We start from the raw sequence: 207,297 nt of genomic DNA, 5'->3' as shown, positions 1-207,297 counted from the left end.
CCCCCAACGGACCCGTCCGCAGCGCCTGGCAGGCCAGCGGCTTCGAGGGAGGCACCCTGGGCTACCCGACCGGACCGGTAACCTGCGGACTGAAAAACGGCGGCTGCTACCAGAACTTCCAAAACGGAGCCATCATCTGGTCCACCGCCACAGGAGCCCAGGTCTCCCCCAACGGACCCATCCGCAGCGCCTGGCAGGCCAGCGGCTTCGAGGGAGGCCCCCTCGGCTACCCGACCGGACCGGTAACCTGCTCTGCTGATGGGCAAAGCTGCACCCAGTTCTTCCAGGGAGGTCGGATCGACTGGACCGCAACTGCCGGCGCCAAGATCACTCGGCAGTAAGGTAACAGCAAAGAAAATGTCGATGGCGCCCCGCAAGCGGGCCGCCATCGACGTTTAAAATTGATACTTACGCGCCGTGCTCCAGCAGGTCAATCAAGTATTGGCCGTAACCACTCTTGATGAGCGGTGTGGCACGTTCGCGCAGTTCCTCATCAGTGAGAAAACCAAGTCTCCACGCGATTTCCTCCGGAGCACCGATCTTCAGGCCCTGGCGGTTTTCGGTGGTGCGGACGAAGTTCGAGGCGTCGTTTAGGTCATTGAAGGTGCCGGTGTCCAGCCAAGCGGTGCCGCGGGGCAGAATCTCGACCTGCAACTTCTCGCGCTCCAGGTAGGTGCGGTTTACGTCGGTTATCTCGAGTTCGCCGCGCGGCGAGGGCTTGAGGTTCTTCGCGATATCGACCACATCGTTGTCGTAGAAATAAAGGCCGGGCACTGCGTAGTGGCTCTTGGGTTTTGCCGGCTTCTCTTCAAGGGAGATCGCCTTCCCATCAGGGCCAAATTCCACAACGCCGTACGACGTGGGGTCCGCTACCCAGTATCCAAAGACAGCGCCGCCGTCGATATTTTCGAAGCGGCGGAGCTGCGTGCCCATACCCGGACCGTAAAAGATGTTGTCCCCGAGGACCAACGCCACCGGCTCGTTTCCGATATGTTCGGCACCCAGAATGAAGGCCTGCGCCAGCCCGTCAGGAGACGGCTGCTGGATGTACGTCAGGCTCACCCCGAATTGTGATCCATCCCCCAGGAGCCGCTGGAACTGCTCGGCGTCGTGCGGAGTGGTAATGATCAGGATGTCCCGTATGCCCGCGAGGATCAGGGTTGAGAGCGGGTAGTAGATCATCGGCTTGTCGTAGACCGGAACGAGCTGCTTGCTGACACCAAGCGTGATCGGGTGGAGCCTCGATCCCGTTCCGCCGGCGAGAATGATTCCTCGCACGCTCACCTTCTTTCGTTGTCGTTGGTTCGCAATCGGTTACACGATATCGCTACTCGCCCGTACTCCCAGCCGCGAGGTGCTACGAATGCCGGCACTTCGGCGAGCTGCGGGTCGGAAGCACATGCGGATCGTCCCGCCAAAACCTGCTCTCCCCACGATGGGCCGTCTGCCCTGGAACTGGTGGGTGGAAAGAATCCGAGGAACAGAATGGTGGCAAGTATTGTCGCGCAACTGTTTTGCCATGTGATTCCGCGGCGCAGGGAGGGCACCGGGGCTACAGGCCTCTCCGTTTCGCGACGCCAATGAAAACGGCCCGACGCCAGCGCCAGCGCCCCAAGTGCAAACATGGCCGGAGCAACTGCGTACCGCAGGAAGTCGAACTTCAGCCACTCCTGGTTCGTAAACGACGAATAATTCATAAATGCGCGGTTGTTGAAAACTTGGGCGGCAAACCAGAGGGCCGCGGAAACTCCGACGGACGCCAGCACGGCCACAAGCGTTGCGCGCCCATTGAATGCTGCGGCGACAGCAGGAGCCAATAACAGCGCTACGGGGACCAGGAGCAGAGCTCCGCCGAAGTAAGTCCACGCGACGCCTACGCTGGACGCTGAACTTTCGACGCTCGACATACCTCCCTGCAGAAGCCACCCGATAATGACGCTTCCAAGGTCCCACGGCACTGCGTCCTGTGAGACCGAGCGCGGGAAGCTGACGTAGGTGATGAATTGCAGGGCAAGACCCAGGAGCAGGCCGACCGACCCGCCCCATTGACGCCGGGTGCGAACGGCAAACCAGATAAGAGGTACAAAAAGAACCGTTTGGATCTCAGTGGTGGCGGCCACGAAAGACACAAGTACAAGCAGGATGTTGGACGAACGGCGCCGGGATTGATGTATGAGAATCCACGGGGTCAGCCACAGCATGTACCAATGAAGGTTGGCTGTATTTCCCATGACCTCAAGAGGTGCAACGGGTAGGAGTGCGGGTATCCCCGCGAGTAACAGCCGGCTCCAGACCGACGGAATATGTGACCGGCTAAGGAAGAAGACAGCCACACCGACAAGCCCGACGCATGCGCAGGATAGCCACGAAATTCGCTCGGCGTATCCTTCGAGCGGACCCATACGAAGGGATAGGTGAGCCAAAAGCCGCGGAAGAAGATGGAGATACCCGTCGTACGGGTCCATAAGGCCGCTCAGGAGCCGGCTGTCCATCGCCTGACGAAGGAAGATGCCGCCGTCCTCGGCCCAGAGGGTTTCCCTGGTCAAGCCTGGAAGCCTGATCCAAGCCACGAGCGTGAGGGCTGCAGCACCCAGAGCAGCTGCGGCGAAGGCCCGGAATCCGTTCCTCGATACAGCGAGAGTCCGGCGAAACGTCCACGGCAGACGGGGCGTTCCGGGAGCATCGACAAGCCGCGGTGGACGCAGCTGGCCAGCCGGCAAGTTCAAGTCGGACGTCCCTTCATTCAAACAATGTTCAAAGCCTATCGGCTACGATCTTGAATCATGCAACGACTCCTCGTCACCGGCGGCGCCGGCTTCATTGGTTCCAATTTCGTCCACTACGTTCTTGAAAACACCGACCAGCAGGTCACCGTTCTGGACAAGTTGACGTACGCCGGCAACCTGGAATCGCTCAAGGGTCTGCCCGAGGAACGTTTTACGTTCGTTCATGGCGATATCGCCGATGCTGCCCTCGTGGATCAGCTGGTTGCCGAGACCGACGTCGTGGTGCACTATGCAGCCGAATCGCACAATGACAACTCCCTGCATGACCCCCGCCCCTTCCTTGATACAAACATCATCGGGACCTACACGCTGATCGAGGCTGCCCGGAAGCACGACAAGCGGTTCCACCACATCTCAACCGACGAAGTCTACGGCGACCTTGAGTTGGATGATCCTGAACGATTCACGGAGCAAACGCCGTACAACCCGTCCAGCCCATATTCTTCAACCAAGGCTGGCTCGGACCTGCTGGTCCGCGCCTGGGTGCGTTCCTTCGGCCTGCAGGCGACGATCAGCAACTGTTCCAACAATTACGGCCCGTACCAGCACGTGGAGAAGTTCATTCCACGGCAGATCACCAACATCATCGATGGTATCCGGCCGAAGCTTTACGGCAAGGGCGAGAACGTTCGTGACTGGATTCACGCCAACGACCACTCGTCTGCCGTGCTGGCCATCATCGCCAAAGGCAAAATCGGTGAGACGTACCTCATCGGCGCCGACGGTGAGAAGAATAACAAAGATGTAGTCGAGCTGATCCTCAAGCACATGGGCCAGTCACCGGATGCCTATGACCATGTCGTGGACCGGCCCGGCCACGACCTCCGGTACGCCATCGATTCCACCAAGCTCCGCACGGAGCTCGGTTGGGAACCGCAATTCTCCAACTTTGACGCCGGCATTGAGGCCACAATCGCCTGGTACCGAGACAACGAAGACTGGTGGCGACCCCAGAAAGCCCTCACCGAAGCCAAGTACAAGGAACAGGGCCAGTAAGACATGTCTATTGAGTTTTCAAAAAAGCTGGTTGCCCACGAAACACCAATACCAGGCGTTGTCCTTTACGACCTGCCGGTGCACGGTGACAACCGGGGGTGGTTCAAGGAAAACTGGCAGCGGGAAAAGATGGTGGCCCTTGGGCTGCCGGACTTCCGTCCAGTTCAGAACAACATCTCGTTCAACGAGAAAGCAGGCACCACACGCGGCATCCACGCCGAGCCATGGGACAAATTCATTTCGGTAGCCACCGGCCGGATCTTTGGCGCTTGGGTGGACCTCAGGGAAGGGCCGTCGTTCGGTGCGGTTTTCACCGCCGAACTCGATGCCAGCCAGGCCATCTTCATCCCCCGGGGCGTCGGCAACGCTTTCCAGACCCTCGAAGACAACACCGCCTATACGTATCTCGTCAATGACCATTGGTCAGCTGACGCGCAGGGCCAGTACACTTTCCTGAACCTTGCCGACGAGACGGTGTCCATTCCGTGGCCTGTGCCCCTTGGGCAGGCCGAACTTTCCGACAAGGATAAAGCGCATCCCCGCCTTCAGGACGTTGCGCCGATGCAGGCTAAGAAAACCCTCGTGCTGGGCGCAAACGGTCAGCTCGGCAAGGCACTGCAGGACGCCTACGATGGCGATCCATCGGTGGAATTCGCAGGCCGGAACGAATTTGATCTGGCCTCGCCTGACTCCGGCTCAGGCCTGAACTGGAAGAACTACTCCACAATCATCAACGCTGCCGCGTACACGGCCGTGGACAACGCGGAAACCGCGGAAGGCCGGGAAGCCGCCTGGAATGTGAACGTTAAGGGCGTGGCCAACCTGGCCCGCATCGCCATCGAAAACAACCTGACCCTGGTCCATGTCTCCTCGGACTACGTCTTCGACGGCACAAAGTCATCCGCGTACGTGGAGGATGATCCGGTCTGCCCGCTCGGGGTGTATGGCCAAACGAAGGCAGCCGGCGACGCTGCCGTGAGCCTGGTGCCCCGGCACTACATAGTTCGCACCAGCTGGGTAATCGGAGACGGCAATAACTTCGTCCGGACAATGGCCGCACTTGCCGGAAGGGGCATCAAACCTTCCGTCGTAAACGACCAAATCGGCCGCCTGAGTTTCACCGCGGACATTGCTGCAGGCATTAAGCACCTGCTGGACACTGACGCGGAGTACGGCACCTACAACCTTTCCAACGACGGCGAGCCGTTGTCCTGGGCGGCCATCGCCGCCCTGGTGTACGAATCGTGCGGCGCTTCGCCGGATGCCATAACCGGCGTGAGCACCGAGGAGTACTTTGCAGGCAAAGCTGCGGCGCCCCGTCCGCTCAACAGCGTCCTCGACCTTTCAAGGATCAAGTCAGCAGGATTCTCTCCCGTGGATCAGCTCCAGCGTCTTCGCGAGCTGCCGCTCATGTCATCGAGTGTTCGGTGATTGCTGCGCGTCGGGGTGTTCGTGGTTGTGTGAGAGGATAGTGCGGTGAGTAAGACGTGGGTTGTCATTCCGATGTACAACGAGGCAACCGTTGTTGGCAAGGTCATCGAAGGCCTGCTGGGGACCTTTCCAAACGTAGTGTGTGTTGACGACGGCAGCCGTGATGGTTCTGTAGTTGTAGCCCGCAACGCGGGCGCGGTTGTGGTAGAGCATCCTGTAAACCTTGGCCAGGGTGCGTCGCTGCAGACCGGGATTGAGTACGCGCTGCAGGACCCCCAGACCGACTCCATCGTTACCTTTGACGCCGATGGGCAGCACCGCGTGGAAGACGCCGTGGCCATGGTGGAGCGCTTGCGAACGGAATCGCTGGATGTGGTGCTCGGTTCGAGGTTCCTGGATTCCAGGACGAAACTGACGGCCATGAAGCGGCTTGTACTGAAGGTCGCTGCACTGCAGATGAAGTTGTCCACAGGACTGGACCTGACCGATGCCCACAACGGGCTGCGTGTCCTGGGCAGGGATGTTGCCAGCCGCATTCAGCTTAGACAGAACCGCATGGCGCATGCGTCGGAACTGGTCCACCAGTTGGCGGCCTTCAAGGTGAGGTACGTGGAACACCCGGTGCACATCATCTATACGGACTATTCGAAGGCCAAAGGCCAGTCCCTGCTCAATTCGGTGAACATCGTTGCCGACCTGTTCTTCAAATAGGAGGGCCAACCCTTGATCTTCATAGTCCAGCTTGTTCTGGTCATCGCAGTAATCTTTGTGTCGCTGGCCCTGATGCGCGGTGGGTCGAATACGCGGCACCTGGCGATCCGGCGGTTGCTGCTGATGGTTTTTGCCTTCGCCGCCGCAATCTCTATCTTCCTCCCCGACCTGCTGACTCGCGTGGCGCAGTTCCTGGGCATCGGGCGTGGCACAGACCTGGTCCTTTATGCCCTAATCTTCTGTTTCTTCGTCTTCATGTCAACGACGTACCAGCGGTTCCGGCAGTCAGAGTTCGCGCTGACGCTCCTGGCGAGGCGAATGGCCCTTGACGAGGCCCCCCGCCCGTGGCTGGAAGACGACCGTCCACGCCTGCAGGCTCCAGTCAAACAGCAGCCCACCGCAGCATCCGGGTCTGAACGCTGACACGGAATTCCACCGGCAGGGGTGCGGCATTTGGCCGTCCCACCGTCGGAACGTTCCTGGAAGGCTGACACGCGTCAGCTGCAACGCCAGGCGCCAAGGGCCTGAGCACGGTTTAGACCGGCTCAGGCCCTTCGGCGTAATTGCGGTTCTTTTCGTCTTCCACCAATGGTGCAGCTCCAAGGCACGGGTAGGACGGCAGCCGGCCGGCCGGGAGCATCACGCAAACGCCAGCCGGCCTGCAGGCCCTCGATCTACCTGCCCAGGGGCTCGAAGAAGCTTCCGTCCGTCAGATTGGCTGGGACGACAGCGCCGTGTAGCCGGAGGGATTGGATTCCTGCCACCGCCAATGGTCCGCACACATGGCTTCGAAGGACCGTTCAGCCTTCCACCCCAACTCGCGCAGCGCTTTGGACGGGTCGGCGAGGCTAACAGCGACATCACCGGGCCGGCGGTCCACGATTTCAAAGGGCACCGGGCGGCCCGTGACTTTGGCAAAAGCATCAATGACCTCCAGCACGGACGTCCCCCGCCCCGTGCCTAGGTTCCATGTGAACAGGCCTGAATTGCTTTCCAGGTACTGCAGCGCGGCCAGGTGCCCGGCGGCAAGATCCACCACGTGGATATAGTCCCTAACCCCAGTTCCATCCGGGGTGTCGTAGTCGTCGCCGAATACCCGCACCAGGGGGCGCATACCTACCGCGACCTGCGCCACAAAAGGCAGCAAATTGTTTGGCGTGCCCACCGGGTCTTCACCGATACGGCCTGAATCATGCGCGCCGGCGGGATTAAAGTAGCGCAGGACAGCGACCCGCAACGTGGGGTCCGCTGCTGCCACGTCCTCCAGAATCTCTTCGATCTGCTGCTTGGTGCGGCCATACGGGTTTGTGGCGTTGCGCCGCATCCCCTCGAGCAAGGGAAGCGGATTCTGGGGGTCGTAGACGGTGGCCGACGAACTGAACACGAGGCGGGTGACACCATGCTTTTTGAGGGCCGCTAGCAGGTTCAGTGTGCCCACTACATTGTTCATGTAGTACTCATAGGGGATTTGGGCTGACTCCCCCACGGCCTTCAATCCAGCGAAATGGATCACCGCGTCCGGCTGGAACTCCCCCACCGCTGCTTCGAGTGCATTTGTGTCCAGAAGATCGGCCCAACGCGTCTCCACGGGCACGCCGGCAAGCTCTTCAACCCGTTCAAGCGACACCGGGCTGGCGTTGCGCAAGTTGTCGTAAACCATGACCTCGTGCCCGTGCTCAAGTAACTGCAAGACAGTGTGGGAGCCAATAAAGCCAGCCCCGCCGGTAACCATAATCTTCATGTCTTCAGGCTATCGGCACAGAGCCGCCCACGTTCAATCGGGCACGACCACATACCTGCCCATTGCTATGATGGGGGACGCCCCACACCCAACCCGCCGGAGAATATGCATGCCCACACGACCGGTCGTATCCGTCTGCATGGCGGCTTATAACGGCGCACAGCACATCCACGAGCAGCTCGATTCCATCCTCGCGCAGCTGACCGAGCACGACGAAGTGATCATTGTCGACGATGGTTCTACAGACGGCACCCGCGAATGGCTCACCAACATGCGCGACCCCAGGGTGAAAGTCCACTTCAACGCATCCAATCTCGGGTATGTCCGCAACTTCGAAAAGGCACTCGGACTCAGCACCGGAGAGATTGTCATGCTCTCCGACCAGGACGACCTCTGGCTGCCCGGACGGGTGGACGCCCTTGTCCGGGCACTTGATGGCGCAGAGGCCGTCGCCTCAAATTTCAGCTACTTCCAAGGCACGCCGCGGAAGCTTGAGCAGCTGCGCCTCAAACAGGGCACCGGTGGTCACAGGGTCCGGAACCTTATCCGGCTCTGGATCGGCATCATTCCCTACTACGGTTGCGCCATGGCCTTCCGCCGGACCTTCATCCAAAGCAGCCTCCCCTTTCCCCCGTTCCTCTACGAAACTCACGACCAGTGGCTCGCTATGCTCGCCAACGTCAGAGGAACCATGGCCCACCTCGAACTCGAAACCCTCAGCCGGCGGCTTCACGCAAATAACACAACACCCAAAACCTTCAGAGGCATCCCAACCATTCTGAAATCACGCTGGATGCTCAGCAAGGCCTTTGTTGAGGCAGTGAAGCGGCGCAAAGGTCCTCGGCCCGCTTAGCGCTTGGCGCTGCTTGACGTATTCGCAGCGACCATCAGGGTGGTCGCGGAGCTACCGGCGTCGGCAACAGCTCTGGACCTGCGACCCCCATTGCCTTTCAGGTCGATAACAACGAAAAAATGCAGAGGGGCGGCGCCTTCCCGGCGCCGCCCCTCTACATGCTGAGTTGCTGGAAGCTTAGGCCACCACGTGCTTGAGAAGCTTCTGCACCGCCGCGCTGTTGCCGGCCGCAAGGCCCTTGCCCACGAGGGAGGCAGCGTTGAGCCTGCTCATAAGGTGGGTGGTCGCGGCACGTGCGGCCTTCGTCCAGCCGCGGGCTTTAAACCGTTCCGCCTGGTCCTGGAAGAATCGCCGTTCCTCTTCAAACCGGCGCCCGTCAAGGGCACGGACCGAGGAGTCGGATGCGGAATGTCGACGGTACAGGAAAGCGAGCTCGGGATCCACGACCATAGCACCGCCTCGGTCCGCGACATCGAGGAGCATGGCCAGGTCCTGCACGACATCCAGTCCCTCTGTGAACCCGATCCCCTGCACAACCTCCGCACGCCATGCAAGCGACGGGAAGTAGGTCCAGTTCGCACGCAGGAGACTTGCAGCCAGGTCCTCGTTGGCGAGCACCAGCGGCGCTGATGTCTGGGGTGCGCACGCCTTCTTGACACGATCCACGAGCGGATTAACCGCGATGCCGTTCTCGTCGATCACCTGGACACCCGGCTGCACGATTGCAGCTTCCGGGTGGGCCTCAAAGGAGCGAACAACGACGTCGAGATAGTTGGGCAGCATAATGTCGTCGGCACCCATGATGACCACAATAGGAGCCTCCGCCTGCGAGAGGGCCTTGCGGTAGTTTCCGTTGGCTCCCAAATTCTCAGCATTCTTTTGGTACGAAACCCTCGGATCATCAATGCCGGCAAAAAACTCTTCGGGCTCCTTGCTCGGGTAGCCGTCATCGAAGACCCGCAGGCGCCAATCATGGAAATGTTGAGCCATGACGCTGTTGGCAGCCTTCTTCATAAGTCCCACGTCCCCGTAATAGGGCAGCATGACGTCGACTACGGCCATAGAGAGATCCTCCCACCATCGTTGTTGCGCCAGACGGCGCCTGACCATGCTACCGGACCGAGCGCGTTCGCATCCGCCGATAGACTGGAACGAACAGCCCGAGATCAAGGCTCCTGGAAGGAACACCATTGCCGCAGCAGGACTCCGTCGTCGCCGTACTGTCACTTTTCAACCCTCCAGCTGAAGTCGTCGAGCGGGTCCGGAGGCTACAGCGCCAAGTGGACAACGTGGTGGTTGTCGACGACGGCTCACCCTCACCCGATGCCCGCACCTTTGAACAATTGGCGGACGTTGCCCAGGTCATAAGGCTCGGCGAGAACAAAGGCATCGGCGCCGCCCTTAACGCTGGAATACAGCATGCGCGGGCCGCTTGGGATCCGGCGTGGCTGCTAACGCTCGATCAGGACTCCGAGATCGGCCCGCATTTTATCGAGCGCGCGCTGGAGACTGCGCAACGCGCCACGGGCGCTGGGATTAAAGTGGGTGCGGTCACACCAGAGACACACAACGGAACGCGCATCGACATGCTTCCCGGGAAGGACGAATTCGGGGAAGGCTTCGACCCGATGCAGTCCGGCACACTTATTTCCGCCACAGCGCTGGACCACGTGGGCCTCCTCGACGAGGCGCTCTTTATCGATGCTGTTGATTCGGAATACACCGCGCGGCTGCGACAGCACGGCTATCGCCTCATCACGGGCGATGGCTGCGACCTCTCCCACACCCTGGGGCAAGCACGTCCGATGAAGTTCCTGGGTCTCCGCGTAAAGATCGCCGGACGCGAGCTGAACGTTTATTACCATGCCCCATTCCGCGTCTACTACATGGCGCGGAACAGCATTCAATTGACCCGCAAATACCTTCTTGGCCAGCCGGCTTGGATTTTCAAGCGGGTGGCACTTGAAACCATCTTCCACCTGATACGCGTGACATACGGACCCAACCGGATGGCGCTGCTCAAGGCTGTTGTCCTCGGGACACGCGATGGGCTTCGGGGGCGTCGAGGACGAATCCCGCAGGACGTCCAGGACAAGCTCACGGCTCCCTAAGGCTGCCCACAGGAGGCAGAAAAGCATGGGCCTGCTGGCCCGAACGCGCGGAACAGCTGCCACCTGTTCAACGCAATCCGGGCTCAGCTGGCATTGATGCACCACCGCTGGCAGCGCCAGGGACGACAGCTATTTGAGCGCGTTGATCCCCAGAGCCTGGCGGCCCTCCCGCGGCAGGGTCGCGACCAGGCCGCCGGGCGCAATGCGCCGCGGCCGGCGGGAGACTCCGTGGAACCATCCTCGGGCCGCAGCTGAAACCCACCCCAGCTTGTTCTCGGCCTTGACAGCCTGCTCGAGGGTCTGAATGGCCAGGCCGCCCAGGTTGATGATCTTTGAGTTCCGATCAGTGTCCTTTTCCCGCACGTACCACAGGGTGTTTCGGATGTGGTAGTAAAGGCGCGGCCCCATGTCGGCCGTCGTGCCCTTGGCAACGGGATGGTTGACCATGCTCGCCGGAACGGTCATTGCGAGCCCCATACGGGACAGTCTGTGCGTGTATTCAGAGTCGTCGATCCAGATAAAGAAGTCGACGAACGGAAGGTGGGTCTCCCTTGCGAAGTCCAGGTTGACCAGCACGCCAACAAAGGTAGCGGTGTCGATCGCCACGCCGCCGGCGGCATTCGCATCCATGTGCCGCTTGGCATCTGTCGTAATGACCGGAGGGTTGCGGGTGTTGAAGACGTCGCGTCCGTGCGTAACCAGGGAAGCCAGAACCGAGGGGCGAGGCTCCATGCCCTGGAACGCTTCCTTCAGTGGCGCGAAGGCATCCAACTCCGGTTCGGCGTCGTCATCCATCAGCCAGGCAGCCTCATGGCCTTTCGCCATGGCAATGTCCAGTCCCCAAGCGAAACCGCCGGCGCCGCCCAGGTTCTTGCCCGTCTCGAACAGGGTCACATTTGGATGGTTCTTTCGCACGTAGTCCGCGCTGCCGTCCGTTGAACCGTTCTCGACCACGATGATCTCGTCCAGCGGTTCGCTCTGGGACTCCAGCGCGACAAGGCACTTTTCTAAAAGCTTTATTCGGTTGTATGAAACGACAACGGCCGCAAACGTCAATGCATCTCCTAAGTGCGGGGCCAGTCCAAGCAGTCTATAGGACGGACCCCTTCAGCCCGTCGCCTAGAATCGAAGGGTCCCCCTCGAACAGGAGTCCCGTGTCCATCAGAGCAGGATCTGCCCACATTCGCCGCCTGATCAGCTTCGCCGCTACGGTTGGGGCGTCGACTGTCGTGAGTCTGGTCACAGTTCCCCTGATCATTGGCCGGACAAGTGCTGCGGCTTGGGGCAGCCTGGCAGTCATACAGACAGGAGCCATCCTCTTCGGCGTTCTCGTTGCCTTCGGGTGGGGAACGACTGGTGCGGCCACTGTGGCCAGCATGCCGCGGGAGGCGAGGCCTGCGATGTATCTGGAATCACTCGTGTCACGGGCCTATCTCTTCATCTTCACGCTTCCAATCATGATCGTGGTGATGCTCTTGATTTCACCCGCAAGCGTCGGCGTAGTGATTGCTGGATCCGTTGCCTATCTGCTGCCTTTCCTTGGGGCGACATGGTATTTCATAGGTGAGGCCCGTCCGCTCCGGCTCTTCCTGCTCGATGCCCTCCCCCAAATGGTGGGGGTTATGGTTGGCTTCCTTGTACTCAGCGTGACCGGGGAACTTGCCCACTTCCTTATCGCCCTGGCCGTTCTCACGGCTGTGGGGGTGTTCCTGTCCAGCGCGGTAATCCTTCGGGGCCTTCCTGCCAATACGAGAGTCGATTTGGGGCTGAGGCCGGCGATGGCCCGCCTTGCACCGCAGCGCCATGGCGTAATTACGGCCGGGACCACAAGTCTCTACGTGACCTTGCCCCTTCTCGCCGTCTCCGCGCTTGCCCCGGCCGCCACCCCTCTGTACGCCATGGGCGACAAACTCTTCAGGTTCGGCCTGGTGGCCTTCTCTCCGGTACTGCAGGTCATTCAGGGCTGGGTTCCAGAGGGAGGACCGGTAACCGTCGCCCACCGTGCCCGGCGGGCAGCCATAATTGGCCCCTTGTTCGGCCTGCTCGGCGGGGCAGTCATAACACTCGCCACACCCACCATCGCCGGCATGCTCTCTCACGGCGAACTCAGGCTCACAATGGCCCAGGCGCTCCCTTTTGGCCTCATGTTCACCGTCGTTGCCTGCACGCAGATTATCGGCCTGGCATGCCTGGTTGCGATGAATCAGTCAAAGGCCCTGGCCAGTTCCACAGTGCTCGGTGCTATAGCAGGAGTTCCCCTCATTCTCGGCGCCGCCTACTTCCTCGACGCTTGGATTGTGGCGTGGGCAGTCGTCGTATCGGAACTCGTTGTCCTTGCCTACCAGGCGTATGCCCTCCGCCGGCAGCTGAGCCGGCAGAAGGTCACGGCGCCCAGCGTGGTGTGACCAGGGCGCGAGTCCGACCGTGGGTCAACAATGGCCTTACCTCGGAGACCGGCAGACCCCGTGAGCTTGTTGTGCACGTTATTTGGGGTCCATGATGCTGCTGGTGGCCGGCCCACGTTGCGCGGGCACCCCCAGGCCTCCAGCAGCTTCTCCGGGGGTCCGGTGTTCCTGGCTGTGCAGCAGTGCGCCTTCTCCGCCATCAGAGGCTGATGAGTGGTTTCTTTCGGGCTGTCCACACAAGCTGGCCGGGAGATACCGGCGGTCAGAGACTACGACGCAGCACAAGCCGTGATCCGCAGCAGGCGTGCGCCGCCGTGCTGCCTTATCACTTCCGCAACGCCCTTTGTGTCCAGCCCCAAGAGGCCGTCGTAGGGGTGGTTTCCCCCGCCGATCTCGTCCCTGCCGAAATCGAGCACGTACCGGAGTCCAAGTCTGTTGACAGCTCCGCACACCCTTGGGTCCCACCGCGCATCGTCAAGCTTTTTGTTGACGAGATCCACATCGGGAGGGGTAGCCGACAACATATGGAGCTGCAGAGTCTTTCGCTGGCCAAATGTGTACGCGAGAGCAGTCCCCGTCCAGGGATTCCCGGCCAGGACCTCGCCGTCAGGAACGAGGGAAGGCAACTCGTCCAAAAGCTCCTTTTCATCCCGGTTCAGGAGGGGGGACGTATCCGAAAGCGAGTACTTGCCTTGGGCCGAGTAGACCTGATGGACGACGTTTGTTGCCTGCCCAATCAGAAAAACGAGCACAAGCAACCCTGCGACCTGTGGACTGGAGAAGCGCCGTCCCTTCCATGCAAGCAAGGGCTGCAGTTTGTGAGTCATGGAGACCACGCCCCACGACACTACAGGTATTGCTGCTATGGGAAGCAGGGCTGCCAGCCTGTACGAGTCGGCATACCAAGGGCCGGCAACTGTTCTCCGGAAGGGAAGAGCATCGATTGCCGCCACGTTCACAAACAGGTATGCCCCAACCGCGAACAGGCCTGCCACCCAGCGCCGTTCAGGCGACCTAAGCAGGTAGAAAAGGCCCAGCAAGATGAACACCGCGATGATTGGCGTGGAAGCCTGCCCAAGCGGTGCCACCATGATGGCCTCCCCAATGGCCTGTGCACGCATTTCGACGGGGTTCCAGTAGGAGGAAGGATCCGGCCGAACAAATTTCCAGAGCAAAAGCGTGAACGCCAACGCTGCTGCGGCAGCAACAACCAGGTACGTTCGCTGGCGCCGCCCGGCCATCTGCCACCTGCGCCACAGGAATACCAGGAACATCGGCCACGTGAAGGCCACAAGGGAATGCAGGGCGCTCGGGTGGGCGAGAGCAAGGCCCGGTAGCCCAAGGCAAAGCAAAAGCGCTGCCGACGAGGGAACCAGTTCCGGGGCTGCAGAAACCCGCAACAGCTGGACCATAAGGCCGAGGGCCGCTGGCAGGAGGGCAACGGCCAGATGATTCGGATACAGTACGCCAAAATCCAGAAGGAGCAGCGGGAAGGCTGCGAAAGCTCCGGAGGCCACTCCGGAGACCACGGTGAGGAGACTGGATTTCCCGAGCAGTTGGCGGCAGAGGTAGATACAACCGGGGACCCAGACCGCCATGGCAACTACGGCCGACACCGCGAAGATGGCAACCGGCGCCGTCTGGCCACTGAGCGCCATGGTGAGACTGACGATGCCGTGCCATGCAGCGGGGTAAAAGGCGGAGCCGTTCAGTTGTCCCAGCGTGAGACTTGACGCTGAACGTGTTTCCTTTATCCATGTCAGGGCGTTCAAGTGAAAAACGTCATCAATGGTCTGTGAGAACGCTCCTGGATGTCCCCATGAAACCAGTAGAGTGCCGCCCACCAGCGCGGCGCCCAAACCGATACCCACTGCCGAAAATCGCGGCCAATCTCCCTGGACCCGGAGTGAGCCGGGCGGCATGAGAACCCGCAAAACGCTCAGGAGGACGCAGGCAATCAGTGCAGAGCCGAAAAATTGCAGGCCGCCCCACGGGATCCCACAGAGCGCGAGAACCACAGCAGAAACCGCGACGACGGACACGCTCAGCAAAGGAGCCGCAACCAGCAGCCCCAAGCCGCGCAGCTTCCATATCCAGCCCATCACGAGCCCGGGAAGGAACAACACGGCAAGAGCCGCTAACGCAGCCACCAAAGCGGACAACCACTCCACCTTCTCATTGCCCCTGTTCTTTATTGGCCGTTGGCACCGCGGCACCGCCGCACACGTCGAGCTTCAGTAGACGGGCGCTGCCTTCTTGGTCGATGACATGCGCAACACCGGCCGTGTCCAGCCCCAGCAGCCCGTCATAGGCTTCGTGCCTGAAATTGCGGAACTCCCTTGTTCCGAAATCGAGCACGTATCCCACTTTGAGGCGGTCAACGGCTGGGCAGACCTGTGGATCCCATCGGGCGTCACGCAGCTTTCCGTCGACCATCCTCATGTCGTCACTCACCGTCGACAACGTGTGCAGTTCAGGGGTGCGGCGACCTGTGTAGGCGTAAACGAGTGAGGCTCCCGTCCATGGATTCCCGGCGATGACCGCATCCTTCGGAACGTGCTCTGCAACGCGCATGAGCAGATGCTCCTCATCGGTACTCAGGAGCTCCGATTGGTTGGTCTGGTTATATCCGTTCTGCGCGTCCCACACTGCGGCCCTCATGTTTCCCAGTTGGCCCTCGGCGGCGAAAAGGAAAACGAAAACGATCAAAACGACGGACTGAACAGACACGCGGGATGACTGAATCGGGCGCGCAAGCGCGGCAAGGCGCGCGAAGCGACGTTCGATGTGCCCGCTGTGCAGGAAAGTGTCGACCACCCTCCCAGCACGGACCAGGAACCAGTCGAATCCGACCAGAACAATCGGTGCCATCACGACCGGCAAGAGAGCGGCCACACGGAAGGCATCGTTGTACCACACGCCCGTGATGTACTCACGGAACGGTACGCGGTCAAAAGACGAAACGGCGACGAACAGGAAAGCTGTCACGACAAACAGGGCCAACAGCCAACGCAGTGGCGCAACCCTTGTTACGAGAACAAGACCGCCGAGAAGGCCGCCCGCTATGAACAATCCCACCGCGCCTCCCATGGGTGCCGCGAGGAATATTTGCCCTAAAGACTGTGCCAGGGATTGGACGGGGGGCCCGATGGAGTCCACAGCTTCCGGCCGAAGCGCGCCCCATAAGGCAACGGTAGCCGCGCCGGCCAGGACGAGAACGACGACGACGATGGTCCTCGCACGCTTCTCCGGCATCCCTGCAAGAAAGCGGCGCGCGGCCCGTCGGTGAGCCATGATCACCAGCGGCCAACCCATGGCGATCAGGGCCATAACGGCACCTGGATGAGCCAGTGCCAGACCTGGAGCACCGATTATGAGGCAGAGGAGAGCGAGCCCCTCAAATTCTCCCTTAAGGTCAGACGAGAAGCCAAGCATCCTCACCACCAAAGCAAGCGCGAGCGGCAACAAGGCTGTCGAGTAAAGATTGGGATACAAGACCCCCCACATCGCCAGAAGAATTGGCTGTGCGGGGAAGGACGCGGCGACCAGCCCGGCGAGGATTCCCACCCTCGGCGATCGGGGGCACACCTGTCTTGCGAGCAGGAGCACGGCTGCGGGCCAGACGGCTGCCGCCGTGACAATGCATAGCGAAGATACTGCAACGGGTACGGAGACACCCGCAAATTCAACAATCAAGGCGCCGAGTGTGTGCCAGGCCGCAGGGTAGAAAGGAATTCCCGTCATTCCACCCAACTGCAGGGACGAGGCGAAGCCCGTCTCCACTATGTAGCGGATGGCGTTCAGGTGGAAGATATTGTCGGCAGTTTGCGAAATATGTTGTGGTTGTCCAAACATCCGCATGAATTGGATCGAGGCAACAAGGGCTCCCAAAGCAAGGCCAATAATGTCCGTCCGTATCCGCCCTGGGTAGCCGCCCCGAAAGTCAGATGAGGCGCGCCCTGCAAGCCTGCCGACCACGGCAGACGCAGCGGCGAAGACCAGGGCGGCGACGATGAAGCCAGTCTTGTCCCAGCGAAGGCCAAGCAATTGGAAAAGGACAGGGCCGACGGCCACCACCGTGGTGGTGAACAGGGGCGCGAGGGCATAGAGCGTAATTCCCCGAAGCCGTAGTCCCAACCCGACCAGAACACCTGGGACGAAAACAACGGCGAAGGCAACCAGGAGCGACGGTACTGCGGGTAACCATGTCAACATGCGGCTCCCCCACACCAACCTGCGGTCATGCGTCCAGGCTCCGGCCGCGGAGTTCGCCGACCACCTCGTGCACTTCGCCGTCCATGATCACCTTGCCGTGCTCAAGGAGGACCCCGCGTTCACATATCGTCGACACCAGATCAAGGTCATGGCTCACCACAAAGAGCGTTTTGCCCTTCTCAGCCAGTTCTTTGATCTTGGCGATGCACTTGCGCTGAAAAGGCTCGTCACCCACGGCAAGAATCTCGTCGATCAGGAAGACCTCGGGATCGGTATGGACGGCGATGGAGAAGGCCAGCCTCAGGTACATGCCCGACGAGTAGAACTTGACCTCGGTATCAATGAATTCTCCGATCTCTGAGAATTCGACAATTGATTCAAACATGTCGTCTATTTGCTTTTCCGACATGCCCAGGATGGCACCATTGAGGTAAACGTTGTCCCGGCCGCTGAGGTCGTGGTGGAATCCGGCTCCTACTTCGATCAGGCCAGCTACCCTGCCACGTGTTCGAACGCTTCCGCCGTCGGGCTGCAGCACTCCGGAAATCAATTTAAGCAGGGTGGACTTGCCTGAACCGTTGAGTCCCAGAAGTGCGACAGTTTCACCTTTGCGAACTTCAAGGGACACGTCATTGAGTGCCAGGAATTTCTTGGACAGGTCGCCTTTGCGGCCCTTGACAAGCCAGACCAAAGCTTCCTTCAGGGAACGGGTATGCCGCAGAACAAATTGTTTTCGGACGCCAACACAACTGATGGCGACGGGGCCGAACGAAGTCATTTCAGAGCTCCTGGGCAAAATGTACGGAGAGCCGGCGGAACGTCAACTGCCCAAGGAAAAGCACCACAAGGGTCACGACCATAGACACCGGCAGCCAGACGGTAAACAGGTTGGGCGGAATTGTGCCGGTAACAACCTGGTCGGCTTTGAGCGTGGGCTCCCAAAAAGCCCAATGGAATACTTCGACGGCAGTTGTCATGGGGTTCAGCTGGTAGAGCCAGTACCATGGGCCCATTGCGCGTTGCACCATGGACCAGACGTACAACACCGGTGACGCCCAGGTGACCACCATGACGATCATGTCGACGATGTTCTCAGAGTCGCGGAAGTACACGTTGACGGCCCCGAACATCAGTCCGAGCCCTGTGGCCAGCACCGAAACCATGATGAAGATCAGGACAACTGCAGCCAGCTGCAGCACCGACGGAGCCCAGCCCACCAGGAGACACGCGCCAATCAGAACGATCATTTGTGGCAGGAAGTGGGCTGCAGAGACCCAAACGGTGGCTACAGGGAAAAGCTCCCTCGGCAGATAGATCTTCCTGATCAGGTCCCGGTTGTCGACGATGGACCGCGTCGAGTTGGACAGGGCTTCGGTGAAGAAATTCACGAGGACTATTCCGGCGAACAGGTAGATCGCGTAATTGGGCGTTCCGTGCTCAAGGTTAAGGAAGATGCCAAGCGCGATGAAGTAGATCAAGAACTGCATGAGCGGCTTTACGTATGACCACAGCAACCCGAGCACAGATCCGCGGTAGCGGATCTTGATCTCCTTGCGCACCAGCAACTTCAGGAGGAAGCGGTCACCGTATACATCGAGCAGGCCGCGTCCGCTCCCGGGCCGGACGAATCCGTCAACTTTCCCGGCCATCTAGTTTCCGTTCCTGCCATCGAGCCCAAAGGTCTTCTTCCAGGCTGCGAGGGATGTGATTTCAGGGACCGCCGCCCGGTACTGCTCACCCAACTTGTCCCAATCGCGGAACAGCCGCAAATGCAACCGGCTGGCTTCAGCCAGCATGGACTTGAGTTTCTTTGGATCCCGTTTGTACCAGGACGCACCGGTACCCTCAGCATTGGACACGATCACGCTGTCGTAATGGGCAAGCCTGAACCAGCGATTGTCCCGGTGCGCCAGGAAACCCTGGGGACGCTCAGCACTCTCGGGTGCGGGGTTCTTGACCAACTGCCGCGACACGGTCTTTATCCCCCACTGCACCAGGTCCTTCTTGGCCGGCATGCCGATAGGGGCTCCGCTTACAGGGCCCCGGCCCAACTTGGGCGCCGGGAAATCGTCGACGTTTTCCTTGAGCTGGGCGTCTGAGTACTGGTCTTTCAGCGCGTTGATTTCCGGCAGCTTCGAGGCCAAAACCTTGTGGAGTTCCGCCGGTCCCTTGAAGATGTCCTGGAGCGCTTCAAGCCTGCCGTGCTGGGTGAAGTACTGCATGGACACGAGGTGCTTCACGTCGGCCTGTACTGATTCACGCAGAACGCGGCCGCCCTTAGGGTACGGACTGTGGATCAGGGTGGTGATCAGCCGGTTGCGTTCGTGGAAGTAAGCCTGCCAGCCGACCATGTCGTCTTTGTCCGCCCAGGAAACGTGCCACACGGCAGCGCCAGGAAGGGAGACGGTTGGATATCCTGCTTCCTTGGCGCGCAGGCCGTATTCGGCGTCATCCCATTTGATGAAGAGCGGCAGCGAGAGACCGATTTCCTTGATGACCTTTGTGGGGATCAGGCACATCCACCAGCCGTTGTAATCAACGTCCACCCGGCGGTGCAGCCATGCCGTCTGCCGGAGATTGGCGACCCCGAAGTCGTGTCGAAGCTCCATGTCCGCGTGCGGCTGCGCCGGCACGATCCGGAACGGATCCACGACCTCACCAAAGGTGTGCAGCACGCTGCGATTGTACAAATCGAACATATGGCCGCCGATGATGGCGGGGGTGCGGCACCGATCGGCGAAGATCAGCATGCGGCCAATGCTCTCGGGCTCCATGACGATGTCGTCGTCAAGGAGCAGGACGTAGTCGCTGCCGTTCTCAACCGACTCGTACATGCCCCGGGCGAAACCGCCTGAACCGCCGAGGTTCGGTTGGTTGATGATGCGCAGCTTGCCGCCCAAGGACTTTTCGACCTCAGCGAACCCGTCCTGCTCCTCCACCTTCTGGGTGCCCTGATCCACGATCAGGACTTCCTTGACGTTTGCGAGAGCCTCCGGATTGTCCGCCAGGATCCGGGCATTATTCAGGCAGAAATCAGGCTTGTTCATGGTGGTTATTTCCAGCGTCACCTGTCCGCTGGCGCGAGGAACCTCAAAGGTCTCCCACATGCCGCTTTTTAGGACCAGATCCGTGGAACTTGCCGCAAGATCGAACCAGTACCAACCACCGTCGCCAAAGGGTTTGAGCGAGAGTTCGAAAACAGAGGTTGCGTCCCCATCCACATGCCGCCCATCTACCCGCTGAACGGAGCCACGGGCGTTCGACTTATAGACGGTAACGGCGCCGGTCCCGGACGTCTCGACCACGAGGCGGATGTCCCGCACTGAGGTCCAACGCCGCCAATAGCTGGCCGGAAAGGCGTTGAAGTACGTCCCAAAGGAAATTTGCTCACCGGACCGGACACGCATGGACTGCCTCGAAAGCAGATCTTCGAAACGCGCCGGGCGACTGCCCGAGCTGAACATCTGCAGCTTCTCTTCAGGCAACTTGGGCGTGCGGGCGAGTTCGTCGTTTTCCCGCAGACGAATACCGCTGGCAGGCCCTGCATCGACGTATAGCGGGATGGTGTCTGTTTGGTCGGCGGACGGGAGGATCACTCTCTGAAGAGCGCTCCATGAGGATGACTCTTCAGGTGTCGTCATGCGTCCACGCCTCCGCTTTCCAGCTTGACGCCGCTTTCGAAGTGCGGCCGGATCTTGTTGTCAAACATGCTCAGCGCAGAACCGATGGCCATGTGCATGTCAAGGTACTTGTAGGTGCCCAGCCGGCCACCGAACAGGACGTCCTTTTCAGCCGCGGCAAGGTCGCGGTACTTGAGGAGGCGCTCCCTGTCAGCTGAGGTGTTGACCGGGTAGTAGGGTTCGTCACCCTTCTCCGCGAAACGGGAAAACTCGCGCATAATCACCGTTTTTTCGGTCTGGTAATCGCGCTCCGGGTGGAAGTGGCGGGGTTCGATGACGCGGGTGTAGGGAACGTCGGCATCGTTGTAGTTCACTACGGAGGTGCCTTGGAAGTCACCCACCTCAAGCACTTCTTCTTCAAAGTCGATAGTGCGCCAGGAGAGGTCACCCTCGGCGTAGTCAAAGTACCGGTCAACCGGGCCGGTGTAGACCACGGGGATGTTGCCCACAACCTTGTTCTTGCTGTATTCGTGGGACTCATCGAAGAAATCGGTATTGAGCCTTACTTCGATGTTGGGGTGCTCGGCCATCTTTTCGATCCACGCCGTGTAGCCGTTGGTCGGCAGGCCTTCGTACTTGTCGTTGAAGTACCGGTTGTCGTAGTTGTAGCGCACGGGCAGCCGCGAAATGATGCCCGCCGGCAGGTCCTTGGGATCCGTTTGCCACTGCTTGCCCGTGTAGTGCTTGATGAACGCCTCATAGAGGGGGCGGCCAATGAGCTGGATGCCCTTGTCGTTCAGGTTCTGGGGGTCCGTGCCGGCCAGTTCACCAGCCTGCTCCTGGATGAGCTCCTTCGCCTGGCCAGGAGTGAGGTTTGCCCGGAAGAACTGGTTGATGGTTGCCAGGTTGATGGGCAGGGAGTACACCTCGCCCTTGTGGACGCCGTAGACCTTGTGCACGTAGTCGGTGAAGGTGGTGAACCTGTTGACGTACTCCCACACGCGCTCATTCGACGTGTGGAAAAGGTGGGCGCCGTACCGGTGGATTTCAATCCCGGTCTGCTCTTCCTTTTCGCTGTACGCGTTCCCGCCGATGTGGTGGCGGCGGTCGATGACGACGACCTTCAAGCCGAGCTCGGTGGCGGCCTGTTCTGCGATTGTCAGGCCAAAAAAGCCGGACCCTACGATGACGAGGTCAGCGGTCACAAAATCTCCTGGTTCGAATGCGGGCAGCGCCATGGTGCGCATTGTCTGCTGCTCTAGCCTACCCGAGGGACTGCAGGACCAGTCGAATCGGCATCCGCGCGTGAGCCCCACCACAGGCGGCTGTCATACTGCGCGCAGCTTCCCTTCGTTTTCGATGTAGACCTCCCCGAGGACGGGGCAAACCCAGTGTCCGCACTCCTCCTGGAGGGACCGCCCCGCTTTGCCGACCCAGCCGATCCGGCGGGCCGGCACCCCTGCAACGAGGGCAAAATCAGGCACGTTCCTTGTCACGACGGCACCTGCAGCGACCATGGCCCACGCGCCGATGGTCACTGGCGCTACGCAGACGGAGCGGGCCCCAGCCGAGGCTCCTTGCCGGGTGGTCACGCAGACCTAATTCCAGTCTTCCTCCGTTTTCAGTCCCGCAGATGGGCCGCCTCCCTGATCTAGGCGATATTCCACACCTTGCTGCCTGCCCCTATCCGCGCCTGGGCATCAACTTCCAGGCACCCCACCCGGCAGCTTTATCCACATAGCTCCCGAAGCGACTGGGGCCAGCCTGGCACCCTGGCTAGCGTGTGGGTACCTACACGAAGGATCCGCAGCCAATGACTCTCAATTGCACGCTGGTTGGTGGCCCGGCTTCACCGCGTGTCGGGCCACCTTTGGAACTGTCCATCGATGCACCACCTGGCACTGAGGGCTCCGCGATTCACGAGCAGTTGGTGCGGAAGTTCGGCGCGGGCACTGTCACCGTGGGCGGGAAGGATCTTTGCGGCCTCGTCGTGGGAGTTGCACCGCTTGTGGAGGCGGCAATACTTGTCGACGGCGGTTCTGCGCCTTTGAGGCCGCGTCGTCAGCCAGGTGGGGGTTCTGGGAGTTATCTGGTCCTGACCATCGACAGCGGAGCAGCAGCGGGAACAGCAGTACCCTTGCGTCGCGGCAGCTACACCATTGGTCGCAGCGGCACTTCGATTGCCATTCCGGACCCGGAGCTGTCCCGTGAACACGCCCGTCTGGTTGTCGGAGAGACCGACATCGTGTTGATCGACCTGGAAAGCGCCAATGGCACGTTTGTTAACGGTGAAAGGATCCGGAGCGCGGAAGTCTCCACCGCATCGAGGATCAGGTGCGGGGAGTCCAACTTTTCACTGACGTTTTCAGACCTGCCCGGGCAGGTCCTTGCAGAAGCCGGAAGGTCCGTGGCGGAGCCAATTGTGGTGTCCGGCCGAATCGACACGCCAAACCGTGCGGTGTTCCTTGTGACAGCGGTTCTGCCGCTGGCGATTGGGGTGCTGTTGGCTGTTTTCACAGGAATGTGGATGTTCCTTGCCTTTTCCGCTGCTTCTGCGGTCTCACTCGTAGTGCCTGCGCTTGGCAATCACCGCCAGAGGCGGGCTTTGTCTGCAGCGGTGCGGGCCGCTGTCGAAGAAGACAAAACCCGCCGACGGCGGTGCGGCCCTCCCCTGTCCATGGTGGCCTTGGCAGCACACCAAAGGAAAGAGACGCCAGCCAAGGGCTCCGAGGGCGGCGGCGTTTGGCTGCGCCTGGGCGAGGCAGAACAAGCACCCAACATCCGGATTGAACCGGCACCCAATCCCAGCGCAATTCCGCCGGCAGGACACCTTCCTGTCCTGCTCGACCCGGGCCGCCCTCTCACCACACTGTCCGGCTCCCGGGCCGCCACCGACGGGGTCCTCCGTTGCCTTCTCATGCAACTTGCGGGATATCCGCAGGCCGCAGGTACCCACGTCGTCATCCACGGAAAGCCCGGAAGCCTGCCTCTCACTGCCCGCTATCTTCCGGGAGTAACGCTCACTGCGACTATCGACGCAGCGCTCTGCGCAGTGCAGAGCAGCCGTCCTCCAGGTTGGGGGCACGCGGTCCTGCTGATCAGGGGGGAAGCCCTTGCAGCGGAGGCGGATGGTGTAATCCGCGACGCCGGAGTTCGGCACGGCTGGCAGGTCCTCCATTTCCTTCAGGACCTGGGCAAAGACCCGTCGTCCGATGTTCATCTATCTGGGGGCACTCCGGCCGTGATGCTCAACGGTGGGGCGACCGCATTCGTACCCGACCTGGTGCCCGAGGAAGTGTTCGCCGCTTACTGCCGGCGCCTGGCCGGCGGCCACCCTCCAGACAAGGAGCAGGTCAACTCCGTTCCCGCTGCCTGCAGCCTGGCTGAAGTCCTGCCCTTAGCAGCTGGCCCCACCGCTGAACGGTGGGAGGCCAATGAACTGTCCGATGGACTTGTTGTACCCCTGGGCCTGGGTGCATCTGGACCGAAGCTACTGGATCTTCAGGCAGACGGACCCCATCTCCTGGTTGCAGGCACCACCGGCTCAGGAAAATCGGAATTGCTCCGGAGCCTCACCCTGGCACTCGCATTGAGCTATCCGCCGGAGCGGGTCAATTTCTTCTTCATCGATTTCAAAGGCGGTTCAGGATTGGGCCCACTAAGTGGCCTTGTCCATTGCGTGGGGGTTCAGACAGACCTTTCAGCCGCCGATATGGATCGAACGCTGACGTCCCTTCGCGCTGAGGTGCGACTTCGGGAGATGCGCCTTTCGGCCGCCCGTGTTCCGGACATCTCCGCGTACCGCCTTACAGCGGCGGCCAAGGAGTTTGTCCTCCCCAATCTGGTAATCGTCATCGACGAGTTTCGGATGCTGGTCGACGATGCGCCCGAAGTGCTCCGCGAACTGCTGCGGATAGCTGCAACAGGGCGCTCGCTGGGCATTCACCTGGTGATGGCAACCCAAAGGCCGCAGGGCGCACTCACGGCGGACATCCGCGCGAACGTCACATCCAGCATCGCTCTTCGTGTGCAGTCCGACATGGAGTCGGTGGACATCATCCACTCCAAAGAAGCTGCAGCCATCGGTGTTGATGCTCCCGGCCGCGCGTTTCTTGCCCGCGGCACCGAGCCGGCCGAGGAATTCCAAGGGGCATCCCTGGCTTCCATCCCTGGGGGCCGAGATAGCGCCGTGACGGTGCACCGGACAACTGATTACCTCTGCAGGGAGACTGACCGGACGGGTGGTCCAGCTTCTGCGCTTACTCCCGTTCAGGCGGCGGAGCCGCTGGCAACCATGGTGCGGAGCCTCTGCTCTGCACAAGAGAGGCAAAGCCCGAGAAGACCCGTCGCACCTCCCTTGCCGGAAGAACTGGGGGAACCTGCTTCGGATGGTCCAGGCCCAGCGCCGGCTCACGGCGGCTCATCCCGGGGAGTACAGATGGAACCGCGTGCCGGCCAGGTTCGGCTCGGCTTGATGGATCTGCCTGCCATGCAACAGGTGGAACCCCTGGCGTGGGGGCCTGCCCATCACGGCCATGCAGCGTTCATCGGCAGTGCTGCCTCCGGGGCCGAAGCTGCTTTGGAATTAACGGTGCACCAAGTAATAAACGGCGCCGCCGAAGCGCATTTCTATTTCCTGGATGCCCCGGGGAGCCTTCTGCCGCTTGCGGGGGCACCCGGAACGGGCGCCCACGCCGGACTGCACGACCTCCGCCGGGGGGTACGAATCCTGGAGCGGCTTGTCCGTGAACTTGGGGAGCGGCTGGCCAGCCCCGCCTCCGGTCGCATACCGCTAATCCTCGCAATCACCGGTTGGGGGTCCTGGGTGTCGGCTTTCCGTTCGGGACCGCTGGCCTGGGCGGAGGATCTGGTTCAGGACCTCGTCCGTGACGGCGCCCGGGCCGGGATCACGCTGTTGCTCTCGGGCGAACGGGAACTTGTGACTGCCAGGTTCTTTGGCACCCTTCCCAACCGCTTCTATTTTCCAGCCGGCTCCAGCGAGGAGAGCCGTGCCCTCTGGCCCCGGATGCCTGCCGTCCCTGCGGTTGCGGGGCGGGCGGTAGCCTTCGGCCCCGTTGCCGGGGGCGGTCCTGCCACCAGTCAGTTCTACCGCAGCCCTGCCATGAAGCTTTCCGGCAGAAGCCGTACCGGTTACCGTGCTGCCTCATCGCCTCCTTTCCGGGTGGAACCCCTTCCCGTAAAGATCGCAGCACGCGAGGTGGTGGCGCTGGCCAACCCCGCCCTGCCACCGGCAGGACCCGGGTCCTCCCTCCCGTGGCCGGAAAAGACTGCCGGCCGGGACAGCTCATTATGGTGGCAGGGAGCAACCAGAGGAGGGCAGCGGGATGTCACTTTTGGAGTTGCCGGCGATGAGCCCGCTCCGGCATCCTTCCGAATGCCTGGCGGTGGACTCTTTGCTGTTCTTGGCAATGCGGGCAGCGGCAGGAGCAATACGCTGCGCGCGTTGAAGGCACTCAACCCAACAAAGGTCTGGCATGCCTGCCCCTCACCGTCCGGGCCTGCCGGACAGACAGACGCTGCCGGCGACTTCCTGAAACACCTGCTGATCCAGGCGGAGGCAGGAGCGCGTCCCCGTGAGGGCATACTGCTTGTTGACGATGTCGACCTGCTTGCCCCGCCTGCACTGCGGGACCTGGAGCGGCTAAATGCCCTGGGGTGTTCCGTGGTGGTTTCCGCCGCGTACAGCCCGGTGCTTCTCCAGCGCGTTCCGCTCATCATGGATGCCCGTCTGGCAGGCGCCGGCCTCTTGTTGGCGCCGCGTTCAACCGCGGACGGCGACCTGTTTGGGATCCGGTTTGAAACTGAGCCAAATCCCCCGCCCGGACGTGGCGTGTTAATCTCCGGTGGCCGTTCCTGCCCCGTCCAGGTGGCATGGGCCGGAGCGGACGGTTGATGCCGTTTCCGCGGGTTTTGGCGCTCGCCCGGTTCAGCTCAGGGGAAGCAGGTCAGAGGGCCGGTGGAGGGCTGCCCGTGCGGGACGCGTAGTTGATCACCTTGGTGGAAAACAGCAGGATGATGGCGATAACCGCGGGAACCACCATGGCGATTCCGGGCAGAAGACGGCCACTGCTCAAGGCGGGCACTCCGATGGTCAGCGCGAACAACTGGGCCACGAGCGCGGCCGCCCTGGTCCATCTGTAACCGCGGTAGAGGAAGACGCCAACCGCAAACAACCAGGCGGAGAAAGCCAGGAGCAGACCCAGCGTGAAGACGGCGCCCCAGAAAGAAAGGACCGGACTTCCGCTAAGCAACTCGTAGGCATACCAGCCGGCCGCGGCCAGCAGGGCCGTTGCCTCCGCAACTGCAACAAAGGCAACTACCTTCGCCCCGCCCGGGATAGGCCCAGGCCTTCCATCGTCCCGACGAGCGCGGCCGCCGCGGGGGTCTTCGGGAGACGGGGAGGCGGCTGCTGGGTCTATGGGGGGTCTTGACACACTCGCACCATACCGGACATAGTCGGACACTGGTGAGGGCCGGAGCCGCGACTGTGATGCATCGCTCAGGTTTCGAAGGATATCGTGCGTTCCTACCCCTTGTTTACACAGCGTTAACATGACAGGCTTGATGCAGATGACCAAGGGGGCCCAGAGGGCCCTTTTCCTTTGTAGCCACTAGTGAATAATTTCACAAAGGCACTTCCCAGAAATGGAGCAACTGATCAGCATGGATTGGCGTAACCGCGCAGCGTGCCTCGACAAGGACCCGGAACTGTTCTTTCCAGTCGGAAATACAGGACCTGCCCTCCTGCAGATCGAGGAAGCCAAGAGCGTCTGCCGCCGGTGCCCTGTCGTGGACACCTGCCTTCAGTGGGCACTCGAGTCAGGCCAGGACGCCGGCGTCTGGGGCGGCATGAGCGAAGACGAACGCCGCGCCCTCAAGCGTCGTGCAGCCCGCGCACGCCGCGCCTCCTAGGACACCTAGGCGGGCAGGGCGGCTGCATCGACGGCAATAGCTTAACGACTGAGGCCCCGGGATAATCCAGATCTGGATTGTCCCGGGGCCTCAGTCGTTTTGCCAGTAGTTGCCAGGGGCTGCCGGTTTATTTGCGTGCGAGGCTGAGCCGGATTTTTACTTCGGTGCCACCGCCCTCGCGGCGCTGCCAGCTGATGGTCCCGCCCAGTTCGCTTGTCACCAATGTCCTCACGATCTGAAGCCCCAGCCCCTCGACGTGCGGTGTCTCCGGAAGTCCCACGCCGTCGTCGGCGATGGTAACTGTCAGCTCTTCGCCGTCGTCCCCGTCCGACCGGTCGGCAACCAGCCACACTGTTCCTGCCCTGCCCTCCAGGCCGTGCTCAACGGCGTTGGTCACCAACTCGTTGATGACCAACGCGAGAGGAGTGGCAAGGTCACTGGGAAGCTCACCGAAGGTGCCGGAACGCTCCGTTCGGACCTGCTGGGAGGGGGATGCCACCTCAGCTGACAGACGGAACTGCCGTCCGATCAGTTCGTCGAAATCCACGCTTTGCGTCAGTCCCTGTGACAACGTCTCGTGGACGAGTGCAATGGTGGCGACACGGCGCATCGCCTGCTCCAGGCCCTGCTTTGCCTCATCGCTCACCATGCGCCGGGACTGCATCCGCAAAAGAGCTGCGACCGTCTGCAGGTTGTTTTTGACCCGGTGGTGGATCTCCCGGATAGTGGCGTCCTTGGTGACCAGCTCCATCTCACGCCGGCGCAGTTCAGAGACGTCGCGGCACAGCACGAGTGCGCCGAACCGTTGCTGCTCATCCCGGAGCGGAATGGCCCGCAGCGACAGGCTGACCCCTCGTGACTCGATCTCGCTGCGCCACGGCATGCGGCCCGTGACCACCAGCGGCAGGGTTTCATCGACCATGCGGCGGTCCTTCAGCAGGCCGGCGGTGACTTCGGCGAGGGAGCGTCCTTCCAGCGATTCACCGTCCCCCAACCGGCGGAAGGCTGAAACACCGTTGGGACTGGCGTACTGCACCACGCCGTCGGCGTCGAGCCTGATCAGCCCGTCCCCCACGCGGGGAGCGCCACGGCGCGAACCCGTGGGCGAGGCAAAGTCCGGCCACAGCCCCAGTGTGCCCATCCGCAGGAGGTCGTAGGCACACTGGCGGTAGGTCAGCTCCAGCCGTGAGGGCATCCGCGAACTGGACAAATCCATGTGGGTGGTGACCACCGCCAGGGTCCGCCCGTTGCGCACCATGGGGACGGCCTCCACACGGAGCGCCATTTCACTGTTCCAGTTCGTCTCGCTGGAGCGCTCGATGGTCTTGCTGTTCCACGCCTTGTCCACCAGCGGCTGAAGATCCGAACGGATCCCCTCGCCCACGAAGTCACTGTGGAACGCAGTGTGGGTGGTGGAAGGGCGCACATGCGCCAGGGCAATGTACCCAAGCTCGGGGTGGGGGAACCAAAGCGCCAGGTCGGCAAACGCCAGGTCCGCGACCATCTGCCAGTCCCCCACCAGGAGGTGCAGCCATTCGGCATCGCCCGGCCCGAAATCAGCATGTTCCCTGATGGGGTCCGTAAAGATTGCCACTGCACCTCCATTTGCGACGCCGTCTTGCTAGCGTCGGACGATTGACCTCAAGAGCCTCAATGCTACCGACAGTGAGGCCATGTCGTCGGCCTCGAGCGCGTTCACCTCGTCGAACATGCTCTTGGCCCTGCCCAACTGCTCGGCGTTCTGCGCCTCCCAGTCCTTAAGCCGCGCCTCTGGTTCCCCGCCTCCAGGCGTGGCGTCCAGCACCGCGGTCGTCATGTCGGACACCGTGGAATACAGATCATCCCGCAGGGCAGCCCGCGCCAGGGCCTGCCACCGGTCCTGCCTGGGCAGGCTGCTGATCCGCTCCAGCAGCGAGTCCGCGTGGAACCGGTTGAAGACGGTGTAGTAAACGGCGGCGATGTCCTCCACCCGGTCCTCCCGGGACCGGGCGATCCTGGCGATGTCCAGGAGCACGAAGCTCTCGAAGAGCTCCGCCCAACGCAGGGCCAGGTTTTCGGGAAGTTCCCATTCACGGCCCTTCGCCAGCCATGCTGCCACCCGTTCCCGGTCGTCCCCGCGCAAGTAGTCCAGCAACCGGGCGCGCATCGGGTCCATCAGCGGCTTGAACTCCGCGATGACGTCGGCAATGGGCCGCGAAACGCTTTCCTGGCTGAGCAGCCACCGGACGGCGCGGTCGAGGAGTCGGCGGATATCCAGGTGGACGGTGCTCCAGTGTTCCGTGGGGAACGAAGCCGGCAGGCTGTTGAGCTCCGCCACCATCGAATCCAGCTCGTACACCTCGCGCAGCGCCACAAAGGCCTTTGCGACGGCCACTTCGCTGGCCGATGTCTCCTCCATGACCCGGAATGCGAAAGTGATGCCGCCGAGGTTGATCATGTCATTGGCAACCACCGTGGCGATGATCTCGCGGCGCAGCGGGTGGGTGTCCAGTTCCGCGTCGAAGCGTTGGCGCAGTTGGTGCGGGAAGTACGCACGGAGGGTCCCCCGGAACCAGGGGTCGTCCGCGAGATCGCTGTCCCGCAGGGCCGAGGCCAGTTCGATCTTGGCGTAGGCGGCCAGCACCGACAGCTCCGGGGACGTCAGGCCCTGCCCCTGCTGGAGGCGTTCCCGCAAGGTCTCCGTGGTGGGCAGCGCTTCAAGGTCCCGCTTCAGGTCGGCGCTCTTTTCGAGCCAGTCCATGAGCCGCTCGTAGCTGGGGCTCCACTCCGCCACCCGCGTGCGGTCGTTCAGGAGCAGGATGTTCTGGTCGATGTTGTCCTCCAGGACCAGCCTGGCCACTTCGTCCGTCATGGAGGCGAGGAAGTCGGCACGCTCCCCCGCCGGCAGCTTCCCTGCAGCCACCATGCGGTCAACGAAGATCTTGATGTTGACTTCGTGGTCAGAGCAGTCCACGCCGGCCGAGTTGTCGATCGCATCGCTGTTGAGGATGACACCCTGCAGCGCTGCTTCGATGCGGCCGCGCTGCGTCATGCCCAGGTTTCCGCCTTCGCCCACCACCTTGACCCGCAGGTCCCGGCCATTGACCCGGATCGCATCGTTGGCTTTGTCACCGACCGATGCGTTCGATTCGGAGCCGGCCTTCACATAAGTTCCGATCCCGCCGTTGTAGAGCAAATCTGCAGGGGCCAGCAGGATGGCACGCAGCAGCTCCGGTGGGCTGAGCTCTGTGGTGGCCGCCGGGAGCCCAAGCGCGGCCCGCACCTGGGTGGAAACCGGGATGGACTTCGACTGCCGGGCGAACACGCCGCCGCCCTCGCTGATAAGGGACTTGTCATAGTCGTCCCAGGAAGATCTGGGGAGGTTAAAGAGCCTCTGCCGCTCCGCGAACGAAGATTCCTCATCCGGATTGGGGTCGAGGAAGATGTGCCTGTGGTCGAATGCCGCCAGCAGGCGGATATGCCGGGACAAAAGCATCCCGTTGCCGAACACGTCCCCGGACATGTCTCCCACGCCGACCACGGTGAAAGGCTCGGTCTGGGTATCCAGGTCGAGTTCACTAAAGTGCCGCTTCACTGATTCCCAGGCACCCCGGGCGGTGATGCCCATGGCCTTGTGGTCGTAGCCGACTGAACCGCCGGATGCGAAGGCATCGCCCAGCCAGAACCCGTACTCAGCAGAAAGGCCGTTTGCGATGTCCGAGAAAGTAGCCGTGCCCTTATCCGCCGCAACCACAAGGTAGGAATCGTCGTCGTCGTGCCTGACAACGTTCGACGGCGGCACGAGCCGTTCGCGGTCGCCTTCCGTGAGCAGATTGTCGGTGAGGTCCAGCAACCCCCGGATGAAGGTCTTGTAGCTTTCGACGCCTTCCGCCATCCAGGCAGCGCGGTCCGTCGAGGGATCCGGAAGCTGTTTGGCGAAGAATCCGCCCTTGGCGCCGGTGGGCACGATGACCGCATTCTTCACTGTCTGTGCCTTCACCAGGCCGAGGACCTCGGTGCGGAAATCCTCCCGCCGGTCGGACCAGCGGAGGCCCCCCCGGGCCACCTTGCCGAACCGCAGGTGCACGCCTTCCACCCGCGGGGAGTAAACCCAGATTTCGAACATGGGCCGCGGGAACGGCAGCCCTTCGATCTGCGCCGGATCCAGCTTGAAGCTCAGGTGGGGCTTGTCCTGGTAGAAGTTGGTGCGGAGGGTGGCCTCAATGAGGTTGGCGAAGGTGCGCAGCACGCGGTCGGCGTCGAGCGTTGCAACCTTCTCGATCGAAGCCGCCAGCTTCTCCCTCACGGACGCCTGAGCTTCGGCTCGTTCCTCGTCTCTGACGGATGGGTCAAAGCGGGCAGCGAATAGTGCGCTAAGCCCCCTGGTGACGTCCGGGTTGGCCAGCAGCGTGTCCGCCATGAAGCCGAAAGAGCTGCTGTTGCCCATCTGCCGCATGTACCGGGCGTAGGCCCGGAGCACTGTTATCTGCCGCCAGTGCAGGCCCTCACGCAGCACCAGCCTGTCGAAACTGTCCGACTCCGCGGCTCCCGTGACGGCTGCGCCAAACGAATCAGCAAGTAGCCCACCGGTTGATACCGGGTCAACTCCGGCCGGGTATTTCAGGCCGAGGTCGTAAAGGAAGAAGTCGCGGCGGTCCGCTGTTTCGATCTCGAAAGGACGCTCATCCAGGACCTCAAGGCCGAGATTGTGGAAATAGGGCAGGATCTGGCTCAGGCTCTTGGGTTCCAGCATGTAGAGCTTGACCCGGGCGTCCTCCTCAAGGGTGGCGCCTGCACCTTCAGGAAGGTACACGTGGACACCGGGCCGGTCCTGTATCGCCCCGCTGTCCCGTTCGTCGGCGGCACCGTACTTTTCAAAACGGGCAATGTCTTCGAGCGCGTCCTCTACTTCGTAGTCCACGCGGTAGCTGGCCGGGAAGGCCTCGGCCCAGATGGCAGCCAGTTGCTTGGCTTCAGCAGGGTCCCGTCCCTCGCGAAGGACTTCGGCGATACCTTCACTCCAGGACCTGGCCGCCCGGACCAGCCGCTTCTCCAGCTCATCGGTGTTGACGTGGCTGACGTCGGCATCTTTTGGCAGGCGAATGCGGAAAAACAGGCGCGCGAGCGCTGATTCCGTCATCCTCGCTTCGTAGTCGATCGAGACCGCCTGGAACGTTTCCCTCAGTTCCTGCTCAATGCGGAGCCGGACGTTCGTGGTATAGCGGTCCCTGGGCAGGTAGACCACGGCCGACATGAACCGTCCATAGATGTCGGGCCTCAGGAACAGCCGGGTACGCCGCCGTTCCTGCAGCTTCTGGATCCCAAGCGCGGTTGCGGCGAGGTCGGGAACCTCGATCTGGAACAGCTCATCACGGGGGTAGGTCTCCAAAATTCCCAGCAGGTCCTTGCCGGAGTGCGAGTCCGGCGGGAAGCCCGCGTTCTGCAGCACGGCGTCCACTTTCTCGCGGACAATGGGAATGTCCCGCACGGAACCCGCATAGGCACTGGTGGCGAACAGTCCGATAAAGCGGCGTTCACCGTTGACGTTGCCTGCGGCGTCAAAGCTTTTGATGCCGATGTAGTCCAGGTAGGCCGAGCGGTGGACTGTGGACCGTGAATTGGCCTTGGTGATGACCAGCGCACGCTTTTCCCGGGCCTTTTTGCGGCCCGTATCGGTGAGATGCTGGATGTGCGGGGAGTCGGCGGCGGCGCGGAGAAGCCCCAGGCCACTGTCCTCACGGAGTTCCAGGACGTCCTCGCCATCCACGTTGAGCAGGTCGTATTCACGGTAACCAAGGAATGTAAAGTTCCCCTCGTCGAGCCACCGGAGAAGGTCCTTGGCCTGCCGCAGTTCCGCAATCTGCCCGGAATTGGCCACCCGGTCCAGGCTTTCGGCGATCTCCAGCGCTTTTTGGCGCATCTTGGGCCAGTCCTCCACCGCGGCGCGGACGTCGTGGAGCACGCGGGTCAAACCTTCGAGCAGTGATGCCTTGGTCTCATCCGGGACGCGCTGGATCTCGACGGCGATCCAAGACTCCATGTGCGAGGCGTTTTCGCCCTGCGCAATCAGGTGGGAAAGGCTGGGCATCGCGGCTGTGTCCCCACTGGAGATCCCCAGGTGCGCCGGAACCCTGTTGACCTTGACCAGTTCACCGGTTTCCCGGTTCCGGGCGGCCACGAAAAGGGGGTGGACCACAAGCTTGATTGCCGCGTGCTGCCGGACAAGCTCGGCGTTCACCGAGTCGACAAGGAACGGCATGTCGTCAGTCACGACGAAAATGACGCTGCTGTCCTCTTCATCAACGATCGAGACCTTCGCCTGTCCCGGCTGCCGGAGAGACGCCAGACGGCGGTGCTCCAGCGCGCGGGCCTCGAGGACATCCCGAGGGTAGCTTCGGGCATCCTCCTCGGCCAGGTGCTGGTAGTAGTCCCCCATGAAGCCCTCGAGGCCTTCAATTGACAGGGGCTGGTCCTCCACGCTGGATCCAGACGACATTCGACAACGCCTCCATATGAGTTATCCGCCGCACCATTGCAGCTCTTATGGCGAGCCTATCCGTTTGATCTCCGCCGTGGTGTGGAAGAAAATACAGAGGATTTGCGTTTTCGCTGGGCGGGTGCACATACGAGCGCGCGGATGGCGTGCCGCAGCACCGACTCGGGGGCGGCTTCCAACAGCAGAGACCCTGCCAAGAGGGCGGCGTCGGCGGCACTGGGGTCATGGGGCAGAAACGATTTGAGCCCAAAAGCCGGCCCGTACCTTTCCCAGGCGTCCCGCAGTTGGCGCTCAGGTGCCCGACCAACCGAAGAGGAACGCACCTTGTTCATGACCACAATGGGGGACGCCTGCGGGACGGCAGCCTCCAGCTCGGCGAGAGCACGGACCATCCTGGGTACACCCACGGGGTCTGCCGCACCCACGGCGTAGACCGTGTCGGCAAGCTCCAACGGACGCAGGGTGGCGGCATTTCGCCGCGGCGCCATCGTGTCAAAGCTGAGTTCCTCATCCGCTTCCAGGCAGAAGCCTGTGTCCACCACCACAACGTCGGCAATCTGCCGGGCCCGCTCAAGGACAATCGCCAGAGCCGCAGCGCGGAGCTCGGTCCACCGGTCAGCCCGGGTAATTCCGGTCAGGACCCGGAATGTGCCGGATGCTGTGGCTACGGTGGCTGCCACCCTTCGGAGTGCATCCGCATCCAGCTGGCCCTGGTCAGCGAGCCGGCACGCCTGGGCGAGCCCCGCTGACTCGTCAAGCAGACCCAGCACCGCCGCTACGCTTGCGCCGTAGGTGTCGGCATCTACCAGCAGGACGTCGCTGCCGTCAGCCGCCAATTCCCCGGCGATGTTCACGGCAACCGTGGTCCTTCCCGGGGACCCCGCGGGCCCCCAGACGGCGATGAGCCTTCCGGTCCCCTGCCCCTCCGGGTCGGGTTGTGGTTCGACGGTCTCGCATACCAGCGCAACGCCGGTGTCAGCAGGCGTGCTGCGAATGGCCGGACGGACCGAACCGGCCAGCTGCGCGACGGCGTCGGAAATCCGGTCCGAAAGTTCCGTGGAGGCGACACCCGTCAGCGCCGACGCGACACCGATCTTGCGAAGCCTTTCGGCTTCCTCTGCGTTATCTGTCAGTGCGATGATTGCCACGCCAACAGCTCCGAGCCGGTCCACCAGGGAAGCAGTCAACGCCTCGGTTCCCTCCGCTACCACTGCAGCCCGTGCAAGTCCGCTCTGGCAGGCTGCCAAAAGTTCGGGAAGCTCGTTGCATCTTCTGACGACCGTGACCGGGCCATGCAGCCTTTCAAGACCGCCCACCAGATCCTCACGGCTTTGACCTACGGTAACGACGGGAATACTCACCGGCCGCCGCCCGGATTCCAGACAACCGATATTTTGGCCTCATTTGCCTGGGCGCCGAGCAACGCCGGCATCTGCTTGTCCTCCACCAGGACCATCAGAACGGTAGTTTTCGACGAGCCGAGCGCCGTGGACCCGGTGGTGATCTCTGCGATCTCAGCTCCGGGGAGGATGAGCTTCGGCTCACTGAAGCCGTTCCTGGCGTCCGGCTGCGCCACCCAGACATCCACCCGGGCGCCGGCCACTGCCTGGGACGGCAACGTCTGCTCAACACTCAGGGCAACGGGCTTCCGGTCCAGCCGGTCGGCCGCACCGAGGCTTGCCCTTGGAACCAGCTGGTCCTTTCCAATCCTCTGCATGGCGACGACGTCCTGGGGAAGGCCCGACTCCACGGTGATGTAATGCTGTTCCGTGTCGCCGAGCCGGACCTTGGCGCGGACCACGTTCTCTGGCGTCAGTCGTTCGCCCACAGCAATACCGTCGCGTGCCGCGTAGACCTCCGTGGTCCGGTCTGCGTTGTTGACCAGCGAGATGACGCCGGCAATGGACACCAGGACCAGGAGAACGCCCACCAACAGCCGCGGGTCCTTCCACGATGGCCGCCTCAGCCGTGGTGCAGTGGCTCTTGAATCAGGAACCATACCGTTCTCCCCCTGGGTACGCCGGACCAGTCCGGTCTGGCCGGACTCCTCATTCTCACCGCAAGGCACCTGGAACAAAAGTCATTTTCCAAAATGCCGCCAAACTGTGGATAACAGCCGCAAAGTCTGCCACTTGATGGCAAAATGGGTTCATGCCAAGGTTTCTCACGCTCGCGGACGTCGCTGAGCAACTCCAGATCAACTCCCCTGCGGCGTACGCCTTGGTACGCAGCGGCGAGCTGAAAGCCATCCAGGTGGGTGGCAGGGGGCAATGGCGCGTTGAGGAGAAAATGCTCGAGCAGTACATCGAGGAGCGCTATGCCGAGGCCAGCCGCATGATTCAGCAATCGCGTTCCAAGTCCGGTTAGCGGGACCGGCTTACAAGGCACGATACCCGCGGCCTTCAAGAGCTATCAGCTGGAGCGGGACCTAATCATGGCCAGGGCGGCGAAAGGAATCGCCGAAACCTGGCTCACGCTGTTCCTCCGGCGGTCTTCCCCTGGAATCACCGATGCGAGGTCAATATAGTCCTTCCCCACACGGTCTATGACACCGGCCAGACGCACCGGCCCCCCGCTTCCCGCTGTTGTGACTGAGATCTCTGCCCTGTCCCGGGCGAGGCACCTCAGCGAGTGGGCCAGCCCAATGGCACGGCGCACCCGAGAATCTTCCTGAAGGGTATATCTGCCGAGGCCCACATACCGCGCGGCGGCAGCGTAGGGAATAAGCACTTGGTGCGGCCCCTCGTCAAGGACCAGCGCATCAGCGCCCGCATGCGTAAGTTCCCCGTGAGCCGACTCTCCACAGAGGAGATGGACGGCGATCCGGAAACCGACAGCCGCACGCAGCCTGTCTTCGAGCGACAGACCCACCATCTCTGCCCTGGCCCGCTCGTTGATTTCGCTGTCGAGCGCCAGCCGGTCGGCCTCCGCGAACTGGCCTTCCATGTCATGAAAGAGAGCATCCCAGCGCATCCGGCCAGCGTAGGGCGGCTTGCCCTGCACGTCAACGCGCCAAGACTTTTTCAGTCCAACGTATGGACAAATCCTCCTGGTTCGAACCAAAATGCTGCTATCAACATCAAACGGTATTAAATTGCATCAAAGGAGAAGACGTGGCGCGTTCGACGGCAGGAAAAGGACCTGATATCGCGATGGCGCTGGCCCTTCTGATGCTCGGCCTTGTGCTGTGCACACTCGGAGCCGGCCTGCTCGCTCAATGGCAGGACTCCGCTGCCCGTCACCAGGACACGTCAGCGGATGTCCTCCTCGCAGCGGCAGCCGCGGCCGCCGGCATCGGCATCCTCCTTTGGTGGACGGTTTCGGTCCTCGGTGCAGGAGCAGCTGTTGTGCTCGATCACCTGGGACGGCGGCAGGCCGCGGCGGCTGCGCGCAGGTTCTCTCCCGCATTCATGCAGCGGGCTGTAGTTGCTGCACTCTCTATCCAGCTGGTGACAGGCGTGGCGGCGAATGCCTCGGCCACGGCACCAGGGCCGCAGTGGATGCCAACGCATGCGCAATCGCTCCCAGCTTCCGTCACCTCTCCACCGGCCCCAGTCACGCCGTCCCCCACAGTGGACGACAACCTGACCGCTGCTGCAGTACCAACACCGTCGGAGCCGACCCAGGAAGCGTTAACAAGCCCTGCAGCCGCAGGGCCGGTGATGAAGCTGGGCGGCCAATTGTCCATATCCGCAGTCGATCCCGGTTGGCAGCCTGCTCCTCCGTTGGTGGAGCAGGGACTGTTGGCGGGACCTGAAAGCAGAAGCCTTCCCGCGACTGGCACGGGAGGCAAGGCGCAGTTTGTGACTGTGTTGGCCGGCGACACTCTGTGGGACATCGTGGCCTGCTACCTCGGACCAGAGGCCTCGGACGTGGATATCGCACTGGAATGGCCGCGATGGTACGCCGCGAACCGCGCGCTGATCGGCGGTAGCCCGGATGTCCTGCTTCCCGGCCAAGTTCTTCAGGCGCCCGAAGGTTCATAGCCGGTCTCGATCCAGGCCATCCATCTACCAATCAACCCAGGGGGAAACAATGACCGCAGTTACACCTGTCCGTACCGTTCCGGGGCCGGCCAACACCACTCAAGACGGCAGAAGGGGCACCGCAGGGACGGGGACATCTCCGGCGAAGCCGGCAGGGCAGTCCCCCGCCCGGCATCCGTCGCTGAGGCCGGTAAGTGAGGTCACTGAGGTGCGGGCGATAGCGCGGGGCACGGTCCAGGCCTCCATGGAGGTCCTGGTGGGGATACGTCCCGCCCACCAGCTCGCACGGCGCCTCGACCCACAGTGCTTGGCATCGCTGCAGCACCGCGCCGCATTGATAAGGCGGGAAATCACCAGGACAGGCAATCCTGCGTTGGTCAGGCTCCACCGCAATTCGACAGTGCGCTCCGTGCGGGTGTGCGAAGTGGCCGAAGGGATTTACGAGGCAAGTGCCGTAGTGGTGGATGACGTGCGCGCCCGTGCCGTTGCGCTCCGGCTCGAGCGCACTAAGCAGGTGTGGCGGGTAGTCGAACTCGTCATCGGCTGACCCGCGGAAGATGGCGGGGGCAGCCGAAGGGACGAAAAGTACCGACAAGAGGGCAAAAGACAGGCAGGGACGCGTCCGTCCCTGCCTGTCTTTTGCCCGCCACGGAGCGGCAGCCTCCGGCTGCAGTCCTAGCGCTTCTTTTTCTTCGCCGGGCGTTTGGCGGCATCCTGGGCAGCTGCCTTGGCCGGGTTGCCTGAGCGTCCGCCCCCGGCCCGCGTCTCCACGCGGGTCTGGGTTTCGCCACTCTCGCTGGGAGCCGTGTACTGCAGTTGCGCGGGTTTCTCGGGCGCCTCAAGACCGGCGGCGTGAACCTGTGGGTCCACGTGCTCGGTGTGGCCGCCTGCAGCATCCGGCACCACTACGTCCTGGGCGGGAGTTACTTCCACCTCAAGGTTGAAGAGGAATCCGACGCTTTCCTCCCGGATCGCTTCCATCATGCTCTGGAACATGGCGAAACCTTCGCGCTGGTACTCCACCAAGGGATCGCGTTGGGCCATGGCGCGCAGCCCGATGCCCTCCTTGAGGTAATCCATCTCGTAAAGATGTTCCTGCCACTTACGTCCAATGACGGAAAGGACCACGCGGCGCTCAAGCTCCCGCATGCTCTCGGAACCAATTGCGTCCTCACGGGCCTGGTACTGCAGGCGGGCATCGGAGAGGATCTCTTCCTTCAGCAACTCCACAGTGACCCTGGATTTGCCTCCCGCCTCTTCGATAACGTCTTCGGCTGTAACGCTGACCGGGTAAAGCGTCTTAAGGTTCGTCCAAAGCTGGTGGAAGTCCCAGTCATCGCCGTTCCCTTCCGCGGTGGCCGCGTCGATAAGGGCAGTAATGGTGTCCTCCACGAAGAACTGCACCTTTTCGTGCAGGTCATCGCCCTCCAGGATGCGGCGCCGGTCACTGTAGATGGCTTCGCGCTGGCGGTTGAGGACGTCGTCGTACTTCAGCACATTCTTGCGCTGCTCGGCGTTGCGGCCCTCCACCTGTCCCTGGGCGGAGGCAATGGCCCGGGATACGAGTTTTGATTCCAGCGCCACGTCGTCCGGGACGGAGCTGTTCATCAGCCTTTCCGCCGCTCCGGAGTTGAAAAGCCGCATAAGGTCATCGGTCAGGGAGAGGTAAAACCTTGACTCGCCGGGGTCACCCTGGCGGCCGGAGCGGCCGCGGAGCTGGTTATCGATGCGGCGGGACTCGTGGCGCTCGGTGCCCAGGACGTAAAGACCCCCGAGGTCCAGGACTTCCTCGTGTTCATCCTTCACCGACTGCTTGGCTGCCTCGAGGGCGGCCGGCCACGCGGCTTCGTATTCGTCGGAGTTCTCTTCCGGGTCCAGCCCGCGCTTGGCCAGTTCGGCGACGGCCGTGAATTCGGCGTTGCCGCCCAGCATGATGTCGGTGCCGCGGCCGGCCATGTTCGTGGCCACGGTGACAGCGCCCTTCCGGCCGGCCTGCGCCACGATGGCAGCTTCCCGGGCATGGTTCTTGGCGTTCAGGACCTCGTGGCGGATGCCTTCCTTGGCGAGCAGTTTGGAGAGGTATTCGCTCTTCTCCACGCTGGTGGTGCCCACGAGGACGGGCTGGCCTTTTTCATGCCGTTCGGCGATGTCCCGCACCACGGCGTCGAACTTCACAACTTCGTTCTTGAAGACAAGGTCCGGCTGGTCGATCCGCTGCATGTCACGGTTGGTGGGGATGGCCACCACGCCCAGCTTGTAGGTGCTCATGAACTCGGCCGCCTCAGTCTCGGCGGTACCCGTCATGCCCGAAAGCTTGCTGTACATACGGAAGTAGTTCTGCAGGGTCACGGTAGCCAGGGTCTGGTTTTCCGCTTTGATCTCGACGCCTTCCTTGGCCTCGATCGCCTGGTGCATGCCTTCGTTGTAGCGCCGTCCGGCCAGGATGCGGCCGGTGTGCTCATCGACAATCAGGACCTCGCCGTCCAGGATGACGTAGTCCTTGTCCCGCTTGAAGAGTTCCTTGGCCTTGATGGCGTTATTGAGGAATCCGATCAGGGGGGTGTTTGCGGACTCGTAGAGGTTGGAGATGCCGAGGTAGTCCTCAACCTTTTCGATCCCGCTCTCCAGGACGCCCACGGTGCGCTTCTTCTCGTCCACCTCGTAGTCCTTCTCCGGCTCCAGCCGCAGGACCACTTTGGCGAATTCGCTGTACCAGCGGTTGGTGTCCCCCTGCGCCGGTCCGGAGATGATCAGCGGCGTGCGGGCTTCATCGATAAGGATGGAGTCAACTTCGTCGACAATGGCGAAGTTGTGGCCGCGCTGGACGAGTTCGGTCCGGTCCCAGGCCATGTTGTCGCGCAGATAGTCGAAACCGAACTCGTTGTTGGTGCCGTACGTGATGTCGGCGGCGTATTGCTGGCGCCGAACGGCCGAATCCTGGTTTGCGAGGATGACACCGCTGGTCAGGCCGAGGAAACGGTAAACCCGGCCCATGAGCTCGGACTGGTATTCGGCAAGGTAGTCATTGACCGTGACGACATGGACACCTTTGCCGGTGAGGGCGTTCAGGTAGGCGGGAGCGGTCGCCACCAGGGTCTTGCCTTCACCGGTTTTCATTTCGGCGATGTTGCCCAGGTGCAGGGCAGCGCCACCCATCAGCTGGACGTCGAAGTGGCGCATGCCAAGAGTCCGGGAGGACGCTTCGCGCACGGCGGCAAATGCCTCCGGCAGCAGGTCATCAAGTTTCTCGCCGTCCTGGTGGCGGGCACGCAGGCGGTCGGTTTCCTCACGAAGCTCCGCGTCCGTGAAAGTTTTGAACGAGTCTTCGAGGGCGTTGATGGAGTCGGCATAGTTTCTCAGCTGCCGGAGTGTTTTCTTGTCACCCGTGCGGAGAATTTTTTCGATAAGTGATGCCACGTGAAGATGCTCCCAGTCTGATGCCGCCGAATTCTGGCGTGTTCAGTCTACGGGAGAGACACGGAGGCGGAGCCCCTTTTCCCTGAGAGCGGATACTCCCTACAAACGTGCCACCTCATGCGCCAGCACCGCTGCGAGATCCCCTGCGTGGCCCACATCCACCCCGGGCAGTCCAAGCCATCGCGCCATCAGCTTCAGCTCGACGGCGAGTTCGACGGCGGTATCCGCCGGCGCATCCGGCTCGGCGAAGGCTGACCTGACCAGCAGCCGTCCCCCTGCCCGGTCCGCTTTGAGGTCCACCCTGGCCACGATCCTGTCACGCAGCAGAAAGGGCAGGACATAGTACCCAAAGCGCCGTTTGGGCTCCGGTGTGTAAATTTCGATCCGGTAGTGGAAGCTGAACAGTTCCCACAGCCGGCGGCGCTCAAAGACCAGGGAGTCGAACGGGCTTAGCAAGGCGCGTCCGGTGGCACGCCTCGGCAGTACCGCATCCGTGTGCCGGAAGAGCGTCCGGCCCCAGCCGGCGACCTCGACAGGTTCGAGACTTCCCTGCCTCACCAGGTGCTCAACGGCCAGTGCCGTTGCCTTGACCGGCGTCCGGAAATAGTCGGCGAAACAGCGGACGCTTCCGATCCCGTGCGCGCGGGCGGCAGCATCGGTCAACCGCTGGAGTGCTGCCGTGGGGTCCGCTTGCTCCCCGGGAAGGGCGTGGGCTGGAAGGACTTTCGAGGCCAGTGTGTACCTGCGTTCGAATTGCCCGGTCCTGGATGCGGCAGAGACCACTCCTTCTTCAAAGAGGTGTTCCAATACCCGTTTCACGGCGTTCCAGTTCCATCCCCAGTTGGCCACTTGTTTATCCTCGACGTGGCCAATGCGTGCGGTGAGTTCTGAAGCGGTCAGGGGCCGGGAACGGGCGAGGACCGCCAGGATCCTGTCCGCCACATCCTCCCGGAGTCCGGGGTCCAGCCGGGAGGCGCCCACCCACGGTCTCTTCTGCCACGGAAGCAGGTCCTGGTAGTGCTCCGGCCGGATATAGCTCGCTTCGTGCGCCCAGTACTCAAGCATGCGGCGCGGGTGGCTGGCGGACATGCGGTGCAGGATGTCGCGATCGTAGTCGCCCAAACGTGAGTAGAAGGGCAGGAAATGGCTGCGGACTAAAACGTTGACGGAATCGATCTGGACGAGTTGAAGACGGGCAAAAGTACGGCCCACCGTCCGTGCAGTGACGGGGCCGGTGGGCCGTTCTTTATGGAGTCCCTGCGCCGCCAGCGCGATCCGCCGTGCCTGGTCAAGGCTCAGCATTGCCGGCATTCAGACCTCTCTGGCGGTGGCTGGTCAACTCTAAGCGTTGGCGGGAGCGTCATCGGAGCGGTAGGCCAAGACCTTTTCCTCCACGACGGTGTCTCCCGGCTCACATTCGTGGTCCAGGGTGATGACTCCGTAGGTCCAGCCGCGGCGACGGTACACCACCGACGGCGTGTTGGTTGCCTTGTCCATGAAGAGATAGAAGTCGTGGCCGACGAGTTCCATGTTGTCCACAGCATCGTCGAGTGTCATGGAAGCAGCGGGAAAAACCTTACGGCGGATCAGCACCGGCGAGTTACCGGCCGGGATGTCATTTTCGACGTCGTAAGGGGACTTTTCCTCCGGCGGCTGCCCGGTTTCACTCCACCGGTTGGCCTCAAGGTACAGCGGCTCGTGGGCGCTGGCTGGTTCAAGGGAAGCGGTTGCTTCGCGGACAGCCTTTGGGGTGTGGCGGCCGTGGTGGACCTTCTTGCGGTCCTTGGCCCGCCTGAGCCGCTCAAGCAGTTTGTTGTAGGCGAGGTCAAAGGCGGCAAACTTGTCTGCGGCGCTCGCTTCGGCACGGATTACGGGACCACGGCCCAGGACGGTAACCTCAACGGTCAACTGGTCGCCGGTTTGCCGCGTATTGGTCTCCTTGGAAACTTTTGCGTCCACCCGCTGGATCTTGTCACCCAGGGATTCGATTTTCGCGATCTTTTCCCCGGCGTACTCGCGGAACCGGTCTGAAACCGTCAGATTTCGTCCGCTGATCATAAACTCCATGGTGCCCTCCAAATGACTTCGGTGACACGACGGCGGCGCTTCCTTGGGCCGGGCTGCCTGACAGTCGAGCCCCTCTCCGAGCCGCCATCGAAAGGTACATTCTGTTCTTGGTACCCACCTCAGACGTTAGTTCATAGCCACCCGTTATTCATCCTTTCCCGGTTTATTTTTTTCTGAGACGTGGTGGTCACCGCGCACTCCCGCGTCTGCGGCGTCACGGGCAGCGGCATCGGGCGGGCGTGTCGCCGCAAGCACGACGGCGCCCCTTACCAGGGCACCTTCGCGGTGAAGCGCACGGGCAGCTTCGCCAAGAGTCGCACCGGTGGTCAGGACATCGTCGATGATGAGGCAGGGCCGCCCTGCGACCTCTGTCCGGGCCCTCGGTTTGACCTTCATGGACCCCCGGACCCGCTGCGAGCGCGCTCCCCTCCCCAGGCCCTTTTGGCCGGCCGGCCCGTTGTGCCCGCCGGGCAGCCCATGACCGGAAACGGAAATCTTGCCCAGGGCATCCGCAACATTGAAACCCGGGAGCTGCCGCGCGGCCACCTTCAATAGCAGGTGGACAGGGCTGAAGCCCCTGCTGACGTAGGCCGCTGTGCTGGTGGGGACGGGGACCAGCAGGACTCCGTGACCCGCGGGAGCAGCCGACCTGACTGCTGAGGCCAATACACGGCCAAGGCTTGAGCCAAGCTGATGCTGTCCGTGCCGTTTGAAAGACAGCAGTGCCTGTGCCAGCTCGTCGCGGTACACACCCGCTGCCACCACGGGCAGCAGCACTGCCCCGGCAACGTCCATGAGGGCAGGAGCCCCGCTTTCTGCACGGAAAGGGTTCCTGGCCAGCTGGCGGATGCGGCTGGCGCAGGACGGGCAAAGCGTGCGGTCTTCCGCCCCGCAGCAGACGCAGTCCGCCGGGACCGCCAAGGCAAGGAGGTCGTCCGCGGCGCCGGCCAGCCACTCGAGAATGCGCAGGGATGCCGCCGTCTGTTCAGCCCGGTGCAGTGCCACGGGGGGTACCGGTGCAAGGTCTGGATCCACTAACGGATCCCTCGGTACCCGCCACCGGTGGAACCGCGTCTGCGCAATTTGGTCTTCATGGTCCCACTATCGAGCAGACGCCAGGCTACCGGCCTGCCCGGGGGCAGCCATGTGGAAAACCCCGCCTGGAAGGACGATGACGCATCACACGTACGCAGGCTGCTCCAGTGCCCCGAAGCTCAGCCTGCGAACGCCGGGTCGAGCGGGCCCTTGATCTGCGGCGACCAGCCGTTGCCGAGGCGTTGGAAGATCCCTTCCCCGGACTGCACATAGATGTCGTCGGTGCCGTTTCCGCCGCTGATGGCAACCAGGCCGGGCCAGGGCGCGAGCTGTTGCGGCTGCCCTGAGGTGAAGGACAACAGCTCCGGCGTGACGTTGGAACCCGCCGCGGCTTTCATGACGGCAACAGTAGTGCCGTTCACCCAGACCCCTTGGTCAGGATCGCCGTCGGCAACCAGGGTGATGGGAGCGGTCAGCTCACGCGGTGTGCCGTCTCCGGCCCGGATTATGCCCGTTACCTGCACTTTGGACTTTCCGTCCTGTTCCGAAATCACCAGGGCGCGCACGCCATCACGTGACACGCGGAACTCCTTCACCGTGCGGCCCGCAAGCCAGGAAGGTGCCAGGGTGACGGACGGAACGGCTGCGCCCTCCGCCACGCCGGTGGGATGGAACGACACCACTTCGGTGGCACCGGTAGCGCCGGGGCCCGCCGTCCACACCCAGTCGTTGACGCTGAAGGAGGGCCGGCTGAGGGTGCTGCGGGTGGTCAGGGCCCGGGCGGGTTGGCCCGGGCTGATGCTGTACAGGGTGGTCCTGCCGTCATTGAGGAAAGCCGCGGCCTGCGACACAGGCGATTCCGCAGGGTACCGGGGATTGAGCGCGGACACCGACTGCATGTCCGGCAACGGCGAGACACGGTTGTTTTCGTAGCGGACCAGTTCGTTGCCGCTGATGGCTATTTGGCGCGACGGCACCGTCTTGTCCAGCACGGGGGGAAGAACAGATCCGTTGTCCTCAACCCTGACCAGGTCCTGGTTGGCCCTCAACTCCACGTTGACGACGTCGGGCTGGCTGCGGAACGTCAGGGTCAGCTGCATCTGCATGCGCAGCCGGTCCTCGGCAGAGGTCTCGGTCAGTTCCTTTGCCGTGAGGTCCACCTGGGCCGCACCGGAGACAACGGGCACGGATTCCCTGGCGAGTTTGATACCGGAGGGGAAGGCACTGGCGACGGCGCCGCGCAGATAGGGAGCCGGGCCGGCCAGCAGCGCGCTGGTCATGGCTTTGACGGTCTTGTTCTTCAGGAACCAGCGGACATCGGGTATGGCGTAGGTGAACGTGGGATCGTAAAAGTAGATGGGGTAGGCACCGTAGATGACCTTGAATGTTTCCTCAGCGATGGCGGTTCCGTCCGGGATGGCGGATATCCGCCACTCCCCGTCCACCTGGGTCACAGTCACGGGAATTCGTTCGACGGTTCCCGGGGGCGACTGGGTGGCGATGCCGTCGGCGTCCACGGTGTAGGAGACGTCCAGCTCATAATTGAAGACGTTTTCCGTGCCCGTGGGAACGACGCGTGCCTCGCGGTACACCAGGGCGCGCTTGTCAGGCTTCCAGGACACGGCCGATGCCTGCGTCAGGTACTGGCGGGCCACCGCGTAGTCGTCTTCGTAGCCGCTGCCCGCGCGGTAAAAGTAGTCGATGATGGTCTCAGGCGACGCGCCCGGCTGCGGCGCCGCCGGAAGGAACACTGGAGCACTGACGTTGCCGGCGCTGCTTTCGCTGCTTTTCCCTACCGGCCCGGAAGTGGGAATGCGGGCACAGCCAGAGAGTAGGACGGCCAGCAGCGCGAGCAGTCCCGCAAGATACCTGGCGCGGCGCCGTGTGGCCCTCATGGTGTCTCCTCGGACGCCTGCGGCGGAGCGGGAGTGGCTCCCCCGGCCTGCAGCACCAGCATGTTTCTGTTGCCCTCTTCCGCCGGGATACTGCCCGGTGCTCCCGGGGTGGTGACGTCTTTGGGTTCCAGTTGCAGGGGCGGCTCGGAGATCCCGTCCTCCTGGCGCAGCGGGAGCGTCAGGCGGAAGTTGGCCCCGTCGCCTTTCCTTCCCCAGGCCTGCAGCCAGCCGTGGTGCAGCTTGGTGTCTTCCATGGCAATCGACAGGCCCAGGCCGCTGCCGCCCGTCGTCCGGGCACGCGCAGGATCTGCCCGCCAGAACCTGTCGAAGACGCGGGCAGCCTGGGCCTGGTCCAGCCCGATCCCATGATCCCGGACCGCGACGGCCACGGCAGTCTCGTTGGCGGCAACCGTGACGGTCACCGGCTTGCCCTCACCGTGCTCCACAGCGTTCAGGATCAGGTTCCGCAGAATCCTGTCGATCCGCCGGGCGTCCATTTCCACGATCATGGAACCCTCGGGAGCGGTGTAGAGGATCTCCGACCCATACTCAGCAGCAACGGGTGCCGCGCCCTCAATGACATGGGCGATCACCTGGAGCAGATCCTCGGGCTCAGCGTCCAGCACCGCAACGCCGGCATCGAAGCGGCTGATCTCCAGGAGGTCGGAGAGCAAAGACTGGAACCGCTCCACCTGGTTGTAGAGCAGTTCTGCGGACCGCTTGTTGATCGGGTCGAAATCGTCACGTGCGTCGTACAGGACTTCTGCTGCCATGCGGACTGTGGTGAGCGGCGTCCGCAGCTCGTGCGAGACATCAGAGACGAAGCGCTGCTGCATCTGCGAGAGCGTTGCCAGCTGGGTGATTTGTTCCTGCAGGCTGGCCGCCATGTGGTTGAAGGAAGCTCCCAGGCGTGCCACTTCGTCCTCGCCCCGGACCACCATGCGCTCCTGAAGCTGCCCGGCTGCCAGCTTCTCGGACACCATCGCAGCGTGGCTGACCGGGCTGACCACGTTCCGGGTGACGTACCAGGCCACGGCACCGATCAGGAGGACCAGCACGGCACCACCGGCCCAGAGGACACTTTGGATTTCGTTGAGGGTTTGCTGTGCGGTGTTGAGATCGTAGATCAGGTAAAGCTCGTAAACGGTGCCGTTGAACGTCACCTTGTTCCCGACCGCGATTCCCGGCCGGTCCTCTGTCCCCACCGGGATAACGGTGGATGCCCAGTACTGGTCCTTGCCCGATTCCTGGACCGCCTTCCGCAGGTCGGCCGGGATGACGCTTACGGTCAGTTGGTCGGAGGCGCGGGATTCCACCCAGCGGTTTCGCGGCTTGGTCTGGTTGGGCATCGCTTCGAAGACATAGCGTCTCTGGATTACGGAGCCCCTGCCTTCCACGGCGCTTAGCGTGTCTGAAACCAGGGTAATGACGCTGGACTGGTCGGTGACCTGGGCGCCGTCAAACGTGTCCTGCACCTGCTTGACGTTGTAACGGGTCTCCGACTCCGCCTGGGTGAGCCGCTCCTGGAAGAGGTTGTTGGCAATCTGGTTGGACAGGTAGGCGCCAACGACGGCGAATGAGGTCACTGCGAGCATCAGGGTGGTCAGGACTGTCCGGAACTGCAGCGAACGGCGCCAGCGCTTTTGCAGGGCCCGGCCGAGGTACCGAAGCCCTGGGAGGAACCGCACGACACCGGTGCGCACCAACCTGACGACGCGCAGGGTCACGATAAGGGCGCGCCGCCGCCAGATACCTGCCCGGAACGCAACATGCCTCAGTCCCGGGGCCAAGCCGTCACCGTGACCGCCCGTTCCGTGGCCGGTGCCGTCCTGTGGGCTGCTGTCCCCCTCGGCGCCATCCAGGGCCCCGCTACCGGGGTTCAGGCCGGTGTCCGCTGGATGCGGGGTTGTGCGCCGGACCGGTTCCCCGTCCTGCGCAGCGGAGTCAGACCCCTGCTTTGTAGCCGACACCACGCACCGTCAATACAACTTCCGGGGCTTCCGGGTCCTGCTCAATCTTGGACCGCAGGCGCTGGACATGGACGTTGACCAGCCGCGTATCGGCAGCATGGCGGTAGCCCCATACCTGCTCCAGCAACAGTTCACGGGTGAAGACCTGCCAGGGCTTGCGGGCGAGCGCCACGAGGAGGTCGAATTCCAGTGGGGTCAGGGAGATGCGGTCATTGCCCCGGCTGACGGTATGCCCCGCGACGTCGATGGTGATGTCTGCGATCTTGAGTGTTTCAGGTGCCTTCTGGTCGCCGGGGCGGAGGCGGGCACGGACGCGTGCCACCAGTTCGGCAGGCTTGAAAGGTTTCGGCACGTAGTCGTCGGCACCGGACTCCAGGCCGCGGACGACGTCCGAGGTATCGGACTTGGCGGTCAGCATGACGATGGGCACATCTGACTCCCCGCGGATCTGCCGGCACACCTCGATGCCGTCCATACCGGGAAGCATGAGGTCGAGCAGGACCAGGTCGGGCCGCGACGAGCGGAAAACGTCCAGGGCCTGGGCGCCGTCGGCGCAAAAGACCGGCTCGAAGCCGTCATTACGGAGGACAATTCCAATCATCTCGGCCAGCGCTTCGTCATCATCTACCACCAGAATGCGTGCCTTCATAGCTATATATTCCCTTATCGGGATGGGTTTGTCCTGTTGAGCGGCCTCTGGCATGGCGCGGTACTAGGCCGTCCGACGCCGGAACTATAGTCTTGGGGTCATGTTCCGCTGTGCCGGTGGCGCCTTTCGGCGGCCGGGGCAAGCGGACAGATATTGGGGGAGGAAACAGTGTCACAAGAGCAGCCGGGGCCCGAAGAGCCCACGCAGGAACGGGCGGCAGGCGCCAAGGACGCCCGCTCCGCCTATGGCGCCGGAGGCGGCCCGGACGTGCCGCCTCCCGCAACCCCTGGGCGGGAAGTGCCATGGACGCCGCCGGGCGGAAACGCATCGCAGCAAGGCCCCTGGGAGCAGCAGGCGTGGCAGCAGCAGCGGCCGCCGGGGCCGGCCGCCGGGCAACAACCCCCGCAGCCTCCGCACGCAAACAGCCCGTACCCCGGGGCGCCATATCCGGGAACCCCATACGGCGGTCACGCCTACGGGGCACGCCAAATCAACGGAGCCCCCTACGGCGGCCCTCCCAAAAACGGTTCACCGTATCCCGGCCCACAGTATGGCGCCCCATTCCCGGCCCAGCCCCGCTACGTCGCTCCACCAAAGCCCGGGATCATCCCGTTGCGGCCACTGCTGTTCGGAGAAGTCCTGGACGGTTCCTTCCAGGCGATCAGGCGCAACGCCAAGGCCATTCTCGGCGCGGGCCTGCTGGCCCAGGCCCTGTCGGCCATCCTCGCAGCGGTGCTGACGGGATTCATCGCCACATCATCGGGGTCCGTGGAGTCGTGGGCGGCGACGGCCGGCAGAACCGGCGCCGGTTCCCCAGGGATAGGGTCCCTCGGAATCGGGCTGATGGTCGGCCTGGCCCTCCTGTCCATACTGTCCGTATTCATTTCCGCTGTCCTCCAGGGCGCCATGGTGGTTCCCGTGGCCCGGTCCGTGCTTAACAGGCCCACCGGTTTCCGGCGCATGCTGTCACTGGCGCGCCCAAGGATTGGCGCGCTGATCGGGCTGGCGGCACTGCTGGTCGCAGCGGCAATGGCCGCGGTCATGCTGTTTTTCCTGGTCATCGTCCTCGTGTTCTCCAATGTCCGCGGTGTGGCCACGCTGCTGGTCGTTCCTCTCATGCTTGCCTTCTCTGCCATGTTCCTGTGGGTGGCAATCAAGATGGTGGTGGCGCCCGCCGCCGTCGTGATCGAAGAACTGGGTGCTTTTGCCGCCGTCCGCCGCTCCTGGGAGCTGACCCGCGGCAACTGGTGGCGGATTTTCGGCATCAGCCTGGTGGTTGCCATCCTGGTCGGCGTGATCACCCAGGTCGTCCTGATCCCGGCAAGCATCCTGCCTGCAATCCTGTCCGGGGTGGTCTCGCCGCACGGAGGCAGCGGACGGGATGCCGGAATGGCTGTGGCCATGGGGATCATCACCGCTGTCATCGGCGCCCTGCTGGGTGCAGTGGGCTATGCGTTCCAGACGTCCGTCATGGCGCTTCTCTACATGGACCTGCGGATGCGCAAGGACGGACTGGACATTGAACTGCTGCGCGAACTGGAGACCGGTGCGGATCCTGGCGGGGTCCCAGGCCGGGGACCGCACGCCGCCGGCAGCACGCCTTACCCCGGATACGTAACGCCGCCAGGGGCATGGCCACATGGCCGCTGAACCTCCGGTACTTCCGGGCGCCGGAGAGGCCCGTCGCTGGGCAGCGGAGGAACTGGCCAAACCCGAGTACCGTGACGCGGCCCCGTCCTGGCTCGACACGCTGTGGCAGAACTTCCTGGACTGGCTGCGGTCGCTGGACGGCTCCGGAGGCGAGGCTGCCTCGGTCCCCAGCCCCGTCATCGCCCTCGTCATTGCCGTGATCATCGCAGCCGCCGTCATCCTGGCCCGTCCCCGCCTGAATGCACGTGCACGAAGGGCACAGGACGTCTTCGCAAGGGAAACGGCACTGACTGCCGCGGACTACCGGAACCGTGCCGAGGCCGCGGCCTCGGCAGGGAGGTGGGGGGACGCCGTCGTCGACCGATTCCGCGCCATGGTCCGCAGCGCTGAGGACCGCGCCATCCTGGACCCCCAGGCGGGGCGGACTGCCGATGAGGCGGCGCGGGCACTGTCCGTTCCTTTCCGCGCCGAGGCCCTGCGGCTGGCCCGGGCAGCCGCAACCTTCGACGGCATCCGTTACGGGAACAGGGCAGCGGACAGCCCCGATTACCAGGAGATGGTGGCGCTTGACGGAACACTGGATGCCATGAGGGCCGCCTCCACCGGCAGCGCCGTGCCGATGCCATGACGGGGACTGCCGGGGCGGACACGCACCCTGTTGACGAAGAGGGGCGGTCCGCCGGGCCGCACCCCAAGCGACGCACCTTCACCGCCTGGTTACGGCGACACCGCAGCGCCGCCGCGGCCGGCGCTGGGGTGGCCGCGGCGCTGGCCCTCATCGTCGGCACGCAGCTCGCGCCCAAAGGTGACTCGGTTCCCCTCTCCGTCCACAACGCGGGCCCGGGTGGCGCGAAGGCCGTGGCCGAAATCCTCGGCCGGCATGGTGTCTCGGTGCACACCCCCAACCGCTTTGACACAGCGCTGGAGGACCTGCGGGCCAGTTCCTCCCCTACCCTGCTGCTCTATGACCGCAACGGCATCCTGGGTGAGCCGCAACTGGCAGCCCTGATGGCGGCCGCGCACCGTGTGGTGGTGGTCTCGCCCAGGTTGGAGACCCTCACCGGCCTTGACCACGGCATTCGCCAGGCCGGCGTGGTCCCCGATGCCTTCCCCATCCTGGACCCCGGATGCGCCCTGCCGGACGCGGAGGCAGCGGGGCAAGTCACCGGCGAGGGCGGATACGTGTACGACGGCGGGACGTCCTGCTACCGCGCTGCAGGAACCGCCGGAATGCTCGCCGTCAGCAGCGACGGACGCCTGGCTGTGCTGGGCAGCACAGAGGTCCTGGGCAACGACAAGCTGGACGAACTGGGAAATGCCGCGCTGGGAATCCGGATGCTCGGTGCGTCGCCGGACCTCGTCTGGTACCTGCCCTCACTGGAGGACGTCGCCGTGGGCGGCTCCCCGAAAACCCTCGACGACCTGGCGCCTGGCTGGGCCCGGTTCCTGGGTCCCTGGCTGCTGGTGGTGGCACTGGCGGCCATCGTGTGGAGGGGGCGGCGAAACGGCCCCCTGGTCTTTGAACCGTTGCCGGTTGTGGTCAAGGCCGTCGAGACGGCAGAGGGACGGGCACGGCTCTACCAGGACGGGCGCGCCATCGGACAAGCGCGCGACAATCTGCGGTCCGGGCTGCTGGTGCGGCTGGCCGTGAAGCTCAGGCTTGGCCCCGGCGCCACCGCCGAGGACATTATTGCCGCTGCTGCCCGGCTGCTCGGCAGGGACAGCGCGGAGGTCCGCATGCTGATCAACGAACGCCCCGCAACTGAACCGCGGCTGGTGGCCTGGTCCCGGGCCATGGACAAACTGGAGAAAGAGGTCATGGACCGATGAGTGAACAAAGCAGTGGGCCGGCAGTCCTGAATTCATTGGGTTCCAACAGTTCCCTGGACGACGACGGGGCACGCCAGGCGCTGCTGGCTGTCCGCCGGGAGGTGGCAAGGGCAGTGGTGGGACAGGATGCAACCGTCACCGGGCTCCTCATTGCCTTGCTTTCCCAGGGGCACGTGCTGCTGGAAGGCGTCCCCGGCGTAGCCAAGACCCTGCTGGTCCGGGCCCTCTCCGCCGCGCTGAGCCTGGACACGAAGAGGGTGCAGTTCACCCCGGACCTCATGCCGGGCGATGTCACCGGTTCGTTGGTCTACGACTCTCGCACGTCCGAGTTCACCTTCCGGGAGGGCCCTGTTTTCACCAATCTCCTGCTGGCCGACGAGATCAACCGCACCCCGCCAAAGACCCAGGCTTCACTCCTCGAAGCCATGGAAGAGCGCCAGGTGTCCGTGGACGGAGTGTCGCGGCGGCTGCCGGCGCCCTTCCTGGTGGCGGCCACCCAAAATCCGGTGGAGTACGAAGGGACCTATCCCCTGCCGGAGGCCCAGTTGGACAGGTTCCTACTGAAGCTCACCATGCCGCTGCCGGAACGGGGGGATGAGATTGAAGTTGTCCGCCGCCATGCCGCCGGCTTCGATCCCCGGGACCTTACGGCTGCGGGGGTAACCGCGGTCGCCGGCGGGGAGGACCTGGAGCGGGCACGGAAAGCGGTGACGCGGGTGGCCGTGGAGCCGGAGGTCATCGGATACATCGTGGACCTGGTGCGGGCAACCCGCGCCGCGCCCTCATTCCAGCTTGGTGTCTCTCCGCGCGGCGCCACCGCACTGCTTAATACCTCACGGTCCTGGGCGTGGCTCTCTGGCCGTGTGTTTGTCACCCCTGACGACGTCAAGGCGCTGGCGCTGCCCTGCCTTCGGCACCGGGTGGCCCTGCAGCCCGAAGCCCAGATGGACGGGGTGCGGGTGGATGACGTCCTGGCCAGCATCCTGGCCTCCGTTCCTGTTCCCCGCTGATGGCCATCTCGGGCCGTTACGTGGCACTGGTGCTGCTTGGCCTGGTGCCGGTGCTGCTGCTCCCGGGGTGGCCTACCGTATTGGTTACCGGCGCATTGCTTATGGCCCTGCTGGCTGTAGACCTGCTGTTCGCCGGTTCCCTTCGCAGGGTCGGGGCCCTCCGTGCGGAACCGGAAAACGTGACGCTCAACAACGCGGTGGACGCCGTGCTCACGCTCCGTAATGGGGGCGCCCGCGCGGTCCGGGGAACGTTGCGCGATGGCTGGCAGCCCTCTGCCGGGGCGCAGAACGCGGTCCAGGACATCAACGTTCCGGCGGGCGAAAGCAGACGGTTCACGGTCAGGCTCCGGCCGGTCCGGCGGGGAGACCTTGCAGCTCACCACGTGACTCTTCGCTCGTTTGGTCCGCTGGGCCTGGCTGCCCGCCAGCGGACCATCGAATGCCCGGGCTCGGTGCGCGTCCTGCCGCCATTCCATTCCCGGCGGCACCTGCCCTCAAAGCTGCGGAAGCTCCGCGAACTCGATGGAAAGGCTGCGGTCCAGATCCGCGGGGCCGGTACCGAGTTCGATTCCCTGCGCGACTACGTCCGTGGCGATGACGTCCGGTCCATCGACTGGAGGGCGACGGCCCGGCGCTCAGCCACGGTAGTGCGCACATGGCGCCCCGAACGGGACCGGCGGGTGGTACTGGTCCTGGATACCTCCCGCACGTCCGCGGCGAGGATCGGTGACGAAACGCGCCTGGACACCGGACTCGAGGCTGCGCTCCTTGTGGCAGTCCTGGCAGAACGGGGCGGCGACCGTGTGGACTTCGTGGCCTTTGACCGCAGGACCCGGGCACGCGCCGGCTCGGCCGGGCAGGGCAGCATCCTGGCCCGGCTGGTCCAGGCCATGGCTCCCCTCAACGCGGAGCTGATCGAAATGGACTGGCCTGCAGTTCCGGCGCAGGTGCGCGCGGTCTCGGTGCACCGGTCACTCGTGGTGCTGTTGACGTCGTTGGACGGCGGGGCCCCGGAGGAGGGCCTTCTGCCCGTGGCGGAGCGGCTGGCCGGCCAGCACGTGGTGGTGGTGGCGGCCGTCCGTGACCCACAGCTGGGTACCATGCTCCGGGAGCGAAGCGACGCCACCGGGGTGTTCCGGGCCGCCGCCGCGGAACGGGCTCTCCTTCAACGGGCAGGGGTCATCGCCGAACTGCGGCGCTGCGGAGTGGAAGTGGTGGACGCCGAGCCGCAGGAGCTGCCGCCGCGGCTGGCGGACATGTACATCCGGCTCAAGGCAGCCGGTAAATTGTGAACCCACAGGCAATCAGCGCAGTCCCAGGCAACGAGAGGTCCACTTCATGAGCGTCCCGATCTACCAGCAGGCCCTGGGCACGGCGTTTTCCCAGCTGCAGCCCGAACTGCAGGAGTACTTCTCCCTGGCCCCGGGGTCAGGGCAGTACGGCGTAGGGGAAGGAACGTTCGACGTCGTGGGGTGCCGCCAGCGGTGGCTGCGCCCTTTGCTGCGGCTCACCGGGAGCGAGGAGGCCTTCTTTCCCGAGTACGGCGAGAACATACCCTTCCGCATCGAGAACCACGCCCATCAGGACCCGTTCGGCCGGTCCAGCCTTACAGCCCGCCGCGAGATTCGGTTCCCCGGCCGGACGCGGCTCTTCCAGGACACCACGAGTGCCAGCAACCGGGGCGGCCTGACGCAGTTGGTCGACTACGTGGGCCGGTACCGGCGCCTGGTGACGGACCTGAACCTGGGCGTTACGCCGGACGGCAGGCTGCGCGGAGTCTCGGAGGCGTCGCGGCTCTTCCTTGGACCGCTCCGGGTGCCGCTCCCGGAAGCCCTGGATGCCAAAGCCTACGCCGAGCAGTGGTGGGACCCGGCCGCTGGCCACAACGGTCGGCACCGTATCCAGGTCAAGGTCATCCAGCCACAGATTGGACTGGTCCTGGTGTATGCGGGGGCATTCGACTACCGGCTGCGCCCCTACACGGGCGGCAGTTCCGCCCAAAGCTACCTGCCCCGCTATGCGCAGCCTGAGCGGTGGGAAAACCGGGTCTAGCGCCTACCCCAGTGCCTGCTGGTTCAGGCCGTCGGCGACGTGCGTCAGCCTGCCCAGGACCGCCGTGGCCTGCGCCGGGGTAAGTCCGGCCAGTCCCGCAGAGGGCGTTACCCGCACGGCAGCGAGCAGCGAGGGCGGAAGGCCCAGCTGGCGCCAGGGACGCCATACGGAGTCCACGCAGTCGGCCACCTTGGGCAGCGGGCCCTTGGAGGATAGGTCCACCGCTCCGGCCCAAAACTGTTTTCCTGCCTCCATGGCTCCCGCCACCTGCTCCCACTGCCGGTTAGTCAGGGCTTTGAGCGGCAATGCCACGCCGTCCGCCCCTGCCGCCAGGGCCAGTTCGATGGGTGCCTCGATCTCGGGGAAGGCCAGCACTACCCCGGCTGCACCGGAGGAGCGAAGGGCGTCCAGGACCAGGCGCCAGGATTCGCGTACCTCTGATGCTGCCACCGCCCGAAGCGTGCGGTAGCCGCTCGCTGTGGGGATGGTCCCGCCAAGTACGGCGGCGATGGCCGGCTCATCCACCTGCACCACCACGCGGGTGCCCGGAACGGCGGCCGCCACCCGCGTGAGGAAGCCGGCCACGCCAGCAGAAAGGGAAGCAGCGAGATCCCGGCGGGCGCCGTAATCCAGCAGGGCCCGCTCTCCGTTGTGCAGGTAGAGGCCGGCCGCAAGGCTGAGCGGACCAACCAACTGCACTTTCAGTTCACCGGCGGACGCGTCCTCTGCCCCTGCAACATCTGCCAGGACGTTCAGGTCCGTGGCCAGGGCCGACGCCGCGCGGCGCATGTCCTTGCCGGGCCGGTCGACCAGCCGCCACCCATGGGGCTGGACGTCCACCGCGAGATCTTCCAGGAGCGACGCTGTGCGTCCCAGGGCATCGGAACCAACCCCGCGGTCCGGCAATTCCGCCAGGAACGGCAGGTGCGGGCTGCCGAGCTCCCCCCGGATGATCCGGGCGGCTTCCAGGGGGTCTTCCCCGGGCCAGGTTCCGAGGCCCGTGGCAGTTACCTGCAGGGGCGTGGCCTCCTTGGGCTGATGGGAGGCACTTAGAGGGGCGGACCCGGGCTGTTGCTGTTCCCGGCTCACGCCAGTGCGGAGGTCTGGGGCTGCTGGCCGGAGGAGGCCTGATGGTCCTCGGCGATGGCCTCATGGTGGCGGATCACTTCGCCGATGATGAAGTTGAGGAATTTTTCCGCGAACGCAGGGTCGAGGTGCGCGTCCTCCGCGAGGCGCCGCAGCCGTGCGATCTGCGCTGCCTCACGTCCCGGATCGCCGGCCGGCAGGCGGTGGGTTGCCTTCAGGAAGCCCACTTTTTGGGTCGCTTTGAAGCGCTCTGCCAGGAGGTACACCAAGGTGGCATCAATGTTGTCGATGCTGGAGCGGATGGACAGCAGTTCAGCCATCACCGAATCGTCCACGTGGCCTGCCAGGGAGCTGGCGGATGGATCAAAATCGTCGGAGCCAGGAGAGCTGGGGTTGTGCTGCGTCATGGCTCCAGTCTAGGGGAGCCGATCGAATAGCCGCGGGTGTTAAGCGCCGGTGCCGGGCCTGCCGGCACCGGCGCTCTCCACAGCATGGGATTCCTGCGGAATCAGGTCCCCAGGAGTGCGCGGTGCTCCTCCCTGCGTTTGGCCTGTTCGGCAGGGTCCGGCACCGGCAGGGAGGCAATCAGCCGCCGGGTGTAGTCATGCTGCGGGTTGCCCATGACCTGGCTGCCGATCCCCTGTTCCACCAGCTTCCCCTTGTACAGCACGCCCACCCAGGAGGACAGGATGTCCACCACGGCAAGGTCGTGGCTGATGAACAGGCAGCCGAACCCGAACTCCTCCTGGATGTCCCGGAACAGCTCCAGCACCTTTGCCTGCACCGAAACGTCCAGGGCCGACGTCGGCTCGTCCGCGATCAGCAGCCGGGGGTTCAGGCTGAGGGCGCGGGCCAGTGATGCCCGCTGCCGCTGTCCGCCGGACAGTTCGTGCGGGTACCGTCCTGCGTACGACGCCGGCAACTGGACTGATTCAAGCAGCTCACCGACGCGCTTGCGCGCCTGTGCTTCGCTGGGCCGGGTGTGGATGAGCATGGGCTCGGCAATACACTCGCCAATGGTCAGCTGCGGGTTGAAGGATGCGGCAGGGTCCTGGAAGACGAAGCCGATGTCTTTGCGCAGCGGTTTGAAAGTGCGTTCGCGAAGGTTCAGCATCTCGTAGCCCAGCACCTTGAGGCTGCCTCCCGTGGTGCGGTTTAGCCCGGCGATGGCCCGGCCAATCGTTGTTTTTCCGGAGCCGGACTCTCCCACCAGGCCAAATACCTCTCCCCTGGACAGGGTGAAGCTGACACCGTCCACGGCCTTGAACGCCGGCGTGCCGAGCCGCCCGGGATATTCGATCACCAGGTTGTCGGCAGCCACCAGTACCTCCTCATCCTGGTGCCGCCGCTCAGTGAGGCCTTCCGACGCCGAGTTGCGGCCGAGGTGGGGCACTGCAGCCAGCAGGTGCCGGGTGTAGTCCTGCCGGGGTTCGGCGAACAGTGTCTTCGATGTGGCTTCCTCCACGACATCGCCCTGGTACATCACCACCACCCGGTCCGCCAGGTCCGCCACGACGCCCATGTTGTGCGTGATGAGCACGATCGAGGTGCCGTATTTGTCCCGCAGGTCCCGGAGGAGTTCCAGGATTTCCGCCTGGACCGTGACGTCCAGGGCCGTGGTGGGCTCGTCCGCCACGATCAGGCCCGGGTTCAGCGCCAGGGCGGCGGCAATCACCACACGCTGCTTCTGGCCTCCTGAGAACTGGTGCGGATAATAGTTGACCCGGTGTTCGGGATCCGGGATCCCCACTTTGCGCAGCGCCTCAATGGCCCGGGCCTTGGCTTCCTTGGCGGAGACCCGTCCCCCGCCGTTGGCTCCGGCGTGCGCACGGATCCCCTCCGCAATCTGCCATCCCACGGTGAACACGGGATTGAGGGCGGTGGAGGGCTCCTGGAACACCATGGCCACGTCCCGTCCGCGGATCTGGCGGAGCCGCCCCGGACTGAGGCTGATGACGTTGGTGCCGTTGATCAGCACGGCTCCCGAGCTTACGGCGGTCTCGGGGAGCAGCCCCAGGATGGTCTTTGCCGTGACCGTCTTGCCGGAGCCGGATTCGCCCACGATGGCCAGCACCTCGCCGGCTTTGACCTCCAGGCTGACATCCTTGACGGCGTACACGTCTCCCCCGTCGGTGGCGAAGGTGACCTTCAGGTGGTCGATGTCCAGGACGGTTTTCCGGTCCTGGTCCTGCTGGTCGGACAGTGAACCGAGGTTTTCGCTCACGGGTTGCTCAATTCTGTTTCGGGGCCGGAACCGGCGCGAGTGCCCGGTGCGGCGGCAGCAGCTTTGCGGCCGGTCCGCTTCCGGCCGCGGAGACGCGGATCGTTCAGGTCGTTGATGCTTTCGCCCACCAGTGTCAGCCCGAGGACTGTCCAGACAATCGCGAGGCCCGGGAACAGCCCGGTCCACCAGATGCCTGAGGTGGTGTCCGCAAGCGCCTTGTTCAGGTCGAATCCCCACTCGGCCGCCGAGCTTGGTTCAATGCCGAAGCCAAGGAAGCCCAGCCCGGCCAGGGTCAGGATGGATTCGGAGGCGTTGAGGGTAAAGATCAGCGGCAGTGTGCGGGTGGCGTTCCGGTAGATGTGCCGGGTCATGATGCGGATGTTGGATGCGCCAACCACCTTGGCCGATTCGACGAAGGGCTCGGCCTTCAGCCGGATGGTCTCGGCGCGGATCACCCTGAAGTACTGCGGGATGAACACCACCGTGATGGAGATGGCGGCAGCCAGGATTCCGCCCAGCAGGCTGGACTGCCCGCCGCTGATGACGATCGCCATCACGATGGCCACCAGCAGCGACGGGAACGCGTAGATCGCGTCGGCGACGACCACCAGGATTCGGTCAAGCCAGCCGCCGATGTAGCCGCTGACCAGGCCGAGGATGACACCGGCGAAAATCGAGAGGACCACGGCCACGATGATGACCAGCAGTGCGGTCTGGGTACCCCAGATCACGCGTGAAAGGACGTCGTATCCGCCCACGGTGGTGCCCAGAAGGTGCTTGCCGCCGGGGGCCTGCTGGGTGGGGAAGTTGCCGTCGGCATCCGAGAGCTGCGCGAAGCCGTACGGCGCCAGCAGCGGAGCAGCCAATGCTGTGAGCAGGAAGATGCCGGTGAGGACGAGCCCCACCACCAGCATGAAGCGTTGCAGCCCGACGCTCTTATTGAAGTGGGAAACAACCGGCAGCCGCCGGAAGAAGGATGCCCGCGGGTTGGCCACGGGTTTCAGGGTGGTCTCGGCAGTCATGTCAGTACCTCACGCGGGGGTCGATCAGCGCGGCGATGATGTCCACGATGAAGTTGGTGACGGCGACGATGACGGCCAGCAGCACCACGATGCCCTGGACGGCGACGAAGTCGCGCGCCGTGAGGTAGTTGGCCAGCTGGAATCCGAGGCCTTTCCACTCAAAGGTTGTTTCGGTGAGCACGGCCCCGCCGAGCAGCACTGCGATCTGCAGGCCCATGACCGTGATGATGGGGATCAGCGCCGGCTTGTAGGCGTGCTTGGTCACCAGCCGATATTCGCTGACGCCGCGTGAGCGGCCCGCCTCGATGTAGTCCTTGCCGAGTGTGCCGATGACGTTGGTCCGGACCAGGCGCAGGAAGACCCCTGCCGTCAGGAGGCCAAGGGCCAGCGCCGGAAGGACGGCGTGGGACATCACGTCGCTGAGGGCAGCCATGTTGCCGCTGCGCAGGGCGTCCAGCCAGTAGATGCCGGTGGGGGCTTCCAGGGCTGTGAGTGACAGTTCGGTCCTGGTGCCGGCGCGTCCGGCCACCGGGAGCCAGTGCAGCCACACCGAAAAGATGAGTTTGAGCAGCATTCCAGCAAAGAAGACAGGGGTGGCGTAGAACAGGATGGCCAGGATCCGGAGCACGGCGTCCGGCAGGTGGTCACGCCGGTGGGCGGCGATCATCCCCAAAGGGATGCCCACCACCAGAGCGACGATGATGGCGTTGATGGCCAGCTCCAGGGTGGCGGAGCCGTAGGTGGTCAGCATCTCGGTGACCTTGCGGTTGTCCGAGAGGGTGGTGCCAAAGTTGCCTGTAGCCAGCTGGCCCAGGTATTCGAAGTACTGCGCGAACAGGGGCCGGTCATAGCCGGCGGCGTGGATCCGTTCCTGCAGCTGGTCCGGGGGAAGCCGGCCGCCCATTGCGGCCGTGATGGGGTCGCCGGTGATCCGCATCAGGAAGAACACCATGGTGACGAGGATGAGGATGGTAGGGAAGATCAGCAGGAAGCGGACCAGGATGTACTGGCCCAGCCCTCCGCCTCCCTGCTTTTTCTTGGGCGGAAGGAGCGCGTCCGCGTCACTGGGTGGCGCGTCAATCAAAGTTGTCATCGGTACCTGGATTCGTGGTGACCGGGAGCCAGCAGTCCCCTCGATGCTGGCTGATGACCGGCAAAAGGCGGGACGCCGTTGCGGCGTCCCGCCTCTGGCCCGTCAGAGCCGGATGGGGGTGGAGTGCTTACTTGGACAGGACGCCAAGGCGGGTCTTGAAGGAGGGGTCAAGGGTCTTCTCGACACCCTTGACGTCAGCCCCCGCTACCAGAAGCTGCGAGCCCTGGAGGAGCGGCAGGGTGGAGAGGTCCTTTGCCACAGCCGTCTGGGCATCCCCGATCAGCTTCTGGCGCTCTGTCTTGTCCGGCGTGGTCAGCTGCTTCTGGATCAGGTCCGTGACAGTGGGGTTCTCGTAGTGGTTCTTGAGGAAGTTGCCCGGGATGAAGAAGGGAGTGAGGTAGTTGTCCGCATCCGAGTAGTCCGGGAACCAACCGAGCTGGTAAACGGGGTACGCGTCAGAGGTGCGTGCCTTGGAGTACGTCACCCATTCGGTAGACTGCAGGTCCACGGTGAACAGGCCCGACTTCTCCAGCTGCTCCTTGACCATGGCGTACTCGTCACCGGAGGACTTGCCGTAGTGGTCCGGGTTGTACTGCAGCTTCACGGTGACGGGCCCGGTAACGCCGGCGTCCGCCAGGGTCTTCTTGGCCTTGTCCACGCTGGGCTTGCCGCTGCCGTCGCCATACATGTCCTTCAGCGGCTGGGTTGCCCCGGGCAGGCCGTCCGGGACCACGGAGTAGGCGGGAACATACGTGCCCTTGTAAACCTGGTCGGAAATGGCCTGGCGGTCCACGATGTCGGCCATGGCCTGCCGCACCGCGAGGGCCTTGGCCGGGTTGGCTTCGGGCGTCTTGGCGCCGAACGGCATGGTGTCGAAGTTGAAGACGATGTAGCGAAGCTCGCCACCCGGTCCCTTGTAGACCTTGACCTTGGAGTCCTTGCCGAGGTCCGCGGCGTCCGTGGCGGTGAGGCTGCGGCCGGCAACGTCGATGTTGCCGCCCTGGACGTCCAGCTTGAGGTTGTTGGAGTCGGCGTAGTACTTGATGACGGCGCTGTCATTGGCCGGCTTGCCCAGCAGTCCGTTGTAGTCCGCATTGGCCTTGAGGCTGACGAGTTCGTTCTTCTTGTAGGAGTCGATCGTGTAGGGGCCGGCGAAGGGCTTGGCGGCGACGATGTCCTCATCGCTCATGATCTTGTCGGCCGGGAAGACTTCCTCGTCCACGATGGGGCCGGTGTTGGTCCCCAGGACGCTGGGGAACACCTGGTCATTTGCCTGCTTCAGGTTGAAGACCACGGTGGTGTCGTCCTTGGCCTCGACCGACTTGAGGTTGGAGAGCAGGGACGCGGGGCCGTTGGGATCGTCGATCTTCATGACGCGGTCGTAGGAGAACTTCACGTCTGATGAGGTCAGGGCGTGGCCGTTGGCAAACTTCAGGTTGGGCTTGAGCTTCACCGTGAATTCGGTGGGAGCAGTGAACGAGGCAGATTCGGCGATGTCCGGGCTGACCTCGGCAGAGCCGGGCTTGGAGTTCATCAGGAAGGGGTAGACCTGGTTCATCACCAGGAAGGAGCCTGCGTCGTAGGACCCGGCGGGGTCGAGGGTGACGACCTTGTCCGTGGTTCCGAAAGTGATGGCACCGCCGCCGGCACTGCCGCCGGTGGCCGTTCCACCGCCGCCGCCCGATGGCCCCGTGCAGGCTGTCAGGGCCAGGGCGGAGATGCCTGCCAGCGCGATGGCGCGGTGCAGGCCAGTAGTGCTCTTGATCATCTGTGAACTTTCTTTCCGATGAGTACGCGCACGCCGGCGGTCACAGGTTGATACTCCCAGACGCCGGCGTGCAGTGCTGATCCCTAGATTCAATCAGAGAGTCAGCCCTCGGGACGGCAATTCCTGTGAGTTGAGACACAATATTTTCTCAAAAGTTACCCAGCAGTGCGCCCCGCAAAGGCGGAGGGCGGGCCCGGGCACGGCAACGCACCACCCCCGCGAAACCGTGGCGGTGCTGAAAGTGGTTGGGTTACAGAGCGGCGCGTTGGAGCGAGCGGGCGGTGTCGATGGTGGCCTGGCCCAGCACGCGGCTGCCCTGGTACAACACGACGGTCTGGCCGGGAGCGACCCCCCGCAATGGCGACACCAGGCGGACCACGAGCCGGCTGGCGCCGGTACCGTCAGTGGCGGGTTCCATCCGTGCAGTCGCAGGAACGGGGTCCCCGTGTGCACGGACCTGCGCGTAGCAGTCGAACTCGGCGCCCGTTTCCACCTCGGTGATGGGCAGGCCTGCCCAGGAAACCTTGATACCGCGGATCTCGTCGATCGCCAGCAGCGCCCCGGGACCCACCACCACCTTGTTCTCCTTCGGCCGGATCTCCAGGACGAAGCGCGGCTTGCCGTCGGCGGCAGGAGTTCCCAGCTTGAGTCCACGCCTCTGTCCGACAGTGAAGGCGTTGGCTCCGGGGTGCTCCCCTACCTTGGCGCCGGTCTCGTCCACGATGTCGCCGGTGGTCATCTCGATCTTTTCGGCAAGCCAGCCGGCAGTGTCACCGTCGGGAATGAAGCAGATGTCATGGCTGTCCGGCTTGTTGGCAACGGAAAGGCCCCGCCGCTCCGCCTCCGCCCGCACTTCGGCCTTGGACGGGGTATCCGCCAGGGGAAACATGGAGTGCTTGAGCTGTTCATGGGTGAGGACGCCAAGGACGTAGCTCTGGTCCTTGGCCCAGTCAGCGGCACGGTGCAGTTCCCGGTTGCCGTCCGCGTCCTCGATCACCTTGGCGTAGTGGCCGGTGCAGACGGCGTCGAAGCCCAGCGCAATGGCCTTCTCCAGCAGGGCGGCAAATTTGATCCGTTCATTGCAGCGCATGCAGGGGTTGGGCGTCCTGCCGGCCGCGTACTCGTCGATGAAGTCCTGGACGACGTCTTCCTTGAAGCGCTCGGAGAAATCCCACACGTAGTACGGGATGCCCAGAACGTCGCAGGCCCGCCAGGCGTCGCGGGAATCCTCGATGGTGCAACAGCCGCGGCTGCCGGTGCGGAGGGTGCCGGGCATGCGCGAAAGGGCAAGGTGGACACCGACGACGTCGTGCCCGGCCTCCACTGCGCGGGCGGCGGCAACAGCGGAGTCAACTCCGCCACTCATGGCTGCTAGTACTCGCATGCTGGCTTTCTATTGGGGTTGCTTGCCTTCCGGAGCCGGACTGCATACCACGGCGGCCGAAACGATGTATGCCTATCCATTCTACGGCGGCAGGCAAATCAGCCCGTCGACGGCGGGAAGGGTCAGGTACCGCGCGAAGCCTGACGCGCCGCAGTACCGGCGGTCTGGATGGAGGACTCGTGCCCTGCCATGCCTGCCTGCCGCGCCCGTGCATACGCCTCCGGCAGCGCCGCAAGCAGGGCATCGACGTCATCCTCCGTGGAAGCGTGCCCCAGGCTGAACCGCTGGGCGCCACGCGCCGTTTCCTCATCAAGGCCCATGGCGAGCAGCACGTGGGAGGGCCGTGGCACGCCCGCCGTGCAGGCCGAACCGGTGGACGATTCAATGCCGGCCAGGTCCAGGAGGAACAGCAGCGAGTCCCCTTCGCAGCCGGGGAATGTGAAGTGGGCATTGCCTGGAAGCCGGCCGCCGCCGGGGGCGCCGCGGAGGACAGCGAGTGGAACGCGTTCACGGACGCCCTCGATCAGCCGCTCCCGCAGCGCTGCAATCCGGGCTGCTTCCGCAGGCAGGGTGGCAGCCACAGCCTCCGCCGCGGCGGCGAAGGCGGCGATGGAAGCGGTGTCCAGGGTGCCGGAGCGGACGTCACGCTCCTGGCCGCCGCCATGCTGCACCGGGGTGAGTTTCACCGACCGGCCCAGCAAAAGTGCACCCACGCCCACCGGGCCGCCGATTTTGTGTCCGCTGATGGACATGGCGTCGAGGCCAGAGTCCTTGAAATGGACCGGCACCGAACCGAAGGCCTGGACCGCGTCGGAGTGCACCGGGACGCCGGCGGCGTGCGCCAACTCTACGACCCTCCGGACCGGCTGGATGGTGCCCACCTCGTTGTTGGCCCACATGACCGTTACCAGCGCCACAGACCCCGGATCCCTGGAAAGCTCAGCTTCAAGGACCGCGAGGTCCAGCACGCCCTGGCTGTCCACCGGCAGCCATGCCACCTCCGCACCTTCGTGGCGCTCAAGCCATTCGACGGTGTCCAGGACCGCGTGATGTTCGACGGCGGAGCACAGGATGCGGCGGCGCTTGGGGTCTTCTGCCACCCGGGACCAGTACATGCCCTTTACCGCGAGGTTGTCCGACTCGGTGCCTCCCGAGGTGAAGATGACCTCCGAGGGATGCGCTCCTGCCGCCGCCGCGATGACCTCCCTCGCATCCTCGACCGCACGGCGGGCGCGGCGTCCCGAGCCATGCAGGGACGAGGGGTTGCCGGTCCGCGCCAACTCGCGCGTCAAAGCGGCGAGCGCGGCACCGGACAGCGGCGTGGTGGCGGCATGGTCGAGGTAGGCGGGCATCCTCAAATTCTATCGTCCCGGCTACGGCGTCTCTGGACCGGAGTCCCCGGCACTGCCCGTGATCCGCGCGCAGCAATGGCCGGATCCGGCAGCCCCGGCCACGCGGTCTTCACTGCCGCCACACCCGACCGCTGCCCCGCGCAGGAAAGCACCGTTCATGTCACACACCACTGCCGTATGTGCCCGTGAAAGCCGGTGGAACGGGCAGTTGGGCAGCTGGTAGCCGCCGTCGCCGTCCGACTGGGGCTGGTAACCGGCCTCGGCCAGGAATGCCTCGAGGCCGGCCGCCGCTTCTGCCAGTTCCTTTCCCTTTCGGAACGCGGCTGCACGGAGCGTCTCCGCCACAGGGCCGCCACCGGCCTCGGAATCCTCGATGGCGGCTGCCATCAGTTCCCCGGCGAGGTCATAATTCCGGTCGGGCACGGACGCGTTCACTTCGCCGCCCAGCGGCCGGTAAAACTTGGCCGGCCGTCCGGAGCCGGGGCCCGTCCTGCCGGCGGGCTTGCGGAACTCCACGGCCAGCAGGCCGTCCTGGACCAGCTTGTCCAAGTGGAACGAAACGGTGCTCCTTGCCATGCCTGCGGCCTCGGCCACCTCGTCGCGTCCCAGGGGCCGCGGGGATGCGCCCACCAGTTCGAACAGCTGCAGCCTCTTCGCATCCGTCAGCGAGGCCACGGCCGCAATCCTGTCCACCCAAGGGAGTCGGTACATCAGAAGCCTCCACATCCAAAGTCAAGATCTCTTGATTATAGAACGGCAGCTTTCTAAAATTGTATTACCCACTTTTAGAAGGAGCCCATCATGACCTCAGCATCCGCAGTGCCCGCCCAGCATGCATCCGCCAGCCTGCCCGCAGAGAGGCAGGCCTTCCTGCTGCTGCGCACTGTCTTCACCGTTGCGCCCATCCTTTTCGGCCTGGACAAATTCACGAACATCCTGACGCAATGGACCGTTTACCTGGCACCCCAGGCCACCGCCGTCGTACCACTGACGCCCCAGACCTTCATGTACGTTGTGGGCGTCGTCGAAATCATCGCGGGCCTCGCTGTGGCGCTGCAGCCCAAGTACGGCTCGCTGCTGGTGGCCGCCTGGCTGGCGGGGATCATCGTCAACCTGCTACTGCTGGGAAGCTTCTATGACGTGGCGCTGCGTGACTTCGGACTGCTGGTCGGCGCCCTGGCCCTCAACCGACTGGCAACCGGAATCAGCCGCACCACCGCGTAAACGCGGCCGTTCCTCCCCAGCGGGGATGACGAACAGGAAGACCCGCCGGCAGCTGAGCCCTCCAGCCGCCGGCGGCCTTGCGCGGCCTGCCGGCTAGGCGGACGGCGGAAGCAGCGGGAGGTACCGCACCACATCACTGCGGGCTGAAGCGAGGCGCGCCGCATCCGGGCACGACACGGAAATGTATGCAGACGAGCCTGCAGTACCGAAGACCCGGGCCAGTACGGCCGTGGACCGTCCACCGGGAACCGACTGCTCCAAGGCCAGCACCTCCACCTTCCTGCCCGGCTCCTCCGGGGTCCCACCCCACTGCAGATTCTCCGTCTTCAGATAGGAAGGCTGGATGGTCGCGTCCAGGTACTGGAAAAGCGCAACAGTGGATTCCCGGTCTTCCCCGCGCACCAGTGGGTCCTGGCCGGTGCTGACCCTGGCAGAAACAACGCAGCCATCAGACTTCGCGTATTGGCTCGCCCCTGCCACCCTGTCCTTTTCCAGCGTCCAGCCCGGCGCACCTTTCAATTCGTCAGAGATGCCCACGGGCACTCCGGGCGCCAGCGTGCCGCCGGCGGCGAACGGCAGGTCCCGTGCCGCCACGGCCGCGGCGTCGTGTCCCGGCGTGATGGTGGGAGTTGCCAGCACCGGAGTGCCCGCAGCGGCTGCGGGTGCGGAAGGGTCGCGCACATCCACGCTGCATCCGCCGAGGAACACCGCGCCCAGGCATGCAAGGGCAAGCGGCACTCCGCTGTGCCGGGCCCTGCATGGCCGTCGCGCCGTCGTCGGCATATCCATCCCCACTTTCGTTGCTCCCCCGGGCCGGTGTTCAGGCACGCAGGCAAGAGTCTAGACTCCACTCCCCCGGGAACCCGAAAGGCCCGGGCATTCGTTGTCAGTGCAGGCCAGCCGCCGGTTCTGGCTAGACTGGGCGGGCAGCTGGCTTCCCTCGGGGAGCCAGGAGGCCGCGCATGATGAAAAGGAAGAGTGCTTGACCGAGGGCAACAGCTCCCACTACCAGGTCCTTCGCGTGGCCGTGACCGCCACTGACAAGGAAATCAAGATGGCCTACCGGCGTGCGGCAAGGACTGCGCATCCGGACAAAGGCGGCGATGCCGCAACCTTCCGCCGCGTAACTGCCGCCTACGAAACCCTGATCGACCCGCAGCGCCGCAAAGCGTACGACCGCTCCTACGGATCGGGTACGGTCCGGGACGCTTCGTCCGACGACGGCGCCCACTTTGATGCCCCGGCTGCCGGAAGCCGGGCGTCGGCCACCGTGCGCAGGCCCGGCGGCAGCAGGAACAGCGCCGGCGATCCGCCAATCTACGTTCCGCCGTACGAGTCCGGCGGCGGCTACGTCCCGCTCATTCCGCTGTCCCAGGCAGGCCAGCAGGTGCACGGAATGCCGCGGAAGCGGGGAATCTTTGGCGCGGAGGCCCGCATCCAGCGGGAGATGAGGACAGTCCAGCTCCTGACCCGGCAGGTGCTCCCGGCCATACCCGCTGCCCGGCTCATCAACGGCCTGCAGTCGCCCGCGGACAACAGCCACATCGACCATGCGGTCCTCTCCGGCTACCGCCTGGCGCTGATTAACTCAATGCTGCTCCCCAAAGGGGCCTATGCCTGGGACGGCCGCACCCTCAACCATGGAGGGCGGGCAGTCGCACCACCCCAGCTCACCCACGTGGTGTGGGCCATGCAAGACATCTTTCCGGAGCTGAATGTGACTGGATGGACCGTGGTGCACAGCACCGACGGCAACCTCCACGAACCGGTCATCGACTACCACCGCAGGCCCGCAGGCGCGCTTGAAACTGTCCAAATTGTCAACGCCGCAGGCATGGTGCGCGGCCTGAAGGAATTTTTGTCCTCGGGGCCGGCGCCCAACACTGTCAACGTTCCGGTCCTCGCCCGGCTTCTGCGCGGCATGCACTGACGCCGGGTGGCTAGGATGGGGTGGTGTTCCGCATCCTTTTCCATGAACCAGAAATTCCCGGCAATACCGGCAACGCCATCCGCCTCGCCGCCATCACCGGCGCAGAACTGCACCTCGTGGAACCTCTCGGCTTCGACTTTTCGGACGCCAAACTGCGCCGGGCAGGGCTCGATTACCATGACCTGGCCGTGGTCACCGTACACCGGTCCATAGAGGACGCCTGGCAGCACCTCCAGCCAGAGCGCGTCTACGCCTTCACTTCCGACGGCACCACCAGCTACACAGACGTTGCCTACGCTCCTGGTGACGTGCTGATGTTTGGCCGCGAATCCGTAGGTCTGCCGGCCGAGCTGAAGACTGACCCGCATGTGACCGCCACGGTCCGGCTGCCCATGCTCCCGGCCCTCCGCTCCCTTAACCTTGCCAATGCGGCCTCCATTGCCGTCTACGAGGCATGGCGCCAGCAGGGCTTTGCCGGCGCGAAGCTGTAGCAACGGTATCCAGGGGCGCATCTTCCTGGCCCGGCAATAATTGTCAGGCTGCCACCCATCCATCCTGCCAACCGCACCGAATGCCTTTTGACGACATTCGAGCGGGGCAAGGAGCTGCAGGTGACACTACTGGAGGCAGGATCCAGGCAGAACAGCCGCAGCCGGCACGGCAGTGCTCAAAATTCGCCGCCCGGAGACTTATGCTTGAACGTAATGGAAACTCCCAACGCGCCGAATTCCGAGGGCTCCGCCGCGGTGACCGACCCACCTGCCGACCTCAGCAAACGCCTATCGGCCCTGCTGGACGGCATAGCCCGCGGTGACCAGGCAGCATTCGCCGAGTTCTACCAGCTCACTTCCCGCAGGGTCTACGGTATGGCGCGCCGGGTGCTCATCGATCCTGAACTCAGTGAAGACACCACGCAGGAAGTCTTCCTCCAGGTCTGGCAGAACGCGGCGAAGTTCGACCCCCAGGCGGGAAGCCCGCTGTCCTGGCTGATGACCATCTCGCACCGGCGGGCAGTGGACAAAGTCCGGTCAGCCCAATCCTCCACGGACCGGGAGGCAAGGTACGGTGCCAGCACGCAGGACATTGACCATGACACCGTTTCAGACGAGGTGGGCAGCCGACTGGAGGCGGAGGCGGTGGTCCGCTGCTTGGGGACGCTGACCGAAACGCAGCAGGAATCCGTACGGCTGGCCTACTACGGCGGCCTTACCTACCGGGAAGTTGCGGAACGCCTGAACGCAGCGGTGCCCACTATCAAGTCCCGCATCCGCGACGGACTGATCCGATTGAAGACCTGTTTGGGGGTGAGTTGAGATGAGTGGAATGGACGAAGGCCGCAACGGCCGTTCAGGTTCCTTCGGTGACACCGTAGCCATGGACCTTGCTGCGGGCCGCGCTGTGGACCTCGCCGAGCTTTACGCCCTGGATGCGGTAACCGAGCAGGAACGCGACGCCATTGACGTGTATATCTCCACCGCCCCGGAGACCGAACGCCTGGCTTTCCTTGCACGGGTCCGGCAGTCCCGGGAAGCGCTGGCCCGCACATTCCGGGCCGAGGAGGAACCGCCGTCGGACCTGTTTGACCGGATCGTGGCCCAACTGCCCGCGCAGTTCCCCAAACAGGACGGACCGGACGCCGGAAGCACGGCAGCGGCTGCTCCGACGGCCGCGGCTGACGGCCTTGCCGGCCGTGATGAGCTGGCGCAGGCCCGCAAGCGCCGCGAGGAACGCCGCGGCTCCTCCGGGACCCGGCGCTGGCTGGTGGGAGTAGCGGCGGCCGCGGCCATCGCTCTGGGTGGAGTGGGCGTCGGCGCCTACATGGCCGACCAGAACGATCCCGTCAACCAGGTGGCCCGCGCCTCCGACCTCCGCGAGGCTTCGGTGAACGTGGCCGGCGGCGGCAAGGCAACCGTCCTGATTTCCGCATCCAAGGACTCGGCCGTGGTGAAAATGAGCGGAGTTCCCGCGCCCCCTGCCGGCAAGGTGTACCAGATGTGGCTGATCCCCAAGGACGGCTCCGCACCGGTATCGCAGGGGCTGATGGACGAACAGGCCCTCTCCAAGCCCGCGGTGGTCCAGGGCATCCACTCCGCCGCCGCGCTGGGAATCACTGTTGAGCCGGCTGGCGGGTCCAAGGCGCCCACCCTGCCCACGGTGGCGGCAGCCCCACTGGGCGCCTAGCACCAGGCCCTAAAACCGCAGGTGCCCCGTTCCTTGCCAATACAGGGAACGGGGCACCTTTTCAGTATCAGAACCCCGCGATGGTCCCGGGCCCGTTGACCGCCACCACGTGGAAGGCTTCCGCGCTGCGCCCGCCGGCCAGGCCCGCCCTGGCAGCGTTGAGCAGCATGCCTTTGCGGACGGTGGCCTCCATGGCCGCCACGTCCGGGTGCTGGCTGACGTGCACGTGGATGGCTGCCAGCTTCGCCTCCACATGGGCGGTGACGTCCACGAAGTGGTTTTCCCGCTCTTCCGGTCCCGCATAAAACCACAGCCACGGCAGCTTGTAGGCCTCCAGCCCGGCTTCTGCCAGCTCCGGGTAGGCAAACGGGTTTTCAAGCGCCGGATACACCGCCCGGGTCACGGCCTCCCCCACGGCCAGATGGTCCGGGTGGCTCTTCTGGATCCGCTGCCAGTTCCGTTCCGGGTGCATGGAAAGGACGACGTCGGGGCGCAACTGCCGGATCAGGCGCACCACATCCTTCATCACCTCGTGGGACGGTTCAAGGTACCCGTCCCGCTGGTGGAGGTAGTGGATGTCGGTGACGCCCACCAGGTCCGCCGCCCGGCGCTGTTCGGCGTCGCGCATGGCGATGATGTCCGCGCGGTGGGCCGGGTCGAAACCGCCCGCGTCGCCGTCGGTCATGATGCAGTAGCTGACCTGCACGCCCGCAGCCGTCCAGGCCGCGATGGTGCCCGCCGCACCAAAATCGATGTCATCCGGGTGGGCCGCAAAACAGAGCACCCGCCCAATCCGGTGCGTGTCCGGATTGAACGGGCTCTGTGCCTTTGTGGTGGAGCCAGTCAAGGAGTCAGCCTTTGCGCTTCTTGATTTCGGCCGTGGCCTGCGGCAAAACGTCGAAGACGTCGCCGATGATGCCAAAGTCGGCGATTTCGAACACGGGGGACTCCGCATCCTTGTTGATCGCGACAATGACCTTTGACGTCTGCATGCCGGCCTTCTGCTGGATGGCGCCGGAAATACCCGCGGAAATGTAGAGCTGCGGGGAAACAGTCTTCCCGGTCTGCCCCACCTGGGCGTCGTGGCTGATCCAGCCTGCATCGGTGGCGGCACGGGAAGCGCCGACGGCGGCACCGAGAGCATCGGCCAGTTCTTCGACCGGACCAAAGTCGCCGTCCATGCCGCGGCCGCCGGCCACCACGATCCGCGCGTCGGTCAGGTCCGGCCGCCCGCTGGCCACCTTCTGCTCGCGTGCGGTGATGCGGGCCGCCGCGGCAACTGCCGGGACATCCACTGTGGAGGTCGCGGGGCTGGTGGCGGCAGGAGCAGGTTCGGGCGTGACGTTGTTGGCCTTGAGAGTCAGCACCGAAACAGCGGTGGTGGCCTTGCACGCCGTGGTGTAGGAGCCGGCCAGGACAGACTTGTGCGCCGTGCCGTCCGGGTCCACCGCCACGACGTCGGTGATGACCCCGGCGCTCAGCCGGACGCCCAGTCGTGCCGCGATCTCCTTGCCCTCCGGCGAGTTGTCCAGCAGGACAATGCCGGCGCCGGTGTTTTCCGCGGCGGCGGCCAGGAAGGCGGCCTTGGGTGCCACCAGGAACTCATCCAGGTCCTGGGCCGACGGGCGCAGGATGCCAGCCACCCCATACTCGGCGAAGGTGGCTGCGGCGCTGTCGGAGAGCTCTCCATTGAGAGCCACAGTGCTTTCACCCAGGGAACGGGCCAGGGTCAGCAGTTCCAGGCTGCTCTTCTTGAGCGACGCGCCGGGGTTGTCGATGAATACGAGTACGTTTGCCATGTCGATGTCCCTCTTAGAGCAGTTTCTGGGCGGCCAGGAAGTCAACGAGCTTGATGCCGGCGTCACCCTCATCGGTGATGATGGTGCCTGCAGTCCTGGGCGGCCGCTGCTCCGCGCTGGTTATCGCGGTCCAGGAGCCGGCAAAGCCCACCTGGGCGGGGTCCACGCCGATGTCGGAAAGCGACAGGGTGGTGATGCTCTTGCGCTTGGCGGCGATGATGCCCTTGAAGTTGGGGTACCGAGGCTCGTTGATCTGGTCCGTAACGGATACAACGGCGGGCAAGGGTGCTTCCACTGTTTCCGAGTACGTGTCGGCGTCGCGGCGGGCCGTCAGCCGGCCGCCGTCCACCTGCAGCGTGGAAGCAAAAGTCACCTGCGGCAGTCCAAGACGCTCAGCCAGCTGCGCGGGAACAAGCGAGGTCTCGCCGTCGGTGGAGGCCATGCCGGTGAGGACCAGGTCCACGCCACCCAGATGCCGCACCGCTGCAGCGAGCGCAAGCGAGGTGGCCGCGGCATCAGACCCGGCCAGGGCGTCGTCCGTGACGTGGACGCCCTCCGTGGCACCCATCTGCAGCGACTTCTTGACCGCGTTAACGGCTCCGGCCGGGCCCATGCTCAGGGCAATCACCTGGTTGCCCGCTTTGCTTCCGCCCCGGGCCTCGGCCAGCTGCAGCGCAGCCTCCAGTGCATACTCGTCAAGCTCGGACAGAATGCTTTCGTCACGGTCCGTTGTGTGGCCCTCCCCGTTGAGGTGACGGTCGAACTGGGCGTCCGGTACATGTTTGACCAGGACTACGATCTTCAATGTCTCTTCCACTGTGTTTGCAGCAGCCTTCCATGCTTGTGGACAGCCAGCCGGGTGGGTCATGGCCGCGGAGTGCCCGGCAGGCGGGTGCTCCTAGCTAACCACATCGGCGAGCCTGCGTGCCCTCTTCCGTTAACGCCTGTGTCAGGCCCTGGTTTGGTACGGCATGACGACGGCGGCGCCCCCTGGGTGGGGGACGCCGCCGTCGTCACGCCGCTGGCGTTGTTGCTGCCCTGCGTCAGCTGGCTGCAGCACCCAGCGTGACGTCGAACGTCTGCTCGCTGCCGCCGCGCTGGACGGTGATCTTCACCTTGGAACCCGCCGGCTGTTCACGCACAGCCGCGGTCAGCTGGTTCGGTTCGCCGATGGTGAGGTCGTTGAACTTGGTGATGACGTCGCCAACCTTGATGCCGGCCTTGCCTGCCGCTGAATTGGGGTCAACGGTGGCCACGTCGGCTCCCACCGAGAATTCGGAGGACCCGCCCGCAGATGCCTTGGCCTTGACGCTGACGCCGAGCTGGCCGTGGGAGGCCTTGCCGTTGTCGATGATCTCCTGGGCCACGCGCTTGGCGTTGTTGATCGGGATGCTGAACCCGACGCCGATGTTGCCGCTCTGGGACGTGGAGGTGCCGGAGCCGGCGGACGCGATGGCAACGTTCACGCCGATGATCTCGCCCTTGCTGTTCACCAGTGCGCCGCCGGAGTTGCCGGGGTTGATCGCGGCGTCAGTCTGGATCACGTTGATGGCGATGGAACCCTCGCCCGAGTTCTGCTGGCTCTGGCCGCCGCCCGGAGGGGCGAACTGGAATCCCTGGTCGCCGCCGCCCTGGCTGTTGTCCCCGCCCTTGGGCGCTGCGGACGATGCAACGCTGATGGTCCGGTTAAGGGTGGAGACGATGCCGTCCGTTACCGTTCCGGTCAGGCCGAGCGGCGAGCCGATGGCGATGGCGGTATCGCCCACGTTGAGTTTAGAGGAGTCACCGAGCGTGGCGGGAGTGAGGCCGGAGGCGTCCTCCACCTTGATGACGGCGAGGTCGGACAGGGGGTCAGTCCCCACCAGCTTTGCGGGCACAACCTTGCCATCGTTGGTGCGTACTTCCAGCGTGGCGTTCGCGGTCTGGCCGTCGAGGGTTACCACGTGGGTGTTGGTCAGGATGTGCCCCTGGTCGTCAAGGACGATGCCTGATCCGGTGCCTCCTGAACTGCCGCTCGTGGCGCTGATGGTCACGACGCTGGGCGAGGCCTTGACGGCGGCAGCCGTGATGGCGTTGACGTCGTCCTTGTTGTTGACAATGACCGTGCCGGGCTGGCTGTTGCTGCCGATGGTTGAGGCGCTGGAACCGTTGTGTCCCGACAGTTCGGCGGCACCAACGGTAGCTACTCCTCCGCCTACGAGGCCTGCAGCGAGGATGCTGGCCACAAGGGTTCCGACGCCGAAGGTCGCCTTCCGCCGGGGGGCGTCCTTGGGATTGGGTGCCAGGCCCACGCCTCCGCCGGGGGTGCCGTGGCCGGCCCCATGCATCGGCTGGCCGGGAGCGCCCTGGCCGTCCTGGTGCTGCTGCTGGCCGTAGTAGCCCGACTGGCCGTAGAACGGCTGACGCTGGGGGTAGACGGGGCGCGGGGCGCCGGGCAGTTCCTGCGTGTGGTTGTCGTGTCCATACGGCTGGTCGAGCCGCTCTGTGTGGTTCTCCGCGCCCGGGTGGTTCTGCTGGTCCCCGGCGCTGTAGCCGCGGTCCTGACCTGTGGGGCCGGATCCGTTCCCGTACTGAGCGCCCGCCTGCCGGTCTCCAGGCTGCTGCGGGGCCTGCTGCCGGCCCTGCTCCTGCCAGGGGTCGGGGTTGCCCGCGCGGTTGTCCTCCGGGACCGGTCCTGGGGTTTGATTCTCAGTCATGGGACTTCCTTTCATCCTCGTCTGCCATTAACTATGAACCGTCCCGCTGTAACAAGCTCGGATGTTTGCTGAGAGCTTCCTGAACGCTTTGATGAAGGCCGTCGTCCCGGCAATGCGTTTCGCTGGCGGCATATTCGACCGCATGGACGGCCTGTGGGGTGCACCATAGAATCAAGATGAATTGCCACAGCGACCTGCGGCTTCACACCCAAGCGTGGGGGCGCTGCTGAATTCGACGACTGATTCGTCCCGAATCGGTGTCAGGCGTGCTGAAGGGTTGCACATGCGGTCAAAGTTCAAACGTATCCTCGCCGTCATCGGCCTTGCCGGACTGCTGGCGGTACCCGCCGGCGCCGCATGGGCCGAGGACCCGGTTTCCATCCCTTCCGGCACCAACATAGTTGATGACGCCAACGTCCTCGGCAGCCGGAAGGGGGAGGTCCAGGACGCCATCCAGAAGCTGTTGAAGGACCACAAGTACAACTTGTACGTGGTCACGGTGAAGTCGTTCGAGAACCCGTCTGATCCCAACTCTTGGGGAAATGCTGTCGCAACGCAGAAGAAGATGGGTAAGGCCGATGTGCTCCTGGCTATTTCCACTGCGGGGCAGTACTACTTCTCGCCGTCCTCGGCGAGTGCCATCTATTCCAAAAAGTCGAACATCACCCAGAACGCCATAGTCGCCAATCTGGCCGGCGGCAAGAAGGACTACGCCCAGGCTGCCATCGACACCGCATCAGCAGTCGGCGACGCGGCGGGCGGCGGAAGCGGCAGCGTGTCCTCCGGCGACGGTGCCGGCGCAGGCCTCCTGGTGGGCGCGGGCGTGGTGGTGGCCGGCGGCGGTGCGTACCTCTATTACCGGAACCGCCGGAAGAAGGCCGCGGGCCAGAATGCCTCCAGCGGAAGTTATGGCCCCCAGGGAGCCGAGCTGGACCCGCTCGCGTCGCTCAGCGTGGAGGAACTTCGCCGGAAGAGCGGTTCCCTGCTGATCGAGGCGGACGACGCCATCAAGTCAAGCGAGCAGGAACTTGGCTTCGCGCAGGCACAGTATGGGGATTCCGCCGTCGGGAACTTCACCAAGGCCCTCGCCGAAGCGAAGGCCCATATGACCGAGTCGTTCAAGCTGCAGCAGCAGCTGGACGACCACATCCCTGATACCGAGGAACAGCAGCGGACCTGGCTTGGTGAAATCATCCGACGCTGCGAAGCCGCCCTGGAATCACTCCAGGAGCAGAAGGCTGACTTCGACTCCCTGCGTGAGCTGGAGAAGAACGCGCCCCAGGCCCTCGCCGCGGTCAACACGGGGGCCCGGGAAGCCGACGCAAAGATCGCCAGCGCTGAACAGTCTCTGGCCGCCATGCGCTCCCAGTACGCCGACAGCGCCCTTGCCCAGGTCTCGGACAACATCGTGCAGGCCAAGGAACGCCTGGCCTTCGTGCAGAATGCGTCCGAAACCGCGCAGCAAAAGCTCACCGGAGGCGAAGGAAGCCTGGCCGCCGTCGCCGTCCGGGCCGCGGAGGAAAGCCTGCACCAGACCAACGTCCTGCTGGACGCCATCTCCAAGGTCTCCGCCAACCTCGACAAAGCCCGCAACGGCCTGGAAACGGCCGTGGTGGACACGTCCCAGGACCTTGCCCAGGCAAAGGCCATGATCCAGTCCGGCACCCACGCGGAGCTGGCAGGGCCGGTTGCCGCGGTGGAGGCGGCATTGGCCCAGGTCAAGACCGAGATCCAGGGCGGGAAGATCGATCCGATCGCCACCCTGCAGCGGGTCGAAACGGCGCACCAGTCGCTGGACCAGGCACTGACCGGCATCCGCGACCAGCAGGAACAGGCCCGCCGCGCGCAGGCATCCCTGCAGCAGACGATCATGTCGGCGCAGGCCCAGATCAGCGCCACCTCCGACTACATCACCGCCCGGCGCGGCGGCGTGGGCACTGAGGCACGCACCCGGCTGGCAGAGTCCCAGCGGAACCTGGACTATGCACTGTCCATCGCACGCACCGACCCCGTCACCGCGCTCACCTATGCGCAGCAGGCCCACGCACTGGCGGCCCAGGCCGCACAGCTGGCACAGGCAGACGTTGAACACTTCGACGGCTACGCGAACCAGGGCTTCGGCCGGGGCGGCATGTTCGGCGGCGGTGGCGGCGGCGGACTGGGCGGCGCCATCCTGGGCGGCATCCTGATCAACTCCATCCTCAACGGCGGACACGGCGGCTGGGGCGGTGGCGGCGGCTGGGGTGACGGCGGAGGCGGCGGCTTCGGCGGCGGGGACGGCGGTGGTTTCGGCGGGGGAGACTTTGGCGGCGGCGATTTCGGCGGCGGAGACTCCGGCAGTTTTTAGAGCTTCCGCCTGGTACGCCGGAAGATCCCGGCGGGCGGACAGAAGCAGTACACCACTGTGCACCGGTTCCAGTGGTCAACACAGAGCAGGACGAAAGGCAAACACCATGGTTAAGCAGTCCATTTTCGGCCGGATCGCGCAGCTGGCAAAGGCGAACATCAACTCCTTGCTGGACAACGCGGAAGATCCGCAGAAGATGCTGGACCAGATGGTCCGCGACTACACCAACAACATCGCCGAAGCCGAGTCCGCCGTTGCGCAGACCATCGGCAACCTCCGGATGCTGGAAGACGACTACAACGAAGACGTCAAGAACGCCCGCGACTGGGGAAACAAGGCTCTCGCCGCTTCCCGCAAGGCTGATGAATTCCGTGCCGCCGGCGACGTTGCCGACGCCGAGAAGTTCGACAACCTGGCAAAGGTGGCATTGCAGCGCCAGATGGCCGCCGAGAGCGAAGCCAAGGGTGCAGAGCCGAGCATCGCCTCTCAGCGCGAGGTGGTGGACAAGCTGAAGAACGGCCTGGACCAGATGAAGAACAAGCTCAACCAGCTGACCAGCAAACGCAACGAACTGGTTGCCAGGTCCAAGACTGCAGCGGCCCAGTCGCAGGTCCACGACGCCATCAAGAGCATCGACATCATGGATCCCACCAGCGAGGTGGGACGCTTCGAGGAAAAGATCCGCCGCGAGGAAGCCAAGGTCCGCGGCCAGCAGGAACTTGCCGCATCCAGCCTGGACGCGCAGTTCAACCAGCTGGAGGATCTGGGCGAGCAGACCGAAATTGAAGCCCGGCTGGCCGCCCTCAAGGCCGGAAACTCCACTCCTGCCCTAGGTGCTGCGAACACGGCCTCTTCCGAATCAACCGTTGATGAGGCGGATTTCGACAAGCTGTAAAGCGCGGCGTTCGTGTCGCCAGTGGCACACAACTATGGCCGGGACCGCAGTCCCGGCCATAGTTGTGTCCGCTGTGTGTAGCGTGGTGCCATGGCTTCTTCCGATGGAACGTCCCTGGTCTGGCTCCGTGATGATTTGCGGCTGGACGATAATCCGGCGCTGTCCGAGGCCGCCGGCCTTGGCAGGCCGCTTACGGTGGTCTACATCCTGGATGAAGAGTCCGACGGCGTCCGGCCCCTCGGTGGCGCGGCCCGGTGGTGGCTGCACCAGTCCCTCGCCTCATTGTCCGCCGAACTTGAGGACAAAGGATCGCGCCTTGTACTTCGCCGCGGCCCGGCAGGCGACATCATCCGGAAGCTCGCCAGCCAGACGAACGCCAGCCACCTCTTCTGGAACAGACGCTACGCGCAGCCCGAGCGGAGCATAGATGCCGGCATCAAGAACTGGGCCGGGGACAACGGCATCCAGGCCTCCAGTTACCAGGCGAACCTTCTGTTCGAGCCCTGGACAATCCGTACCGGGTCAGGCGGCCCCTACAAGGTCTACTCCCCATTCTGGCGTGCCTGCCTGGCGTCCCGGGAGATCCGCGATCCCTTGGAAGCGCCCGACGATCTGCCGGCGCCCGCCCCCGCCGGCCGCGGCCTGCCCGCCAGCGACACCCTCAGCAGCTGGGAGCTCCTGCCCTCCTCCCCCGATTGGAGCGGCGGCCTGGCCGAAACCTGGGAGCCCGGCGAAAGAGGTGCCCAGGAGCGCCTTGAGGATTTCCTGGACGGGCCCGTCGAGGAATACGGCACGGGACGGAACCTGCCGGGCACGAAAGGCACCAGCCGGCTTTCACCGCACCTGCGCTTCGGTGAGGTCAGCCCGTTTCGCGTGTGGCGGGAGATCCGCCGCCGCCACCCCCGCAAAATCCCTGCCGACGTGGGCACGTACAAGGCTGAGCTCGGCTGGCGTGAGTTCAACTGGCATCTGCTCTACCACAATCCGGAGTTGTCCGCCCGGAACTTCCGTCCCGCCTTCGACAACTTCCGCTGGGCGTCCCCCAGCCGGCAGGAGCTCGCCGCGTGGCAGCAGGGCCGGACAGGGTACCCGCTGGTGGACGCCGGGATGCGGCAGCTCTGGCAGACAGGGTGGATGCACAACCGGGTCCGGATGGCTGCCGCCTCCTTCCTGGTCAAGAACCTGCTGACCGACTGGAGGATCGGCGAGGAGTGGTTCTGGGACACGCTGGTGGACGCTGACGCCGCCAACAACCCCGCAAACTGGCAGTGGGTGGCTGGATCCGGGGCAGACGCGTCACCCTATTACCGGATCTTCAACCCGGTGACGCAAAGCAGGAAGTTCGACGCCGGCGGAGCCTACCTGCGAAGGTTTATCCCGGAGATCGCGGACTTGGACAACAAAGCCATCCATGAGCCGTGGACTGCAGGCCCCGAGGGCTACCCGGAGCCGGTGGTGGACCTGCCGGCGTCGCGGGAACGCGCCCTGGACGCTTACCAGAAACTCAAGGAGGCCTAAGCGGGTTTCCTGCGCCTGTGCAGGATCAGCGGCTGACTTTGCCCATCAGCGAGGCGATGGGCCGCAGGAAGATCGGCCGCGCCAGGAACCAGGCGGCGACCATCACCACCACTGAAGCCAGGAACACCCAGAACCCGAACCAGCCGTCATCGTCCCGGACCCCGTACATGTGGTTCAGGTTCCGCAGCGCACCAGTGGCAAGCACCAGGAAGACGTGGACCACAACGAACGCCAGGAAGTAGATCATCACGGGGAAATGGACGGCGCGGGCCCACTCGATCGGGTACGCCTTGTTCAGGGCCGCCGCCTTCTTGGGCCAGGCGGAGGACATCCGCAGGCCCGTGATGAACGCCAGCGGTGCGGCGATGAAGACGGTCACGAAGTACGCCAGCAGCTGCAGGGCGTTGTAGTTGATCCAGCCGTCCTCAGTGGGCCAATTCAGTGACGCGTACTGCAGGGCGGCCGAGAGGGCATTCGGGAAGACGTCCCAGCTGGTGGGCACAATGCGCATCCATTGCCCGGTAGCGAACAGCAGGACGGCGAAGACAAGCCCGTTCAGGATCCAGAGTGTGTCGAGTGTCAGGTGGAACCAGAGCTCGAGGGTGATCTTGGTGGGGGCGTTCCTGGTCCGGATCAGGCCTTTGTTGTTCCTGGTCCAATGGCCGCTGGGGCGTGTGGTGGTCCTGACCTGCCATCCGGTACGGATGATCAGGAGCAGGAAGAACGCATTGAGGAAATGCTGCCATGCCAGCCACGCGGGGAATCCCACCGGTGCGTTCTCCGGGAGTTCCGACCGGCCCGGAAAGTCGGTGACGAAGGAGGCCACCGCCGGAAGACCCATGAGAAGCTTGGCGATCAGTACCACCAGGACCACGGCCACGAGGACGGCAGGCACCACCCAGTAGAGCCGGGACCGCTTACCCGTCGCGGCGCCGGGCTTCTTTGTGGGTGTGGCCATGGAACAACATACCTCTCAGGAAGGACGGGGGCTGCCCACAGATTGCGGGACCCTTCGAAAGAGAATACTAGGAACTGGACCCATCCACGGAAAGGAAAGGCCCCAACCGGCATAACTGCCGGTTGGGGCCTTCATAAGTTGCGGGGACAGGATTTGAACCTGTGACCTCTGGGTTATGAGCCCAGCGAGCTACCGAACTGCTCCACCCCGCGTCGCTCGAACAACACTACCCTACTTTTACCGGCACCCCGACCACTCCCGCCGCACCGCGCGCCGGAGTTCGAGGATTGTGCTGGCCGCCGCCACGGCGGACGGCGGGGAAAACAAAAGGCCCGGACATTGTTTCCAATATCCGGGCCTTCCTCAGTTGCGGGGACAGGATTTGAACCTGTGACCTCTGGGTTATGAGCCCAGCGAGCTACCGAACTGCTCCACCCCGCGTCGCAAGAACTACTTTACCGGGAGGTGAACCGGAGGCCAAATCGGGGCGGCGTGACGTCCGTTACCCTGCCCGGCACCCGCTCCCCGAAGGGTTCGGATGCCGGGCCGCCGTCGTCGTACTACTGCCCTGCCGACGGTGACGGGCTTGGCGACGGCGAGGCCGACGCAGCGGGCGCCGGGGATGCCGCGGGAGCAGTTGCCGGCAGCTTCGCCTCAGCATCCATCGCCTTCTTCAGAGCTGCAGCAACTTTCTTCTGCGCATCGCCATAAGCAGCGAAGTCCCCGGCCGCCAGCGCCGTCTGCCCTGACTGGATGGCCGCGTTTGCCTCGTCCAGGGCCGCCTTCAGCTGGGCCTTGGCATCCGCTTCCGCAGGTGTGGCAGGCGCGGGAGGGCCGGCCGGAGTCTGTCCGTTGTTGGCGGAGTCGCCCGCGGCCGCGCCGGAGTCACCGCCAAACAGTTGCTTGAGTGCGGCATCGAGGGTAGGCGCGAAGCCCACCTTGTCGCCGAAGGCCACCAGCACTCGCTGCAGCGTGGGATATGACGTCTCACCCGTCGACTTGAGGTAGACCGGCTGGACGTAGAGGATTCCGCCGCCGACGGGAAGGGTCAGCAGGTTGCCGTTCAGCACGTCTGAAGCGCCCTGCCGCAGCAGGTTAAGCGCCTGCGACACGGTGGGGTCCGAGTTGAACTTGTTCTGCGCCTGCCCGGGCCCGGGCACCTGGGTCTCCGGGGGGATCTGCAGCAGCCGCAGCTTGCCGTACCCGTCGGCCTTCACCCCCGCCTGGTTGCCGGCATCCGAATCCGCTGCGAGGAAGCCGTAGAGGACGTTGCGTGCGTTTCCGTTAACAATCTGCGGGATGAAGGAAGACGTCAGCTGGAAGGCCGGCTTCTCCTGGTCCGGCATCTGCAGCGACATGTAGAACGGCGGCTGCTTCACGTCCGTGTCCACCGTGGGATCGGCAGGGGTGCTCCACGCGTCGTTGTTCTTGTAGAAGCTGATGGGGTCCGTCACGTGGTACTGCCCCAGCAGTTCGCGCTGGACCTTGAACAGGTCCTCCGGGTAGCGGACGTGGCTCATGACCGCACCGGACATCTCCGAGTACGGCTTCAGGGAGGACGGGAAGACCTTCTGCCAGGCCTTCAGTACCGGGTCCGTGTCGTCCCAGGCGTAAAGGGTGACCGAGCCGTCATAGGCGTCCACGGTGGCTTTGACCGAGTTCCGGATGTAGTTCACGGTGCTGTTGGGGAGTGCCACGGCGCGGCCGGAACTGGTCTGCGAATCGGCGGTGGCATCGGACAGCGACTTCTGCTGCGAGTACGGGTAGTACTGGCTGGTGGTGTAGCCGTCCACGATCCATTTGACCCGGCCATCCACCAACGCCGGGTAGGCGCCGCCGTCAACGGTGAGGTAGGGAGCCACCTTCTGGACACGCTCGCGGGGACTGCGGTCATACAGGATCTGGGAGTCCTGGTTCACGCCGTCCGAAAGCAGCAGGTCGGAGGACTGGAACTTGATGGCGTAGAGGATCTTGTTGAAGAAGGAGCCGACGTTCGGGCCGCCGTTCCCCTTGAAGGTGTACTGCGTCTCGCCCTCTCCTTCCTTGCCGGAGGGCCGGTCCTGCTCACGCGGGGTGGCGCCATCAGGTGCACCGACGATCGAGTATTCGGGCGAGGATTCACCAAAGTAGATCCGCGGCTCGTAGGTGGTGTCGTTCCCCAGGACGCCTGTGGACGGGATGCCTGACTGCAGGAAATCCGGCTTTCCGTCCACGGTGAACTTGTTGCCCTTGGCCGCGACGACGCCGTAGCCGTGTGTGTAAACCACATGCTGGTTCAGCCAGCCCTGCTGGTTGGTTGCCACGTTGGTGGGGTTGAGTTCGCGCACGGCGATCACGGTGTCCTGGACCTTACCGTCCACCTCGTAGCGGTCCACATTGAGGGCCTTGGGGAACTGGTAGTACGGACGGTACTGTTCCAGCTGCGCGAAGGCGTCGGAGATCAGGTTGGGGTCCAGGAGCCGAATGTTGGCCGTGGTCTGGGCGTCGGGCGCCAGCGCGCCGGTGTTCGCCGTGTTGGTTGCGTCGTAGCGGGTTTCCTGGACGCCGTCCAGGCCGTAGGCCTTGCGGGTGTTGTCGATGTTGCGCTGGATGTAGTCCCGTTCCAGGGTCTGCTCGGAGGGACGGACCTGGAACTGCTGGATAACCCATGGATAGACACCGCCGGCCAGGATGGAGGTGATGATCAGCATGGCGGTGCCGATCACCGGCAGCCGCCACCGGCCGATCACGGCGGCCACGATGAACAGGATGGCCACCAGTACGGCAGCCACGGCGAGGATCGCCTTGGTGGGAATCACGGCGTTGACGTCCGTGTAAAGTGCGCCGGCCCACCGGCCGCCGTTGCTCTGAACCGACGAGTAGCGGTCCAGCCAGAAGTTGATGCCCAGCAGCACCAGGAAGGCCGCGCCCGTGACCGCGATGTGGATCTGCGCGGCGCGGCTGGTGAAGACACCGCGCTCCATGAGCCGGATGCTGCCATACAGGTAATGCGTGAGGATGCCTGCGATGCCCGCGATCACCACCACGCTGATGAGGAAGCCGGTCACGAAGCCCAGGAACGGCAGGGTCATCAGGTAGAAACTGATGTCCATGTTGAACTGCGGATCGGTTTGTCCGAAGCCAACCTGGTTGAAGAAAAGCAGGACCTTCTGCCACTGGCTGGCGGCAGCGCTGCCCGCAAACAACCCAAACAGGACGGGCAGGCCCACCATAACGATCCGGCGGACCGGCTCCAGCTGTGCCTGATACCGGTTGAGGTTGTCCCGGACCTCGGAGTCCGGAGCGTAGACCGGCCTGGCGTTGTAGGCAATCCGGATGGAGAAGAAGACCGCCGCGAACATGATGGCGAAGCCGGCGGCGAATGTTGTGATCTTGGCGAGGTTCTCGGTGACGAAGACCTGGATAAAGCCCAGCTGCTGGTACCAGAGGACGTCGGTCCACACATTTGCGAAGAAGATGAAGCCCACCACCACCAGGGCGACAACGATCAGGGTGGGCGTCAGGGCGCCCCGACGCGATGGGGGCCTGCCTGTGGACGTGGTGCTGGCGGGACGGGACAAACTGGGTACCTCATAGCTGGTCGTCGAAAATCGAAGCGTGCGAGCGACGTACGGTACCGGTCCAACGGCTGGTTTCGTCCGTCATCTGTGCCACGAGTGGCGGTAGAGCTTAGTTCCTGTGAGTCTAGTTGCGCCCAGTCTATTTGCTGGTGCAGGCCGGGAGTGCCGATGTGTCCTGCCCACTTCCGGCCACCTCCACGGCGTGGCGGGCCTCCGAAAGGGTCTCCACCCTGACCACCTGAAGGCCGGCGGGAATATGGCCGGCTACCTCATCGCAGTTGCCGGCCGGTGCCAGGAAAAGGGTCGCGCCGGACGAGCGGGCCCCCCGCATCTTTTGGTCGATGCCGCCGATCGGACCCACGGAACCGTCCGGTGAGATGGTGCCTGTACCGGCGATGTGCTTTCCGCCCGTGAGGTCCCCCGGCGTCACCGTATCGATGATGCCAAGCGAGAACATCAGCCCCGCACTGGGGCCGCCCACCTTGTCCAGTGAGATCTGCACCTGGAAGGGGAAAGTGAACAGGTACTTGAGCATGACGCCCAGGATGAAACGTCCCTGGCCGTTGTCCTTCGGCGTAACCTCCACGGTGACGGGCTGGCCTGCCCGCTCCACCGTGACGGCGACAGGAGCGCCCTTACCGGCGGCGAGTTCATCCTGCACCACAGACAGCGCCGTGATGTCCTTGCCGTTGATGGTCTTGAGGATGTCCCCTTGCTGGATTTTCCCTTCGGATGCCGACCCCTTCGACAGGCCTGCGGCCTGGAGCTGCTGGCCGAAAGGGATCTTCAGTTCGTTGAGCGCGGACGCCACGGCGTTCTCCTGGGACGTGGCCATGGCAACGGCGCTCTGTTCCTGGGCCTCTTCCTTGGTGGTCCCCGTCGGGTAAATCAGTTCCACCGGGTAGACGGCCTTGGAGCTGTCCAGCCATGCAGAGAAAGCGTTGAGGATACTGACGGAACCGGTGGGACCGCCATCGACGTACACGGTGGTGAGGTCCAGGCTCCCCGCAGCGGGATAGGTTTCGTGGCCGCTGACATTGATGACCGGGTGTCCCTGGCTCTGCCCCAGCGTGTTGTAGGTGGGCCCGGGTGACTCGATGACGTAGGGCACGGGAACTGTGGCTACGGCAATTCCCAGCCCCAGCGCCGCCAGCCCTGCAACCATCATGGTGGAGAGGCGCTTCCGGGGGCGGCCGGCGTCGTCCGTGCCTGCGCTGCCATCCGCGGCCGGCGCTGCGGTGCTTCCACCCGGCCTTTCGGGCGGACCGCCGGCGCCCAAGGGCGCGGGGCTGGAGAACGGGGAAACGTCGGGAACGTGGTCCTCTGAGGAATGGCCGCCACGGGTTGTAGTCACCCCACCAACAGTACGCGGTAGGGGCGCGCCGGGACGCTTTGCCTAGAGCGAACGACGGCGGCGGACGGCAGACAGCCGACCCCCACCGGGGTACCGTGAAGGTTGATCAACAGTCACACCATCGATCGGCGGGACCATGACTTCCAACCCACTTAATCCGTCCAACGGCGACGACAATCCCAAGGATCCGTTGGCCGAAATGCTGCAGAACCTGATGGGCGGCAAGGGGATGGAGAACTTCGACCCCAGCGAACTCGCCAAGGCCGCTGGCCTGCCCGATGACCCCAACCTGTTGGCCCAGATGTTCTCGCAGGTGCAGGCGATGATGAGCGCACCCTCCGAGGGCCCCGTCAACTGGACCCTCGCCCACGACAATGCCCGGCGCGTGGCCGCCGGCAGTTCCGACCCATCGGTCACGGCCCAGCAGTCCCGCGATGTTGACGAGGCGCTCCGCCTCGCCGAACTGTGGCTGGACCCGGTTACCGACCTGCCCGCCACCGGCCTGATCGGCAAGGCCTGGTCCCGCGCAGAGTGGGTGGAGGCCACCCTTGGCACCTGGAAGCGCCTGACCGAACCCGTGGCCAACAGCATCGCCAACGCCCTGTCGGCCGCCATGACGGAGCAGATGCCCGAGGACATGAAGTCCATGATGGGCGGGGCCTCCTCCATGCTGCAGAACATGGGCGGTGCCATCTTCGGCATGCAGCTGGGGCAGGCCATTGGGGCGCTGTCCAAAGACGTGGTGAGCTCCACCGATATCGGTGTCCCGCTCGTTGACCTCGAGATGGCACTGCTGCCCGCGAACGTTGCCGCCTTCGGCGAGGGCCTGTCCCTGCCCGAGAACGATATCCGGCTGTTCCTCGCCGTGCGCGAAGCCGCCCACTCCCGGCTCTTCGTCCAGGTCCCCTGGCTGCGCGGACACCTGTTGGGCGCCATTGAGGCCTACGCCCGCGGCATCCACATCGACACTTCACGCATCGAGGAACTGGCCCGGGACCTGGATCCCAGCAACCCGGAAGGCATCCAGGAGGCCCTGTCACAGGGCGTCTTCATGCCGCAGCGCACCCCCGCCCAGGAACAGGCGCTGGAGAAGCTCGAGACCGCCCTGGCCCTGGTTGAGGGCTGGGTGGACGAGCTCACCGCGGCGGCGACGGAGAAGGTTCTGCCCTCTGCCGGAGCGTTGCGCGAAACGGTGCGGCGCCGCCGGGCCACCGGAGGACCGGCAGAGCACGCCTTCGCGTCCCTGGTGGGTCTGGAACTGCGGCCGCGCCGGCTCCGCGACGCAGCCACCCTGTGGGCCACGCTGAAGGAAGAACGCGGCATCGAAGGCCGCGACGCGATCTGGCACCACCCCGACCTGCTGCCCACTGCCGAGGACCTGGACGATCCGAAAGGCTTCAGCTCGCGCCGGAAGCTTGCGGAGGCGAGTGACACCGAGGTGGATGACGCACTCCAGAAGCTGCTCAGCGGCGGCTTCGACACCATGCCCCTGGACGACGGCGGGGACGCCGGCGCTGACGGTGAAACCGGCGGCACGCACGACGACGGCGGAACGGACCAGCCCAAAGGCTGACACTTTTTCGGCGGCCCAGTCTTCCTGGGCCGCCGAAGTGCTCAAGGCGGGTGTCCATCCGGGGTGGACCCGGGCTAGTCGATGTCTCCCGGCCAGTCGCCTGGCAACTCCCCCGTGCCCGCCGGGCTGGCCGCCGCATCTCCGTTGTGGAGTCCCCGGGACGTGGCGAACGAGACCCCCTCAAGGAACGCTTTGGCCCGCTGGGTTTCCGGATAAGCTTCCAGCAGCTTCCAGAAGGCCGCATTGTGGGACGCCACCAGGAGGTGGGCCAGTTCGTGCAGAAGGACGTAGTCGATGACCCACTGCGGCATGGGCCGCAGCTTGTCCGAGAGGCGGATGGTCCCTTCGGCCGGGGTAGCGGAACCCCACCGGGAGTTCTGGTTGCTGACCCACCGGACAGACGCAGGAGTTGACCGGCCCCCAAGGTACTTTGCGGACAACTGCGCGGCGTGGGCCGCCAGGGCCTCATCGGTGGCAGGACGGCGCCGCCCGGCTGCAGCCTTCCGCTCCCCCTGTCGGTGCAGCTTGGCCAGCATGCGGTGGACCCACTCCCGCTCCTGGGCAGCAGTGAACCGGGCCGGAATGGCAACGACCGCCGTCCCGTCTTCCCAGAACGCCGCAACTGTCCGGGTGCGCCGGGCCGAACGCCGCACTTCCACGGGAGAACCGTCGGGCGTGGTCAGGCCCCCGGCAACCCTCCGGGAACCGGTGCCCGGCCTCACAGCACGGAACTTTCCGTAAGGACCCGGAGGACGTCCTCGCCGTACCTCTCAAGTTTGGACGGCCCGACGCCGGCCAGGGCCGCAAGCTCTTCCAGCGACGCCGGCCTGGCCTCGGCAATGGCAGTGAGAGTGGCGTCGGTGAAGACCACGAACGCGGGCACGTCGGCGGTCTGGGCCACTTCACGGCGCCAATTCCGTAGCGCATCGAAGGTTTGTTCCTCGTAGGTGGGCGGGCACGCATTGCAGCGGCCCACCTTGCGTTCGGCACCGGTGGCCAGCATGCTGCCGCAGACCCGGCACACCGCAGGCGCGGCTGCCTTGCGGCGCGGAACTGGTGCCTTTCCGCGGGTGCTTGAGCTGGCGACCGAGTCAGGCCGCAACCCGTCCAGGAACCGGGACGGCTTGCGGTTGGCCCGGCCTCCGGGAGTCCGCGCGGTACTCCACGAGAGCGACAGGTGTTCGCGGGCACGGGTGACGCCGACGTACAGCAGGCGTCGTTCCTCATCCACCGATTCAGGCGAATCGGCGAACGAGATGGGCATCAGTCCTTCGCTGAGCCCCACAAGGAAGACGGCGTCCCATTCCAGGCCCTTGGCGGCATGGAGGGACGCGAGCGTCACGCCCTGCACCGTGGGGGCGTGCTGGGCGAGGGAACGCTCCTGCAGTTCATTGACGAAATCGACGAGGCCGAACTGCGGGCCACGGTTCTGCGCGAGCTCGTCGGCGAGGGCCACCAGCGCCGCGAGGGACTCCCAGCGTTCGCGCAGGGCACCGCCACTGTGCGGAGCGGAATCGGTATAGCCGAGTGAGGAGACAATGTCCCGGACCAGTTGGCCGAGCGGTTCCGGCGTATCAGCCTCCGAGACAGCCCTGGTGGCTGCGCGCAGCTGGAGGATGGCGTCCCGGACCTCCTTGCGGGCAAAGAAGCGTTCGCCGCCGCGCAGCTGGTAGCCGATGCCCGCCGCCGCCAAGGCCTGCTCGTAGGCCTCGGACTGGCCGTTGGTGCGGAAAAGGATTGCTATCTCGCTGGCGGGGGTGCCGGCGTCGAGCAGTGCCTTGATCTTCTGTGCCACGGTGGCGGCTTCGGCTTCGTCATCAGTGCACTCGGTGAACTGGGGCGCCGGCCCGGCGGGGCGCTGCGCAACGAGCTGCAGGGGCGCCGCCCAGGCTGCATCCGCCAGGGGTCCGCCGCTGCGGCGGGCGGCCAGCAGGTCATTGGCGAGCTTCACCACCTGCGGGGTGGAACGGTAATCCCTGATGAGCTTGACGACGTTCGTCTGGGGATAGCGGGCCTTGAAGTCCAGGAGGTGCCTGGGTGACGCACCAGTGAAGGAGTAGATGGTCTGGCTGGCGTCACCCACCACACAGAGTTCGTCGCGTCCGCCCAGCCAAAGCTCCAGGAGCCGTTGCTGCAGCGGGGACACGTCCTGGTATTCGTCCACTACGAAATGCCGGTACTGCTCACGGACGGTGGCAGCCACCTTCTCGTCCTCCTGCAGGATCCCCACAGTGATCAGCAGGACGTCCTCAAAGTCGATCACGTTGCGGTCCGTCTTGACGTCCTCGTAGGACTGGAAGACGCGGGCAACCGCAGTGAGGTCGAATCCGCCGGGCGCTCCCCTCCCCTGGGCGTTCTCGAGGTAGTTGGCGGGGGTCAGCATGGACACCTTGGCCCACTCAATCTCCGAGGCAAGGTCGCGGATGGACGCCCGGTCGGTGCTGAGCCGAAGCCGCCGGGCAGCCTCTGCAAGCAGCTGCGCTTTGTGGTCAAGGAGGTTGGGCAACGTTCCGCCCACAGCCTGCGGCCAGAAAAACTGCAGCTGGCGAAGGGCGGCGGCGTGGAAGGTCCGGGCCTGCACGTTTCCCGCCCCGAGGTCCCGCAGCCGGCTGCGCATCTCAGCCGCAGCGCGGGCAGTAAATGTCACCGCCAACAGTCGTTGCGGGGTGTAGACCCCCGAGTGCACGCCGTAGGCGATGCGGTGGGTAATGGCACGGGTCTTCCCGGTTCCGGCGCCCGCCAGCACGCACAGGGGGCCGTTCAGTGTGCTGGCCACCTCGCGCTGTTCTGCGTCCAGCCCCCCGAGGATCCGGTCCTCAAGGGAGCCTGCTCCGTCAAAATTCTCTGTAGTCACTTCTGCTGCTTTGTTTCCCGACTACCGCATGCTGGAGTCTTGTGGATGGAATAACCTAGGCGCCGGCCAGGTCCTGGATGCGGCCGCCATACCAGTGCTCAATCAGTGAACGGGCGATGGAGAGCCTGCTGGAGATGGTGATCTCCCCGCTGAGCACCGCTGCCTGGAGTTCCGTACGGCTGAACCAGCGGGCCCTGGTGACCTCGACGCCATCGGGCGTTGCCTGGGTGTCTTCGGTGACGGCGGTGAATCCAAGCATAAGGGAGGCCGGGAACGGCCATGACTGGGAGCCCAGGTACTGGCATGCTGTGACGCGGACTCCCACCTCCTCCTGGATCTCGCGGACGACCGCTTCTTCGAGCGACTCGCCGGGCTCGACGAATCCGGCCAGGGTGGAGTAGTTTTTCGCGTCCACGGGACCCCCGCCCCCGAGGAGGAGCCGGTCATCCGGGCCGACCACCGTGACAATAATGGCCGGGTCAGTGCGCGGGAAGTGTTCGGACTTGTCCGAAGGGCACCGCCGCACCCAGCCGCCGGATTCCACCCGTGTGGGCGTACCGCAGCGCGGGCAGTGCGTGTGGGCTGCGTGCCAGTTGGCGATGGCGCTGGACTCCACGAACAGGGCAGTCGAAGTGGCGGTCAGGCCTGCTGCGGCCTCGCGGAACCCGGCCCAGACCGCGTCCGCGGGAATCCCTGCTGTACCTGGCTCCGGGGCTTCCGGCAGGACGAAAAGCAGCAGCTCGGTTCCGGCCGGAAGGTCCGCCGCCGGCAAAGCCGATCCCAGGTACACGACGAGTTCCGGCGCGCATCCTGCTTCCTCCAGCCCGGCCAGGAGGTCCTTGGCCCCGCTGAGGACCATAGTGCTTCCCTGCACCAGCCCCCGCCGTCCGGAGAGGACCGCGGCCACGGCATCCGGGTCTGCCAGGAGTTCATCGATCATGCCGGGCCTCCCGCGCACTGCAGATCCTCGGTCCACCAGGGCGGGCCTTACCGGGAGGAGGGTGTCCACCAGATGGTTTGCCGGCAGCCGTGCCGGTACAGCATGGTTTACGGATGCTACGGACTCGGCATAACTCATGGTTCCACCGTACTGACTGCCGCCGACATTTCACATTTTCCCGGTCCGGTCCGTCTGGGGCCCGCAGCCGTATTTGCAGCTATCTGAAGACTCGCCGCAACCGGACCGCTCTTCGGGACGGCAGGCAATCTACCGTGGAACGGTGAGAAGAAAACCGATTGAACTGGCGGCTGTCGCAACCGCGGCAGTCCCCGGACTGACCCCGACGGCCGTTAGCTCCGCGCCGGACGACCCCGCGGACTTCGACTCGGCCCTGCTCCTCGATTCCGAAGGCAAACGCTGGCGTGTCCGGTCGCCCCGCCATGCCGAGGCCAGTGCCCGGCTGGAAACGGAGTTCCTGGTGCTGCGGGCCTTCGCTCCGGGCGTTCGCGCGGAATTGCCGTTCCTCATGCCGACGGTGGCCGGCAGTGTCCGCCTGGGAACGCTGACCACCTTTGTCTACTCACACCTGTCCGGAAGCACCCGCAGCGTCGAAGAGCTGACCTCCGGGCCGGCCAGCCTGGCCCGCGAGCTCGGTTCCGCCTTGGCTGCGATCCACGACCTGCCCCGGTCACTGGTCAGCAATGCCGACCTGCCCAGCTACACCCCCAACGAGTTCCGCCAGCGGCGCCTGAACGAACTGGACCAGGCAGCAACTACCGGGAAGATCCCGGCGGCCCTGCTGCGCCGCTGGGAACACGCCATGGAGGACGTTTCCCTTTGGCGGTTCAACCCCTGCGTGGTCCACGGCGACCTGCACGAGGACAACCTGCTTGTGGAATCGGGCCGGGTGACCGCGGTAACCGGTTGGACAGACCTGCGCATCGGCGACCCTGCCGACGACTTTGCCTGGCTGGTAGCGTCCAATGAACAGGATTTCATTGACGCCGTCCTGGCCTCCTACACGTCCAGCCGGCGCGACGTCCCGGATCAGCACCTGCTGCGCCGGGCCGCGCTGTCTGCGGAGTTCGCCTTGGCGCAGTACCTGGTGAAGGGGCTGGCCGCCGGAGACCAGGAGATGGTCAGCGAGGCCGAAGGAATGCTCCAGAGCCTGGCGGACGACATCGCCGAATACGGGGGCCGGCCCATCAGCGTGGAACCACTTCCGGCCACCAGTGGTTCCGGGAACGATGGAACGGCGGCCACTGCCCCGCCCGGAACTGCCAGTGCTGCCCCTTCCACTGGAAGCGGCAGTTCTGCAGTCACTCCCGCGGTCACGGTCATCCCTGTCCCGGCCGAACCCGCCATACAGGCAGAACCCGCCGTCGGCGCCCAGCCAGAGGCGAACCAGGCCAAGCATTCAGCTAAGGCACACCCCGCAGTGCACGTAACACCCATCCCGGCGGAGCGGCCGCATGCCGGCACTGGCGGCCAGGATCCGGATGGCGGGACCAAGGGTCCGGACGACACGTCCACAGCCGCCCTTTCGGTGATCAACGCGAAGCAGGGCTGAATCGGGAAGAGAGTCTGCCCGGGGCCGGCGGAGCCCTGTCCGGCCTACTGGCGGCTCAGTGCTGCCGCAACGATGTTTTCCAGCTCTGCTGCCGTGCCCAGGTCATGCGGGCGTACCACGGCGTTGTCCGCGACATAGAAGAATGCTGCCCGAACCTCCTCCAGCGGAACATTTTGGAGGCGCGCCCACGCCAGCCGGTACACAGCCAGTTGGATGGAGCGGGTCTTCAGCTGGGCGGCCGACGGCCGGCGGCCTGTCTTCCAGTCGACCAGGTCCCAGCGGCCATCGGCGTCCTGGAACACTGCATCCACGCGTCCACGCACCACAACCTCCCCCACCCTGGTCTCCACCGGGACCTCGACGAAGGCCGGTGACCTGTCAGCCCAGGGGGAAGCCTTGAAGGTCGCCACCATCTCGTCGAGGTCGTAGGCCGCATCAATGTGGTCGTCCGAGCCGGGCGCCTCTCCAAGGTCCAACATCCCCGCCGTTCCGAAATACTCCTCTACCCAGGCATGGAACGCGGTTCCCTTCCGCGCCGACATGCCTGGCTCGCGCGGAACGGGACGACGAAGCCGCCCCAACACCGCCTGGGGGTCGTCTCCCAGGTCCACCAGGGTGGAAGCGGAGATGTGGGTGGGCAGGTGCACATCCTGTCCGCCGGACCTTCTTGCCCTGCGCTCCAGCAGCAGGGCAGCCTCCCGCGCCCAGCCTGCCGCTGGCCCGGTGAGGCCCGGCTGGCGCCCGGGCAGGGCGCCGCTCCCCTTCCCGGAACTGGCCGAATGGCCCGCCCGCTCCAACGGGCCCGGCCGGCCGCCGGCCTCAAGGAACGCAAGCACCCTCCGGGCGGCTGCTTCCATCGCCGTCCGGCGCCCCCGCGCCAGGCGCAACCGCTGGCCGTCCCGCGGGTCCACAGGTCCTTCGAGGGGGTCGTAAGGCCAGACTGCTTCTTCTGATTCCAGTGTCAACGGGCTCTGGTCCGGGAGCGCGGCCTCGTCCAGCGATAACGGGTGCACCAGGGCCTGCGGAGGCATCCCGCCCTCAGCCGCTTGCGTCAGGGTTTCGAGCTCGGCGAGGAACGGCGACATCTCCGCGCGCCCGGCCCGGGAACCAACCCAACCGGCGCTGGACACCCACAGCACATGCTTGGCCCTGGTGTACGCGACATACGCCAGACGCCGTTCCTCTGACTCGCCGTGAGCCTGAACGGCTGCTTTGTAATCCTTCTCGGCATCCAGCCAGCCTTTTTGATCAGGCTGGTCCAGGTCCCACTGCGGCAGGTCTGACCGGTCTCCGCGCAGGGGCCAAGGCAGCGCAGCTGCGCCGCTGCTCCAGCGGGAATCCCTGTCGCTTGGAAATGCCCCGGCGTTCATTCCCGGGACGAATACAACATCCCATTCCAGGCCTTTGGATGCATGGACGGTCAACAGCTGTACGGCTTCCCTGTTGACGTCGCTGGCAGGCGCCTCTAACCCGTTTTCTTCCGCTGAGGCGGCCTCCAGCCAAGACAGGAACGCGAGGATGTCCACGCGTTGGGAGGTACGGAGGAACCCGGCGGCTGCATCCTGGAAGGCATCGAGGTTTCGGCGGGCCTGGTGGATGCTGATCCCGGGGCGCGCTGCCACCTCGATGTCCAGCAGCATGGCCCTTTCCACCTCCCCCAGCAGCGTAGTGAGGTCGTCGCCCAAGTAGGCGCGCAATTGCCGCAGCTCGAGGGACAACCGGGCCAACCTGCTGCGCGCCCCAGCGCTGAGCGTACGGCCATTCGTCGAGGTCCAGTCCTCGCGGGGCAGGAAGTCCAGGGCTTCCACCAGGCTGGCCCCGTCCGTGAGGTCCCCCTCAAGGACGGGCGCGTCTGCTTCATCGGTGTCAAGGTCGCCGCTGCCGGCTTCGGACCCCTGCGCCGCCCTCCCGCGGCTCCCGGCGAGCTGCCCGGACCAGTCCCGCAGCGCCATGAGATCGGCAGGGCCTATCCGCCAACGGGCCCCTGCGAGCAGCCGCATGAGGGCGTCAGAGCGGCCTGGATCGGCCAGGACCCGCAAGGTGGCGACCAGGTCGACGATCTCCGGGGTGTCCAGAAGACCTCCCAAGCCTACGATTTCGTAAGGAACTCCCCGGGCTTCGAACTGCCGCCGGACTGGCTCCATTTGGGCCCGCCGCCGGCACAGCACCGCGAGGGCCGGCGGTTCGGCGGTACCGTCCGGTTTCAGCTCGAAGTCGGTTACGCGGTACCGAAGGACGTCGTCCGCAAGCGCCGCGGCTTCGTCGACGTCGCTGGCAAACCGGCCCAGCACAACGCTGCCTTCCACGGCGTACGGACTTGGCTGCAGCGGCGGCACCTTGGCAGTGGACGATCTGCCGCCGGCCGGCCCATTGTCTGCAGACGCGCGGCCAAGGGACTGCGACATGACGTTGGCGGCCGCAAGGATGGACCGGCCGTTGCGCCAGGCCGTAGTCAGGTAGGAAGTTGGGGCAGGCGCCCAGCGGGCGCCGTTGCCGGGTGCGTCAGTGCGGACGGGGAACTCACGGACAAAGTGGAACAGCTGTCCTGCGGAAGCACCACGGAAGCCGTAAATTGACTGGTTGGGGTCGCCCACCGCCGTCACGGCATGGCCATCCCCGAAGAGGCGGGAGAAGAGGACGAGCTGCGCATGGGACGTGTCCTGGAACTCGTCGAGAAGGACCACCTTGTACCGTTGGCGCTCCATCTGCGCAGCCAGCGGAACGTCCTGGGCCACCTTTGCGGCGAGGGCCACCAGGTCCCCGAAGTCGAGGGCGCCGCGGGCACGTTTGGCTGCTGCGTACCGGCCAACCATGTCGGCAACGCTTGCGCGGGTCCGCAGCATGCCCGCGAGGTCCGCGACGGCCTTGGGCGGGTTCTTCTTCTTGTCAGCCAGATAGGGCAGGGCTTCAAACTCCGCAAGCCGGGCCATCAGCCAGGCCTCGACATCCTCCGGCTCCTGGAGGTGTTCCGCGCACTCTCCGGCGAGCTGGATGACGGCTTTGACAAGTGTGGATTTGGCCGCACGGAAGTGCTCGTATTCGCCGTCGTAGGCCTCGACGACCTCGCTGGCAAGCTGCCAGGCCTGCGCTCCGCCAAGCAGGACGACGTCGCGTTCCACGCCGAGCCGAAGCCCGTAGTCGGAGACGATTCCGCTGGCGAACGAGTGGTAGGTGGACACTTTCGGCTCCAGCGCATCGCTGCCGAGCAGGCCCTCCGGGAAGACATCGTGCCGGGTGTCATTTGCGGCAAGCCGCTGGAGCCCCAGAAGCTTAGACCGGATCCGGCTGGCAAGTTCGCCGGCAGCCTTGCGGGTGAAGGTCACACCCAGGACTTCTTCGGGAGTAACCCACCCGTTGGCCACGAGCCACACCACCCGGTCCGCCATGGTGGCAGTCTTTCCCGATCCGGCACCGGCAATAACCAGCCTCGGCGCAAGGGGGGAAGAAATGATGGCGGACTGCTCAGGCGTGGGAGAGTTCTTTTCGCCGAGCAGCACGGAAAGTTCTTCCGGGCTGAAGCGTGCTGCCGGTGCAGGCTGTGCTGGTGTCATGGTGGACTCTGCAGTACTCATTCGGTCACCTGCCGTCCGCGTACACACAGCGGGCAAATCTCCGGGAGCCGGCAGCCGTGGCCGCCGTGGCCGCCCTTGGCGGGATCATGCCGCGCAACGAATTCACTGCCACCCATGACGGCGGCCGCCTCCCTGACCATGTCCAAGGCCCAGTTCTCCTGCGGGTCGAGTGGTTGCTGTTGTTGGATTGCGGGGCTCTTTGCAGCGGTTCCAAGCTGTGCCAGCACTGCACCGCCGGGAAGGCCGGGAGCAGTCCGGCCGGTGTCAAAGCCACCGGCCAACACCGCCGCCTGGTATGCACCGAGCTGAGGATGGCGGGACAATTCCTCCTTTCCCGGCTGCCGTTTGCCGGTCTTGAGGTCCACCACCACCAAACGGCCCTCTTCGTCGATTTCCAGCCGGTCCACCTGGCCCCGGAGAACAGCCTCCCGCGCCGGACCCCCGTCCACGCCCACCTCCCCAAGTGCCACTTCGAAGTCCAGCTCCACGCCCAGCAGGCTGCGGCCTTCACTCCTCATGGACAGCACATACTGCGCCAGCTTGCGCACCATGGCCTCGGCGCGCTGGAAGTCGAGCCGTCCCTCCCAGTTGTCCTTCATGCCAAGGGCGGGCCAGCGCCTTACAAGTTCAGCGACGTACTCGGATCCGGAAGCGTCGGGCATGTCCTGGGCGATGGCATGCACCAGCGTCCCCAAGCTGCGGGCAAAGTCGGTGGCAGGTTCACCACCTGCTGCCTGGACGAACCAGTCCAGTGGGGACTTGTGAACCGTTTCGACCTTCGACGGTGACACTGACACCGTTCCCCCTGGCGGGACAACTGCCTCGGAGGAGGTCAGGGGTGCAAGTCCCCACCACGAGGCCGGGTGGGCGCCTGCGACTGCCGGTTCCACCGCGGCGAGATGGGCCAGGACCCTGGCGGCCTCTTCCGCCTGCACCAAATCCTTGCCATCCAGGTCCTTGCCATCGAGCTGGGCGTGTTGCCGCAGTTCGGCGACAAGGGCGCGCAGCGTCATGGGACGTTCCACCTGGGTGAACGTCCTGTTCTCCTGTCCGGGAGCCAGCGGCGCAACGAAGTCCAGGAAGGACGAGGGCTGGTCGTCCTCCGACGATACTGCCGTACACACCAACAGCTCGCGTGCCCTTGATACCGCCGTGGAGAAGCTGCGGAGTTCGTCATAGCGGATATCCCTCAACCGGCTCAGTGGATCGCGCTGAAGGGCATATGCAGCGCCGTGCTCCACGGCGTCGGCGTACAGGGTGCTGCCCAACAGTTCCCCGCGGAGCCGCGTGTTGGGCCACACTCCCTCCTGCAGCCCCGCAATGAGTACCACAGGCCATTCCCGGCCTGCCGCGCTGGCCGGGGTCATCAGCTCCACGGCATCGTCCACCTGGGCACGGGCGGCAAGGGTGTCCATGGGAAGCTCCTGGTTCAGGAGGTATTCCAGGAACTGTTCCGGGCCTGCCCCGGGCATCTGGTCCACGTAGCGCTCCGCTGTGTGGAAGAGCGCCATCATGGCGTCAAGGTCGCGGTCGGCACGTGCACCGTGGGGTCCGCCCGACAGGGCAATGGCCGTCCATGCAGAAGACAGTCCCGTGGAGTCCCACAGTGCCCACAACACAGACTCCGCATTTGCACCTGGCAGGGAGGCAGCCTCCCGTCCCGCCTGAATCATTCGTGCGGTGCGCCGGGCGGCGCGGCCTTCGATTCCCAGTGCACCGAGGGCTCCGGGTTCGAGCAGGGCCTCCACGAGCAGGGCATCGCTGGCGCGGCCACCGCCGCCCAGCAGCTCCTCGCGGCGCAGCGATTGCCGCAGCCTGCGCAGCTCAATGGAGGTTGCACCCCCGATGCGGGAGGTAAGGAGTGACACCGCGGCTTCCGGCGTCAACAGCCCCGGATCCAGGGCGATCGCGAAGGCGTCAAGGAGCGGACGCACGGCCACCTCATCCCGGACCGCGGACTCAGCCACCGGAACCCTTACCGGGATACCCTGCCCCGACAGGTAGCGCTGCAACTCGCTGACCTGGCCGCCATTGCGGACGATGACAGCGATATCCGCCAGATCGCGGTTGTGGTTAATGTGCTGGTCCAGAATCCGCTGTGCCACGTACCGCAGCTCATGCACAGGAGTAGGGACCAGGTGGGCCTCCACCTTCCCCGGCACATGGGCACCGGCCCGCTGCGGAGGGCTGTCGGGCTGCAGAGGGCTGTCGGGCTGCGCAGCGACATCGGGCTGCGCGTCCCAGGTCGGCGGGTCGAGGCGGCGTGCCAACTGCCCGCCGGCACGCTGCGAAATTCGCCCTGCCACGTTCAACCACGCCCCTGCCACCGCGGGAGCCAGGCCATGGGCGTGCCACAGCGGGCGCTCGATGACGGAGGCTTGGGCCGACAGAAGCCGGGGCAGTTCAGCCACCAAATCGGGCCGGGCTCCCCGGAAGCCCTGGACCACTGTGTCCGGAGACGACGTCACATAGCAGTCCCTGCCCGCGGCGACATCGGCCAGCAGTTCGAAAATGGCGGGGTTGGCTTCCTGGATGTCGTCCACCAGGACAACCTGCAACCGGGCCCGCTCAGCGGCCAGGAATTCCGGTGCGTCCTGGAAGATCTGCCTGGCGGCCGTGATGATCCCGGCGGGATCGAAAGCCTCGGGCATGCGCAGGTCAAGGACGTCGCGGTATTCGGCGTACAGGGCGGCAGCGGCTTTCCAGTCGGGCCGGCCGCACTCATCCGCCATGTGGGCGAGGTCGTCGGCTGTGCGCCCCGATTCAATGATGCGGTCAAAAAGTTGCCGTACTTCCTGGCGGAACCCGCGTGTCTCCAATGCGCCGTCCAGATCGGTTGGCCATGGCAGTTCCAGCCCCGGAATCCGGTGGCCCTCCAGGAGTTCCTTGATGATGAGGTCCTGTTCCGGACCGGAGAGCAGACGCGGCGCCCTTGAGAGCGGGATTACGCCCTGGGCCTTTGCCCGCCGGATCAGGTCGAAGGCGTAAGAGGCCCATGTCCTGGCGGGAGTAGTGCTGAGGCTCCGATCCAGCCGGGCGGTGAAGCGGTCTCGCAGGAAATCCGCTGCAAGACGCGTGGGCGCAAGGATCAGCATCCGTTCCGGGTCAACGCCGTCACGGAAGACCCGCTGGACCGCGGCCTCCACGAGGACGGTGGTCTTTCCCGTTCCCGGGGCGCCCGGCACCAGCACTGGTCCTGAGCCCTGGGTAACGTCCACCGCTGCCTGCTGGTCGGGTGTCAACCGAAGCGCCGCCGCATGCACCTGCCTGGGCGGGAGCAGCCGAAGTGCGGGCACGCGGGAAAGGGCGCTGCTGCCATTCGGGCTGCCCCCGGCGGCAAAGGCCGGGCCCTGGCCAATCCGCGGCTCATGCCGCTGCGGGTCCCAGGGGCCGGTCAAAGGAAGTGTTACGGTCACAAAATCATTCCATCATCAGGCACCGACAATCGGTGGAGCCGCCGCTCCAGGTCCTCGGCAACGGCTTCGATACTGTCAAAATCCCGGTCAGTCGGTGCCCAGCGCGCCAAGGACAGGTCAACCCGCCACCGGCCCTCCCCCGTCCTCAAATACGACCCGTAGGAACCGGCGAGCGGGGTACCTTCTTCAAGGTAGCGGAGGAGGGCTTCTGCTTCGTGGCCCTCGGGCGCATGTCCGCTGGCCTTCAGGATGCGCCACCATGCGGACCCGCCCCCGTGATGGCTCATGACCGAGCCGACCTGGCGCGGACCGCCTGACCCCAAAAGCTCTGCGACGTCCCCGTAGGAGACTGCGGTCCCGGCCGGCACCAGCCTGACGACTGCCAGGACCGCCTGGACGTACTCGTTCCGCATTGATCCAATGTAGCCGCAGTGGCGTTCCCCGGAATTGTCGGTGGCTCCCCTTAGCGTTGAAGCATGAGTTCCTGGAACACCCTCCCACGCGCAGCCTTCGACCTGGAAACCACCGGCCGCAACTCGCGGGCGGCAAGAATTGTCACCGCGTCGATCACTGTCGTGGACCAGGGGGGTGAGGTCATCAAGGAGCACGAGTGGCTGGCCGATCCGGGCGTGGAAATTCCCATCGAGGCCAGCGACGTCCATGGAGTGACCACCGAACAGGCCAGGCGGGACGGCCGGCCTGCGCACGAAGTCACCCGCGAGGTCGCCGCGGTGCTGCAGGAGCTCTTCGACTCAGGCACCCCGGTGATCGCCTTCAACGCGAGCTACGACTTCACCGTGCTTGCCGCTGAATCGGCCCGCTACGGAATTCCCCAGCTCACGCGCTTCCCGGTCCTGGACCCCTACATCATGAACAAGCAGGTGGACCGGTACCGCAAGGGCAAACGCACGCTCACCGCCTTGTGCGAGGAATACGGCGTGGTCCTGGACAACGCCCACACCTCCGCTGCGGACGCCCTGGCTACCCTTCGGGTCCTTGATGCGATGGCCGGAAAGTTCCCCAAGCTGGTGATGCCGGCCCGGGAGCTCCACCAGCTGCAGGTGGACTGGGCAGTTAGCCAGGCGGCAGACTTTCAGGGGTACCTCAGGAAGACCAAACCGGCCGCCGTGATTGAGGGAGACTGGCCCGTGCTGCCGCCCCAGGATGCCACCGCCGGCGGCTTCTAATCCGCGGCGGACGGCCACTAAGTGGGAGGCATGTCACAGTCACGCTGCTTAACAAAACCGTCGCCGGGTACCGGAGAATCCTTCGCCGTAACCGGGTAGTCGCAAGTGTGATCCAGCACGCCGGAGCCCGGAGAGCGAACAGAGTTCGGCGTTACGGCCTAACCGGCCCCCTTTCTTCAGCCGGTCGGGCGTTGTCACCCTAGTGAGACAATAAAGTTTTGCGGTCACCCCTGCCCCGGACACCCCAAGCAGCGCCGGGCAGGTGCCAGGCGCCTTAGCGCTGCCTTGCGGCCCGGTCGACTTATGACTCATATGAAAGTGACAACCTGATGAAAATCAAAGCGATGAAGTGGCTCACTACCGCTCCCGTTGCACTTGCCCTCGCGGTTTCCCTCGCAGCCTGCGGCGGCGCTTCCTCCCAGCCCAGCGGCTCCCCCACGGACGCCCTGAAGGGCAGTGACCAGCAGACGCTGGACAAGTACACCACCGCGAACGTCACCCCGATCGACAAGATCGACAAGACCAAGCTCGGCCTCATCACCGAGGGCACCCTGCGCGTGGGCACCCTCTCCGACGCCCCGCCCAACATCTTCGTTGATTCCTCCGGCAAGTTCACGGGCTACGACAATGAGCTTCTGCGCGCGATGGCCGACAAGCTCGGGCTCAAGGTCGAGTTCGCCTCCACCAAGTTCCAGGCGCTCCTCAGCCAGGTCAAGAACAAGCAGTTCGATGTCGGGTCCTCCTCGATTTCCACAACCGACGCCCGCCGTGAAACGGTTGCCTTCACCAATGGCTACGACTTTGGCTACATGGCTCTGGTAACCAAAGAAGATGCCAAGGTACAGACGTTCGCCGGACTGAAGAGTGGCCTGCGCATTGGCGTCGTCAGCGGCAGCGTCCAGGAAGACTACGTCAAGAACACCCTGAACATTGAGCCTGTTTCCTTCCCCGACTACAACACCGTCTTCGCCAGCCTGAAGAGCGGGCAGGTCGACGCCTGGGTGGCTCCTTCCCAGCAGGCAACCGGCCAGGTCAAGCCCGGCGACGGCACGAAAATCGCCGAGAAGAAGCTCAACACGCAGAATTTCACTGCCTACGCCGTCGCCAAGGACAACCCTGCCCTGCTCGAAGCGCTGAATTCTGCCCTTGATGCCGTGGTTGCCGACGGCACCTGGTCCAAGCTGACGGCCCAGTGGTACACGGACCGCCCGACGGCTGCCGAGCAGACCCCCGAGGGTTGGAAGCCGGGCAGCAAGGCCGTCAAGGTCCCAGCGAACTAGACACCGGCTACCAGAAAAGATAGCGAAGCCATATGGATTTCCTGACACGACTCGGAGAGACCTTCCTTGACTGGAACAAGATCGCTGAAGTTCTGCCAAGCATGTTTGCGGTGGGCCTGCCCAATACCTTGGTCCTTGCGATCACTTCCGGACTTATCGGGGCCTTCGCCGGCCTGATCCTGGCTCTCATGGGTATTTCGCGAAATCCTGTGGCTCGGTGGGCCGCCCGGGTGTACACAGATGTATTTCGTGGACTCCCGGCGGTCCTCACCATTCTGGTCATCGGCCTTGGATTCGGTCCGATCTTCCGCGAGATGACAGGCAGCAACAGCCCCTACCCCATGGGCGTTGCGGCTCTGGCGCTCATGGCCGCCGCGTACACGGGTGAAATTTTCCGTTCCGGAATTCAGAGCGTAGACAAAGGGCAGCTTGAGGCGTCACGTGCCCTGGGATTCGGCTACGGCCCGTCCATGCGCCTCGTAGTGGTTCCCCAGGGTATTCGCCGGGTGCTTCCTGCCCTCATGAACCAGTTCATTGCGCTGATCAAGGATTCCTCTTTGGTATTCACCCTGGGCCTGCTGGCCACGGAACGGGAACTGTTCCAAATCGGCCAGGACGCCGCGGCTCGCAGCGGTAACCTGTCCCCGTACGTGGCAGCTGCCATTTTCTACCTGGCCATGACTATCCCGCTCACTCACCTGGTCAACTACATCGACGCCCGGCTGCGTACGGGCCGGCCCGAAAAGAAAGAACCGGACGACGCCGCGGCTGTCGTTGGAAAGGGAGCCCAGGCATGAGCGAATTTGCGTCAGGAACACTGAGCGCCAAGAACATCCACCTTTCCTTTGGCAGCAACCACGTCCTGCGGGGCATCGACCTGCACGTGCCCCAAGGCACCACGGCGTCAGTCATTGGCCCGTCAGGGTCCGGGAAGTCCACGCTGCTGCGGGTCATGAACCGGCTGATCGAACCTGACCAGGGCGACATCCTGCTCGATGGCCGCTCGGTGTTGAAGGACAACCCGGATGAGCTCCGGCGCCGGATCGGCATGGTGTTCCAGCAGTTCAACCTCTTCCCGCACAAGACCGTGGAGGAAAACGTCTCACTGGCCCTGCGGAAGCTGCGCAAGCTCTCCAAGGAGGAGGCGCGCAGCGAGGCGCTGGAACAGCTGGACCTGGTGGGCCTGAAGCACAAGGCTGATTCCCGTCCGGCCAATCTTTCCGGTGGCCAGCAGCAGCGCGTGGCCATTGCCCGCGCGCTTGCCATGAAGCCTGAGGTCATGTTCTTCGACGAGGCCACCTCCGCCCTGGACCCGGAACTGGTCAAGGGCGTCCTGGCATTGATGACGGACCTCGCCAAAGGCGGCATGACCATGGTGGTGGTAACCCACGAAATGGGCTTCTCCCGCAACGTCTCGGACGCCGTGACTTTCATGGATGCCGGTGTGGTGGTGGAGTCGGGGCCGCCCGAGCAACTCTTTACCGACCCCCGGACGGACCGCCTCAAAGGTTTCCTCTCCGACGTCCTGTAGTACCTGAAGCACGAAAAGAAATCCCCGCCTGCAGTGTGCAGGCGGGGATTTCTTTGTCTATGGGAGTGAAAGGGACGCGCCGTCCCCCGCACCTACCCCTGGGCGGCAGCGGCGGCCTTGGCGGCGGCCGGCAGCGCGTCGTAGATCCGGTTCATCGCGTCGTCGTCGTGAGCGGCGGAGAGGAACCAGGCCTCGAAAACGGACGGCGGCAGGTAGACCCCGGACTCGAGCATCGAGTGGAAGAACGGGGCGTAGCGGAACGCCTCCTGCGCCTGCGCGTCGGCGTAATTGTGGACGCCGTTGGCAGAGGTACCGAATGCCACAGAGAAGAGGTTCCCCGCGAACTGGATGGAGTGGTCAACACCTGCTGCATCCAGGGCGTTGGAGACGGCGGAGGACAGTTCCAGCGACCGGACGTCAATAAAGGAGTAGACGTCCCGGGTGGCGTGGGTCAGGGTGGCAACACCAGCCGCCATGGCCACCGGGTTTCCGGACAGGGTGCCGGCCTGGTACACGGGGCCGGTGGGTGCCAGGTAGTCCATGACGTCTGCACGGCCGCCGAGCGCCGCCGTCGGCATGCCGCCGCCGATGACCTTTCCGAAAGTGAGCAGGTCAGGTGTCCACGGGTCCTCGGCATCCGGCGCACCGCCTGTGAGGCCCCAGTAACCGGAGTAGCCGGTGCGGAAACCGGTGAGGACCTCATCGACGATGAGGAGTGCGCCGTGCTCGCGGGTGATCCGCGACAGCCCGGCGTTGAACCCTTCAGCCGGGGTGACTACCCCCATGTTGGCCGGTGCGGCCTCCGTGATCACGGCGGCGATGTCCTGCCCGTGAGCGGCGAAAGCTTCCTTGACGGCCGTGAGGTCGTTGTACGGGAGCACCAGGGTTTCGGCGGCGGTGGCTTCGGTGACCCCGGCGGAACCGGGCAGGGCAAGGGTTGCCACGCCCGAGCCTGCCGCTGCCAGGAGGCCGTCCAGGTGGCCGTGGTAGCAGCCGGCGAATTTGATGATGAGGTTCCGGCCGGTGAAGCCGCGGGCCAAACGGACCGCCGTCATGGTGGCTTCGGTTCCGGTGGACACCATGCGGAGGCGCTCGACGGCGGGCACGCGCTCCTGCACGATGGCGGCCAGGTTGGCCTCATCCGGGGTTGAGGCGCCGAAGGAGAGGCCGCGGTCCACCGCAGCGTGAACGGCGTCGAGGACGGCCGGGTGGGCGTGGCCCAGCAGTGCCGGTCCCCACGAGCAGACCAGGTCCACGTATTCCTTGCCGTCGGCGTCAGTCAGGTACGCTCCCTTGGCCGAGACCATGAAGCGCGGCGTGCCGCCGACCGAGCCAAACGCACGGACCGGGGAGTTGACGCCGCCCGGCATCAGCTGGCGGGCGCGGTCGAAGAGTGCCTCGTTGCGGGCGTTGCTGGAAGTCATGGTTCCTATTCTCTCAGTTAGCAGGTGAGCCGGGCAGCATGGGGGCCCGGCAGCACAGTTGAGCCAGGGGCACGGTCAACCTGCGAGCAGCTCGGCGACCCGGGGTGCCACCGCCGTGCCCATCAGTTCAATGGAGCGCATCATGGCCGCGTGTGGCAGCGGACCATTGCTGTATTTGAGGTCGAAGCGGTCAACGCCCAGGTTGCGCTTCAGCCGGACGATCTTCCGGGCCACCGTTTCCGGCGATCCCACGTAGAGGGCGCCTTCCGCGGAGCACAGGGCGTCGAACTCGCCCCGCCCGGCCGGACCCCACCCGCGCTCGGCCCCGAGCTTGTTGCGCAGCTGCAGCCAGTGCGGGAACAGTTCTTCCCGGGCCTGCTCGTCGGTGTCCGCCACATGGCCCGGCGAGTGGGTGGCTATCTGCTGCATTGGGTGCCCGTACTTGGACATGGCCTCCCGGTACAGGTCAGCCAGCGGCCGGAACCCTCTGGGCTGCCCGCCGATGATGGCGAAGATGATCGGAAAGCCGTAGTGGGCGCAGCGGAGCACGGACTCCGGTGTTCCACCTACGCCGATCCATGTGGGCAGCAGGTGGTGTTCCAGCGGCGGGTAGACGCTCAAGCCGTGCAGGGCCGGCCGGGTACGGCCCTCCCAGTGGACCGGTTTTTGGGCGCGGACCTTGCTGAACAACTCAAGCTTTTCCTCGAACAGCATCTCGTAGTCCGCCAGGTCCAGGCCGAACAGCGGGAAGGACTCCACGAAGGATCCCCGTCCCAGCATCACTTCGGCACGGCCGTTGGAGATGGCATCGACGGTTGCGAAGCGCTGGAACACCCGGATGGGATCGTCCGAGCTCAGCACGGTCACTGCAGAACCAAGGCGGATTCGGGTAGTCCGTGCCGCGGCTGCCGCCAGGAAGACTTCCGGCGCGGACACGGCGTAGTCCTTGCGGTGGTGCTCCCCCACGCCAAAGGCATGGAGTCCGACGGCGTCGGCAAGTTCCGCCTGCTCCAGCAGTTGGCGCAGGACCTGGGCGTGCGGTTGCGGGCTGCCGTCGGAATTTACGCCGACGTCCCCGAACGTGTTCAGGCCGAGGAGGATGCGGTCCTCCCCCACCGGTGTGGCGGGTCCGGCGGCCGGTCCGTCTGTCAATGGGATTCCTTGAGCCAGCCGGCCAGCTCGGCAGCCCAGTAGGTGAGGACTGTGTGGGCTCCGGCGCGGCGGATTCCCAGCACTGATTCGGTGATGGCGGCACGGCGGTCGATCCAGCCGTTGGCGGCCGCGGCCTCGATCATGGCGTACTCACCGGAGATCTGGTAGGCGGACACGGGCACGGGGCTCATCGCGGCCACGTCCGCAACGATGTCCAGGTAGCTCATGGCCGGCTTGACCATGATGATGTCGGCGCCTTCGGCGAGGTCCAGTTCCACCTCGCGCAGGGCTTCGGTGCGGTTGCCGGCGTCCATCTGGTAGGTCCGGCGGTCGCCCTTGAGCTGGGAGTCAACCGCTTCCCGGAAGGGGCCGTAGAACGCGGAGGCATACTTCGCCGCATAGGCGATTAGCGAGGTGTTCACGTGGCCGGCGCCGTCCAGCGCCGAGCGGATAGCGGCGATCTGGCCGTCCATCATGCCCGAGGGGCCCAGCATGTGGGCCCCTGCTTCGGCCTGCGCCACGGCCATCCGTGCGTAGATCTCCACGGTGCGGTCGTTGTCCACGTAGCCCTCGGCGTCGAGCACTCCGCAGTGGCCGTGGTCGGTGAATTCGTCCAGGCACACGTCGCTCATGACCACCAGGTCATCGCCCACCTCGGCCCGGACGTCCCGGATGGCTTTGTTCAGCACACCCTCCGGATCGAGGGCGGCGGTCCCTTCGGCATCGCGCGTTTCGGGAATGCCGAAGAGCATGATGCCGCCGAGGCCCAGCTCAACAGCCTCCGCAGCGGCCCGCTTGAGGGTGTCGGTGGTGTGCTGGACGACGCCGGGCATGGACGTGATGGGGTTCGGCTCCGTCAGTCCCTCGCGGATGAAGGCAGGAAGAATGAGTTCCGACGGTGCGAGGCGGGTTTCGGCGGTCAGCCGGCGCATGGCGGGGGTGGTACGCAGGCGGCGGGGGCGTTGGTTGGGGAAAGTCATGGTTCCGGTCCTTCGCGTTTGTCTTTTGAGTCTGTTGGTGAACGGGAGGCACTGCGGTTTCGTCAGGGCGGGCTAAGCGCCTTCGCAACGGCGGCCACCAGCCCGTCGGGGGTCGGCTCAGCCGCCACGGCTGCCACATCCAGGCCCAGGGCAACTGCCTGGTCCGCCGTCGAACGGCCAATCACCACCAGCCGGCAGCCGGCCAGCGGCCCAAGCGCTGAAATCCGGCGCACGGCGCTTGGCGACGCGGCAATCACCGCGGCCATGCGGCCTGCTGCGATGTCCGCGGCGGCAGCATCCGGGGTCAGGAGTGGGTACGACGGCGGCTGCGCACCGGCGTCGTCCGCATCCGGCTGGACGGCAAGACGGCGCTCCGCTGCCGCGGGATAGTCGACAGTGCGGTAGGCAGTCACCACGGTAACGTCGCTGTCCGCCGCTGCCAGTCCTTCAGCCAGGGCGGGTGCGGCGATGTCCGCCTGCGGCAGGAGGATCCTGCCTGTCCCTGGCCAGACGTCAAGCAGGCCGGCAGCCGACTGCTCTCCGGGCGGGGTGAGGGCGACAGCCAGTCCCCCGGCCTCGAGCAATCTGCGTGTTGCGGGACCGACGGCGGCGATCCGCGTCCCGGAGGGGACCAGCTGGTCCAGGCCAAGCCCGCGTTCCGCCGCCTTTTCCATGAGGACGTGGACCGTAGTGGCACTGCTGACGACCAGCCAGTCGAAGGCACCTGCGGCCAGGGCGTCGCAGGCGACGTCCAGCGCGTGCTGGTCCGGGGCCCGTTCGAAGTCGATGAGCGGCAGCAGCACTGGCGTCGCGCCGGCCTCTTCCAGCGCCGCAACCAGGGCAGCGGACCGTTCAGGGCTGCGGGTGACCAGGACCCGGGCCCCGCCAAGCGGTGCCTGGGCTCGGGACCCGTTGGAAGGCTCCGTCATCGCCAGGTCAGGACGCCTGCAGGTCTGCGATGTCGGCGGCTCCGGCGGCAAGGAGGGCCTCGGCCAGTTCAATGCCCAGCAAGGTGGCGCCCACTTCCGTCAACCCGTCTGTGGCGCGCTTGTCACGCACGGTGTCGGTACCGTCAACGGCGCAGACCACCGCTTCCAGGTGCAGCATGCTGCCCTTGCGGTAGGCGTAGGCCCCCACAGGAGCTGCGCAGCCCGCCTCGAGCCGGGCCAGCAGGGCGCGCTCGGCAGTGACGGCGAGGCGGGTGTCGGGGTCGTCCAGGGCCGCCAGCGCCTGGGCCAGCACCTCCCGGGAGCCTTCCGTTGACCCCTGTTTCGGCGGAGCGTCGGCCGTCCGGCACTCGATGGCAAGGGAACCCTGGCCGGCTGCCGGCAGCATCACGTCGGTTTCCAGGTACTCGGTGACGGCATCCAGCCGGCCGATGCGCTCCAGGCCAGCAGCCGCAAGGACCACCGCATCGAGGTCGCAGGACTTTCCGGCCACCACCTGGTCGGTGGCATTGCCGGGCAGGCCGGGAACCCGGCCCAGCCGGGTGTCCACGTTGCCGCGGATGTCCACGATGTCCAGGTCCGCGCGGGCCGCCCTCAGCTGGGCTGCACGCCGCGGCGAACCGGTGCCAACGCGGGCTCCTGCCGGCAGGTCGGCCAGCTTCAAGCCATCACGGGCACACAGGACATCCCGGACGTCCACCCGCCGCGGCGTGGCGGCAAGGCTGAGCCCCACCGCCGCCCCCGTTGGCAGGTCCTTGAGCGAGTGGACGGCCACATCGCACTCGTTGCGCAGGAGCGCGTCACGCAGGGCGGCGACAAAAACGCCGGTGCCGCCCATCTGGGACAGGGGCCCGGTGAGGACGTCCCCGTCCGTGCGGACGTGCACCAGCTCCACGGGGAAGCCTCCGACGGCGGCGAGCTGGTCCGCGGTCTGCCGTGTCTGGGTGAGAGCCAGTTTGCTGGCGCGGGTTCCGATCCGGACGGTCACAGCTGCGCCGTTTCACCGGCAGCGTCTGAGGGGTACGGGTCGTGCCCGGTGCCAACAGTGGTGTCCGCGCCGGAAATGGTCGGCTTCTCGCCGCGGAAGTTGGCGCAGCACCCCGGCCTGCAGACGTCGTACCAGGGACCAAGATCGGTCAGTGCCGGGCGGTCGCTGATGTTGTTGGCCACGGTCCGCTCGCAGATCAGGTCCACGAGTCCATCGACGAACTTGCGGTGTGTCCCGGGAGTGGGCACGCGGGTGGCAACCAGTCCCAGATTGGCGCAGGTTTCCATCGCCTCGGTGTCCAGGTCCCAGACAACTTCCATGTGGTCGCTCACAAAGCCCAGGGGGACGATGACGACGCCCTTGACGCCCTGGCCGGCCAGTTCCTCAATGGCGTCGTTGATGTCGGGTTCCAGCCACGGCACATGCGGGGCACCCGAACGGGACTGGTACACGAGGGACCATGGCGCGTCGAGCCCGGATTCATCCTTGACCCGCGCCATCACGGCCGTGCCGTTGGCCAGGTGCTGGGCCACGTAGGCGGAGCCTTCCTCGAACTGGCGCGGCTCATCTTCGGACCGGCCTGCGGCCTCGGCGTCGCGGGTGGGAATGGAGTGGGTGGCGAACAGGACGTGGACGGGGGCGTCAGGCGTACCCGCTTCGGCGAGCTTGGCGCGGACCTCGGCCAGGCCGGCGGCAGTGCCTTCCACGAACGGTTCGACGAAGCCGGGGTGATCGAAGTACTGGCGGACCTTGTCCACTTCCAGCCTGCCGTCCAGACCGGTCTCCGTCAGCGCCATGCCGATATCCTCGCGGTACTGGCGGCAGCTGGAGTAGCAGGAGTAGGCACTCGTGGTGAGCATCAGCACCCGGCGGTGCCCGGCGTCGTATGCTTCCTGCAGTGTCTCCGGGATGTACGGTGCCCAGTTGCGGTTGCCCCACAGCACGGGCAGCTCGATGCCGCGGGCAGCGAGTTCTGCTTCCAGTGCTGCCTTGAGTTCGCGGTTCTGCTGGTTGATGGGGCTGACGCCGCCGTTGGCACGGTAGTGGTGCGAGACCTCCTCGAGCCGCTCGTCCGGGATGCCCCGGCCGCGGGTGACGTTCCGGAGGAACGGGATGACGTCCTCCTGGCCTTCCGGTCCGCCGAAGGAGGCGAGCAGGACGGCGTCGTAATTCTTGGGGGCCATGCGGCCGGCCTCGGTGACCGGATTGACGGCCGTGGCGGCCTGCTGTTCCGGGCTCACGCGAGGACCTCGGCAACCTCGTCGGCGGAGATGCGGCGTCCGGTGTAGAACGGAACTTCCTCGCGGACGTGGTTGCGCGCCTCCGTGGAGCGCAGGTGGCGCATAAGGTCCACCAGGTCCACGAGTTCGGGCGCTTCGAGGCCCAGGATCCACTCCCAGTCGCCCAGGGCGAACGAGGAAACGGTGTTGGAGATGACCTGGGGGAAGTCGCGTCCCAGCAGCCCGTGGTCGCGGAGCATCTTGCCGCGCTCGGCTTCCGGGAGGAGGTACCACTCGTAGGAGCGCACGAACGGGTAGACACAGAGCCACTCGGCCGGAGCGACACCGCGGGAGTAGGCGGGCGTGTGGTTCTTGGCAAATTCCGCCTCGCGGTGGACGCCCATGGCGGACCAGACGATCTCGGTGCCGGCAAAGAGGGTGCTGCGGCGGATGTCGCGGATGGCCTGCTGCAGCGCTTCCGGCTTGGGGCCGTGGAGCCACACCATCACGTCGGCATCGGCGCGCATGGCTGAGACGTCGTAGCTGCCGCGGTGCGTGACGCCGGCGGCGGCGAGGCGCTCCAGCAGCACCTCGAAATCGGCGGCGGCGTCAGCACTGCGGACCACAGGCTCCGACCGCTTGAATACCGTCCAAAGGGTAAAGAACTGCTCGGCTGATTCTTCGGTTTTAGTGACAGATTCGGCAGAAGTGTGGCTCATGGTTACCAGTTTGCCCCTTCCCTGCCCCCAAGGCGAAACCGAAGAGTTCTACAACTCGTAGAAGTGATCAAAGTCACGTTTTGCCGTGCGGCACGCCGCGATGGACCGGATATCAGGGGCGGCGCATGCGAAGGAACACCAGCCCCGCGGCGGCACCCACGCCAACCAGCCCGGCCCCCAGCCACACCATGGCACCAGGCACGTCCCGCAGCGGCCCGACGAAGGACACCGGGCGTCCCGGGCCTGCCTGCTCGCCTGCCGCCTGCGGCAGCCGCGTCGGCTGGGAGTTCCGTGCATTGATGGACAAAGCTGTGGGCAGCGGAGAAGCCGTGGCCCCTTGCGCACCGGGTCCATCGGCGCCGGCGGCAAGGGTACCGGGCAGGAAATTTACCCCAGCACCGGCACCAGGCACCGCGGACTGTTCGCCGGATACCGGGGCAGCGCCTCCCTGGCCGGCCGCGGGCGCGGTTCCCTCCGCCGGCGCGGCAACCGCCGGCAACTGGCCCGTGACGCCTGCGGCCGGAGCTGCTCCTGCCGCGGATGCAGCACCAGGCGCAGAGGCCGCACCGGAACCAGCTGGTGTGGACGCCCCCGGCCGGGCCACCGACGGCGAACCCGTTGGTGCTGCCGCGGATGTGGTTTGCGGGCCCGGCGCCATGGGCGTCCCCGAGGTTGCCGGACCCGTAGGCGCCGCGGTCCAGTCCGCGGACGGGGAAACGGTGATCACCGGAAGCAGGGCGTCAGGCACTGTAGGGATTGCGGACGGCGTGCGCGGCGTCCGGGCTGCCGGGGCGCCGGCACCGGGTCCTGCCGGGTTCTGCCCTTCACTCCCCTGCGGGGAGGATCCGCCAGTCACGTCCGGCCCCGGCGTAACGGCAGCAGTTTGCCGGGCAGCGATGGACAGCCCGAAAGCCGCAGCACTGGCGGCTGGGGCTGCGGGGTCCTGCGGAGGGGGGACTGCGTCGTCTGCCAGGGACGCCTGGACGCCGGTGGAAAGAACCAGTACCGCTCCGACGGCCGCTGCTGCGGTACCGCGCCGGATTCCCCCATGGATACCGGTCCGGGACATTGAAAGCTCGGACCTGTGTTGAACCATAGTCATCGACCCTAACCAGAACAATTGTCCGATTGGAAACCGGAAAGCCCGGCCCGGACGGTGCCGCACGCGGCCGTGCACCTGCTGAACCCCGCTGACCAGCAGCGATGCTCAGGCGGCGGTCAGCCGGCCGATTTGCTCACGTGTGTCGGCCACCACAGCGGCCAGGCCGTTCCCCGCCACCCAGCCGCCCACCACGGCCAGTCCGCCGGCAGCAGTGCATGCCTGGCGGATTTCCGCTGCCCGCGCCCGGTGCCCCACGGCGGCGAACGGCAGGGCTCCGCGCCACCGGACCACGTCCCAGCCCCGCACGTCCTCCCCGGAGATCCGGACGTCCAACAGGGCGGAGGCATCGCGGAGGGCGGCCACGAACAGCTCATCATCGGTCCCGGGGCCGGCGGGCTGCGCCGAAGCACCGTCCACGCGGCCATAGGAAAGACGGACCACGTGGTGACCCGGACCGGCAGCGGCTGCCAGCCAGTCCCATTTGCCCGTGGCGTGCGTGAGCGCCTTTGCTTCGATGCCCGGTGTCTGGGGAGCCACCAGGATTCCCGTTCCGCGGGGGCGCCGGTCCAGCTCCGGTTTGTCCAGCACCAGCGTGACCAGCTTGACGTCGGGCCCCGCCGCCGGTTTCTTTCCGGCGACCGCGGGGACCGCCTGTTCCAGCAGTCCGACGGCGGCAGGTCCCTCCACGGCGACGACCAGCAGGGCGCCGTGGAAGGTTGTACCCGCGGCCTGGACGAGCCAGTCGGCCGGGGAGCGCGAAATTGTTGTGGCGGCGGCGCCCAGCAAGAGGGTCACTCCCCGGCCCCGGAGATCCGCCACCAGGGCGTCCACCAGGGTGTGCATTCCGCCGTCCAGGCCGGCGACGGCGGAGCCCGCCTTGGCCGGGTGGCTCCCCGGGGCTTTGCCGGGCGTTCCTGCGCCGCGCCGCTGCGCCGAAACCGCGGCAGCGAGGGAACCATGCCTGCGGAGCCCGGCACGGAGCCCGGGGGCCACCATGTCGACGTCGAGCAGTCCGGGATCAGCGGAGTGGACCCCGCCGACCACGGGTGAAACCAGCCGTTCCAGCACGCGCGAACCCATCCGGGCCCGAACCAGGGCGGAGACGCTGGTGACGCCCGCTCCGGCACCCACAGAGGCCGGCAGCAACCGGTCCAGGGAGGCGCGGAGTGAGCCCAGGATACCCAGCGTTCTGCGCACCTCGGGGTCCCAGGGGTTGGCGGGGATGCCCAGTACCCCGGTGCGGGGCAGCTCGCGGGGTCCGTCCGGAAGCTGCACCCAGGCACCTCCGGGGCGTGGGGGGACAATCTTCCCGCCGAGCCCGAGTTCGGCGCAGAGCCGGGCGACGGCGTCGGACCTGGTAGCGAAGGACTCGGCGCCGCTGTCCAGGGTGAGTCCGGCGACGGTATGGCTGCCCACGCACCCGCCCCACGCCGTCCCCGCTTCGAGGACGGTCACCTCATAACCAGCCGCGGCGAGTTCCCGGGCGGACAGCAGTCCGGAGATCCCGCCGCCCACCACCAGCGCCCTGCCGGGCTTCGCCGGCGAGCTGCCCATGGCTTACTCCGGCGCGATGGAGTGGATGAGCTCCACCACCCGGGTCAGGACGTCCGGGTCCGTTTCGGGCGGTACGCCGTGTCCCAGGTTCAGGACGTGGCCGGGCGCGGCGGAACCGGCGGCAATGACGTCACGGACGTGCGCTTCGAGGATGTCCCATGGGGCTGCCAGGAGCGCAGGGTCGATGTTCCCCTGCAGCGGCACGGTTCCGCCCAGCCGGCGGTTCGCCTCGTCCAAGGGCAGCCTGTAGTCGACACCCACCACGTCGACGCCTACGTCGCGCATGGCCACGAGCAGCTCGGACGTGCCGGTGCCGAAGTGGATGAGCGGGGCACCAAGCTGCCGGACATGGTCCAGGGCGCGGGCCGACGCCGGTGCAACGTATTTGGTGTAGTCGGCAAGCCCCAGCGAGCCGGCCCAGGAGTCGAAGAGCTGCGCGGCGGAGGCGCCGGCCTCCAATTGGGCCTTGAGGAACATGCCGGAGGCGTCGGCCGCCCAGTTGGCCAGAGCCGTCCAGGTTCCCGGGTCCGCGTGCATCATGGTCCGGGGACCCAGGTGGTCACGGGACGGCTTGCCCTCCACCATGTAGGCGGCCAGGGTGAACGGTGCACCGGCGAACCCGATGAGTGGGGTCTTTCCCAGTTCCGCCACCGTCAGCCGGACCGCTTCACGGATGGGCTCAAGGGCTTCCCACGTGAGCTGCGGCAGGGCTGCGACATCGGCCGCCGTGCGTACGGGCTTGTCCAGCACGGGCCCTACACCCGGGACGATGTCAACGCCAACCCCGGCAAGCTTCAGGGGAATGACAATGTCCGAAAAGAAGATTCCGGCATCCACGTCATGCCGGCGCACGGGCTGCAGGGTGATCTCGGAGGCCAGCTCCGGCCGGAGGCAGGAGTCAAGCATGGCGATGCCCTCGCGGACCTTCAGGTACTCCGGCAATGACCGTCCCGCCTGCCGCATGAACCAGACAGGACGGCGGGACGGTTTGCCCCCTCGGTAGGCCGTGATCAGCGGTGAGTCTGCGGTACGGCCGTCCATCAGTGGATGGTCTGCGGCAAGGGTGCCGGCAGCGGAGACGGCAGGGCTAGGAGTCATGCTTTTGATTGTGCCGAAAAAGAGCTGCAAAAGATAACGACAACCTGTCGACTGACGGCCCCGCTTCGGCAAGGTGGCGCGAATCACTTCAGGCTGTGGCGACAATCCTGTCCGAAGATTGTTCTACCGGGCAACGAAAAAGCTATGATTGGTCTGCTGTGGTTCTTTTCTCATTGGTGGCTACACACGCCGACATCGATCTTGAAACCGTTGCTCAGCTGAGCAACGGTTCTTCCGGGATTGCCGCATCCGCGCTCACCGAATCCCCCGCCGTGGCCGGAGCGGTGGTGCTCGCCACCTGCAACCGCTACGAGATCTACGGCGAGGCCCCCCATCCGGACGACGTCGAAGCCGCCCGCGCTGCCTTGGTCTCCCGGATCAGCGAGGCCAGCGGGCTGGCCGAATCCCTCGTCTCGCGTTCCTTCAGCACGCGCACCGGGAAAGAGGTGACCCAGCACCTGTTTGCCGTCAGCGCGGGACTGGACTCCGCCGTCGTCGGCGAACGCGAAATCGCCGGCCAGGTACGGCGGGCACTGATCACCGCCCAGCATGACGGCACTGCCAGCGCGGGACTTGTCCGGCTGTTCCAGGCGGCGTCGAAGACCGCCAAGGATGTGGGTGCGCAGACGGCCCTCGGTTCCCGGGGGCTTTCCATCGTGTCCGTGGCATTGGACCTGGCCACTGATCTTTCCGAAAACCCCGACTGGTCGGCCAAGAAGGTTGTCCTCTTCGGCACCGGCGCCTACGCCGGTGCCACCATGGCCCTGCTGCGGGAACGCGGCTGCACGGACATCTCCGTCTACTCTTCTTCCGGCCGGGCCGAAGGATTCGTGGCCTCGCGTGGAGGTGTTGCCCTCAATGCTGATTCGTTGCGGCCTGCCGTTGCCGCCGCCGACGTCATGATCGGCTGCAGCGGGTCGGATACGCGGGTTGAGGCCGATGAGCTGGCCCAGGTCCGCGCCGGTTCACCGCAACCCCTGATTGCCATCGACCTGGCCCTTACGCATGACTTCGACCCCGCCGTCGGCGAGCTGGAGGGCGTGGAACTGCTGACCCTGGAGTCCGTCCGCCTGGCCGCCCCGCAGGAACAGGCGGAATCGCTGGCGCAGGCCAGCGGCATCGTCAAGGGCGCTGCCAAGGCATTCGAGCAGGAACGGGAAGCCCGCTCCGTCGATTCAGCCATCGTTGCCCTGCGGCGCCACACCATGAACGTCCTGGACGCGGAGATGGAAAAGGTCCGCGCCCGCCACGGCTGCACCGCCGCAGCCGAAGAGGTGGAGTTCGCCCTCCGCCGTATGGTCAAGCAGTTGCTGCACGTCCCCACCGTCCGCGCCCGCGAACTCGCCGCAAATGGTCAGCAGGACGACTACGTTGCGGCCCTGGAGGCCCTGTACGGCATCACGGTGGAGCAGCCGGCTGCACCGGCTCCGCCTGCAGTGGTTGAGGCCGAGTGCCCGGTGGACCACAACGGCCGCGAAACCGCCTGAGGTTCCCCGCCCAACGCCCCATCATCATTTACCCCTGACCGGGGAACGCCCCATCACTTCCTTGAGGAAAGTGATGGGGCGTTTTTTGGATCAGCGCGAAAGGTGATGGGGCGTCCGGGTCAGTAGACGGGCTTTCCGGGTTCCACCTCCCGCACCCAGGCCAGGATCCCGCCGTCGAGATGGCTGACGCGCTGGTACCCGGCTTCCCGCGCCGCCGCCAGGACGTTGGCGGACCGTGTTCCGGCCTTGCAGTGGAACACGATGTCACGGTCCCGCGGCAGCTCATCCCACGCTTCGCCGGCCAGGATCCGTCCCTGCGGAATCAGCTTGGCCCCGTCGATGCGGACAATGTCGTACTCCCCCGCCTCGCGGACGTCCACCAGCTCAAAGTCCTTGAGCCCGGCATTCCGGGAGGCCAGCATGGTGGCGAGCTGCGTGGCGGTGACAGTGTGTTCGGTGTCCGCCTGGGATGCAGGGGCGATCCCGCAGAACGCCTCGTAGTCCGTGAGTTCGGTGATGGGCTGGGCTGCAGGGTCCTTGGATACCCGGATCTCGCGCCAGCTGCCGCCGAGGGCATCGAAGAGGGCAACCCGCCCCAGCAGGGAACGCCCGACGCCGGTAATCAGCTTCACTGCCTCCGTCACCATCAGCGATCCCACGGCGGCGCACAGCATGCCGAACACGCCGCCCTCGCCACACGAGGGTACTGAGCCGGCCGGCGGAGCCTCGGGGTAGAGGTCGCGGTAGGTGGGTCCGTGCTTTTCCCAGAACACGCTGACCTGGCCATCGAAACGGAAGATGGAACCCCACACATAGGGTTTGCCCAGGATGGCTGCGGCGTCGTTGACCAGGTACCGCGTGGCGAAGTTGTCGGCGCCGTCCAGGATGAGGTCGTACCCGCTGAACAGCTCCAGGGCGTTCGAGGAGTCCAAACGGACGTTGTGCAGCCGCACGTCCACGAGCGGATTCAGCTCCGCGATGGCATCGCGCGCTGACTCCGTCTTGGGCCGGCCCACGTCGCTGACCCCGTGGATCACCTGGCGCTGCAGGTTGCTCAGGTCCACCACATCGTCGTCGATGATTCCGATCGTGCCCACACCGGCCGCGGCCAGGTACAGCAGGGCCGGTGCGCCCAGGCCGCCGGCGCCGATCACCAGCACCCTGGCGTTCTTGAGCCGCCGCTGCCCCAGGGCACCGATCTCGGGAATGATTACGTGCCGCGAGTACCTTTCCACCTCGGCCGGGCTGAGGGCGGCAGCCGGTTCCACCAGTGGATCCAAGGAAACGGTTGACACATTTGCGGTGAAAGACGAAGCCATACTTCAATGTATGCCCCGGGATACCGCCGGGTCATATTACCCCGCAGTAAAGTGAAGGTAACTGCAATGGAAAGAAGGACAACTGTGGTCCCTGAAGCACGGGCTGACCGCCCGCCCGCGGCCGAACCGCAGGCTCCCTCCCGTCCCCCAGGCCAGCGGTCCGCCCGGATGCCCCGGGATGAACGCCGGGCGCAGCTCCTCGTTGCGGCCCAGGAGGTATTCGTGGCCAACGGCTACCACGGTGCTGCCATGGATGAGATTGCGGAAACCGCGCACGTCAGCAAGCCGGTGCTGTACCAGCATTTTCCGTCCAAGCGCGATCTTTACCTCGCGCTGCTGGAAAGCCATCTGGCATCCCTGACCGAACTGATGCTGGGAGCCCTGAACTCCACCACGGACAACGACGAACGTGTCCAGGCCGTGATGCGTGCCTACTTCCACTTCATTGCCAGCGACGACCAGGCGCACCGGCTGGTGTTCGAATCGGACCTGATCAACGACCCCGACGTCAGCTCGCGGCTGGAGACCTTCAACAGGACCTTCGCCGACGCCATTGCCCGGGTCATCGCCGAGGACACCAAGCTCCCCCACCTGGAGGCGGAGCTCCTTGGCCGCGGGCTGGCCGGGATGGCGCAGGTCAGCGCCCGTTACTGGCTGGAAACGGACGGCAACCTGGACCTCGATGTGGCCAGCGACCTCATCTACCGTTTAGCTTGGCGCGGAATCTCTCGCTTCCCCAAAGAGTCCTAGACTACAAATAAGACATCATCGACGAACTTCACAGGCTGGGAGGCCCCCTTGGAAATTAAGATCGGCGTACAGAACGTTGGCCGCGAGATCGTGCTGGAATCGACGCAGGATGCCGACACCGTGGCCAAGGTTGTGGGCCAGGCCATCAGCGAGGGCGGCGAGCTGCGCCTGAAGGATGACAAGGGACGCCTGATCATCGTTCCGGGCAACGCCCTGGCCTACGTGGAAATCGGCGCCGAAGAGGTCCGTCGCGTGGGCTTCGGCCAGTTCTAGTTTCCACCGGCCACCCAGTTCGCAAGGGAGATCCATGCTTTCGCTGACCATCGTGGTGCTGGCCACTGTTGCCGCCGGATTCATCATCTGGGCCAGTGACAAGCGGCATGCCAAGTACGGCGCGGCCCTGCCGGCAGGCATCGCCGCGGGTGTTGCGGCTTTGGCCTGGATCATCCTTATCGCGGCCGGCTTCGGCTACCTGCCCGGGCTGACCTGGCTTCCGTGGGTCCTTCCCATGGTCCTGGGCACAGCTGCTGCGATTGCCGTCGTCGTTTACGTGGGACGGACCCGTGCCCGCCACGACACGGAGCGGCTGACGGCCATCCTGCGGCGCTGACGCCGCCCCGGCAGAGCGGCTGCCGACAGCACAGACAGCTGTGGCCACCACCCATTCCGGGTGGTGGCCACAGCTGTCTGTTCATCGGATCAGAGGAACTCCGCCCGGCCCTCCATTGCCGATGACGCCAGGGCGTGCTCCCGTCGCGGGATGCGGCCGGCCGCGCGTGCCATCCTGCCGGCGATCACTGCATGCTTGAACGCCTCGCCCATGAGCGCCGGGTTCTGTGCGCGGGTCACGGCCGTAGCCAGCAGCACGGCGTCACAGCCAAGCTCCATGGCCAGCGCGGCATCCGACGCCGTGCCGATGCCTGCGTCAAGGACCACGGGAACCGAGGCCCGGGACACGATCAGCTCAATGTTGTGGGGGTTCAGGATACCCAGCCCGGTTCCAATGGGCGCGCCCAGTGGCATGACCGCGGTGGCACCCAAATTCTCGAGCCGCAGTGCCAGCACGGGATCGTCATTGGTATAGGCGAAGACTTTGAAGCCACGGTTCACCAACTGCTCCGTGGCCTCCACGAGCTCCACGGCGTCCGGCAGGAGGGTCTGCTCGTCGGCGATGACTTCCAGCTTCACCCAGTCGGTCTCCAGGGCCTCCCGGGCCAGCTCCGCGGTGAGTACTGCGTCCCGTGCGGTGAAGCAGCCGGCGGTGTTGGGCAGCACGCGGATGCCGTGGTCCACCAGCAGCTGGAACAGCGAGCCGGTCTCAGCCGTAGAGTAGCGGCGCATGGCCACGGTGGTCAGGGCGGTACCGGAGGCCAAAAGCGCAGCACCCAGGCCGTCCAGGCTCGGCGCCCCGCCGGTGCCCATGATGAGCCGGGAACCCAGGGCGACGCCGTCGATCACCAGTGCGTCGCCGGGGCCTGCGTTTCCCGCAGGGTTGATGGTGCTGGTTTCGGTCATGGTGTCAGCCTCCCTGTACTGCAGTGACGAGTTCGATGTCGTCGCCGTCGGCGAGCGCCGTGGCGAACCATTGGCTGCGCGGCACCACCTGGGCGTTGTGCGCGACGGCGACGCCCAGTTTCCGGCCGTCCGTCGCCTGGCCGTCGCTGGCCAGTGGGCGGCCGGTGACCTGGGTGACGAGGGTGGTGATGGAGGCGCCGTCAGCCACCGTGTGCGGGTTTCCGTTGAGGGTGATGTTCACGCTGTCTCCTTGATGTGGGTGCTGTGATCGGCAATTGGTGGACTGGAGAACCGGTCAGGGCTGAAGGGCGACCAACGGGGGTCGGCTTTTCCATCCAGCAGTTCCGTGCAAATGGACGCTGCCGCGGGGGTGAGCAGGACGCCATGCCGGAAGAACCCCGTGGCGATAATCAGACCGTGCACTGTTGCACAGGATCCTTCGTCCAGTGAACCCGGGTTCACTGGAACCCTGCCCAGCAGCGGTGCGTTGTCCGGCGTTCCCGGCCGGGCGCGGGCAGTGCATTCCAGGAGTTCGAGTTCGGCGACGGCGGGCACCAGCGCCTGCGCGTCCCGGAGCAGCTGGTAGACGCCGCCGGCGCTGACGGCGTCGGACAGGGCGTCCTCCCGCTGCGTTGCGCCGATGACCACGGTGCCGTCCTGCCGCGGAACGATGTACACGGCGATGCCGTGGACCATGCCACGTACGGTCGAGGTCACCAGTGGCTGGAGGTGCCGGGGAACGGCAAGGCGGAGAATGTCCCCGTGCACGGGCCTCAGGGGAAGGTGCAGCCCTCCGGGCAGGTTCTCCAGTGCCCCCGCCTGCAGGCCGTTGGCTACCACTGTTTCCGCGGCGAAGACCGCGCCTCCGCCGGCAAGGCGCGCGCCAACCACGTTTCCGCCTTGCCACAGCAGTCCGGTGGCGCGCTCCGGCACGGCAAACCCGTCCACCGCCCCGTCTGCGGCCAGCCCGGGTGACGCGGACGCCCCGGCCGCGAGGGCCAGCCGCAGGGCTGCCACCAGGCGCCGTGGATCCACCTGATGGTCGGCGGGAGTGTCAAGGGCGCAGGCGATGGCCGGGCTGAGGAGGGGTTCGCGGCGGCGGGCCTCCCGCACGGTCAAGGGCTCTACGTCCAGGCCGTTGGCCTGCTGCACGGCGCGCAGGTCCATGAGCGCCCGCCGGTCGGCGGCGTCGGCACCTACGGCGAGCGTCGGCGTCGTCAGATATCCGCAATCCGCGCCCGTTGCAGCGGCGACCCCGGCGGCAAAGGCCGGCCAGCGTGAAGATGATTCGAGCATGAGTTCCAGGAGCTGTTCCTCCTGGTAGTGCAGTTCGCTGACCGGGGCCAGCATGCCTGCGGCGGCCCAGCTGGCACCGGCACCGGGCGCATCGTCGATGAGGACCACGGAGCGTCCGGACCGCTGCACCTCCCAGGCGATGCCGTGCCCCACCACTCCCCCGCCGATGACTGCCACGTCGGCGCGGATACCGGAAGGGGTGGGAGCACCGGACCCAGTGTGGTCTTTGATGGGGGTACGCATATGGGTTCCTTCCCTACGCCGGCATTAACCGGATCAGGTCAAGCGGTCGGCTCTGACGCCCTCTCAGCCCGGCGCTTTGTGACAGCTGCCGCGGGCTCCCGCAGTACCTGCCCAGTTTAGAGGAACTAGGCTTGCAGGCATGAATGCGACCACCCCATCCTTCCCCGCAGCTACCCACGCACCGGCTGCCGGCGCCGTCAATGCTGAAGTCGTCAATGTGCGGAACAACGATGCCCTGAAGGCAGCGCGCCTGTACCTCTGCACCGATGCGCGGAAGGAGCGGGGCGACTTTGCCGAATTCGTGGATGCAGCGTTCACCGGTGGCGTGGACATCATCCAGCTGCGCGACAAGGGAATCGAGGCGGCGGAGGAACTTGATCTCCTGGCCGTACTGAAGGAAACGGCCGTCCGGCACGGCAGGTTGTGGGCCGTGAATGACCGCGCCGACATCGCCGTACTGTCGGGCGCGCCGGTGTTCCACATCGGCCAGAAGGACCTTCCGCTGGCCGCTGCGCGCACGTTGGTCAACGGCAACGCCGCCATCGGGCTCTCCAGCCACACGCGCGAACAGGTGGACGCCGCACTGGCGGCAACCGCAGGCCCCTCGGGCCTGGACTACTTCTGCGTGGGTCCGGTGTGGGCCACGCCCACAAAGCCCGGCAGGGCGGCCGTGGGCCCCGAGCTGGTGAAGTACGCCGCGAAGGCTTCCCGGGAGGCGGCAGATCCGGTGCCCTGGTTTGCCATCGGCGGCGTCGACCACGGCAACGTCCACCAGGTGGCGGAAGCCGGCGCGCGCAGGATCGTGGTGGTCCGTGCAATTACCGACGCACCGGATCCTGCCGCCGCTGCTGCTTCCCTCCTCGACGCGTTGGACGCCGCCGGATCCTGATGCCATATCCGTGGACTTGGAGCTACGCTGATTTTTGTGTCACATCATCGGTTGGCCCCCAACGTCCACGACCACAAGAACGCCCTGGAAGAGGCGTTGGGCCTGCTGCGGACCGAACTCGAACTTCCGGGCACTTACCCTGCCGACGCCGTGGAGGACGCCCGGGCTGCCGTGGCCGCACTGAAGCTGCCCTCCTACGACCTGACCGCCGTCGAGTTCGTGACCATCGATCCGGCGTCCTCCACCGACCTGGACCAGGCCGTGTTTATCGAAGTGGACGGGGACGGCTACCGCGTGATGTACGCGATCGCGGACGTACCGGCGTTTGTGGCTCCGGGAGGTCCGTTGGACGCGGAGACGCGGCGCCGCGGGCAGACCTTCTACGCTCCGGACGGCCGGATCCCGCTGCATCCGGAGGTCATCAGCGAAGGGGCAGGCAGCCTGCTGCCCGGCCAGGAATGTTCGGCGTTCGTCTGGGACTTCACGCTCGACGGCGACGCGTCGGTGCTGACGGTGGGCGTCCGGCGGGCGCGGGTACGCAGCCGCGACAAGCTGAGCTACAAGGGTGCCCAGGCAGACCTCGACGCCGGGACAGCCTCCCCTGTGCTGCATTTGCTCCGTGAGGTGGGCCTGAAGCGGGTGGCACTTGAGCGGGCCCGTGAAGGCGCCAGCCTGAACATGCCGGAGCAGGAAATCGTCCAAATGCCCGACGGCGGTTATCGCATCGACGCGGTTCCGCAGCTTCCGGTGGAAGACTGGAACGCGCAGATTTCCCTGATGACGGGAATGGCGGCCGCGCAGCTCATGCTCGAAGGCAAGGTAGGCATCCTGCGCACCATGCCCGCTCCGGATGAACGGTCGTTAAAGCATTTCCGCCTGCAGACCGAGGTCCTGGGCAGGCCGTGGGACGGGGAAGTCAGCTACGGCGAGTACCTGCGGTCCCTCGACCCCACCGACCCGCGCCAGCTGGCCATCATGCACTCTGCCGGCATGCTCTTCCGCGGCGCCTCTTATACAGCCTTCGACGGGACTGTGCCCGAAGACGGCATCCAGTCCGCCATCGGTGCCGCCTACGCCCACACCACTGCACCGCTGCGCCGCCTGGTGGACCGGTTCGTCCTCGTCATCTGCGAGGCCCTGTGCAACGGCGGCGATGTTCCAGGCTGGGCACGGGAGGCCCTTCCGCTGCTGCCCGGCATCATGGCCGGCTCGGACCAGTTGGCGTCACGGATGGAGCGCCTGGCCCTGGACACAGTTCAGGCGGCCCTGCTACTAAACCACATTGGGCAGGAGTTCGACGCGATTGTCATTTCCGGGTCCAGGCCGCAGAACGGCAACGGCAATGGCAACGGCAAGAACGGCAACGGAAGTTCCGGCATCATCCAGATCGCCGAACCGGCGGTGACGGCCCGCTGCGCCGGGGAGCTGGAATCCGGAACCAAGGTCCGGGTACGGCTGGTTTCATCGGACATCACCACCCGCCAGATCCACTTCGAGCTCATCTCCTGAATCCCGTCGCGCGCCCTTGAGCGCCTAAAACCGTGTTTCCTGACCCTTGCCGCTAGACTGGAGGGGTAGAACTGGATGCCCGGTCGTTGATTTCCTCCCATTGAAACCAACAAGCCCGCCCCTACGCGATCTTGAGATTTGCCCGCTGGTCCCCAGTGCCAGCATTAGATAGCCCGCGATCGGCTTCCACTGGAATCGCTTGCGCGCCTGAGCGTGCTCCGGAGCGGCCAGCCTTGGCCGGACCGTTGAGCAGGCAGCGCCATTGCCTAAATGAATAAGGAAACTCCCCTGTGAGTGAATTGCATACCCACCAGCTCCTGAGCGATGCGTCCGGCACGGAAACCATTGAGCCGGAAGAAACCATCATCTCGGACGAAACGCCGCACGAGATCGCCGAGAAGTCCTTTGCCGACTACAACGTCCGCGAAGACATCGTCGACTCCCTGGCCGACGCCGGGATCACCCACCCGTTCCCCATCCAGGCCATGACCCTGCCCGTCGCCCTGGCCGGCCACGACATCATCGGCCAGGCCAAGACCGGCACCGGCAAGACCCTCGGCTTCGGGATTCCGGCCCTCCAGCGCGTCGTGGGGCAGGATGACCCCGGCTACGCAAAGCTGGCAGTCCCGGGCGCCCCGCAGGCCCTGGTCATCGTTCCCACCCGCGAACTGGCCGTGCAGGTGGCCAACGACCTGCAAACGGCGTCGCGCAAACGCAACGCACGGATCGCCACCATCTACGGCGGCCGCGCCTACGAGCCTCAGGTGGAGGCGCTGCAGCAGGGCGTCGAGGTGGTTGTCGGCACCCCCGGCCGGCTCATCGACCTCTACAAGCAGAAGCACCTGAGCCTGAAGAACGTCAAGATCGTCGTCCTGGACGAAGCCGACGAAATGCTGGACCTGGGCTTCCTGCCGGATGTGGAAACGCTCATCGCGGCCACCCCCGCCGTCCGCCAGACGCTCCTGTTCTCCGCCACCATGCCCGGCCCCGTCATCGCGATGGCGCGCCGCTACATGACCCAGCCCACCCACATCCGCGCTGCGGACCCCGAGGATGAGGGCCTGACCAAGCGGGACATCCGCCAGCTGATCTACCGTGCACACAGCATGGACAAGACCGAAGTGGTGGCCCGCATCCTGCAGGCGCGCGGCCGCGGCCGGACCATCATCTTCACCAAGACCAAGCGCACCGCCGCCAAGGTGGCCGAGGAACTGGTGGACCGCGGGTTCGCTGCCGCCGCCATCCACGGCGACCTGGGCCAGGGTGCCCGTGAACAGGCTCTCCGCGCCTTCCGCAACAACAAGGTGGATGTCCTGGTGGCCACGGACGTGGCCGCCCGCGGCATCGACGTCGAGGACGTCACCCATGTCATCAACTACCAGTGCGTGGAAGACGAGAAGATCTATCTGCACCGGGTGGGCCGCACCGGCCGCGCCGGCAACAAGGGCACCGCCGTCACGTTCGTGGACTGGGACGACGTTCCCCGATGGGCCCTGATCAACAAGGCACTTGGCCTCAACGTACCCGAGCCCGTTGAAACGTACTCGTCCTCGCCCCACCTGTACACGGACCTGGACATCCCCGAGGGCACCAAGGGCCGCCTGCCCCGTGACAAGCGGACCCTTGCCGGCGTTGACGCGGAGGTACTCGAAGACCTGGGTGAGACCGGCAAGAAGAACAGCCGGGGCGGCCGGGACTCGGGCCGCCCCCGTGAGCGCGACGGCCGGGGACGCGGCAAGGCCGACGGCGGCAAGGGCGGCCGCCGCGAAGGTGGCCGCAGCGGTGACGCCGCGGCCCGCCCAGGCGAGCGCCGCCGTCGTACGTCAAACCCGGACGCGGCGCCCGCCGCTGAAGCTGCCCCGCCCGCAGCCGCCGCCGAGCAGCCCTCACGCGCCCGCCGCACCAGGACCCGTACCCGCCGGCGCAATGGCGAAGTGGTGGCGGGTGCCGACAAAGGCACGCAGCCCGGCACCTCCGAGGGCTAACTCCCGGAAATGACTGACACTGTTTGGGCGCCGGACGGCAGCAGCCTGGTGGTGCACGCGGACAACGCGGCGTACCTCCCCACGCTGCCGGACGGCGCCTTCACGCTGATATACGTAGACCCGCCGTTCAACACGGGCAGGCCCCAGCAGCGCCAGGAAACCCGGATGGTGGCCAACGCCGACGGCAGTGGTGACCGGGTGGGCTTCAAGGGCCGCTCCTACGACACCATCAAAGGCGCCCTGCACCGCTACGACGACGCGTTCAGCGACTACTGGTCCTTCCTGGAGCCCCGGCTCGTGGAGGCATGGCGGCTGCTGGCCGACGACGGGACGCTGTACCTGCACCTGGACTACCGCGAGGTGCACTACGCCAAGGTGATGCTGGATGCGATCTTCGGCCGGGAGTGCTTCCTTAACGAGATCATCTGGGCCTACGACTACGGCGCCCGGGCAAAGAACCGGTGGCCCACCAAGCACGACAACATCCTGGTGTACGTCAAGAATCCGGCGAAATACCACTTCGACAGCGCCGAGGTGGACCGTGAACCCTATATGGCGCCGGGCCTGGTGACCCCCGCCAAAAGGGAACTGGGCAAGTTGCCCACCGATGTCTGGTGGCACACCATCGTCTCGCCCACCGGCAAGGAAAAGACGGGCTACCCCACGCAAAAGCCGGAGGGCCTGGTGCGCCGCGTGGTGGCCGCGTCATCCCGCCCCGGGGACTGGTGCCTGGACTTCTTTGCCGGCTCCGGGACCCTCGGGGCAGTGGCCGCAAAGCTCGGCCGGAAATTCGTGTGCGTGGACCAGAACCAGCCGGCCATCGACATCATGGCCAAGCGCCTGGGTGCGCACGCCGCCTTCACAGCGTTCCAGCCCAACTAGGGACGCACGACGGCGGCTCCCGTGCCGAGTTCCTCAATGCGGGCCAGCATGTCCGGTGCAGTGAGGTTCTCCCCCAGCAGGTTCGGCTTCCCCGTGCCGTGGTAATCGGAGGAGCCGGTGATGAGCAGGCCGTGCCTGGCCGCCAGCCTGCGCAGGAAGTCGCGGCCCTCCTCCGGGTTGTCCCGGTGGTCGATCTCCAGGCCGGCCAGGCCGGCGTCGATCATGTCGCGGTAGGTGCGCTCCCCCACAATCCGTCCCCGGGCAGACGCCACGGGGTGTGCGAACACGGGCACGCCGCCGGCGGCACGGACAAGTTCGACGGCGGTGGCAGGGTCCGGAGCGTAGTGCGGGATGAAATAACGTGAGCGGGAGGTGAGGATGGAGGCGAAGGCCTCTGAGCGGTCCTCCACCACGCCCGCCGCAACCAGGGCATCAGCGATGTGCGGCCGGCCGAGGGTGGCGCCGGGTGCCACGTGGTGGATCACATCGTCCCACGTGAGCGGGTAGTCTTCGGCCAGGATGGTGACCATCCGTTCAGCGCGGGTCAGGCGGGAATCCTTGGCCTTGGTGATCTCCTCCAAGAGGCCGGGATGTGTGGGGTCGTGCAGGTAGCTCAGGAGGTGGACGCTGATGCCTTCCTCCGTGCGGCACGAGACCTCCATGCCGGGCACCAGGGCCACGCCGTACGTTGCAGCAGCATCCGCCGCTTCCGTCCAGCCCGCCGTCGAATCATGGTCGGTCAGGGCCACCACGTCCAGCCCGGCACGGGCAGCCGAGGCCATGACATCGGCCGGCGCCTCGGTGCCGTCGGAGACGTTGGAGTGGGCATGCAGGTCAATCCTCACTTATCCAGCCTAGTGGACCAGGGACAGCAGACCGGGGAGGCCCGTTCGCGCTGCCGGGACGCTGGTGAGACGATGGTGCCGTGAACGATGCCGAAAACACCCAAAACTCTGCTTCCCAGCCGCTGGAGGACCGCGTCAACAACCGCTCCCAGCGGCCCAGTTCCAACGCGTTCAAGGCCTTTATGGCCAGCAACTGGGCGCCGTCCAGCCAGGACCTTCCCCAGCGCGACGCCGTCGCCGGTTACGCCGCAACCCGGCGCAAGGCGATCTCGACCCGGTTCAAAGGTGAACGCCTGGTCATTCCCGCCGGCCCGCTCAAGGTCCGCTCCAACGACTGCGACTACCGCTTCCGGCCCCACTCCGGCTTCGCGCACCTGACCGGGCTCGGCCTGGACCACGAACCCGATGCCGTCCTGATCCTGGAACCGGTGGACGAGGGAACGGGCGACGACGGCGGCAACCACCGGGCCACACTTTACTTCCGGCCGCTGGCCGGCAGGGATACGGAACAGTTCTACGCGGACTCCCGCGCCGGCGAGTTCTGGATTGGGGCCCGCCCCACCCTCGAGGAGTTCGAAGCCCGGCTGGGGCTGGCCACAGCGCATATCGACCAGCTGGAAACAGCCATCACCAAGGACGTGGGAGCCCCGGAGATCGGCGGCATCTCCATCCGCCTGGTCCGCAAGGTCGACGACAACATCGACGCACTGGTGGACACGGCCCGCTACAACACCGCCAGGGATCCCGAGAACCTGGACCTTGGCGAGCTCGACGCCCTGGACGAGAAGCTCAGCGAAGCCCTCTCCGAACTGCGCCTGCTCAAGGACGACTGGGAAATCGAGCAGATGAAGATCGCGGTGTCGGCCACCGTGGAGGGATTCGAAGAGGTGGTCAAGGCCCTGCCGCGGGCCCTCACCCACGCCCGCGGCGAACGCGTCGTGGAGGGGGCGTTCTTCGCCCGGGCACGCGAGGTGGGCAACGAACTTGGCTACGACACCATAGCGGCGTCCGGAAACAACGCCACCGTGCTGCACTGGACCCGCAACACCGGCAAAATCCATGCCGGCGAACTCCTGCTTCTTGACGCCGGCGTCGAGGCCGACTCCCTGTACACAGCTGACATCACCCGGACGCTTCCGGCCAGCGGCACCTTCAGCGACATCCAGCGCAAGGTGTACCAGGCAGTCCTCGACGCCGCGGACGCCGGATTCGCGGCGGCCCAGCCCGGAACCAAGTTCCGTGACATCCATACCGCAGCCACCACCGTGCTGGCGGAGCGCCTGGCCGAATGGGGCATCCTGCCGGTCAGCGTTGAAGAGGCCGTCAGTCCCGAAGGCCAGCAGCACCGCCGCTGGATGCCACACGGCACCAGCCACCACCTGGGCCTGGACGTGCACGACTGCGCACAGGCCAAGCGGGAACTCTACCTCGACGGTATCCTCACGGAGGGCATGGTGTTCACCATCGAGCCCGGCCTCTATTTCAAGAAGGAAGACCTGGCAATCCCCGAGGAGTACCGCGGTATTGGTGTCAGGATCGAGGACGACATCCTCATGACCGCTGACGGACCCGTCAACCTCAGCGCCGCCCTGCCCCGCGACGCCGGGGACGTGGAGGACTGGATGGCCGGCATCTACCGGACCGAAGAAGCCTGACGCCCAACGGGATGACGAAAAGAGCGGGACCGCCGGATTCACTCCAGCGGTCCCGCTCTTCGTTACGGGGCAGGAAGCTTACGGCCCCGTCGTGCTAGTGACGGTGTCCGCCCTGGTTCTGGTCCCCGTCGGGTCCATACTTCTGGTCTGCGGGGTGTTCCGTGCCGTCATGCGGCTGGGGCCCGGGAGCGTTTCCTGCGCTGTGTCCCGCTCCCGGCTTACCGGCGTCGGCAGCCGGGCCCTGCGGGAGCCGGACGCCATATTGCGGCCGGCCGTCCGGCAGATCCGGGTAGCGGACCGAACGGACAGGCTGGGGCGCCTGCTGGTGCTGCCCGCCGTCGACCGGGTAACCATGCCCGTCCTGCCCTGATCCGTCCTGCGCCGGGCCGTCCTGCGCTGATCCGTCCTGCCCTGGGCCGTCATGGGCCGAGGAGCCGGAGGACCGCTGGCCGTACGGATCGTTCCAGCCAGCCGGGCGGGCGGGACCCTGGCCCTGCTGCTGCGGGTGCTGCTGCTGGTACGGCTGGTTGTAGTAGTCGCTTTGCGTGTAGGGGCCGTGGCCGGATGCCGCGTCGGAACGGGACATGGGCAGCTGCTGCAGCAGGCGGCGGGCCTCATGGGCTGCCTCCGGGGCCACGATGACGTCATAGCTGGTTGCCACGACCTGGCTGGTGGAGGTGAAGTCCCGCTTGCCGCGCTGCATGGCGTAGGTGACGATGCCGAAGAGCATGAAGAATGCCGCACCCATGAGCACCGAGGTCATGATGGAAAAGTAGCCCGGTGACGGCGCGAAGAAGGAGAGCATGACGCCTACGAACAGGCCGAACCACATACCGCTCAGTGCCCCCGACAGGGCCACCCGCGGGTAGCTCAGGCGCCCCGTGACCCGCTCAACCATCTTGAGCTCGTTACCCACGATGGACACCAACTGGACCGGAAACTGCTGGTCCGCCAGGTAGTCAACCGCCTTTTGGGCGTCGAGGTAAGAGGTGTAAGAGCCAACGGTGTCACCGGTGGGAACAGCCCGGGCATCGTCCGGACCGTTCGGAGAGCCGGCCCTGGGTGCACCAAATATGTTCGACATAACCCCATTCTTGCCCATCGAGGTGGATGCTGCCTGTAAATTCAGCTAAAAGAGAGCAGACTCGGTAGCCTGTAGTGGTGAGTACAACACCTACACGCGTCTTCGTGGCACGCCTCCTGGGCCTCGACGTCTTCGACCCGCTGGGCGACCGGCTGGGCCGGCTGCGCGACGTTGTTGTGCTGTCCCGCGGAACCCAGGGACCCCCGCATGTGGTGGGCATCGTGGTGGAAGTCCCCGGTAAAAAGCGCGTCTTCGTACCCATGACCCGCATCACCTCCATCGACCAGACCCAGATCATCTGCACGGGCCTGGTCAACCTGCGCCGGTTCGAACAGCGCGGGGCGGAAACCCTGGTGGTGGCCGAAATGTTCGACCGCCGCGTCACCCTTCGCGACGGCAGCGGCGACGCCACCATCGAGGACATTGCCATAGACCAGCACCGCTCGCGCGACTGGTTCGTCAGCAAGCTCTTCGTCCGGCGCGGCCATTCGCTGTCCCCCTTGAGCCGCCTGCGCCGCAACGAAACCCTGATCATTGACTGGGCCGACGCCCTTCAGGGCCAGAAGACCGAACCCCAGGCCGCCACCCAGTTCGTGGCCAACCACGAGGACCTCAAACCCGCGGACTTCGCCGAGGCCCTGCAGGAGATGAGCGACAAACGCCGGTTCGAGGTCGCCAGCGAACTGCAGGACGAACGCCTGGCGGACGTGCTGCAGGAACTTCCCGAGGACGACCAGGTGGAGATTCTTTCCGCCCTGGATGTCCAGCGCGCCGCCGACGTCCTGGAGGAGATGGATCCGGACGACGCTGCCGACCTCCTCGGTGAACTCCCCTCGGCCCAGGCCGAGGAACTGCTCCAGCTCATGGAACCCGAAGGCGCCGAGGACGTCCGCCGCCTGCTCGAATACGACGAGGACACCGCGGGCGGCCTCATGACGCCTGTCCCGGTCATCCTTCCGCCGGAAGCCACGGTGGCTGAAGCCCTGGCGCACGTCCGGCGGGAGGAACTCTCCCCGGCCCTCGCGTCGTCCATCTTCATTGCCCGGCCGCCGCTGGAGACGCCCACGGGCCGGTTCCTCGGCGTGGTGCACATCCAGCAGCTGCTGCGTTTCCCGCCGTTCGAAGCACTGGGAAACCTCGTGGACAAGAACCTCGAGCCGTTGTCCGACCAGGCCCATATCAGCGAAGTGGCGCGGACCCTGGCCACTTATAACCTGAACTCCCTCCCGGTGGTTAATGACGCCGGCCGGCTTGTGGGGGCGGTGACTGTTGATGACGTATTGGATCATTTGTTGCCGGACGACTGGCGCGCCCATGATGGCGAAGCCCCGATAAGAAAGCTCGGTGGCCGCATTGGCTGATATCAGTGCCCCGAAGAATCCCAACCAGCGGAACCTGGCCAAAGCGGAATCAAGAGGCAGCCTGGACACGCCCCTGAGCGGCCGGCAACGGATCCTGCCCGCGTTCCGGCCCGACCCGGATGCCTTCGGACACGCCACCGAGGCCTTTGCCCGGTTCATGGGCACGCCCCAGTTCCTGGTCTACATGACGATCTTCTGCATCTTCTGGCTGGGCTGGAACACCTGGGCCCCGGCCGAATGGCAGTTCGACTCGCGGGACCTTGGGTTCACGCTGCTGACCCTCATGCTGTCGCTGCAGGCCTCATACGCGGCGCCCCTCCTGCTGCTGGCGCAGAACCGTCAGGATGACCGCGACCGCGTCTCCCTGCAGCAGGACCGCCAGCGCGCCGAACGCAATCTCTCCGACACCGAATACCTCACGCGGGAGCTTGCCTCCCTGCGGATCGCCCTGCGGGAAGTGGCCACCCGTGATTACGTCCGGGCCGAACTCCGGTCGCTCCTCGAGGACCTGCTGGAAGCGCAGGAGGAACTGCGGACGCATGAGGACTCTGGCCCCGGTTCGCACGAATCCCCGCGCGACAAGGTCAGGGACAGGCTGCGCGAGCAACGGGACCGGCAACGCAACCCCCGCACGCAGCAGATTCCACGGGTCAAGCCCGGCCACTCTGCCCAATGACCGGCAAACCGCACAGCATCCGCCGGCCGGCAGCCCCAACCGCATGAAAGCCGAGGCTCTTCCATGAGCGCCCCCACCGATCCCGCAGCAGCCAACGGATCCCCGCAGCACCAGGCCATCGAAGAAGCCCTGGCCACGGTCATCGACCCCGAGCTCCGCCGCCCCATCACCGAACTGGGCATGGTGGAGTCTGTCAGGGTTTCCGGCGACGGCAAGGTCACCCTGGCGGTGCTGCTCACCATTGCCGGCTGCCCCCTGCGCGACACCATCACCACCGACTCCAGGAACGCCCTTATGGCGGTTCCCGGTGTCACCGACGTGCATGTGGAGCTCAAGGTGATGGACCAGGCGCAGCGCGACGCCCTCAAGGAGAAGCTGCGCGGCGCGGGCGGCCAACGCCGGATTCCGTTCAACGAGCCCGATTCGCTCACCAAGGTCTACGCGGTGGCCAGCGGCAAGGGCGGGGTCGGCAAGTCGTCGGTGACAGTCAACCTTGCCTGCGCACTGGCTGCCCAGGGACTGCGCGTGGGCATCGTGGACGCAGATGTGTACGGCTTCTCCGTCCCTGCGCTCATGGGCATCACGCAAAAACCCACCCAGGTGGACGACATGATCCTTCCGCCGGTGGCTTACGGTGTCAAGGTCATCTCCATCGGCATGTTTGTCTCCGGCAACAAGCCCGTTGCCTGGCGCGGCCCCATGCTGCACCGCGCCTTGGAGCAGTTCCTCACCGACGTCTATTTCGGGGACCTGGATGCCTTGTTCCTGGATCTCCCCCCGGGTACCGGTGACATCGCAATTTCCGTGGCGCAGCTGCTGCCCAAGGCGGAAATCCTGGTGGTCACCACGCCCCAGGCGGCGGCCGCGGACGTCGCGGAACGCGCCGGCGCCATCGCCACCCAGACGGGACAAACCATTGCAGGGGTCATCGAGAACATGTCCTACCTGGAAATGCCCGACGGCGGCAGGATGGAGTTGTTCGGAAGCGGCGGCGGGGCGGTACTCACCGAGCGCCTCAGCAGCACTGTTGGCGCCGAAGTACCGTTGCTCGGCCAGATTCCCCTGGACATCCAGCTGCGCGAGGGCGGAGACACAGGCGTTCCCATCGTCCTGGGGCGCCCGGAAGCGGCGGGAGCGGCTGCGCTGGCAGGAATCGCAGGGCAGCTGGCAGCTAAACCGCGCGGTCTCGCTGGAATGAAGCTGGGGTTGCAGCCCCGCTGAGTGCCCCCTAGGTGGCTTCGGTGTCGAACGGGGCGGTCTCGCCCGGCGCGAGCCGCTGCACAACCCTTTCCGGCCGTTTGGAAGCAGACTCGGCGGCTGCGGCGGCACCGGAAACGGCGGCCACGGCGGCCGGTGCGCCTGCGCTGACCGGCTTGGTGTCGTCGTCGAGCAGTGCTTCCTTGATGATGCGCCGGGGATCATACTGGCGGGGATCGTATTTCTTCCAGTCGACATCATCGATGTCGATGCCTACTTCTTCCTTGATCTGTTCCCGCGCGCCATTGGCCATGCGGCGGACTTCCTTGACCAGGTTTGCCAGCTTCTGGGTGTATTCGGGCAGCCGCTGGGGGCCGATCACCAGCACACCAATGATCAGCAGAACGATGAACTCCGGGCCGTTGATTCCAAACACTTTAGGAAGATTACCCTCTCCGGGCCCGGAGTGACGATTTCCGTCCGGCGGACGGAGCAACAGTGCGCATCACCGGGAGAACAGCCCCGCGATCTTTGTGAATCCGCGCTCGAGCCGGCTCTCCAGGGGTTCGGCGCCCTGCCCATCAGTCGAGTCCGGAACGGCCGCCGCCACCCCCTCCGCGGCGGTGTCGGCCATGCGCTTGAGGATGGGCAGGGCATCGTCGGACACGCCGGCAGGAAGGTCGGAACGGTAGGTGATGGTGAGGCCGGCTGTCCGGTAGGTGGCTGCCCGGTTGGTGCCGTCCCACTCCTGATGGATGCCTTCTCCCTGGGGTTGTGGCTGTGCATCTCCCGCCTGCGGGGCCTGGGCTGAGGCCTGCACCGGGTGCTCCTCAGTAATGGTGGCGTGATGGGAGCCATCGGTGAGCCGCAGCTCCACGGCCGGCTGGCCATTGACTATCAGCGCCTTGGCCGTCTCCAGGTGGAACCCCATGGACTGCAGTTCCGGGCAAGCCCACCCGTCGGAGCGGAGGGTGGCCAGTTGCGCATCGGTCAACGTCCGGCCGTCGGCGGGGGTTTGTGACGAGACGTGCGAGAAGGCGGCGTCGCTGTCCCCTGCAGCGCCCGAACCGGGATCCCCGGCCGCCGTAAACGCACCGACGGCCAGCACCCCGGCGGCAGCCACCGTTCCGCCCGCGGTCAGCGCCAGCGCCCGGGCAGCCACCCGGGACGGACCGCCCTGTTGCGGGGGCACCGGCTCCTGTGCAGCCAGATGGTGGGTGCGGGCCAGCAGCCGGGCCGTGAGGTCATCACTGGCAGGCGGAATGGGAGCGTCCCGGAGACGCTCGATGTACTGCCGTTCCCGGCGGACGGTGGCAGCACACTCCTGGCAGGCCTCGAGGTGGCTGCCGGTGCGCTGATGCCTGCCGCCGAAAGGAAACTGGGACCTCATGCGCCGTTCAGAGGATGCCGGCGATGCGGGGCATCGAAAGCTTGCGGCGGGGCTGCTGCGGGCGCGGGTCGCGGTGGGCCAGCTTCTCCCGCAGCATCGTGCGGCCACGGTGGATGCGCGAACGGACCGTGCCCAGTTTGACGCCAAGAGCCTCGGCGACTTCGTCGTAGGACAGCCCTTCCAGGTCGCACAGGACCACCGCTGCGCGGAAGTCCGGCGGAAGTTCCTCCAGCGCGGCCTGGACGTCCAGGTCCAGGTTGTTCAGCTCAAAGCTTTGCTCCGGACCGGGCTCACGGCCGGGGAGACGGGACTCCGCGTCTTCCGCCAGTGCGTCGAACCGGATGCGGGTCTTGCGCCGGGCCTGGTCAAGGAACAGGTTTGTGGTGATCCGGTGCAACCAGCCGTCCAGCGTTCCCGGCTTGAAGTTGTCCAGGGAACGGAAGACGCGGACGAACACTTCCTGGGTGAGGTCCTCGGCGTCGAATTTGTTTCCGGTAAGGCGGTAGGCAAGCCGGTAGACCTTCGCGGAATGGTTGGTGACCACTTCTTCCCAGGTGGGACGGACCCACTCATCATCGGGATTGTTTACTGCAGGGACAGGTGCCACAACTGAAGATGACATCGTCCACTCCCCTCGTGGAATGCTAACGCCCGGATACTGTTGACATCTCTGATTCGGCGCCGGTCACCTTTTGGATGAGCGGATATTAATCATGTCAAACTTCGCTGGGAATTTCCTGACCGGCGGCCAACTTCCGCCTTGGGCGCAACGGCTGCTTCCCGAGGCTGCCGGGCCGGACACAGTAGGCTTGAGGAGACATTCCCCCTTTACGCCCAGAAAGCGATATTCCATGAGCGCCGACAAGTCCAGCAGCTGGTCCTATTCAGAAGATCTGCCCGCTGAGGATGAGGTTATGCTTCGGGCCCGGGAACGGTCATTCGAACTCGGCGTCAGCGCCATCAGCCCCGGCGTGGGTGCGGTCCTCACCGTGCTCGCTGCTGCGTCCAAGGCCCAGACCGCCGTGGAAATCGGCACCGGCGCCGGCGTCTCGGGCGTCTGCCTGCTGCGGGGCCTGGGTCCGCACGCAGTCCTGACCACCATCGACGTGGACGTTGAGCACCTGAGGGCAGCCCGCGAAGCGTTCGCGGAGGCCGGCAGCCCTGCCAACCGTACCCGCACCATCTCGGGCCGCGCCGGCGACGTCCTGCCCCGGCTCACTGACGGCGCGTACGACCTTGTCTTCATCGACGCCGACAAGCCCGGGCTGCCCGGCTACGTGGAGCAGGCCGTCCGGCTGCTCAAGCGCGCGGGGCTGCTGGTCATCAACGACGCACTGGACAAGGACAAGGTGGCCAATCCGGCCGGCCGCGAGCCCAACACGGTGACCCTCCGGCAGGTGGGGAAGGCAATCCGCGACGACGACCGGCTGTCCTCGGCGATGCTTCCCACCGGCGACGGCCTGCTGGTGGCCGTCAAGAAATAGGTGTCCCGGTAAAAGGACTGGGTCCGCAGCCCGCAGGCCGCGGACCCAGTCCGGCACGATTATTCGGTAACGCCTACCAGGCATTCCTTGAGGTTCGCTGCTTCGGCAGCGTTCAGTTCGACCACCAGGCGCCCGCCGCCTTCGAGCGGGACGCGCATGATCAGGCTGCGGCCCTCCTTGGTGACTTCCATTGGGCCGTCGCCGGTGCGTGGTTTCATAGCCGCCATGAGGAATTCCCCTCCATTTTGTCCCAGGACTGATCAGCCCGGGCGGGCTGTGTCCGCATGTCGATCAGGCCGCTGTGGCGGGGTGGTGCTTCCACCGCCGAGGCTGCGCGTTTTCTGAATGCTTTTGTCCTTGCTTACCTATCATTATCCCGGAATTACCCGCACGTAGCTAATCGATGGACATTTCTGCACGACTGCGATTCGGGCCCTGACCTGCGCAGAAGCCCCATTTTGCTACGGCGGATAATCGCCTCCACTGGGCAGGGGCGCCCACGCCCACAGCCACACGATCCAGACGATCTGAAGCAGCACGAACATGACAACCACCGTCCCGCGGTAAGCCCTTGAGCGGGACAGGAACACCGCACCCAGGGCCAGCGGAAACAGCGGCAGCAGCATCCTGAAAGTGCTGGTCTGCGGGTGGAGGAAGGCCAGCAGGTAACCCATGTAGCAGGCACACCAGAGCCTCAGTTCGGTTCCGAGCTGTTTGACAGGGGGAAGGAAAAGCATCACGGCGAACAGTGCCGTGAACACCAATGGTGCGAGGAGGCCCAGTACGGGGCCGAAGAGCTCGACGCCGGTGTCAAACCACGGCTTGAAGGGCACCAGGTCATGGCCACGCCAGACCGTCTCGGTCTTGGTATACGCCTGGGGGTCGCCGGTGGCTGCCCAGGCCAATGCGGGCCAGGTGAGCGCGGATACACCTGCGGCTGCGGTGAGGCCGGCCAGAGCACCGAGGTCACGGAGCGAGTGGGGTGCTTCGCCGCGGGAGTCCTGCCGCCCGTTGCGGGTGTACGCGACGGCACGGAACACCAGGAGGAACCCGACCGTTGCGGCAAAAGGAACGCCCACCGGCCGGGACAGGCCCAGCAGGACCACCGAAGGTATGGCCCACAGGTATTGCCTGCGCACCACCAGCAGCAGTGCCCATGCAAGCAGCATGAGGGACAGCGGTTCCGCATAAGGTACCTGGAGAACGGCGGAGACCGGAAAGACCGAAAAAAACACCACGCCCCACATCGCCGGGGCGTGGGCGGCTTTTTGCCGGAAAAGCCGGTATACGGCCAGCGCGGAACCCCACCCGGCCAGCATGGCTATCAGCGTGAGCGAGGCGGCCGGACTCAAGCCCGTGAGGCGGCTCAGTCCACCGGCCAGGGCAGGAAAGAGCGGGTAGAACGCCCAGGTATTTTCCTGCACATTGCCTGCCGCGTCCGTGGGGAGGACGGAGGGATAGCCGCTGGCGATGACCTGGCCGTACCAACGGGCGTCCCAGATGTCTATGAAGTTCCAGTAGTCCGGTTTCGGCGGAAACCACGGGTTGGGACCTTGGTGGAGCGCTGCGGCCATGAAGATGCAGGCAGAGACCAGCCGGGCAACAGCATACAAAGCGGTGACCTGGAGCCACCAGGGCCAGGCGCGGACAGCGGTAGCCGCACGCTGGACTGCGCTGCCCACGGCAGATGAGGTATTGGGGTGGGCCACCGTGCTCACAGTCCGCCCTTCCCCGGAGTGGCAACCTCATGGGCGGTTGTGCCGCCGGTTCCATGGCCCGGATCCTCCGGGGACGTTCCTGCGGAAACCGGGGGTCCGCCGTCGGAATCCTCCTCCGCGGGCTGCTCCATGGCAGCCAGCCGGCCCCGCAGCTCCGCCAGTTCCGCATCCCGTGCAGCCAACTGGTCCCGCAGTTCATCAAGGACCTGGTCCACTTGGTCCATCCGGTAGCCGCGCAGGCCCAGTGAGAAGCGCAGGCGGGTGATGTCGGCCGGAACCGCGTGCTCGGGGAGCAGCACGGGAGGGAGGTTGGCCGGGGGTTCTTCGAATCCGCCGTCAAGGAGGGCGGGCAGTCCGGCGGCATTGGTTTTCCGCGGGCGAAGGCCCAGGCCGGCCCAAAGGACCGCCGCAACCAGCACGACGGCGAGGAAGACGAGGAAGAAACTCACTGTCCCATCGTGCCAGACCGTTGGCGGGAACTCCCGCGCACGGCTACTCCGGCCTCTGCTCTCCGTTCAGGGACGGGGTCACGGCGACGTGCAGGACACGGTCAACCGCCTCCGCAGGATCGTCCACGAGCTGGATGAGGTCCAGGTCCTTCTCGGAGACCATGCCCTCGGCCACCAGGGTGCCCCTGATCCAGTCGATCATCGGACCCCAGAAATCGACGCCGAGGAGAACGATGGGGAAGGACGTCACCTTCCGGGTCTGGACCAGGACCATGGCCTCGAACAGCTCATCGAGGGTGCCCAGGCCGCCAGGCAGCACAATGAAGCCCTGTGCGTATTTGACGAACATGGTCTTGCGGGCAAAGAAGTAACGGAAGTTGATGCCCAGGTCCACCCACTGGTTCAGGCCCTGTTCAAACGGCAGCTCAATGCCAAGTCCCACCGAGACACCGTTGCCTTCCACGGTCCCCCGGTTGGCTGCCTCCATGGAACCAGGGCCGCCGCCGGTGATGACCGCGACCCCGGCCTCGGCCAGCTTGCGGCCCACCTCGACGCCCATTTCGTAGTAGGTGCTGCCGGGCTTGGTCCGTGCAGATCCGAAGACGCTGACGGCCTTTCCAATGTCCGCGAGCGCACCGAAGCCCTCTACGAACTCGCTCTGGATCCGGAGGACCCGCCATGGATCGGTATGGACGAATTGGCCGGCGCCCTTGGTATCAAGCAGATGCTGGTCCGACATTTCCACGGCCGCCTGCTTGCGCCGCAGCTCAAGAGGGCCTTTACGGCGCGGCTGGGAATTCTTGGCCGGATCTGCGTTGATACTCATTCCCCTAGGCTAACCTCCAACGTGAGGTATCTCTTGAATCACGATCAGGGGGAACCGGGGGTGATTGGCGTCATAACCCTCGGTTGTTCGCTAGATTCTTTTCTATGACTACACATGTGCCCGGCGATGCTCTCGTCTCCCTGAACGCCGTTAACAAGCATTACGGCCAGCTGCACGTTCTGAAGGACATCAACCTCCAGGTCCGCAAGGGCGAGGTTGTTGTGGTCATCGGACCCTCGGGCTCCGGTAAGTCCACCCTCTGCCGGGCAATCAACCGCCTGGAGACCATTGAGGGTGGAACCATCACCATCGACGGCAAGGTCCTGCCGGAAGAAGGCAAGGAGCTGGCCAAGCTCCGCGCCGACGTCGGAATGGTTTTCCAGTCCTTCAACCTGTTCGCGCACAAAACCATCCTTGAAAACGTCACGCTCGGTCCCATCAAGGTCAAGGGGGCGTCGAAGGCGGAAGCTGAAAAGGAAGCCATGGCCCTGCTGGAGCGCGTCGGCGTCGGCCAGCAGGCACCCAAGCTTCCCGCCCAGCTCTCCGGCGGCCAGCAGCAGCGCGTCGCTATTGCACGTGCCTTGGCAATGAAGCCAAAGGTCATGCTGTTCGACGAGCCAACCTCCGCACTCGACCCCGAAATGATCAACGAGGTCCTGGACGTCATGGTGCAGCTGGCCAAGGAAGGCATGACCATGATCGTGGTCACCCACGAGATGGGCTTCGCCCGCAAGGCGGCCGACCGCGTGGTCTTCATGGCCGACGGCCAGATTGTCGAGGACGAGACGCCCGAGGAGTTCTTCACCAACCCGAAGAGCGACCGTGCCAAGGACTTCCTGTCCAAGCTCCTCACCCACTAGGCACACTGCACCCCATTCGGCCGCCGCGCGCGGCCGACCAATGAAAGGTATCTGATGAAGAAATTCTTTACCCGGAAGAAGCCGCTGCTTGTCGCGGCAACCGCGGCCCTGGCGCTTTCCCTCAGCGCCTGTGGCGGTTCCGGCGGCGGCGGCACGGCTTCCTCCGGCACGGATGAAGCCCCTTACAAGGTTGCTGACAACGTGACCCTCACCGGCAGCCCCACCTACGACGCCATCAAGTCCAGCGGCAAGGTCCGCATCGGCGTCAAGCAGGACCAGCCGGGCCTTGGCTTCAAAGACGCGGCCACCGGTGAATACACGGGCTTCGACATTGAGATCGCCAAATGGATCGCAGCATCACTGGGCATGAGCAAGGACAAGATTGAGTTCAAGCCCATTCCGTCCGCCAACCGCGAGTCCGCCATCACCAACGGGGACATCGACTACTACGTGGGCACCTACTCCATCACGGACAAGCGCAAGCAGCTGATCGACTTCGCCGGACCGTACTTCGTCACTGGCCAGGGCCTGCTGGTGAAGAAGGACAACTCCAGCATCAACAGCGAGAAGGACCTCTCGGGCAAGAACGTTTGCTCAGCGACGGGTTCCACCCCGATCCAGAACATCAAGGCAAACTTCCCGAACACCAAGACCACCGAATTTGATACCTACTCGCAGTGCGTCGAGGCGCTCAAGAGCGGCCAGGTTGACGCGGTCACTACCGACCAGGCCATCCTGCTCGGCTACGCTGCCCAGGAACCGGACAGCCTGAAGGTTGTGGGCCAGCCGTTCACCACTGAGAAGTACGGCGTCGGCCTGAAGAAGGGCGATACCGCGCTGCGTCAGTTCATGAACAAGACTTTCACCGACGGTAACTCTGTGTGGCAGAAGATCTACGACCAGACGCTGGGCCAGTCGGGCACCAAGGTCGAACAGCCCAAGGTAGAGAACTACTAAAACCAAAGTCGAGGGGGCGGCTGTGCAGCCGCCCCCTCTTCCACTGTCGAAAGCGACGATTCTGTGAATACGCTGCTGAACAATTCGGATCTCTTCATTACGGGTTTCCGGAACACGCTCATACTTTTCTTCTTCTCGGCGATCTTCGCCCTGGTCCTCGGTACCATCGTTGCCGCACTTCGGGTCTCCCCCGTTCCCGCCATGCGCGCCACTGCGACCCTCTACGTCAACGTGGTGCGGAATACCCCGCTGACGCTGGTTCTCTTCTTCTTCGCCCTCGGGTACCCGAAACTGGGCCTGGTGCCGATCGACTTCACCACCGCAGCCATCATCGGCCTCAGCCTCTACACCGCCACCTACGTGGCGGAAGCGGTCCGCTCCGGCATTAACACCGTGCCTGTAGGCCAGGCTGAGGCTGCCCGGGCCATCGGCCTGCCCTTCACCCAAACCCTCACCCTCGTGATCCTGCCGCAGGCTTTCCGCGCCGTCATCCCGCCGATGTTCAGCGTGTTCATCGCCCTGCTCAAGAACACCACGGTCGCCGCCGGTTTCTCGGTCTTTGAAGCCGGCGCCATCCGGGCAAACCTCTCCGAGCGCGGTGAACCCGCAATGACCGGGCTGCTGTGGGTCGCCCTGGTGTTCATCATCCTTGTCTTCATCCTTTCCGCGCTGCAGCGAAAGCTTGAACAGAAGTGGAAGGTTGCCCGATGAGTTCAATCCTTTTTGACGCCCCTGGCCCCAAGGCACGCTCCCGGTACCGGATTCTTGGCGTCGTCACCGCCCTCGTGATCCTGCTGATCGTCGGATTCGTCATCCTGCGCTTCGCGCAAAGCGGCCAGTTCGACGCTAAGAAGTGGCAGTTGTTCACTTTCCCGCTGGTGCAGCAGACCATCGCCCAGTCGGTCGGTGCCACGCTGTCCGCCTTCGCCACCGCCGCAGTCCTGAGCCTGGCCCTGGGTGTGCTCCTGGCATTTGGCCGGTTGTCCGACCGCCGCTGGATCAGCGCTCCCTGCTACGGCTTCACTGAGTTGTTCCGCGCCGTTCCGCTGCTGATCCTGATGATGATCTTTTACTATGGCCTGCCGACCATCGGGGTCCAGGGCATCACGCCGTTCACCGCGGTGGTGGCAGGACTGGTGCTGTACAACGGATCTGTCCTCGCCGAGGTCTTCCGGGCCGGCATCGAGTCGCTGCCTCGGGGCCAAAGCGAGGCCGGGTATGCGATTGGCCTGCCCAAGAGCAAGGTCATGACCAGCATCCTGCTGCCCCAGGCTGTCCGGTCCATGCTTCCGGTGATCATTTCCCAGCTGGTGGTCATATTGAAGGACACCGCCCTTGGATTCATCGTGACCTACAACGAGATCCTCTTCCAGGCGAAGTACTTCGGCAGCCAGATCCAGTACGGTTCCCCGATTATCCCGGCAGCCATTGTTGCCGCCGTGCTCTATGTGGGGATGTGCCTGATCCTGGCGGCTTTCGCCAAATGGCTGGAGCGCAGGCTTTCCCGCAAGCCCGGCGCGGCAGTCACACCCGCGGCTGCTGTTCCTGCCGAGGTGTAGCAACTTCGGCAGCGCCGCCGACGCGAAGGGCCCGGAACCGTCAGGTTCCTGGCCCTTCGCGCGTTTCGTGTCCCGGCCAGGGCGCCTCTTGGGCAGCAGCGCCGCTTAGCCGGCGAGCCACTCCTCCAGGGCGCGCAGGCAGGTGCGGATGGCGTCGGCGTCGACGTGCTCGTTGTCCTTGTGGGCCAGCAGGGCGTCGCCCGGGCCGAAGTTCACCGCGGGGATCCCCAGCTCGCTGAAACGTGCGACGTCGGTCCAGCCGTATTTGGGCTTGGGCTCGGCTCCCACGGCGGCAACGAATGAGGCGGCTGCCGGGTGCTGCAGGCCCGGACGGGCGCCTGCTGCGGCATCGGTGCGGACCACGTCGAAACCTTCCAACAGTTCCCGTACGTGGGCTTCGGCCTGGTCCGGCGTCTTGTCCGGCGCGAACCGGTAGTTGATCTCGACCACGCAGCGGTCCGGAATGACGTTGCCGGCAGTGCCGCCATTGATCTTCACCGCGTTCAGGCTTTCGCGGTAGTCCAGCCCGTCAACGTTGATGGTCCGGGGCTCGTAGGCTGCCAGGCGGGCCAGGATGGGGGCTGCGGCGTGGATGGCGTTGCTGCCCATCCATGCGCGGGCCGAGTGTGCGGCCTCCCCCACCGTGCGCGCCTCAAACCGGCTGGTGCCGTTGCAGCCGCCCTCCACCGTACCGTCGGTTGGCTCCAGCAGGATGGCGAAGTCGCCCGCCAGCAGGTCCCCGTGGTTGCGGACCAGGCGTCCAAGGCCGCTCTTGACCGCTTCCACTTCTTCATGGTCATAGAACACGAAGGTGACGTCCCGCTTAGGCTGCTTGCCGCCGTCGAACAGGCCTGCCGCCAGTGCCAGCTGGACTGCCACGCCGCCTTTCATGTCGGTGGCGCCACGGCCGTAAAGAATGCCTTCCCCGGGAACGCCAGACTCCCAAGTGGAGGGGACGGTGCCCTTGGCACCTTCGGTCAGCGGCAACGGGACCGTGTCCAGGTGACCGGCGAGGATGACCCGTTCACTGCGGCCCAGTTCAGTCCGGGCAATGATGGCGTCACCGTCTCGGACCACGGACAGCTGCGGAATCTGGAGCAAGGCAGCTTCAACTGCGTCCGCCAAAGGCCTCTCATTGCCCGACACACTGTTGATGTCCATCAGCGCCGCGGTCAGCAACGATACATCCTGGCGGAGGTCAAGGGTGGACACGAAAGATTCGGGGGCGGTTTCGGCAGTCACGAAGCCAGTCTAGTTCGAACCGCCCGCCTGGCCCTCGATAGACTGGAGCACATGACTGAGACCGCTTCCTCCGCCGTGCCCCAAACCCTGACCCCCAACGCCGATGACCGCTCCGCCTATGGCTTTGGCGTGGCCACCGTCGCCACCGCCGGCGGCGAGGCCACCGTCCTGGACGTCTGGTTCCCCGCACCGGCACTTGGCGTTGCAGCCGAAGACCTTCGATCCGTGGAAGACGCTGACGACGCCCTGACCCGCATCGCCGAGAACGGCGCCGATGAGGACCGCGGCACCGAGCAGAAAGTGGTCTTCGTCCAGATCAACCTCGACGAGGCTCCCGCTGATACGGCAGACGCCTACCTGCGGCTGCACCTCCTATCGCACCGCCTGGTCCGTCCGAACACGATCAACCTGGACGGCATCTTCGGCAAGCTCCCCAACGTGGTGTGGACCAACTTCGGCCCCGCCGCCGTCGAAGGCTTTGAACTGACCCGTGCCAAGCTGCGGCGCCGCGGCGCCGTCACGGTCTACGGCATCGACAAGTTCCCGCGGATGGTCGACTACGTGGTTCCCAGCGGCGTCAGGATCGCCGACGCCGACCGGGTACGCCTGGGTGCCCACCTGGCTGCCGGGACCACGGTCATGCACGAGGGCTTCGTGAACTTCAACGCCGGGACCCTGGGTACCTCCATGGTGGAGGGCCGGATCTCCGCGGGCGTCGTGACCGGGGACGGCAGCGACGTTGGCGGCGGCGCATCCATCATGGGTACCCTTTCCGGCGGCGGCAAGGAAAAGATCACCATCGGCGAGCGCGTCCTGCTCGGCGCGAACTCCGGCGTTGGTATCAGCATCGGCGATGATTCCGTGGTGGAGGCCGGCCTGTACGTCACGGCGGGCACCCGTGTGCGCGTTCCGGGCCCCAAGGACGAGGTGGGCGAAGACACTACGAGGATCGTCAAGGCTGCTGAACTGTCCGGCGTGCCCAACCTCCTGTTCCGGCGCAACTCCACCACGGGTGCCGTGGAGGCCCTGCCCCGCAAGGGCCAGACCGTTGAACTGAACGACGCGCTGCACGCCAACTAATTGCTCCGTGGCCCCCTTGTCTGTGGCGCGCAGGCGCGGCCTGCGCCGCCTTGCGGTGCTGCTCCTCACCCTCGCGCTGGTCGTGGGCGGAATCTACACTGCGGTGTATTTTGTGCAGCGTTCCGAGACCCTCGTTTCAGAGCGCTGCACAGCAACCGCCGGCGGGCGGAGCGGTGAACTCGCCCCGGACCAGGCAGCCAACGCAGCGCTGATCACTGCGGTGGCGGTGCGGCGCGGCCTCCCGGCACGTGCCGCCACCATCGCCCTGGCCACGGCCATGCAGGAGTCCAAACTGCGAAACATCGGGCACGGCGACCAGGCCGGCCCCGACTCCCGTGGCCTCTTCCAGCAGCGGCCGTCCCAGGGCTGGGGTACCGAGGCGCAAATCATGGATCCGTACTACGCCGTGAACGCCTTCTACGACGCCCTGGTAAAGATTCCCGGGTACGAGACGCTGGATATCACTGACGCGGCACAGCACGTCCAGCGGTCCGCCTACCCCAAGGCGTACGCCGAGCACGAGGATATGGGCAGGGCGTTCGCATCGGGACTGACAGGGCAAACGCCTGCAGGAGTGCAATGCACGCTGCGCTCCCCTACTGCGGCTGGCGATCCCGCGACGGTGGCCACTGAACTGGACCAGGGCTACGGCGGCGTGGACTCCCAGGTCGACGGTGGCACCCTGGTGGTCGATGTGGACGGCGCGCTGGCCTGGTCGGTGGCCCAGTGGGCGGTGGCCAACGCCAAGGACCTGGCAGTAACGCGGGTGGAAGTGGATGGACACACCTGGCAGCGGTCCGGCGGAGACGGATGGCAGGTCACGGGGTCTCCCGGGACGCAGGTGCGCATCACCGTGCGTACGGACGACGGCGGCAGCTGAGCGCCGCCGTCGCCGCCCTGGACACCACTAGACGAGGATCTCCAGCACAGGCTGGACATAGCTGCGGAACAGTTCGGGCTGGCTCATCAGTTCCTGGCTCATGATGATCTTGTCCGGCTCCAGGTACCAGGCCCGCTGTTCGTCCAGTGGCAGCTCTATGATGGTCAGTTTGAAGTCCCGCGAGTCCCTGCCCACTTCCATCAGCCTGTCATCCATCATGTCCTGAAGCAGCTGGTCGGTTCCGGTCACCACGCGTTCCGCTTCAAGCTCGGCGTATTCGCTCCGCCGCTCCCTGGCCCAGGTGAGTGCGGAACCGAAATGTGCCTGCAGTACCCGCTGCAGTGCCGGAGAGTTGCCGAACGCCTCAAAGCTGGGCGGGGAGAGCTCGGGAGACATGTGCGGGTGCGCTTTGAGCAGTTGTTCCCACCAGGCCTCCCATTCGGTTTTCAGCGCGCTGAGTCCACCGACGTCGGAAGTGAGGTGGGTGTGGTCGGCGGAGCGGACCTTGGGCGACGCGTGGGAAAGGACGGGCTGCCCCACACCGTTCAGTCCGGCCGCGTCCCTGACGTAGAGCGCAATCATCATCGGCCCGGACGTGTCGGTAGTGATCTGCCATCCTGAACCGCCTGCGTGCTGCATCCGAAGTCCTTCCCTGGCCTGCTCCTGCCGGCCATCAAGATCCGGTCCGGCATATCCGGCTATCAGTCTATTCCCGCAGCCACGCCACGCGAGGGCACCAGGGTATCCGCCTTTGCGGTTTACCGGCCCAGCCCGTCGAGGTGGCGTTCCAGGACATCGCGGCACATCTGCGCAGTCATCCAGGCCGGTTGCAGCAGGGCATGCATGCACAGGCCGTCCACCGTGGCAAGAAGCCGTTCCGCCTCTACCACCAGGTTCTCCCTGGGTTCGTTATCCGGGAGCAGGGAGGCAACCACTGCACCCATGACTGCGGCGACTTCACGGTGGCTGCGGTCCGCTTCCGCGGCAAGAAAGGGCCTGATCCTTGCGGCATTCTTGAAGGCCATCCACGCGCATGCTTCCACCGCTGTCTCTTCATCGAGGGGAAGCATGCCGCCCAGGAGGGTTAAAACAGCCGCTCTTTGCCCAGGGCCACCGGCGGGAGCCGCCTGGACGGCCGGAAGAAGCTCCTCGAGCCGGCCCACCAGGCTGTCCACCACTGTGCCAAATGTGAACGCAAGCAGTTCCTCGCTGCCGGCGAAATAATGGCGGACAGAACCCACGGCGAGTCCGGCTTCATCTGCCACTTCCCGAAGGGAGGCGCGCTCCAGGCCATCCACCGCGATGATGCGGAGAACCGCCTGGACAACATCCTGGCGCCTGGCACCGGCGTCTACTATTTTGGGCACTATTCTTATTAGCACATCTGTGCTTCGACTGCCGCCGCGCGGCGGCCGCGATACGGGACGCGGGGGCGACTGCACTCCCTGTGGGATAGCGTTGAGGCATGAAAATCTTGGTTACAGGTGGCACCGGCTACATCGGTTCCCACACCGTCCTCTCCCTTCAGGAAGCCGGCCACGACGTGGTGGTCATCGACAACCTGGTCAACTCCAGCGAGGAGTCGCTGCGGCGGGTTGCCGAACTCAGCGGCAAGGCCGCGGAATTCCACAAGGTTGACCTCGTGGACGAGGCAGCGGTGGAGAAGGTCTTTGCCGGCAACGCCATCGACGCCGTCATCCACTTCGCCGGCCTCAAGGCCGTCGGCGAATCCGTGCAGGAGCCGTTGAAGTACTACTACAACAACCTCGTCGGCACCCTGAACCTGATCCGCGTCATGGACCGGCATGACGTGCGGTCCATTGTTTTCAGCTCCTCGGCCACGGTTTACGGCGAGCACAATCCCATCCCCTACGTGGAGAAAATGGAGATCGGCGCCAACAACCCCTACGGGCGCACCAAGGAACAGATCGAGGACATCCTCTCGGACCTCGGCACCGCCGACTCCCGCTGGCACATAGCACTGCTGCGCTACTTCAACCCGGTCGGCGCGCACCCCTCAGGGCGGATCGGCGAGGACCCGCAGGGCATCCCCAACAACCTCGTGCCGTTCATCGCCCAGGTGGCCGTGGGCCGCCGCGAGAAGCTCATGGTGTTCGGCGGCGACTACGACACCCCCGACGGCACCTGCCTGCGCGACTACATCCACGTGGTGGACCTGGCAGAGGGACACGTCGCGGCCCTGAACCACATCGCCGACCGCACCGGAGTGTTCCGCTGGAACCTCGGCTCCGGGAAGGGCTCCTCCGTCCTGGAAGTCCTGCGCTCCTTTGAAAAGGCCGTGGGCAAGCCCATCCCCTACGAGATCACCGGCCGCCGCGCGGGCGACCTTCCAGCCTTCTGGGCCGACGCCACGTCCGCGCTGGCGGACCTGAGCTGGTCCACCACCAAGACCGTGGACCAGATGTGCGAGGACCACTGGCGCTGGCAGAAGAACAATCCCCAGGGCTACGCCTCCTGACTTTGCTCCCCATCGATTGCAGTCGATGATGTAGAGACGCAAAACGGCCGCCCACCTGTGGAAGGTGGGCGGCCGTCGTCGTAATTGCCGTTGCTGCCCCTGGCGGGCAGGGAATCAGCGAGCGGGGTAGTCGCGCTCCGGCTCGCCGATGTACAGCTGGCGCGGGCGGCCGATCTTGGTGTTCGGGTCGCTGATCATTTCGCGCCACTGGGCGATCCAGCCGGGCAGGCGGCCGATGGCGAACAGCACCGTGAACATCTTCTCGGGGAAGCCCATGGCCTTGTAGATCAGGCCGGTGTAGAAGTCCACGTTCGGGTAGAGCTTGCGCTGGATGAAGTAGTCGTCGCTGAGCGCTTTCTCTTCCAGGCGCATGGCGATGTCAAGCAGTTCGTCGTTGCCGCCGAGCTTGCTGAGGATCTCGTGGGCCGTTGCCTTGACGATCTTGGCACGCGGGTCGTAGTTCTTGTAGACGCGGTGCCCGAAGCCCATGAGGCGGACGCCGTCTTCCTTGTTCTTGACCTTCTCCATGTAGTCCTCGGGCTTGAGGCCCTCGGCCTGGATCTGGCGGAGCATCTTCAGGACAGCCTCGTTGGCGCCACCGTGGGCGGGACCGAAGAGGGCGTTGATTCCCGCGGAGACGGAGGCGAACAGGTTGGCGTTGGAGGAGCCCACCAGGCGGACCGTGGACGTGGAGCAGTTCTGCTCGTGGTCGGCGTGCAGGATCAGGAGCAGGTCCAGTGCCTTGACGATCACAGGGTCCAGCTCATACTGCTCGGCGGGCAGGCCGAAGCTTAGGCGCAGGAAGTTCTCCACCAGGTTCATGGAGTTGTCCGGGTACAGCATGGGCTGGCCGATGGACTTCTTGTGCGCGTAGGCGGCGATGACAGGCAGCTTTGCCATGAGGCGGATGGTGGAAACCTCCACCTGCTCGGCGTTGAACGGGTCCAGCGAGTCCTGGTAGAACGTGGACAGCGCGGACACTGCGGAGGACAGCACCGGCATGGGGTGCGCGTCGCGCGGGAAGCCGCCAAAGAAGCCCTTGAGCTCCTCGTGCAGCAGGGTGTGGCGCCGGATCTTCTGGTCGAACTCGTCCAGTTCCGTGGGAGTGGGCAGGTTCCCGTAGATCAGCAGGTAGGACACCTCGAGGAAGCTCGAGTGCTGCGCCAGCTGCTCGATGGGGTATCCGCGGTAACGCAGGATGCCGGCATCGCCGTCGATGTAGGTGATGGCGGAGGTGGTTGCTGCGGTGTTCATGAAGCCGGGGTCGAACGTGACGGCGCCGGTCTGCTTCAGCAGCTTGGAGACGTCGTAACCTTCGTTCCCTTCAACAACCTGGATGCGCGGGAGCTTCAGCTCGCCACCTGCGTGGAGCAGGGTCGCAGCATTGTTGGTCTCAGTCATGGAGTCCCCTTCATGAGGCGTCTTTGGCCTCTGTCGAAAGCTTGATCCAATATCAGGTGAGCCGTGCACTGTGCCTGAGAAGACAGGTTCCAACACCCGGGCTGCCTTCTTGTAGAAAGCCACCATTGATCGTCACTTAAAAAGTACCGCTCCTTGGCGGGTGTCACTAATCCGCAGCCTTCCCCGACGGCCTAAAATGCGCCGGATGTGGGGCGAGTCACACGAATGTTACGTACCCCTAGGAGCCGGATGCGCCCAACCGCTGCACGGCTGCATCGATCCGCTCGTCGGATCCGGTCAAGGCCACGCGGATATAGCCGTTGCCCGCCTCGCCGTAAAAGACGCCCGGTCCCACCACGATGCCGCGGTCCGCCAGGCGCGCCACGGTGTCCCAGGTGCCTTCCCCTGCCGTCGACCACAGGTACAGCCCGGCGTCGGATTCCTTGATCTCCAGGCCGAAGTCCAGCAGCGCGGGTACCAGCCGTTCACGCCGCCCCCGGTACAGGTCCTTCTGCGCCTCAACGTGCGTGTCATCGCCCAGCGCCACCCGCATGGCCTCCTGGATCGGGTACGGAACAATCATGCCCGCATGTTTGCGGCTGTTGACCAGGTTGGGCATCAGGTCCGGATCACCTGCCACGAACGCTGCGCGGTAGCCGGCCAGGTTGGACTGTTTGCTCAGCGAGTATACGGACAGCAGGCCGTGGTGGGATCCGCCGGCCACCCGGGGATCGAGGATGCTGGGGACGCGCTGGCCGCCGCGCTGGACGTCCCAGCTGCCCCAGCCGAGTTCCGCATAGCATTCGTCGGAGGCAACGACGGCACCGAGTTCGCGCGCCTGGTCGACCAGGGCCTTCAGGGAGTCAACGTCCCGGACGCTGCCGGTGGGGTTGCCCGGCGAGTTCACCCAAATAAGCCGTACGCGTGAACGGGTGGCATCGTCCAGCTCGTCCAGGTTGTCAGTGGCCACGGAGGTGACCCCGGCGAAGGTCGCGCCAATGTCGTAGGTGGGGTAGGCCACCCTGGGGCGGACGACGACGTCTCCGGGCTTGAGGCCCAGCAGCAGCGGCAGCCAGGCGACGAGCTCCTTTGAACCCACCGTGGGCATGATGTTGCGGGGGTCCAGCCCGGACACTCCACGACGGCGCTCAAACCAGCCGGCGATGGCCTCACGAAGCGCCGGGGTGCCATGGACCGTCGGATAGCCGGGCGCGTTCGCAGCCGCCTTCAAGGCATCCTGGACCAGCTGCGGGGTGGGATCCACGGGCGTGCCGATGGAAAGATTGACGGCTCCCCCGGGATGCTCCGAGGCCTTGGCCACGTATGGTGCCATGGCCTCCCACGGGTAGTCGGGCAGGTTGAGGCCAAACGAGTTCACGGCTGCGGTCATTGTGTCCGACCGCGTCAGTGGTCTTGGTTCTGCGGCGGCAGGGCGGCGATCATCGGGTGGTCCTTGCCCGTGTTGCCGATCTTGGCCGCGCCGCCCGGGGAACCCAGGTCATCGAAGAACTCGACGTTGGCTTTGTAGTAGTCGGCCCATTCCTCGGGGGTGTCATCCTCGTAGTAGATGGCCTCCACCGGGCACACCGGCTCGCATGCGCCACAGTCCACGCACTCGTCCGGATGGATGTACAGCGAACGCTCGCCTTCATAGATGCAGTCGACCGGGCATTCTTCAATGCATGCCTTGTCCTTGACATCCACACACGGCTGCGCGATTACGTACGTCACGTCCCTGGCCTCTCCACGTTGGGGTTCCGGCATCCCGCCGGCTCTTGCGTCCGGCAGCACGGCCGGAGTCTGACATCTGAGCTTATTATCCCCCAGGCCGTTCCCGCGAACCTAGCCGGGGCCCCTAGTATGAACTGGTGAGTCAGCAAGTACCTGCCCCTGCCCGCTTCCTTGCTGCGGCCGAGCCCGGCACGCGTGTTGTGGTTCGCTACCGCATCGAGGGGGGCTTCACGGACGCGCTGGGCCACCTGCTGGCCTGTGACGCCGGTTCCTGTACCGTCCGCACCCGGCAGGCCGACGTCGTCATTCCACTGGAACGCGTGGTGGCGGCAAAGGAAGTCCCGCCCGCTCCCCCGCGGCGCCCCGCGCGCTGAGGGCCCGTCTCGGCGCGCCGCGACTGCCCAGGCGCAATGACCCACAGCTTCACCGCGCCGCCCCGTACACGGCAAGCCCCCTACGAACCATGCCAACGAACTCCGCAGGTTCACGAACAAGCATCTCGAACGTCACCCGGAGAGTTGGGACACCCCTCATGACGGTGACGTTCCAACGCCGCCTGTCTTCCCGATAGGCCTCCCGGCTGCTGTGGTGGGCATAGCCGTCAGCCTCAATGCCCAGCACACCGTCGACAAAAAGATCCAGATGGCCCATTCCAGGAACGTTAACCTGCAGCTCGACCGTAAGCCCCGCTTCCTCCAGGAGATACCGGGCGATGGTTTCGATTATGGAACCCGATTGGGGCCGAATTCTCCCAATCAGGTTCAGCATCGCCTTCTCACGGGCCGCCGGAAACCGTGCCCGCAACGCCGCGAGTTGGACTTGGCCCTTTTTAACGGCGGACTCCGCGATAGTCAGCCCTTCAAGAGGGGACAGACAGCGGAGGGACTGACAGACGATGTCCAAAGGAGTCATTGGAAGGTTGCTCCGATGTACCACACAGCCGGGGATCTGCCTGCCATGGCGGGCGGCCAGATGCGGCCTCTCCGGAGCCTTCACCACCCACAGTCCGGAGGCCAGAGCGGCCGTGACGCAACCGGGTGCGGCGTGATGGCGGGCCGCGTGGATAAGCACGGGATCAGCGTCCGGCAACGCATAGACGCCCCGCGCAACCCTTTGGACGGACCCCTCCGACAGTCCGGATTCCAGCCTTCGGCGCGAGACACCTGCCAATAACAGTGTGCGGGTGCCGGCAACGCCACCCAGGGCCACCAGTGCTTCAGAAACAGTTCGCATGTCTGCATGCTTCCCGTTGCGGGAGGTATTCGCAGGTGTTCGAAACGGCTATGTGGAGAACGGCGCCGGACACCGGAGCGGCTCCTCAGTGCGCACGTGCCGCCCCTGCGCAACGAGGCGAAAGGTGGCTGCGCCGCGCGGAACTTAAAACAGAATGCCACCGGTACAGGACCGGTGGCATTCTTGGTTACAGCTAAAACCCTGGTTAGGCCTTGGCGCGGGCGCGGCTGGCCTTGGCGCGCTCATTGGTGTCCAGGATTACCTTGCGGATGCGGATTGCTTCCGGGGTCACCTCAACGCACTCGTCCTCGCGGGCGAATTCCAGCGACTCTTCGAGGGTGAGCTCCCGCGGCGGGGTCAGGTTCTCGAAGCTGTCGGAGGAAGCGGCACGCATGTTGGTGAGCTTCTTTTCCTTGGTGATGTTGACGTCCATGTCGTCGGCGCGGGAGTTCTCGCCCACGATCATGCCTTCGTAGACCTCGGAGGTGGGCTTCACGAAGAAGGAGCCGCGTTCCTGCAGGTTGATCATGGCGAAGGGGGTGACCACGCCGGCGCGGTCGGCAACCATGGAGCCGTTGGTGCGGTACTCGATGGGTCCTGCCCACGGCTCGTAGCCTTCGGAGATGGAGGCTGCAATGCCGGCTCCACGGGTGTCCGTAAGGAAGCGGGTGCGGAAACCGATCAGGCCACGGGCCGGCACGATGAACTCCATGCGGCACCAGCCGGTGCCGTGGTTGGCCATGTTGGTCATGCGGCCCTTGCGGGCGGCCATGAGCTGGGTGACGGCGCCAAGGTATTCCTCGGGCACGTCGATGGTCATGTGCTCCATGGGCTCGTGGATCTTGCCGTCGATGGTCTTGGTGACAACCTGCGGCTTGCCCACGGTCAGCTCGAAGCCTTCGCGGCGCATCTGCTCAACAAGGATGGCCAGCGCCAGTTCGCCACGGCCCTGGACTTCCCATGCGTCGGGACGTTCGGTGGGGAGTACCTTGATGGAGACGTTACCGATCAGTTCCTTGTCCAGACGGTCCTTCACCTGGCGCGCGGTGACCTTGGCGCCCTTGACCTTGCCGGCCAGGGGGGAGGTGTTGATACCGATGGTCATGGAGATCGCGGGATCGTCAACGGTAATCAGCGGCAGCGGCTGCGGGTTCTCGACATCGGTCAGGGTCTCACCGATGGTGATGTCCTCGATACCGGCGACGGCGACGATCTCGCCGGGGCCGGCGGAATCAGCCGGAACGCGCTCCAGTGCCTTGGTGGCGAGGAGCTCGGTGATCTTAACGGTCTTCAGCTCACCGTTGTGGCGGGCCCAGGCAACCTGCTGGCCCTTGCGGAGGGTGCCGTTGTAGATGCGCAGCAGGGCGAGGCGGCCCAGGAACGGGGAAGCGTCCAGGTTGGTGACGTGTGCCTGCAGGACACCCTCGGGGTTGTACGTGGGAGCCGGGATGTGCTCAATGATGGTCTTGAACAGGGGCTCAAGGTCCTCGTTGTCCGGAGCGGAGCCGTTGGCCGGCTGCTCCAGGGATGCGCGGCCAACCTTGGCGGCGGCGTAGACAACGGGAACTTCCAGCACCTTGTCCAGGTCCAGGTCCGGAACCTCGTCGGCAAGGTCGGAGGCCAGGCCCAGGAGCAGGTCCATTGACTCGTGCACCACTTCGTCGATGCGGGCGTCGGGGCGGTCCGTCTTGTTGACCAGCAGGATCACGGGAAGGTGCGCGGCAAGGGCCTTGCGCAGGACGAAGCGGGTCTGGGGCAGCGGGCCCTCGGAGGAGTCGACGAGAAGCACAACGCCGTCCACCATGGAGAGGCCGCGTTCCACCTCGCCACCGAAGTCGGCGTGGCCGGGGGTGTCGATGACGTTGATGGTGATGGTCTCGCCGTTTGAGGACGGACCATTGTAGGCCACGGTGGTGTTCTTGGCCAGGATGGTGATGCCCTTTTCGCGCTCCAGGTCGCCGGAGTCCATTACCCGGTCCTCGACGTGGTTGTGCTCGGCAAAGGAGTTGGTCTGCTTGAGCATGGCGTCGACCAGGGTGGTCTTGCCGTGGTCAACGTGGGCCACAATCGCGACGTTGCGCAGGTCACTGCGCGATGCAGTGGCTACCGCGGTGTTGGTGGTGGTTTCAGACATGCGTAATGGCTCGATTCAGTGGAGTCAGCTGTTGTATCGCGACATTTCCAACTGGAACGCACGACGGACAAGGCCCTTGGCACAGGGCGCCTACCTCTATTCTAGCCGCTGAGCCATTTATTGGCCTAAATTCCGGCGACCCCGGAGACTGCCGGAGCCTTCGCATTCGCTCATCACCGGTCCGAGGTGTGACTAAGTTCACTCTTACTTCCCCTGCCGTGGCATGATGGCCCTGACAGGCGCACACCTTTGAGCATGCCGGAGACAACGATGCCCCCTGCCAAGGTCAGCACCCCGCGGGGCGCCACCCACGCCACCATGCTTGTGGTGTCCGGTGTACTGGCGTTCACGGGCGTCCTTGGGCTCGCCGGCTACGCAGATTCAGGCGCCCCTTCAGGAAACGCGGCACCCTTTGCCGTTACCGGGCAGGCAGGGGCCGGGGTGGGGGCAGCGGGCCAAGCAGGCCTGGGGGCACAGACGGCTGTGGCTGCGACGTCCCACATGCGCAATCCCGGGAACGGACGGCTTGAGGCGGTAGTGCCGGACATCAGCAGGACGGTGCTCGCAGCGGTGCCGGGCGGCAGCAGCGCGTTCCAGGACTGAGGCCACGGTCGGCTTGCACTTCCAGCCGGCTTAAACGGCTGGAGCCGGGACCCGAAGGTCCCGGCCCCACCCGCGCACAGGAAGTTCCCGCTATGCGACTTCCGGCGGAAGCATCAGCTTCGCGCCGGGGATCGCGTTGAGCAAGGCGTTGGTGTATTCCTGCTGGGGCGACTCAAAGACCTCATCCGTGGATCCCGTCTCCACCAGGCGGCCCTTCTCCATCACGCACACGTGGTCGGCGATCTGCCGCACCACGGCAAGGTCGTGGGTGATGAACAGGTACGTCAGGCCGAGGTTGGCCTGCAGGTCAGCGAGCAGGTTCAGCACCTGCGCCTGAACCAGGACATCCAGCGCGGAAACAGCCTCGTCGCAGATGATGACCTCGGGATCGAGCGCCAGCGCACGGGCAATGGCCACACGCTGCCGCTGTCCGCCGGAGAGCTCGTTCGGGTACCGCTGCATGGCCGACTGGGGCAGGGCCACCTGGTCCAGCAGTGTGCGTACCTTCTTCTCCCGGCTGGCCTGGTCCCCGATCTTGTGGACGCGCAGAGGTTCTTCGATCGTGCGGAAGATGTTGTACATCGGATCGAGGGAACCGTACGGGTCCTGGAAGATCGGCTGGACGCGCCTGCGGAACTTGAACAACTCGGCAGGCTTCAGGGCAGAGGTGTCGACGCCGTCGAACAGGATCCTGCCTTCTGTCGGCTTCTCCAGCTGGAGCACCATCTTGGCCACCGTGGACTTGCCGGACCCCGACTCCCCCACGATCGCCGTCGTGGTTCCCCGCCGCACGTCGAAACTGACGCCGTCGACCGCCGCGAAGTCGGTGGCCTTGCCCAGCCCCTGGCGGAGCTTGTACACCTTGCGAAGGTCCTGGATCTGCAGGAAGGCGTCCGACTTGGCCGTCTCGGCAGCCGGTGCCAGCAGGTCCGTGGTCTCCACGCCCTGCTCCTTGGCCACCTGGATGCGGCGGCTGGCCAGGGACGGTGCGGACTCCACGAGCCGCTTGGTGTACGGGTGCTGCGGATTCCGGAGCAGTTCCAGGGACGGTCCCGCCTCCACCACGCGGCCCTGGTACATGACCACCACTTTGTCTGCACGCTCGGCTGCCAGGCCCAGGTCATGGGTGATCAGCAGGACCGAGGTGCCCAACTCGTTGGTCATGGTCTCCAGGTGGTCCAGGATCTGCCGCTGGACCGTGACGTCGAGGGCCGACGTCGGCTCGTCCGCAATCAGCAGGCGCGGCTGGCAGGAGAGGCCGATGGCGATCAGGGCGCGCTGGCGCATGCCGCCGGAGAACTCATGCGGGTACTGGTTGGCCCGGCGCTTGGCGTCCGGGAGCCCCGCCTGGGAAAGCACCTTGGCGATGTCGTCCGGACCGCTGGGCCGGCCGTTGGCACGCAGTGTTTCCCGTACCTGGTAGCCGATCTTCCACACAGGGTTCAGGTTGGACATGGGGTCCTGCGGAACCATTCCAATCGTGTTTCCGCGCAGTTCGATCATGCGCTGCTCGGTGGCGTGGGCGATGTCCTCGCCGTCGAGCAGTATCTGGCCGCCGGACACCCTTCCGTTGTTGGGCAGGAGGCCGATTGCGGCCAGGGCCGTGGTGGATTTGCCGGAGCCCGACTCCCCCACGATGGCCACCGTCTCACCCGGCATGATGGTCAGGTGCGCATTCCTTACGGCCTGGACCTCACCGCCGCCGGTCTTGAAGGTGATGGCGAGGTCTCGGATTTCGAGCAGCGGCCTGACGCCGGTGGTGTTGGCCTCATCGATGCGGACGTCTGGAGTTGTCATCTCTTTATCTCTCATCGCTGACGGCTCTTCGGGTCAAGGGCGTCGCGTACTGCGTCGCCCAGCATGATGAAGCTCAGCACCGTGATGGACAGTGCCGCGGCCGGGTAGAGCATGATTTCCGGGCGGGTCCTGATCGATGCCTGGGCGCCCGCGATGTCGTTGCCCCAGGACATGATGCTCTGCGGCAGGCCGATGCCCAGGAAGGACAGGGTGGCTTCGGCCACGATGAACACGCCAAGTTCCAGTGTTGCCAGGACGATGATGGGTGCCAGGGCGTTGGGCAGCACGTGGCGGACCAGCGCGCCGAACTTGGAGACACCCAGCGCGCGGGCTGCCGTGACAAAGTCCGCGTTGCGTACTTCGATGACTGCGCCGCGGGTGATGCGGGCCATTTGCGGCCATGCCAGGAGCGAGATGACGAACACCACGGTCCAGACGCTTTTGTTTTCCCGGAACAGCGGCAGCTGGGTGATCACCAGCGCGCCAAGGACGAGCGGCAGTGCGAAGAAGATGTCACCCAGGCGTGCGAGCACGGCGTCGATCCAGCCACCGTAGTACCCGGCGAGGGCGCCGAGGGTCACACCGATAACCAGGACGCAGAGGACGGAGAGCAGGCCCACGGAAAGCGAGGCCTGTGTGCCGTGGATGACCCGGGAGTAAACGTCGCAGCCCTGGAAGGTAAATCCGAACGGGTGCCCGGCAGTGGGCGCGCCTTCCGAGTTGGAAAGCTCGCATCCTTCGTTTGGCGGGGTGGACGTGAACAGGCCCGGGAACAGCGCAATCACGATCAGGGCCAGGATCAACAGTGCCGAGATGATGAACAGCGGACGACGGCGGAGCTTGCGCCACGCGTCTACCCACAGGCTGAGCGGGGCCTGGTCAGTCTTGACGGCGTCCGTTGCCTGCAGCGGTGTCTCTTCAATGGGGGCCACGAAGTGGCTGTTGTTACTGGTCATAGCGGATCCTCGGGTCAAGCCAGGCGTACAGGAGATCGACAAGAAGGTTGGCCACCACGAACACCAGTACCAGGACGCTGACGATGGAAACGATGGTGGGGCCTTCACTGCGGAGGACTGCCTGGTAGAGCTTGTTGCCGACGCCGGGAACGTTGAAGATGCCTTCGGTGACAATGGCGCCGCCCATCAGGCCGCCCAAGTTGGCGCCCAGGTAGGTGACAACGGGGATCAGCGAGTTGCGCAGGATGTGGGCCATGACGACGCGGGGCCGGGACAGGCCTTTTGCGGTGGCGGTCCGAACGTAGTCGGCGTTCATGTTTTCACTGACTGACGCGCGGGTCAGGCGGAGAACATAGGCGAAGGAGACGAGTCCGAGGACTACAGCCGGCAGCAGCAGCGTGACCCAGTTGGCGTTTGCGCCAACGGTGGGTTTGGCCCAGCCCAGCTGCACGCCGAAGACGAGCTGGAAAACGAAGCCCAGGACGAAGGTGGGAATTGCGATGACCACCAGTGAGGCCACCAGGACCGTGGAATCGAACCATCCGCCCCTGCGCAGGCCGGCGAAGACTCCGAAGGCAACGCCGAAGATGGCCTGGATGGCAAGGGCCTCGATGGCGAGCATCGCTGTCACGGGGAAGACCCGTGCAAGGCTGGCGGCAATGGGCTGGCCGGTGAAGTCGTTGCCGAGGTTGAAGGTGAAGAGGTTCTTGAGGAACAGTCCGTACTGGACCCAGAAGGGCTGGTCCAGGTGGTACTGGCTGCGGAGGGTGTCGATAACTGCCTGCGGGGGCTGGCGGTCACCGAAGAGTGCAGCGATGGGGTCGCCCGGCAGGGCGAACACCATGTAGTAGACCAAAAGGGTTGTGCCGAGGAATACAGGGATCACCTGGAGGAGTCGGCGCAGGATGAACCGGATCACAGGATCACCTGCCTTCCGGTAAAGGGAAAAACGGGTTCATGAATGCCTTCCTGCCATGTGCAAGCCAATGGGGGCCCGGACGCAACCGGAACCCCCATCAGCCATACGGCAAGTTAGATCTGTGACTACTTTGCGGTGATGCCGTAGTAGAGGATTTCACCGTTCCAGCCGGTCTCGGCCTTCACGACGTTGTTGCTCCACACGATCGCGCGTGCCTGGTCCCAAAGCGGCAGCCCGGGCAGGTCCTGGAACAGGATTTCCTGTGCCTGGTTGAACTTGGCGTTGGCCTCGTCGGTGCTCTTGGCGGCCAGGCCCTCCTTGAGCAGCTTGTCGAACTCCGGGTTCGAGTACTTCTCGTAGTTGGAGGAAGCTCCGGTGGCCCATACCGGTCCAAGGAAGTTATAGAGCGACGGGTAGTCACCCTGCCAGCCGGCGCGGGTCAGACCGGGAAGCTGCTGGGACTTGCGCAGGTTCAGGACTTCGGCAAACTTGGCGAAGGGCTGGATCTCAGCCTGGATCCCGAGGTTGTTCTTGAAGCCGTTGGCTACGGCGTCGATCCATTCCTTGTTGCCACCGTCGGTGTTGGAAGCAATCTGGAGCGGCTTGGAATCGTCGTACGGCTGGATCTTGTTGGCCTGGGCCCAAAGGTCCTTGGCCTTCGCGGGATCGAAGTTCAGCACTTCGCTGCCCTTGATGCCTTCCTTGAAGCCGTCGATGACCGGCGGGGCAAAGGCCTTGGCCGGGGTGCGGGTACCGTTGAAGACCACCTTTGCGATTTCCTCGCGGTTGATGGCGTAGGACAGGGCCTGGCGGCGCAGTTTGCCGGCTTCACCCTGGAAGTTCGGGTTGTAGCCCGGGATGTTCAGGGTGGAATCGGTGGCGACAGGCTTGGTGGCGTTGCGGCCCGGGAAGTCGTTGACGTAGGTCTTCAACGCGTTGGACGGCAGGACATCCGAGACGTCCAGGTTGTCCGACTGCAGGTCGGTGTATGCGGGGCCCGGATCGGTGTAGAACTTGAAGGTCACGCCGCCGTTCTTGGCCTCGCGGGTGCCCTTGTAGTCAGCGTTCTTTACCAGGGTGATGGACTGGTCGTGGACCCAGGAACCCTGCTTTTCGAACTTGTAGGGACCATTGCCCACGGGGTTTTCACCGTAGGTCTTGGGGTCTGCCAGCGCAGCGGAAGGCAGCGGGTAGAAGGCGGAGTAGCCAAGGCGCAGGGACCAGTCGGCCTCAGGCTGGGCGAGCTTCACCGTGATGGTGGAGTCATCGGTTGCCTTCAGCCCGGACATGGTGTCTGCCTTGGGGGCAGGAGTGGTGGTGGTCTTGCCGTCAGCACCCTTGACCGAGTTCACAGCCGATACGTCGTCGTAACCGGCGATCGATTCGAAGAAGAACCCATTGTTCTGGAGGTTTTTGGAGTTCGCGGCGAAATTCCAGGAGTCAACAAAAGTCTTGGCCGTGATGGCTTCCCCGTTGGTGAACTTCTGGCCCTGCTTGACCTTGATGGTCCAGTTCTGGGCGTCGGAAGACTCGATGGAATCGGCCAGTGCATTCACTGCCTTGCCGTTGGCGTCGTAGCTGCGAAGACCTTCGAAAAGCAGGTTCACGACGCGGCCGCCGTAGACCTCGTTGGTGTTTGCCGGCAGCAGCGGGTTTTGTGGCTCGTTGCTGTAGGCGGTGATGACCTTATTCGGATCGCCGGCAGCATTGCTCGATCCGTCGGTGCTGCCGCCGCCGCCGGCGCCGCACCCGGTCAGGGCAAGCGCAGCGATTGCCACGATGCCCAGTGCTTTGGAAGTGCGCGTAAAACGCATTCCGCCTCCTATGAGTTGTGGGAGAGATGTAGGGGAATCTTGTGCTTCCCCGCAGGTTGGGCACAGCGCGAAACTGTGACGAAACCTACACAATACGAGTTAGCCTAACCGCACAAAGTCCAGATATTGGTACTCCGTTGCCAAACCGTGACCGGCGCAGTCAAATGCCCTGGCATGCGGTGGGTAGTTAGGCACGTCACATGCTACTCGTCAGTAAGCCGGACGGCGAATCGGAGGGCGGGAGGCTCCGCAAGGGTCAAAGGGCCCTAAAGGTGGCGGCCCCGGGGCGACCGCTAGGACAGCCGCCACTCCCAGACGTTCCACCACACACCCAGGGGGCCAGGGCTGGTTTTGATGCCGGCTACCCGCGAATTGAAGGCAGTTGTTCCCAGGGTTTGGTAGAGCGGGAGGCCGTAGGCGTCGTCCCAGATGTGCTTGTCGACTTCAGCCAGGAGTTCGTCCTGCTTGCCCAGGTCCGTGGTCACAGCAAGCTGTTCCATGAGTTTGTCCGCATCACCATCGGAATATCCCGTGAAGTTGCTCCCCGCGCCAGTACGGAAAATCTGCGGCACCCTGCTGACGCCGGTCTCTGTGCCGATCCATCCTGACAGTGCGGCGTCAAAGCCGCCCCGGCTCATCGCGCCAGCCCAGTCAGCGCTTCCCTGTCCACCGTCGACGACACGGATTCCTGCCAGTGCGGCCGAGTCGCGGATCAGGGAGAAAGCCTTGGCACGGTTGGGGTTGTCGCGGTTGTAGAGGATCCGGATGGTGGGGGTGGCTTTGCCCTTCAGGAGGCTTTTGGCGCCATCAATGTCCACCTTGTCGTAGTCCGATGAGCCGTTGTTCTTTACCGTGTCGTCGTACTTTGGCTGTCCGGGCAGAAACACGTGGGAGTCCAGCGGCTTGTTGTCGGGCGACTGGGTTCCCACGACTGCGTCCACGATTGCCTGCCGCGGAACCGTCTTGAGGAAGGCAACGCGGACGTCCTTGTCGCTGAAGGGTCCGGAGAAGTTGAGGTCCAAGTGGTCGTAGCCGGACTGTTTGTACCGTTGAACGGTGATGCCCTGGCCGGATAGCCCTGCGAGGAGACTGTCGGTGGCAGCCGAGGGCTGCGGAGAGATAATGTCCGCTTGGCCACTGCGCAGGGCATCGACCGCGGCGGGAACCGCGCCGGTGAACCTGACGTTGATCTCGTCCAGCCATGGTTCTGCGCCCCAGACGTAGTCGCGGTTCCGCACCAGTTTCATGGAGACTTCCGGGACGATGTCGCGCACGATGTAGGGACCGCTGGAGAGGTAAAGGGCAGGATCGTCGGGGACCGACTTGGTATCGAACCCGGTGTTCCAGAAGTCACTGACCTTTTTGAGCGCGGGGTTGGATGCCGGTTTGTCGGGGTTGCCCCGGGGCGTGTCCTTGAGCAGCTTGACCAGGTCCTGCTCGTCACTGAGTCCGCTCTTGGCGGCGACAACGTGGGCCGGCAGCCCGACGTCGAAGGCCACCTCCCAGTCTGCGTACGGCGCTGCGTACTCGATGGTGATGGAACGGCCGTCCGAGCCAAGTTCGGGAAACAGGGTACCGGCCAGGCCAGTGGTGTCAGAGGCGACAGAGAAGTACTTGGTGCCCTTGCCGGTGGCGGGATTGACGTCGTCGAAGTAGCCTGACCCGGCAGCCCAACTCAACAGGAGGTCGGCAGCACCGATGGGGGCACCGTCGGACCACTTGACGCCATCGTTGACCGTGTACTTCACCTTGAGCGGCTGGTCGGAGACCTTTTCGAAGTGCCCGAACTTGTCATTGCGGACTACCTTGGAGCTGTCGTCAAGGTAGAAGAAGCCCGAGTGGGTGATGGCGCCGATCTTCGAATTGATGTCAGTGTTGCCCTTCGCGCTCCACGGGTTGAACGAGGAAAAGGCGTTGACCTCAGCCACCGTCACGCTGCCGCCGCGTTTGGCTTCTCCCACCACCACGGACGGTGCGCTTCCGCCCGAGCAACCGGAGAGAACCAGGGCAGCCGCCACCGCCGCGGTGAGCAATTGCATCAGACGCCGGACCGGCATGCCGCCTCCTTGTGTTTTCCCTCTGCGGAGGGCAGTCGGGTCGCCGTGGTCGGGCCCTATTGACTCAGGATACTTGGTGCCGGTATTGCGTAGGCGAATCCGATCCCCCTCCGGACGGAAGGGGTGTTGTCCCCACGAGCCGGTGCCGGCCGGGTGCCTCAAACATTGCCGCAGCCCGTCGCGGGAGGCTTCACGGCCGCCTCACCTCGCTCGGTACCAGCCTGCCCGCCAGCGCCGCCAGGTCGAACATCCCCTCCCGTTGAAGGGCGGGATGTCCCTGAACCTGCTTACGGTTGGAGGCGTGTATCCACGGGGAGTTTCTTGCGGTTATCCGCATCAGACGACCATGTTCAGCCGATGGGCTCGCCACGGTCCACCAGGACGTCCAACCTCCGGCGCTGCCACACATAAAAGTCGTGCATCCCGGCCGGGTTTGTTCGCGAACCATTCCCCGATCTGCGCACGGGAGGTGAGGAAATTGGGAGTCTCCACCACGTCTTAGCCGCGCATTTCGTTGCCGCAGGCCAGCCCTGCAAGCAGGTCCTGCTCAAGCCAGTCGTCGACGACGTCGAACCAGGTCACGCTCGTCGGTGGCCGTCGCCGTTGCCGGATCACTTGGGCCAGCTGGACCCGGAGGCCCGCATCCGGTCGCTGGGCAGCACGATAACGTCATGTCGAAGCGCACGCAGGCGCCGTGCGAACGCGGTCATGGAGGCCCTGTGCAGGACCACTTTGTGGGAATGGAAGCCGGCACCGCCGGCAGCCCATCGCCATGTCCGGCAGTCCGACCTGCCACCGGATCAGATGCACTCCCCGGATCCAGTCCCCGGGAGGCGGGTGGGCGGCTTGGTCATCGCGGTTCTTCTCAGCGGCTGGACGTTGGCCGTTCCTGTAGAGCTCGTCGACCGGCTCAAGGACGCGCCGGGTCTATGGGCAGGCACCGTGTCCGTCGCCGTTGTCACCTGTGCCGTGGTTACCGCGGGCCTGGGTGCTTTGCGGCTTTTCAATGCGGCGGAGGGGCGGCGATGGTTGCGTGTGCCCTTGATTGCCGCCCTGGCCGCGACCGTTATTGCCGGCGCCTTTTCTGCGATCATGCCCGAATACGGACTACTGCTGCTGATCCCGGCGGTATTGGCCGGGGTACCCGGACTGGTCCTGCTGACAAAGGATGCGGGCGTCCTGATGACAGGAACAGCCAGGCCTGGCAAAGGCCTGGCTGTCTCTGGTGCGTGCAGGAGGTTCGTCTTGCCTCCCTGCATCGTCTGAAGCAGCCTTCTGGCATTAGACGTTGAAGCGGAACTCCACAACGTCGCCGTCGGCCATAACGTATTCCTTGCCTTCGATCCGGACCTTGCCGCGGGACTTGGCCTCAGCCATGGAACCGGCCTCAACCAGGTCGTCGAAGGAGACCACCTCGGCCTTGATGAACCCCCGCTGGAAATCCGAATGGATGACGCCGGCCGCCTGCGGTGCGGTGTCACCCTGCCGGATGGTCCAGGCGCGTGCTTCTTTCGGACCCGCCGTCAGGTAGGTCTGCAGCCCCAGCGTATGGAAGCCGACGCGGGCCAGCTGGTCCAGCCCGGACTCGTCCTGGCCGTTCATCTCGAGCATTTCGCGGGCTTCTTCCTCGTCCAGCTCCACGAGGTCGGCTTCCAGCTTGGCGTCAAGGAAGATGCAGTCGGCCGGTGCCACCATGGCCCGGAGTTCCTCCTGCTTCTCCGGGTTGCCGAGAATCCCCTCGTCGGCGTTGAACACGTAAATGAACGGCTTGGCGGTCAGCAGGCCCAGTTCCTTGAGGTGCTCCATCTCCAGCTTGTCGCTCTTGATGGAGGAATAGATGGTGTCGCCCCGCTCCAGTACCGCCTGCGCGGCCTTGATGACGGCGAGCTCAGCGGCTTCCCGCTTCTTGATCTTCACTTCTTTTTCGATGCGCGGGATGGCTTTTTCGATCGTCTGTAGGTCAGCGAGGATCAGCTCGGTATTGATCGTTTCCATGTCCGAGCGCGGGTCCACCTTGCCGTCCACATGCACCACGTCCGGGTCGTCGAAAACCCGCACAACCTCGGCGATGGCTTCTGCCTCGCGGATGTTGGCCAGGAACTGGTTGCCCAGCCCCTCCCCCTCGGAGGCGCCCTTGACGATGCCGGCGATGTCGACGAAGGACACGGCGGCAGGCAGGACGCGCTGGGAGCCGAAGATTCCGGCCAGCTTCTGCAGCCTGGGGTCCGGCAGGTTCACCACGCCTACGTTGGGTTCGATGGTGGCGAACGGGTAGTTCGCTGCCAGGACCTGGTTGCGGGTGAGCGCGTTGAAGAGGGTTGATTTGCCGACGTTGGGCAGTCCGACGATGCCAATAGTAAGAGCCACGAGCATTGATTCTACCCGCCGGGGCGCCGGCGACCGTACCGGGGAATGTCACTGCCAGTGAATGTCAGAGGCCCGTGCAACAGTGAAGCCATGGATGCTTTTGCCTTGATTCTGGCCCTCTTGATGCTGCTGCTCGGCGCCTTTGCCGGCGCCGCTGCCACTTATTTCTCCCTGCGACGGAACTCCCATGCGTTGGAGGCAGACTTTGACCAGGTATCGTCCCGCCTGTCAGAGGTCACGGCACAGTTTGCGGCGGCCGACGCCGAGCGGCGGCTTTTGGCGGCACAGAACCGGGAACTGGGCGAGGCACGGACGCAGGACGGCAGCGTGCTGCGCGCCCTTGCTCCAGTGGCCGAGAAGCTGTCCGCGGTCCAGCAGCAGGTGGCACTGCTGGAGCGGGACCGGGTTGAGCAGTACGGCCAACTGGCCCAGCAACTGCAGGAGGCCAGGCTTTCCGATGAACAGCTCATCCGGTCCACGCATGCCCTGGAATCGGCGCTGCGTTCCAACAGCGCCAGGGGCCAGTGGGGCGAGGTGCAGCTTCGCCGGGTAGTGGAAGCTGCCGGCATGCTGCGCCACGTGGACTTCGTGGAACAGGTGCACAGCGCCGGCCATGACTCGGCAGTACGCCCGGACCTCGTGGTGCAGTTGCCGGGCGAAAAGCAGCTGGTGGTGGATGCCAAGGTACCGCTCTCGTCCTACCTCGAAGCGCAGGAACTGGGCGCGGTGGATCCTCGCGCGGGACAGCCGTCCGGATCAGAGTCGGCGGCCGACGGCCGGAACCGTCAAGCCCTCCTGGCCGCGCATGCCAAGGCCCTGCGGGCCCACGTCGACGCCCTGGGCACCAAGAAGTACTGGGACATCCCGGGGAACTCCCCGGAGTTGGTGGTCTGCTTTATTCCGGCAGAGTCCATCCTGGCAGCGGCCCTGACTGCTGACGCCGGCCTCCTGGACTACGCCTTGTCCCGGAACGTGGTCCTTGCCTCGCCAAGTACCCTGCTTGCGGTGCTGAAGTCCGTGGCGTTCACTTGGCGCCAGGATGTCTTGACCGACAACGCGCGCGAACTGTTCGAACTCGCACGGCAACTGTACGACCGCATGGGAACGCTGGGCGAGAACGTCAGCAAGCTGGGATCTTCCCTGAAAACGTCCGTGGACCGCTACAACGCCATGGTGGGCACACTTGAGGCCCGGGTCCTGCCCACAGCGCGGAAGCTTAATACGCTGGAGGAGTCAGGTCTGGCCACGCCCGCGCTTGTGGAGGTGACGCCCCGGGCAGTCGTGGCACCAGAGCTCCAGGGGGACGACGAAGCGGCCTAGCCAAAAGCCGCCCGAACATCAGACCGGAAGGGCCGGGCAGTTCGAAACTGCCCGGCCCTTCCGGTTGGGTATGTGCTGGCCTGGCCCTAGCTCCGGGGCCGGCGGCCGCCCAGGGCGCGGCTGACGTCACCGGCCTGCTTCAGGGTTGCGCGGAGCTCCTTCGGCAGCGAGAACAACAGGTCTTCCTCGGCAGTGACCACTTCCTCCACTGTGCCGTAGCCGTAGTCGGACAGCAGCCTGAGCACGTCCTGCACCAGAACCTCGGGAACCGAAGCCCCGGACGTCACGCCAACCGTGGCAACGCCTTCGAACCAGGTTTCGTCGACCTCGTTGGCGAAATCCACGCGGTAGGAGGCCTTGGCGCCATACTCGAGCGCCACCTCCACCAGCCGGACCGAGTTGGACGAATTCGCCGAGCCAACCACGATCACCAGGTCTGCTTTCGGTGCAATCTTCTTGATGGCTACCTGGCGGTTGGTGGTGGCGTAGCAAATGTCATCGCTGGGCGGGTCCTGCAGGGTCGGGAACCGCTCCTTGAGCAGCCTGACGGTTTCCATGGTCTCGTCCACGCTCAGCGTGGTCTGGGACAGCCAGATGACCTTTTCGGGGTCGCGGACGGTCACCTTGTCCACTTCGTGCGGACCGTTGATGATCTGGATGTGCTCCGGTGCTTCACCGGAGGTACCTTCCACTTCCTCATGTCCGTCGTGGCCGATCAGGAGGATGTCGAAGTCGTCCTTGGCGAAGCGGACGGCTTCCTTGTGCACCTTGGTCACCAGCGGACAGGTGGCATCGATGGTTCGCAGCCCGCGGTTCTCGGCTGATTCAACCACTGCGGGCGAGACGCCGTGGGCCGAGAAGATGACCAAGGCGCCTTCGGGCACTTCGTCTGTTTCATCAACGAAAATGGCGCCCTTTTCCTCCAGGGAGCTGACCACGTGCACGTTGTGGACAATCTGCTTGCGGACGTAGACGGGCGGACCGTAGTGTTCCAGCGCCTTCTCGACGGCGATCACGGCCCGGTCGACGCCGGCACAGTAGCCGCGGGGGGCAGCCAGCAGTACCTTCTTGGTGCCGTTTACGGGGGCTGCACCTGCCACTTCCTCGGGTGAGCGGCGCCTGCGCGGAATGGTGGGCATCGAAAGGGATACAGCCGGGGTGGTCATCCCTCCATGTTACCGGCTGGTCCGCGCCCGTTTCCGGGATGCGAACAAGGTCACAATGCCCGCTGCCGCCAGGGCGGCACCGGCCGCGGCAGTAGTGGTGATCCACGTCTGGAAGTCTGCGCCTGCCGCGGCCAGGAATTCGTCGCGAAACATATTGGCCACTGCGTTGCCAGTGTCCGTGGCCTGCGCCCGGGCCGAGCCCAGTTGCAGTCCGATCCCCCACAGCCCGGCGAGCGCCAGTCCGCCAAAGCCGGCGGCCAGGAGCACGGTCCAGCGGCGGCGCGCCGCTACGAACGCCAGCAGGAATGCCACCACCGAACCGATGGCCAGGACGTAGCCCATGGGGGCATAGGTCGCCAGCCGCTCCGTCCACTCCCGCTGCGCCGGATGGCCAATATTGATGAGGGTCTGCTTGGGTGGGTCGAGGGGCAGCCTGGTTGCACGGGAAATCTCCTCGGAGCCGAGGGTAACCAAAGGGGCAACATCCAGGGTCAGTGAAGACGCGGAAGCGCCCGGCTGCGAGTCCTTTGCGGGATCAGCGAAACTGAGGCGGTGGCTTCTGCGCAGCGTCTCCTCCCAGGCCGCGGGATAGCCCGGCAGTCCGGTCATGGACTCTGCCGCCTTTTCGAGCATTGGCTGGATCAGGCCAGAAAGGAAGCCCGGAGCTGATCCGGTGTCAATCGTTCCAACCGCCGCCGCAGCAAGCTTCCGCTGGAACTCCGAGTCCTTCCCGAGCGGAGCTGCAAGGCGGACAAAACCGTCCTCCTGGACAACGTTCCGGTCCACCCATATGGCCGGAACGGCTACAGCGGCCAGGAGGATGCCCAGCACGGTGGCGATGGCAGAGACAAAAGTTCGCACAGCAGGTCCTTCGGGGTTGGGGGCCTCCTACCATCCTAGGCAGGGCGGATGGGCGGTTCCTGTCAGCCCCCGGTGCTACAACCTTATGGATAAGGTTGATTGTCCGCCCACAACAGATGAAGGACCGCATGCCCGCAGCACCAGCCTCTCCATGGCGTCCGCATGTCTGACCAGGCATCCCTTCCGGGTACCGGACCAACTACCCTGCCGGCCACGGCTGCGGAAACCAGTCCGGACAATCCGTGGCCGCTGCAGCTGCTCTCACAGAAGCTGAAGGCCCATATCGACCGCACTCCGTCGGCGTGGGTGGAAGGCCAGGTCATCGAGCTGAACCGCCGCGGCAGCAACGCGTATCTCACGCTCCGCGATGTGGACGCCGAGGTATCCCTTCCGGCGTCCGTCTGGACCAAGGTGCTGGAACGGCAGAACCTTCCGCTTGAGCGCGGTTCACGGGTGGTGGCCCTCCTGAAGCCCGAGTTCTGGCTGAAGACGGGCAGGCTCAACATGTTGGTCCGGGATATCCGGCCTGTGGGCCTTGGCGACCTGCTGGCCAGGATCGAGCGCCTGCGGCAGGCCCTGGCGGCCGAGGGTCTGTTCGCCGACTCCCGGAAGAAGCCGCTGCCCCTTCTGCCGCACCGGATTGGGCTGATCACGGGGCGTGATTCGGACGCCAAGAAGGACATCCTGCGCAATGCAGCCCTGCGGTGGCCTGCGGTGGAGTTTGAGATCCGGGAAGTTGCCGTGCAGGGAAACACCGCGGTGGCCCAGGTGGTCCGCGCGCTGCGCGAGCTGGACGCCCTCCCCGCGGTGGACGTCATCGTCATCGCCCGCGGCGGGGGTGCCCTTGAAGACCTGCTGCCGTTCAACAGCGAAGACCTTATCCGTGCGGTTGCCGCCGCCGCCACGCCGGTGGTGAGTGCCATCGGCCACGAGGCAGACCGGCCGCTGCTGGACTATGTCGCAGACCTGCGGGCTTCCACCCCCACGGACGCCGCCAAAAGGATCGTCCCCGAAGTCTCCGAAGAGCTGGCCGGGGTTCGGCAGGCACGGGAACAGCTGCGGCGCTGCGTGGAACGGCTGTTGGACCGGGAGTCGGACCGCCTGTCGGCGCTGCACTCCCGGCCCGTCATGGCGGCACCCGAGGGGATGGTTTCTGTCCGGGCCGAGGAAATCGAGCGCCTGCTGCGGCGTTCCTCAGCGGCCGTGAGTTCGACCGTGGTGCGGGCAGCGGACCAGCTGGAGCACCTCAAGGCCCAAGTGCGTGCGCTGTCCCCGCAGAAGACGCTGGACCGGGGGTACGCCGTCGTCGAACTTTCGGGAGACCAGGCCGCCCGGATCGCCAAAGCCGGCCACGCTGTTGTCCGCGCCCCTGCCGAGGCGCCCGCGGGCGCGGCCCTGTCCATCCGAGTGGCGGAGGGGCAATTCGGGGCCACGTCCACCGGGTCACCGCAGCCCGGAGCACCAGACCACCACGAGGAATTGGAAGAGAAGGCATGACCGAACAGAAACCAGAAGCCGACGTCGCCGCCCTGAGCTATGAGGAGGCCCGGGAACAGCTCATCGCCGTGGTGGGCAGGTTGGAGGCGGGAGGCGCCAGCCTGGAGGAATCGCTCGCCCTGTGGGAGCGCGGCGAGGCGCTGGCGGCGCGCTGCGAGGAGTGGCTGGAGGGAGCACGGAAGCGGTTGGCCGCTGCCCGCGACCAGCCGCTGTAACCCGGCCACTGTTCGCTGGGCCCGGGCCGGTGTCACGAACGGGCGACGAGTTCCCGTTCGATGTCGACGTCGAACTCGGCTTTGGGCCACTCCAGTCGAAGATCGGACAGCGCCGACATCACCAGTTGCTGCACGGCGATGCGGGCGAACCATTTCTTGTTGGCCGGCACCACGTACCAGGGGGCCACGGCGGAGCTGGTCTCGTCGAACGCGGCCTGGTACGCGGCCATGTAGTCATCCCAGAATGCCCGTTCCTTCAAATCGCCACTGCTGTATTTCCAGTGCTTGGCAGGATTGTCCAGGCGCGCCAACAGCCTGGACCTCTGCTCATCCTTGCTGATGTTGAGCATCACCTTGATGATCCTGGTGCCGGCATCGGTTTGGCGGGCCTCGAATTCATTGATGGCCCGGTAGCGTCGGCCGATTTCTTCGGGGGTAGCCCAGTTGTGCACCCGGTGGATGAGGACGTCCTCGTAGTGGGAGCGGTCGAAGATCCCCACCATTCCGGCTGCGGGGACCTCCTTCTCGATACGCCACAGGAAGTCGTAGGACTTCTCCTGCTCGGTTGGGGCCTTAAACGCCTTGAATTGGACGCCCTGCGGGTCCATGGTGGCCATGACGTGGTTGACGATTCCGCCCTTGCCGGCCGTATCCATGGCCTGCAGGACCAGGAGGATCCGTTTCTTTCCCCCGGCCCGTGATTCGGCGAACAGCTGTTCCTGCAGTTCCGAGAGCTTCCCGTCCATCTCAGCCAGCAACGCCTCGCCGTCGGCCTTGTTGCCGTTGTAGCCCGGGGTGGCGTCCGGGTCCACCGAGGCCAGGGAAAATCCCTTTCCAACGCGCAGCGTGTCAGATGGTTGCTGGTCGAAACTGACGACGCGGGCCATGGGATTCCTCTCCACAGGGGTACACGGGCCCGGCAGGCCCGTGTGCACAGGCTAGTTCCCCTGGTACCGGCTTAGGAAGTCCCCCATGCGTCCGATGGCTTCCTCGATGTCCTTGACGTTGGGCAGCGTCACCATGCGGAAGTGGTCCGGCCGCACCCAGTTGAAGGCGCGGCCATGGGAGAGCAGGATCTTCTGTTCCTTCAGCAGGTCGAGGACAAACTTTTCGTCGTCGCGGATGTGGTAGACCTCGGGGTCGAGCCGCGGGAAGAGGTAGAGGGCACCCCTCGCCTGCTGGGTGCTCACTCCGGGAATGGCGTTCAGCATGTCATACGCCTTGTTGCGCTGTTCCAGGAGCCGGCCGCCGGGAAGGATGAGGTCGGTGATGCTCTGGTAGCCACCGAGGGCTGTCTGGATGGCGTGCTGGGCCGGGACGTTGGCGCAGAGGCGCATGTTGGCCAGGAGGTTGATGCCTTCGAGGTAGTCGGCAGCATCCTTCTTTGGCCCGGAGATGGCCATCCAGCCGGCCCGGTAGCCGCACACCCTGTAGGCCTTGGAGAGGCCGCTGAAGGTCAGGCAGAGGACATCGTCGCCGGTGAGGCCGGCCAGGTTCACGTGGACGGCGTCCTCGTAGAGGATCTTCTCGTAGATCTCGTCGGCGAAGATCACCAGGCCGTGCTTTTCCGCAAGGGCCACAATCCGCTTGAGCGTCTCTTCCGGATAGACGGCGCCCGTGGGGTTGTTCGGGTTGATGACCACGATCCCCTTGGTGCGCGGAGTGATCTTGGCTTCCATGTCCTCGAGGTCGGGCTGCCAGCCGGAGTCCTCGTCACAGAGGTAGTGGACCGGCTTGCCGCCGGCGAGTGCAACGGATGCCGTCCACAACGGGTAGTCCGGGGTGGGAATGAGTACCTCGTCGCCGGCATCCAGCAGCGCCATCAGTGACATGGTGATGAGCTCGCTGACGCCGTTGCCCAGGTAGATGTCGTCCACATGGATGTTCTGGATGCCGCGGGTCTGGTAGTACTGCGAAACGGCGGTGCGTGCGGAAAAGATACCGCGGGAATCGCTGTACCCCTGGGCGTGCGGCAGGTGGCGGATCATGTCCACCAGGATGGCGTCCGGGGCTTCGAAACCAAACGGCGCAGGGTTTCCAATGTTCAGCTTGAGGATCCGGTGGCCCTCCGCCTCCATCTGCTGGGCAGCCTGGAGGATCGGTCCACGAATGTCATAGAGAACGTTGTTGAGCTTCGTGGACTGCCTGAATTCTGCCATTCCTCAAATATGCCACAGGAAGGATGAATGGCCGTTGAGACGTCCGCCACACGGCCGACGGCGGCTGCCGGACCTTCGAAGGTCCGGCAGCCGCCGTCGTCAACATCAGGTAATTGCCGTCCGCGGGGCAGCGAACGGATTTACTTTACGATGCCCTTTTCCTTGAGCCACGCGGTTGCTGCCGTCTTGGCGTCCTGCTTCTGGTTGCCGCTGACCGCCCGGTTGAGGTTGATCAGGTCATCCGTGGTGAGAATGCTGGATACCGAGTTCAGCGCCTGCTTGGCCTTGTCCGTCATCTTGGACTTGTTGTACAGCGGCAGGACCTGCTGGGCGATGAAGTTGTTCTTGGGATCGTCCAGGACCACCAGGTCGTTGTCGGCGATGGAAGGCGTGGTGGTGTAGATGTCCGCCACCTGTACCTGGTCCTGCAGGAGCGCCTTGAGCGTCACCGGGCCGCCGCCATCGCTGAACGGCTCCAGCTTCTTGGGCACGCAGTTGTAGTTCTTCTTCAGGCCGGGCAGGCCGTAGGCACGCTCGGCGAAGGTGGCGGGGGCGCCCACCACGATGTCGCTGCAGACCTTGGCCAGGTCCTCGATGGACTTCAGCTGGTACTTCTCAGCGGTCGCCTTGGTCACCACCATGGCGTCCTTGTCCTCGGCCTTGGACGCGTCCAGGACGCCCAGCCCGTCCGGGAGCTTGCCCGGCAGTGCCTTGGCGATATCGCCGGCGGAGACTTCGGTGGCTTCCTTGTTGACGTAGAGCAGCAGGTTGCCGCTGTAGTCCGGCACCACGTCCACGGAGCCGTCCTGCACAGCCTTGAAGTACACCTCACGGGAGCCGATGTTCGGCTTGGTGGTGGCGGTGATGCCGTTGGCGTTCAGGGCGCCGGCGTAAAGTTCGGCGATGATCTGGCTTTCGGGGAAGTCCGCGGAGCCCACAACCAGTGATGTCGCTTCACCCGAAGCCCCGCCGCTGGAGGCCGGGGCGTTCTTTAACGGATCGGACGAACCGCCGCAGGCGGACAGGGCCACGGCGAGGCCAAGCCCGGCAGCCAGGCCGCTGAACGCCCGCCTGCCGAGGCGCTGGGAACGGCTATCTTTCATGACTTACCTCCTTGTACAACAGTCTCCGCAACTACGGGGTCTGTGAGTTCAACCGCAGCCTCCTGGCTGCGGTGGGACAGTTTTGAGGCGCCCTGAGTGAGGAACAGCCTCTGGAACAGGGTCAGGACGAGGTCCACGGCGATCGCCAGCACGGCAATGAGAAGGGAACCTCCCAGCATCTGGGGGAAGTCACTGAGGACGAGTCCGTCGAACAGGTAGCGGCCAAGGCCGCCAAGGTTGATGTACGCAACCACGGAGACCGTGGCGATTACCTGCAGCACCCCGGTCCGGAATCCGCCGAACATGACCGTGAGGGCGTTTGGCAGTTCGGCCCGGAACAGGACCTGCAGTTCGGTCATCCCCATGGCGCGGGCGGCGTCCACCACGTTCCGGTCAACGCTGGAGATCCCGGCGTAAGTTCCTGCCAGCAGCGGGGGTACCGTGAGGATCACGAGGGCCCAGATTGGGGGCATCAGCCCAATGCCGGCCAGCAGCACGAACAGGATCAGCAAGCCGAGGGTGGGCAGGGCACGCAGGGCGCCTGCCAGTGCGACGACGGCCACGCGTCCCCGCCCGGTGTGGCCCACGACCAGTCCGACCGGAACGGCAATGGCGGTGGCGATCAGCATGACGAGCCCGGTGTACTGGAGGTGCTCCCCCAGCCGGGTGGGGATTCCCATGCTCCCGGACCAGTTCAGGGGGTCGGAAAGCCAGGAGAAGGTATCGGCGAAAACGTTGCTCATGGCGCTCCCCCTGCGGCGTGCGCGGCCCGGTCGGTTGCGGACGCTGCCAACGAGTTGCCGGGTGCCCCGCGGCCACGTCGAGTGCCGGCGCGCTCCCAGGGAGTGAGGATGCGTTCGAGCAGGACCAGGACGGCGTCCATCACCAGCGCCAGGACCAGGATGGCCACGATACCCACCACCACTTCGGTGACGAAGTCGCGCTGGAGGCCGTCGGTGAAGAGCATGCCCAGGTTGCCGACGCCAAGGAGGGCCGCCACACTGACCAGCGAAATGTTGCTGACGGACACCACCCGCAGCCCGGCGAACATGACCGGCAGGGACAGCGGCAGGTCCACCTGCAGGAACCGTGCCAATGGTTTAAACCCCATGGCCTGGGCGGCCTGGCTGACGTCGGCGTCGACGGAATCGAAGGCATCCAGGGCTGCGCGGACCAGCAGGGCGACGGCGTAGATGGTAAGCGCCACCACGACATTGAGGGGATCCAGGATGCGGGTGCCCAGGATGGTGGGCAGGATGATGAACAGCGCCAGGGATGGGATGGTGTAGAGGAGGGAGGAGGCCGTCAGCACCACTGAACGCAGGACGTTGTTTCGCCGCGCCAGCTGCGCCAGCGGGATGGAAACCAGCAGGCCAAGGACCATGGGAACGATGGCCAGCACCAGGTGCTGGCCGCCGCGCTGCATAACCATGCCGGTATTCGCCAGGAACCACTCCATCAGAGGGCAGCCTGCCGCATCTGGCGGGCTTCTTCGATCAGAGCCAGCACTTCGCCGCCGCGGACCACTCCCCGGACCCTGCCGTCGGAGTCCACGGCAACGCCCAGGCCCGACGGCGAGGACAGGGCAGCGTCGAGGGCGCGCCGAAGGCTTTCCCCAGGACGGAACAGCGAACCACCGGGAACCAGTTCCGTTTCGGTGCCGGGCGCCGACCAGCCCAGCGGACGCTTGTCCGCGTCCACCACCAGCTGCCAGCCGCCGGCAGCGCTGGAATCGGACTGGTAACCCTCCGGCGCGCGGACAATGGTTGGCACGGGGTGGACCGCCACGGCATCGGCCGGGGTGAACCCCAGATGCCGGAAGCCGCGGTCCCGTCCCACAAAGGAGGCTACGAAGTTGTTGGCCGGCGCCCGCAGGATTTCCTCGGGAGTGGCGTACTGTGCCAGCTTCCCGCCGGTGGCGAAAACGGCCACCTTGTCCCCGAGGATGGTGGCTTCGTCAATATCGTGGGTGACGAACACTATTGTCTTGGCCAGGTCCTTCTGCAGCCGCAGCAGTTCCTGCTGGAGTTCGTCACGGACCACCGGGTCCACTGCACTGAACGGCTCATCCATGAGCAGGATGGGCGGATCTGCGGCCAGGGCGCGGGCCACACCGACGCGCTGCTGCTGGCCGCCGGAGAGCTGCGACGGGTAGCGCTTCCCCAGGGATTGGGCCAGGCCCACCACGTCCAGGAGCTCGCCGGCCCTTTTGCGCGCATCCGCTTTGGAGACGCCGTTCAGCCTGGGAACCGTGGCGATGTTGTCCAGCACGGAGCGGTGCGGCAGCAGCCCTGCCGACTGCATCACGTAACCCATGGAACGGCGCAGTTCCGCGGCCGGCACCGAGGTGACGTCCCGGCCGTCCACTGTGATGGTTCCGGACGTGGGTTCCACCATCCGGTTGATCATCCTGAGCGATGTCGTTTTGCCGCAGCCGGAAGGACCCACAAAGACGGTGACAGAGCCCTTGGCGATGGACATGGACAACCCGTCCACGGCCGGCTGGCCGCCAGGGTACTGCTTGGTAACGCTCTGGAACTCGATCATCGCCTGGTCCATGGTGCGGACTTACCTGTTCTCTTGGACGGGCTGCTCCCAGCACCGCGACATTGCCATCAGCACGCTGATAGTTACGGTAGCCCAAACGGGGGCGGCCTTCAGCAGCTGAAGCCCTAATCCACGCAAAGGAATCCCTACTGTGACCATTCGGCACCCGGGCCGGGGCGGATGGGTTTCGACGCCGGCACACACCCGCTGCTGTCGGGGCGCGCCGGCCGCGCCTAAAGTAAAGCCGTGACCAACTTGGAAGTCTCGCCCCAGGAAGAGCTCTGCCCGCCGGCCCAGGAAGGCACGTCGGGCCCCTGCCTGCAGTTATGGCCCGAGCGCGAAGTGCCGCTGGGCGGGGTCCGCGCCATGAACGTCAAACGCACGTTGCCCCAGCGCGGACTGCCCACCATCGGTGCCTGGTGCTTCCTGGACAGCTTCGGCCCGGACCGGACCGCCATGTCCGTCCTCCCGCACCCGCACATCGGGCTGCAGACAGTGACCTGGCCGCTCGCGGGGAACATCCGCCACCGGGACAGCGTGGGAAGCGATGTGGTGGTGCGCCCCGGGGAGCTGAACATCATGACCGCCGGACACGGCGTGTCGCACTCCGAGTTCGCGGTTCTTCCGTCCGACGGCGGCGAGTTGCCGCTGCAGCGGGGCCTGCAGCTCTGGGTTGCCCTGCCCGACGGGGACCGGCACCGTGAACCTGCATTCGAACAGCACCGCGAACTGCCACGCGCCGAGGGGCACGGCTTTACGGCAACCGTGATGGTGGGGGAACTCGCCGGGGTGGTGTCCCCCGCAACGATGTACACACCAATTGTCGGCGCGGACGTTTCCTGCGAAGGGGAAACTGTGCTGCCGCTGAACCCGGCCTTCGAGCACGGGATTTTGGTGCTCGACGGCGGCCTGGCGGTGGACGGGCAGGAGATGCCGGCGGGCCCGCTGGGCTACCTGGGCACCGGCCGCAGTGAGCTTCGGATGCAGGCCGGCCCGGGCACCCGTTTCCTGCTGATCGGCGGCGAGCCGTTCGGCGAGGAACTGCTCATGTGGTGGAACTTCGTGGGCCGCACCCACGAAGAGGTGGAACAGGCACGGGACGATTGGGAAGCGCAGGCCGGACTCCCGGATGCCGAAACGGCCGCTGCCCGCTATGGCCTGGTGCCGGGCCATGGACCGGATGCCGGGGCGGAAGCAGGCCGCATACCGGCTCCCCCGCTGCCCGGCGTCCGGCTGACACCGCGCAAGCGCTCCGACAATTAAGACCCTCCGCTGGAGCTCAGTTCGGCTCTGCCAGGAGCTGCAGGACCCCGAACACCGGTTCCTGGTCCAGGACCCGTACATCGGTGATCCCGGCGGCCTCAAGGTTCCGCCGGAACGACTCCTGGAGGGACGCTACGTTCATGCCGAGCCCGCCGCCCAGGATGACCGGGCCGTTGATCTTCAACTGTCCCAGCACCTGCCCTGCCAGGGCGGCGAGGTCCGTTCCGGCCTGGTCGAGCAGCGCAATGCTGTCCTGGTGCCCAGCGGCTGCCGCTTCCACAACGTGCCTGGCCTGCTGTGCCCAGAACCGCCGCCCCGTCTCCGGGGAGTGGAACAAGGCAATGAGTTTGTTGGGATGGTCCAGCCCGCAGGACGCCAGGAGGTCCGCGGTGAGGTGGTCGATGGGCAAGCCCTGGTTCATCCGGCGGAGGCTGTGCCGCACGGCTTCCCTGCCTAGCCAGTAACCGCTGCCTTCGTCCCCGAGCAGGTATCCCCAGCCGCCGGCCCTGGCCTCGCCGCCGTCGGCATTGCGTCCCCAGGCGGCCGACCCGGTGCCGGCGATGACCGCCACTCCGGTGGCGGCACGGCCCGCGGCCAGCAGCAGGCGGGAGTCGTGGACGACGGTGATGCGGGCCTCCGGGGCCAGCGGCTGGATCAGGGCAGCCAGGGCGGCTGCGTCCTCGTCGGTGTCGATTCCCCCGGACCCTGCGTAAACCCTGTCCACCCGGCCTCCCCCGATCCTGGCGAAAAGATCCGCGAGGTTTTGTGCCGCCTGCCCGCGGGTAACGTTCTGCACATTGGAGCTCCCGGCCGAATCGTCAGCGACGGGAAGTCCGTCCTCAAAACGGACTCCGTGCGTTTTGGTTCCGCCGATGTCCAGGCCGATGGTGACGCCGTGGAGGGGACTTGCCGGGGAGCCCTGCATGTAGCCGGCCGGGCTGGTGGGGGAGTTTTGGGTGTTGGTCACGTCACAAGGGTACTGGCGCGGACAACCGGGTGCCGTCAGTGGCCTGCCTTGGCCGCCAGACCCGCCAACAGCGCGGGGCCCTGTGCCACCACCAGCTCGCGGAAGAGCCGGGCCGGAACAGGTTCGCTTTCGGGCTTCCGCCGCCGCCAGCTGACGCCGACTTCCCGGAAGGCGAGCGCAGAGTCAAGTGGTACCTCCACCCAGCCCAGGTCCCCTCTCTCCGGGCGGACGATGCGGCCCGGAGAATCACCCCCGGGCGGCAGGATGCTGACGCCAAGGCCTGCCGAAACCAGCCCGCGGACGGTATGCGAATCCTGGCTCTCAAAGGCAATACGCGGCCGGTACCCCGCTTCCCGGAACAGCGCGTCCGTCATCGACCGCAGCCCGTATCCGGATCCCAGGGCCACAAACGGCTCGGTGCGGATGTCGGCCATCCGCGCCATCGGCTGGCGGGCCAGCGGGTGGCGGTGATGTACCACCAGCCGGAGTGGTTCACGGTACAACGGCGCCGACTCCAGGTTCCTGCCGGGCGGAGCGACGGGGGCGGTAAGGGCGAGGTCCGCGTCCCCGGATGCAAGTTCATCCAGGCAGGCGCTGCGGGCGCCTTGGCTCAGCCGGAAGCCTGCACCGGGGTGCCGGGCACGGAAGGCGCTGATCAGCAACGGCAGGGTGGCTTCACCGAAGGTGTGCTGGAAGGACACCGTCACAGTGCCCCTGACCACCTCCGACTCGTTCCTGACCAGATCCAGTCCGGCCTGGAACTCCGCCAGTGCCTGGTCGATGTAGGGCAGCAGGGTGCGCGCGGCGGGAGTCAGGCGTACTCCGCGGCCGTCCCGGACCAGGAGTTCGGTTCCGACGGCGGCGCTGGCCCTGGCAAGGGCACGGCTCACCGTTGACTGGGGTACTCCGAGCAGTTCGGCTGTTTCCGTTACGTGCTCGGTGCGGCCCAGTTCGGCAAGTACCGGCAGGAGCGGCAGCAGTTGAGCCAGTTGTTTGCGGTCCGGTTCCATGGCCACCTCGGCGCAGGCGTTTTGAAGCAATCGATTCCTGCTATGAGTTTGGCACGAATTATGCATTGGAAGCATCTTTTGCCCGCGGACTAGGCTGGCTGGATGCCACAGAATGCACCCACCGGCACTGCTCCGTCCCCCAATTGGAACGGCCATGCCAAGGGATCCAGGGACTACGGCCGGATCCTCGCCGGCCTCTCCTGCGCCGGCGTGGCGACATTTGCCCAGCTCTACTCCACCCAGGCAGTCCTGCCAATCCTCGCGGCGGATCTGCGCATCACGGCTCCCGAAGCCGCCCTCACCATCTCCCTGGCCACAGTGGGCCTTGCTGCGACTGTCATACCCTGGTCCTTCCTGGCGGACCGGGTCGGCAGGGTGAAGGCCATGATGTGGGGCATCACCGCTGCCACCGTCCTGGGACTGCTGGTGCCGCTGTCGGCCAACTTCGCCATGCTGCTCGGGCTGCGGCTGCTGGAAGGGATGGCACTGGGCGGCATCCCCGCCATCGCCATTGCGTACCTCAACGAGGAGGTCAGCAAGGCCCACGCCGCAGTGGCGGCTGGAAGCTATGTTGCGGGCACCACGCTGGGCGGCCTGTCCGGCCGGCTGGTGGCCGGACCGGTCGGCGAGCTCTGGGGCTGGCGCGCGGCCGCCCTGGCCGTGTCCCTCCTGGCGACGGTTGCCGCCGTCGTATTTCTGGTCCTGGTGCCCCGCGCGCGCGGATTTGTCCCCGCCCAGGCTGCCGGCCTCCGCAGCGCTGTCGCGAGGCTGGGCGCCCACCTGCGCAATGTCCGGCTGCTGGCCCTCTACGCCCAGGCCTTCCTGATGATGGGCGGCTTCGTGGCCGTCTACAACTACCTGGGGTTCCGGCTGGCCGGCGCGCCGTTCGGGCTCCCCGCAACCGTGATCAGCCTGATCTTCCTGGCGTACCTGTCCGGCACGTTCTCCTCCCGGTGGGCCGCAGGAATGACCACGAGGTTCGGCCGCCGGAACGTCCTTCTCGCAGGGCTGGCACTCACCTTGGGCGGCCTCGCCCTGACCCTCACCCCATCCCTTGTGCTGATCCTGTCCGGACTGGTGGTGTTCACCGGTGGCTTCTTCGCGGCCCACAGCATCGGCTCCGGATGGACCGGGGCCATCGCCAGTACCGGCCGGGCGCAGGCAGCGTCGCTTTATAACCTGGCCTACTACCTTGGCTCCAGCCTTCTCGGCTGGGCCGGCGGCCTGGTCTTCCAGTCCTGGGGCTGGAGCGCCCTCGCTGGAGCCGTCATGGTCCTGGCCTGCCTTACGGCGGCGACTGTCGCCGTCGTTCATTCCCGCCCCGACGCTGCGGCTGGAGCTCCTGCGAATTAACCGGGGCCCAACGGCGGCTCGGTGCCAAGGATATTCGGCAGCACCGGTACTGGCTGCGCGGATGGCGATGATTCTGCGGTCTAGGATGAATGCAGGACCGTTTGGAAGGAACCGCAGTGACGACGAATCCCAGGAACATCAGGGCAGGGGTGCATTCCGAGCCGCTGGATGCCATTGACGAGCGCCTGCTGGAAGCCCTCGTTGCCGATGCCAGGATTTCCAACAAGCAGCTTGCCGAAATGGTGGGGATCGCGCCCTCAACAGCCTTGATGCGCACGCGTGCGTTATCGGAGCGGGGCATCGTCCAAGGCTATGAGGCGAAGCTGAACCTGTCGGCCATCGGCCGGTCCGTGCAGGCCCTGGTGGCCGTGCGCCTCCGCGCGCACGACCGGGACCAGATCGACCGCTTCACAGCTCGCGTGCCCCACCTGCCGGCAGTACTTTCAACCTTCCACACCTCAGGTTCGGTGGACTACCTGCTGCACATCGCCGTCGGAAGCACCGAAGACCTGCGGGACTGGGTGCTGGACAACCTGGCCACAGACCCCGTGGTGGGCCACACCGAAACAACGCTCGTGTTCGAACACATCCAGGGCAACCACGGCCCGCTTCCGGAGTAGCCCGGCAGTGCCCGTCCAGGCCGCTGCACCTACGCCCGCCGGCGCAGTGCGGCCGCCAGTGTCACGGCAGACAGGACAAGCGCCGCCGCGCCGCACACCAGGACGAAACCCTGGACTGCCGTGGTCATTCCGAACGCGGCACTGGCCCAGCCCAGGCCCAGCACCGGCACGGCGCTCCCCAGATAGGTGATGACGTAGACGGTGCTGATGATCTGGGCGTGCCGGGCAGGCTCCACTCGCCCCGCCACTTCGTTGAAGGCTGTCCTGAACGCCAGTCCCTGACCCAATCCGGCCGTTACGGCGGCGCCGACCAGCAACAGCGGCAAGTGCCAGGTACCCGCGGCTCCCAGCAGCACGACCGAGGCGCCGAGCACCGCCAGCCCGGCGGGTACCGTCAGGCGGCCGCGCACGGTGACCAGCTGGCTCAGCGCAGAGGCTCCCAGCGGCAGGCCGGCCAGCACGCCAATCAGCGGCCGGGAGTCCGTGCCAAGGACCTGCGCGAAGTACCCGGGAGCCAGCGACAGGGAGAATCCGAACACGGCGAAGCTCAGGAAGCCGACGCCGGACGCCAGCCAGAAGGCCCCCCTTGCCTGGCGGGATACCGAGGGCCGGCGGGGTGCAAGGACGTGCAGGGGGCGGGACACTGCGGGGACCATGATGGCTGGCCGCGCCCGGATCAGGTACAGCGGCACCAGAAGGGCCGCAAGCAACAGCGAGTGGACCGCATAGGGGGCCGTAGTCGCGCCGGGAAGCAGCGACAGCAGGCCGCCGATCACCGGTCCCGCCGCCACTCCCCCGGACGAGGCCAGCAGCGTGAAGCGGGATGCCCATTCAGGGCGGGACGGGAGAAGCTCGCGCAGGGCGGCCGCACTGGCCCCTGTTGCAAGCCCCACAGCCATGCCCTGGAGTGCCCGGCCGGCGCAAAGGGCAGCCAGTGTTGCCGCATCCGCAAAGATCCAGCCGCCGGCGAGCCCCGTCAGGACAGCAACCAGGAGTGCAGCCCGCCTGCCGATGTGGTCGGACCAGTGTCCGGCCAGCAGCAGGGTACCCACCAGCGCCAGGACGTAGCTCGCAAATGCTGCGGTCACCTCGAGGCTGGACAATCCCAGGGTCGCCTGGAGCAGCGGGTAGAGCGGCGTAGCAAGGTTGGCGCCCACCAGGAGCATGAAGATGACTGCTCCGGAAATGACCAGCCGCGCCGTGGTGGAGGCATTCCACCCGCTGGGCGCTGCCGTCGCCGGGCGCATGCGCAGTTCGCTGAAGACCGTCAATATGCCGCCTTAGGGTCGCCGCGGCAGGTGGGTCCTTGTGGGAGCCTGGCGCGGGTACAACTGTGTTGCTCCAAGATTGGGGCATGACTGCTGATTCCATCCGTCTTCCGGAGGATAATTGAGCAGAATTATCAAATTTGCCAATCAGCAATGATGGAGAGTGGCGATCTTGAACAAGCTGGACCCTACCGACCTGAAGATCCTCCTGGCCCTCATCCGGGATCCGCGGATCCAGATCGGCGAACTGGGCGAGTCCCTGGGAATCGCCCGCAACACGGCACAGTCGCGGCTGCGCCGCCTGCTCCGCGCCGGCGTTTTGCGCCCGGGCGGCCGGGAGGTGGACCTTGAAGCGGTGGGCTATGACGTGGTGGCCTTCGTGACCATCGAGGTCTCCCACCGCGAGCTCGACGGCGTGGTGGCGGCGCTGAGGCTCATCCCACAGGTCCTGGAGGTCCACGAGATTTCAGGCCGTGGCGATGTCTGGTGCCGGGTGGTGGCCACAGACACGCACAACCTCCAGGCGTCCCTGCGGCAGGTCCTGAGGATCAAAGGGGTCATACGGACAGAAACAGTGCTGGCCCTGCACACCCACATCCCCTACCGGACGGAGCCACTCATCAGTGGCCTTAGCAACGCTTCAGCTCCGGCGGCTAGGATTTCCTGAATGACCATCATCGATAACGCCGTATACGTCAACGGCGTCCGCCACGCTGAGCCGGAAAACCTTGAGCAGACCTTTGAGACGCTGGCCCGCCACGGCGGGATGGCCTGGATTGGGCTTTACCGGCCCACTGCGGAAGAGATGGCCGCCGTAGCCGCCGAGTTCGGCCTCCACGCCCTTGCGGTGGAGGACGCTGTCTCGGCGCACCAGCGGCCGAAGCTGGAGCGTTACGATGACAACCTTTTCACCGTCCTGCGGCCGGCCCGTTACCTGGACGCTGATGAAACCGTGGAGTTTGGCGAACTGCACGTCTTCACGGGCAGGAACTTCGTGGTGACCGTCCGGCACGCCGAAACAGCCGGTGTAGCCACCGTCCGCCGGCGCCTGGAGGCAAGGCCGGATCTCCTCCAGCACGGCCCCGAGGCGGTTCTCTATGCTCTGCTGGACCGCGTGGTGGATGATTACGCGCCGGTGGTCGCCGGACTGGAAAACGACATCGACGAGATCGAGGACCAACTGTTCAGCGGTGACTCCTCCGTGTCCCGCCGCATCTACGAACTGGCACGGGAAGTGATCCAGTTCCAGCGTGCCATCCATCCCCTGCCGGAAATCCTGGACCAGCTGAAGCGCGGCTTCGAGAAGTACCAGGTGGAAACAGACCTGCGGCACAGCCTGCGGGATGTCGAAGACCACGTCGAACGGGTGATTTCGCGGGCAGACTCCTTCCGGGACCTGCTGCAGAACGCCTTGACCCTCGATGGGACGCTGACCGCCAACCGGCAAAACGAAGCCAGCGCCGAACAGAACGAACAGGTCAAGAAGATCTCCTCCTGGGCAGCAATCCTGTTCGCGCCCTCCTTTGTCGCGGGGATCTACGGGATGAACTTTGACAACATGCCCGAACTGCATTGGCCCTTCGGTTATCCGTATGCCTTGGTCCTCATGGTTGCGGCAGGCGCGCTTATGTACGGGATCTTCAAAAAGAAGGGCTGGATCTAGCCGGTCTTCGGCCTTGGGCGCCGCCCGAGGGACAGCGAAACCCTCGCGTTGCCCGCTGCGTGCACCAGCAGGGACATGACCAGGAACGCGAAGAGGACCTGGGTGGTTGCCACCAGCACCCTTGGCCAGCCGCCGTCGAGGGTGGGGTCCAGGAAGTCATAGACATACCATCCGTCCAGCCCGCCCCGGATCCAGGAGAACGCAAGGAACGCCACGGGGTACCCCAGCCAGGCCAGCGGCCGCAACCACCGGCCGTGCACTGTCCGGGTCACAAGAAGCCAGTCAAGAGCCGCCGCCAGCGGGGCCAGGCGGTGGTGGGCCAGCTGCGGCCAATACAAGTCCCAGGTCCACCACGGCTCTCCCGGCGGTGCTACCAGCACCACGTAGATGATCCCCGTCATGACCATGTACAGGACCAGTGCGCCGAACAGGTGGTCCCACCACGCCGGCAGCCCTGACCGGTGCCGCGCCGCTGAGTAAACCAGGACAAGCCCGAACACCAGGTTTCCCTGCACCGTGAATTCCGAGTACAGCTGCGGAACATCCACGTCGTTGCCAGGCAGTGTGGCATCAAGGGTCTTCTGGATGACTGCTGCGATCACGAACAGGCCCACCAGGATCCGGACGGCACGAATCCATGGCCGGTCGGGATGCAGGGCGGAGTTCACCTCCATGTGCTGCCGGACCGGCGGAACCAGCGGCACTGGCCCGGGGGCCTCCCCTACACGGCTCATGCAGGTAGCATGCAGCCCCTGCCGACGGATAGCCAGAGTCCTTCGGCAGTAGGTCTTCCCGCTGCAGCAGGAAGACGAAATCAGGCGTTGGTTCTGCGCTTGAGCCAGCCCCAGACGCCGGTGGCGACGAACAGGACCAGCCCGATGATGGCGAGCCACAGAAGGCCCTTCACGACGAAGCCGAGGATCGACAGGATGAGCCAGATGACAAGAAGTCCAATAATGATTCCCATGGCCCCCACTCCAGGACCCGCCGTTTGGATCGGTGGGCCCATCGCTCCCGCGTTTTGCCGGGTGTCACCCGCAACAGTCCCAGCCCTTGGCGCGCAGTCTCGCCGGAACCTGTGGACGCTGTGTGCGTGGCGGGTGTATACCGATGGAACCCGCGGAGCCGCGAATGCGGCCGAGTCGAGGGTCTGATCTGCCGGGAAGACAACATGGCCAAGCGAATTGTGGTGTGCTGCGACGGAACGTGGGCAACGCCGGACCAGACTGAAGACGGGCAACCATGTCCCACCAACGTCACCAAACTCGCACTTGGCATCGCCGCCACCGGCAAGGACAGCATGGGCGCTGATATCGAGCAAAGGGTCTTCTACCACCGCGGGGTGGGCACCGGACGCCAGGACCGGCTCGGAGGAGGCGCTTTCGGGGCGGGTCTCTCCCTCGATATCCTCGCCGCGTACCGTTTCATCATGGGTAACTTCCAGCCCGGGGATGAGTTGTTCCTCCTGGGTTTCAGCCGGGGCGCCTACACAGCACGCAGCACCGCCGGACTGATCAGGAACGCGGGCATCCTCCGGCGCCGCTTCCGGGGCAGGCTCCGCGATGCCTACAGCCTTTACAGGGACCGAACGGCCACCACCAATCCCCGGTCGGTGGAAGCCACACTCTTCCGCCGCTCCTTCTCCCACGAAACCCGCATTCATTGCATTGCCGTCTGGGACACCGTGGGTGCGCTCGGCATTCCCCTCACGGGGTTACCTCTCGTGGACAGGTTCAACCGCAGGTTTGCGTTCCACGACACCGGGCTGTCCACAACGGTCGACAACGCATTTCAAGCCCTCGCAATTGACGAGAAACGCAAACCGTTCGCCCCGGCCCTCTGGCAGCCACAGGACGACGCCGGCAATCAGCGTCTGGAACAGGTCTGGTTCACCGGAACCCACGGCGACGTTGGCGGCGGGAACCGGAGCAGCCTCCTGTCCGACATTGCACTGGGATGGATCATGGAACGCACCCGCAGCGCAGGCCTTGCGTTCCGTCCTGACGCCGTGCCGGTTGCGGTACCGGGCACGCCGGCGGACGGTGCATCAGATGTGTTTCCGCCGATCCAGGAGTCGCGCACCGGTTTCTGGAAGATGCTTCCGGCGTATGTCCGGCCGATAGGTCTGACTGATCCCGCGCATGAAACGGTGGCGGAGTCAGCCATGAAGCGGCATGATCAGGATCCCGCGTACCGGCCACCCAACCTGGTGCGCTTCCTGGCGGAACGTGCTGGGAACCCAGCCTCGTCTTGAGGACTATCTCCCGCCGAACAGCCCCACCCCGGGACCCGGAATGGTCGTCCGATGAAACCCTGGACGGCACCGGTCCGCCGGCACGGCCGGCGGACCGGTCCTCGACTCCAAACCCACTCCTTGCTGCCGGTGCGGCCCCATCCACTCGGTTGCCCCTGTCCCACCCGGACTGGGACTCGAATCTGCTTGTCTGTCAGATCTGCAGGACAACCGACTTCGCAGCTGCCGATTCCTCGATCGCGGCCAAGACCCGCTGGACCTGCAGCCCCTCCTCGAACGATGGGGACGGGGGGATTCCGTCACGGATAGCGGCAAGAAAATCACTGACCTGGTGGGTAAACGTATGCTCCCACCCGATTACGTGGCCCTGGGGCCACCATGCATCAACGTATGGGTGTTCCGGCTCTGTGACAACGATCCGCCGAAAGCCCTGCTCCTCAACGGGGTTCTTCGCGTCCAGGAACTCAAGCTCATTCAGCCGCTCGAGGTCGAACGCCAGGGAACCGAGGGAGCCATATACCTCGATCCTCAGCGAGTTTTTCCGACCCCGCGCCACCCGGGAAGCTTCAACAGAAGCTATCGCTCCACTGGCGAGGGCCAGCGTTGCCCAAGCGGCGTCGTCGACTGTGACCTGCTCCGTCCCGCTGTGGCCCGGGCGGTGGTTGACGAAGGTGTGAAGACGTCCGGAGGCCTCTGTGACGGTGTCGCCCAGAAGGTATTGAACCTGGTCAATGGCGTGCGAGGCGATGTCTCCCAGTGCCCCCGAACCTGCGGCCTCTTTCCGCAGCCGCCAACTCATGGGTGCGTGCTCGTCGGCCAGCCAGTCCTGCAGGTACGACACGCGGGCTTGTATGACCGTACCCAGACGCCCGGTGCTGATGAGGTGCTTGGCATAGGCGAGGGCGGGCACACGCCGGTAGTTAAACCCCAGCATCGATTGCACCCCGTGGGCCCGGGCTGCCTGGGCCGCGGCGACCATGGCCTCGGATTCGGTGATGGTGTTGGAGAGCGGCTTCTCTACCAGCACATGTTTACCAGCCTCCAGTGCGGCGATGGCGATCTCGGCGTGGAGCCATCCGGGGGCACAGATGTCCACGACGTCCACATCCTCGCGCACGATGACCTCGCGCCAGTCCGTGGCCGACTCCGCCCACCCGTACCGGGCCGCCGCATCGGCGACCTGGCCCGCGTCCCGGCCAACCACGACCCGCTGCTCAATGGCAGGAACGTCGAAGTAGGCCGCCACGTTACGCCACGCCTGTGAGTGTGCCTTGCCCATGAACGCATACCCAATTGCTGCGATACCCAGACGGCTCATCGGAGCACCGCCTCATCCATGATTGGCGGGGACTGACGGTGCGCCGGCAGGTCGGCCGGAGTTTCGTACCATCCTCGTGGCCGGTGGCTGACTTCCGGGGCTGCGCGGTCGAGCCCGGGCTGCGCGGCCCAGCGTACCCCGTTCGCCAGGACCCGCTGGATCTGCGGGTGGTGGTACACGGGGTACTCCTGGTCGCCGGGGCTGAAGTAGAAGATGCGGCCCTTGCCGCGGGTGAACGTGACACCGGAACGGAACACCTCGCCCCCGGCGAAGGAGCTGATGAAGATCAGGTCGTCAGGGTCAGGAATGTCGAACAGTTCCCCGTACATCTCCTGTTCCGGGATGACGATGGGGCTGTCCACGCCTTCTGCGATGGGGTGCGAGGGTTTCACGGTCCACACCAGCTCCCGCTGGCCGTCGTTCCGCCACGCCAGCGAGCAGCTGGTGCCCAGCAGTTTGGTGAAGATCTTCGAAAAGTGCCCGGAGTGGAGCACGATCAGCCCCATCCCGCCCAGCACGTGGCGGTGGATGCGCTCGACGACGGCGTCACTGACCTCGGCATGCGCCTTGTGGCCCCACCAGAGCAGGACATCCGTCTCCGCGAGCACCTCCTCATCCAGTCCGTGCTCGTCATCGGTGGCGAGGACCGCCGTCGAAATGTCGGCGTCCGGAAGGTGGGAGCGAAGCCCTGCAGCGATGGCTCCATGGATGCCGTCAGGGTACATATCCCCGATGTGGGCCGGTTCGTTGAGGGCCTCGTGGACGCCCTCATTCCACACCAGGATGGTCAGTCTTTCGACATTGTTCACAGCTGAACCTCCTTGCTTTCGCGGGCAGACCGATAGCATGCATCAATGATTTCGGCCCGGTTCAAGGCCAGGGAGCCGTCATGATGCCCCCATACCGTTTCGCCCCCGCGGACGCTCTCGATGAAGTCTCTGACGACGGCCTGATGGCCCAGCCCTGGCTGAGCTTCCGGCATGTAGTCGGCGTTCTCCCCATCTTTGTCCGTAAAGATCGTGAGCTGGCCGACGGGGGCGGACGGAGATCCTTTTGCTGTCAGTTCCGCGCCCCCATCGGTGCCGTAGACCATGAAGCCCAGCAGGTCGTCCTTTTCTCGGTAGCTGGCCCAGCCTGCCTCGATGAGAAGCGTTGCGCCGCCTTCGAGCCGGAGGAACGCGGAGGCAAAGTCCTCGACTTCGAAGGCGTGTTCGGCACTCATCGGTGAGAAGCGTGAGCTTCCGCCTCGGCCCCTGGGGCCGAGCTCTGCATGGATGGTCGCCGAGACGCTCACGACCTTGGGCTCGCCCAAGAGGTGAAGCGCGTAGTCCAGGACATGGACGCCAATGTCGGCCATGGGGCCACCCCCGGAGAGCTCCGGGTTTGTGAACCAACTACCGAGGCGGGGAATGCCTGTCCTGCGTAACCACGAGGCCTTTGCATAGTAGGGGCGCCCAAGTTCCCCGTTGTCGATGATCGATTTGAGTTTTTGGATGTCGCCGCGTCGCCTGTGGTTGAAGGCAACGTCCAGAACTCTGCCGGCTCTTCGAGCCGCGGCGACCATGGTGCGGCCCTCTTCAGCGGAACGGGCGAGGGGTTTTTCGCTCAGGACGTGCAGCCCGCGGTCGAGGGCGGCCACGGCGATCGGCGCGTGCAGGAACGTAGGCACCGCGACGCTGATGGCGTCCAGGTCCTGGAGCTCCAGCATGTCCTCCCAACGCCGGAACGCGTTCGGGATGGCGTACTCAGTCTGGAGCGAGAGGAGCAGGTCCTCTTCCATCCCTGCAACCGCGTGGATCTCGACGCCAGGAATAGTGCTGTAGGCCTTCAGATGCTGTTGGCCTGCCCAGCCGATGCCGACGACACCGACCTTCAGTGTGGGAGTTTGTGGCTGCTCGGAGTTCACGAAATTTGGTTCCTTATCTGTGGTTTGCCGCACCTGTGCGGATGCGGTCTGGAAGGTGTTGATTTGACCGTGGAGCGGGTCAGCCCTTCACGGCGCCTGCCGTCATGCCAGCGACAATCCGCTTCTGGCAGATCAGCACCAGGATGACGAGGGGGATCGTGACGATGACGGACGCTGCACTGATTCGGCCCAGCGGAAGGTCGAATTCACTCATACCGTTGAAGAACGCGATCGCCACCGGGACGGGCCTGGCTGCGGGCGAGCTGGTCAGGGTGACGGCCAGGAGAAACTCGTTCCAGACCGAGATGAAGACCAGGATTGCCGTCGTCGCCAAGCCCGGAACAGCAAGCGGAAGGATGACCCTCCTGAACGCTTGAAACGGCGTGGCACCGTCCACATAGGCCGACTCTTCGAGCTCGCGGGGAATGTCCCTGAAGAACGAGGTCAGCGTGTAGATCGCCAAGGGCAGCGCAAAGGTGAGTTTGGGAATGATCAGGCCGACGAGGGTGTCGTACAGGCCGATGTCGCGCCAAATCGCGAACATGGGCGCGGCGATTGCGATGGCAGGGAAGGTCGTGACCGACAGGATCAAGGTCAGGAGGAGAGCCTTCCGGCGCATTCTAAGACGGGCGAGCGCATAGGCTGCGAATGACGCGAAGACCAGGGAGATTATGGTCGTTACGACGGCGATAATCACCGAGTTGCGCAGCGCCAGCAAGAAGTCCCCGTTGCCGAACACGGCCACGTAATTATCGAGGGTCGGCTCGCTCGGGAACAGCTCGCCCCGGCCCAGGCTCGCGCCTTTCTTCAGGGAAGTGCTGACCAGCCAGTAGAACGGCACGAGCGAAAAACCCATGGCAAGGATGGCGAATACCCACACTAGGGGGTGGAGCCGTGCCCTACTGCGGCGCGGCGCCGTGGTGCGTAGGGACCGGGTGCTGCCGGCCGCGGCTCGTGAAGCGGTCATTGTGCTCATTGGCGGTCCTCCCGGGCAATGTCGCGGATGTTCCCGCCACCAAAGCGGATGTACACGGCGGAGACGATCATGACAGTGACGAATGTGAGGATGGAGAGTGCCGAGCCCTGCCCGACGAGCCGGTTTTCGTTCAGCTGGGTGTAGGCCAGCATCGACATTGATTGCGTGCCGTTGGCGCCATGCGTGAGCACGAACGGCAGGTCGAAGATCCTTAGTGCGTCCAGGGTACGGAAGATCGCTGCCAGGACAATGGCGGGACGAAGCAGCGGGAGTGTCACGTACGCGAACGTTTTCCACCGGCTTGCGCCGTCAAGTTCGGCGGCCTCATAGGTCTCCTGCGAGATCGCCTGCAGGCCGGCAAGGATAATGAGCGCCGCGAACGGGGTCGTCTTCCACACATCGGCCATCACGATCACGGACATCGCGTAGCCCTGTTCACCAAGCCAGACAACTCCTGCTCCGGGCAGGTGAAGGGCTGCGAGGATCTGGGGCACAAAACCTGTGGTCGGATCGAACATCGTCTGCCAAGTGATAGCGCTGACGACCGTGATGATCGCATAGGGCACCAGGACGACGGTGCGGAGCAGGGCCGGCCACGGAAGGTGAGATTGAGCAGCATCGCCATCCCCGTCGCCAAAACCATCTCCAGGGTCACTGACGTGGCGGCGAAAAGAAAGGTCTGGCCAAACGCTTTCCACCAGTCGGGACCCGAGAGCGCGGCCGCGTAGTTGCCCAGCCCCACAAAACGGGACAGCCCAGCCTGGATGAGGCTGTACTGGTTGAGCGACAGCCAGATCGCATACCCGATCGGTACGGCCGCTACGAGCGCCATAAGGATGAGCGACGGCGCTGTCATGAAGGCCGCCAGGCGCCGCTCCTCACGATCCCGGGTGCTGCGATGTCGGTCGGGCAGCAGAGTCCGCGCTGTCGTCATCAGAAGCTCGCCTGCGCGGTCTTGATCTGGTCCGCCATGTTCTTCACCGCGTCGTCGGTGGTGGATGTGCCCGAGAGCACGGCGTAGACGTTCTTGTTGATGGCCGCCGAAATTTGAGAATAGACCGGGGAAACGGGCCGGGGCTTAGCGCCTTTGACGGAGACCAGGAGCTCCGTGGCGAACGGCATTTTCTCGAGGACCGCCGGGTCGGAGTACGCTGCCTCTCCCGCGGGCGCCTGGGAGTAATCCATAGCCACATGCTTCTGCCACTCGGGTGAGGACTCGAAGTTCACAAAGGCCGCTGCTGCACCGGGGTTGGAGGCGAAGGCCGAGATTGCGAGGTTCCACCCGCCGAGTACGCCGCTGCCATGGGACTTGCCGTCAAAGGACGGCAGCGGCGCGACGCCGAAGGTGCCCTTGAGCGGGGTGGCGTTTAGCTGGCCGTAGACGTTCGGCCAATTGCGTTCGTATCCGAATTTGCCTGATTCGTAGGCAAGGCGCGTCGCGTTCTCGTCATAGGTGAGCACCGCACGGTCCGCCGAACCGTTCTTAATGCCCTGTGCCATGAAGTCGAGCACTTTGCGGGTCTCAGCCGAATCGATTTTGACGTTTCCCTGCTCATCGATGACGTCACCGCCGGCACTGTAGAGGAGTTCGAGGAAGTTAACTGTCAGCCCCTCGTACTGCTTGGCCTGGTACACCAGGCCGCTGCCGGGCGACTTTGCCGCTTCGGTGTAGAGCTGCTGCCACGTTTCGGGCTTGCCCACCTTGTCCTTGGCGTAGTAGATCAGACCTGCGTTGGTGTAGAACGGCGTCGCCCATGATTTGCCCTTGTATTGGGTCGTCGCGACCGTGGAAGGGATAAGGGTGCCTTTGACGGCGTCGGTCACCTGGGTCATGTCCTGGAGCCAGCCCTGCGAAGCGAACTCGGGCGTCCACGTCACGTCAGTGAGGTACATGTCGCATTCGCTGGATTTGGCCTGAAGCCTTTGCACGGCCTGGGTGCGGCTCTCATCCGTGGTGGCGCCCAGGACCGTATATTTCGCAGTAATTCCCGGGTTCGCTTTCATGAACGCGTCGATGGTGCCCTTGTAGAGACCCACAGAGTCGCGGCCGCCGCAAATTGAAAGATTCCCCGAGGCTCCCTTGGCCGAGGCTGGATCCACGACTGGAGCTGAGGGACCTGCTGCCGGCGCGGTCGCGCTCCCGCACCCCCCTAGGACCAGGCTTATGGCCCCAACGGCCGCCAGGATGCCAGCGGTCCTCCCGCGTCGCAGCGGGCCAGGCCGTCCGACGGTACCTGCGCCGGAAGACGGGTTTGAAGAAATGGTTGCGTCCATACATCGCTCCTTGGGAGTCGCTAGCTCGGGAAACCTCAGGTTTGATGGATCGATTCAGCAACTTTGCCGAATCGATCCACCATGAAGGAAAAGGATTAGCGCCGGGGATCCCTAGGCTTTGAGGGATCGATTCAGCACTTCGCCGATCGTGTCAGGTGATGTGGATCACTGTCAAGGGTTACAGGGATGAAGGCACTCCATGACAACCGCAGGATTCCCGCACCATGAGCTCCGGGGCGAAAATCTTTTCCGTTACGCCTCCCGAAGGGGTTGCGATCTCCTCCAAAAGCAGTTCAGCAACCGCCCGTCCGAGCCTTTCGGGGTGGGTAGCGACGGATGTCAGGGGAGGTTCCCAGAGCGCCGCTGTCCGGACATCGTCGTAACCAATGACCCGCACTTCGCTGGCTCTTCCCGCCTCACGCAACGCCCGATAAACCCCAAAGGCAACCCCGTCGCTCTGGCAGATAATCGCTTCCGGAAGCTGGCGTGCCTGGAGGAGGCGTTTGCCTGCCTCCAGACCACCTGCCCCGTTCGACGCGCTTTCAATCTCCGTGAACCGGTCAGGTTCCAGTCCAGCTTCCCTCAGTGCTGAACGCACGCCCTCGATGCGGTCGCGGCGGGACAGGTGGCCGGAAAAGCCCCCAACGAATGCGTAAGTTTGGCAACCGTGGGCCAGGAGGTGTTGCGCCGCCAGGCGGCCACCTAACCTGTCGTCTGGTCCCACGTAAGGCGCGGGCATGCCTTCCAGGTACTTCGTTACGAAGACGTGCGGCATCCGAGAGGCTTCGAGACCCTCCAGAAAGCTACGGCTGGAGCCGGTGGCCGGCATGATGGCAAGCCCAGCTACCTGGTATTCACGGAGCTCATTAACGAGCTCGTCCTGCCGCACCGGGTTGTCTGACGACGCGACAACAAGGGAGCGGAACCCTGCTTCAGCCAAGGCGGACTCAAGACCCACGAGGAGTTCGCCAAAGAAGGGGTTGGCAATGTCGGTAACCACGACGCCGACGGTGGTCGTCCGCCGCGTTCGAAGCGATGCGGCGCCACGGTTGTAAACATAACCGAGCTCGCGCATGGCCTGATGGACTCGATCCCGCGTCTCGGAGGACACACGCCCCGTGCCCGTGAGCACATTCGAGGCCGTCGTCCTGGACACGCCAGCGTGGGCGGCAACGTTTTTAAGCGTGACAGCAAGGTCCATCCGCAAAAGATAGCACTCCCGCCCGTGTACGGAGCCCAGAAATGCTCCTCCCGTCCATGGTCCCGGACGAGGGCCTGCAATTTGTGGAGCTAAGGAGATTCGAACTCCTGACCTCTTCGATGCGAACGAAGCGCTCTACCAACTGAGCTATAGCCCCGGATCTTTTCCGCGTCCTGCGGGAGACCGCGGCCGGTGCGGAACCGGTGTCCCTAGGCTACAAATTTTCCCGGCCCAACGCCAATTGGCGCGGGCAGGGTGCGGGAAGGACCCCGGCGCGCCCCCACCTGACCCTAAGCGCGGCGGCGCTGAAGGACGTCGTCGAGGTTGCTGAGTGCGCTCTGTGCCTTGGACAGCTGCTGCGCTTCCGCACCGTCGGCGGGCGCCGTAGCGGCAGCGCCCTTCTTCAGTGAAGGCTTGCCAACTGCCTTGGGGGCTTCCGGGAGTTCGAGTGGCTTCGGCTCAGGGCGCTGGGCCTTTGCGGCCTCCACGTAGACAGGCTTCGGAACTTCCACCGGCTCCCAAGGGGTACCGGCGGACGCGGCTGCAGCAGCGGGGGCTGCAGTAGTGTCACCGGCCGCCACAGCCACGGCGAGTGCTGCTTCACGGAGTTCCACCGCAGTCAATGGCTTGATCCTGGCCTGCCCCGCCTCGGCATCAAAGAGAGGGCTGTCCGGCCGCGCAGGAGCGGAGGCAGGCTTTTCAGGATTGACGATGGCGGCGTCCGGACGGCGCGCCGGAGCGCTCATCGCCGAGCGGAAAGCGGCGTTGACCTTGGCCTTGCGGTCCCGGACGGCAAGCGAGCGCAGCAACGCCACCGACCCGGCGGCCAGCAGGGCGCCCAGGAGTGGAAGGGCCGGTGTACCGATACCGAACGGAAGCAGTACACCCGAAATGAAGGCCGTGACCAGGGACAGCAGCCCAACAACGGCCAGGGCGGTCCGACCGTAGCGGACGCGGAACCGGGCCGGCTGCGGGGTGCTTGCAGTGCCGGCACCGGGTGCGGCACTCTTCCTGGGTTCCATGGCTTTCTCCTGCTGGACGGCAACGTTCAGGACCACGCCGGGCAGCTGGTCCGGCTTCTCATCGGCGTGGGCGTCCGCCAGGAAGTCGGCGGCGACCTGGAACTGGCGCCGGCGGTTCCTGAGGACGTAAGGGGCAACCCATACAATCCAGAGCGCGACGGCAACCACAAGGATCACTGAGCTGCTAAGGGGGAAGTCCACACTCAAAACCGTATGAGCATCATGCCTGCTCAGGGCGCATTACCACCGGTGTGTCGTGCCCCCACCGGCAAACCGTTGGATTTAAGAGCGGCGGGAGGCCAGCCACGGGCCGAGAAGCCCGTCCGGGACTTCCTCCGCAGTGAGCGCGAACGAGCGGTGGTCGGCCCATTTGCCGTTGATGTGCAGGAAACGGGGCCGGTACCCCTCGTCCCTGAAACCCAGTTTCTCCACTACCCGCAGGCTGGGGCCGTTCTCCGGCCGGATGTTGATTTCCATCCGGTGCAGGCCGAGGGCGCGGAAGCAGTGGTCCGTCACCAGTGCCACGGAGGTGGGCGCAATCCCCCGCCCCGCACGCTCCCGGTCCACCCAGTACCCCAGGGTGGCCATCATGGCCGAACCCCAGACGATGGACGATACCGTCAGCTGGCCCACGATGGCGGGGTTCCTCAGGCCCGGCATCCACTCGGTGATGAGGAAAGGCAGCGCTGTGGCCTGGGCGGCCTGGACATTGAGGGAGCGGACCATGTGCCGGTAATCGGGCAGGCCGCCTGCAGGATCCGGGTTGGAGGCCTCCCACGGCGCCAGCCACTCACTGTTGCGCGACCGTACGGCGGTCCACTCTTTCTTATCGCGGTACCGGATGGGCCGCAGGACCAGGTCGCCGCATTCGAGGGTGACCGGCCAAATGGGACCAGTGCGCATCGCGTTACCGGGAGAGGCCGGCCGTGAACCCGGGCAGCCATTCCCTCAGGCCGGGCCCCAGGTCCTCGCTGTCGATGGCCAGCTGGACGCATGCCTTGAGGTAGCTCAGCTTGTCGCCGGTGTCGTAGCGGCGCCCGCGGAACACGACGCCGTACACGCCGTGCCCCTCGCCGTCGCCCTGCGCGAGCTCCTGCAAGGCATCGGTCAACTGGATTTCGCCGCCGCGTCCCGGCTCAGTGCGCTCAAGGACTTCGAACACTGCGGGATGGAGGACATAGCGCCCGATCAGCGCCAGGTTGGAGGGCGCTTCCTCCGGGGAAGGCTTTTCCACCAGCCGGTTGACCCGGACGTAGTCCTCGCCCTCGATTTCCTGGACGTCCGCGCAACCATAGGCGCTGATCTGCGAAGGTTCCACCTCAATGAGGGCCACCACGGACCCTCCCGTTTCCGCCTGGACATCGATCATGGTGCTGAGGAGTTCATCGCGGGCATCTATCAGGTCGTCCCCCAGCAGGACAGCGAAGGCTTCATTGCCGACGTGTTGCTTGGCGCGGAGCACTGCGTGACCCAGGCCGTGGGGGTCGCCCTGCCGGACGTAATGGATGTCGCCCAGCTGGCTGGCGGCCTGGATGGATGCCAGTTTCTCCTCGTCCCCCTTGTCCTTCAGGGTTGATTCCAGTGACGGCACCCTGTCGAAGTGGTCCTCCAGAGCCCGCTTGTTGCGGCCGGTGATCATCAGGATGTCATTAAGGCCCACGTGGACAGCTTCCTCCACCACGTACTGGATGGCAGGCTTGTCTACGACGGGGAGCATTTCCTTGGGCATCGCCTTGGTGGCGGGCAGGAACCTGGTACCCAGGCCCGCTGCGGGAATGACGGCTTTGCGGACTCTGGGGTTACTGGTGTTCACCGGTCTAATCTAGCGTCAGTCCCGTCTTTCGGTAACTACCGGCGCGTCAGACGGGTGCCGGGGCAGTTAAGCGGTGACCCGACGCGTACTTACAGGACAGGCAGGAAGGACACAATGCTTCAGGAAACGAATACGGTCAAGGATGATATCCGGGCCGCCCACCGGCGGCGGCGGGCAAGCCTGCTGCCGGAGCAACTCGAAGCTGCAGGCGTGGCCCTGGCCGTCCACGGGGAAGCCTGGGCCGGCACGGTGACAGGCCGCAGCCCAGGAACGGCGTGCGTCTACCTCGGCGTTGGGCAGGAACCCCCAACGTTGCCCCTGATTGCAGCTTTGCACCGCGGCGGACACAAAGTCCTGCTTCCGGTGTGTGAACCCGGGCGGGAACTGGGCTGGGTGTTCTGGACCCCGGATACCAGGTTTGAGCGCAGCAAATACGCACCCATCCTGGAACCGGCAGGCGAGAGGCACGGGCCCGAAACAGCGGGCGGCGCAGCGATGCTGTTCATCCCTGCCACCGCAGTGGATCTCGCAGGCAACAGGATCGGCCAGGGTGGCGGGTACTACGACAAATTCCTGGGGCACCTCGCGACGGCTGGGAAGGAAATACCCCTTGCCGCGGTTATCTATGACGATGAATTGCTGCCTGCAGGCCGGATTCCCGCCGAAGAATTCGACCGGCCGGTTCCTGCCGTGCTGATGCCGTCGGGATACCGGAAACTGCCGGGCGGGGCCTGAGCCCGGCCCCACCGGGCGCAGTGATAGAATTAGCACTCAGGCCCTGCGACTGCTAATGGTTTACCAGGTGGCAGCACGGGACCTCTCGTTTGCCCAAGAGGAGGAGCACCAGTGCCAACATATGCTTACGCCTGCAAGGATTGCGGCCACGCCTTCGACATCGTCCAGTCGTTCTCGGACAGCAGCCTGACGTCCTGCCCTGAATGCCAGGGGACGCTGCGCAAGAAATTCAACAGCGTCGGCGTCGTCTTCAAGGGCTCCGGTTTCTACCGCACCGATTCCCGCGATTCCAAGGGCAGCTCTGTCTCCCCCGCACCGGCCGCCGCTCCGGCTGCACCCGCTGCAGCCCCCGCCGCTCCGGCGCCCGCAGCAGCGGCCAGCTGACCGCCTTCACTTTTAGTACGACGGCGGCCGGTGCGCTCCAGCGCCGGCCGCCTTTGTCCACATAGCCTTAGTCCCCGCTCCCCCGCCACACCCTTCGGCGCTAGCGTGGGCGCATGCCCAGACTTCCCCGCCGTCGCCGCGACGGTTTCCGGCTCTCCACACCCCCGCACAGCCTCCAGGCCCGGTCGAAAAGCCGCCCCGTGCGCGTCCGGCTCGGCGCCTGGCTGAACCGCAACCGCCGCCTCGCCGCAGCTTTGTTGTTCTGTGCTGCCGCAGCTGTCGCCGTCCAGCAGCTCACTCCTGCCCCGCTTTCCACTGTCCCGGCGTTGGCCGCGGCGCGGGATCTTCCCGCCGGAAGCGCGGTAACGGCCGCCGACCTGGCCCGGGTCCAGGTTCCGCCGGGAATGGTGGCCGATGGCGTCCTCCAGGACGGCGCCGCGGCGGCCGGCAAGCAACTCGCCGCGCCGGTCCGCAAGGGCCAGCTCCTCACGGACACCCAATTCCTTGGTCCCGGACTGCTGGCAGGTACTCCACCCGGTTCAGCCGCCGTTCCGCTGCGCATGGCTGACGCCGCGTCCATCCAACTTGTTTCGCCTGGCCAGCTGGTTAACGTGGTGCTGACGTCCGCCAACGGGTTCGACCAGCAGGGCCCCTCCGAGGTGCTGGCATCCGCGGTCCCCGTGCTGTGGACGTCAAACAATGGCGGCCAGGGCGGACAATGGCTTGGTACGGGCGAAACGGACGGACTGATCGTGGTGGCAGCAACAACGGAACAATCATCCCGCCTGGCCGGAGCCTCCACCCAGGGCAGGCTTTTCTTCGTCCTGGTCAGCCCGCAGTAAGCGGGACAGCGCCTGCACGGAAGGGGCGGAAGCGGTCAGCCCCAGTGCGGCGGCCTTTGCTCCTTCAGCCAGGTATCGTGGTCCTCTTCCCGGTCACCCCAGCTGCGGGCATCGTCTTCCGCGGCTTTGCTCGGGAGGATCTCTTCGGTCCCTCCGGTTGCGGTCCGCGCCGCCGGTGCAGGTGCCGTGGGCCCGGGCCCGTCGGTTTCCTCCGCAGTGCTGTCGTTCGCGTTCCCGTTCTGGCGCATAGCTTCGTCGTGCCTGTCTTCCTCAGGGCTGCTCTCTTCGGCCACGTGGCTGTCCTCCTTGCCGGCGACGTCCCCCCGGCTGTACCCGCCATCACTGGTCCTGGTTTCGGCCGCTTCGCGGGGCCGGTACCCGGGGGAGGCGGAACGCGGGGCGTCCAACCCTTGGAACGTCTGGTCAAAGTCGTCATCAAGGAAGCCGCCCGGCTGCGTTGTCCTTGCCGGCAAGACCATTGTCTCAAGTCCCAGGTAGCCGGCAATCCGGTCTGCGCAGGAAGAGGGGTCGGTGAACACTTCGATGGTCCACAGCGGCATGTAGCGCCACCCCAGGCGTTCCAGCAGCTGCGGGCGCAGCCGGCTCCGTTCGCGAACACTCATGCTGCGGTACTGGGCGGTGCCGTCCGATTCGATGGCCACGGGCCGCGGAAGGTCCGGGTCGTCCTGGCCCATAGTGTTCAGTGGGTCAGCCGCCGCCACAACGTCGATGGCACCGTCATACTGGTGCCAGACCCTGGCGCCCCGGGCACGCAGCCGGTCCCCCAGGTCCGCCACGAGGGGGTCCGCCCCCAGGGACTGTTCGCTGGCGGCGGCACGGGACGCAGGAGTACCAAGGTCCGTATTGCCGGAAATCTCCCGGTCCAGCAGCGCGTACAGGTCCACCGCTCCGTGGGTGAGCCTGGTGTGGTCCAGGTCCTCGGGACGGAAGCACGTCAGCACGTGCATGGAACGCCGGGCCCGGGTCATGGCCAGGGCGAACTTTTCACGGCCGCCCTCCGCGGACAGCGGCCCGAAGTTATGGAGTGCCCGGCCGTGCGGGGTCCGCCCAAATCCCGGCGAGAAGATCACGTGGTCGCGGACCAGGCCCTGGGCCCGTTCCAGGTCGACTACCCGGAAGGATTCGGGGCCGGCACCGAAGAAGCCGGCCAGTCCGGGCTGGTTGGACAGCTGGAGCCTGATGGATTCGCCGATCCGGGCGGCGTGCCGCAGGCTGGCGGTTACAACGGCGAGGGAAGTCCGCGGACGCAGGCGGGCGTGTTCGAAGACCAGTTCCACCACGCGGTTGACCTCTGCGACCACAGATTCCACGCCCTCATGATCGGCGCTGGGAAGGCCGGTGCCGTCGGGAAGGTATTCCACCAGGAGGGAGCGGTCCAGCCCGGTTGCTGACTGTCCTTCAGGCAGCCGGCGCAGGCCGCCGTCGTAGAAGCTCTTGCTCAGCTGCAGAACCAGGTCCTCGTCCACCGCCCGGTAAACCTGGTTGAGGCGCCAGACGGGCAGGACTGCAGAGAGCGCGGTGAAGGCGCTCTCCACACGATGATGAGCGGACTCTCCCGGTGCCAGCCGCTCCACACCGACGGTGAAAGTCCTGGGCGTGGCAATGCGGGAGTCACCGAAGGCAACCACCTGCCGTGCCCGGGCGATCGAGGGCAGCACAGCCTGAAGCGACGTGGCCTCGGCATCGAGGATCACGACTGCGTCGAAGTGCTGCTCCGCCGGAAGGAGGCCTGTCATCAGGTAGGGGCTGACCGACCAGACGGGAACCAGCGTCCCGATCAGGTCCGGAGCCTGTGCCGTCAGCGCCGCCAGGGAGACGCGGCCGTCCTTGAGCAGGCTCCGCAGGAGGTCCGCCTGCCGGGGCTGGGCCGCGATAGCGCTCCGCCACCGCTCCGCCAGGTCCCACCGCAGGCGTGCGGCTCCGCTGGCGATGTGGGCGTTGTCCGCCAGCCGGTACTCTGCCTCCAGCTGGCGCAGGGCGTCGCCGTCGGACATGGCAAGGTAGTCGTCGCCACTGATCATTGCCTCGAGCGCCGACTGCCACCAGGCCAGTTCCAGCTCGGCGGTTACTGATCCTTCCGGTACTTCCCGTTCAGCAAGGTCGGCAAGGAGCTCGCCCAGGCCGTGTTCGCGCATGTTCTCGATCAGGAGCGTGCGTTCGGGCAGTGTCTTCAGGGTCTCCGTGTCTGCCACCAGGCGTTCCAGGCGTTCCATCAGCTGTGCGTAAGGAACGGTGGTCAGCGAGCCGCCGTCTTCGGTATGCCGAAGCGCCTCGCCCAGCTGCGCCAGTTCCTGCGCCAGGGAGCGGTACATGGAGTTCATCTCGGCCAGGCCGGACGGAACCGCAGGGTGCCGCTGGGTGGTGGCGTAGCCGGCCCACAGGGCGCGCTGTTCCTGGACCAGCAGCAGTGATGAGTGCAGATCGGCGATGTGCACGCCAGGGCGAACGTACTCTTTGGCCACCCGGCGGAGCCTGGAGCGTTGCATGGAGGTCATCTCGATGCCGCGTTCACGCCGCCAGGCGGACGGTGCCGTGGCGGAAATCAGGTCCGTCACCGGCCGGTCGAAGATGTCCGGAGTGAATTTGTCCAGGCTACCGCGCACGGCCACCAGCAGTTCAAGCTGCTCGCCCCATTCGGAGAAGGATTCGCCCAAACGGATTTCGGCATGCTCAGCCACGGCGTCCATCCGGTCGCGCAGGAGAGGAAGGCTCTTGGCAATGGAGCCAACCAGGTCCTGGGCTTCCTCGGTCTCCTTGCGCGTCAGGAGCCGGGCACCGTGCCATGGGCTGGTGGTGGCCGCCTTGCTGAAGCTGCCCAGTTCTGCGGCACGCCGAAGCCTGCCGGCAAGCTCCTCGCGGTCCCGGATGTTGTCCAGGACGCTGCGCTTGAGCCTGACCGTGGTGGCGGGGGCGGGATGGATGGAGGTGAGCTCGGCGAGCGACTGCATGGCCTGGTAGGGCGAGCAGCCCCACCGCTCCCGGACGTTGTGGAGGGATGCCACATGGTCCATGAGGGCATGCCGGTGCTCGGTGAGCGTGGTGTGGAGGTTCCCGAGCTGCGGTTCCAGCGACTTTTCGTTTCGGACAATCGCCCGGACCAGCTGGCCCTTCAGCTGCTGCGCGCTGACGTTTCCCGAAAGCTGGAACAGGATGGACTCCAGGCCCAATGACTCCAGGTGTCCGGTTACCTGGTTGAGGCTGGCGCGGCGGTCGCCCACCACCAGCACGGTCTTGCCGGCGTCCACCAAGGCACCGATCGTGTTGATTGCGGTCTGGGTCTGGCCGGTGCCCGGTGGGCTGCTGACCACAAGGGAGTCACCGGCCCGGGCCGCATCGATCACGTACTGCTGGTCCGCGTCCGCGTCAAGCAGGAGCAGTTCGTCCTCGGGGTGCCTCCTGTCCAGGTGCGGGAAGCGGGACGGATCCGGCTCCTCGACGTCCACCACTTCCCCGCCGGCAGCGGTGGCCAGCGCGGAGACGATGGGGTGGTTGTCGTTGATCCAGGGGTCATCGAGGTTGCCGGAGAGGTCCGCGAAAGTGGAGACCAGCAGGTTGTGCTGGGTTTCCGCGCCGTGAATGGGCCTGATCAGGGTGGCCAGCCGGTCCAGGACGGGCTGGGGGTCGAACCGGGCGGTGCTGTACGCCAGCCGTGTTACGGCGTTCACGTCGAAGACAATGCCGTGGATGTTTTTCAGGTGCCGCACCAGTGCAGGATTGATGTGCGCCTGCTCGGTGAGCTGCAGTTCGAAGTCATCCTCCCCCGGCCGGACCGTAAGGGAAATCGCGGTCAGCATGACCGGGGCGGACACACGCTGGGGTTTACCCCCAACGGCGGACGTCCACACCACGGTACCCGCGGAGAGGTAGCCGGCATCGATGCCGCGGTCGTTGGCGAGTTCGAAGATCTTGGAGCGGATGTTCCGTGAGGCCCTGGCGGCCACCACATACTGCTGGCGGTCCCGGATCAGTGTGGACAGTCGTGTGCGGCGCCCGGCCATGAGCTGGGCCAGTCCCGAGGGGTGCGCCGAGGTGAGGTCGATGGAGCCTTCGGGCGTCTTGGTGAAGCGCAGCATTGTGTCCGCACCAGTAACAGGTTTGAGCCCGGACAGCCATTTGCGAAGCTCTTCCGAGCCTTCCGGGTGGCCTTGACCAACTGACACTTCTGCCTTCTTTTCTGCGTTTGCACGTGACGCCCTGGACCATACCGGCATAGGTTCGAGAGTAGCCGCTTCGATGCCGGACTTGAGAGACCGCAACACTGGGGCAGGGAAATTGCGGAGGATTTCGCCGGGAAAAGCAGTGGCCGGCCCCCGCTCTCGGAGGCCGGCCACTTAGGATGCTATTCCCACTCGATGGTTCCCGGCGGCTTGCTGGTGACGTCCAGCACCACCCGGTTGACGCCGTCCACTTCGTTGGTGATCCGGTTCGAGATCCTGGCCAGGAGGTCGTACGGCAGGCGCGACCAGTCGGCCGTCATGGCGTCCTCCGAGGACACGGGACGCAGCACGATGGGGTGGCCGTAGGTGCGTCCGTCGCCCATGACACCGACGCTGCGGACGTCTGCCAGCAGGACGACGGGCATTTGCCATACTTCGTTGTCCAGGCCCGCTGCGGTCAGCTCGGCGCGCGCGATGGCGTCCGCCTTGCGGAGCAGGTCCAGCCGCTCCTTGGTGACCTCGCCCACGATCCGGATGCCCAGGCCGGGGCCGGGGAACGGCTGGCGGCCGACGATCTCCTGCGGCAACCCCAGCTGGGCGCCCACGGCGCGGACTTCGTCCTTGAACAGGGCGCGCAGCGGCTCGACGAGTTCGAACTGCAGGTCCTCGGGGAGGCCGCCCACGTTGTGGTGGCTCTTGATGTTCGCGGCACCTTCGCCGCCGCCGGATTCGACGACGTCGGGGTACAGGGTGCCCTGGACCAGGAACTTGATCTTCTCTCCGTGGGCCGCGGCCTCGGTGATGATGGCCAGTTCGGCTTCTTCAAAGGCGCGGATGAACTCGCGGCCGATGATCTTGCGCTTGGTTTCGGGGTCGCTGACGCCGGCCAGTGCGGAGAGGAAGCGTTCCTGCTCGTTGGCCACGTACAGCTTCACGCCGGTGGCGGCCACGAAGTCGCGTTCCACCTGTTCGGCTTCGCCCTCGCGCAGCAGTCCGTGGTCCACGAAGACGCAGGTGAGCTGGTCGCCCACCGCGCGCTGGACCAGGGCTGCAGCGACGGCCGAATCCACTCCACCGGAAAGGCCGCAGATGACGCGCGCATCCCCGATCTGCTGGCGGATGCGCTCCACCTGCTCTTCCAGGATGTTGCCCGTGGTCCAGTTGGGTTCGATCTTGGCGCAGTTGAAGAGGAAGTTCTCGAGCACCTGCTGGCCGTAAGCCGAGTGCTTGACCTCAGGGTGCCACTGCACCCCGAAGAGGCCCTTTGCTTCGTTGGCGAAGGCTGCCACTTCAGCGCCCGCCGTCGTCGCCAGGACTTCAAAGCCCTCCGGCGCCTGGTGGACGGAGTCGCCGTGGCTCATCCAGGTCTTCTGGTGCTGGGGCATGCCTTCCAGTACGGAGCGCCCTTCGCCCAGGATGGTGGTCTCCGTGGAGCCGTACTCGCGGAGGCCCGTCTTGTCCACTTTGCCGCCCAGTGCGTTGGCCATCGCCTGGAAGCCGTAGCAGATCCCGAAGACGGGGACGCCTGCTTCGAAGAGGTCGGCACCCACGCTCGGGGCGCCGTCGGCGTAAACGCTGGAGGGTCCGCCGGAGAGGATGATGGCGGAGGGGTTCTTGGCCAGGAGCTGCTCGGTGGACCAGGTATGCGGAACTACTTCCGAATACACGTTCGCTTCCCTGACGCGGCGGGCAATCAGCTGCGCGTACTGGGCACCGTAATCAACAACCAGCACCGGCTTCTGGGAAGTCTGGGATGCAGTGGGAGTAGTCACCGTAATAGCCTACTTGGCGCCCTTGCACCGGCGCATCTTGGGAGGCCCGCTGTGACGGAGCAAACGTTCGACGGCGGCCAGCTAAGCGGGTGCCGGCAGACGGCTGGAGCGGCTTAGTAGCGCTGCGGCGCCTGCGGGTTGGCGGCCAGTTCCGCCTCCACCTCGGCATGGAACTTCTTTTCGACGATGAAGGACAGGAACGGCACCACGCCGCCGAGGGCGAGCAGGACCAGCTTCAGGAACGGCCAGCGCATCAGCGACCACAGCCGGAAGTTGGACACCAGGTAGACCACGTACATCCAGCCGTGCACGATCAGCACGGTCACGGACACGTTGACGCCGTTCAGCACCGCCGGCGGCTCGGCGCCGGCGAACCCGAAGCCGAACGGCTGCCCGGTGAGGGCGTCCGTGCCGCCGGCGAACAGGTACTGGCCGAAGCCGTACCGGACAACCAGTTCGGCGCACAGCAGGAGCAGCATGGTGCCGGTGAGGTAGGCCATGACTTTGTAGAACTTCAGGGCTGACCGGATCTGCGCCTCGGTACCGCCGAAGCGGCGCTTCTTGCCGGAAGCCTGGCCGCCGCGGGCCTGCGGGGACGGGGTGGCGGGTTTCGGATCAATCATGGCTGTACCTTTTGTTCGTGCGGACCGGGCTGCTGGTGCTGTCCGGTCTGCGGCGTTTCGTGCTGGTGCTGTTCGGAGGTGGGGGCGCCTTCATCCTCGAGGGCTTCCTCCAGGTCGCGATGGTAATCGTCTTTGACCAGCCGCCACCAGATAAAGAAGGCGAAGCCCGCGAAGACCACCCACTCGATGGAGTAGAAGAGGTTGAGCCAGTTGATGTGCTGTCCTGGCGGCTGCGGCCCGATATTCAGGGGCTGGAGCTTCCCCGGTGCTGCGGCGGCACTGACGTCCTGGCCGCCCACCACCTCTGCGGTGGCTGACACGAAGCCGGGGTAGCTGCTCACCTCCCAATCGTTGATAAGCTCCGCCACGGAAACGGCTGAAGCTTCTCCGGGCTTGGGGTCTTTCCCGCCCACGGGGGCTTCGGAGGGCAGCAGGCGCCCGGTCAGTTGAACAGCGCCCGACGGCGGTGCTGCCGCATCCCCGGGTTCGGCCACCCAACCGCGGGCCACGGGGATCCAGGTTTGTGGTGAGGCGCCGGCTCCCGTCAGCGCGGGCGCGCCGCTGACGGCGAAGGCGCTCACGACCCAGTAGCCGGTCTTCCCGTCGTGGAGCCTGCCTGGTATCAGCACTTGCTTGTCGGGACTGTACGTTCCCTGCGCAGTGACCATCTGGTCAGCAACGCTGCCATGGAAAAACTCGCCGGGCTGCAGGGTGCCGGTGAGCGGCTGGACCTGCTCGGACGCCGGATTCACCGGGACCTCGGGTTGCGTGGAGCGGCCGAACTGCCACTGGCTCAGCAGCACGAACACCCCGGAGAGAACGATCGCCAAGACAAAGCCAGCGATCCATCGGGGCTTAAGGGCTGTTTTCCACACGTCTTAACCGTACTTCGTACTTCTGTAGAACAACTAAACGCGGGGCTTCCGCCCCCGTTACCTTTTTCGTAGCCCGTTCCTGTTGCAGGATGAGGGTGTGTTGGCCGGTCGGTCCCGGCATGGTTTCTGCCCCCAGTCGTTTCATGA

The 207,297-nt window shown here is 65.2% G+C and carries 181 protein-coding genes, 3 tRNA genes, 1 pseudogene and 1 riboswitch; of the genes and pseudogenes, 68 read left to right on the top strand and 117 right to left on the bottom strand.

Annotated elements, in window-relative coordinates; all coding sequences use genetic code 11:
• On the top strand, positions 1-341 hold a 341-nt coding region (locus tag J2X98_RS09085), incomplete at its 5' end, for an LGFP repeat-containing protein (RefSeq protein WP_373460856.1).
• A gap of 67 nt (positions 342-408) precedes the next feature.
• Here J2X98_RS09085 and rfbA read toward each other — a convergent pair.
• Both rfbA and J2X98_RS09075 read right to left on the bottom strand, forming a co-directional pair.
• Positions 409-1,278, bottom strand: a complete 870-nt coding sequence (gene rfbA, locus J2X98_RS09080) for a glucose-1-phosphate thymidylyltransferase RfbA (protein ID WP_141942217.1) — start codon at positions 1,276-1,278, stop codon at positions 409-411.
• A gap of 2 nt (positions 1,279-1,280) precedes the next feature.
• The gene (locus J2X98_RS09075; RefSeq protein WP_307306840.1) at positions 1,281-2,546 is read right to left on the bottom strand and encodes a hypothetical protein; all 1,266 of its coding nucleotides are present in this window, start codon (positions 2,544-2,546) and stop codon (positions 1,281-1,283) included.
• A 237-nt stretch (positions 2,547-2,783) separates the two neighbouring features.
• Between J2X98_RS09075 and rfbB the strand changes: the two genes are divergently transcribed.
• From rfbB to J2X98_RS09055, 4 genes are read left to right on the top strand one after another with little or no spacing between them, the layout of a single operon-like run.
• On the top strand, positions 2,784-3,782 hold the full coding sequence (gene rfbB / locus J2X98_RS09070; protein WP_141942220.1) for a dTDP-glucose 4,6-dehydratase: 999 nt from the start codon (positions 2,784-2,786) through the stop codon (positions 3,780-3,782).
• Between the two features lie 3 nt (positions 3,783-3,785).
• The gene (locus J2X98_RS09065) at positions 3,786-5,213 is read left to right on the top strand and encodes a bifunctional dTDP-4-dehydrorhamnose 3,5-epimerase family protein/NAD(P)-dependent oxidoreductase (RefSeq protein WP_307306835.1); all 1,428 of its coding nucleotides are present in this window, start codon (positions 3,786-3,788) and stop codon (positions 5,211-5,213) included.
• 45 nt (positions 5,214-5,258) lie between these two features.
• The gene (locus J2X98_RS09060; protein WP_307306832.1) at positions 5,259-5,924 is read left to right on the top strand and encodes a glycosyltransferase family 2 protein; all 666 of its coding nucleotides are present in this window, start codon (positions 5,259-5,261) and stop codon (positions 5,922-5,924) included.
• 12 nt (positions 5,925-5,936) lie between these two features.
• On the top strand, positions 5,937-6,347 hold the full coding sequence (locus tag J2X98_RS09055) for a DUF2304 domain-containing protein (RefSeq protein WP_141942223.1): 411 nt from the start codon (positions 5,937-5,939) through the stop codon (positions 6,345-6,347).
• A 286-nt stretch (positions 6,348-6,633) separates the two neighbouring features.
• Here J2X98_RS09055 and galE (J2X98_RS09050) read toward each other — a convergent pair whose 3' ends face one another.
• A complete protein-coding gene (gene galE / locus J2X98_RS09050; RefSeq protein WP_307306829.1) occupies positions 6,634-7,665 on the bottom strand; it encodes a UDP-glucose 4-epimerase GalE in 1,032 nt (343 codons plus the stop codon).
• 109 nt (positions 7,666-7,774) lie between these two features.
• Here galE (J2X98_RS09050) and J2X98_RS09045 point away from each other — a divergent pair, with 109 nt between their 5' ends.
• On the top strand, positions 7,775-8,518 hold the full coding sequence (locus J2X98_RS09045; protein ID WP_307306826.1) for a glycosyltransferase: 744 nt from the start codon (positions 7,775-7,777) through the stop codon (positions 8,516-8,518).
• 177 nt (positions 8,519-8,695) lie between these two features.
• On the opposite strand, the gene J2X98_RS09040 is transcribed toward J2X98_RS09045, so the two are convergent.
• Complete coding sequence (locus J2X98_RS09040) at positions 8,696-9,580, bottom strand: glycosyltransferase family 2 protein (RefSeq protein WP_307306823.1); 885 nt, start codon at positions 9,578-9,580, stop codon at positions 8,696-8,698.
• A gap of 128 nt (positions 9,581-9,708) precedes the next feature.
• On the opposite strand from J2X98_RS09040, the gene J2X98_RS09035 reads away from it, so the two are divergent.
• The gene (locus J2X98_RS09035; RefSeq protein ID WP_160147566.1) at positions 9,709-10,629 is read left to right on the top strand and encodes a glycosyltransferase; all 921 of its coding nucleotides are present in this window, start codon (positions 9,709-9,711) and stop codon (positions 10,627-10,629) included.
• 129 nt (positions 10,630-10,758) lie between these two features.
• Here J2X98_RS09035 and J2X98_RS09030 read toward each other — a convergent pair whose 3' ends face one another.
• Entirely contained in the window at positions 10,759-11,685 is a 927-nt protein-coding gene (locus J2X98_RS09030; protein WP_160147567.1) for a glycosyltransferase family 2 protein, read from the bottom strand.
• Positions 11,686-11,783: 98 nt separating this feature from the next.
• Here J2X98_RS09030 and J2X98_RS09025 point away from each other — a divergent pair, with 98 nt between their 5' ends.
• Positions 11,784-13,034 carry a hypothetical protein gene (locus tag J2X98_RS09025; protein WP_307306817.1) on the top strand — a complete coding sequence of 417 codons (1,251 nt, stop codon included), beginning with the start codon at positions 11,784-11,786 and terminating at the stop codon, positions 13,032-13,034.
• A gap of 269 nt (positions 13,035-13,303) precedes the next feature.
• Here the strand turns inward: J2X98_RS09025 and J2X98_RS09020 are convergent, their stop codons facing one another.
• The 7 genes from J2X98_RS09020 to J2X98_RS08990 form a co-directional block, all read right to left on the bottom strand.
• The gene (locus J2X98_RS09020; RefSeq protein ID WP_307306871.1) at positions 13,304-15,160 is read right to left on the bottom strand and encodes a DUF6541 family protein; all 1,857 of its coding nucleotides are present in this window, start codon (positions 15,158-15,160) and stop codon (positions 13,304-13,306) included.
• A gap of 49 nt (positions 15,161-15,209) precedes the next feature.
• Complete coding sequence (locus J2X98_RS09015; protein ID WP_307306814.1) at positions 15,210-17,249, bottom strand: DUF6541 family protein; 2,040 nt, start codon at positions 17,247-17,249, stop codon at positions 15,210-15,212.
• 25 nt (positions 17,250-17,274) lie between these two features.
• Positions 17,275-18,027: an ABC transporter ATP-binding protein gene (locus J2X98_RS09010; protein WP_141942239.1), complete on the bottom strand. Its 753-nt coding sequence runs from the start codon at positions 18,025-18,027 to the stop codon at positions 17,275-17,277.
• Position 18,028: 1 nt separating this feature from the next.
• Positions 18,029-18,898 carry an ABC transporter permease gene (locus J2X98_RS09005; protein WP_141942242.1) on the bottom strand — a complete coding sequence of 290 codons (870 nt, stop codon included), beginning with the start codon at positions 18,896-18,898 and terminating at the stop codon, positions 18,029-18,031.
• On the bottom strand, positions 18,899-20,890 hold the full coding sequence (locus tag J2X98_RS09000) for a glycosyltransferase (RefSeq protein WP_141942243.1): 1,992 nt from the start codon (positions 20,888-20,890) through the stop codon (positions 18,899-18,901).
• Positions 20,887-22,074 carry a UDP-galactopyranose mutase gene (glf, locus tag J2X98_RS08995; protein ID WP_141942245.1) on the bottom strand — a complete coding sequence of 396 codons (1,188 nt, stop codon included), beginning with the start codon at positions 22,072-22,074 and terminating at the stop codon, positions 20,887-20,889. Before glf ends, J2X98_RS09000 begins: the two co-directional genes overlap by 4 nt.
• Before the next feature lie 123 nt (positions 22,075-22,197).
• Positions 22,198-22,461 (bottom strand): hypothetical protein, encoded by a 264-nt coding sequence (locus J2X98_RS08990; protein ID WP_307306802.1) that lies wholly within the window; start codon positions 22,459-22,461, stop codon positions 22,198-22,200.
• A 221-nt stretch (positions 22,462-22,682) separates the two neighbouring features.
• On the opposite strand from J2X98_RS08990, the gene J2X98_RS08985 reads away from it, so the two are divergent.
• Complete coding sequence (locus J2X98_RS08985) at positions 22,683-26,783, top strand: FtsK/SpoIIIE domain-containing protein (protein WP_307306800.1); 4,101 nt, start codon at positions 22,683-22,685, stop codon at positions 26,781-26,783.
• 52 nt (positions 26,784-26,835) lie between these two features.
• Here the strand turns inward: J2X98_RS08985 and J2X98_RS08980 are convergent, their stop codons facing one another.
• A complete protein-coding gene (locus tag J2X98_RS08980) occupies positions 26,836-27,228 on the bottom strand; it encodes a hypothetical protein (RefSeq protein WP_307306867.1) in 393 nt (130 codons plus the stop codon).
• Positions 27,229-27,553: 325 nt separating this feature from the next.
• On the opposite strand from J2X98_RS08980, the gene J2X98_RS08975 reads away from it, so the two are divergent.
• Complete coding sequence (locus J2X98_RS08975) at positions 27,554-27,802, top strand: WhiB family transcriptional regulator (protein ID WP_003804966.1); 249 nt, start codon at positions 27,554-27,556, stop codon at positions 27,800-27,802.
• A 127-nt stretch (positions 27,803-27,929) separates the two neighbouring features.
• On the opposite strand, the gene J2X98_RS08970 is transcribed toward J2X98_RS08975, so the two are convergent.
• The 4 genes from J2X98_RS08970 to J2X98_RS08955 are packed head-to-tail and all read right to left on the bottom strand — an operon-like array spanning position 27,930 to position 36,276.
• Positions 27,930-29,396, bottom strand: a complete 1,467-nt coding sequence (locus J2X98_RS08970) for a sensor histidine kinase (RefSeq protein ID WP_141942249.1) — start codon at positions 29,394-29,396, stop codon at positions 27,930-27,932.
• Positions 29,397-29,423: 27 nt separating this feature from the next.
• A complete protein-coding gene (locus J2X98_RS08965; protein ID WP_307306796.1) occupies positions 29,424-34,277 on the bottom strand; it encodes an NAD-glutamate dehydrogenase in 4,854 nt (1,617 codons plus the stop codon).
• Between the two features lie 56 nt (positions 34,278-34,333).
• Positions 34,334-35,638, bottom strand: coding sequence for an AAA family ATPase (locus tag J2X98_RS08960; RefSeq protein ID WP_307306793.1), 1,305 nt, complete (start codon positions 35,636-35,638; stop codon positions 34,334-34,336).
• On the bottom strand, positions 35,635-36,276 hold the full coding sequence (locus J2X98_RS08955) for a hypothetical protein (protein ID WP_307306790.1): 642 nt from the start codon (positions 36,274-36,276) through the stop codon (positions 35,635-35,637). The genes J2X98_RS08960 and J2X98_RS08955 overlap by 4 nt, the downstream gene beginning before the upstream one ends.
• Before the next feature lie 152 nt (positions 36,277-36,428).
• Here J2X98_RS08955 and J2X98_RS08950 point away from each other — a divergent pair, with 152 nt between their 5' ends.
• Entirely contained in the window at positions 36,429-36,644 is a 216-nt protein-coding gene (locus J2X98_RS08950) for a helix-turn-helix domain-containing protein (RefSeq protein WP_141942257.1), read from the top strand.
• A 45-nt stretch (positions 36,645-36,689) separates the two neighbouring features.
• Here the strand turns inward: J2X98_RS08950 and J2X98_RS08945 are convergent, their stop codons facing one another.
• Positions 36,690-37,250, bottom strand: a complete 561-nt coding sequence (locus tag J2X98_RS08945) for a hypothetical protein (RefSeq protein ID WP_307306783.1) — start codon at positions 37,248-37,250, stop codon at positions 36,690-36,692.
• A gap of 140 nt (positions 37,251-37,390) precedes the next feature.
• Here J2X98_RS08945 and J2X98_RS08940 point away from each other — a divergent pair, with 140 nt between their 5' ends.
• Entirely contained in the window at positions 37,391-38,263 is an 873-nt protein-coding gene (locus J2X98_RS08940) for a LysM peptidoglycan-binding domain-containing protein (RefSeq protein ID WP_307306780.1), read from the top strand.
• Between the two features lie 49 nt (positions 38,264-38,312).
• Positions 38,313-38,810 (top strand): Rv3235 family protein, encoded by a 498-nt coding sequence (locus J2X98_RS08935; RefSeq protein WP_307306776.1) that lies wholly within the window; start codon positions 38,313-38,315, stop codon positions 38,808-38,810.
• A 128-nt stretch (positions 38,811-38,938) separates the two neighbouring features.
• Here J2X98_RS08935 and secA read toward each other — a convergent pair whose 3' ends face one another.
• The 7 genes from secA to mtrA all read right to left on the bottom strand — a co-directional run bounded on the left by secA (position 38,939) and on the right by mtrA (position 49,296).
• On the bottom strand, positions 38,939-41,680 hold the full coding sequence (gene secA, locus J2X98_RS08930) for a preprotein translocase subunit SecA (protein WP_307306773.1): 2,742 nt from the start codon (positions 41,678-41,680) through the stop codon (positions 38,939-38,941).
• A gap of 99 nt (positions 41,681-41,779) precedes the next feature.
• Complete coding sequence (locus J2X98_RS08925; RefSeq protein WP_307306770.1) at positions 41,780-42,991, bottom strand: winged helix-turn-helix domain-containing protein; 1,212 nt, start codon at positions 42,989-42,991, stop codon at positions 41,780-41,782.
• A gap of 30 nt (positions 42,992-43,021) precedes the next feature.
• A complete protein-coding gene (gene hpf, locus J2X98_RS08920; protein ID WP_141942267.1) occupies positions 43,022-43,747 on the bottom strand; it encodes a ribosome hibernation-promoting factor, HPF/YfiA family in 726 nt (241 codons plus the stop codon).
• Between the two features lie 144 nt (positions 43,748-43,891).
• Entirely contained in the window at positions 43,892-44,782 is an 891-nt protein-coding gene (locus J2X98_RS08915; RefSeq protein ID WP_307306766.1) for a ComF family protein, read from the bottom strand.
• Between the two features lie 179 nt (positions 44,783-44,961).
• Positions 44,962-46,677, bottom strand: a complete 1,716-nt coding sequence (locus J2X98_RS08910) for an LpqB family beta-propeller domain-containing protein (RefSeq protein ID WP_307306763.1) — start codon at positions 46,675-46,677, stop codon at positions 44,962-44,964.
• On the bottom strand, positions 46,674-48,650 hold the full coding sequence (gene mtrB / locus J2X98_RS08905; protein WP_307306761.1) for an MtrAB system histidine kinase MtrB: 1,977 nt from the start codon (positions 48,648-48,650) through the stop codon (positions 46,674-46,676). Before mtrB ends, J2X98_RS08910 begins: the two co-directional genes overlap by 4 nt.
• On the bottom strand, positions 48,622-49,296 hold the full coding sequence (mtrA, locus tag J2X98_RS08900; protein WP_141942272.1) for an MtrAB system response regulator MtrA: 675 nt from the start codon (positions 49,294-49,296) through the stop codon (positions 48,622-48,624). Before mtrA ends, mtrB begins: the two co-directional genes overlap by 29 nt.
• A gap of 168 nt (positions 49,297-49,464) precedes the next feature.
• Between mtrA and J2X98_RS08895 the strand changes: the two genes are divergently transcribed.
• The 6 genes from J2X98_RS08895 to J2X98_RS08870 are packed head-to-tail and all read left to right on the top strand — an operon-like array spanning position 49,465 to position 55,838.
• The gene (locus J2X98_RS08895; protein WP_307306757.1) at positions 49,465-50,946 is read left to right on the top strand and encodes a hypothetical protein; all 1,482 of its coding nucleotides are present in this window, start codon (positions 49,465-49,467) and stop codon (positions 50,944-50,946) included.
• Complete coding sequence (locus J2X98_RS08890; RefSeq protein WP_307306755.1) at positions 50,936-51,574, top strand: DUF4129 domain-containing protein; 639 nt, start codon at positions 50,936-50,938, stop codon at positions 51,572-51,574. Before J2X98_RS08895 ends, J2X98_RS08890 begins: the two co-directional genes overlap by 11 nt.
• On the top strand, positions 51,571-52,776 hold the full coding sequence (locus J2X98_RS08885) for a DUF4350 domain-containing protein (protein WP_307306753.1): 1,206 nt from the start codon (positions 51,571-51,573) through the stop codon (positions 52,774-52,776). The genes J2X98_RS08890 and J2X98_RS08885 overlap by 4 nt, the downstream gene beginning before the upstream one ends.
• Positions 52,773-53,786: an AAA family ATPase gene (locus J2X98_RS08880; protein ID WP_307306752.1), complete on the top strand. Its 1,014-nt coding sequence runs from the start codon at positions 52,773-52,775 to the stop codon at positions 53,784-53,786. Before J2X98_RS08885 ends, J2X98_RS08880 begins: the two co-directional genes overlap by 4 nt.
• A complete protein-coding gene (locus J2X98_RS08875; RefSeq protein ID WP_307306751.1) occupies positions 53,786-55,078 on the top strand; it encodes a DUF58 domain-containing protein in 1,293 nt (430 codons plus the stop codon). Before J2X98_RS08880 ends, J2X98_RS08875 begins: the two co-directional genes overlap by 1 nt.
• A 46-nt stretch (positions 55,079-55,124) precedes the next feature.
• Positions 55,125-55,838: a DUF4166 domain-containing protein gene (locus J2X98_RS08870; protein ID WP_141942280.1), complete on the top strand. Its 714-nt coding sequence runs from the start codon at positions 55,125-55,127 to the stop codon at positions 55,836-55,838.
• A 3-nt stretch (positions 55,839-55,841) separates the two neighbouring features.
• On the opposite strand, the gene J2X98_RS08865 is transcribed toward J2X98_RS08870, so the two are convergent.
• From J2X98_RS08865 to J2X98_RS08825, 9 genes are all read right to left on the bottom strand, one after another.
• The gene (locus tag J2X98_RS08865) at positions 55,842-56,927 is read right to left on the bottom strand and encodes a hypothetical protein (protein WP_373460855.1); all 1,086 of its coding nucleotides are present in this window, start codon (positions 56,925-56,927) and stop codon (positions 55,842-55,844) included.
• Positions 56,924-57,331, bottom strand: coding sequence for a chorismate mutase (locus J2X98_RS08860; RefSeq protein ID WP_043450675.1), 408 nt, complete (start codon positions 57,329-57,331; stop codon positions 56,924-56,926). The genes J2X98_RS08865 and J2X98_RS08860 overlap by 4 nt, the downstream gene beginning before the upstream one ends.
• Positions 57,332-57,432: 101 nt before the next feature.
• Positions 57,433-59,148 (bottom strand): ABC transporter ATP-binding protein, encoded by a 1,716-nt coding sequence (locus tag J2X98_RS08855; protein ID WP_141942282.1) that lies wholly within the window; start codon positions 59,146-59,148, stop codon positions 57,433-57,435.
• On the bottom strand, positions 59,145-60,170 hold the full coding sequence (locus tag J2X98_RS08850) for an ABC transporter permease (RefSeq protein WP_141942283.1): 1,026 nt from the start codon (positions 60,168-60,170) through the stop codon (positions 59,145-59,147). The genes J2X98_RS08855 and J2X98_RS08850 overlap by 4 nt, the downstream gene beginning before the upstream one ends.
• 1 nt (position 60,171) lies before the next feature.
• Positions 60,172-61,263, bottom strand: a complete 1,092-nt coding sequence (locus J2X98_RS08845; RefSeq protein ID WP_141942285.1) for an ABC transporter permease — start codon at positions 61,261-61,263, stop codon at positions 60,172-60,174.
• A 127-nt stretch (positions 61,264-61,390) separates the two neighbouring features.
• Positions 61,391-63,031, bottom strand: a complete 1,641-nt coding sequence (locus tag J2X98_RS08840) for an ABC transporter substrate-binding protein (protein WP_141942287.1) — start codon at positions 63,029-63,031, stop codon at positions 61,391-61,393.
• 250 nt (positions 63,032-63,281) lie between these two features.
• Positions 63,282-64,415: a tRNA 2-thiouridine(34) synthase MnmA gene (gene mnmA, locus J2X98_RS08835; RefSeq protein ID WP_141942290.1), complete on the bottom strand. Its 1,134-nt coding sequence runs from the start codon at positions 64,413-64,415 to the stop codon at positions 63,282-63,284.
• A gap of 122 nt (positions 64,416-64,537) precedes the next feature.
• Positions 64,538-65,767 (bottom strand): cysteine desulfurase family protein, encoded by a 1,230-nt coding sequence (locus tag J2X98_RS08830; RefSeq protein WP_141942292.1) that lies wholly within the window; start codon positions 65,765-65,767, stop codon positions 64,538-64,540.
• 21 nt (positions 65,768-65,788) lie between these two features.
• The gene (locus tag J2X98_RS08825; protein WP_307306740.1) at positions 65,789-66,478 is read right to left on the bottom strand and encodes a helix-turn-helix transcriptional regulator; all 690 of its coding nucleotides are present in this window, start codon (positions 66,476-66,478) and stop codon (positions 65,789-65,791) included.
• A 90-nt stretch (positions 66,479-66,568) separates the two neighbouring features.
• Between J2X98_RS08825 and J2X98_RS08820 the strand changes: the two genes are divergently transcribed.
• Positions 66,569-66,991 carry a hypothetical protein gene (locus tag J2X98_RS08820; RefSeq protein WP_141942295.1) on the top strand — a complete coding sequence of 141 codons (423 nt, stop codon included), beginning with the start codon at positions 66,569-66,571 and terminating at the stop codon, positions 66,989-66,991.
• Positions 66,992-67,084: 93 nt separating this feature from the next.
• Here J2X98_RS08820 and J2X98_RS08815 read toward each other — a convergent pair whose 3' ends face one another.
• Complete coding sequence (locus J2X98_RS08815) at positions 67,085-67,729, bottom strand: hypothetical protein (protein WP_307306736.1); 645 nt, start codon at positions 67,727-67,729, stop codon at positions 67,085-67,087.
• A gap of 244 nt (positions 67,730-67,973) precedes the next feature.
• On the opposite strand from J2X98_RS08815, the gene J2X98_RS08810 reads away from it, so the two are divergent.
• The 4 genes from J2X98_RS08810 (at position 67,974) to J2X98_RS08795 (ending at position 71,102) form a co-directional block, all read left to right on the top strand.
• A complete protein-coding gene (locus J2X98_RS08810; RefSeq protein WP_141942297.1) occupies positions 67,974-68,921 on the top strand; it encodes a J domain-containing protein in 948 nt (315 codons plus the stop codon).
• Positions 68,922-68,944: 23 nt separating this feature from the next.
• Positions 68,945-69,412, top strand: coding sequence for a tRNA (cytidine(34)-2'-O)-methyltransferase (locus J2X98_RS08805; RefSeq protein ID WP_141942300.1), 468 nt, complete (start codon positions 68,945-68,947; stop codon positions 69,410-69,412).
• A 213-nt stretch (positions 69,413-69,625) separates the two neighbouring features.
• Positions 69,626-70,234 carry a sigma-70 family RNA polymerase sigma factor gene (locus tag J2X98_RS08800; protein WP_141942301.1) on the top strand — a complete coding sequence of 203 codons (609 nt, stop codon included), beginning with the start codon at positions 69,626-69,628 and terminating at the stop codon, positions 70,232-70,234.
• Positions 70,235-70,244: 10 nt separating this feature from the next.
• Positions 70,245-71,102 carry an anti-sigma factor gene (locus J2X98_RS08795; RefSeq protein ID WP_141946438.1) on the top strand — a complete coding sequence of 286 codons (858 nt, stop codon included), beginning with the start codon at positions 70,245-70,247 and terminating at the stop codon, positions 71,100-71,102.
• A 67-nt stretch (positions 71,103-71,169) separates the two neighbouring features.
• Here J2X98_RS08795 and J2X98_RS08790 read toward each other — a convergent pair whose 3' ends face one another.
• The 4 genes from J2X98_RS08790 to J2X98_RS08775 all read right to left on the bottom strand — a co-directional run bounded on the left by J2X98_RS08790 (position 71,170) and on the right by J2X98_RS08775 (position 75,597).
• Positions 71,170-71,949, bottom strand: a complete 780-nt coding sequence (locus J2X98_RS08790; RefSeq protein WP_307306731.1) for a PIG-L deacetylase family protein — start codon at positions 71,947-71,949, stop codon at positions 71,170-71,172.
• Between the two features lie 4 nt (positions 71,950-71,953).
• Positions 71,954-72,901 carry an electron transfer flavoprotein subunit alpha/FixB family protein gene (locus tag J2X98_RS08785; RefSeq protein WP_307306729.1) on the bottom strand — a complete coding sequence of 316 codons (948 nt, stop codon included), beginning with the start codon at positions 72,899-72,901 and terminating at the stop codon, positions 71,954-71,956.
• 13 nt (positions 72,902-72,914) lie between these two features.
• On the bottom strand, positions 72,915-73,706 hold the full coding sequence (locus tag J2X98_RS08780; RefSeq protein WP_141942306.1) for an electron transfer flavoprotein subunit beta/FixA family protein: 792 nt from the start codon (positions 73,704-73,706) through the stop codon (positions 72,915-72,917).
• A 238-nt stretch (positions 73,707-73,944) separates the two neighbouring features.
• Positions 73,945-75,597 carry a S1C family serine protease gene (locus J2X98_RS08775; RefSeq protein ID WP_307306727.1) on the bottom strand — a complete coding sequence of 551 codons (1,653 nt, stop codon included), beginning with the start codon at positions 75,595-75,597 and terminating at the stop codon, positions 73,945-73,947.
• A gap of 283 nt (positions 75,598-75,880) precedes the next feature.
• On the opposite strand from J2X98_RS08775, the gene J2X98_RS08770 reads away from it, so the two are divergent.
• From J2X98_RS08770 to J2X98_RS08760, 3 genes are all read left to right on the top strand, one after another.
• Entirely contained in the window at positions 75,881-77,944 is a 2,064-nt protein-coding gene (locus J2X98_RS08770; protein WP_307306725.1) for a TPM domain-containing protein, read from the top strand.
• 106 nt (positions 77,945-78,050) lie between these two features.
• Positions 78,051-78,839 (top strand): PspA/IM30 family protein, encoded by a 789-nt coding sequence (locus J2X98_RS08765; RefSeq protein WP_307306723.1) that lies wholly within the window; start codon positions 78,051-78,053, stop codon positions 78,837-78,839.
• 90 nt (positions 78,840-78,929) lie between these two features.
• A complete protein-coding gene (locus J2X98_RS08760; RefSeq protein WP_307306721.1) occupies positions 78,930-80,357 on the top strand; it encodes a cryptochrome/photolyase family protein in 1,428 nt (475 codons plus the stop codon).
• Between the two features lie 25 nt (positions 80,358-80,382).
• On the opposite strand, the gene J2X98_RS08755 is transcribed toward J2X98_RS08760, so the two are convergent.
• From J2X98_RS08755 to J2X98_RS08735, 5 genes are all read right to left on the bottom strand, one after another.
• Positions 80,383-81,315 carry a cytochrome b/b6 domain-containing protein gene (locus J2X98_RS08755; protein WP_307306719.1) on the bottom strand — a complete coding sequence of 311 codons (933 nt, stop codon included), beginning with the start codon at positions 81,313-81,315 and terminating at the stop codon, positions 80,383-80,385.
• Positions 81,316-81,453: 138 nt separating this feature from the next.
• Positions 81,454-81,527: transfer RNA gene (locus J2X98_RS08750), tRNA-Met, on the bottom strand.
• Between the two features lie 155 nt (positions 81,528-81,682).
• Positions 81,683-81,756, bottom strand: a tRNA-Met gene (locus J2X98_RS08745).
• A gap of 119 nt (positions 81,757-81,875) precedes the next feature.
• The gene (locus J2X98_RS08740) at positions 81,876-84,875 is read right to left on the bottom strand and encodes a UPF0182 family membrane protein (protein ID WP_307306717.1); all 3,000 of its coding nucleotides are present in this window, start codon (positions 84,873-84,875) and stop codon (positions 81,876-81,878) included.
• A gap of 139 nt (positions 84,876-85,014) precedes the next feature.
• Positions 85,015-86,229 (bottom strand): YlbL family protein, encoded by a 1,215-nt coding sequence (locus J2X98_RS08735; RefSeq protein WP_373460854.1) that lies wholly within the window; start codon positions 86,227-86,229, stop codon positions 85,015-85,017.
• Between the two features lie 136 nt (positions 86,230-86,365).
• Here J2X98_RS08735 and J2X98_RS08730 point away from each other — a divergent pair, with 136 nt between their 5' ends.
• Positions 86,366-87,802, top strand: a complete 1,437-nt coding sequence (locus J2X98_RS08730) for a zinc-dependent metalloprotease (RefSeq protein ID WP_307306715.1) — start codon at positions 86,366-86,368, stop codon at positions 87,800-87,802.
• A gap of 74 nt (positions 87,803-87,876) precedes the next feature.
• Here the strand turns inward: J2X98_RS08730 and J2X98_RS08725 are convergent, their stop codons facing one another.
• Genes J2X98_RS08725 through nudC form a run of 3 tightly spaced genes read right to left on the bottom strand, consistent with a single transcriptional unit; the run spans position 87,877 to position 91,734 of the window.
• On the bottom strand, positions 87,877-88,524 hold the full coding sequence (locus tag J2X98_RS08725) for a M48 family metallopeptidase (RefSeq protein WP_307306713.1): 648 nt from the start codon (positions 88,522-88,524) through the stop codon (positions 87,877-87,879).
• On the bottom strand, positions 88,521-90,656 hold the full coding sequence (locus J2X98_RS08720; protein WP_307306712.1) for an ATP-dependent DNA helicase UvrD2: 2,136 nt from the start codon (positions 90,654-90,656) through the stop codon (positions 88,521-88,523). Before J2X98_RS08720 ends, J2X98_RS08725 begins: the two co-directional genes overlap by 4 nt.
• 55 nt (positions 90,657-90,711) lie before the next feature.
• A complete protein-coding gene (gene nudC / locus J2X98_RS08715; protein WP_307306710.1) occupies positions 90,712-91,734 on the bottom strand; it encodes an NAD(+) diphosphatase in 1,023 nt (340 codons plus the stop codon).
• A 142-nt stretch (positions 91,735-91,876) separates the two neighbouring features.
• On the opposite strand from nudC, the gene J2X98_RS08710 reads away from it, so the two are divergent.
• A complete protein-coding gene (locus J2X98_RS08710) occupies positions 91,877-93,166 on the top strand; it encodes a macrolide 2'-phosphotransferase (RefSeq protein ID WP_307306708.1) in 1,290 nt (429 codons plus the stop codon).
• Positions 93,167-93,210: 44 nt separating this feature from the next.
• Here J2X98_RS08710 and J2X98_RS08705 read toward each other — a convergent pair whose 3' ends face one another.
• From J2X98_RS08705 to J2X98_RS08695, 3 genes are all read right to left on the bottom strand, one after another.
• Positions 93,211-96,738 carry an ATP-dependent DNA helicase gene (locus J2X98_RS08705; protein WP_307306706.1) on the bottom strand — a complete coding sequence of 1,176 codons (3,528 nt, stop codon included), beginning with the start codon at positions 96,736-96,738 and terminating at the stop codon, positions 93,211-93,213.
• A complete protein-coding gene (locus J2X98_RS08700; RefSeq protein WP_307306856.1) occupies positions 96,735-100,034 on the bottom strand; it encodes an ATP-dependent helicase in 3,300 nt (1,099 codons plus the stop codon). The genes J2X98_RS08705 and J2X98_RS08700 overlap by 4 nt, the downstream gene beginning before the upstream one ends.
• 116 nt (positions 100,035-100,150) lie before the next feature.
• A complete protein-coding gene (locus J2X98_RS08695) occupies positions 100,151-100,567 on the bottom strand; it encodes an MGMT family protein (protein WP_307306704.1) in 417 nt (138 codons plus the stop codon).
• Between the two features lie 63 nt (positions 100,568-100,630).
• Between J2X98_RS08695 and J2X98_RS08690 the strand changes: the two genes are divergently transcribed.
• The 4 genes from J2X98_RS08690 to J2X98_RS08675 all read left to right on the top strand — a co-directional run bounded on the left by J2X98_RS08690 (position 100,631) and on the right by J2X98_RS08675 (position 104,152).
• Complete coding sequence (locus tag J2X98_RS08690; protein WP_141942333.1) at positions 100,631-101,341, top strand: 3'-5' exonuclease; 711 nt, start codon at positions 100,631-100,633, stop codon at positions 101,339-101,341.
• A gap of 329 nt (positions 101,342-101,670) precedes the next feature.
• Positions 101,671-102,621 carry a substrate-binding periplasmic protein gene (locus tag J2X98_RS08685; protein WP_141942335.1) on the top strand — a complete coding sequence of 317 codons (951 nt, stop codon included), beginning with the start codon at positions 101,671-101,673 and terminating at the stop codon, positions 102,619-102,621.
• 32 nt (positions 102,622-102,653) lie between these two features.
• Entirely contained in the window at positions 102,654-103,418 is a 765-nt protein-coding gene (locus tag J2X98_RS08680; protein WP_141942337.1) for an amino acid ABC transporter permease, read from the top strand.
• Entirely contained in the window at positions 103,415-104,152 is a 738-nt protein-coding gene (locus J2X98_RS08675; RefSeq protein ID WP_141942339.1) for an amino acid ABC transporter ATP-binding protein, read from the top strand. Before J2X98_RS08680 ends, J2X98_RS08675 begins: the two co-directional genes overlap by 4 nt.
• A gap of 92 nt (positions 104,153-104,244) precedes the next feature.
• On the opposite strand, the gene hemL is transcribed toward J2X98_RS08675, so the two are convergent.
• The 10 genes from hemL to hemE form a co-directional block, all read right to left on the bottom strand.
• Entirely contained in the window at positions 104,245-105,576 is a 1,332-nt protein-coding gene (gene hemL, locus J2X98_RS08670) for a glutamate-1-semialdehyde 2,1-aminomutase (protein WP_141942341.1), read from the bottom strand.
• Between the two features lie 75 nt (positions 105,577-105,651).
• Positions 105,652-106,728, bottom strand: a complete 1,077-nt coding sequence (locus J2X98_RS08665) for an LLM class flavin-dependent oxidoreductase (protein WP_141942343.1) — start codon at positions 106,726-106,728, stop codon at positions 105,652-105,654.
• The gene (gene hemB / locus J2X98_RS08660) at positions 106,725-107,708 is read right to left on the bottom strand and encodes a porphobilinogen synthase (protein ID WP_307306694.1); all 984 of its coding nucleotides are present in this window, start codon (positions 107,706-107,708) and stop codon (positions 106,725-106,727) included. Before hemB ends, J2X98_RS08665 begins: the two co-directional genes overlap by 4 nt.
• 62 nt (positions 107,709-107,770) lie before the next feature.
• Positions 107,771-108,637, bottom strand: a complete 867-nt coding sequence (locus tag J2X98_RS08655; RefSeq protein WP_141942346.1) for a uroporphyrinogen-III synthase — start codon at positions 108,635-108,637, stop codon at positions 107,771-107,773.
• 7 nt (positions 108,638-108,644) lie between these two features.
• On the bottom strand, positions 108,645-109,643 hold the full coding sequence (gene hemC, locus J2X98_RS08650) for a hydroxymethylbilane synthase (RefSeq protein WP_141942348.1): 999 nt from the start codon (positions 109,641-109,643) through the stop codon (positions 108,645-108,647).
• Positions 109,640-110,827, bottom strand: coding sequence for a ferrochelatase (locus J2X98_RS08645; RefSeq protein WP_307306854.1), 1,188 nt, complete (start codon positions 110,825-110,827; stop codon positions 109,640-109,642). Before J2X98_RS08645 ends, hemC begins: the two co-directional genes overlap by 4 nt.
• A 53-nt stretch (positions 110,828-110,880) precedes the next feature.
• Positions 110,881-111,582 carry a hydrogen peroxide-dependent heme synthase gene (gene hemQ, locus J2X98_RS08640; RefSeq protein WP_141942349.1) on the bottom strand — a complete coding sequence of 234 codons (702 nt, stop codon included), beginning with the start codon at positions 111,580-111,582 and terminating at the stop codon, positions 110,881-110,883.
• Positions 111,583-111,694: 112 nt separating this feature from the next.
• Complete coding sequence (locus J2X98_RS08635) at positions 111,695-112,651, bottom strand: hypothetical protein (RefSeq protein ID WP_307306687.1); 957 nt, start codon at positions 112,649-112,651, stop codon at positions 111,695-111,697.
• Positions 112,652-112,789: 138 nt separating this feature from the next.
• Positions 112,790-114,238, bottom strand: a complete 1,449-nt coding sequence (hemG, locus tag J2X98_RS08630; RefSeq protein WP_307306684.1) for a protoporphyrinogen oxidase — start codon at positions 114,236-114,238, stop codon at positions 112,790-112,792.
• 3 nt (positions 114,239-114,241) lie between these two features.
• Positions 114,242-115,336: a uroporphyrinogen decarboxylase gene (gene hemE, locus J2X98_RS08625; protein ID WP_307306682.1), complete on the bottom strand. Its 1,095-nt coding sequence runs from the start codon at positions 115,334-115,336 to the stop codon at positions 114,242-114,244.
• A gap of 158 nt (positions 115,337-115,494) precedes the next feature.
• Between hemE and J2X98_RS08620 the strand changes: the two genes are divergently transcribed.
• Positions 115,495-116,823, top strand: coding sequence for a glutamyl-tRNA reductase (locus J2X98_RS08620; protein ID WP_307306679.1), 1,329 nt, complete (start codon positions 115,495-115,497; stop codon positions 116,821-116,823).
• 119 nt (positions 116,824-116,942) lie between these two features.
• Here J2X98_RS08620 and moeB read toward each other — a convergent pair whose 3' ends face one another.
• Entirely contained in the window at positions 116,943-118,142 is a 1,200-nt protein-coding gene (moeB, locus tag J2X98_RS08615) for a molybdopterin-synthase adenylyltransferase MoeB (RefSeq protein WP_307306677.1), read from the bottom strand.
• An 84-nt stretch (positions 118,143-118,226) separates the two neighbouring features.
• Here moeB and J2X98_RS08610 point away from each other — a divergent pair, with 84 nt between their 5' ends.
• The 3 genes from J2X98_RS08610 to J2X98_RS08600 are packed head-to-tail and all read left to right on the top strand — an operon-like array spanning position 118,227 to position 119,502.
• Entirely contained in the window at positions 118,227-118,892 is a 666-nt protein-coding gene (locus tag J2X98_RS08610; protein ID WP_141942366.1) for a TetR/AcrR family transcriptional regulator, read from the top strand.
• A gap of 48 nt (positions 118,893-118,940) precedes the next feature.
• The gene (locus J2X98_RS08605) at positions 118,941-119,165 is read left to right on the top strand and encodes a DUF3107 domain-containing protein (RefSeq protein ID WP_141942369.1); all 225 of its coding nucleotides are present in this window, start codon (positions 118,941-118,943) and stop codon (positions 119,163-119,165) included.
• A gap of 34 nt (positions 119,166-119,199) precedes the next feature.
• On the top strand, positions 119,200-119,502 hold the full coding sequence (locus J2X98_RS08600; protein ID WP_141942373.1) for a hypothetical protein: 303 nt from the start codon (positions 119,200-119,202) through the stop codon (positions 119,500-119,502).
• Positions 119,503-119,591: 89 nt separating this feature from the next.
• Here the strand turns inward: J2X98_RS08600 and J2X98_RS08595 are convergent, their stop codons facing one another.
• The 3 genes from J2X98_RS08595 to thiO form a co-directional block, all read right to left on the bottom strand.
• A complete protein-coding gene (locus J2X98_RS08595) occupies positions 119,592-120,407 on the bottom strand; it encodes a thiazole synthase (RefSeq protein WP_141942376.1) in 816 nt (271 codons plus the stop codon).
• Between the two features lie 4 nt (positions 120,408-120,411).
• Complete coding sequence (thiS, locus tag J2X98_RS08590; RefSeq protein WP_141942380.1) at positions 120,412-120,648, bottom strand: sulfur carrier protein ThiS; 237 nt, start codon at positions 120,646-120,648, stop codon at positions 120,412-120,414.
• On the bottom strand, positions 120,645-121,946 hold the full coding sequence (gene thiO, locus J2X98_RS08585; protein ID WP_307306669.1) for a glycine oxidase ThiO: 1,302 nt from the start codon (positions 121,944-121,946) through the stop codon (positions 120,645-120,647). Before thiO ends, thiS begins: the two co-directional genes overlap by 4 nt.
• A riboswitch (TPP riboswitch) is annotated at positions 121,940-122,058 on the bottom strand. Its footprint overlaps the gene before it by 7 nt.
• Before the next feature lie 27 nt (positions 122,059-122,085).
• Between thiO and thiE the strand changes: the two genes are divergently transcribed.
• From thiE to J2X98_RS08565, 4 genes are all read left to right on the top strand, one after another.
• On the top strand, positions 122,086-122,835 hold the full coding sequence (gene thiE / locus J2X98_RS08580) for a thiamine phosphate synthase (protein WP_174237523.1): 750 nt from the start codon (positions 122,086-122,088) through the stop codon (positions 122,833-122,835).
• Positions 122,836-122,871: 36 nt separating this feature from the next.
• The gene (locus tag J2X98_RS08575) at positions 122,872-124,344 is read left to right on the top strand and encodes an RNB domain-containing ribonuclease (RefSeq protein ID WP_307306663.1); all 1,473 of its coding nucleotides are present in this window, start codon (positions 122,872-122,874) and stop codon (positions 124,342-124,344) included.
• A 290-nt stretch (positions 124,345-124,634) separates the two neighbouring features.
• Positions 124,635-126,329, top strand: coding sequence for a DEAD/DEAH box helicase (locus tag J2X98_RS08570; RefSeq protein WP_307306661.1), 1,695 nt, complete (start codon positions 124,635-124,637; stop codon positions 126,327-126,329).
• A 9-nt stretch (positions 126,330-126,338) separates the two neighbouring features.
• Complete coding sequence (locus J2X98_RS08565; protein WP_141942388.1) at positions 126,339-127,211, top strand: DNA-methyltransferase; 873 nt, start codon at positions 126,339-126,341, stop codon at positions 127,209-127,211.
• On the opposite strand, the gene J2X98_RS08560 is transcribed toward J2X98_RS08565, so the two are convergent.
• Positions 127,208-128,056: a PHP domain-containing protein gene (locus J2X98_RS08560; RefSeq protein WP_141942390.1), complete on the bottom strand. Its 849-nt coding sequence runs from the start codon at positions 128,054-128,056 to the stop codon at positions 127,208-127,210. The genes J2X98_RS08565 and J2X98_RS08560 overlap by 4 nt on opposite strands.
• An 80-nt stretch (positions 128,057-128,136) precedes the next feature.
• Here J2X98_RS08560 and J2X98_RS08555 point away from each other — a divergent pair, with 80 nt between their 5' ends.
• Positions 128,137-129,711 carry an aminopeptidase P N-terminal domain-containing protein gene (locus J2X98_RS08555; protein WP_141942393.1) on the top strand — a complete coding sequence of 525 codons (1,575 nt, stop codon included), beginning with the start codon at positions 128,137-128,139 and terminating at the stop codon, positions 129,709-129,711.
• A gap of 94 nt (positions 129,712-129,805) precedes the next feature.
• Here the strand turns inward: J2X98_RS08555 and J2X98_RS08550 are convergent, their stop codons facing one another.
• A complete protein-coding gene (locus J2X98_RS08550; RefSeq protein ID WP_307306653.1) occupies positions 129,806-130,795 on the bottom strand; it encodes a general stress protein in 990 nt (329 codons plus the stop codon).
• Between the two features lie 77 nt (positions 130,796-130,872).
• On the opposite strand from J2X98_RS08550, the gene J2X98_RS08545 reads away from it, so the two are divergent.
• The 3 genes from J2X98_RS08545 to J2X98_RS08535 all read left to right on the top strand — a co-directional run bounded on the left by J2X98_RS08545 (position 130,873) and on the right by J2X98_RS08535 (position 134,053).
• Positions 130,873-132,156 carry a magnesium transporter MgtE N-terminal domain-containing protein gene (locus tag J2X98_RS08545; RefSeq protein ID WP_141942396.1) on the top strand — a complete coding sequence of 428 codons (1,284 nt, stop codon included), beginning with the start codon at positions 130,873-130,875 and terminating at the stop codon, positions 132,154-132,156.
• Positions 132,140-132,832: a DUF1003 domain-containing protein gene (locus J2X98_RS08540; protein ID WP_141942398.1), complete on the top strand. Its 693-nt coding sequence runs from the start codon at positions 132,140-132,142 to the stop codon at positions 132,830-132,832. The genes J2X98_RS08545 and J2X98_RS08540 overlap by 17 nt, the downstream gene beginning before the upstream one ends.
• A gap of 63 nt (positions 132,833-132,895) precedes the next feature.
• A complete protein-coding gene (locus tag J2X98_RS08535; protein ID WP_307306646.1) occupies positions 132,896-134,053 on the top strand; it encodes an Mrp/NBP35 family ATP-binding protein in 1,158 nt (385 codons plus the stop codon).
• A gap of 7 nt (positions 134,054-134,060) precedes the next feature.
• Here the strand turns inward: J2X98_RS08535 and J2X98_RS08530 are convergent, their stop codons facing one another.
• The 3 genes from J2X98_RS08530 to sigE form a co-directional block, all read right to left on the bottom strand.
• The gene (locus J2X98_RS08530; protein ID WP_141942402.1) at positions 134,061-134,465 is read right to left on the bottom strand and encodes a Sec-independent protein translocase TatB; all 405 of its coding nucleotides are present in this window, start codon (positions 134,463-134,465) and stop codon (positions 134,061-134,063) included.
• 69 nt (positions 134,466-134,534) lie between these two features.
• Positions 134,535-135,419, bottom strand: a complete 885-nt coding sequence (locus J2X98_RS08525; RefSeq protein WP_307306641.1) for an anti-sigma factor — start codon at positions 135,417-135,419, stop codon at positions 134,535-134,537.
• 7 nt (positions 135,420-135,426) lie between these two features.
• The gene (gene sigE / locus J2X98_RS08520; RefSeq protein ID WP_141942407.1) at positions 135,427-136,041 is read right to left on the bottom strand and encodes an RNA polymerase sigma factor SigE; all 615 of its coding nucleotides are present in this window, start codon (positions 136,039-136,041) and stop codon (positions 135,427-135,429) included.
• A 229-nt stretch (positions 136,042-136,270) separates the two neighbouring features.
• Between sigE and J2X98_RS08515 the strand changes: the two genes are divergently transcribed.
• Entirely contained in the window at positions 136,271-136,903 is a 633-nt protein-coding gene (locus J2X98_RS08515; RefSeq protein WP_307306637.1) for an O-methyltransferase, read from the top strand.
• A gap of 59 nt (positions 136,904-136,962) precedes the next feature.
• Here the strand turns inward: J2X98_RS08515 and J2X98_RS08510 are convergent, their stop codons facing one another.
• The 4 genes from J2X98_RS08510 to J2X98_RS08495 form a co-directional block, all read right to left on the bottom strand.
• Positions 136,963-137,130, bottom strand: a complete 168-nt coding sequence (locus J2X98_RS08510) for a DUF3117 domain-containing protein (RefSeq protein WP_009357720.1) — start codon at positions 137,128-137,130, stop codon at positions 136,963-136,965.
• A gap of 234 nt (positions 137,131-137,364) precedes the next feature.
• Positions 137,365-138,612, bottom strand: coding sequence for a hypothetical protein (locus J2X98_RS08505; RefSeq protein ID WP_373460857.1), 1,248 nt, complete (start codon positions 138,610-138,612; stop codon positions 137,365-137,367).
• 5 nt (positions 138,613-138,617) lie between these two features.
• Positions 138,618-139,070 carry a DivIVA domain-containing protein gene (locus tag J2X98_RS08500; RefSeq protein WP_307306632.1) on the bottom strand — a complete coding sequence of 151 codons (453 nt, stop codon included), beginning with the start codon at positions 139,068-139,070 and terminating at the stop codon, positions 138,618-138,620.
• Between the two features lie 43 nt (positions 139,071-139,113).
• Complete coding sequence (locus tag J2X98_RS08495; protein WP_141942415.1) at positions 139,114-139,896, bottom strand: LOG family protein; 783 nt, start codon at positions 139,894-139,896, stop codon at positions 139,114-139,116.
• Positions 139,897-140,000: 104 nt separating this feature from the next.
• On the opposite strand from J2X98_RS08495, the gene J2X98_RS08490 reads away from it, so the two are divergent.
• The 4 genes from J2X98_RS08490 (at position 140,001) to J2X98_RS08475 (ending at position 143,272) form a co-directional block, all read left to right on the top strand.
• Positions 140,001-140,756: an amino acid ABC transporter ATP-binding protein gene (locus J2X98_RS08490; protein WP_141942417.1), complete on the top strand. Its 756-nt coding sequence runs from the start codon at positions 140,001-140,003 to the stop codon at positions 140,754-140,756.
• A gap of 54 nt (positions 140,757-140,810) precedes the next feature.
• Positions 140,811-141,713 (top strand): glutamate ABC transporter substrate-binding protein, encoded by a 903-nt coding sequence (locus J2X98_RS08485; protein ID WP_141942419.1) that lies wholly within the window; start codon positions 140,811-140,813, stop codon positions 141,711-141,713.
• Positions 141,714-141,776: 63 nt separating this feature from the next.
• Entirely contained in the window at positions 141,777-142,424 is a 648-nt protein-coding gene (locus J2X98_RS08480; protein WP_141942421.1) for an amino acid ABC transporter permease, read from the top strand.
• Positions 142,421-143,272: an amino acid ABC transporter permease gene (locus J2X98_RS08475; RefSeq protein ID WP_141942422.1), complete on the top strand. Its 852-nt coding sequence runs from the start codon at positions 142,421-142,423 to the stop codon at positions 143,270-143,272. Before J2X98_RS08480 ends, J2X98_RS08475 begins: the two co-directional genes overlap by 4 nt.
• Positions 143,273-143,377: 105 nt before the next feature.
• Here J2X98_RS08475 and dapE read toward each other — a convergent pair whose 3' ends face one another.
• The gene (dapE, locus tag J2X98_RS08470; RefSeq protein ID WP_307306620.1) at positions 143,378-144,514 is read right to left on the bottom strand and encodes a succinyl-diaminopimelate desuccinylase; all 1,137 of its coding nucleotides are present in this window, start codon (positions 144,512-144,514) and stop codon (positions 143,378-143,380) included.
• Positions 144,515-144,565: 51 nt separating this feature from the next.
• Here dapE and dapD point away from each other — a divergent pair, with 51 nt between their 5' ends.
• Both dapD and J2X98_RS08460 read left to right on the top strand, forming a co-directional pair.
• Positions 144,566-145,594 carry a 2,3,4,5-tetrahydropyridine-2,6-dicarboxylate N-succinyltransferase gene (gene dapD, locus J2X98_RS08465; RefSeq protein WP_307306618.1) on the top strand — a complete coding sequence of 343 codons (1,029 nt, stop codon included), beginning with the start codon at positions 144,566-144,568 and terminating at the stop codon, positions 145,592-145,594.
• Between the two features lie 22 nt (positions 145,595-145,616).
• Positions 145,617-146,474, top strand: coding sequence for a hypothetical protein (locus tag J2X98_RS08460; protein WP_307306851.1), 858 nt, complete (start codon positions 145,617-145,619; stop codon positions 146,472-146,474).
• 27 nt (positions 146,475-146,501) lie between these two features.
• Here J2X98_RS08460 and J2X98_RS08455 read toward each other — a convergent pair whose 3' ends face one another.
• On the bottom strand, positions 146,502-147,113 hold the full coding sequence (locus tag J2X98_RS08455; RefSeq protein WP_141942428.1) for a hypothetical protein: 612 nt from the start codon (positions 147,111-147,113) through the stop codon (positions 146,502-146,504).
• A gap of 119 nt (positions 147,114-147,232) precedes the next feature.
• Positions 147,233-147,841, bottom strand: a complete 609-nt coding sequence (locus J2X98_RS08450; RefSeq protein WP_141942429.1) for a TetR/AcrR family transcriptional regulator — start codon at positions 147,839-147,841, stop codon at positions 147,233-147,235.
• A 98-nt stretch (positions 147,842-147,939) separates the two neighbouring features.
• Between J2X98_RS08450 and galE (J2X98_RS08445) the strand changes: the two genes are divergently transcribed.
• Entirely contained in the window at positions 147,940-148,953 is a 1,014-nt protein-coding gene (galE, locus tag J2X98_RS08445; protein WP_307306612.1) for a UDP-glucose 4-epimerase GalE, read from the top strand.
• 114 nt (positions 148,954-149,067) lie between these two features.
• On the opposite strand, the gene J2X98_RS08440 is transcribed toward galE (J2X98_RS08445), so the two are convergent.
• From J2X98_RS08440 to fdxA, 3 genes are all read right to left on the bottom strand, one after another.
• Positions 149,068-150,354 (bottom strand): citrate synthase, encoded by a 1,287-nt coding sequence (locus tag J2X98_RS08440; RefSeq protein WP_056334606.1) that lies wholly within the window; start codon positions 150,352-150,354, stop codon positions 149,068-149,070.
• Positions 150,355-150,592: 238 nt separating this feature from the next.
• Positions 150,593-151,744: a succinyldiaminopimelate transaminase gene (dapC, locus tag J2X98_RS08435; protein WP_307306608.1), complete on the bottom strand. Its 1,152-nt coding sequence runs from the start codon at positions 151,742-151,744 to the stop codon at positions 150,593-150,595.
• A 14-nt stretch (positions 151,745-151,758) separates the two neighbouring features.
• Positions 151,759-152,085: a ferredoxin gene (fdxA, locus tag J2X98_RS08430; RefSeq protein WP_013601705.1), complete on the bottom strand. Its 327-nt coding sequence runs from the start codon at positions 152,083-152,085 to the stop codon at positions 151,759-151,761.
• A 137-nt stretch (positions 152,086-152,222) separates the two neighbouring features.
• Here fdxA and J2X98_RS08425 point away from each other — a divergent pair, with 137 nt between their 5' ends.
• Entirely contained in the window at positions 152,223-152,459 is a 237-nt protein-coding gene (locus J2X98_RS08425) for a putative acetyltransferase (protein WP_307306606.1), read from the top strand.
• A 49-nt stretch (positions 152,460-152,508) separates the two neighbouring features.
• Here J2X98_RS08425 and J2X98_RS08420 read toward each other — a convergent pair whose 3' ends face one another.
• The 3 genes and pseudogenes from J2X98_RS08420 to typA all read right to left on the bottom strand — a co-directional run bounded on the left by J2X98_RS08420 (position 152,509) and on the right by typA (position 155,452).
• The gene (locus J2X98_RS08420; RefSeq protein WP_307306603.1) at positions 152,509-152,997 is read right to left on the bottom strand and encodes a hypothetical protein; all 489 of its coding nucleotides are present in this window, start codon (positions 152,995-152,997) and stop codon (positions 152,509-152,511) included.
• Positions 152,998-153,180: 183 nt separating this feature from the next.
• Positions 153,181-153,318: pseudogene (locus J2X98_RS22210) on the bottom strand (hypothetical protein); the annotation flags it as partial.
• A 205-nt stretch (positions 153,319-153,523) separates the two neighbouring features.
• On the bottom strand, positions 153,524-155,452 hold the full coding sequence (gene typA, locus J2X98_RS08415; protein WP_141942438.1) for a translational GTPase TypA: 1,929 nt from the start codon (positions 155,450-155,452) through the stop codon (positions 153,524-153,526).
• Positions 155,453-155,707: 255 nt separating this feature from the next.
• Here typA and J2X98_RS08410 point away from each other — a divergent pair, with 255 nt between their 5' ends.
• Positions 155,708-156,055 (top strand): hypothetical protein, encoded by a 348-nt coding sequence (locus tag J2X98_RS08410; RefSeq protein WP_307306600.1) that lies wholly within the window; start codon positions 155,708-155,710, stop codon positions 156,053-156,055.
• A 90-nt stretch (positions 156,056-156,145) separates the two neighbouring features.
• Here J2X98_RS08410 and J2X98_RS08405 read toward each other — a convergent pair whose 3' ends face one another.
• The 6 genes from J2X98_RS08405 to J2X98_RS22205 form a co-directional block, all read right to left on the bottom strand.
• Positions 156,146-157,852, bottom strand: coding sequence for an ABC transporter ATP-binding protein (locus J2X98_RS08405; protein WP_307306597.1), 1,707 nt, complete (start codon positions 157,850-157,852; stop codon positions 156,146-156,148).
• 11 nt (positions 157,853-157,863) lie between these two features.
• A complete protein-coding gene (locus tag J2X98_RS08400) occupies positions 157,864-158,808 on the bottom strand; it encodes an ABC transporter permease (protein WP_307306594.1) in 945 nt (314 codons plus the stop codon).
• Positions 158,798-159,727: an ABC transporter permease gene (locus J2X98_RS08395; RefSeq protein WP_141942443.1), complete on the bottom strand. Its 930-nt coding sequence runs from the start codon at positions 159,725-159,727 to the stop codon at positions 158,798-158,800. Before J2X98_RS08395 ends, J2X98_RS08400 begins: the two co-directional genes overlap by 11 nt.
• A 125-nt stretch (positions 159,728-159,852) precedes the next feature.
• On the bottom strand, positions 159,853-161,541 hold the full coding sequence (locus J2X98_RS08390) for a peptide ABC transporter substrate-binding protein (protein WP_141942445.1): 1,689 nt from the start codon (positions 161,539-161,541) through the stop codon (positions 159,853-159,855).
• Positions 161,542-161,834: 293 nt separating this feature from the next.
• Positions 161,835-163,598, bottom strand: coding sequence for an ABC transporter family substrate-binding protein (locus tag J2X98_RS08385; RefSeq protein WP_307306587.1), 1,764 nt, complete (start codon positions 163,596-163,598; stop codon positions 161,835-161,837).
• Positions 163,599-164,209: 611 nt separating this feature from the next.
• Complete coding sequence (locus tag J2X98_RS22205; RefSeq protein WP_373460853.1) at positions 164,210-164,308, bottom strand: hypothetical protein; 99 nt, start codon at positions 164,306-164,308, stop codon at positions 164,210-164,212.
• A gap of 127 nt (positions 164,309-164,435) precedes the next feature.
• On the opposite strand from J2X98_RS22205, the gene J2X98_RS08380 reads away from it, so the two are divergent.
• Entirely contained in the window at positions 164,436-164,864 is a 429-nt protein-coding gene (locus J2X98_RS08380; RefSeq protein WP_307306584.1) for a hypothetical protein, read from the top strand.
• 15 nt (positions 164,865-164,879) lie between these two features.
• Here J2X98_RS08380 and ychF read toward each other — a convergent pair whose 3' ends face one another.
• On the bottom strand, positions 164,880-165,965 hold the full coding sequence (gene ychF, locus J2X98_RS08375) for a redox-regulated ATPase YchF (protein ID WP_307306581.1): 1,086 nt from the start codon (positions 165,963-165,965) through the stop codon (positions 164,880-164,882).
• Positions 165,966-166,055: 90 nt separating this feature from the next.
• Between ychF and J2X98_RS08370 the strand changes: the two genes are divergently transcribed.
• Positions 166,056-167,285 carry a DNA recombination protein RmuC gene (locus J2X98_RS08370; RefSeq protein WP_141942450.1) on the top strand — a complete coding sequence of 410 codons (1,230 nt, stop codon included), beginning with the start codon at positions 166,056-166,058 and terminating at the stop codon, positions 167,283-167,285.
• A gap of 86 nt (positions 167,286-167,371) precedes the next feature.
• On the opposite strand, the gene J2X98_RS08365 is transcribed toward J2X98_RS08370, so the two are convergent.
• Together J2X98_RS08365 and J2X98_RS08360 are read right to left on the bottom strand one after the other, a co-directional pair.
• Positions 167,372-168,451, bottom strand: a complete 1,080-nt coding sequence (locus tag J2X98_RS08365) for a 4-hydroxy-3-methylbut-2-enyl diphosphate reductase (RefSeq protein ID WP_141942452.1) — start codon at positions 168,449-168,451, stop codon at positions 167,372-167,374.
• A gap of 9 nt (positions 168,452-168,460) precedes the next feature.
• Complete coding sequence (locus tag J2X98_RS08360) at positions 168,461-169,312, bottom strand: hypothetical protein (RefSeq protein WP_307306576.1); 852 nt, start codon at positions 169,310-169,312, stop codon at positions 168,461-168,463.
• A 162-nt stretch (positions 169,313-169,474) separates the two neighbouring features.
• On the opposite strand from J2X98_RS08360, the gene xseA reads away from it, so the two are divergent.
• Together xseA and J2X98_RS08350 are read left to right on the top strand one after the other, a co-directional pair.
• Positions 169,475-170,809, top strand: a complete 1,335-nt coding sequence (xseA, locus tag J2X98_RS08355) for an exodeoxyribonuclease VII large subunit (protein ID WP_141942456.1) — start codon at positions 169,475-169,477, stop codon at positions 170,807-170,809.
• The gene (locus J2X98_RS08350; protein WP_141942457.1) at positions 170,806-171,024 is read left to right on the top strand and encodes an exodeoxyribonuclease VII small subunit; all 219 of its coding nucleotides are present in this window, start codon (positions 170,806-170,808) and stop codon (positions 171,022-171,024) included. The genes xseA and J2X98_RS08350 overlap by 4 nt, the downstream gene beginning before the upstream one ends.
• Before the next feature lie 32 nt (positions 171,025-171,056).
• On the opposite strand, the gene J2X98_RS08345 is transcribed toward J2X98_RS08350, so the two are convergent.
• The 6 genes from J2X98_RS08345 to J2X98_RS08320 all read right to left on the bottom strand — a co-directional run bounded on the left by J2X98_RS08345 (position 171,057) and on the right by J2X98_RS08320 (position 176,845).
• Positions 171,057-171,911, bottom strand: coding sequence for a polyphosphate kinase 2 family protein (locus J2X98_RS08345; RefSeq protein ID WP_141942459.1), 855 nt, complete (start codon positions 171,909-171,911; stop codon positions 171,057-171,059).
• Between the two features lie 51 nt (positions 171,912-171,962).
• Entirely contained in the window at positions 171,963-173,183 is a 1,221-nt protein-coding gene (locus J2X98_RS08340) for a pyridoxal phosphate-dependent aminotransferase (RefSeq protein WP_141942460.1), read from the bottom strand.
• Positions 173,184-173,323: 140 nt separating this feature from the next.
• Positions 173,324-174,286 (bottom strand): ABC transporter substrate-binding protein, encoded by a 963-nt coding sequence (locus J2X98_RS08335; protein WP_141942462.1) that lies wholly within the window; start codon positions 174,284-174,286, stop codon positions 173,324-173,326.
• Positions 174,283-175,029 carry an ABC transporter permease gene (locus tag J2X98_RS08330; protein ID WP_307306566.1) on the bottom strand — a complete coding sequence of 249 codons (747 nt, stop codon included), beginning with the start codon at positions 175,027-175,029 and terminating at the stop codon, positions 174,283-174,285. The genes J2X98_RS08335 and J2X98_RS08330 overlap by 4 nt, the downstream gene beginning before the upstream one ends.
• Entirely contained in the window at positions 175,026-175,745 is a 720-nt protein-coding gene (locus tag J2X98_RS08325) for an ABC transporter permease (RefSeq protein ID WP_307306564.1), read from the bottom strand. The genes J2X98_RS08330 and J2X98_RS08325 overlap by 4 nt, the downstream gene beginning before the upstream one ends.
• Entirely contained in the window at positions 175,745-176,845 is a 1,101-nt protein-coding gene (locus J2X98_RS08320) for an ABC transporter ATP-binding protein (RefSeq protein ID WP_307306560.1), read from the bottom strand. Before J2X98_RS08320 ends, J2X98_RS08325 begins: the two co-directional genes overlap by 1 nt.
• 234 nt (positions 176,846-177,079) lie before the next feature.
• Between J2X98_RS08320 and J2X98_RS08315 the strand changes: the two genes are divergently transcribed.
• A complete protein-coding gene (locus tag J2X98_RS08315; protein WP_307306557.1) occupies positions 177,080-178,096 on the top strand; it encodes a pirin family protein in 1,017 nt (338 codons plus the stop codon).
• A gap of 16 nt (positions 178,097-178,112) precedes the next feature.
• Here the strand turns inward: J2X98_RS08315 and J2X98_RS08310 are convergent, their stop codons facing one another.
• Positions 178,113-179,063 (bottom strand): N-acetylglucosamine kinase, encoded by a 951-nt coding sequence (locus J2X98_RS08310; RefSeq protein WP_373460852.1) that lies wholly within the window; start codon positions 179,061-179,063, stop codon positions 178,113-178,115.
• Positions 179,064-179,098: 35 nt separating this feature from the next.
• Positions 179,099-180,073, bottom strand: coding sequence for a LysR family transcriptional regulator (locus tag J2X98_RS08305; RefSeq protein ID WP_307306847.1), 975 nt, complete (start codon positions 180,071-180,073; stop codon positions 179,099-179,101).
• A 102-nt stretch (positions 180,074-180,175) separates the two neighbouring features.
• Between J2X98_RS08305 and J2X98_RS08300 the strand changes: the two genes are divergently transcribed.
• The gene (locus tag J2X98_RS08300) at positions 180,176-181,426 is read left to right on the top strand and encodes an MFS transporter (RefSeq protein WP_307306554.1); all 1,251 of its coding nucleotides are present in this window, start codon (positions 180,176-180,178) and stop codon (positions 181,424-181,426) included.
• A gap of 116 nt (positions 181,427-181,542) precedes the next feature.
• On the top strand, positions 181,543-182,046 hold the full coding sequence (locus J2X98_RS08295) for an Lrp/AsnC family transcriptional regulator (RefSeq protein ID WP_174237525.1): 504 nt from the start codon (positions 181,543-181,545) through the stop codon (positions 182,044-182,046).
• Between the two features lie 29 nt (positions 182,047-182,075).
• Here J2X98_RS08295 and J2X98_RS08290 read toward each other — a convergent pair whose 3' ends face one another.
• A complete protein-coding gene (locus J2X98_RS08290; RefSeq protein ID WP_307306549.1) occupies positions 182,076-183,317 on the bottom strand; it encodes an MFS transporter in 1,242 nt (413 codons plus the stop codon).
• A gap of 169 nt (positions 183,318-183,486) precedes the next feature.
• Here J2X98_RS08290 and J2X98_RS08285 point away from each other — a divergent pair, with 169 nt between their 5' ends.
• On the top strand, positions 183,487-183,981 hold the full coding sequence (locus tag J2X98_RS08285; protein WP_174237601.1) for an Lrp/AsnC family transcriptional regulator: 495 nt from the start codon (positions 183,487-183,489) through the stop codon (positions 183,979-183,981).
• Positions 183,982-184,977 carry a magnesium/cobalt transporter CorA gene (gene corA / locus J2X98_RS08280; protein WP_141942478.1) on the top strand — a complete coding sequence of 332 codons (996 nt, stop codon included), beginning with the start codon at positions 183,982-183,984 and terminating at the stop codon, positions 184,975-184,977. It begins immediately after the preceding gene.
• Here the strand turns inward: corA and J2X98_RS08275 are convergent.
• On the bottom strand, positions 184,974-185,711 hold the full coding sequence (locus J2X98_RS08275; RefSeq protein WP_307306544.1) for a Pr6Pr family membrane protein: 738 nt from the start codon (positions 185,709-185,711) through the stop codon (positions 184,974-184,976). The two genes, corA and J2X98_RS08275, sit on opposite strands and share 4 nt — an antisense overlap.
• A gap of 80 nt (positions 185,712-185,791) precedes the next feature.
• Positions 185,792-185,944, bottom strand: a complete 153-nt coding sequence (locus J2X98_RS08270) for a hypothetical protein (RefSeq protein ID WP_285244256.1) — start codon at positions 185,942-185,944, stop codon at positions 185,792-185,794.
• A 204-nt stretch (positions 185,945-186,148) separates the two neighbouring features.
• Between J2X98_RS08270 and J2X98_RS08265 the strand changes: the two genes are divergently transcribed.
• Positions 186,149-187,231, top strand: a complete 1,083-nt coding sequence (locus tag J2X98_RS08265; RefSeq protein WP_307306542.1) for a DUF2235 domain-containing protein — start codon at positions 186,149-186,151, stop codon at positions 187,229-187,231.
• A 193-nt stretch (positions 187,232-187,424) separates the two neighbouring features.
• Here the strand turns inward: J2X98_RS08265 and J2X98_RS08260 are convergent, their stop codons facing one another.
• The 11 genes from J2X98_RS08260 to galU form a co-directional block, all read right to left on the bottom strand.
• The gene (locus J2X98_RS08260; RefSeq protein ID WP_141942484.1) at positions 187,425-188,549 is read right to left on the bottom strand and encodes a Gfo/Idh/MocA family protein; all 1,125 of its coding nucleotides are present in this window, start codon (positions 188,547-188,549) and stop codon (positions 187,425-187,427) included.
• Positions 188,546-189,358 (bottom strand): ThuA domain-containing protein, encoded by an 813-nt coding sequence (locus J2X98_RS08255; RefSeq protein ID WP_307306534.1) that lies wholly within the window; start codon positions 189,356-189,358, stop codon positions 188,546-188,548. The genes J2X98_RS08260 and J2X98_RS08255 overlap by 4 nt, the downstream gene beginning before the upstream one ends.
• Positions 189,355-190,455, bottom strand: a complete 1,101-nt coding sequence (locus J2X98_RS08250; protein WP_307306530.1) for a Gfo/Idh/MocA family protein — start codon at positions 190,453-190,455, stop codon at positions 189,355-189,357. The genes J2X98_RS08255 and J2X98_RS08250 overlap by 4 nt, the downstream gene beginning before the upstream one ends.
• A 79-nt stretch (positions 190,456-190,534) precedes the next feature.
• On the bottom strand, positions 190,535-191,431 hold the full coding sequence (locus J2X98_RS08245; RefSeq protein WP_141942489.1) for a carbohydrate ABC transporter permease: 897 nt from the start codon (positions 191,429-191,431) through the stop codon (positions 190,535-190,537).
• Positions 191,428-191,997 carry a carbohydrate ABC transporter permease gene (locus tag J2X98_RS08240; protein WP_307306526.1) on the bottom strand — a complete coding sequence of 190 codons (570 nt, stop codon included), beginning with the start codon at positions 191,995-191,997 and terminating at the stop codon, positions 191,428-191,430. Before J2X98_RS08240 ends, J2X98_RS08245 begins: the two co-directional genes overlap by 4 nt.
• A 367-nt stretch (positions 191,998-192,364) precedes the next feature.
• Positions 192,365-193,531, bottom strand: a complete 1,167-nt coding sequence (locus J2X98_RS08235; RefSeq protein ID WP_307306523.1) for an ABC transporter substrate-binding protein — start codon at positions 193,529-193,531, stop codon at positions 192,365-192,367.
• A 352-nt stretch (positions 193,532-193,883) separates the two neighbouring features.
• Positions 193,884-194,906, bottom strand: coding sequence for a LacI family DNA-binding transcriptional regulator (locus J2X98_RS08230; RefSeq protein WP_307306519.1), 1,023 nt, complete (start codon positions 194,904-194,906; stop codon positions 193,884-193,886).
• 84 nt (positions 194,907-194,990) lie between these two features.
• A tRNA-Ala gene (locus J2X98_RS08225) sits at positions 194,991-195,063 on the bottom strand.
• A gap of 133 nt (positions 195,064-195,196) precedes the next feature.
• On the bottom strand, positions 195,197-196,105 hold the full coding sequence (locus J2X98_RS08220) for a hypothetical protein (protein ID WP_307306844.1): 909 nt from the start codon (positions 196,103-196,105) through the stop codon (positions 195,197-195,199).
• A 105-nt stretch (positions 196,106-196,210) separates the two neighbouring features.
• Positions 196,211-196,831 (bottom strand): GNAT family N-acetyltransferase, encoded by a 621-nt coding sequence (locus J2X98_RS08215; protein WP_141942496.1) that lies wholly within the window; start codon positions 196,829-196,831, stop codon positions 196,211-196,213.
• A gap of 4 nt (positions 196,832-196,835) precedes the next feature.
• Positions 196,836-197,741, bottom strand: a complete 906-nt coding sequence (gene galU, locus J2X98_RS08210) for a UTP--glucose-1-phosphate uridylyltransferase GalU (protein ID WP_141942498.1) — start codon at positions 197,739-197,741, stop codon at positions 196,836-196,838.
• A 114-nt stretch (positions 197,742-197,855) separates the two neighbouring features.
• Here galU and J2X98_RS08205 point away from each other — a divergent pair, with 114 nt between their 5' ends.
• From J2X98_RS08205 to J2X98_RS08195, 3 genes are all read left to right on the top strand, one after another.
• Entirely contained in the window at positions 197,856-198,476 is a 621-nt protein-coding gene (locus J2X98_RS08205) for a 5-formyltetrahydrofolate cyclo-ligase (protein WP_307306513.1), read from the top strand.
• Positions 198,477-198,587: 111 nt separating this feature from the next.
• Positions 198,588-198,860: an FmdB family zinc ribbon protein gene (locus J2X98_RS08200; RefSeq protein ID WP_141942502.1), complete on the top strand. Its 273-nt coding sequence runs from the start codon at positions 198,588-198,590 to the stop codon at positions 198,858-198,860.
• 113 nt (positions 198,861-198,973) lie between these two features.
• Positions 198,974-199,702: an RcpC/CpaB family pilus assembly protein gene (locus J2X98_RS08195; RefSeq protein WP_307306508.1), complete on the top strand. Its 729-nt coding sequence runs from the start codon at positions 198,974-198,976 to the stop codon at positions 199,700-199,702.
• Between the two features lie 35 nt (positions 199,703-199,737).
• On the opposite strand, the gene J2X98_RS08190 is transcribed toward J2X98_RS08195, so the two are convergent.
• The 4 genes from J2X98_RS08190 to J2X98_RS08175 form a co-directional block, all read right to left on the bottom strand.
• Positions 199,738-203,934: a DUF4011 domain-containing protein gene (locus J2X98_RS08190; RefSeq protein ID WP_307306505.1), complete on the bottom strand. Its 4,197-nt coding sequence runs from the start codon at positions 203,932-203,934 to the stop codon at positions 199,738-199,740.
• 128 nt (positions 203,935-204,062) lie between these two features.
• On the bottom strand, positions 204,063-205,652 hold the full coding sequence (guaA, locus tag J2X98_RS08185) for a glutamine-hydrolyzing GMP synthase (RefSeq protein ID WP_307306502.1): 1,590 nt from the start codon (positions 205,650-205,652) through the stop codon (positions 204,063-204,065).
• Positions 205,653-205,765: 113 nt separating this feature from the next.
• A complete protein-coding gene (locus J2X98_RS08180) occupies positions 205,766-206,275 on the bottom strand; it encodes a DUF3817 domain-containing protein (protein ID WP_307306500.1) in 510 nt (169 codons plus the stop codon).
• Complete coding sequence (locus tag J2X98_RS08175; protein WP_141942510.1) at positions 206,272-207,150, bottom strand: SURF1 family protein; 879 nt, start codon at positions 207,148-207,150, stop codon at positions 206,272-206,274. Before J2X98_RS08175 ends, J2X98_RS08180 begins: the two co-directional genes overlap by 4 nt.
• Positions 207,151-207,297 lie beyond the last annotated feature (147 nt).

The organism is Pseudarthrobacter enclensis (assembly GCF_030811655.1).
In the GTDB taxonomy this organism is placed as follows: domain Bacteria; phylum Actinomycetota; class Actinomycetes; order Actinomycetales; family Micrococcaceae; genus Arthrobacter; species Arthrobacter enclensis_A.
The sequence above is the reverse complement of the archived record's forward strand: the minus strand, read 5'-3'. Positions and strand labels throughout refer to the sequence as shown.

Excerpts from the sequence above, each read along its gene's own strand:
- J2X98_RS08265 (WP_307306542.1), top strand. The coding sequence starts at position 186,149 with ATGGCCAAGCGAATTGTGGTGTGCTGCGACGGAACGTGGGCAACGCCG.
- J2X98_RS08955 (WP_307306790.1), bottom strand. The coding sequence starts at position 36,276 with ATGGTTCCTGATTCAAGAGCCACTGCACCACGGCTGAGGCGGCCATCG.
- J2X98_RS08410 (WP_307306600.1), top strand. The coding sequence starts at position 155,708 with ATGCCGGAGACAACGATGCCCCCTGCCAAGGTCAGCACCCCGCGGGGC.
- sigE (WP_141942407.1), bottom strand. The coding sequence starts at position 136,041 with ATGTCATCTTCAGTTGTGGCACCTGTCCCTGCAGTAAACAATCCCGAT.
- galE (WP_307306829.1), bottom strand. The coding sequence starts at position 7,665 with ATGAAGATTATGGTTACCGGCGGGGCTGGCTTTATTGGCTCCCACACT.
- J2X98_RS08985 (WP_307306800.1), top strand. The coding sequence starts at position 22,683 with ATGACTCTCAATTGCACGCTGGTTGGTGGCCCGGCTTCACCGCGTGTC.
- J2X98_RS08770 (WP_307306725.1), top strand. The coding sequence starts at position 75,881 with ATGCGGTCAAAGTTCAAACGTATCCTCGCCGTCATCGGCCTTGCCGGA.
- corA (WP_141942478.1), top strand. The coding sequence starts at position 183,982 with ATGACCATCATCGATAACGCCGTATACGTCAACGGCGTCCGCCACGCT.
- J2X98_RS08320 (WP_307306560.1), bottom strand. The coding sequence starts at position 176,845 with ATGGACCAGGCGATGATCGAGTTCCAGAGCGTTACCAAGCAGTACCCT.
- J2X98_RS08550 (WP_307306653.1), bottom strand. The coding sequence starts at position 130,795 with ATGTCGAACATATTTGGTGCACCCAGGGCCGGCTCTCCGAACGGTCCG.
- moeB (WP_307306677.1), bottom strand. The coding sequence starts at position 118,142 with ATGGCTTCGTCTTTCACCGCAAATGTGTCAACCGTTTCCTTGGATCCA.
- J2X98_RS09040 (WP_307306823.1), bottom strand. The coding sequence starts at position 9,580 with ATGGCCGTAGTCGACGTCATGCTGCCCTATTACGGGGACGTGGGACTT.
- J2X98_RS08975 (WP_003804966.1), top strand. The coding sequence starts at position 27,554 with ATGGATTGGCGTAACCGCGCAGCGTGCCTCGACAAGGACCCGGAACTG.
- J2X98_RS08490 (WP_141942417.1), top strand. The coding sequence starts at position 140,001 with ATGACTACACATGTGCCCGGCGATGCTCTCGTCTCCCTGAACGCCGTT.
- J2X98_RS08325 (WP_307306564.1), bottom strand. The coding sequence starts at position 175,745 with ATGGAGTGGTTCCTGGCGAATACCGGCATGGTTATGCAGCGCGGCGGC.
- J2X98_RS08635 (WP_307306687.1), bottom strand. The coding sequence starts at position 112,651 with ATGTCCCGGACCGGTATCCATGGGGGAATCCGGCGCGGTACCGCAGCA.
- J2X98_RS08935 (WP_307306776.1), top strand. The coding sequence starts at position 38,313 with ATGACCGCAGTTACACCTGTCCGTACCGTTCCGGGGCCGGCCAACACC.
- typA (WP_141942438.1), bottom strand. The coding sequence starts at position 155,452 with ATGTCTGAAACCACCACCAACACCGCGGTAGCCACTGCATCGCGCAGT.
- J2X98_RS08440 (WP_056334606.1), bottom strand. The coding sequence starts at position 150,354 with ATGACTGAGACCAACAATGCTGCGACCCTGCTCCACGCAGGTGGCGAG.
- J2X98_RS08775 (WP_307306727.1), bottom strand. The coding sequence starts at position 75,597 with ATGACTGAGAATCAAACCCCAGGACCGGTCCCGGAGGACAACCGCGCG.
- J2X98_RS08765 (WP_307306723.1), top strand. The coding sequence starts at position 78,051 with ATGGTTAAGCAGTCCATTTTCGGCCGGATCGCGCAGCTGGCAAAGGCG.
- mnmA (WP_141942290.1), bottom strand. The coding sequence starts at position 64,415 with ATGCGAGTACTAGCAGCCATGAGTGGCGGAGTTGACTCCGCTGTTGCC.
- J2X98_RS08400 (WP_307306594.1), bottom strand. The coding sequence starts at position 158,808 with ATGACCAGTAACAACAGCCACTTCGTGGCCCCCATTGAAGAGACACCG.
- hemB (WP_307306694.1), bottom strand. The coding sequence starts at position 107,708 with ATGACTTTCCCCAACCAACGCCCCCGCCGCCTGCGTACCACCCCCGCC.
- J2X98_RS08215 (WP_141942496.1), bottom strand. The coding sequence starts at position 196,831 with ATGCGCACTGGTCCCATTTGGCCGGTCACCCTCGAATGCGGCGACCTG.
- J2X98_RS08680 (WP_141942337.1), top strand. The coding sequence starts at position 102,654 with ATGGATTTCCTGACACGACTCGGAGAGACCTTCCTTGACTGGAACAAG.
- J2X98_RS08335 (WP_141942462.1), bottom strand. The coding sequence starts at position 174,286 with ATGAAAGATAGCCGTTCCCAGCGCCTCGGCAGGCGGGCGTTCAGCGGC.
- J2X98_RS08565 (WP_141942388.1), top strand. The coding sequence starts at position 126,339 with ATGACTGACACTGTTTGGGCGCCGGACGGCAGCAGCCTGGTGGTGCAC.
- J2X98_RS08690 (WP_141942333.1), top strand. The coding sequence starts at position 100,631 with ATGAGTTCCTGGAACACCCTCCCACGCGCAGCCTTCGACCTGGAAACC.
- J2X98_RS08370 (WP_141942450.1), top strand. The coding sequence starts at position 166,056 with ATGGATGCTTTTGCCTTGATTCTGGCCCTCTTGATGCTGCTGCTCGGC.
- J2X98_RS22205 (WP_373460853.1), bottom strand. The coding sequence starts at position 164,308 with ATGACCGCGTTCGCACGGCGCCTGCGTGCGCTTCGACATGACGTTATC.
- hpf (WP_141942267.1), bottom strand. The coding sequence starts at position 43,747 with ATGGAGTTTATGATCAGCGGACGAAATCTGACGGTTTCAGACCGGTTC.
- dapC (WP_307306608.1), bottom strand. The coding sequence starts at position 151,744 with ATGACCGCAGCCGTGAACTCGTTTGGCCTCAACCTGCCCGACTACCCG.
- J2X98_RS08945 (WP_307306783.1), bottom strand. The coding sequence starts at position 37,250 with ATGCGCTGGGATGCTCTCTTTCATGACATGGAAGGCCAGTTCGCGGAG.
- hemE (WP_307306682.1), bottom strand. The coding sequence starts at position 115,336 with ATGACTCCTAGCCCTGCCGTCTCCGCTGCCGGCACCCTTGCCGCAGAC.
- J2X98_RS08300 (WP_307306554.1), top strand. The coding sequence starts at position 180,176 with ATGCCACAGAATGCACCCACCGGCACTGCTCCGTCCCCCAATTGGAAC.
- J2X98_RS09005 (WP_141942242.1), bottom strand. The coding sequence starts at position 18,898 with ATGGCCGGGAAAGTTGACGGATTCGTCCGGCCCGGGAGCGGACGCGGC.
- J2X98_RS08390 (WP_141942445.1), bottom strand. The coding sequence starts at position 161,541 with ATGCGTTTTACGCGCACTTCCAAAGCACTGGGCATCGTGGCAATCGCT.
- J2X98_RS08270 (WP_285244256.1), bottom strand. The coding sequence starts at position 185,944 with ATGGGAATCATTATTGGACTTCTTGTCATCTGGCTCATCCTGTCGATC.
- J2X98_RS08730 (WP_307306715.1), top strand. The coding sequence starts at position 86,366 with ATGACTTCCAACCCACTTAATCCGTCCAACGGCGACGACAATCCCAAG.
- nudC (WP_307306710.1), bottom strand. The coding sequence starts at position 91,734 with ATGAGTTATGCCGAGTCCGTAGCATCCGTAAACCATGCTGTACCGGCA.
- J2X98_RS09065 (WP_307306835.1), top strand. The coding sequence starts at position 3,786 with ATGTCTATTGAGTTTTCAAAAAAGCTGGTTGCCCACGAAACACCAATA.
- hemL (WP_141942341.1), bottom strand. The coding sequence starts at position 105,576 with ATGACTTCCAGCAACGCCCGCAACGAGGCACTCTTCGACCGCGCCCGC.
- J2X98_RS08230 (WP_307306519.1), bottom strand. The coding sequence starts at position 194,906 with ATGGACCTTGCTGTCACGCTTAAAAACGTTGCCGCCCACGCTGGCGTG.
- J2X98_RS08365 (WP_141942452.1), bottom strand. The coding sequence starts at position 168,451 with ATGACCACCCCGGCTGTATCCCTTTCGATGCCCACCATTCCGCGCAGG.
- J2X98_RS08685 (WP_141942335.1), top strand. The coding sequence starts at position 101,671 with ATGAAAATCAAAGCGATGAAGTGGCTCACTACCGCTCCCGTTGCACTT.
- thiE (WP_174237523.1), top strand. The coding sequence starts at position 122,086 with ATGAATGCGACCACCCCATCCTTCCCCGCAGCTACCCACGCACCGGCT.
- J2X98_RS08850 (WP_141942283.1), bottom strand. The coding sequence starts at position 60,170 with ATGACTGCCGAGACCACCCTGAAACCCGTGGCCAACCCGCGGGCATCC.
- J2X98_RS08965 (WP_307306796.1), bottom strand. The coding sequence starts at position 34,277 with ATGTCGTCTGGATCCAGCGTGGAGGACCAGCCCCTGTCAATTGAAGGC.
- J2X98_RS08760 (WP_307306721.1), top strand. The coding sequence starts at position 78,930 with ATGGCTTCTTCCGATGGAACGTCCCTGGTCTGGCTCCGTGATGATTTG.
- J2X98_RS08475 (WP_141942422.1), top strand. The coding sequence starts at position 142,421 with ATGAGTTCAATCCTTTTTGACGCCCCTGGCCCCAAGGCACGCTCCCGG.
- J2X98_RS09000 (WP_141942243.1), bottom strand. The coding sequence starts at position 20,890 with ATGACGACACCTGAAGAGTCATCCTCATGGAGCGCTCTTCAGAGAGTG.
- J2X98_RS08845 (WP_141942285.1), bottom strand. The coding sequence starts at position 61,263 with ATGACAACTTTGATTGACGCGCCACCCAGTGACGCGGACGCGCTCCTT.
- J2X98_RS08205 (WP_307306513.1), top strand. The coding sequence starts at position 197,856 with ATGCTTCAGGAAACGAATACGGTCAAGGATGATATCCGGGCCGCCCAC.
- J2X98_RS08870 (WP_141942280.1), top strand. The coding sequence starts at position 55,125 with ATGAGCGTCCCGATCTACCAGCAGGCCCTGGGCACGGCGTTTTCCCAG.
- J2X98_RS08275 (WP_307306544.1), bottom strand. The coding sequence starts at position 185,711 with ATGAGCCGTGTAGGGGAGGCCCCCGGGCCAGTGCCGCTGGTTCCGCCG.
- J2X98_RS08180 (WP_307306500.1), bottom strand. The coding sequence starts at position 206,275 with ATGATTGATCCGAAACCCGCCACCCCGTCCCCGCAGGCCCGCGGCGGC.
- J2X98_RS08485 (WP_141942419.1), top strand. The coding sequence starts at position 140,811 with ATGAAGAAATTCTTTACCCGGAAGAAGCCGCTGCTTGTCGCGGCAACC.
- J2X98_RS08795 (WP_141946438.1), top strand. The coding sequence starts at position 70,245 with ATGGACGAAGGCCGCAACGGCCGTTCAGGTTCCTTCGGTGACACCGTA.
- J2X98_RS08695 (WP_307306704.1), bottom strand. The coding sequence starts at position 100,567 with ATGCGGAACGAGTACGTCCAGGCGGTCCTGGCAGTCGTCAGGCTGGTG.
- J2X98_RS08675 (WP_141942339.1), top strand. The coding sequence starts at position 103,415 with ATGAGCGAATTTGCGTCAGGAACACTGAGCGCCAAGAACATCCACCTT.
- J2X98_RS08195 (WP_307306508.1), top strand. The coding sequence starts at position 198,974 with ATGCCCAGACTTCCCCGCCGTCGCCGCGACGGTTTCCGGCTCTCCACA.
- J2X98_RS08880 (WP_307306752.1), top strand. The coding sequence starts at position 52,773 with ATGAGTGAACAAAGCAGTGGGCCGGCAGTCCTGAATTCATTGGGTTCC.
- dapD (WP_307306618.1), top strand. The coding sequence starts at position 144,566 with ATGACTGAGACCGCTTCCTCCGCCGTGCCCCAAACCCTGACCCCCAAC.
- J2X98_RS08260 (WP_141942484.1), bottom strand. The coding sequence starts at position 188,549 with ATGAGCCGTCTGGGTATCGCAGCAATTGGGTATGCGTTCATGGGCAAG.
- J2X98_RS08950 (WP_141942257.1), top strand. The coding sequence starts at position 36,429 with ATGCCAAGGTTTCTCACGCTCGCGGACGTCGCTGAGCAACTCCAGATC.
- hemG (WP_307306684.1), bottom strand. The coding sequence starts at position 114,238 with ATGGGCAGCTCGCCGGCGAAGCCCGGCAGGGCGCTGGTGGTGGGCGGC.
- J2X98_RS08510 (WP_009357720.1), bottom strand. The coding sequence starts at position 137,130 with ATGGCGGCTATGAAACCACGCACCGGCGACGGCCCAATGGAAGTCACC.
- J2X98_RS08655 (WP_141942346.1), bottom strand. The coding sequence starts at position 108,637 with ATGACGGAGCCTTCCAACGGGTCCCGAGCCCAGGCACCGCTTGGCGGG.
- J2X98_RS08525 (WP_307306641.1), bottom strand. The coding sequence starts at position 135,419 with ATGAGGTCCCAGTTTCCTTTCGGCGGCAGGCATCAGCGCACCGGCAGC.
- J2X98_RS08420 (WP_307306603.1), bottom strand. The coding sequence starts at position 152,997 with ATGACTCCTTTGGACATCGTCTGTCAGTCCCTCCGCTGTCTGTCCCCT.
- J2X98_RS08600 (WP_141942373.1), top strand. The coding sequence starts at position 119,200 with ATGCTTTCGCTGACCATCGTGGTGCTGGCCACTGTTGCCGCCGGATTC.
- J2X98_RS08405 (WP_307306597.1), bottom strand. The coding sequence starts at position 157,852 with ATGACAACTCCAGACGTCCGCATCGATGAGGCCAACACCACCGGCGTC.
- J2X98_RS08455 (WP_141942428.1), bottom strand. The coding sequence starts at position 147,113 with ATGCAGCACGCAGGCGGTTCAGGATGGCAGATCACTACCGACACGTCC.
- galE (WP_307306612.1), top strand. The coding sequence starts at position 147,940 with ATGAAAATCTTGGTTACAGGTGGCACCGGCTACATCGGTTCCCACACC.
- J2X98_RS09045 (WP_307306826.1), top strand. The coding sequence starts at position 7,775 with ATGCCCACACGACCGGTCGTATCCGTCTGCATGGCGGCTTATAACGGC.
- J2X98_RS08645 (WP_307306854.1), bottom strand. The coding sequence starts at position 110,827 with ATGGCCCCCAAGAATTACGACGCCGTCCTGCTCGCCTCCTTCGGCGGA.
- J2X98_RS08755 (WP_307306719.1), bottom strand. The coding sequence starts at position 81,315 with ATGGCCACACCCACAAAGAAGCCCGGCGCCGCGACGGGTAAGCGGTCC.
- J2X98_RS08800 (WP_141942301.1), top strand. The coding sequence starts at position 69,626 with ATGGAAACTCCCAACGCGCCGAATTCCGAGGGCTCCGCCGCGGTGACC.
- hemQ (WP_141942349.1), bottom strand. The coding sequence starts at position 111,582 with ATGAGCCACACTTCTGCCGAATCTGTCACTAAAACCGAAGAATCAGCC.
- J2X98_RS08350 (WP_141942457.1), top strand. The coding sequence starts at position 170,806 with ATGACCGAACAGAAACCAGAAGCCGACGTCGCCGCCCTGAGCTATGAG.
- xseA (WP_141942456.1), top strand. The coding sequence starts at position 169,475 with ATGTCTGACCAGGCATCCCTTCCGGGTACCGGACCAACTACCCTGCCG.
- J2X98_RS09010 (WP_141942239.1), bottom strand. The coding sequence starts at position 18,027 with ATGACTTCGTTCGGCCCCGTCGCCATCAGTTGTGTTGGCGTCCGAAAA.
- J2X98_RS08785 (WP_307306729.1), bottom strand. The coding sequence starts at position 72,901 with ATGGCAAACGTACTCGTATTCATCGACAACCCCGGCGCGTCGCTCAAG.
- J2X98_RS08910 (WP_307306763.1), bottom strand. The coding sequence starts at position 46,677 with ATGAGGGCCACACGGCGCCGCGCCAGGTATCTTGCGGGACTGCTCGCG.
- J2X98_RS08820 (WP_141942295.1), top strand. The coding sequence starts at position 66,569 with ATGACCTCAGCATCCGCAGTGCCCGCCCAGCATGCATCCGCCAGCCTG.
- thiO (WP_307306669.1), bottom strand. The coding sequence starts at position 121,946 with ATGCGTACCCCCATCAAAGACCACACTGGGTCCGGTGCTCCCACCCCT.
- J2X98_RS08875 (WP_307306751.1), top strand. The coding sequence starts at position 53,786 with ATGGCCATCTCGGGCCGTTACGTGGCACTGGTGCTGCTTGGCCTGGTG.
- J2X98_RS08925 (WP_307306770.1), bottom strand. The coding sequence starts at position 42,991 with ATGCCGGCAATGCTGAGCCTTGACCAGGCACGGCGGATCGCGCTGGCG.
- mtrA (WP_141942272.1), bottom strand. The coding sequence starts at position 49,296 with ATGAAGGCACGCATTCTGGTGGTAGATGATGACGAAGCGCTGGCCGAG.
- J2X98_RS09015 (WP_307306814.1), bottom strand. The coding sequence starts at position 17,249 with ATGTTGACATGGTTACCCGCAGTACCGTCGCTCCTGGTTGCCTTCGCC.
- J2X98_RS08890 (WP_307306755.1), top strand. The coding sequence starts at position 50,936 with ATGGCCGCTGAACCTCCGGTACTTCCGGGCGCCGGAGAGGCCCGTCGC.
- J2X98_RS08345 (WP_141942459.1), bottom strand. The coding sequence starts at position 171,911 with ATGGCCCGCGTCGTCAGTTTCGACCAGCAACCATCTGACACGCTGCGC.
- J2X98_RS08860 (WP_043450675.1), bottom strand. The coding sequence starts at position 57,331 with ATGACGCAGCACAACCCCAGCTCTCCTGGCTCCGACGATTTTGATCCA.
- J2X98_RS08495 (WP_141942415.1), bottom strand. The coding sequence starts at position 139,896 with ATGAGTATCAACGCAGATCCGGCCAAGAATTCCCAGCCGCGCCGTAAA.
- J2X98_RS08385 (WP_307306587.1), bottom strand. The coding sequence starts at position 163,598 with ATGCCGGTCCGGCGTCTGATGCAATTGCTCACCGCGGCGGTGGCGGCT.
- J2X98_RS08330 (WP_307306566.1), bottom strand. The coding sequence starts at position 175,029 with ATGAGCAACGTTTTCGCCGATACCTTCTCCTGGCTTTCCGACCCCCTG.
- J2X98_RS08515 (WP_307306637.1), top strand. The coding sequence starts at position 136,271 with ATGAGCGCCGACAAGTCCAGCAGCTGGTCCTATTCAGAAGATCTGCCC.
- J2X98_RS08885 (WP_307306753.1), top strand. The coding sequence starts at position 51,571 with ATGACGGGGACTGCCGGGGCGGACACGCACCCTGTTGACGAAGAGGGG.
- J2X98_RS08245 (WP_141942489.1), bottom strand. The coding sequence starts at position 191,431 with ATGAGCACAATGACCGCTTCACGAGCCGCGGCCGGCAGCACCCGGTCC.
- J2X98_RS08340 (WP_141942460.1), bottom strand. The coding sequence starts at position 173,183 with ATGGCAGAATTCAGGCAGTCCACGAAGCTCAACAACGTTCTCTATGAC.
- J2X98_RS08840 (WP_141942287.1), bottom strand. The coding sequence starts at position 63,031 with ATGATCAAGAGCACTACTGGCCTGCACCGCGCCATCGCGCTGGCAGGC.
- J2X98_RS08305 (WP_307306847.1), bottom strand. The coding sequence starts at position 180,073 with ATGGAACCGGACCGCAAACAACTGGCTCAACTGCTGCCGCTCCTGCCG.
- rfbB (WP_141942220.1), top strand. The coding sequence starts at position 2,784 with ATGCAACGACTCCTCGTCACCGGCGGCGCCGGCTTCATTGGTTCCAAT.
- J2X98_RS08830 (WP_141942292.1), bottom strand. The coding sequence starts at position 65,767 with ATGCCCGCCTACCTCGACCATGCCGCCACCACGCCGCTGTCCGGTGCC.
- J2X98_RS08190 (WP_307306505.1), bottom strand. The coding sequence starts at position 203,934 with ATGCCGGTATGGTCCAGGGCGTCACGTGCAAACGCAGAAAAGAAGGCA.
- J2X98_RS08535 (WP_307306646.1), top strand. The coding sequence starts at position 132,896 with ATGAGCGCCCCCACCGATCCCGCAGCAGCCAACGGATCCCCGCAGCAC.
- J2X98_RS08595 (WP_141942376.1), bottom strand. The coding sequence starts at position 120,407 with ATGACCGAAACCAGCACCATCAACCCTGCGGGAAACGCAGGCCCCGGC.
- J2X98_RS08825 (WP_307306740.1), bottom strand. The coding sequence starts at position 66,478 with ATGTACCGACTCCCTTGGGTGGACAGGATTGCGGCCGTGGCCTCGCTG.
- J2X98_RS08705 (WP_307306706.1), bottom strand. The coding sequence starts at position 96,738 with ATGAGTACTGCAGAGTCCACCATGACACCAGCACAGCCTGCACCGGCA.